This window comes from Methanobacterium sp., assembly GCF_038562635.1.
Lineage (GTDB): Archaea > Methanobacteriota > Methanobacteria > Methanobacteriales > Methanobacteriaceae > Methanobacterium_D.
In genome coordinates, this window is the sequence record NZ_JBCFBO010000001.1 from 461,374 (window position 1) to 692,059 (window position 230,686).

Here is a 230,686-nt window from a genome sequence, read left to right on the forward strand (position 1 = left end):
AGTCCAGCCCAATTCATTTTGTATTTTGCTGGAATCTATAGCATATCTCCTATCATGACCTAATCTATCTTTTACAAAGTGAATAAGAGATTCATGCTTATTTAAATTTTGAAGAATTAATTTTACTATTTCTATATTCTTTTTCTCGTTGTTTCCGCCTATATTATAGATTTCTCCAATTTTACCCCTATGAAGAACAAGATCTATAGCAGAACAATGGTCGTAAACATGCAGCCAATCTCTTACGTTCAGCCCATCACCGTATACCGGCAGAAGCTTATTTTCAAGGGCATTGGATATCATTAAAGGTATTAACTTCTCAGGGAACTGATATGGCCCGTAATTATTGGAGCATCTAGTTATGTTCACTGGCAGATCAAACGTTTTATTATACGCCCTGACCATTAAATCTGCGCTGGCCTTACTTGCAGAATAAGGACTATTAGGAGCTAGAGGAGTATCTTCCCGGAAATAACCTGTTTTTCCCAATGAACCATAAACTTCATCAGTTGATACCTGCAGATATTTTTTAATACCGTATTCTTTGGCAGCGTCTAAAAGAACCTGAGTTCCAAGTACATTTGACTTTATAAATATTTCAGGATCTTCAATACTGCGGTCTACATGAGATTCTGCTGCAAAGTTTACGATGTAGTCCACATCAGATGTGATTTTAAAAACTAAATCTTTATCGGTTATATCTCCTTTACAAAAGGTATAATTGGGATTATCTTCAATCCCCCTCAAATTCTCTAGATTTCCGCAGTATGTAAGGGAGTCTAAATTGACAATTTCATAGTCTCCATATTTATCAAGCATATATCTTACAAAATTGCTTCCTATAAACCCTGCTCCCCCAGTAATCAGTATCTTCATCATTATTTGTTCTCCACAGCATTATTTAAAAATCAGTACCAGTTTCTTTAAATGTTTTCCACTTCATGTCCTTTTCAGAGAGCATAATTTTCATATCTTGACCAATTGGCCATTCAACGTTTATATATGGGTCGTTCCAGAGTATTCCCCCTTCATCATGAGGATCATAAAAGTTGGTGCACTTGTAGGTAAATTCTGCTTCATCTGAAAGTACTAAAAAACCATGTGCAAACCCTTCAGGTACATAAAACTGTTTCTTATTTTCATCAGAGAGAATGACTCCTTCCCATTTACCATAAGTTGGTGAATCCTTTCTTAAATCAACCGCCACATCAAATACTTCCCCTTTTATAACACGGACCAGTTTACCCTGAGGTTTGGTATACTGAAAATGGAGCCCCCTTAAAACCCCTTTTTTGGATTTGGACTGGTTATCCTGAACAAAGTTAAAATCTAATCCTGCTTCCCTAAATTCTTCTGCATGGTAAGTCTCCATGAAGTAACCCCGTTCATCCCCAAACACGGTAGGTTCTATGATATAAACACCCTCAATAGATGTTTTTATAAATTTAAATTTACCCATATTCTTCCTCGCTTAAATTGAACTTTCTAAATTTGAATCTTAAAATCGGTTGTTATTAACTAATTCAGTAAGATAATTGCCGTATTCAGTTTTTTCTAAAGTTTTTGCCAGTTTAAGGACTTTTTCAGCATTTATCCACTCATTATGGTAAGCAATTTCTTCTAAACATGCTATAAAAAATCCCTGCCTTTTCTGTATAGCCTCAACAAAGTTGCTGGCCTCTAAAAGCCCATCATGTGTTCCTGTATCTAGCCATGCCATCCCACGACCTAACAATTCAACTTTTAATTGCTTCCGCTTCAAGTAAACCTCATTAACAGATGTAATCTCAAGTTCTCCCCGAGCAGAAGGCTTTACGTTTTTAGCTATTTCAATTACATCATTATCATAGAAATAAAGTCCAGGAATAACATATTTCGATTTTGGATTCTCTGGTTTCTCTTCAAGAGAAAGTACATTACCCTCCTCATCAAATTCAACTACGCCAAAAGCCCTTGGATTTTTAACATAATATCCAAAAATAACTGCACCATCTTTTAGTGCTGAAGCCCTTTTCAATATTTCACTGAACCTGTGACCGTGGAATATATTATCTCCAAGTACTAAAGCCACACTATCACTGCCAATGAAATCTTCTCCAACTATAAATGCTTCTGCAAGCCCTCTGGGTTCATCTTGCACCGCATACGAAAAAGAAACTCCCAGATCACTGCCGTCTCCTAATAAATCTTTATAGAGAGGTAAATCTCGAGGAGTGGAAATGATCAGTATTTCCCTGATACCTGCAAGCATAAGAACAGATAATGGATAATAAACCATTGGTTTGTCGTAAATAGGCAGTAACTGCTTTGAAACCGATTTTGTAATAGGGTAAAGTCGTGTACCAGATCCACCTGCCAGAACTATTCCTTTCATTTGTTATTCCTCCATTATGCAACCTATTTATAATAAGCCCATATACTCCCTTAAAGCCTCTTTATAACTTCGAATTTCTGGAAAACCTTCCATTTTCCAGTTATAATTTTCAAGAACTGAGTATTCTGGTCTTAAAGCAGGAGTAGGAAACTCTTCTGTAGTAACTGGTTTTACTTCAATATCAATTCCAGCTATATCAAAAATTTCTCTGGCATATTCATACCAGGAACAGTATTCACTATTTGTAACATGATAAATGCCGTAGATTGGTTTTTTAATAAGTTGCGCAATGGCATTTGCAAGATCTACAGTATAAGTAGGAGAACCTACCTGGTCATTAACAACTGAAATAGTATCATTTGTTTTAGCTAAATTAAGCATTGTAGTAACAAAATTAGGGCCGTGATAGCCGTATAACCATGCAGTTCTAACTATATAAAATTTGTCTAAAATGTCACGGGTATAAACTTCACCTAAATACTTAGTTTTACCATAAGCACTTAATGGATTGGTTTGATCATATTCATAATATGAACTGCCCTTAGTACCGTCAAAAACATAGTCTGTAGATATATAAACAAGGGCACTATCAGCTTCCCTGCATGCAACAGCAACGTTCCTTGTCCCCAGCACGTTTACTTTATATGCTAAATCAAATTTAGATTCACATTCATTAACATTGGTAAATGCCGCAGCATTCACCACTGCATCAGGATTAATCTCTTTTACTGTTTTGATTGTCTTATTAATATCTGTAATATCTAAAGTGTCAATTGTAGTGGTACTGATTTCATTTAGAGTAGATAAACTCTCCACTAAATCATGACCCAGCATACCTTCAGAACCAATGATTAATACTTTCATTTTTTTCAAATCCTATTAATAAGTAACTTACATATACACAAATTTATCTTTTATTTAACTTTATAATTTGTTTTAGGTTTATATTACTTATTATAAATAACATATACGTGAAATTTAATTGAATGAATTATTACATAAAATAGAGATGTACATAACTTTAATTTAGTTGTTATTTGATGAATAATCAATCATGCATAGTAAACATTTATACCACAATTAACTTAACATAATCAATTTTACGGCTTATCTGGAACATTTTAGCAATCTTTTTAATTCTATCTGCTGAACCATCTAAAATAAATATTTCAAGGCATGTGCTGTCTTTAAGGTGGCTGTGAATTTGGGTATTGACAATATCTTCAAAATCATGTTTTATTTCAGTTACCCTATCTTCAACTTCCTGTTTGTGAATTAAAACAAGTATCGCATTAATTTGACCTTCTAAAGCTTCTTTTTCCCTATTATCTGCTATTAACATCCTTGCACTTGCCCTAATTACATCAGATCTTCCAGAAAAACCGATTTCATCTTTTATTTTATCTATTTCTTCAAGCAACTTTTCATTGAGAGATATACTGACAATTGGCATGTTGTATTATAAGTTAATAAGCTATTATAAAGATTATGTTAAATTTTATTAACATTATATTTAAATATTAATAAGAACTAATAATAAAGCATACAAAGTTTAATAGCTTTGGGGGCTATGAATGGAAAAGAGAAGAATAATAATAGTATCATTACTTTTAATATTCATTTTAACAGCAGGATTATTCATTTATTTTGCTGCAAACAGTCAAGAAGAATCAGATAACAGTAAAATAAACGTAGTAGTGAGTATAGGTCCACAAGTTGAGTTTGTTAAAGCTGTAGGGGGAGATAAAGTAAATGTTATTTTAATGGTACCCTCTGGATCAGACCCACATACCTACGAGCCGTTACCTGAACAATTAACCAGCATCTCAAAAGCAAAAATGTATGCAGAAGTAGGGACACCAGTAGAGTTTGAAACAAATTACATGTCCAAAATAAAAAGCATTAATCAGGGTATGCTTATTGTAAACTGTTCAAAAGGGATAGAATTAATGCCTAATACTGCAGAAAATGAATCTGATGAAGTAGATCCACACGTTTGGACAAATCCTAAAAATGCTAAGATAATGGTTGAAAATATATATCAGGGATTAGTTCAGATAGACCCCTCAAATAAAGAATACTATCAAAAAAATCGCGACCAGTATTTACAGAAACTCGATGAATTAGATAAAAACACGACAAAAACATTTAAAGAGAAAAATAATTCTATTATACTTGTATTTCACCCTGCTTTCGGTTATTATGCCAAAGCATACAATCTTACCATGGTATCAGCTATGATCAATGATGAAGAACCATCACCACAGCGAATCGCAATGATGGTTGACACTGCCAAAAAAAATAATATAAGTGTGGTATTTACAGAGCCCCAGTACAACCCAAAATATATGCAGTCAGTAGCCTCCCAAATAGGAGGTAGAGTTGTATTTGTAAATGATCTTGATGAAAATTACCTGCAAAACATGGAAAATGTCGCTAAAGCATTCTCAGGGTCTTAAAAAAAATTAATTTTTAAAATTTTATTTGTATTTCATTCAGGATCAGCAATATAACAGAAAGATGCTGCTGATTCTCCTTATTTAACAGTTAATTATATAAATTGAAGGTTAAATTAGGACCATTACGTGGTTGAAACCAGCAATATAAGCTGAAAAATATGTTAAACCCCTAAGTCTAACAACAATAAAAAAAACAAAGGTTAAATTATGGCTTCAAAAGTAGTTGAAATTAGCAATGTTTCAAAAAAATTTGGCAAATTATCAGTTCTTCATGATATTAACCTCATTGTAAATGAAAAAGATTTAATGGCAATAATAGGTCCAAACGGAGGTGGAAAAAGTACTCTCATTAAAATCATCATGGGGATCCTGACACCAGACACCGGTGAAGTCAAAATCTTCGACAGGGAGCCTAAAAAATCCAGAAAATTAATGGGATATCTACCTCAGCATGTTGCTTTTGATCCTGATTTTCCTATAAATGTTTTTGACACAGTACTTTCCGGCAGATATCACGGATTATTTAAAGGTTACACAAAAAGCGATGAAAAAGCAGTCAAAAAGGCATTAAAAGACGTTGAGATTTACAAATTAAGAGATAGACAAATAAGCGAGATCTCAGGGGGACAAATGCAGAGGGTTTTTATAGCTCGTTCCATTGTAAGAGAGCCTAAACTTCTCATTATGGATGAACCCATGGCCAGCATAGATCCTGAAATGCAAAATTCGTTCTACAAATTACTATCCCGTTTGAATGATAAAATGACTATAATCTTAATAAGTCATGATGTAGGGGCAGTTTCGACCCATGTTGATAAAATAGCATGCCTTAACCGTGAATTATTTTATCATGGCCCAGTGGAAGGTTCTGCAAAAGGATTAGAAGAGGTTTATAAATGCCCCCTTGAACTTATAAGCCATGGTATTCCCCACAGAGTGCTGGGAAAACATGAAAAATAATACAATAAAGGAGATTATTAATGATTGAGAATATACTTCAGTATCAGTTCATGCAGAGAGCGTTTATAGCAGCGTTGCTCGTGAGTATCGCGTGCGGAATCGTTGGAACCTACGTAGTTATAAAAAGAATAGTCTCTCTAAGTGGAGCAATATCCCATGCTGCTTTTGGTGGTGTAGGTCTTGGCTACTTTTTAGGTGTAAATCCAGTACTGGCAGCTATTCCCTTCAGTATTTTATCTGCAATGGGAATAGGTGCAATTAGAGATCGGGTTAAAGTTAGTGAAGACACAGCTATTGGAATATTATGGAGTGTAGGCATGGCTATTGGTATAATTTTCATAAATTTAACTCCAGGAAACGCTCCAGACCTCTTTAGTTACCTTTTTGGAAGCATACTAACCATAGACAACTCTGATCTTTTTATAATGTTCATTCTAGATCTAATAATTATAGCAACAGTTTTCCTGTTCCAGAGAGAATTTCTGGTTATATCCTTCGATGAAGAATTTTCAAAGGTACTGGGAGTTCCTACAGAATTTATTTACATGCTTCTCCTGTCCCTAGTGGCTTTAAGTGTTGTAGTTCTTATTAAAGTAGTTGGAGTTATCCTTATAATTGCCCTTTTAAGCATTCCTGCTGCCATAAGCAAACAGTTTACCTATGATATCAAAAAATTAATGGCATTTTCCATTATAACCGGTGCTATTCTAACTGTGATTGGCCTGCTGCTTTCATACATATTCAATTTAGCTTCAGGAGCGACTATTATTTTAGTTTTAGGAATAACTTTCACAGTAGTTTCGCTGGTAAAAAAATACTGGTAATTCATTATAATCCAGATTATACATCAAATAACAGGATTAAAAATTGAATTTACCATTCTAAACTTCTTTTTCTTAAGATTTTATGCACAGATAATATCACATGTGAAATAACTCACATTTTAATGGACAAAATTTTATTTATTTGTGATAATTACTTTAAATCAAGGGCCGAACAAGTCCTGGTGAAAAGTCTGGATAAAATCATCCTTCTTGTTATTTTTTCCATTCTTTTCACCTCCTTTATGCCTTCTGATTTTGAAATTTTATACGCCGGACCTTAAAATAAGAAATTTATGGTGAAATTTTTAATTTTATGAATTCGAAATTGAGATTATGGCGAAATTTTAAATTTAGCAAGTGTTAAAGATGATAAATCTCTGACAGATTTTCTTGGGGATTTTAACAGTTTTTATCACATTAAATTCTTTGAATTTTGAGGATTTTAGCAATTTTTAAAAAATAAGTTTTATATGCAGACCAAGATATAATTATAAATTGGTCTGCAAATGTATGCGTGGAGGCGATAACTAGGCAACTATCTATATTTACATGCACTAGTTTTCAATTAGATAATATATTATTACTTATTAATAATACTTTCCATTATTTGATATTATTAACTTATCAACCTAATAATCAGTATATTGTACATTCTCAATATTGAATATATCATTCAATTTAAAATTTCTCTAATAAATTTAATTGAAAATACATAGGACTAGTTAATTAACTTAATTACATTAACTAAAATTGAAAGCTTGAATATTCAAAAATAATTAAATTTATACAATGATCTGTGATTATAGATATCATATTTGTTTTAAACCATTTTTAGATGTTATATCAATTAAATTATAGATTCAAAAATTTAATATAAATAATCTCAAAATAAGAAAATAAAATTCAAATACTGTTTATACTTTAATTTCACTTAAAATAAGGCAAATTTTCTTTTTATCTTCCATAAACTCAATTGAACCATTAAAATGCTCTAATATCGTCATTATAAATTTTAACATTGATTTTGATTTTTTAGGTCCATTAATATCTTCTCCAATACCACCATAATCCATTACCAGTTTAACATTCCCATCATAAGATTTTAAACTAATGTTTAACTCACATTTATCCTGATCTGATTCAAAGTAGTTACCTTCAATAAATTCATATTTTAATTCATCTGATACAAGCTCATTTAGAATTAATCCAAGGATAATTGCAGTATTTATATCAATTAAAACTCCACCCATATCTAAATTTAGTTTAACAAGATCTTTATCAACAGCATATACATCCAGTAGATAATTTATGAGGAGAGCCGTATACGTATTAAAATTAACCATTGCAAAATCTTCAGACTGATCTAGTATTTCATTAAGCATCATAATAGCATTTATACGAGTCTGGCTTTTAATATAGAAATCAGCTGAATCTTCCTCTTTAATCACAGATGCATCTACAGTTATTATAATTGAGATCAATTCCAGAGTAAACTGAATACGCTTATATATTTCATCTATGAGCGTTTCTTTTTCCTTTATTTCTTCTTGAAGATATTTATTGGCTCTTTCTAGCTCTTCTGTTCTTTTTTCAACCAGTTCATTTAGATAATATCTGTGCCTGATGAGTTCATCTTCAATTAATTTACGTTCAATAGCATAAGATATAGATCGAGACAATAAAAGACTGTTGACCTGTCCTTTTACAAGATAATCCTGCGCACCTTCGCTTACAGCTTTAATGGCTGTTTCTTCATCATTGAACCCGCTCAATATTACAATAGGTATCTCAGGGGCCTGTTCATATACGCTGAAGAATGTATCAAGCCCAACACTATCAGGAAGACTCAAATCAAGAAGTAAAATATCAAAATCTTTCCTAACAAGACACCTAAGCCCATCAGAAAGTCTTTTAGAATGGTGCAGTTCAAATACAGGACTTTTAACTTCTTTCAACATTTCTTCTATTAATCTGAAATCTTCAGGATTATCTTCAATTATTAAAACTTTGATAAGCTTATCCTCCATATATTAACCCCATCAATCTCCATTTAAATTAGAAGGTAATTTAACAACTGAAAGCCAAAAATCTTCAATAGAGTTTATAACTTTAAGAAACTGGTCAAAATCCACAGGTTTGGTGATATAACAATTTGCATGATTATTATAGGTTTTAATTATGTCTTCTTCAGCACTTGAAGTAGTTAAAATAACAATTGGCACGCGTTTTAATGCATCATCTTCCTTCAATTCTTTTAAAACTTCACGACCATCTTTACGGGGCAAATTTAGATCAAGCAAAATAACATCAGGTCTCGGTATGTCTGCATACTCCAATTCTTGATTTAAAAAGGCCATTGCCTCTACACCATCCTTTACCACGTACAATCTATTTTTAGTTTTTGTATCTTTGAAGACTTCTTTTATGAGTCGTGCATCTGCGGGATTATCTTCAACCAGTAAGATATTTATTGGATTGGTCATCATTGTATTCCCTCCTATGAAGTATACTTTTTAAAAGCACAAATTCCATATATTAATTTAAAGTATTATATCTTTTCTGACTATTTAATAAATTTTGTAGTGAGTAATCAATATTTTAAACCATGTTAAAATATTTTAACCCGCAGGTTAACTTAAATAAACTAATTTATAAGTTTAAAATATAATTAGATAAAAATATAGCATTAAATTTTAATTTTAGATTAGAAAACTGTGAAAAATAAGAATTCTAAAAATATAGAGTATATTCTATTATTTAAATTTGAGATATAAATTACAAAGCTATATTCAAATTATAAGCGTATCATATATGTTAATGGAATTAACCTCCATTTTTCATACTATAAGTTTTATATGAATAAATAACTGTATAACATCATCCATGCCCCTGTCTGGGAATATTATGCATGTATTATTGGACTTATCTGTATTGGAATATTTAAATATTAAAAAAGATTTTTTTCACATGTTTTAAAGTATTTTCTGATAGAAATGGTAACAAATAATTGTTATACCCAAGACTAGAAAAATGAATTTTACATACAGCAACTAGCCCATAGATATAATGAGCTATAATTACTTAAGCATTGTAATTACATGATATTATAAATAGTAAATTAGATAAATGAAAACAACTTATATATGGTTTATTATCGCATTTTAGACTTATAACTTTAGATAAATGCTTAACAGGACGTTATAAATATTAATTTCTTTTAAACAAAATAATTTTTATAAATATATTCAAATCCCATTATATATAATGAGAATAAATCATGAATGTTAATTTTATTTAAAGTTTTAAGGCTACATTTAAATTATAATTTTATCATATATTCTATTAGAATTAATTTCCATATCCCTTTTAAACCATGAAGTTAATTAAATTAAATTAGTAAACATTAAATTAACTATTCTTAAATTTACATAAAGGAGAAGTGAGATGACCAACGACAATATTCCAAAGGACTATGATCATAAAAAAGAAGCCTTATGGCAGGATAAATGGCAAAGAGACGATACGTATAAGTTCATAGGTGACGGAACAAGGCCAAATTACATAATTGATACACCTCCACCATATCCTACAGGTGCTACCCACATGGGGCACGTCTTAAACTGGACATACATAGACATAATAGCAAGATTTAAAAGAATGCAGGGCTATGATGTCCTTTTCCCACAGGGTTGGGACTGCCACGGGCTTCCTACAGAAGTTAAAGTCGAAGAAACTCATGGCATCAGAAAAGGAGATGTTCCAAGGGCTAAATTCAGGGAAATGTGTGTAGATCTTACACGTACAAACATCAAACAGATGAAATCCCAGATGCTGTCAATGGGTTTTTCACAGGACTGGTCCAGAGAATTTGTGACCATGACTCCAGAATATATGAAAAGGACACAGCTGTCCTTTTTAAAAATGTACGACCAAGGATTGATTTATAGAGGAATTCACCCGGTAAACTGGTGTCCAAGGTGTGAAACCGCGATAGCTTTTGCAGAGGTAGAATACCATGAAAATGAAACCTACCTGAATTATCTGGAATTTCCGGTTGAAGAAAGTGAAAAAGGTCTCATGATAGCAACAACCAGACCTGAACTTTTATCAGCTTGTGTAGCTGTCGTTGTACACCCCGAAGACGAAAGATATAAAGAAATGGCAGGGAAAAAAGTAGAAATACCTTTATTTGGGCGTAACGTTGAAATAATAACTGATGAAGAAGTTGATCCCGAATTTGGTACTGGGGCAGTTATGATATGTACCTTCGGTGATAAAACTGACGTTTTATGGGTAAACAAATATAATCTGGATATAATAGAAGCACTTGACGAAAAAGGTGTAATGAAAGATGTTTCATGCAAATATGCAGGTATGAATACCCAGGACTGTAAAAAACAGATCATTGAAGACCTGAAAAATGAAGGGTACCTCAAAAAACAGGAAAAAGTAGACCAGAACGTTGGATTATGCTGGAGGTGTAAAACTCCAATAGAGATACTGGTTAAAAATCAGTGGTTTGTAGCAGTAAAAGACCTCATACCTGAAGTAAGAGAAGCCAGCGCTGAAATGAAGTGGACTCCAGAGCACATGGAAACACGTCTTTTAAACTGGACCGGTTCAATGGACTGGGACTGGTGTATATCCCGTCAAAGGATATTTGCAACTCCTGTTCCAGTATGGTACTGCAGCAAGTGTGGAAAAGTACATCTTGCAACTCCAGATATGCTCCCAGTAGATCCAACGCAGGACAAACTAGAAGGAAAATGCGAATGCGGTAACGATGAATTCATCGGAGAAACAGATGTACTTGATACATGGATGGACAGTTCAATAAGTCCTCTTTCTATTACAGGCTGGCCTGACGAGGACTTTAAAAAATATTACCCTGCATCACTCAGACCGCAGGGGCATGATATCATAAGGACATGGGCATTTTACACAATACTCCGGTGTAAAGCACTTACAGGGGAAAAACCATTTGGTGAAATAGTTGTAAACGGAATGGTATCAGGTGAAGACGGCCATAAAATGAGTAAATCAAGGGGCAACACCATATCGCCAGAAGAAGTGCTTGAAGAATATGGTGCAGATGCACTCAGGCTTTGGGCTGCAAATAGTGTTCCAGGTTCTGATGTTCCTTTTGCATGGAAAGATGTAAAATATGGATATAAATTCATTAGAAAATTCTGGAATGCATTTAGATTTATAAATATGCATATACAAGACTTTAAACTGAACGTAAGTGAAGAAGAAATCCAGAAGAACTTAGATCCTATGGATAAATGGATATTATCAAAATTAAACCGGTTGCTTGCTGATGTAATGGGTTCAATAGAATCATATAATTTTGCCAATGTGGTAAACAGTATTCAGGCCTTTATATGGCATGATTTCTGTGATGAATACATTGAAGCTGTAAAATACAGGCTTTACAATGATTCTCCCGAACTCGAAATGTCAAAAGAAGCCTCCCAGTATACACTTCAAGCGGTTATATCGACTTCACTAATCATGCTGGCGCCGCTGACTCCTCACTTTGCAGATGAAATTTACCAGTATGTTTCTGATACTGGTATAAGCATCCACAAAACTCTGTGGCCAGATGTAAACTTTGAATTAATTGATGATGCGGCAGAAGAAACTGGAGAAATCGGAGTAGAACTTATAGGAGAGATCAGGAGATTCAAAGCATCCAAGAAAATGCCTTTAAATGCAAAGATTAAAACTCTAAACATATACACTCCTGACACTGCTTTAATTGGCCAGATCGAAAACCTGGAAGAAGACATAAAAGGCACCATGAGAATAGAAAGTTTAGATGTGATGACGGGAAAACCAGATATTAAAGAAAAAGTAGTTGAAATCACTCCAGTCATGGCAAAAATAGGTCCTGAATTTAAAGGAGACGCTCCTAAGATTGTAAACTATTTACAGTCCGAAAATATGGATGAAATTGTAGCAACCCTTGATGATAAAGGAGAAATCACAATTGAAGGCAACAAATTGACATGGGACCATATTGAAGCCAAGAAAGTGGCGGTTGGTAAGACTGGAGAGAAGGTAGAAGTAATTCACGCAGCTAATTTAGATGTAATCTTAGAGGTAATTGTTTAACCTAAAAATTTCGAAAGAGTTTACACCGCTTAAAAATAGAAAATTTTTAAAAATTTACGTGATTCAATGGAACTGGAAATTCAAAAAACTGATAGGATTGAAGGGGTTATCAAAGCTCCTCCTTCCAAAAGTTACACCCACAGGGCTATTATAATTTCATCACTTGCAGAGGGGAAATCTATACTCAATGACCCCCTGTACTCTGAGGACACACTTGCATCTTTAAATGCATGTAGGGCACTTGGATGTGAAATTAAAAAGGAAGATGACAGATGCATCGTTAATGGTACTGGAGGAGTTTTAGAAACACCAGAAGATGTTGTAGACCTTAAAAATTCAGGGACAACACTTAGAATAATGACCAGCGTCTCGGCTCTTGCTTCAAATTATACTGTTTTAACAGGCGACAGCTCACTTAGAACAAGGCCCATGCAGGATTTATTAGATGCCCTTAAAAGTCTGGGAGTTACAGCATTTTCATCTCGAGGAAATGGGAAACCACCAATATGTATCAAAGGAGGGTTTAAAGGAGGTAAAACAGGTATAAAAGGTGATGTAAGCTCTCAGTTTATTTCATCTCTTCTTATCGCATCTCCCTATGCCCCTAATTCTGTTGATATCAACGTGGAGGGTGATTTCATCTCCAAACCTTATGTAGATATGACAACAGACATCATGGAGAAATTTGGAGTTAGTCTGGACTATAACAAAAAACAGGGATCATTCCATATAGATCCCCAAACCTACAAAGGCAGGGATTATACAGTTGAAGGAGATTATTCCTCAGTTTCTTATATAATAGGGGCGGCCGCAGCACTTAAAGGCAAAGTTACAGTAAAAAATGTTTTTAAAGACTCAAAACAGGGAGATAAACAAATATTGGATATTGTCAAAGATATGGGTGCTGAAGTTGAAGTTAAAAAAGATGAAGTTACAATAATTGGGCATGGAGAACTTAACGGTACGCATGTGAACCTGGAAAATGCTCCAGATCTGCTGCCCACTGTTGCAGCACTTGGAGCCATATCAAACGGCGTTACAACTATTGGGAATGTAGAACACGCCCGTTTTAAGGAAACAGACAGGATTCATACCTGTGCCCTTGAACTCTCAAAACTGGGCGTAAAGGTTACAGAAAAAAAAGATGGACTTGTAATTAAAGGAGGAGCTAAGGGGGGAACAGTTAAATCTCATGGAGACCACCGCCTTGTGATGGCGCTCTCGCTTGTTGGATTAAAAACAGGTGGTTTAACCATAGAAAACGCGTCAGTTTATGATGTATCGTTCCCTAATTTCCCTGATGCTATGAAAAGACTTGGATGTAATATAAAAACAAAATAGAACCATTAACTAAATTTTATTTAATCCTTTAACTACAATGTACACTATTACAAAAAAATTTTCCCACAAAAAAGCAAATACCTGTTTAGTGCTTCAACTATATGGTAATCTATTTAATTACTGAAAATATAGTATTTTTATTACAAAAAAGGGGAACCAGATGGACATGACAAGAAAAAAAGTAACCAAAATCGTAATCCTTGGGTCAGCCGATTCAGGAAAAACAACTGTTATAGAAACTCTTTTAAATAGAAGAGAAGAAAAAGTAACCAAAATAGAATGTAACGGTACGACAGTTTCACTTGATTACGGAAACACTGTTATTAATGGTGAAAAAGTCCATATTTTCGGCACTCCAGGTCAGGAAAGGTTCAAGTTCATGCGGGAAATATTAACTACTAATTTAAGCGGTGCAATTGTAGTAGTTGATAATTCTGTAGGCGTTACAGATATGGATATCAGAATACTGGAAACATTAAACGGTGGAAACATCCCATATGTAGTTTTTGTAAATAAACAGGATATTGCTCCTGGAGATCTTGAATCTGAATATATAAAACCCAATATTCCGCTAATTCCAACCACTGCAACAACAGGGAAAGGAATCCAAGAGGGATTAGAAGTTCTCTTAAAATTAGTATAAAACCTTAATAACTTTAATTTTCTTTTATTGATAATATGTCCTCCATTATTTTAGGCCCATCAACAATTGCAAGCCAGTTCTGGTGTGAAATGGCAGTTGATTTGAGGCGCCAGTACGGTGAAGTTCAAACACCAGAGAAAGAAAAAGGCAGTGAAATCCATAAAGACAGATTTCTTGAAGTTTTAGAAGAAATAGTAGTTGAAATTAAAACTCCTGCCGATAAACTCCATTCTAACGTTCATAATATGAATGTAGAACTTGAATTATACCAGAAAGAAGGTTTAACCCGCGAACTACCTATTTTATCTAAATTTAAAAGTGCGCTTATAAAAGGCATTATTGATGAGATTAAACTTGTAGAAGAAGTTGAAGGCCTAAAAACGTGCAAAAGAACTCAAATAATTGAGATGAAAACACGAAAAAGCCAGAACCCACCATCATCCCAGCAGATAATTAAAGATAAAATGCAGGGCATGATTTACTGGTACGTGCTCAACGCCATGATAAATGGAAAGACTGAAACGGGAGATTTCTGGTCTGCTTACGGCGTTGACTTAATTGAACCCGATTTTAATGAAATTATTTTAAGTGAAGAGTATATGGAAAGCCTTGAAATTCCTGAAAATAAGCAAAATGAAATTGGCACTCTTCTTGGGGTTGGAAAACTTATAAATGAAGTTATGACTAAATTTAAGGAGCTTCCTGAACTATCTAAGACTATTGAAATCATTTATATAAATCAAAAGACACTTACAGAAGTCCACAAAGAAAAATACAGGTTTGATGAAAGATTTTTTACCCGCGGGATGGAATGGGCACTTGAATATTGGTCTGGAAAAAGGGAGCCTGCATCTGTTGGGGAAGCAAACAACTGGAAATGCAATTTCTGCGGCTACTACACACTCTGCCCTGCTATCCATAAGAAATGGAAACAAGGTGATTAAAATTCAAACTCAAAAGAAAATCAAAATAATAATGGACAGGCTCCATAAATACGTTAAGAAACCTATAGGAAATCCAAATCCATTTAGGGTACTGATTACAACAATTTTATCCCAGCGAACCAGGGATGAAAACACAGATGAAGCAGCAGCTACTCTCTTTGCAGTATACAAAACACCAGAGCAAATTGCAAATGCCCCAATTGAAGAAATAGAAGTGTTAATCAAAAAAGCTGGCTTTTTCAGGGTGAAAGCAAAAAGGGTAAAAGAAGTTTCCAGGATAATCCATGAAGATTACAATGATGTCGTCCCTAATGATATAAATGAACTTCTGGCTCTTCCAGGAGTGGGAAGGAAAACAGCAAACTGTGTTCTAGTTTATGGGTTTAGATTAAATGCAATTCCTGTAGATGTACATGTACATCGGATATCAAACAGGTTAGGGCTTGTAGAAACAAAATCTCCAGAAGAAACTGAAATGGAGCTCATGAAAATCGTTCCTGAAGACTACTGGCTTGATTTAAATGAGAGTTTTGTGAGGTTTGGGCAGGATATCTGCAGACCTATTGGCCCTAAGCATGAAGAGTGTCCAGTTAATGACCTGTGTGATTTTTATAAGGATATGAAGAAGTAATCCTCTTAAAAAATAAAATCAATTAACCAATTCTTATTTCTTTCAATTTATACATCTGATTATTCTTCCATGCCATTTTAGGTATTAGTATCTCCTACTTTTAAAAATTAATGTGCTAGTATACACTTTTCTTGATTTATCTCCCATATTATTTCATTTACTCTTTTTTTATTTCGTGCAATCTTTGTTATTTTTATGTAAAACAACCTTTTAACCACTCTCAAAAAACAGAAATATTTCATTGAAGTTCATTTTTAGAAATTGTTAAATAATATCGATCATATAATTAGTAATACTTTTCTTACTAAAATTACAGGTATTGAAGGTCGGATATGCGTGGGAAATATTATGTACATTGCATCATTCACGTTAATCGTTCTTACTTTAGCTGGTGCCTTGAGTCTGGTTAACGTAAACGATTATTTTACCAAAAGCAATGCCTATGAAAATACTGCACAAACAATTGACCCCCATGATGATATAAAAATTTTAAATGAACAGATGGTACTAACTGGGCTAGATAAATATGTTATCAACGGGCAGGCGCAAAATACAGGCCAATACAAACTGAGATATGTTTCTATAACAGTCAATTTTTATGATAAATATGGTCATTTATTATATTCCAGTTTTGATGCTAAAAGCTACATTAATCCCGGTGAAACATGGAATTTTGAAGTTCCCTATCGAAAATCAGGTACGCCCTATTCTTACAGAGTAAAAGTTGGGCCAACTTTACTTAAATAAACATTAAATTTTTAATTTTGGAGAAATAAAATGCCCCAGTTAAGAGATGACTACAACATTTGCAGGACATGACTTACAGCGGACAAAAGCCCTTGCAGACGGCGTATTCTCCATTGCAATGACTATTCTTGTGCTTGAACTCAGTATTCCCTTTTTTGGATCAGTTCACAACGAAGGAGATTTATGGATTATCTTATTGCAGGTAGCCCCAAGATTATTGGTTTATTTCATGAGTTTTATCACTTTGGGAATTTTCTGGACATGTCACTCCCTGCAGTACACTTTTATTACAGAAAGCGGCCGGCATTTAAACTGGATCTCTATTTTCTTCCTGATGTTTGTTGTATTGGTACCCTTTTCCACTGCTTTTTTAACTGGATATATTACATTCAAACTAGCTATAGGGCATTACTGGCCAAATATCCTAATTCTCGGGATTTTTACATATGTTCACTGGCAGTACGCCTGTAAAAGTGGCTTTATTTCACATGAAATCTCTAAAAAAAGTTGACAAATCACTGCGAAACAGGATCATTACTGCACAGATATTTTACGCCATTGCAGCACTCCTATGCTTCATCAGTACCTATCTAAGCATTGCAATTCTCATTGCAATTCAGCTTAACTATGCCCTTGCACCTAGTTTTAGACATAAATATAAATAAATCATAGTTTTTACTGATCTTATTGAAATTTATTGTAAATTATTCCTTTTTTAGAGAACGCCTTCTGTAAAGAATTATCCAGATCATTGTCACTATTCCAGTAAATACAGCCACATACACTAGACTAATAGCGCTTTCTCCACCATAGATAACACTCCACAGTATTTTTAAGGAAATTATAATAAACAACAGGATTATACCCCATTTTAATGATCGTTTCCAGAAGGCATAACCCAGCAGGAAAATTCCCGCAATTAATGCCCCAAATTCAGTTAATTTCATAACTGATAAAGGGCCTAATATCCACTCTTTCTCTTTAGCAAGGAATTCTTCTACTGTAGGGTTCACCACATCTGGTGCCTGGAAAAAAACAGAACTTAAAAGTGTTAAAAAAATCATAGCTGCTGCAAGGGTTGCATTTCTTTTAAGTGCAAAATAACAAAATCCTATCATAAATACTGGCCTAATTAACCAGCTTAATACATTAGCGTGCCTGCTGAAGTACCAGTTAGCAAATCCAGTATTTGTCATTAGTAGTACCCACAAAAAAACACTTAAAAATGCAAATAATAACAATCCAGAATATTTTCTAAGGAAAGTATACATTTTATTTGCATTGGTGTTTATTTCGTCCATAACATGTACCTCTCTAAATCTTTAAAATCTTTGATGTATATTAACAAATCTTAGATATCTTAAATTTTATAATTACCTCCAGACATGTCTGGAAAATATTATAAATTATATAATTCAATAATTAGATCATGCGAATGTTGAAAATTAATTTAGAACTGCCTATTTTATCCAAATTGACTGATTCTTTATTTTTTAAATCCATAAAGAGCATAGACCTCCTTGAATGCCTTAAAATAGATACACAGAATAATTTTAAATTAATAATTGTTAAAATTGTGGTTAAGGATGGAACAGATTTAAAACAACTGAAATTGCCAAAAAGTGCTGTAATTTTAGATATATTAAATTCAGACAATGGAACATATACCTGTTTGATGAAAGTTCATTTTAACAAAGTATTTATCCCTATACTAAAGAAATTTTTCAAAGATAATGTCATCTGGAAATCCCCAACCTATATGAATGAAAATACTGTTGCTTTAACCTGCATAGGTGATGAAAAAAGTTTAAATGAAATTATAAAAGACATGAATGACGTTGACACCTTTAAAAATGCAAAGTTGAGTTATTTTCATTCATGTATTGAGCAAAAAGGAATACAACAAATTTTAACCAGCAGACAGCTTGAAGTAATGCGTTGTGCAAAAGACTGGGGATACTACGACTCTCCCAGAAAAATAACATCTAAAGAATTGGCTAAAAAGCTGAGTTGTTCTAAATCAACTCTACTTGAGCATCTAAAAAATGCTGAAAATAAAATTGTAAACTATACCATCTAAAATATAATCATTATTTATTAGAGATTATTTTAAGCCCTAATTTATTTAATTATATGCTATAAAAGTTCATTTAATCTGTTGAAATCCAATTCAAGGATCTTGAAATAATTATAATAAAATTGTGTTTATTCAAACCTTTCAGCAAGCTTTTTGATCCCTTTTTGAAACTTAGGAGGGATATAAATAACAGGCTGTTTAATTGAAACAGCTTTGTCCCTCAAACCCTTATCTGCAGTGAAAAGAATTGAATCTGTGGCGACAGCAACTTCTAAAATCATGTCATCTTCAGTATTTATAAGTTTATTCCTATTTTCAGGCCAATCTATTCCATAATTACAATAAAGGACATCTATTTTTCTTTCAGCTTCTAACTCCTTTAACTTATTTATTTCATTGTAAAAACCTGCCTTTAATTTTCCTTCACATAAAATTAAAACTATTTCTTCAACAAAATCAGGAATTAATATCTCAAAGCCATCTAAAAATCCCAGTTCTACCACTCTTGAGAGCGTATGGGAGATTAGAATACAGATATCCGGTAGAATCCTAATAATTCAGATCAGCTCCAATTTCATTTAATCATGTTCTATTTAGTTTAAGCTAAAATTTAATTTAATCTATTAACATTTAACATCGATTTTAGTTGGATTATATTTTATTTTTGTTGTTTTAATTATTTTAATCAGATGCAATCAACAGCCCATCGCAAAAAAATATAATTTAGAACTTTTAGAGTTAGATATCGACGCCTAGATGATGTACTCTATTCAAGTGATAGCGGGTTAAAATTTCATTTATAATAATTTTTTATTTTTATATTCATTTTGTTCTATCAATTAATTCGTAAAATAAATTAATATTAAATAACATAATAATATTACTTATCATATTAAAGGGGGATGAAACTGTGATCAATATCGATAATTTTCCTGCGGAATTAAGATGGAAAATTGCTGCCCAATCTGCAAGTTCGCTGCTATTAACTCATGAAAAAGTATATAAAGACATATTAGGTCCAGATTACAAAAAAATACAGCCATTAATGGATACTATTAATTATATATCTTGGATTCAGGATGGAAAAAATGCAAGTATTCTATCGAAATATCTAGGACTTCCAGCCAAAACTGCAGAAGAAATCGAGAAAACCAATGAATTAGTCTCAAAAATACTTTATGGGCCAGAAATAAAATATAAGAAAATTTATGCAGTTGGAAATCATGCAAAAAGCCAGATAACGAGCTGTCCATTTTTAAATAGAAGTAAAGAAATAGATTTTGAAAGTGAAAGTCTTTTTGAAAACTGCAATGCTTATCATGAAACATTTGTTAATAATTTGAACCCAAAATATTCAAAAAAATTCACAAAAGCAATGTGTAAGGGTGATGAATACTGCGAAGCTGTCACTGAATTAAAAGAGAGCAAATAAATAGAAACTGCTAAAAATAAAAGTTTTTTATAAGTGAATAACCCAAATTTTGGACTAATTATAAGAAATTTGTTTAATGACATAAAGTCATGTTATTCACTATAAAATTTATTTGCCAAGGTCAGCTACTTCTTCTGCAAAAGCCCCAAGCACTTTCTTAGATAACCCCTCAACATACTTGAGTGACCCAGCACATTCGTGACCGCCACCGTCTATTCCAGCTTCAGGAATTCCCTCTGCAAGTTTTGTAACAATGGTGTTTAAATTAAATCCAAATTTTTCATTTACAGCATCTGTTGCCCTTATGACTCCAAAATCCGGGCCGAATGAGAGTGTTATAATTGGAGTTTCTTCTCCATACTTTTTAACCATTGTATCATGCACATAACCAGTGGTTTTACCCGGAGCAGGATATGTGAATTTATGGGCATATTTCTCAACATCTAAAACACTGAATATTACCCCATTAGGGAGTTTTTGAGTTTTAAGATTAGGAAGTGCAGCTCTAAGCTGGTTTTTAATTCTCTTTTGAGATTCATTGTAAAGTGCCCCTATGAGCTTTACATGCTTATCATAATTTCCAAGGCCCAGAATTGTATCTATAATACCCCTACCGTTCATGAACCTCAGATAAAATGCCTCAAAATCGACGCATGTTGCAATTTTATCAAGATCTTCCCTTGTATAACCTTTTTCACCAGCAAGTTCTATGTACTTTTCAGCTTCTTCTGAGCTTGCATGGTCTCCAACTGCAGCAATACCAGGTAAATGCATTAAACTTTCCTTAACTTCAGGATTTATCATTTTTGCCACTTCATATGCAAGTGCCCCCGCTGTTATCTCAGAGTTACCACCAACAAGGTACGGATTCACGTGTACGTCCACGTAGTCATCCACAGCTACCCTTTCATTTTCCACTTCACCAGGATAATGGTGATCAACAACCACAATTTCAATATCGTAGATTTTAGCCTTTATAAGTGCCACGATATCTTCTTCAGTTGATCCATTATCAAGGAGAACTATTAAAGGTAATTTTTGGCCGTGTCTTTCCATATCCTCAAGTGAAAATGAAAGGTCCTTTACTACATCTTCTATCTCATAGAAAGGAGCTTTACTTGGAGCTCTCTTGAAGAAATGCCATTCTGCATCACTGCCAGGGTTTATTTCCCGTATTAAAGGAATTACTGCTTTTTCAATTGCAACCCCTGCACATATCCCATCTGCATCTGCATGGTGTCTTACAAGGATAGATCTACCATCAAAAATAGCCCTTCTTATCGCTTTTGCAGCATTAGCCATTCTTCCCCTTAGTTTATCCAGAACTTCACTTTCAATCAGGATTTCTGTTGTTTCAGGCATGGCTTTTTCATCAATTGCCTCATCAATAAGCCTTCTTGCTTCAATTGACTCTTTACCGTGTAGTTTTTCAATAGATTCCGATTCTATCTGTATTTTACCGCTGTGAATGGAGACTTCACCAAGTACTTCAACAATGTCACCAATGTTTATGTGAGGATATACTCTAATTCCAGGCTCATCAAATGCAGCTACCCATGTAGTGGAGGTTTCATCTGAAATTGTAAAAATGGTCGGTCCAGAAGTCTGTTGAATCTGAATTACCTCCCCAACTATCCTTACAGATCTTTTAACTGATTTTTTAGTGATTTCACCAATAGGAGTTCTTGCAATATTTTTCCTGAGTTTAACAAGCTCATATTTTCCCTTAAGATTTGATAATGTAAGGTCAACCTCTCCTTTGGCCTTTTTAATATCAATTACTTTAACAATAACCTCGTCACCAACATCATGGCCTAACATTCGCCCTCTAACTAGACCATAACCCTTTTTTGAGAGGCTTACAAATATTCCCCAATCTTCGACTCGTGTAACTTTTCCTTTATAGTGAGAACCAAGTTCAAGATCATTTATATCACATGAAGGGTGTAAATCATATACCTTCTCTCTAACTTCACAGCCTTTGCAGTAATCACCAGATTCTATCTTTTTACCGCACTTTTTACAGACATTAATTTCGCCTTTACCCCCGCATTCTTCGCATGTTTCTGTTACTTCAACTTCCCCTTTACCTTTACAGACATCACATGGGACTTCATGTTCTTCTTCTAAATCAAAACGTTCCATAGCCCCTTTTGAAATACCTTTAACATGCTTTTTAACATCTACTTCACTTTTTACGCCACTTCCATGGCAGCTTTCACAAACTTTGTAACTTAAGACTTTATGTCCTTTACCTTTACATTCTAAACAAGTTTTAATCATAAAATACCTCAAATCCTTAAAAACTTCGTTTTTAGGCCGTCGAACACATAGCCCTCGAAAACTGTCAAACACAATGTGTTTGAAGCATGCAAAAACCCATGGTTTTCGAGTGCTCTGTTTTCAGGGCGTACAAAAATTCTTTGAATTTTTGCCGTTACGAAATTGAAAATATAGAAAATGTGTAGCATGCGAAAATTCCATGAATTTTCGCTGTTGCAAAAACCTCTGGTTTTTGCAAACATTTTCTATCTCACGAAAATCTACGATTTTCGATGATTTCGTAAACGTCAAAATTATAAATTTTGACAGTGTTTGGGCCATTGGAAATCTTCGATTTCCAAAGGTTCGGAAAATTGAAGCTTACGAATCTATGATTCGTGCTCAAAAATCTTTGACTTCCAAAACTATCGAAAATCAGAGATTTTGACAGATTTTTCCTCAACTCAAAGATTTTATACTTCTCTAAACCAAAAAACAAAAATTATTAAATTGAACCTTTTAAATTTTGGATGATTATTTAATAAAAATTATTAAATTTAAATCATTATTTACTAATTCATCTTTCCCCTTTAAATACATTCATGTTCATTTTTAATGCAGTTAATATACATGCTTTAATTACAGTGCTTGTTACACTATATTAGATTCACTAAAATATATTAATTCATGTAAAATAATAAATCAATATCTGGATTATATGTGATACTATTTAAATTTAGATGGATTTTGTTTTACTAAATTATTATTTGCTGTTTCATACTGGATTGATCTGTCCATGTAGCTATTTGCAAGCGTTACGTGAGAATTCCCATTTGTACTATCCTTCTGTTTAAAGTAAGTAACAGCCTGTTGAAGCTGGGAAGTTGCATTAATTTTAGCATCTATTTCCCCCATAAAGTTTTGCATATATTCTGTAAATACGCTATCTTTAGAGTTTTGAGCGTAACTTAAAGCCTTTTGAGCCGAAGTTTTTGCTGAATTAAATTCAGATAGTGCACTGTCAGCATTTGAACTGGCATTATCCAGTGAATATTTGTTTACATTTGTCACTGCAGTATTGTAGTAACTATCTCCATTTTTAAGATGATTATTTATAGTGGAAGAAAGTCCGTTTATACTGCTTGCATCTGACTGAATGCATCCAGATATAGCAACTATGGCCATCATAAATATTACAAGTAGCAATGGGAGAATTTTATTTTTCATATTCTTCACTTTTTTAAGTTAATAGAGATTTAATTTTAAAGTATAAAAAATCTTACGTTTATTTAATTATAATATGTAAAATTTTTTACGCTCTCAATTTAAAAAATCTTACGTTTTATTTACTGTTACTTTGTAAAATGATTTATTTCAAGTTCGCTGATTTCACTTTATCTAAAATTAGAGTATATACAAATTTTTCTAAAAATACATAATTAATTCGAGTCAAAAAAGACAAAACTTAAATGATTATCCCGCAAGTTTACCACAATACCAGTAGTTTAAATCTAAAATCATTCAGAATAAATTAAAAAAAAATACAGGTACTTAAATAATAGATTTAAGACCTGTAAAACCCGTAAATCATTAGATCCTAAACTGATTTCCATAATCCATGAATGCTACAGTATTCCCTGGCATTGATTACATTTATATCTTCTAAATCCATTTCAAATTCAGTTTCTGGTTTATCACCAGGTTTAAGCATTTTTCTATAAACCCTACCATCTGCAGCTATTTCTATCCATTCTATAAAATGATTTTCTTCCATAGGGTGTGGAATTGAACCTATTTTAACTTTAATTCCATTATCTGTTTTTTCAACTACTGGAACATGTTTTTCAGACCCTGAATCAGTTGTTTTTTCTTCAAGTAACTGCATTTCCTGGCCGCAACATACAAGTTTTCCTACACCTGTATGAAGGACATTAACAATGTTTCCACATATATTACATCTATAAACCTGATTTTGTTCTGTCATTTTTGATCCCTCTTTTAATACTGCTCACACTTAATTTCAAAGTATTTTGCTGGATGATCACACGATGGACATTTTTCTGGAGGTTCTGTTCCAATATATACATGCCCACATTTTCTACAGGTCCATTCTACTTCCTTATCTTTCTTGTAAAGGGTACCTGCTTCTATTTGCTCTAAAAATTTTCGATATCTTTCTTCATGATGTACTTCTGCATAACCAATTGCAAATAACCTGTCGCTTATATCTATAAGCCCTTCCTTTTCTGCAGTATTTGCAAATTCAGGATACATTTCAGAATTTTCATAATGTTCTCCTGCGATTGCTGATTTAAGGTTTTCAACTGTTGTCCCGTAGATAACAGGTGCAGCAGCTGATTCAACTACAATTTCTTCAAGAGGTTCACCACTTTCTGCTTTTAAACCCTGAATCATTTTCATTATCCACTTAGCATGTTCTCTTTCATTATCTGCAGTAACGAGGAAAATTTCAGCTAGTTGTTCGTACCCCTCTTTTTTTGCAACTTTAGAATATAATGTATATCTATTTCTTGCTTGACTTTCACCAATAAAGGCTTTTGCTAAATTTTCCATTGTTTTTTGCATAAGATATCACCTTGTTTTATTTATAAGTTCTTTTCTATAAATTTTTATCGGATTAGAAAAATAGTAGTTTACGTTAAATCTAGTAATCTAAAACATTTTAACGTATCTAACTAAAATTTAAGCAATTATAATGTATATTATTAACTATTAAACTACTTAATCCATTTAATGGATTAGAAATTATCTTAATTCCATTTTATTCATATAATTCAATTTAAATAATTATTTACCATTATTTTTAGCGGTTATTGATCTTATTATCAATTTAAAAGCGTTGAATGCTAAAAATACAGGCACAACTATTAAAAAAATATAATATACGTTTGAGATCCATGCAGTTAAAAAATCAAATGCATCATCATATTCATCATAGTTATTTTGTTATTAGTAATAAATCAGTTTAATGGTTTCCTAAATTTTATATTAATAAAAATTTAAAAATTAATAATAATTATAATATTTCTGGTGGCAATATTATGAAAAAAAGTAAATATCTTGAAAATATGGGAGAACTAAAATCATTCTGGATTATAAATACTCCTGATACTAATTTTAATCCATTAAAAAAAGAATTATCAGTTGATGTAGCAATTTTAGGCGCAGGTATTGCTGGAATTACCTCCGCATTACTTTTAAAAGAAGCAGGGTTATCAGTAGCATTAATTGAAGCTGAACGGGTTATTAAAGACGTAACTGCAAATACAACAGCAAAAGTTACTGCTGCCCACAATATCATTTATTCTAATCTTGAATCTCACTTTGGTAAAGATAGAGCACGTATTTACGCAGAAGCTAATCAAAAATCCATAGACAAAATTGAGTCTATTATAAAAGAAAGAAATATAGACTGTGATTTCAGGCGCCTGCCCTGTTATATTTACAGTGAAAATCCAGATGAAATAGATATGCTTAAAAAAGAAGCTGAAGCTGCTGCAGATGCAGGGCTTCAAGCCACATATGTTGAATCTTCACCACTACCCTTTGAAATAGCAGGAGCTGTCCAGTATGAAAATCAAGCAGAGTTTCACCCAAGAAAATACCTTCTGAATTTAATTGACAGTATTCTAGATGATGGCAGCTATCTATTTGAAAATACAAGGGCGCTTAATGTGAAAGAGGGAGATATAAATGAAGTCATCACAGATAAAGGTTCAATTAAAGCAAAAAATGTAATTGTTGCAACTCATTTTCCAATTTATGACCCCAATCGTTTATATTCTAAAATGTATCCCAGCATGTCCTATGCTCTTGGTCTGTACTTAAACGAACCATTTCCTAAAGGAATGTATGTGAGCACCCAGCCCACTGTAACTTATCGATCTGCACCATCAGATAAAGGAGATATTGTTATAGTAAGTGGGGCAAACCACAAGGTAGGACACGAACTTGATACAGCTGAATCTTACAGAAAATTAGAAAAACACGCCAGTGATCACTTTGATGTTAAATCAATTGATTACCACTGGTCTACACAGGACAACATAACCATAGATAACGTCCCATATATTGGTAAAATAGAACCCAAATCAAAAGGAGTTTATGTAGCGACTGGATTTATGAAATGGGGAATGACAAACGGAACAGTTGCAGCCATGATTATCTCTGATTTAATTTTAGGGAATGAAAATAAATGGAGCTCCTTTTTTGACCCGTCTAGATCAATGCCTAAACTTGAATCTACAAAAGAATTCATTGGGACCAATGTAGACGTTTTTAAAGAGCTAATTGGAGGTAAACTGTCAAGACCAAGTTCTATGGATCTATCTATGTTGAAAGAGGGAGAAGGGAGCATATTAACTGTTAAAGGCAAAAAAGTAGCAGTTTCAAGGGATGAAAATGGTAAACTTCATATTTTATCTCCTGCATGCGTACATTTAGGCTGCCAAGTAGTCTGGAATACAGCCGAAAAGACGTGGGATTGCCCGTGCCATGGTTCGCGTTACAGGTATGATGGAAAAGTTATCCATGCCCCTGCACTGGGAGATCTCCCAGAATACAAAGATTTAGAAAAATAAATTTTACTATCCCTATTTACTTATTTTTAATACCTAATCACAATAATCCCATATTTAGATATATTAAGATTTTATTTTAACTAATCCTTTTTTTAAGATAATATCAAAAGATATTTATCTATAGATATAATAAAATGTTCTCTTATACCGGATCTTTAAAAGGGAATTTTATGGAAAATAACAACAACATTAAACTAACAGCTTTAATTATTGCAACACTTGCGTCCTTTGTTTCACCATTTATTGCAGCAGCAATCAATATTGCGCTCCCTGCAATTGGATCAGAGTTTCAAACAAACGCCATTTTATTAAGCTGGATACCTACATCATTTTTACTTGCATCTGCCATGTTTGCAGTTCCATTTGGGAGGTTAGCAGACATATTCGGGATGAAACGTGTCTTTACCTATGGGATTATAACCTTTACCATCGCATCATTTTTATGTGCAGTTGCACCTTCATCAATGTTTCTCCTTGCATTTCTGGTCCTTCAAGGAATTGGATCTGCAATGATATTTGTTACAAGCATAGCAATTGTAACCCACATATTTCCACCAAAGGAGAGGGGTAAAGCCCTTGGAATAACAATAACATCAGTATACGTGAGTTTAGCGCTGGGCCCTGTCTTAGGGGGAATAATGACACAGGTTTTAGGCTGGAGAAGCCTTTTCCTTTTAATGATACCTGTAGGCCTAATAGTTCTTATACTCACTTTCTGGAAATTAAAGGGAGAATGGGCACTATGTAAAGGAGAAAAATTCGATTTACCAGGTTCTGTAGTTTACAGTATATCCCTTTTCCTGATCATATATGGGTTTTCATTACTTCCAGAAGTAACAGGAGCCATATCAACTGCTCTTGGAATAATTGGAATAATAAGCTTTGTTATACTTGAATTAAAAACAGGAAGCCCCGTATTTGAGGTTAAGCTGTTTAAAAATGCAACTTTCGCATTTTCTAATTTAGCATCTTTGATCAGTTACAGCGCCACATTTGCAGTGGTTTTCCTCCTGAGCCTGTATTTACAGTACATAAAAGGTTTAAGCCCAGGAAATGCAGGGCTGATTTTAATAGCTCAACCTATTGTTATGGCTACTCTGGCGCCTATTGCAGGCAGACTTTCAGATAAATACAATCCTCGTTTAATCGCATCTCTCGGTATGGCACTTACAACAGTAGGCCTTGCGTTATTCGTCTTTTTAAACGCAAATACAAGCTACGAGTTTATAATAGCCGGCTTAATTATACTCGGCGCAGGGTTTGGACTTTTCTCATCCCCAAATACCAATGCAATTATGGGCTCTGTTGAAAAAAGATTTTACGGGGTAGCATCTGCATCCCTCGGGACAATGAGACTAATCGGGCAGACACTTAGTATGGGAACAGTTCTAATTATTTTCGCCCTTTACATAGGAAATGTTCAGATCATGCCTGCAGAATATCCTGCACTTCTGCAGAGTGTTCAGATCGTGTTTATCGTGTTTACGGTGCTTTGTTTTGTTGGTATATTTGCTTCACTGGCTAAAAGCGGTGCAGTCAAGCAGTAGTTCAAATACACCAATAAAACCCAAATTTTATTTTATAATCTTTAAATAACTTTAATTCATTTCATTTTTTAAATAAAATATTTAATAAAAGAATATTTCGTGATGTATTCCTATAAATTATTTTTAAATATGATCTGGAAAATTAAAAGGTGAAAATTAGTAAATAATTAATTATTAAAGCTAATTTATATAGATTTATTATAATCAGTATTTTCTATTTCTCTGTAATTTGTGTACTTATTTACTAAAATAGGATAAAATATAAGTAGTACAATCAACATTACAGAACAATTGATTAGATGTAAAAAGAGTGACTTCACAATGAAGAGTATAAAAGAAATTGCTGAAATTTTGAGTAGGGATTTGTCTCAAAGAGAATTAGGAGATCCTTATTTTAATGATTCTGATTACAGGTCATGCCCACTTAATAAAGAATATTTTCATGAAATTAACTCCGCTGAAACTGATAGAAAGATTGCATTTGTGGATGGTGGAAACCAGGAACTTTTACCATCTCCAGTTTATTCAGTACAGTTAAACCGTGTTTATTTCAGCATATTTAAAAATAATAAAAGGATCCCCATTAAATCAGGGGTCCCCCAAAGAATAGAATTTCTTTCTTACACATATTCCCAGTTAGAAGGTCACGATATCAATTTTGAAACAAAAATAAGGCCAGTAAAAGATAAATTCAACCCGTATTTACCCGATGAACAAGATCTTCAGGCAAATGCCCGTAAAGAAAATGTTGAAGCAGGAACACAAGTTGGAATGGATAGAATGGCATCCATGGCTCGAAGATTTGCCGAATGGAAAATTACAGGACATGTTATAGAGTCAGAACTAGAACCTGGAGATATTATTGTAAGGGACGGATCTCTTCAAACTGGTCATCAACGAGAATATAAATATGAAGAAGATGTTTTTAGGAAAGCAATGGACAATGATGTAATTATTACGGGTTTATCTAAAACATGCAGGTTAGCTACTGATACCCGAGTTTCGCTTATTGATTCTATTCAAAGGTTAGCAGATGAAACGAATATTAAATATGATAAATGGTGCTATTACCCCGTTGCATGGAGTAAAGATACTAACCGAGAGCATAAAGCTGTAATTATGGTTGTAAAATTAAACAAACATGCCCACACCGCATTCAGGTTTGAAATATTCAAAGAACAAGCTGAAACTATGAGTGATAAGGAAATATGTGAACTAATTTCATGCATTGCAGATAATTCTAAAGATATTAAAGTGCCAGGATATCCATATGGGCTTATTGATGCAGATTTATGGGCCAGAGTTAAGAATGAAGAAATGGAAGGTTATAAAGCAAAATTATATTCTGAACTTTCAAGAATGGGGACCTGGAAACATGTTAATCCCTTAATCAAAATTGTAAATACACATGAAAAATTAGATGGGCAGTAACTGGGGTGAATTAAAATGACTAAGGAAAGAGGCCAAATTATAGGCGGCGGACTAAAAGATATTATTATAAGAGAAAAAAATGGCGAAAATTTAGAACTTGGTGAACTTTTAATTGTTGAAAATGCATCCCAATCAGATGAAAGAAATTATACTATCCTCCAAGTTAAAGATATTGAATATAAAAGCCAGGCCCATCAATCCACCCACGAACTGCTTTCAGGCATGAAATTAGAAGGCTATGACCCTGATCTTGAGTTTATGGAACCTGAGTTGACCAATTACAATTTAGGACGAGCTAAGTCGTTGCTCTATGTTCAGGAAAAGATAACGGGCGGTGAAAGAGAATATATCACCAAAAGCCCAAAAAGACTGCCTAATTTTTTCAGCCCCATTAAATCCATTGAAGAATCCGATTTAAAATTCCTGGAGCCAAAAAATCTCGAAAATTCAATTTATTTAGGTGATATTAGAAGTGGATCAACTGTAGAGGAAGGAATTAAAGTTTATATTGACTTGATTAAATCATTAACACATCACATTTTAATTCCCGCTACAACAGGTAGGGGAAAAAGTAATTTAGTTAAAGTAATGCTCTGGAGTATTTTAGATACTGAAGGAGCAGGTATTCTTGTTTTAGATCCTCATGATGAATATTATGGAGACAGTATTAAAATTGGCCTGCGGTACCACCCTAAAAAGGATGAAAAACTTGAGTACTATTCTCCAGATAAAGATAATGATGATGCAGTCACATTAGCTATAAATGTAAAAAAAATACGGCCATATCATTTCAGCGGTATTGGAGGGTTTTCATCAGCCCAAACTGAAGCCATAAGAACAATTTATAACAAATATAAGTCAAATTGGATAACTAAAATTGCTAAAGGAATAGATAGAGATGTCCTAAAGGAAATGGGAGTTCATGAAGGGACTGCTGAAGTTTTAAAAAGAAAAATTGAAACAAAATTAGGTGTATATTCTGTTGATATTGATGAGGATAATCCTGCAATGGGGAAAAAATGTATATTTAACAGTAACTTATTTGTCGGTGGAGAATATGGATTATCAACAGTAGAAGATATTGTTAGGGCGTTAGAAGAAGAAAAAGTTGTTATTATCGACAGCTCAAAATTAAGTGACTTTGAAGAACTGTTCATAGGCAGCATCATAACCAGTAATATATTTAATAAATATAAAAGATACAATTCTAAAGAATTAAAAAACAAACCGGTTATCAGTATTGTAATCGAAGAAGCACCACGAGTTTTGGGTCAAGATGCTATAGAAAGTCACGGCGGAAATATTTACGGTACAATTGCTAGAGAAGGCAGAAAGTTCAAAATAGGTTTGATTGCAATTACCCAATTATCCAGTGTTATTCCTAGAGCGATTTTGGCCAACATGAACACCAAAATTATTTTAGGAAATGAAATGTCACCGGAAAGATCTGCAATAATTAACAGCGCATCACAGGATTTATCAGACGATGAAAGAATTATTGCTAGCCTGGATAAAGGTGAAGCTATCGTCAGCAGCGTTTTTACCAGATTTGCCATTCCTATTTATACTCCTGAATTTAAAAAATATGTTAAAGAATATTTAGATGAAATACCTCAAGACAAAACAAAAGACCTTAAAACTATGGTCATAGGTTGATAAAGATGTACAAATTTGCTCACATTGCAGACTGCCATTTAGGAGCTCAAAAATATTCTGAATTAAAAGAATTAGAAATTAAAGCTTTTAATACATGTTTAGACACATGTATAAAAGAAAAGGTAGATTTTATTATCATCGCAGGGGATTTATTCCATTCAAATCTTCCTGACATGAGTGTTGTCAAACAGGCCGTTGGAAAACTAAAGGAAGTTGCGGACAAAGGAATTCCAGTTTATATTAATTACGGCAGCCATGATTTCAGCCCCAATGAAACTTCAATTATAGATGTAATTACTGAAAGCGGCTTATTAAAAAAGTTATTCAATGGTTACGTTGTTGAGAACGAAGCTGGAGAAGAAAAACTAAAATTGAAGTTCATCACCGATAAAAAAACAGGCGCCAAATTAACAGGAATATCCGGGCGAAAAATGGGACTGGATGACGCCTATTACAATATGCTGGATAAAAAAAGTCTAGAAGATGAAAATGGCTTTAAAATTTTCGTCTTTCACACGTCTATTAAAAATTTACTTCCTGATTTTTTATCTAAAATGGATGGAATCGACATAAAAAGGCTCCCCCAAGAATTTGATTATTATGCTGGAGGGCACATACACCAGAAGATATGTGAAACTCAATTAGAGGGATATAATGTCATTACTTATCCCGGACCTCCTTTTGCCGGTTATCCTCGAGATTTAGAAATAAGCGCCAAAGGCGAAAAAAGAGGATTTTTCATTGTTGAATTTGATGAAAAAATTAAAAGCGTTAATTTCTGTGAAGATAAAAATTTTTATGAACTGGATCTAGCCAAATATGACTTTTTATCATTTAAGGCAGATGATAAAAACTCAAATCAGCTCTACGATGAGATTTTAGAAAAAATAAGGCAGCACGATGCTAACGAAAAAATAATTATCCTGAAGGTAAAGGGAGAATTAGCTGGAGGCAAAACATCTGACATCAATTTCCACGAAATAAAGAGAATTCTTAAGGAAGCAGGAGCTTTACATGTAAGTATTAACCACCATGGGCTTGTTTCAAAGGAATTTACAAAAATCCGCGTTAAGGGAGAAACCACTGAAGAAATAGAGGAAAATTTACTTCTAGAAAATATACGCAACATAAAAGTGGGGCAGGAAGAATTAAACACTAAAGAAGGGGCCAAACTTGCTGTTAATTTGCTAAAAACACTGCGGAAAAGCCCTAAACCTAACGAAAAGAAGACTGATTATAAAAACAGGATCCTGAGTGAATCATTAGAAGTATTAAATCTGGAGAGTCAATAAATGATTTTTAAGTCGCTGACACTGAGCAACATAAGGAGCTACAAAAATAATGAACCTATAGATTTTCCAGTTGGAACATCTCTTTTTGAGGGAGATATAGGTTCTGGAAAGTCCACAATCTTGATGGCTATCGAGTTTGCTCTTTTTGGTCTTGGAAATCAGAAAGGTGATTCTCTGCTTCGAAAAGGGTCAAAAAAAGGATCGGTGACCTTAGAATTTGGTGTTGGTGAGGATAATTATTTAGTTCAACGTTCTCTAATACGGAAAGAAAATGAAGGGCCAGTTAGACAGGAAAAAGGACTTCTAGGTATTAATGGAGCAAAAATTGAGTTATCGCCGTCTGAAATCAAAGAAAAGATTCTAAAAATCCTCAATTTCAAGGAACCCCTCAACCCAAGGGCTCAAAGTGTTATTTTCAGATATGCGGTCTATACTCCCCAAGAAGAAATGAAATATATACTCTCTCAAAAGCCGGATGAAAGGCTTCAAACTCTAAGAAAAGCTTTTGGTATAGAGGACTACAAAATCGCTGCTGAAAATGCTAACATATTGTCTCGATCAATTAAAGATAAACTCATTGAACTGAAAACTGAAACAAAAGATCTTGATGATAAAAAACAGGAACTATTCGTTTTAAAAGGTAATTTAGACGCAAATAAAACTAAAAATGCAAAATTTCAGGCACGTGGGGAAGAGCTAGATGTTTTACAAAAAACCCAGAAGGAAACACTTGAAAAACTTCAAGAATCAGAGTTAGAGCTTAAAAAGATACAAGCTGAAATCCCTCACCTAAAAAAGCAAATTGAAGAAAAAGAAAAGCTGACTAGTACATACCAAAATGAAGTTAAAACTTGCGAAGAAGAGAATAAGCTGAAATTTATCCCTCAAATTGAAGCCCTAGAAAAGATTGAACTGCCTACGGGTGAAACTGAAGAAGACCTGAACAGTAAACTGGCCTCTATTAAAAAAATTATCAAAGAACACAACAGTTTAGCATCTAATCTAGCTCTTCTAAATGACAGCAAACAGTCAACTGAAAATGAACTTGGGGAAAATAAAAATAAAAGTTCTGAAGAGCTTATAAATGAAAAAGATGCTTTGATCCTTAAAATAAAAGAAAAATATGATGCCTTCAAGTTAGATAAGGAACAGGTGCATAAAATTTCTGAGGATATATACCGACTGGATGCTGAAAAATCAGAAATTCTGAAAAAATTAAATAAAGTGTATGAACTTGGAGAATTATGTCCTATCTGCGGTAGTAAACTAAATGAAGAGCATAAAAAGAATTTAAAATCTGAAAGCGATGATGAAATCAAGAAATTAAATTCAAGATCCAAAATATTAAGCCAGGTAGAGTTAAAAGGAAAAAAACAGTTAGAATCAGAAGAGATAGCAATAAAAACCCTGGAAAATAATTTAAATGACTTAAAATTATTAATAGATAAAGTATCACGTTTAGATGATTTAAAGAATAAGATTAATTCTGTTTATACGAAATTAAACAGTTTTGATACAGATTTAAAATCAATAATAAAGGATTCTATTGAATTTGATGAAACTGATAAATACATAACTCATTTTGAAACTTTGCTTGATAAACTCAAAGAGTACAATAGAAGTCAAAAGGATATGGAGAACGTCAAATATCAATTTAAAAAGAATTTTGATAAAATAAAAGAAAATGAGGGAAATATTGGTGTTTTAACTGCAGAAATTAATTCATTAAAACAGAATTTAGTCACTTTCCAGGCAAAGTTAGAGGAATTAAAAGATATACCTAATGAGATTGCTGAGGTAAAATTCAATTACCAGAAAACAGAGGAAGAGTTCCAGGAAGTAAAAGCAAAAATAGTTGAAACCAAAACACTCGCAGAAAAACTGCAAGAGGATATATCTAAAGTCAAAGATGAAATCAACAAAAAGGAAAGTCTCAAGAAACAGTTGGATAAGTTCAATGATTATCATATCTGGCTCAATGATTACCTGATTCCTACACTCAGCTTGATAGAAAAACATGTGATGCAGAAAAGGTACGAAGAGTTTAATGGTGATTTCCAGAAATGGTTCAGTATTCTGATTGAAGACATTTCAAAAACAGCTAAAATTGACGAAGAATTCACGCCGATTGTAGAACAGGACGGGTTTGAACAGGATATTAATTATTTAAGCGGCGGCGAAAAGACCAGCGTGGCATTAGCCTACCGTTTAGCTTTAAATAATATCGTTCAGAAAGTTTCTACAGGAATGAAATCTAATTTATTGATATTAGACGAACCAACCGATGGTTTCAGCAGGGAACAGCTGTACAAGGTCAGGGAAATTTTAAATGAACTGGACTGCCCACAGGTTATCATTGTGTCTCATGAAAGAGAACTTGGAAGCTTTGCAGACAATGTGTTTAAAGTGGAAAAAATCGATGGAAATTCCTGCGTTACTTTAAGCGGATGATTTTCATTTTAAATTTTATTTTATTCAAATTAATTTATTTTAAGAGATAATATCAAAGAGCTTATACCATAATTTTTGTATTATTATTTCTATAATATATACTATGAATTAACTCTAAATGACCCTAATAAACATACAGCCCGATAATTCACATTATTAATCATTATGAAATATATTTATATTATATGATGTTCCGTAAATAATCTGTTAAAATTAATGGGGTTTAAGGAAAACTATGTTTTTTCTGAACTCCAAAAATATTGAAACTATCAAAAATCGAAGATTTTCAATGTTTATGGAACATAGCTCCGTAATTATGAAAATTGAAACATGCAAAAACTATCAAAAACGTAATTTTTGATGCATAAAATTATAAATTTCGATGGATTTTCACATGTTTGCGAAGTTCTCAAGAATCTATATGATTTTTGGAACACAACTATAAAATATTTGTAAATTATGCTTCGCAAATGTGATAAATTCGCAGAATTTTGAGGGGAATTTTTGGAGGTTATCAAAAATTCATTCTGAATTTTTGGAACCCCATAAAAATTAAAAATTTTTTGGAGGTTATCAAACACGATGTGTTTGGAACCCCAAATCAAAGATTTGGAGGTTGAAGGAAAATACTACGTATTTTCCTGAACCCCAAATATGAAATATTTGGAGGCTTTAAAACGAATTTAAATTTAAAGAATTTAGGCATGCCTTTGGCCATAATTGCATTTATAGTGGTTATGCTAATTCCTTTAAATGGTCTGAGTTATCAGGGGCATGCTGCAATTGCACTGCTTGTATTCGCCATAATAATGTGGGCGACTGAGTCCGTACATTTAGCAGTTACTTCTTTAATTATACTTTTCATACAACCTATAATTGGAGTAGAAAGTTTTGATAATGCAGTAATTGGTTTTGCAAATCCAATCATATTCTTGATGATTGGAGGGTTCATCATAGCAGAAGCAATCCGTAAAAGCGGACTTGCACAGCGGTTAACCTATGCAATGCTCAATAAGTTAGGTACAAGTCCTGGAAGAAGCCTTTTTGTTGCAGTTTTCTCAACTGGAATTCTTTCAGCGTGGATTGAAAACGTAGTGGCATTCGCCATGCTGTTACCTATCATTAAGGAGATTATACCTTTAATGGGTATTAACGATGCTGAAAAAGGAAAAAGTAATTTTGCAAAAGCTATGGTTCTTGGAGCTTCCTACGGTTCTCTAGCCGGTGGATTAGGTACAGAGATAGGAACTGCTCCCAACCTGATGGCAGCAGCATATACTCATCTACCATTTTTAAACTGGATGATATTCGGATTTCCACTGGCAATAGTATTAATGCTTATCATATGGAAATTCCTTGGTTTCATGTTCCCATTTGAAGTTAAAGGAATAATAGGTGGAAAAGAGACAATCACTTCAAAAATAGAAGAGTTAGGCTCTATAACAAAGACAGAGAAAATAACACTTGGAATACTGCTATTTACCATACTTCTATGGGTTACAGCAAGTTTCACAGGAATTAACAGTTACTCTGTTGCACTGATCGGTGCGGTCCTCTACTTCATATTTGGTGTTGTTGACTGGAAAGATGCTCAAACCAATGTTGATTGGGGTTTAATTATCTTCTTTGGAGGGGCATTAAGCTTAGGGGCAGCATTACTCAACACAGGAGCAGCTTCATGGTTAATAAAAGATATTGTAGCCATGTTAGGAAGCAATCCGTCAACACTGCTGATAATGCTTGTACTCATGATTATAGGTGTAATCATCACCCAGGTAATGTCAAATATAGCATTATCAGCTATTTTGATACCATTATCAGTGACTTTAGCGCAAGCACAGGGACAACCAATAGGCGTTTATGCAGTACCAGTTGCAATAGCATGTAGCCTATCATTCATGTTGCCAATGGCAGACCCAACAGTAGCAATGGCTTATGGTACAAAATATGTAAACATTAAAGAGATACTCAAAGCAGGAGTACCTTTAATTGTAATAGGAATCATAGTGACTATAATAATCCTATTAACAATAGCAAGACCATTTTTAGGGTAATAATAAATTGTTAAAAGTAGAATTTTTATATTCTACCTTTTATTATTTTTTTAAACATAAAACCAGTTTTAATTATGTAATTTTTTTTCATTCTACAATAACTCTGCCTCTTATTGATGAATTTAATCCATCATAGTAATTATATTCTCCTTCTTTATCAAAAGTATATGTGAATGTATCTCCTTTGTTTAAAGTTGGACTCTCAAAGTTTCCAGTATCACTTACTATTTTACAGGGAGTATTATCCTGATTAGTCCATCTAACCATTGCTCCTGACGTAACATACATTGGGTTTGGTTTAAATGTAGAATTTCCAACAGTAATTGTATTAGTTTGCTTTTCCTGCGTACAGCCAGATGCCGAAGTTACTCCTATGACCATAAGAATTATTCCAATTCTTATAAGATTTGAGTTCATGATTTAACTATTATCCCATGTTAGATAATAATTTAACTAAATATTGTATTATAAATGAGTTCAGTATACAGTATCTAAAATATACATAAAAGAATCTAGCTTCTATTTTTAATTTTCAATACCAACACATCATGATTACCTTATAAATCATCATACAATTTATCATTTTAAACCATTGAAAACTATTAGTATGTTGAATCAGAAAGTTATATAGTGAATTTCATTATTTAAAACTGATATCATCAAAAATATGTAAAAATACTTCTAAACATTAAAAGATGTGATTAAATGATTACCATTACCCAAAAAGAAAATCTAGTTTTAAACCAGATTAAATATTTTCAGGCAGAATACAGTAACGGAGTACCTTCCAATATTTTAAAGTTAGACCTTTCCATGTCAGAAACTGAATTTAAAGATATACTAACAAATTTAGAAAATAAGGACCTCATATCCCGAAATGATAATTATATTAAAGCTAATGCAGTCGATGCAAAGATTAATGCAGTAGAATCAAGGGCAGACGTTTTAAGAGAAGACCTTAATCAGACAGAGAAAAAAACATTTGAACTTATCACAAATTTAGCCAGTGATGGGTTTATTTCAAGGCATTTTTTAGAAGGAAATCTTCTTTATGGTGATTTAAAATTGAATAACCTCCAGATGTACCAAATTATCGTATCCCTTGAAAATAAGGGTTTAATCAAAAAAATCCAAAAGAAAGATGGGGAGTATTATAACGTTAAGATGTAGCGTTTAATGCCTGTTTTGACATATATTTTTATGAAAATGTATTATACTCTTTGAAAATAATAAGTCATAAATGTGCAGCTGCATCTATTCACAAAAGATGCAAAGTATATATAACATATAACAATAGTTAAATTTGCCATTAACATTAAGTATTCCTGGACTTCTTTGTGATGTCCCGGTTATTTTTTTTGTAATAATTTCACAATATTTATTAAATATTTAGGTAATAATATTACTATGGTCACTCCAAATAATGTAAACCCCGTTGAAATTCTGATTATTGAAAGAAATCCAAAAAATTTGGAGCTGTTAATTGAAGCTTTCAAATATTCTGAACTTTCATACAATATAAGTTTCGCTGGAAATGCAGAACAAGCCTTGAAAATGATATTTCAAACAAATGAATTCAAAAAATCAGGAAAACCAGACCTCATAATATCTGATATCATAACTTACCATAATGAAGTTAGGAAAAAAATTTTAGATATAATTATTAAAAGAGAAGCTATAAAATGCATCCCTACAGTTATTTTAAGTTCTTTAAATGAAATAGAAACAATTGAAATACAAAACTGCCCTAATTTATTGTTATATAAACCAAAAACTTTAGAAGAAAATAAAAAGGTAGTACATTCCATAGAAAAATTTTGGCTTAGCTTAAATAAAAAATAACTCACACATATGCAGCCTCATCTAATCATAAAAATGTAAAGTATATAACCATAAAAATAATAATTTGAATTAGACCATTAATATTAAGATTCCTGAACAACTTTACCCTGACTCCATAATACTTTTTTTTACAGGTCATCAGCTGGATCTATTGGGAAATATTTAGTCCCGATAAAAATAAAAAATAAATAAAAGGGATTTTTCAAAAGTAAAGTAAAATTCCTATTACATAATGCGCATTTTGTACATGGAAAAGTGGATCTATCTTCGTTAATAAATAAAAAAATAGTTTATTTTATATTATTTTTTATAGCTGATTTTTTAAACTGTTCTGCAAGCTCAGGATCTGAATTAACCACTTTAACAGGCCACATTAAAGGTTTAGTTTGTTTATCCCTTTCAGCTAATTTTTCCTCAAATGATTGTTTAAGCCCTTTAACTTCATCAGATTCAAAGTAACAGTCTCAATACGTTCAATACTCAAATAAGGCAAAACATCCAAATAGTCTTTTTTCAATCAATAAATATCCTGCTTAATATAAGCTTCAGTCACATTACTTACTTTATGACCTATAAGCCATTCACTATCCAAACTATCAAACCATTATTTTTAAGTGTTGAAACAAAAAATTTACGAATACTATGAGATCTAAAAAATCGTTGCCTTCCATACCACCCAAAACCAGCAGTATCATTAACCTGGAAAAATGCATTGAAACAGATTTAGCTTTCATTACATTTCCTTCAAAACCAAATAAAATATCATCTTGGACGTAGAAACATGTTTAAATGTATCTTCTAAAAAGTCATTTATTGCTTTATTACTTTCAGGAGAACTAAATGTAATATACGGCATTCCTGTTTTAATACACCTTATACCCCACATAGGAATATTAGTCTCTTTTTGACGCGATTTTTGTATAAGTCTATATCGGATATATCAAAATCAGTGATTTCATGTGTTTTTAAATAATCATTAAGAGTTAAATGTCTTACTTCAGCTTGTCCCATTCCTGAACTCAACATAAACTTTATGATTGCAGCGTATCGTAAGTTAGCATATTTTAATATCTTCTTAATGTCTTCTTTGGTGGGTATATCTTTGATAGTTATTAATTTATCTTCATCATGAATATTGCAGCGTATGTGGGGTAATTCTATTTCAAATTCTTTGTAAAATGTTTTTATTGTTCATATACTGTTTGTTATGTAATTAGGGCTTTTATTTTCTGTTTTAAGGTAATGTACGTATTGTTGCAAGTATTTCTTTATTTTACGGTTTTTCATCCGTATTCTTTCTTCCTCTTCAGCTTCTTCTATTAATTCTGTAGGAGTCTTTTTTGTGAATTTGCAGTACTGTTTTAGTTGTCTGGTATATTGGTCTATTGATACTGGTTTGAGATGTTGGTTTTCTAAGAAGTCTATTAAGTGTGGATCTTTTTTATGTTTATGTAATTTAATTTGTTTTATATGTATAAACGTTAAATTACGTTTATGGAATGGGGAATATTATTGCTGTAAATTTTAAATTTGTAATATATTTTTTTTAATTTTAATATTAAAACTTAATTAAGGGTTTAAGTGCCATAAATAGATTAAAAAAATAGTTATTTTTATATTTAAGCTTTGATAATCCATATAAAAATATTTAAATACTAATTTTAATAAAAGTATTACATGGTGATCTTATGGCTGAAGAAGGAAATACTGAAAAAATACCTGTTTCCCCTGCAACATTTGTATATCACACTGAAGATGAATACATAATGGAAGTAGAGCTTCCAGGCGTGAAAAAAGAAGATATAAACATTAACGTGACTGAAAATACATTCTGTGTTAGAGCCCCAAGAAGAAATACAGAATATAACGGATGCTGGGTACTTGCTCACGATTTTGATCCAGATAAAGGCAGTGCACAATATGAAAACGGATTATTAACCATTAGAATGCCTTTAACTGAAGAAAGGGAAAAACCAAGCCGGGAAATAGATGTAATGTAAATATAAATTAAATCTTTTCTATTTTTTTCAATTTCCAAATAATTTCGTAAATTATTTTAAAAGTTCTTTCACCGAAAAACTAGTTCAATGATTTGTAAAATTCAATATATAAATTTAAAAATAAGCTGCGCATTTTCCATTTATCCCATTTAATAGATCAAAAAAATAAAAAAAAAGAGGTATTCACATAATCATATTTTAAATTGTATTTACAATTGCCAGTTATGCACATCGGGTTTCATTTGTACTGTTTGTCGTTTTTGTAGTGTTAGTTGTTGTAGTTGTTTTAACAATTATATTGGTGAAATATCCATTTACAACTTTTCTGCCATTAATGACACCATTGTAAGGAACTAAATAAACTCCACGGTGGTCATGGGATTTTCCATGGATCAAACAAAAGTCCATATCGGTATCGCCAGCAACCCACAGCCCTTCAGGAGATGTCAATTGTACCGGGCCTTGTTCAAAATATAGAACTCCCCAGTGGTGTGTTGCAGGATTATAATTATAAAAAACACGTGTATGATAATTATAATCTTTATACAAGCAGCAGCTGCATCTTCCAGTTGCATAAACATATTTACTGGTTACAACCACGTTATATGCTCCTACGCCGCATTTAGACACGGTAGCTACAGATTTATATTTCCAACACCATTTCCATGTGTATTTCAACGAATATTTCCATGTGTACTTCCAGGTATATCTCCACTTGTACTTCCATGTTCCGTTGCTTTTGTACCAGTGTTTATACCACTGTTTATGCCACGATTTGTACCAGTGCTTATACCATTTTTTATAATAATATTTGTACCATATTTTAGCTTTTGTAGTGGACGCTGCATTCACTTTTAAAACGCTGCTATTATCATTTAAACTAATTTTAGCATCTTCATTCGAAGTGGATTGTGCACCTACTGAAGGAAGAATGAACGCTAGCATAAATACCACTAATATAACTGCGATAAATGATTGTCGCTTAATTATATCGCCTCCTAGTCCTAAATTATTAATACACCTACATAGGACATTACGCACCTAAATAATAATCAATTTTATATGACATATAAATTTTTTTATTTAATTCGACAAAAAAGAAGCCATTAAAATCTATTTTAATATTTAAAGCTCTATTAGAATTTATTTCCGAAAGCCATTTCCAATCAACTCACTTCAATTAATTTTTAAACTATTCCTAAAATAGCAGAGTAATATTAATGAGTAAATTATGGAACAATGTATTAATTAAAAGACATTATCATTTAAAACTATATCCAAATTAATCTGCGGAATTTAATTAATAATACAGTGAATAAGAAGTATAAATCAAGAAAATAAATTTATTCAGACATATGTTTTTAAAAATAGTCAGTTAAAACTTAATTAACCAAATTTTTAGATCATTTAAAAATAAAAAATCTGGATTTGCGTTAATCCAGTTTTTCTAAATAGCAGTTATTAAATATTTACACAAAATATCCGTTAACTACTTTTTTACCATTAATTGTCCCATTATAAGGAATTAAATATTTTCCCCTGTTATCATGGGATTTTCCATGAATCAAACAAAAGTCCATGTCAGTTACTGTACTGTACCACATACCTTCCGGGTTGTTCTTTCCAGAACCTACTTCATAGGCCAAAACTCCCCATTTATGTGATGATGGGTCATAATTTTTAAAGACCCTAGTGTGGTACTTATAATCGGTATATAAACTACAGGTACATTTACCAGTAGCCATGACGTATTTTGAAGTTACTACTACATTATATGCAGCGACACTGCTTTTAGTTGTTTTAGAAGCTGCATTTACTTTTAGAACATTCACATTTTGATTTAAATCTATTTTTTGATTCTCATTTAGCGTATTTTGAATTTGTAGCCCTTCAACTGAAGGTAAAAAGATGACTGCTGCTACTACCGCAAATAGTAACGCACTCTTAAATTTCCACGTAATTGTACCGCCTCCGTGTCCTATATGTTAAATTAGTCATTTAGGACGTCTTTTAGTACAAAGCTAATAATGAGTCAAGATCATATATAAATCTTTTGGTTTAAAATCGAAAAAAAGACCATCTTATATCTCTTTTTTAGATTTAAAGCTATATTAAAAGTTTTTATAATAGCTCTCCATGGGCGAAATTTTTCGATAGCTATTTTAAGTAAAACAGCTCATTTAAAACTCTATTTCTAAAAATTAACAAGGAAGAATGTTTTTATAAAATATGCACTTACCTTTAAAACAGTTTATCGCATGACCGATATGGCCTGTTCATATATTATCTTCATATGAAGCATAATTTCAAAAAAGAACCAATATAGATTGTACATATGCTTGTATAAACTATGATACCAATCTTAAATTAAGTCCCAAAAAATCCTAATTTATGTGATTGAAATCATATTAAATCCTTGAATTGTAATACAATATTTAAATTAAATATTTAGGGATAAAAAATAAAAATAAATTGAGAGCACTAAATGAAAATCAAATTTTGGTATACCATTAAATTACAAGTTAATTAATAGTAACTAAATGCATATATAGGGTTCATTTTAAATGATATATAACTAAAAAAACCATAAATAGGAGTTAAATAAATGATATTAATTGTAGGTGGAGCCGGATACATAGGATCGCATTTAAACAAAGAAATCAACAAAAAAGGAATTAAAACTGTCATATTCGATAATTTAAGCTATGGTCACAGAGACTTTGTAAAATGGGGAACATTTGAAAGGGGAGATTTAGGTAATATAGATGATATACGTGCTGTTTTCAAGAAGTACCCCATTGAAGCAGTGATGCATTTTGCTGCATTTACCTATGTTGGAGAATCTGTAGAAGATCCACAAAAATACTACACAAATAACGTTAAAAATACTTTAAATCTACTTCAGGTAATGCTTGAGGAAAATGTAAAGTACTTCGTGTTCTCTTCAACATGTGCAACCTATGGAAATCCTGTTGAAATCCCAATAACTGAAAACCATCCCCAAAACCCAATTAATCCCTACGGAAAAGGTAAATTAATGGTAGAAACAGTCTTAAAAGATTATAGTGACGCATATGGTTTAAAATATGCATCGCTAAGGTATTTCAATGCTGCAGGTGCTGATCCAGAAGGTGAAGTTGGTGAACTGCATAACCCTGAAACTCATTTAATACCACTTATCCTTGATGTTGCAGCTGGAATAAGGGAAGATATTAAAATATTTGGAACCGATTATGACACTCCAGACGGTACCTGTATTAGAGACTACATACATGTCACGGACCTATCAGAAGCACATATTTTAGCTCTCGAATATCTTCAAAACGGCGGCGAAAGCGACTTTTTTAACCTTGGAAATGGAAATGGATTTTCTGTAAAAGAAGTTATAGAAACAGCAGAAAAAGTAACAGGTAAAGATATCAAGGCAGTCGAAGCAGAAAGAAGAGCCGGAGATCCTCCAATTCTCGTAGGAAGCTCCGATAAAGCAAAAGAAAAGTTAAACTGGAAGCCTAAATATGATGAACTGTCTACAATTATAGAAACTGCCTGGAACTGGCATAAAAAATTAAAATAGTTCAAGATGTTGACATAATTTAGACCCTAAATTAAAAGGTTTAAATTTTAAACCATCACATTTATTTTTAGTTTTACAGCTAAAATTTTAACCATAATTGAATAATTACTATTTTTATTTTCGCACATGTGTATCACAAAATGTAATATTTCCACAAACTAAAAAAATGTGTCATTATTTAAATTATAGACACTGCAAAACCAGTTCATAATGGTCAAATTACAATAATTTCGTGCAACGATTCAATATAAAACGAAATAATTAAATTGATATTTTTAAGTTAGAATACAAATTTTAAAAAAAATAAAATTAAATCAGATTAAACCCCTGTAAATCAGCAAATACCACAAAATTATAATTACAACAGCAAAGATCATTGCCCCTACAATTAAGCTTTTATCATTACCAAATATGATTGGAATAGGGCCTATTAAAATTACTCCCCCTGTATGGACCTCTTCATTTTGAGACGTAGATTGTAGAGCTGTTCCAATAAGTATAAGAACGATCCCAATGAAAATAACGATAATTCCAGTAATTACAATGGTAGAAGCATTCATAGGTATCCCTTAAATTTTTTATAGAATTAACTTTTATCTATTTAATATAAATAAGTTACAGAATCAGGTTTAATCAGTCTTTTTAAGACGATACTCATATTTTCCATCAGTAGATATTTTGTATTCAATGACACCGTTTGTACACATTTCTGAGAGTATCTGTTTTAAGTCAGCATCCAGTTGACATTCTTCATCTTCAAGTTGGTTACATAATAATGCATAACACGGACATGTAATGGCATCCTTTATATTTTCTTCTTCAGTCCATTTATCTGTCCTGTTTAGCGAATCATATATGGAAAGATATGCAAGTAGTGTCCTTTTTTGTTCTTCTGTAATTTCCACATCATGGGCTGTTCCTTTGATCTCCCCAATTAACATTTTAGTATTTTCAACTTCTTCTTCTGGTACTACAAGAAGTACATGAACTTCGTTTGCAAGGAAATATTCACCACGAATTAGCTCAAAGCGATCTTTGCGGAGTACCATTCCTCCTATATCTTCTATGTACTCAACCAGTTCATCAAATTTATATAGACCGCCTCTAAAATAGAAAATTTCATACATAAAAAATCTCTAAATCTTTTTTAAAATTTGATGTGGCTTTAAAACGCTGACTCCAGTATCTTCGCCAACTACTTCGATTTGAACAATCCAACCGGGATTTATTTCGTCTGCCCTAATATCTATATTATTAAGCAGCTCATTGGTTACTGTTTCAATAAGTTCATTCTTTGATTCTATGTACTCTCTACCCCTTAAATCGCACCTCACTACAAATGAATCATCTGAATTCATCTTTTCCCTTGCAATTAGCATTGCTCTCTCCCAAATAGAATCCATTCTTGTTTTAACAACTGCATCAATTGGAACAACCTTAGATACTACTGTCGTTGGAGCTTCGCTTAATATTGCTACTGCTTCTTCAGGATCCATAGTCAATTCCACCAAAACAACATTTGGGTACTGTGATTCTTTAATATAAAGAACGGGTTCGTAGCTCGAAAGTGCTAGTTCTATTTCTTCTATTCCCACTAATTCTTCACCTGCATGTGCATCTTTATGGCCTTGAAGAGTTACCAGAAGATTAAAGCCGTCTATTGGCTTGATACGTCCACCTCCTAAAAGAAAACTATTACTATTATATGTAATTATTAATATATTAAAATTATGGATAATCATGGAATAACGACTTTTAACCCCCTATTTGGAGCAATTTTAATTATTATGTCCTAAAAATAATTATTAATTCATTAAAGCAATTTTTGTTCAAATATAAACTACATTATTGTTACTTAATTTCATAAAACACCTACAAAATACAAATAATTGATAAAAACTTAATTAAACACCCTTTTTACATATCTAATTGTTATTTACTCCCTTATCCCTTTTAAAAACAAAATATTTAACTTCGAGCAGATCTTCCCACCTATGAACTATTACTATATATATAATTAGTAATATAGTGAAACTATGAATGACAGAGGAGTAATGACTGTTGACCTGATATTTGCAACACTCTTAATTATTATTGTAGCTGGAAGCATAGTAACCGTTGTATCAAACAGGATGGATACCACTTCACAAACTGAAGAACTATCAAAAGCAAGGATGACTGCAGATAATGTTGCAGAAGCAATTAACAAAGTTTATTCCAGTGGAACAGGTCATTCAGCTAACATCAGTTTGCCAGATGACATTAAAGGCGAAAAATATTATATAAACGTTAATTCATCAGGCGTTTATGTTACAGTAGGTGGAATGACAGGTAAATCGTATATCATCCCCAAAAAAGTTTCAAATTCTTATTTAGTGGATGAATCACAAATCATTATGTACTGCGGCTCAACATATACTATCAAAAATGTAAATGGCTCTGAAGGGTACAGCTGGATAGTAATTACAGGATCTTAATTTAAGACAAACTATTATATATGTATTAATAATAAATCAGATTTTATGGAAATTAAAGGCCAGGTATCCCTTGAACTTATCCTGATAATTGGATTTATCCTGATACTAATTTTAGGAATTGCTTCATTTTTAGGAACTGACAATGAATTGAATCAGATCATGTCTGCAGCAAGAAGTGGGGCAATAGAAGGGGCAAATACAGAAAGTCTCTACCAAAATGAAAAGGCTATATACCACTTTTACCCAATACAAAAACAATGAAAAGAACAAACCTCAAGCCCATGCGATTAAAAATACAAAATGAAAAAGTCATAGAAGACTGGCTAGATGGACTAAAAGACGCAACAATCAAAAACTACCTCAATGCAATGTCATTACTATGCATATTAACTGAAAAAACACCAACAGAGCTATTAAATATTGCATGGAAAGAACAAGAAGAAAGAGTACCACCATGGGAACAATCAATTGAAGAATGGTACTCAAAAATTAGAAAATACGATATTGAAACAGATAGCAGTATAGCAACAGCAAGAATAAGACGCGCAGGAGTATCAGCTTTTTTCCATTTCTATAAAATACAAACACCTACTAAATTAGGACGGCGTAAAGATAAGATCCTTAAAGCAAAAAACGAGCGTGAAGGATTAACAAAACAAGATTTAAGAACTGCTTTAAATGGTGCAAAATCATTTAAACTTAAAGCTTTAATTTTAACACAAGCTACAAGCGGTTTAGCTTTAGTTGATGTTTTAAAATTAGATGTAGATCAGTTTCATGAGGGTTTAATCCGATTAGATGATGGGCATGAAATTTGTAGGATCCATCAAAAAAGAACAAAAACAGAACAAGAACATTTTACTTTTATTTCTTATGAAGCTGTGGACTTAATTAAAAAACATCTCGAATTAGAACGATTAGGAGATGTTGAAGGACCTCTTTTTAGTTGTTGTAAACGCGGGAATAGAAGATATAGATATAAAGCTTATTCAACAGCAATTAGCCGTCTTAATGAACGTTTAGGATGGAGTAATGAGAATAAGGATTATTCCTATGGTAAATTAACTACTCATATGCTTCGTAAGTTTTTTGAAACTCAATTAACAGATTCAGGATGCATTCATGAACATGTTACTCATATGATGGGTTGGAAATTACCAGGAATGCGTGAAAAATATTATCTTACTAATCCCGAAGAATTACAAAAAAGCTATATTAAACATCTAGATTATTTGACCTTAGAAAATGTTGAGACTGTGACCATTGATAGTCCAGAAGTTAAGGAAATTAAAGGAGATTTACAGGAAGAGCGGGAGAAACGAGAGAAGTTGGAGTTGTTTATGGAAGCGATGTTGGATGATCCTGTGGTGTATGAGAGGTATCAGAAGCGTTTATTACAAAAATAGTACTATCTATTTTTTTACTTTTCAAACGCTCTCTTTATGTTATTATTTTAAATATTATATTGTATAATCTATTTTTATGAAATTATATTATCACGTTCACATCTAGATAGTGAATAATTCGAGACATACGAATTTAGTGGATAAAAATTCCAGGCAAAAAAAGACGGCGAATCTTAAATGCGGAATGAACTAAAAGAGGATCTATATAAGGATCCTCTAATCCTAAGTAATCCCTTGATGGGTAGAATAAGTAAGATTATTAATTTTAAATTAATTTTAGATTTAATTAAAAATAAGAATGTTAAGGGTAGTAGAAGAAGCTATTTAGATTCTTTTTCATCTAATTTTTGGTACGCTTCTTCTAAGAGGTGTTTATTTTCTCTATTAAAGAGTTGTACAGCTTCTTTCCAGGCATTATTTACAGGGTCTTTTTTAAATTTTAGTCTAGCTATTGCTTTCATTAAGTTGAGATCATCCACAAAAACTGTAGCTGCAGTTCTTGTTTCTTCAGTATTTTGCACGTCTTTTGTCATTAGCACACACTCCACTAAGTACACCTCCTTTGTATTTTTGAATATTTATATCATTCTTCTTATATGTACCTTTTTATCACATAAGCGTATTTGTACAATTTGTACAAAAATAGAAAATTATAAATATAACTTTAATAATAAAATATTGTACAGAATGTACAAAATGTACAAACTGTTAAGGGTAGTACCAGGCAAAATGACGGCGAGGATTGCATGGCAAAAAAAATACGGCGAATCAAAAAAAGCGGAGTGTGAAATTATGGAAATGGATTTAAATAAATCTAAAAACTCAGAGCTTGATAAGAAGCTTAAAAAATGTTTCAATAAAAGAAATAACAACAAATATTTAATTACCGGAGTGTTCTAAGATGGACGCTAAACTGTACGGAAGATGGACGCACATCTTCAGCAGGGCAAATAAAGCACATCTCTCAATATACAGGAAAGATAAGATAATTTGTGACTGTGAAAAAGGCAAAGAACTACAGACGGGGTTTGAAATACTTGAAAATAAAATTGAATGTCCTCACTGTGGTAAATCCTATGAATTACAGAGAGATGAACCTCCTAAAAACAATCCTTTTGCAGATATAGCTCAAATGATAAAAGATTCAGGGGTTGAAGTTAAACCTCCTAAAGGAACAATGGCCCATAAAGTCAAACAACTTCAGAAAGGGAGGATCTAATTTTTAATTATTTTTCTAGGTGATTTTATGGCAGGAAAAGAAGCAAAAGGAAGAATCTGGTTCAAAGAAACTGTATGTAAAAACTGTACAAACTCAGGCTATTGTGATCAATACGGTACAGATGACTTAGTGGCTTGTATTGAGGCTGAAAAGCTTCGATTTCTTAAAAATGGATGTTTAGACGTGAATACAGGAGAGTTTTAAATGAATCCTATACTCATGAAAATACTTGGAATCACTAGGACAACACACAGCATATCAATTGGAATAAAACAAGTTGTATATCATTTCAGCTTTTTAAACAGAGATTTCACAATCTCTAAACTAGAAAGCACAATAAATTAAAATTTTATAAATTTTTTTCCCTCATTTATCCGAAACCCGCCTGTGATTGCCCCCAAGGGGCGGGTTTCACATCCCCCTCATCTTTTAATAGATGAAAAAACTCCAGCCTCCTAAAATTTGGAGTAAAACAAAAATTCAATACCGAGAAGTAATCCTCCAGGAGAAACCACCTTTCACACAATCATTATACGCTCAAACTCCTGGAGGACTACTAAATAAATCATCATGGACCTGTATGCACTCAGCCAATGTGTTTTTTCAGGAGTTCAAATCCTGCAGGTCCACCTAAAAAGTAAATAAAAAAACCTGTGTTTTTAGGTTTTATTTATGTGTTTGAATTCGACTTTAGGCAGGTAGTCGCTAAATATCTGCCTTCATCCCCTTTCAATATGAATCTGAAAAAAAACCTTGTTTAATCAGGGGCAGATTCAACCTGTATAAATTTTTAGAAGTCGGTTGAGCAGTCCGATAACTGCTCAAAAATTCTTTAAAAAGGTGTTAAAAATGGAAGCAGTTAAAAAAAGTATATATGAAGATATAACACAATCGCTACCACAAACAACACACACAAAAGGACTAACAGCACAAACAAGACGAATAAAACATGGAATAGAACTATACAAACAAGACAAAGTCCAATTAACTGAAATAACAAACAATATCGTTAAATTCAAAGTCAAAGACATGGAAGGAAAAATTCACGATGTGACCTTGGAGCATGGGAAGATTTGGACTTGTGACTGTGGAGATCATAGTTTTAGGTTGTCGTTTTGCAGTGAGATTTATGCAGCTATTTTGTTTTTAGCTATTTTAGCAGATTAAAAGAGGTGAAAATATGGTAGATGAAGAAAGAACATTGGATAAATTATATGAAAAGTTTGAAGCGGTGGCTGAAGCGTTGAAAGATATAGATAAAAATGAATTTACTAAAAAGATGCTACGTCTTTACTTAAAAGAAGAAACTAAATTGCCATATAGAGATATAGACGCTGTTTTAGATGCTGTAAGATCATTTATGAAAGAAGCACAAACATAAGGTGAATTCTATGAATGATAGGGAATTTAACACACTAGAAAAAATACGAAAATGTTTAAAATCTAAAAGAGACCGTATCGACGAACTAGAAGACGAAATCAAACAATGCAGACAAAAAGAACACGAACAACTAGCTCCTATGAGAGAAGAATTAGCAGATACTAAAGATGAATGGTACAATGACCCCGATAAACGTACAGAATATGGAATAAAGAAACAGTCTGAATGGAAATTAGAAATAGAAAAAATATTAGCTCCTGCACAAAATAAGATCGACGATATCACAACTGATTATGAAATTAAACGTGAAAAACGTTACACTGAAATTCGAGAACTTAAAAAGCAGATTAAGGATTTAGAAATGGAACATGCAAACAAATTAGCTTATTACAGTCAACCAAATATGCAAAAGGTTAGTATTGATTTTAACGTTAAGGATGTACAACAGGAGGTTAAATAATGAACGTACCTGCAGTAAGAAATGAAAATCAGAAAGTAGTGCCTGAAGGACAATTCTATGAGGTAGCAAAAAATAAAAAAGCTCCAGACGCTGTTAAAGTCCAAAATGAAGCAAACACTAAAAAAATAAGAACTAAAATACTGGAAAAAATACAAACAAATGACTATGCAGAAGCTATAGTCCGAGCATATGCCCCAAATGGCACATATGTAGACGATATAGTACATCATGATTTTAATACAGTAATGCAACTCAAAGCATTAGAATATTTAAGTAGACAAGTACAGGGCAAAGTAATCTTTTTTGAAAAGAAAAAAATCCAAATGTTTCAAGACGTTACCAAACCCTTCACTCCCGATGGAAGCCCTATTTTAACTCCTGAAGGATTTTTAAAACTTTTAACAGACATGGCACGATTTAAAAATTTTAGTTTACGTGATGCATGTACTAAAGCACAGCGTAGAGCACAGTTAAAAGTGTTAAATCAAGAATGGAGAGATAATGAAGAAATAAAAGCAGAGAAAGACGAGGAAAACCAAGTAACTGACATGATTAATGATCAGAAAAACAAGAAGCCAGATACAAATTCAACAAGTGAGGATACTGATTCTGTTAAACAGGATGATGGATCTGAAATAATACCTCCAAAACAGACAAAAAAACCAAACCAACCACGAATATTAACCAAAGAAGAAATAGCACACCTTAAAAATAAAAATACAAACTTAAGCGAAATACTTGATACATTAGATAACGCTAATGTAGAAATTACAAAAACAAGCATTTTAAAACTTTTAGAAAATAAACTTGGAGATAAATCATTACCTGATTTCGATTTAGAAGCATTTAAACAATGTAAAAAAGATTTAAAAATAAATTAATTATGTACCAGGCAAAATAGGACGGCGAAACTATGAATGATAATATATGGAATAAAATCCGAAACAAAGAAAAACTCACCGAATCAGAAATCGATGAGTTAATTAATTGGAGATTAGAGGAAAGCGGGGTTAAAAAACCACTATAATTACTATTTTTTTTATGCGGGTGAATAATTATGGCAAAAAAAATTGTAAATTACAATAATGCTGAAGAAGTAACCGAAGAAGTACTCACTAAACTTGAAAAAAAGCGAGACAAACTTGTTAATGACCTCACAGAAGTTTTACTGAATATTACCATAGTTAAAATACATATGGCAAGCAGTATTTCACTTGACGACTATTTTGGCGAATTCCAACACTTAGTTAATAAAGATAAAATCTTAGACACTGACGATTACAAAGTTAAAATAGGAAAACTTGGAGAACTTTAATTTCTTTTATCTATTTTTTGGTGATTTATAATGGAAGAAAAACTCTTAAAACGAGATAGCCGAGGAAAACATTATTACGTACCAGTAATTGAAGAGGAAGAATCAGATTAATCCTTGGGGGAATTTTATTAGTTGAATTAACTAAAAGAGAAAAAATACGAAACATACGCAACACCATGAACTGGTACCTAAAATATATAAACCCTGAAGCACCACTCGCAGAAGCACAATCCTACTTCAATAAACTATCAACCATCTATAACATACCAATAACGCCCTTAAACACTTATGTATGGGGTAAACAACTATCTAAACTCACTGTGTTTGTATCTATTTATAAATATAATAAGAATTGTGGTCGTATGGTTAACCACTGGAAATTAAATCATTACACTAAAAAATGAGGGGCTTGATGGCGGCGATAACTAATGGCAGAAAATAAAATTTTAGATGATAATATCACACTACCCGAAAATCCCGGTACAAGATATTTATCTGAAGATGAATTAGAACACCTCAAATACATCACACAACCTATACACGACAGCATACTAACCTATGAATTAATGCATTCCGCATCATTTAAAATAGCTGAAATGCTACGTAACGAAGACGTTGCATTCGAATCAGCTTTAGACTTCTTTAAACAAGTAGGATTCGAAAAAACAATAGGAAAAATAGAAATACTCCTACGTATCTACAACTCAGATCCTGAAGAAAGTATAAACCCTTTACATGAAGTATTATCAAATGAAATGGAACGTAAAAGCGCATTAAAACTTGAAAATAAAATACAAAAAGCCATACAAAAACCATTACACTATGGAAACTTAACCAAAGAATTAGGAACAGACACATATCTTATTTTAGATAAATCTAAAAAATCAACTTTCAGAGAAACAGTAAAATATAATAAAAAAGGGGAATTAGACCCTGTTGAAACATTAGTTTTAGAAGTATGTTTAGAGGAATTAACAGTATTTGACAGTCCAATAAGTGAGGAACCACGACAATTTCAAGCTAAATTCTTAGTGAATGGAAGTTACAAACCATTAATAATAGGACCGGGATTTGCAGAAGAAATAGTAACGACCCTCAAAGGAGGGGCCTATATTGCTAATAATCGATATGGGATAGATGCAGTTACAAATAGCTTAAATCTATTTATTCAACGTGGTTTAGCTGAAATGAAAACAGATATAGAAAATCCGGGATTTTTCTATAATCATGAAACAGGAACTGTAATATCTGCAAAATATGATGTTGATGAACCTGGCAAAGAAGAGTTACAATTAGGACTTCAAGTATTAGAAGAATTTGCAGGATTTTTCCCAGATTTAGAGGTTAAATTAGCAACTATCTTTAAATGGGGTTTAATCGCCCCTTTTAGTTTTTCAATAAAACAAATGGGTGCCGGTTGGATGCCTTGGCTTTTTCTTTATGGGCAGCCTAAAAGTGGGAAATCAACATTAGGCCAAATGATATTATACATGTGGGGAGAGCCTGATGATGAAACTAATAACCTTGGTGGGGGTAGTTTTGATACAGAAGCGCGTATAGGTGGCGCATTAAGTAAAACTACTTTTCCGGTTGTGGTAGATGAACCTGGAGGGGTTTTTGCTAAAGAGGCTTTGATTGAGATTATTAAAAATGCTATCATGAAAAAGGTTGTCAGAAGTAGATATAAAGTAGGTCATCTGGGCGCTGTTCCAAGTTATTCACCTGTTATACTTACTAGTAATATGTTTGCACCTCCTGATGGAGCTTTTAACCGTAGAATGTTAACTTTACATTTTACACATAATGAAAAGAAATCAGAAGAGGATGTAGCACGTTTTGAAGAAATGTTTCAATTAGATGCCCCACCTCGATGTAGGTTAAATGCTTTGAAGGCAATTACTCAGGCTGTTGCTGTTGAATTAATGGCAGATCCAAAATTACTTGAGAAAAATTGGAAAGAAGTTGCAGATACTCTCGTAAGATTAATATATCTGGATGCAAGTATGGATATGCCTGATTGGCTTATGCAGTGGAGTAAAACCGAGACTATGGAAGATATTGACAATGAACAAAGGGAAAGTATCAGAATTTTACTTGCTAATAAAATTAATCAGGAGATTAAACGTACTCCTTTGGTTGATGAGGATTATAGGCCTGTTGAACGTCTTACCACGGTTCATGTTAAGTCTAATGATTCATTTATGGCTAAAGTGTGGTATGTTGTTAATGAAGGTTTAATTCCATGGATGGTTCCTTTTCATGATAGTAAAAAGAATAAGGATTATGTTTGTTTGACTATTGGATTTAAAAAGGAATTGCAGAAGGAATTAAAGGTTTGTCAGCCTTTGAAGGGTACTGCTGAACTTATGGGCTGGAAGTATTTACCTGTGAGATTACCTGAACCTGTGAAGGTGATTAAAATTGAGTTTAGTAAGTTTGTTGATTCACTTTACCATAGAGGTGAGAACTAAAAAATTTATGTAACTTCTTGTAACCTGTGTAACTTAATTTTTAGGTTACATATTTTACAAGTTGTTTCATGAATTGAAGTAATTTGAAAGGGTATTTGCATTAAAATTGTTGTAACTTTTTGGTGTGGAATGCACCCCTTACACAGTGCAAAAACAAAATGGAAATTGCAAGTTACTAGGTTACAAGGTTACAAGGAATTTCTCAGGTTACAAGGTTACAAGGTTACAAAAATAGGAGGGATAATAATGGAAAATGATGAAGGTGTTTTCTATAAAGGAATATTCTATCCTTATACTGATTTAGAACGTGCATGTAATGATTTAGGACTCAATGAATTAATGGTACTTTTAATAGTTGATTCTAAAGGTAGTGAAGGATTAATTGAAACATTATATAAGCATAATGCTTTGCCTGAACCTCATCGTGAGAATAGTAGGGGTTGGTTGTTGTATCCTGTTTTTATTGCACGTGATATTTTAGAGAAAGTGGAGATGAGTTTATGAATAATAAATTAAAAATTTATCTTGCTTCAAGCTGGAAAAACAAAGACAATGTCAATGAATTGGCTACATTATTAAGAGAAGATGGCTATGAAGTTGATGATTTTACAGACGAGTCACAGGGAAGGTTTGTTTTTAGTTTGACAGAAATAACAGAAGATGAACTTAAATTAGATGCATTGAAAATGATGGATGATCACAGAGCTCAACGTGCATTTAAAGAAGATAAAGAACGTATTGATTGGTGTGATGTGATTATATGTATATTGCCTTGTGGATTGTCAGCACATATGGAATTAGGTTATGCTAAAGGTTCTGGTAAAAAAGTTATTCTTTATGCTCCTGGCTGTTTTGAACCTGGAAAATGGGAAGTTATGTATGGTTTTGCAGATATCATGACAGAAGATCTTTTAGGAGTTGAAGATTATTTAGCTTATTTAGCTGAGATGGAGGTGAATTAATGCCTACTCCTGAGTCTGTTGGTTTTATGTGTCCTGAATGTGAAGAGGGATTATCACCACTTGGTGGAAAAAATAAAGGTTATTGGAAATGTAAAAATATTAAGTGTAGTCATAACAAATTATATGTTGAAGAGGATTAATCTATGTTGAGTAAAGAAGAAAGAATACAGCGAGCAATGGAGATATGTAAACAAAGGCAGTGTTCACACTGTTGTTTAGATGAAATAGAAGATAAAAAATGATTTTCGTTTTTTCATATTATTACTTTTTTTAGGTTCCTTTTACATATATTACACTATAATTCATTTTGTTCCAGGATTAAGATAATAATTTCTATTATATTTAGTTAGTATTCATTATTAGAATGTTTGAGATCATTATAATGGAAATTGTGAGTAATATCACATTTTTAACAATAAAATATATTAATAAGATAAATTAATATCGATTTTATCAAATAGGAGGGGATAAAAAGATGGTAGAACAAGTATATGGATATATAATTTATAATCCATTTAATATAGATCAAGTAGGCTGGACTAATAATTGGATTGGTTATTATAGCAATTTTGGACTTATTGTTCATGCGATGCCCGTAGATAATTTATTATACGCTGAATTTATTCCTATAGCGCCTTCAACTTTTAATCATGCACTTCATCATGGTGCTCCTGCGAATTTCACTGGGGGAGTACCATCAAGTGCTCATATAGTTAGAAATTTAGTAGAAAATACTGTAATGAATATTGATAGTCATGCCATTCATAATATGATTCATATGGCAGAACTAAATCAAAAAAGAAAGGAACAAGTAGATGAGATAGCCAAAAATCAAGATGATGCAACTCGTAAAAAGTTATATACTAATCTTATGTATGAGCTGGTAATAGAAGATGGAATATTTTTTGGATTAACTCTTTTAGAAGCTGCTTTTAAAGGTTAGATATTTATTGAAATTTCCATTTATTGTTCATTAAAAACTATTTTTTTTAATTTATTTTTTGATCTAATTGCAGCTACAATTTGGATATATTGTTCCCGATAAAAATAGGATAATAGTTATATAATTTGTAATTGCACATTGCAAATACGTCGCCAAACCCTTGCAATGTGCTTACAAATTATCCCTAATACAACAATTAGGAGTTAGACAATATGGATGCGGGAAGCATCCGATGTACTTGACGCCAAATACAATTAAAATTCAGTTATTTCTATTATATAATTTTTATTATTTTTTTGTTAATTTATTAAAATTAGATTAATTTAAATACATTCCTTATGTAATCAATTATTAATTAATTTTTAAAAGGGGGTATAAAATGAAAATAAGGATATATTATGAGGCAGAAAGTGATGGTGAATCTCATAGATATTGCCAAGACATACCTATTTTAATTGGTAAAGAAGCTAAGGATGAATTTAAATCCATAATAAAGGGAAATTGCCCTACATGTGGAATTAATGTTACTCATGGCTATGTTACTGGTGAACGTGTTCCTCATTGTCATTCAGACGATAAACCAAATTGTCCTGAGTATTATGTATATGAAAAAAATGCTCCAGCTGGCAGTAAAAATTTTTATCCTTTATTTGATGAATTAATAACCTTATCTTTGAAAACTAAGAGTGATATGGTGTTAGTAGGGGATAATATTAAAGGAATGAATTTAGGGTTCAAATATGTGCGAATAGAGGTAGTATATGATGAATTAAACGAATTTGATGTCATTGAAGGATATGAGAAAGTCAATCGGTGATTAAATGAAAGTAGAATTAACCATGGAAGCAAGAAATGTAGAAGATAAGTCGGATTATTTCTTAAAAAAAGAGTTGGAAATGGATGTTATTCCAGATATAGGCGAAGAAATATGTGAAGAACTAAATGAAGATGATGAAAAAGCTATTTTTTTAAAAGTTATAAAAAGAACGTTTTATTTGAGAGGATATGTGCACATAACGTTAGAACATTGTAGTATAAATAATGAAAAATTAAAACGTTTAAAAGAATTTGGATGGATTTAGTGATAAGATTTGAACTTTTAAAAGGTTGTAAGTACCGTTGAAATTAAAGAGGCGATTTAAATTAAAATTAGATTACATATTGATTTAAGTTTAAAAGATAGTATTTGGAATGTAATGGATGTAGAAAAAGATTTAGAGTTAGACACTCTCCCTGATGTAGATGAAATAGAGGATACCGGCTTTATTTTTGAAGTAGAAAGTAAAAGTTTTAATACTTCAAAGAATTGTGCAGATATATACTTGCAAGATTGGGAATTCTTAAATGAAGAGGTTAAAAAAGATGCTTTGGAACGTATGGAAAAGTCAGGATGGATTTATAGAGATCCAATAATATATCCTCTCTCAAAATTATAATCTTCGCTTTTTTATATTATTACTTTTTTTGTAGGTCCCGAATGCAGCTGCACTATGGATCCTTTAGTCCTGGTAAAAATTAGATATTAATTCTTAGGTTTTCGTTTATTAAAATAATGTAGCATATTGGTTTAATTTTTTATTTTGTATAATTTATTAAAAATAGGTTGTTAATACTTATGTTTAGTTGGGATAAAGGGAAGGATAGATAAGTACCCTTCCCTGGTACCAGGGCTTAATGACGGCGAATCATATTTGCGGATGATACCTTCCCAAAAAAATAGTAGTTCGAACAACTATTTAAACTCACCTATTTACATACACCAATTTAACAGTAACTATTTAAGAACTACTATTTTGTTTAAATAAGAGAAAAACAATACAATAATACAAGATCACAACGTGATCCGATGCGGAAAAAAGGCATAAGAGGCAACTCTGTTGACGGCGAATCAACACATAAAAAATAAGAATCTACTAAACCCCACAGACCTTAGTAGATTCTTATACTCAAAATATGAATTAATTCTATTTTTATTAGACTATTTTATCAAAATTTACAATGTTAATCATGATAGTATAATGTTTCCGCATATAAAACGTGTGGAGGCGTTAAATGGCAGGAAAAGCCATACATGAAGACAATATAGTACATTACACATATCTAGGAAAATATTTGCACTTATCATATATCCTTAAACAAAATAAAAAGCAAAACAAACCTAAAACAAAATATAAAATCATTAAAACTAAAGGATTTGATAGAGGGGAAATAACACGGATTTTACCAGTAAATAAAGAAATAATAAATAACTATTTCAATGATTATTCTCATGATTATAAAAATAATATCACTGCCAGCATCCAAATAGGAGTGCAAACTGAATTAAACGAAACTGAAAAAGCAGTAATTGGACGAGGCGGTAAAACAATAGCTTTAATGAATATAAAACGTGGTCAGGGCTGTGAATGTGGATGTAAAGATATTGCAATTGATAATGACCATGGTGAGACTTTCTGTCCTCGTTGTGGGTTGATTTTAGATACTTCCATATCTGATGAATTCCTGGAGGCAATAATATGACTGTGCCTAGATGGGGAGTTCACCAGGGAATTAAATTTTCTCCAAGGCGTAGTGTTTTAAAGGTTTGTCCTATATGTAAAGAATTCTTTTTGCAGAGTTCAAGGGGAAATAAGAGCTATTGTGATGAATTATGCTCTGTTAAAGCTAGACAGTTTAAAATGAAATTAATTAATCAAAAAATTATTCGAAATAGAGATAAATCAGAGCATGCTGATTATATGATGAGATATAGGGAAAATAATGTATCAAATAAGGTTATATCTAAAGGAACTTATATTCCTCCATCTGTACCTGTAGATAATAATGGTAATCCAGATTATGTTAAATATCATGAATTGTTGAGTGTTGATAAACGACGATTTGGTTTGAGTTCACCACATTAGATGACAACCACATCTTATAATTGAAGAGGATAGTTTTCTGGAGGCGGTTCTATCTTCTCCAAAAAGTTTTTTTATTTAATCGTCGTCGTATAAAAAACCACCTTATCTTGCCTTAAATTACGAGCATTGATTTACTCAATGACTAAAAAACATAACAGAAAGTTATGGTTTTAATTGTTTTATGATAAGGCCCACTTTGTGGGCTTTTAATATTAAAAATAATAAAATAAAAATTTAAGATGTTTGAGTAGTATAATTCCACTCCCAGTCCCAACCAAAACCATATCTATCTTCATATCTATTTACAACAGCATATGTGCTGCTTGATTTTTTGAATGGTGCTTTGGCAGTGACGTTAATTATATTTGTACCATTTTTTAGGTTTACAACTTTATAGAAGTTCCCATTTGTATCTACAGTTGCAGGCTCTCCATTAATTGTGACTGTGGAGTAAGGTTCTGCTGTTCCTGTTTGATTTAATGTAGTTACATTGGCATTAACTAAGTTGGGTCCTTTGGTTAATTTTATATTTGTTGGTCCAATTCCAAATGTATAGGAAGCAATAATTAAAATTGCTATAAGTCCTCCTGCAAGTATTACATTTTTTATCAAGTTTTATCCTCCCTAATACTGATCAGTATCACTTACTACATTCACAAACAACTTTAAAAACATTTCCATTTTTTTTTACAAGTCTAGATGCAGCTACGCCAAAATCATATATTATGCTCTAAAATTTTACAAAAATCTATTTAAAGCCTGCTTATGGGCTATTTTTTCTTATTCTCATAAAAGTTTTTAGTTTATGGGTTTCACAACCAAATTGTGAAGTGAAAAAGAACCGTATATAGTTTATTTATATAAAGGAGGAATTATATGGACAATGATGTAATAAAAGACAGATTTACAACATTAATTCTGTTGTTTATAACAATACTAACTACTATATCAGCATTCATTCCAAAGATACAGGAAGCTTTACTATCTCTACCTGATGAATACAAACTTCCTGCATTAATAGTAGCTTTAATAGTAGTTGCAATAGTGGGAGTATTTACATTTAGAACTTCTGAACAGAGAAGTCAGAATGCTTATGACCAGGGTTTATATGAGCCTGTTCCACCAGATACAAGCAGTGCATCTGATACAGCTGATACTGGGAATACTCAAGATTTAGAATAAAATTATTTTTTTTTATATTTTTAAAGTGGTGGTAGGGATGGAGACCATAGAAATAATATTAGCAATAGTAGCGCCGCTGATAGCTTTATTTATATTCTTAGCAACACTTATGCTTAATTTAGTGCAGCGAATGAGTAATTTAGAGACTAATGTTAAGTTTATGCTTAAATGGATAGCTGCACTTAATGGTGAAATGAGAAATGATAAAGATTTTGAAAAATTTTTAGAAAAATTAAAAGAAGTTGCCAAAGACAAAGGATTATAATTTTTATTTATTCTATTAATTGTTTGGAGGTATAGATCGGCCCTATACCTCCTTTTAATCATAGAAACCACTACATTTAAATTGATAGTGGGAGAGCATGTGATAAGTATGGCCGAATTTATAAAAATAGAAGATTTAAAACCACATCCAGAAAATCCAAGAGAACATACAGAAGAACAAATACAAAAAATCGCTAAAAGCATCCATGAGTTAGATTGGGGACGACCAATAATCATCAGTAAAGATAATTACATTCTTGCAGGAGAAGGAGCATATCTAGCAGCCAAAAATGTACTAAAATATAAAGAAGTTCCATTTAGACGAATGAAACATATGCATGACAGCCCTGAAGCTATTGCATATATGCTTGCTGATAATAAATTGAATGAAGAATCAGATTGGAACTATGGAAAACTCCAAAATATAAAAAATGAACTTGGACTCTTAGGATTCGATGCTAGTTTAACTGGTTTTAATGAAATTGAATTACAGGAAATTGATACAAAACTAGATGCGAATAAAACTGAAGTTAAAGATGATGATTTTAATCCAGATGAAGAAATGGAATCCATTTGTAAATTAGGAGATATCTGGAAATTAGGTGAACATCGTTTAATGTGCGGAGATAGTGTTGTTGATAAAAATAAACTGATAGATGGCGCTGAAATAAATCTTTTATTAACAGATCCTCCTTATGGAATAGATGTTGTTAAATCTAATCAAATAGGAGGTGGAGGTCTTTTAGGATTTAAAAGAGATGAAATATTAGGTAAAATTGGAGGGGGAGGGATTGTAGCTCCTCGTAAATATAAACCTGTATTAAATGATGATAAACCATTTGATCCTTCATTTTTAATAGATCTTGAATTGCCTTCTATAATATTTGGAGCTAATAATTTTGCTTCTAAACTTCCAGATAACAGTCAATGGTTAGTATGGGACAAGAAAATGGAAGAAAATTATAAAAACACTTTTTCAGATGTGGAACTAGCATGGACTAATTTTAAAGGTACAATATGTAAAATTTACCGGCATTTATGGGCGGGTTTAATCAGGAAAGGAGATAGAAAAACAGAACTTCATGAAAGGGTTCATCCAACACAGAAACCCGTTGGAATGCTTGGTGAAATATTAAAAGATTACTCCAAAAAGAATGATAAAATATTAGATTTGTTTGGAGGCTCAGGTTCAACATTAATAGCCTGTGAACAATTAGATAGAGTCTGTTATATGATGGAATTAGATCCTCATTACTGTGATATTATCATTAATCGTTGGGAGGACTTCACAGGCAAAACAGCAATCAAAATAACCTAAAAAATTCAACAGTGACCTTCCATGAAAGAAACACAAAAACACAAAGATGCCTTTGAACATTTTTACATTAAACTCAATGAAGGAATGTCAGTTACTGACAGCATTTTGTCAGTTGCTGAAAAGTTTAAGGTCACTGATAGAACTGCATGGCGCTGGTATAAAAAGCTTGATTGGGAATCTAAAAGAACTGTTAGGGATGTAGATATTCAGACTGGTGTTGAAGAGAAGACTAATACGACTATTATTGATAATAAGGCTAAGTATCTGGGTATTGTTCATTTTAGTTTGAATAAGTATGTTGAAGATGTTAATGCGGGTAAAAGGGATCCTATTCCTATTGAAAATAGTAAGGATTTGGAGCGTTTGATTAAAACTGGGTTACTGATCCAAAATCAACCTACTGACATACAAAAACATTCTGGCACTATAAAACATGAACCTATTGATGAGTTTAACAGGATCATGGATAAAGCATTGGAAAAGTTAGATGAACCTGCACAAGATGACAATTAAGGAGGGTCTGTTTTGGCAGATCTAAACCTTGGATCTATTACCCAATATGACCGTGACATGCTCCAACTCACATTAATTGATAACCCCTATATCCCTGATAAAATCAAAAAAGGAATTTTAGGTTATCCTCAACAGTTGAAAAGTCTTATTTATCTTAATCGACCCATACTCAATGATTATCACCGTATACTTTTAGGTGGAGAAGCATATGGAGGAAAAACTTTATTTGGAGCTGCTTTATCCTTAAGATTTATGCATATTAAAGGATTTAAAGGATTAAACACTCGTAAAAATTATGATGATTTAACAGAGGAAAGTGTTGATAGTATTTGGGGGTATATTGGACTATGGAATGGAGAATTAGTTGAGCAATATGGAAATGAAAGAAAACTTAAAATTAAACTTAATCCTCCACGAATAAAAAGTAAGGAAGGCGGATTATTGTCTTTTAGGGCATTTGACAATATTACCAAAAAGGAAAAGACACGAAGTAAAAGTTACCAACAAATACAAAATGATGAAGCCCCTGAACTTGATAAACAAATATTAACATTTCAAGGAAGAAGTTTACGACAACAAGCAGAATCACGATTTCCTAAAGCAATAATAAACTATGGAAATCCCCAATATGACCTTAAAACATTCACACTTAATGAGAGCAGCCAGCGATTCCTCAATGAATATGTAGAAGGACAATATGTATATGTTCCTATGGGTTGGAGAACCAATCCTTACATTAAACAACTTGAATTTGAAGCCAGTTTAGAAGACCTGGATGAAATTGATAAGCAAAGCCAGAAAGAAGGTAACTGGAATTATACTCCATCTATAGGAGATTTAATTGATAAAGAAACAATTAAAAAACAGGTATTGCCTTATGATAAACAACTACAAAAAATAAACATCATTTATAATGTATTAAGTATTGATTTAGCAGGAGAAGGCCAAGATAAAACCGCAATAACCAATTATTTATATCTAGAGAATGGTTGGGGATTCATAGAAGACATTTATCAAACTGTAAGCCCCTATCCTGAAGAACAAATTTACCGTTTTATCGAATCAAAAATAGATGCTGGATTCCAGCCAAACTATATTTTACTTGAACAGGAAGGTGGAAGTAGAGTTTATTCTGACCGTCATTGGGAAGATGAATTATCCTCCCTTGAAATTAAATTGTATCCTATATTTCCAAAGGGAAGCAAGTATAACCGAGCAAGGCCAATGGTTCGTGAAATGAACCAGCATCAAATTAAGATTAACAAATCATTAGAAACTAAGATTTATAAAGAATCTAAAAAAGAAGAAACTTATTTTGATTTATTAACTACTGAATTATTGAATTTAGAACCTATAATGAAACAAAGTCCTAACCTGATTGATTGTTTAAGTCTTGCAAGAAATTTCATAGTTGATGATGTGTTGCAGGTAGGTTCTAGAAAAGCCAAAATTTATGTTTAAATGAGGATTTTATTATGTCAAACACCCCTTATGCATTTGCTCTTGACGATGGGCGCGTAGTCGCTAAATCAGTATTAGATAAATTTGCAGTTAAAAGTGAAGATGATGTTGATTTTAAAGAAGATATATTTGCCACTAAAGTTGCAAGTGATGAAGATGTTCCATCAGGCCAAATAAGAGAAGGTCAAAATAGTTATGGAAGGTATGGATTAATAAGGCCACCATATCCCCCAAAGATGCTTACAGGTCTTAAAGATATAAATACATATCTTAGATCCTCAATTAAAACAAAAGGGAATGATATTGGAGGGTTGGGTGTTGAAGTTATCCCAATAGGAGATAATGAAAATCGGGACCCTAATGAAAAAAAGTTACTTGAAGAGTTTCTTAAACGATGCCACCCTACACCGGAGGACATGTTTAGACGTGCTGCATTGGATGAAATAGATGTTGGTTGGCTGGGAATTGAATTAGTAAGAACTGGAAACTTACAAACTGGAGAACCCCAAAGATTGGAACATATCCCTAGTCACACGTTCAGAATCCATAGAGATGGAAATAGGTTCATGCAAACATGGGATGGACTAAATAAAACATGGTTCAAACTTATAGGAAATTATAGAAGCGTAAAGGATGGCAATGATAAAGATATTGATAAAAAAACAGGGGACGAACATGAATTTAAATCGTTACCTGGAGGAGATAATGGTCAATGGGCCCATGAATTAATTTATGATATTGAATATTCATCAGGGACCACTTATTATGGAGTTCCAGATAGTATTCCAGCAATACCAACAATATTGGGAGATAGAGCGGCCGTTAGTTATAATTTAGAATTCTTTAAAAACAATGCTACTCCTCGTTATGCTATTTACGTTACTGGTTATTTTGATGATAAACCTGAAACTGATGCTGAAGGCAATCCAACAGGTAAAACAGTAATGCAAAGTGCAATGGAAGCCAGATTTAGAGAAGTAATTGAGAATCCTCATGGTAATTTAGTCTTTATGATTCCTACAAGTCCTGTGTTAAAAGGAGAAGTGGTACCTGAAGTAAAAATTGAATTTGTACCATTAGATATACAAGTTAAAGATAGTCAATTCCGTTTATATCGTATGGAAGCGAGAGGAGAAGTATTATCAAGTCAAAGGATGGATCCATTTAGAGCAGGAATAGTTGATATAAACTATGGATCTGGGGGAGGAAACACTGTATCAAACAATACACGAATCAATTATAAAGAAACTACTGTATTACCTCCACAAAGACGAATAGAAGCATTAATAAATAAGTTTGTTGTTTGGGCAGATAAACCTAAAGGGTTTGGTATTAAAGACTGGGCCATAAAACTTGTAGAGATTGATGCTTCAGATAAAGACGCTGAAGTGAGTAGAGATCAAAAGGATTTTTCCATGGGAGCAATAAGTCCTAATGAAATTAGAGAGAAGAGAGGGCTTAAAGTAGTAGATCATCCTGCAATGAATGCTTATTATGTAAATGGAAATCCTGTTACTTTAGAACAATCTCAAACTGTAGATCCTGATGCTGCAGCTAAAATAATTGAAGATATTGCAACCAAACTGGATGAAGAACAGAAAGGTTTGGGAGACGCTATAAGAGGTCTTATCTATGGATCCAAAAAAAGTGGCAAATATTCTTCATGAAGGCGCTGCAAAACTGAAAGCCCTAAATAATCCTAATAAATATTATGATTATTCTATAAGTTATTCAGTAAAAGCAGAACCTACTTTTGAGCCTAATTCTAACCTTGGTGAAGGTGAAGCATCAACTGATGAGATGGATTATAGATCTGCATTGATTGCAGCACTTGCTTTTATTTATCCTGGAATAGTGAAAATAGTCAAAGATAAAACATTGACAACTGATGAAAAGATTAACCAAATCAACGTGACTATTGATGGATTTACAAGAGAAGCTGAATCTGAAGTAAAAACACATACTCAGAATATATGGAGTAAGGCAAATGCTGAAGCTAATAAGAATTTGAAAAATATTGATTCTAATTATAAGCCTGCAAAGCCTGATAAAGCGGGGCTTGAAGCTATTCAAAATCAGCAAATACAAAATATCAATAATGTTGCAAACACACTTAAAGGACGTTTAGCCCAGGGATTACTTACAGGAGATATAGATAAAGCTGTAAGACCTGATTTAGAACCCGATATTAGTTATATTGATAATGCATTTTATGAAGCCCAAAATAGATTAGATTCTACTGGTTATGATGGGTGGGATAAAGTGAATGAAGCAGGATTATTAGGCGCTTATATGCTTGGTAATGCCGTACTCGGCGCTTTAGTTGCTGATTGGATTGATATGAAAGATGACAGTGTATGTGCTGATTGTAAAGCTAAAGTTAAGAATGGGCCTTATCCTGTTATGAATTGGCCTAAGAAGCCTCATTTTGGTTGTAGATGTGGAATGGGAGTTCCTTATTTATTAAGTTCAACTACTGGAGTAACTGTTTAATTTTTAATTTTCATTTTTGGTATTTTGCTACCCTATGAAGCGTTTAAACTACGCTGAGGTTTTCCTACTCATGAACAAACTTAAATTAATTTTAGGAGGTGAAACAATCTCAATTCTAAAAAACAAAGTCAATTCGAACCAAAAAGTAGATACATACATGCAAGAAGGGAGCTATGAATACAAAATAGACCAGGTTAGATCTGCAGTAAATATCAGTTTAGCAGAATCTGATAATCCTTACGGTGACAGAATGTGGCCTGTAAGAACTTATCCAGATGTTGCATTCTTTGAAGATTGGAAGACTGACAAATATTACCAGGTCCCTTATACTCTAAGCGATGATGGAACAGTAACATTAGGTGAAATAAAAGAAGCCCAGAGAGAAGAAAGTTTCAGTGTGAAATTCGCGTATCCACAGGGAAGCTATGAAGAACTTAAAGACAGTCTTAGAACTGCAATAAGAGACGGTTTAGACAGCACTTATTATGTTAGTGTAAGAGCTACTTATCCAGATCATGTTGTTGCAAGTATTGCAAGAGAGGACCCAATAACATACGCTTATCAAGATTTAGGACTATTTGATATATCCTACACAATAGATAACTTAGGAAAAATAACATTAGGTACCGATATAACACAGGTTCAAGAAGTTAAAACATTTGAAGCCGTTAAAGTAGGACAATTCGTAGGTAAAGATGATGCCAAAAGACTAGTAACAGGACCAGTTGAATTACCCGGCTGTCCAGATTGTGACTATGCAGCTGGAGAAAAAATAAGATCCGCTGAAGAAGTTGAAGGATTCTGTCACTCATTCAATGATTTCAGAATATCAGATGAAATGCACTTATTTGGAGCTACAGGTAATAAAATTGGTTATGCTGTCGAGAATTGGACTTTAAAAGAAGAGATAACTACAAAAAATATTAAAGGTGAAGATGTCACCTTGCCTGCCGGTACCTGGATGGCTACCGTTAAGGTTGAAGATGATGATACCTGGAATAAAATCCAGAATGGAACTTATCAGGGTTTCAGCGCTACTTATTTATCTGCTACAGATGCTCAGAAATTAAAAGACACATTACGCGCAAATAAAAGCGCTGATTGTGGAACTGCTATTTTGGCCAGTGCTAAGTCAAGAACGTTGATTAAGGATTTAGTAGATCCTACACCTGTAACTATTTCTATTGTAACCACTCCTTGCGTTCCAAATGCTATTTTTCAATCTGTTAAATCATGTCCTGTTAAGAATAAACAGAATAGTTCAATTAAAGCAGGAAGACAGTTAAGCGATTCTAATTATGGTAAATTACAATCTGTTTTAGATTTAATTAAGAAAGTCGAAGAAGGCGCCAAAGAATTATTAAACATTGGTGATTCTGAAAGAGAGGATCCACTAAATAGTAGTGGAACTGTTATTGATGCGAATAAATCACTCAAAGAGGTGGAAGACATGGATGAGAAAGAATTAAGAGGAATTATAAGCGATGAAGTTGGAAAATCCAACAAAGAAATTAAAGAGGATATAGAAGCCATAAAATCAAAAATTGCTGATAAAAAAGATCCCGACGGCGAAACTGCAATCAAATGTACTGCATGTAACCATGAACTTGAAGAATCAAACAAGTTCTGCCCAGCATGTGGTGATGAAATTAAAGCTGAAGAAAGCACTAAATCAGCAAATAAAATTGAAGAAAATCCTGTCATTAAAAAAATGATGGATACTCAAAATCAAATAGTTAAAGTCCTTGGAATCGAACCAAAATCTGATAAGATAGAAGGTCAGGAAGAACTTGAAGAAAAAGGAGCATCTAAAAACTCAGATGCAGCATTTTATGAAGCAGCCGGACTTAAAATGAACGGCAGACCATTAGAAAACAAATAATGAGGTGATTAAGTATGGCAGCAGCAGCAAATGATTTATACAATCTTATGATGTCAAACGGCAGTTTTAAAATTGTCGATGTAGCAACATTGGGTGATGGGATACTCCCAGTTGAAAAATTAGGACAATTTATTAGAGTTGTAAGGGAAAATAGCCCAGTATTAGGAGAAGCAAGCTATAAAAAAATAAATGGAAGTTCCCTTGCAATTTCAAGGGTAGATATGGCTAATGGTATTCTCACCCCTGGTAGAGACGCATCTGGAGCTAAAAGGGCCGTACCTGATGCAGACCAGGCAAGTGCAGACGTACACACAAACAGCCTCGTACCTAAAGAACTTATCGCAGAACTCATAATTGATTATGATACATTAGATTTCAACTTAGAACAGGATGCATTTGAAACAACTCTTATGGAACTATTTGGTAGTGCAGCACATGAAGATCTTGAAAGATACTTCTGGTTTGCAGACAGTTCAATAACATGGGGGGCAGAATCAACTAAAGCCCAGAAATTACTTTCTATAAATGATGGATGGCTTAAAACAGCCGGAAATAAAATATATGGGCTTCCAACTGATGGACAGACAAACAATGATTTCGACCCAAACCCTGAACAGGACATGTGGCCAATTCCACTATTTAAAGCACTTTATAATGCAGTTCCTAACAAGTACATAGCAGGAAAACAGAAAAGACAAAACTTCAGATTATATGTAACTTCTGAAGTTGAAGAAGCTTACTCTGATATTGTAGCTGCAAGACCTACCCTTGCAGGGGATAACGCATTACTTGGTAAAGATGTTTTAACATGGAAAAGCATTCCTGTTGTGGATATTGCTTCATTTGAAGATGAGACTTATACTGATCTTGTCGGAACTCCAGCAGTATTAACAAAACCTGCAAACATGTATTGGGGAACTAAAAGGGACATAATGGTAGAAAACCAGAAAATCATCAAGATGAGGCAGTTAGATAACGTATTATCCATGAGTGGAGACTGTACTTACGAAGATGAAAATGCTACAGCTGTAGCTTACCTTGATAAGGAAAAACCCGCCTCTTAAATGAGGATTTTTTTAATTCTTTTTTAAATGGAGGTGAAAACTATGGCATTACCTAAATGGGAACAAATAGCATTTAGTCGTAAAGGCCCCTTAATGGCACTTTATGATATGATTAAACAAGTAGCTGCAGGAGATATGGAAGCTGGATCAGTTCAAACAGATGATGTTGCAAATGGTGCGATTACAGAACCTAAACTCGCAACAGGTGCAGTAACCAGTGGGAAAATGGCAGACGGTTCAGCATCTGCAGCAAAACTAAGGGGGGATATAAAATCCTATGAATCAGCAGGGATAACAATTGAGGCGCTTACAAGTGCAATAGCAGACCCTGCAACATTACCTGAATCATTTACTGCAAGGGTAATTGATTCATCAGACAGTGATGCAATATATTTAGTGAATGTTAAAGAAGGAGCTTTCTATTTATCTGCAGAATTTACTGCCGCTGTTGCATCTGGGGGATAAATAACTTTTTATTCCTTTTTTTAGATTTTTGGAGGTCTAATTATGACAGATGAATGCGACGAAGTAAGAGGAATGGAAAGATGGGTTTGTAAGATTAAACAATGCGTATCTGTTGTTAATAATGTTTTTGGGTTAAATGTTTTTGTGAGAAATGATGCAGAAAATCCTGCAAACTCAACAATACTTTCAGGAGAGAATCATATTGGTGAAGTTGGAACAAACACTAAAATTTTAAGAATGAATCCAACAATACAAACATCTCTTTATACATCTGGAAAAGTTATAGGCGGATTAATCACTTTAAATGGAGCTACACGTAAGAATGGAGGAACAGGATTAATTTCTAATCTTGTTGCAAGGATAGCATCAAGTACTGTTTATCCTGCATTGGAGATTACTTTATTTTCAGAAAATCCCACCTCTTCGACTTTTGGAGATAATCAAGTATTTGCTTTAGCAGATGCAGATATTGGAAAAGCTGTCGCTGTTTTTAATATAAATAAATCTGATTATATTCTGACTGGTGGAAAATATAGAGCTAAAAGTAGTGATTCGTATCAAGGTGTTGAATCAAAATCAGATAGTCAGAATATCTATGCGGTGATTGTTGCTAAAGAAGATGTAACATTCCCATCGGACCATGCCCTGTTTATAAAGATGGATAATTTGAGGGATTAAAGTTGTTCGGTAGTTGTAGAGCCTTGCTTAATAAAGTTATGAAAGGGGTTCCATTAACTTTTAGTCGTGGAAGTGTTGCTTATAACAATGGTGTTTCTGTACCTGCGAATATTCCTAGATTTCAAACAGTAGATGGAAAAAGAGGTATTTTGATAGAAGAAGGAACAACAAACTTACATACTAGTGCAATGAGTACATGTAGTTCTATCGCAGGTATGACAACCTATGGTACTGGTACGAATCTAAGTGTATCAAATACAGTATATAAAGGAGATATAACAACATCATGGAAAGTAATAACTCAGGGAAATCAAATTATTGAAGGAATTTATGCTGCTCCAATCACAGTAACATCAAATCAAAATTATACCAAATCTATATATATATTAGCTCCAAATGGTGCTAAAATGATTCTTAATGTAATGGAAGGGGATTGGAGTGGACAATCAAATATAAATTTTGTTGGTACTGGGGATTGGCAAAGAATACAATTGTCCCGAATGAATACAACATCAACAATAAGATTTAGTGTTTATACTAGAGAGGTAGCTCAAGCAATTACTTTTTATGTTGCAATGTGCCAGTTAGAAAACAAAGCATATGCTACAAGTTGGACACTTGGAGGAACTACTAGACAACCAGAAACATTAACATTATCTAACTCTATTGTAAACCCAAATGAAGGGACTATTGAAATAGAAAATTATGTGAATAATTATGTTTTAACATGCCCCACAGGAACTACAACAAGATTATACATGTTAACAATTCCTATGGATAATAATGGGTATATCATAATGAGGTTAGGAAGTTATGGGGGAAATAGGGTATTTATGGTGGCTTTTTATGATGGTAATGGCGTAAATCAAACACACACGTTAAATATACCCTATACACATTCTTTAAATGTAGGGATGCATAAATTTGCTGTAAAATGGAAATTAAATGGAACTACACTTAATTCAACTACATATATTGATGGAATAGCAGTATCAACAGGATCGGTGGATGGATGGAACCCACAAATGAAAAATAAATTGAATATAACATTAGGAACAGATACATCTGGAGCTTACTTAAATTCAATGTTCAGAAATATTTGTTTTTCTAAAAAAGGAGATAGAACTGATACAGAAATAGCAGGAAGAGCAAATACAAACACTTATCCAATTGACAATCAAGTTACAGCTTTTGCACTCTTAGAAAATGATATTAGAGGGGTTGCATCTGTATGATAATAATACAATCAGAAATCAACCCAAACCAACTAATAATCAGATTTACAAGTGAAGAACAGCAAAACAGTTTATATACAAGTACATTGAATCAATTAAAAACAGTATATCCGGACATAACAGAAAATGGGACAGATATTATTATAGATAACATTATAAACATAGGCCAAACAGTAGATTCAATCAGAGAACTGTTTTGTGGCGATGTATTGTTTGAATATGACAATGAATGCAATCAACTACCCAAAGACCTCTCAAATAATCCTCAGTTTATCCTCGGAGCTACAGATGATGTAGATCCAATTCAGGAAGATATCTAATTTTTAATTAATTTTTAAAGGTGATTAAATTGACATATGCAGATATTTCAGCAGTTTTAAACCTTACAAAAGAAGTTAAAACAGGAATGCATAACGATGAAGCATATGATGCACTACAGGCCAAAGCCATTGATTACGCGGACAAGAAAATAAATAACAAGCTAAAAAAGAACAGCGTACAAATACCAACAACCACAGAGATAGAAGATCTAAAATCAAAATTAACAAGTGAAGACGAATCAATAAAAAAAGAAGCAGAAAAAGACCCATTAACAAGCATATTTGAAGCAGGTAACTTATACGCGGCAGCATTCATATTTACAACTTATTACAGTTCAAGTGATACAATAAGCCCCACATCAAAATCATATCAAACAGATGCAGATGAATTTGTAGATGGATATATTGATGAATATCTTCAAAATAACCAAGAATCCCATGCAGGGATACAAATCGGAATCTTCACAATAAATTGTCACACAGGTGAAGATGATGAGCTCGATTAAAATAGGCAAAAAGAAAGATGAAGTAACCCCCGATATTAACAATAAATTAAAGGCATTACCTAAAAAATCATCCGATATGGTCGATGATGTTTCAAATATATTTTTAGAGGCGCTTAAACCAGATACACCTCAAGGTAAAACTAAAGAACTTTTTTCTAAGACTACTATAAGTATTGAATCTTTTTTAGCGCGTTATGTTTACAGTGAAGCTGGACATTGGAAATGGTTAATCCCTGGACATAAAGTGTATGGCCCTATTTTTTCAAAGAAACAAAGGAGATGGTGGTTTTGGTATTTACATAATGTTTTAGGTGGAAGCTATAAGCGTAAAACTAAAGGTAAAACAGCAGAAAATGATTATCCTTTAAAGTCATTTAACAGGTCTCAACCTTCAGTTGAAAATAGAGTAAATAAGTTTTTAGAAGATTTGAGGAATTAACATGTATGGATATAAAAAAGTAATTTTAAAAATGCAAGAAAAATTGAGATTACTTACAGATCCTGAGGATGAATCTGAAAATCCAGAACCTATTTTTGGAGATAATGTTGATTTCGGCCAGGAAGAATTAACTGGAATGTATGGAAGTCCGGCTAAAGCAATAATCCTTTTTGCAGATACAGACAAGATAGGTTCACAGGGAATGCGCGGACAGTCTAAACAGGCCCAAATAACTGGAACTGTAATTACTTTAATTCCAGGAGATAATAGTGCTGCAGCTTTAGAATGTCTTCAATATAGTGATATAGTTGAAGATTTCTTAGAGAATGAAAATTGTTTAGATATTCCAGGATGTATGGTCGAGGTCCCAAATTCTGGAACTCAAAACTGGCGTGTTGTGGATATATCGGGTAATCCTAAAGGTAGTAATAAGCCTAATAAGGCAACTGCAGCATCTACTCAATTTATAATTACTAAAACAAAGGAACCACAATTTTAAGGTGAATATATGTCTAATTTTGAAAATCAAGTATTAAATAAGATATATGGAAGGACTGAAGAATTAACTAATATTAAACCTAAAGATATTGAGTGGAAAGGCTTTGAGTATAATTGTATATATGGAGTTATAACCTCTGGAAGAAATATGAGTTTTTCTAATTGGGATAAACCTTCTTTATCAAAGGCTCCAGATGATATTATTTTCTTAGAATCAAATGGAGATGATCCGATATGTATAATGGATTATAAGGGATTATTATTCCAGCATTACAAATATAAACCCAGTGAAGTAGGGATTATTTTAACTAATATTTAAATTCTTTTTTACAGTTATTTTTAAAACTCATTAGCGAACGCTCTAATTAAAGTTTGGAGGTGTAAAAATCCCCGATAAAGTTGATATATCTAAAACAGCTTTGAATAAAGAAATAAACCGATATATAAAAAATAAAGATTTTAAAACAGCAGAAAATTTAGTCAAAAATTTAGGTCCTCTTATTGAAGGATTTGACATGAATAAAGCATTTGAAAAAATAAATGAAGCTAAAAAATGAGGTGATTAGATGGGAGAAGCCGTTAAAAATGTAGAACAAATACTTGCTTTAAAAGGTAAAAATTTAGGATTAATAATAGGTTATCCGGATGAAAATGACTACGGAGTAGAAGCTGCAATTACAATAGATGGGACAAATAAAGACTGTTTAATGCCAAATACTCATGTAATATTTCCGAAGGGATGCGTTTCAATAGTACCTCGACCTGAAGATATAACTGTTTATCTAAAGAAAGGTGAAGTGTATACAGAAGCAGAGGTTGCTTCAATAAGCTTAGCACCAAATACATTGACCGGTAGACAAGAATATATGAAAGTAACTCTTACAACTGCCCCAAGTACAGAAACAGCAGATAAAGTTTATATTAAATGTGTAAGGCAGTTAGAACCTTACATACAGCAATCACTTAAAGTAGAGCCAAAACAGGATAGTTCCGAACAGTCTCAACTTAGAAGTGAAATTAAACATACAACATTCGATGCAATGTCTGTTACAGTAAGCCAGGATGAACTTTTAGGAGATACGGATTTACTTGAATTACTGTTCTTTGATGAATACACAGGAGTAGAAACTGTTCCTGATGATGTAACTGTTAAACAGATGACATCAGAACCTAAAGTAATTTATGCATATATCCCTATCGAGAAAGGTGGAGAAATAGAATCATTTATGTTCTTCCCAGAAACACGTGCTGCCTGTAAAACATTAATAGATGCAAAAACAGGCGACGATGTTGGGTTCTCGATGGAAATGTCTGTAGATAAGCTTCCATTAATTGTAAGGCCAAAAGCTGCAGCTTAAATATTTATTTTTTTATTTTTTTATTTTTGACTGAAATATTTTTAAAGGAGAAATTAGACATGGAATTAGAATTTAATGAACCTGTAACCTTTGATGCTCCAAATATAGAAGGTAAACAAATTAGATATGTAGTATTGCCAATGCAAGTCGAATATATACCAAAATTATTAGAATTCGTTGATTTAGAACAAGCTAAAAAAGAATATGAAAACAAGTTAAAATCTGAAGCTAATAAAGCTCAAGTTAAAAATAGCAAATCACGAAAAGGCATAGAAAAAGAAGAAGTAGAAATAAAGCCTTTTGAATTCGATGAAAAAATAGGGGAATTAGTTAGATTTATCATAGATAAAGCAGTTAAAAGCGTTGAAACTAATGATGTACTCCCTGATTATAACCGAAAACCTACTGTCGTTATGCAGCTTGTAAATAAAATTATAGAACTTACAGGTATTGCAGATGGAGAAGGGGATGGTACCCCTTTGAATATACCAAAGACGACATCTTAAGAATGATTAAAGCAGGAGTTTATTTTTTAGAAAGTAAAACTAGTAAATCTGAAAAAGAAATACTTGAGATGTATTATCCTGACTTTAAAGATAGGCTTGATTATTACGGAGATCCTGAAGAATATATTAAAATCAAAATGGATGAAGAAGCCGTTAAGGACAAAATAGAAGACATTAAAGACAAAATGAATAAATTCAAAAGATAAATCAGAATATTCTGATTTATCAATTCCTTTTTAAGTAGAAGGCATAACTTTTTTTGGATTAACAAATTCAGAAATAATTCTACCAATTACTAATCCCGGTATTAAAAGGATCATAATTACAAGAGGGGCAATCAATATAAAGGAAATTATTCCTTCTGTAAAAAGGATAAATAATCCAACAGGGAGCCCTATAATTGCAGCTATCCATATACTATGTTTTAAAGATTTTTCAAAACCAATATATTGCCTTTTCCAACCGATATACATACCTACAAGGCCCATAATGATCCATCCAAAATAGCCTAAATTCAGTAAAAACGTGATTACTAACCCTATTATTGAGAATATTGTTCCAATTATAACTATTTTATTTCTTTCCCACATTATATCCTTTTCATTCATAATATCCCCCTATGTTAATTTTAATTCTATTTATTCATACTATTTATTTTTTCTGCATTAATTTTTAAGGAGTATCCAATATGGCAACAACTAAAGAATATGGTATCCTAGTTACTGGAGATATAAATGACATACAAGCTAAATTGAATACCCTTGTAGGAGATATTAGCAAAATACCGGATAAAGTAATTGAATTAACAGCTAATGTCAATGATAAACCAGTAAAAGAATTAGATACCGAATTGGACTCACTGGATGGGCGAGTAGTTAAAACAGATGTTAATGCAGATATATCTGATGCAGAAACTGACGTTAAAAAAGTCATAGAAGATGTAAAAGGAATACCTGATAAAAAAACTGTTAAAATAGATGCCGATGGATCTGAAGCAGAAAGTGAAATAAACAATTTAAAGGACATGTTAGATGACCTTAAACAAACAGCATTAGAATTTGCAACCGGAACCGCCGCAATAGCTGGAATCTCGGGACTATCAGAACAGGATACAGAAGTATCCAATATGAAAAAAAGTACATCTAGCCTGTCTAAAGAGATGGAAGATGTTGCAAATCAAGTGTATAAGGTTACTAGTGCCGATTGGTCAACAATAACAGAAGCTGTTCGATATGTAGTAGGTCAAATGGGTTTAAGTGGTGCTGCCGCTGTAAACATGACTAAAGAAATGATTAATTTTCAGAAAGCGTTCCCATGGACTGATACATACTCTTTAGCAAGGGCAATAAGTTCAGTAATGAAAAATATGGGAGTAGATGCTCAAACAGCATTTAATTTAATTTCCCTGGCAATGCAAAAAACCCAGGATCCTGGTCAGGATTTATTAGATACATTTTGGGAATATTCAAATCAATTTGCACGTATGGGGTGGAGCGCTCAAGAGTTCACAAATTATCTTATAGAAGGATTACAAGAAGGAGCATTCAATTCGGACAAATTAGGAGACGCATTTAAAGAATTAACAATCCGTGTAACTGAAAATAGATCGGGATTTATAGCAATCGCTAAGCAGATGGGATTCACTGAAGCACAGGCAAATAGTTTAGCTGATGCAATAGCAAAAGGTGGGCCGGCTGCTAAAGATGCAGTAAACCAAATAAATTCTAAATTTAGTACTTTACCTCAATCATTACAGGATCAACTTGGACCTAGTTTGTATGGTTCAATGTATGAAGATCTTAGAAAAACAATTCCAAACTCAATTAATAAAGCTCTTAATGAATCAGTAGACGATACAAATGCAGCTGCACAACAAGCAGGTGAAAAAGTAGGGAGTAACACTGGTCAGGGTGTTGCAGATGGATTTATACAGTTTTTAAGACAATTAGGGTTAGGTCCTTTTGTAGATGGATTAAGCGATGTTCTCCAGGAAGCCATATCGATTGTAATGGCCCTCATAATTGGAAAATTAATATTGTCATTACCTCAGATGTATACTATTTTTAAAAATGCAGGGACTAAAGTTTCTGATATAATTAGAACATGGGCATGGGGTTCTGATGCAGGAAATGCAAGCAGAGGATTATTTCAAGCAATAGAAGGAAATATAAAAGATACATCAATTTTGGGTAGAATTACATCCTTTGGAAGCAATGTCGTTGATAAAATAAGAGGATGGTCCATTTTTGGTGATGAAGCCGGTAAAGTCACAATAGACATGGTTGGAAGTGTTGAAGATGGTTTCAAAATGAAACCTTCTTTAATACAAAAAATCACTCAATTTGGATATGATGTGGTAGGAACAGTAACAAAAGTATTTTCATTTATCAAAATTCCATCCATAGATTTAGGTATTGCTAAATTATTTGGGGATCTGCCAATTTCAGGCATAGTAGCAATAGGAGCTAAAATTGCAGGAGCATTAGCTGTTGTTACAATGGGTTTAGATGCATTGTGGAACGCTAGTGATTATTATTCTGAAGGAATCGTTTCAAGTCTTTTAAAAATAACCGGAATAGAAGCATTACTTAATTTTGTAGGATTGGGAGATGGAGTTAAAAATTTTGAAGCATGGGCCGATGGAATAACTGGCTCATTACAACAACTTGTCGATAACCTCTTTGGAAGTGGTTTCGGCCAGATGGTTACTAATTTCGCTGAGGGAATACAAAATACTTTCCGTTCATCAATTGATCTTAGTAGTATTGGTGGATTTTTCAGTAGTTTAGTAGACCTTATAAAAGCACCATTTGTAGATATAGCCAATGAAGGACTTGCCCCATGGCTATTAAGAATTGGCGGTCAAATTTCTGATTATCTAGCACCAATAGGAGGAATGGTCCAACAACGATTAGCAGGCATTCCACAATGGATTGCCTCTGCTTTTAACATAGATTGGAATGCAATAGGTTACAATATAGGGAATGGAATTGGACAACTCACAGTATACTTTTTAGCAGGGTTATATACTCTTTTAAGCGCGTTATTTGCATTACCTGGTCAAGCATATACCTCTATTTTAAACCTTGGAACATGGATTTATAATGGACTTATTGCAATACCTGGTCAAATATACGCTGGATTAACTGGAATTTATAACCAATTCACATCCTTCTTAGGATGGTTAGCAGGATTACCTGGACAGGCCCAAAGTAGAATAAATAAAACTGGCGCAGATATGCAGGCAGGAATTAATGCAATTCCTGGAAGAGTACAGACAGGTCTATTATCAATATGGGGGCAATTTACATCATTCTTAGGATGGTTAGCAGGATTACCAGGTAAAGCTTATGCATATATCCTAAATATGGGACAGCAAATGTATGTGGGAATTGCAGCAATTCCAGGGCAGGTTTACAATGGTCTTTTAAATATTTGGAATCAGTTCACTAGTTTTATTGGATGGATTGCATCATTACCAACACAATTATATAATGCAATTGTCGCAGCATGGGACGGATTTGTTAAAGGAATCACAGATAAAATGCCAGAAATAACCTACTGGTTAGATAAAATACGTGGATTATTCCCACATTCGCCACCAAAATGGGGTCCTTTAGTTGATATAATGGATTGGGGAGGCAACATGGCTGATGCAATCCAGCAGGGAATAGATGAAAAGTTCCCAAATCTTGCAAGTAGTTTAGCAAACCAATTAACAAAATTACAGAATATCGGGTCCAATATCGATTTAGGCGGATCTTTAAATTTAAATACTATTTTAGGCAGCCTTGCAATACCTCAAGCAACCTTACAAAATATGTCAACACCTCAAACAACACAACAAGTTTCACTTCAATTTGGAGATATAAAACTCGAAATTAAAAATTTAGATTCAGAGACATCGAATGAAGAAGTAAAACAGAAAGCCCAAATCCTTGGAAAAGAATTATCAAGCACATTAAGCGATGAATTAAAAGACCAGATAACCAACAAAGGAATTTTAAAATAAACCGGTGATTTTATGGCATATGGAGATTGGGAAATAGACAACATTCCTTTAAATTTTAAAATTACGGCAGACTATTCAAACCAAAAGAATGGAAGCATTACACTTAATTGTCTTGCTTTAAAAGATAGTGAAGGAAATGATCCACGTGTTGAAATACAGCAGTTTAAAGATTTAGAATGTAATTCAATCTCCAACACTAAGCTCATAAATGGAGGTACACGGATATATCAAACTGGAGGTAAAATAGTAGCTATAACTGATGGTGTTGATACGTGGAATGGTGCTGTTGATTCCATTAAGTTTAAAGAAGATTCTTTAAGTGCTAAAGAGATTATTTTTGATATATTACTTCAAATTGAAATACCTGGTCCAAACCCTCCAAGGATTTACGAGGCCCCATATAATCAATACGAAAATATGGAGTATAATGAATTTACAGGCAGTTCATCTGATGCATATGTACCTCCAACACCTGGAACAGATCCTACAGATGGGAGTAGTTCAGATGGAGCTACAAAAATATCGGATAAAAGGTATAAAGTTACAAAATTTGCTAAAGCAGTTGGAGAAGTCGCTGGAGGATGTGAACATAATGTCGCATGGACTAATGAATCAGCTATTAAAGCAGCGGGGGGATTAGCACATGCCTATATGGATTCCTCTGGTGTAGGATGCACAAATGGATTATATGCTAGAAGTTTTGGTTTTAACATACCATTAGATGCAATAGTTAAAAGATTAACGGTTTATGTTAAATATGCCAACAATTCAAGAAGCAGAGCGCCTTACTATAATCAGGCAGTTCATACTGTCACTGTCACAGGACCTAATTTTTACACTACAAAAACAAGAGGATTTACTCAAGGAAGAACTCCTACAAATCTTGTTAAAGCCCCATTTGATAGTTTGTCTGGAGATATAAAATTTTCTGAATCACCACGAGTTTATAATGATCCATCTTTCCAGGTGAAATATGCGGCCACATTAGACAGATATAAAACCTGCTGGGTGGATTATATCGCCGTTACAATTGAATATGAACTAGAGGATACATCATCAAGTGAAGGAAGTAGTAGTGAAGGAACTACAGGGACTCCAGGATCTCCAGGAGTACCTACAAACCTTATATCTGAACAGGCAGATGAAGCAGGATATGCCCTTGGAACGCTTAGAATAATAGAATCAGATAACGTATCTAAAGTAAGGGTGTATGGAAGTGCTTGTAATGGTCCTGCCTGGATTGAAATTAATGGAATAAGGCAGGAATGGCATTATAGTCATGACCATACAGATGGAGATAATTTAAAAACAGGTTCCGAAATTCTTGAATTTGAATTAAATCCGGCATCTGATGAGATTATGATAAAAACATCTAGTCATTTGAAATATGGGGATAAATTAAACGACAATAAAGGGGCCGTCTTAGAATGGATTGAGGTGATCTATTTATGAGTTTATTTAAGCCCGATCTTATTTTTACTAATGAAGAAGGTATTGAAATAACTGATATATCTTTTGAACCGATTAGAAGAGGTAAAACAACTAAAACCATTACTATTGTTGTAAAAAATCAAGGTGACGACTGTAAAAATATACTTGTTAAACCTGTAATTTTAGATGATTCTATTGATGAAGTTGATACAGTTGGTTCTACTTTTATTAGTTTAAATAATGTTGATTTTTTTAATGAAGTCAAATTGTCCTTAATTCATGGAGAAAATCATAATTTATACCTTAAATGGCAGCCCCCATATAATGCAGTGCCTGTAACAAATATTTTATGGGGTTTAAGGTTGTTCGTAGATATGAATGAAATAAATGAATTATCCTGTTAAAAACTAATTTAAGAGGTAGATAGTATGGCAGCACCAGTAATATCTTTTTTAGATGAAAATGATGTAGAATTAAACGATTTAAATCCTAACAATCTTGGTATTATAAATGCAGGGAGCGTTAGTGATGAAAAAATCATCAAAATAGTAAATAATAAAGATGGAGAGGAACCAGTTTCAAAGATGGAAAGTATAACCATAACTACTGTAACAAAAAATGGATTAAACAGTGGGGATGGAGTAGCAAATGGGCAGGAAGCAGTTGAAGGAAAATGGATGAATATCAAATCTGTATCAGATGGAGATTCAGCATATACGGCAGTTGGAGGCGCGACAGTTAAATCTATATCGAATATAAGAGGGGATTTATTAGTATCCCCTGGAGCTCCAACTGGAACACCTGGAGAAGATACTGAAAATGGAGCAATTGCTGCAGGAACTTACTATTATGTAATCAGTGCACTTGATGATTCAGGTGAAACTCTTCCAGGAACTGAAAGCGCCGCAATAATAGTTGAGGCCCCTAATAATAAAATAGATCTTTCATGGGCGGCTGTTGAAAATGCAGCAAGTTATTCAATTTATAGAACTACAACCCAAGGAGTTTATGGAGAAACTAGTTTTATTGCAAATGTTACAACCACAACTTACACAGATGTAAAAGCAAACCCTGTAACAGGGCAGCCTAAAGAAACAGCTACAGTAACATATCAACATGCACATATTATAAAAGAACGTTTAGACGTACCCACAACCGCGACAGGTGGAGCTGTCCAAATGGGATTACAAATAGCTTATTCTTATGTATAATTAGGATGGTTTCTAGATGTTATCATTGGATACTGCTAGAAAACATGTTAAAATGAATGAGTTTATGGGATTTAAACCTATTCATTATGGAATTACTTTTTATCAAAAATTAAATGATGACCTAATTCTTTGTTTTGAATATTGGCATGAAAAATCTATTTTAAATTATTACATCCAACTAGGAGAAAATTAAATGACTTTAGAAGGATGGGACTATATATCAAATCCTATAGAAATTATAGGATCTCCAGATGGTGCCAAAACAGATTTACCTGTCTTTATAACAGTTCATTATAATGCTTCTTATATGCAATCTGATTATAGAGATATTAGATTTACATCAGATGATCAATCAACAATATTGGATCATGTTCTAATTAGTCATAATGCATCACAGGCTGTTTTTTTAGTTAAAATTCCAAGTTTACCTGCTTCTCCAGGAACTATAAATATTTATATTTGGGCTGGAAATTCAGAAGCTACAGATTCAAGCAATCCCCAAAATGTTTATTTAATATATGATGAGTTTACAGGTGCTGATAATTGGATAAATATGGGAGGGGCAGATCATAGTATAACTAATGGTCATTTGGAATGTACTGGTTATAATAATGGACTTATAGAACATCCAACTGTTTTACCTAACGATATCAGTATTGAATATAAAGTATTATCTTCATCAGATAATTATTTCTGGGCTACATCTTTAATTTGTAATGATGGAACAAATATTGTTCACGGATATCTCATAGATCCTAGTACTGATTCATCAGGGCAAATATGGGTATGGAATAATACAGAAACAGGAATAAAATCAATACTTGCTTCAGCATTGGCAGAGGGAGGATCAATTGTAAAAATAGATCGTATTGGTTCTGAACTTGAAGTGATAATTGATGGATGGTACGTTGCTGGAGTAACGGATTCTACTTTTTTATCTGGTGGAAAATTTGCATTTAGACAGGTAATTAATAGGGATAAAGTTATTGATTATGTTAAAATAAGACAAACAACAGCAAATCCTCCAACTGTTGGAGAAATAACTGAATGGAAAACTCCAGGTCCAGTAAGTGGAACCAATATATTAAAAACAATATATAATGCAATTAGACCTCATGCAATTTTGGATTCTTTATTTACAGTTAGGATAATTCAAAAAAATACATTAAATACACGATTTTGTATTAGAAAATATAAATTAAGTTTGCCTACTATTTATAATATTAAATTATTTACATATCCTGTTTTAAGTACAATATATGCGATTAAAGAATATTTAGTCCAATATAAATCCTCAATTTTACAAACAGAATATACTATAAATAAGAATTCAGCAGCTTCCAAATTATCGTCTGTTTTTTATGTTAATGGGATTTATATTAAAGATTTAAAAATACATGGGACCATTTTAGATGCAGATATACCTGATAGGAACAAACCAAGGCAAAATAAGCAAATTAAAGTGATCATTGGAGGGAACATATATGTCTAATACAGAGCAAGTTATAAGTTATTTCCGTATTGAAGACCGTATAAATGACCCCTGTACTTCTTTTGCAATAAAATTAAATACTCCTGTAGATCCTGAAGAATTTGAGACAGGGGTAGATATAAGTTTTCAAATGACTGATACTGAAAATCCTAATGATTTTGAAATACATCAGGGAAAAATAGGTATAGTAGGCAGGAATCAAGTTGTAGATGGGAAAGTATATGATATAACAGGTAGAAATGCAGGTAATTATTTATCCAGACAAAATTTTATATGGAATTGCACATTAACCAATCCAACACTTACAGCTCCTTTAACAATACTCAATTTAATCCTACAAAATACAGGGATTTCAATAGGACTTGGACAAACATTTAAATCAGGAATAAAGCTTAGTAATTCCCCAAATGATAAAGGCTTTTTTGGTGGAGAATTTAATCCAAAATGGAAAGCGTTAGATATGTTATTTGATGCTTATTCAGAAGCAGCAGGAATTAAAAAATGCCGCTGGTTTATTGATTCTGGAAATAATTTAAAATGGTTTGAAATTGGAACAAATAGAGGAAATATAAGGACAATTAGCAATGCTGATGATAGTATAAGTATCGATATAAAAAAAGATGCCACAAATATTGTAAATTATCTTGAAGGATATGGAGGAACAGATAGCACTATAAAAGTAATTTTAACAGATTCTGAAAGTATTAAAACATATGGTAGACTTGAAGGAGACAATATAGTCGATAGTAGCATTACAACAGAAGCAGCTTTAAGAACAAAAGTTCAAGACGAATTAAATATTAAATCAAAACCTATTTATTCAGGAACAATTAAATTTGCAGGAATATTTGACTATGAAAATGGAGAACAGATCCAATTAATAGATGATGCAAAATATAAAGAAGTAATTTTTACAGTTACAGGCATCATTAAGGAAGGAACTTCTGCAAACCCAGTAACAACTTTAACGGTTACAACAGACGAATCCGCCATTGTACCAACGAATCTAGCCGAAAATATACAGGCCATGATAGATAAATCGGCCCAAAATTCTACTGTGGCCACTGTTGTCCAGGTAGATAAATTAACTAATCAGGTCCTTGCAAAATCCCATTCAAGTGGATGTTTAGTTGTACTTAATCGGGTGTGAAACTATGGTTAAAATTGGAGATAAAGTTATACAGACTCCAACAAACTGTGGGGATCAGGGATTGACTGAAGGGGGAATGCCTAAAGTTGGAAATACAATATTAATTAGTAAATCAACAGATTCAAGTAATTCAAATAATTTAATAACACATGGAATATCTTCTGTAAAAATAGGAGATCCTGTTATTTCTAAACAGTTTTATAATAGTTTGGTCGCTGTTAAAGGTGGTCATGGACCTATTCCTCTTGGATTTTGGTTTACAAATAGTGTATTAACTTTACAGGAAGTTATAGATGATGAATTAACTTTTGCAATAGCTAATCATATTGTTGTTTTTGATAAAGATTTTAATGTAATCTTTGATGATAGAATAATGAGTTATGAAGGAGCTGAAGGATATGTATATCCTGATTATTATTATGTTTTTGATTATTTACATGTATATGAACTTTCAGATGGAACTAGAGTTCCATTAGGTTATATGACTTATCAGGATAATGTATATTTTAAATTATTGGATGAAAGCGGATCTTTAAAACTTACAAAACCAAAAGAATTAGGGACCTCAATTGGATATTATTCAGCCATATCTTTTGTATTTAATGATTTAATTTACATAAATACAGGCAATGGTCCAGGAACTAGTGCAAATAGCGAATGGGATATCTATGATCCGGAAACATTAGAAGTTATTGATCATATTTCAACTACAGCAGTAATTGGAGATTATGAGCCAGAACCGATGTATTTACCTTTTATTTACCAAAAAGACGCAGGATATTTGACACATAATGGATGGGAATTTGGAGTATTCAATTTATCTGAATTAAATTTTACTCCAATAAAAATCACATCATATAATTTATCAAGACCGGTATCTTATCTATATTTAAGTGATGCGAATTTCTGTGATGATAGTTACACGATTTTTGATTGGAAGAACTATTACTTTGGTGAAGATGGAACATATTATTATACAATCGCTAATATTGATGGCAGTGAGGAATTATATTTTATTCAGATAGAAACGCATAAAAAAATTCATTATGATGGATGTTATCATGAAGATTTCTGTTGGATATTTTATAAATATGGCCAATGTTTTGTCACTGGAGAAACAGGTAAACAACAAGCAATTAATGGATGTTTACAAAATGAATGCCCATTTGAAGGGTATGGTCTTTCAGAGGATGGATTACATCTAACAAGTGGACATACTCAATCTGAATTTAAAGGATATAATATATACACTGAATCGGTGTTTGTTGATGGATTTGTGGATAAAGTAAATGCAAGTATTTTACTTGGAACTAATTTAAGGTCCTGTAAAGTAGTTGATGATTATTTATTTTTAATTGTAGATGATAATATGTTCATTTTTGAACATAATACTTTTAATCTTAAAAGAAAAATTGGATTAAGTGCTATTTTTCCAGGAACAATACAAGTACCTCCAGATGTAAAAACAGGATTTACTAAAGAAAGCAATGGAAGTACTATGTTTATAACGGATATTTTTAAGAGGTATGGGAATTATTATATTTTTATTACAGCTCAATATGTGCCTGAAAATAATCCTAATAGTTGGAATGATAGAAAATTTGTATTTGCAGTAAATTCTTCAAGTTTAGCTACTTATTTTAATCCAAAATGGTTATTAAGTTTAGTCCCACGTTATGATGATGAGGTTAGTGGAGAATGGGTTACTATTGGAGGAATGACTGCTGCTGATATGAATTTAGATGTAAATTAACACTTTAAGGAAATGGAAATTTCAGTGGAATAATTAAGCTTTATAAAATGGTTGATGTAACTTATCCAACACATTAAATTCTTTATTTTTTATTAAAAATTATAAAATAGAGTTAATTAATATTGACTATCATCTATAGTCCATCCACAATCAAGACATTTTAAATATTCTTTACCATTTTCAGAAGCCCTATAAAACATTAAATTTTTACCTCCACATTTATCACAAGGCACTACTGTATCTGGATTTTCTAAACTTACAACTGCCCCACATGTACATCTTCCCCAATCATTAACTTGTGTATGATGGTCTAAACTTATTGTACGTCCGCAGTATGGGCATTTTAATGTTTTAGTTGTATTTGTTTCTGATTGAGTTGTATTAACGGTTTCAGTATTTGATTGAGTTGTATTTACTGTTCCTGCATCGTTTGGCATATTTTGTTCTGAATTGGAAGTGCATCCACTTAAAGCTACAATTGCTACTAATAAACTTATTATTCCCACTATTTTAAATCGATTTGACATATTTAATCCCCTTTCTATTATTTGATCATTTTTCTAGTATTATCCTGTATTTAAGTCTTTATTAATTTCATTTTTTTTATTTAACTAATTCAAAAAAACAGGAGATGATTTTTTATGACAGTTAAAAGTATAGCTGAAGTGCTAAATGCTGCAAAAACTGTAACAGCATACATACAAAATAATGACAAAACCCCACCAACTGTAACAGTAGGTAATTTACAGGTAACTAGACCTACTTTTAATCGAATGATGGCGGCGACACTTGTTGAAATTAACAATAAATCAATGCAAAACATACTAACAGACACAATAAAAGATCCAGATAAACCTACTGGAGGATTACCTGATGGTCAACTACAAAAATCAGAATATTTAGATATCGCTAAACGCGTAAAAGATTACATTGCTAAAAAGGAGAAAATGCCCAATTACATAACTACTTCCCTTGGAAAAATGAGCCCATTCAACTATATGGATATCTTTTCTAGGATATTGAATTATTATGTTGATAAAAAGGTTTTACCTTCTTTTGCATATACCTCTAGCCTGAGTGTTGTTTCAAATACACCAAAAGTAGTTAGTTATCCTGCAAATATTAAACCATTTTTAGATGTTACAAAGAATTGTAATTGGAAAGATGCTCTAATTGTAAATAAAGTTAAAGATATTGTTGGAAATGAAACCAGCATGTATAATAAAGCTTATAAACTCTTTAACTGGGCTTTAAATGTTACTTCTTATGAAGAACCAATGTACTACAATACTCGGCATGGAGCAGTAAATACATTAAAACTTTTAAAAGGAAATTGCGTAGATTTAGCACATCTATTAATAGCACTTTGGAGAGCTGCAGGAATACCTGCATTATATAAGCATGTATATGCACAATTTAGTAACTTTAAAACAGGACATGTAATAGCTTCAGCTTACATAGACGGAAAATGGATAGACGGAGATCTAAGCAATAATATAAATAAATTAGGAAACACAAAAAGCTGGAAATTAATTAAACAATATGCGGTGTATAAAGAATTACCATTTTAAAAAGGTTATAAGAGTAGTTCCAGTTATCCAGAAATATTGGATAACTGAAACTACTCTTCTATTTAGTATTCTTCGCATTTTATTTGGAAGTATTTTGTTGGATGGTCACATGATGGGCATTTTTCTGGGGGTTCCCTACCTGTATGTATGTAACCGCATTTTCTGCAAACCCATTTAACTTCTTTTTCTTTTTTCCACACAGTATCATTTTTTATTTCTTTTAAGAGTTTTGTGAACCTTTCTTCATGATGTTCTTCTACGTGGCCAATTGATCTTAGTCTATCTGCAATCTCTTTAAATCCTTCTTCTTCAGCAACATCTGCAAATTCAGGATACATTTTTGTATGCTCGTAGTTTTCACCTGTAATTGTAGCTTTAAGGTTTTCAACTGTAGTTCCCATGGTTGTTGGAGCATCAGCAGTTACTATGATCTCTTCTGGTTTTCCGTCAACTTTTAGGCTGTTGATCATTTTCATAGCCCATTTAGCATGTTCTCTTTCATTTTCTGCAGTGTTAAGGAAAATTTCAGCTAGTTGTTCGTATCCTTCTTTTTTTGCAACTTTAGAGTATAATGTATATCTATTTCTGGCTTGACTTTCGCCAATAAATGCTTTTGCTAAATTTTCGAGTGTTTTTTGCATGAATACACCTCTATTTTTTTTATACCTTAAGAATATATTATTGTTTGAAGTTTTTAAAAATTTATTAAATAATTTTCAATATATTAAAATAATAATTATAAACAATAATATATTATGAATAATTCTAGTAACGAATTACATATCAAAAAAATTCAGGAATCATTCTTAAATGTGACAAAAAATTCTGAAGACCCGATATGTCTCCTATTTGTAAGATGTATAATTAATGAAGAAGAAGGAAATTTAAATGAAATAGGAAAATCATTCCAGAAAATATCTGATTTTTTAATCAATCGACTTGCTGATCTAGAATTTAATCTAACTGAAAATGAAGATCATGGAAGAAAGGTGCGATTAGAAGAAATATTACAATCAATTAATGAAATAGGAAAAGAGTTAGAACAGATGACAGATGAAGAACAATGCAGTTATCAATGGTCTATAATTGGAATACTGCTTATGGTAGTAATGAACTTATTTAACCATATGGAAGTATATATGGACGAAAAATAAGCTTTCTTTTAATTAATAATTCGTGAAAAAAGTATTAAAGGGGATGTGTGGAAAGTAGAGGTTATTTAATGATCTCATCACAACAAGGCATGAAGGATAATAGATTCAATAATAAATAGTACTTCCCACAATTGAGTGTTATGCTTTTTATGTTATTTTAAACTTTTTGATACTAGTGGATTCCTGGACAGTGGGAGGAGATAGTGAATTGTCCAGGAAACTAGAGTAGATGCTGCCAAAAAACAGATAATAAATATAAGTTTAATTCCTGGACGAACGAAGGCGGTAAATTGTCCAGGAATAAAGTATTTAACAACACAGAGTTTTGTTTGTTAATTAACTTTTTTTGCTCCCAGTTATAATAAGTATATAATAATTAATATGTTTTATGTATTAATTAAAAATAGTTTGTATTTTTTTGTGGATTTAAAAACTTTTATTTAAACAGGTAGTGATTGCTGTTTGTAATTGTTCATTGTCGAAGGGTTTTTTAATATGTTCATAGGGTTCTGTTAATCTGATTTTTGCATGTCTTTCTAAATTAAAGCTAGCGCTAATATAAAGGATAGGCATGTTAAATTTTTTTCTGATGTATATTGCGGTATCAATACCGTTTAATGCACCATTTAAATGTGCGTCCATAATAATTAAATCAATCATATATTTTTTTATCACTTTTAATGCATTTTCACCTGATGAAACTATATCTACAACATTATGGCCCATTGATTTTAGTCTTTGTTTTATATCCAAAGCTATTATTAATTCATTTTCAACAATAAGAACATTAAGTGGCATATAAACTCCATTTTATTCTACATTAATCAATTTAAACTTTATTAATCATTTTTTAGTTAAAATAATGGAAAAATAAAATATTGGATAAATTAAAAATGATAGTAATTTAATTCATTATTCTATTTAATATAATAATCAATATATTTAAATTTTGAGGATATTGTTTATAGCTTTTTGCAGATGATGGTCTTCAAAGGGTTTTATTAAATATTCATATGGTTTAGTTTTTTTAATTTCTTCACGTGTTTTAAAATCAGGATTAGCAGAATTATAAATAATAGGAATATTAAACTCTTTTTTAATCAAAATAGCGGTTTCAATACCGTTTAATTTTCCTTTTAAAATTATATCCATTAAAATTAGATCAATTTTATTAGTTTTCACTAATTTTAGAGCATCTTCACCAGAGGTGGCTTTACATATCACTTCATAACCTAACGAGTTTAGTCTTTGTTCGAGATCCAAGGCTACTATACTTTCATCTTCAACAATCATAATTTTAATAACCATATATGATGTTCCTCCAACATTCCTTTTTTTATTAACTTTAATCGCCAAACAAACTTTTTATTTCCAGTTATTTTCCTTTTAATGCCCTTATTTTTAATATAAAGATCAGATATGATCTTAATTTACTTGAATCACAATTTCCATCAGCTGTTTAACGCCTCCATTTCTTAAATAAAGATCAAAAATGATCCTAATAAAGTTAATATTTCCATTTTATCCTATTTTAATGTTACTGCGCTTTATTTTTAGGAATAAAAGCTAAATATTAATTTATATCCAAAAACTAATAATTAGTAATATAAAAACAACTTAATATTAATTTAAAATATTTCATAAAATTAATCCGCATTCCATTAACTTTAAATAAGCAAGATAAATTCTTTTTAGAGTTTTTACATAAAATTTGATATTTTACAGTTTTTTGATCATGTTTTATCATATAAAAATAAAAAAAGTTATATATTTTATGATATAATGTTTACATGTAATCCTTGAATGCAAAATTGGACTACATGTCACTACAGAGCACATTCCACCAAGTTTGTGCTCTGTTTGACAAAAATAGTTATTTTTAAAATAGAACAGTCCTAAGTATTAAAAATTTAATTTCAATAAATCAAATATCAAAGACAATTTAACTTTTAAGCCAACACTCTTCAATATGTTTTAAAATATTTTTATATTCAGAATAATACAGTGGTTTTGTTATAAAACAGTCTGCTTGTAATTTTTGGGCTTTTAAGAAGTCTTCTTGATTTTTAGAAGTAGTTAAAATGATTACAGGAATGTATTTTAATGTTTTGTTGGTTTTTACTTCTTTTAAAATCTCAAAACCATCAACTAAGGGAATATTTAGATCAAGCAGTATCAAATCAGGATTAATTGTGTTTTGGTGTTTTTCTTTTTTGTTTAGGAAGTTTAAAGCTTCAACACCATTAGTAACTGTATAAAAGTTTGTTTTTGGGTTAAGTTCTTTGAATATTTCTTGCATCATTCTTATGTCCGCAGGATTATCTTCAATAATTAAAACGTTAAATTTCCCCTTTTCTTCATCATCATCCATCTAAAAAAACCCCTTATGTAATACAAAGATCATTTATGATCATATTATGTATAAAAGTTTATATACTACCTATTTTCTCGTTAAAAAGAGTAGTTGTAGCTTTATTTATGGGTGCATGTTATTAATAAAATTTGAGATTAAGTATATAAGTTAGTCTACCCTAATCTGTATTTTTTCATGTGATTAATACACCTTTATTAATGATCAAAATATAACTTAATAATTATATGGGGGGTGTACTTACTTAATGATGGGGTCAAACAAGATCACTATTTTAGTTATAAATAATAATCCTGACGAAATAAAGTTAATGACTAACATAATTGACATTCAACAATGGAATGTTAATTTCATCAATTTAAAAGATGGTCTTGAAGCATTGAACTATCTACACAAAAAAGGTAAATATAAAAATTGTAAAATTCCTTCTTTAATTTTATTGGATTTTGATTTACCTAAAAAAAGCGGTCTTGAAGTACTCAAAGAAATTAAAACAAATGCCTCACTAAAATGCATACCTGTAATTATTTTAACAAATTCCCTTGATCATAATGAAATAATTGAAGCATATGAATATCATGTAAATGCATATATACCCAAACCAGTTGATTATGATAAATTTAAAGAAGATATATACATTTTTAAAGAATTCTGGTTTAATAATGCCAAATTACCTAAAATAAAATAAATTTTTGTAACTGCTCTTCTATTTTTTTAAACTTAATAATTATTATACCAAAAATATACTATTTAATATGGCTTATTTTGATTGTAAAAATCCTCAAAAATAGGTTTATATAATTTAGCAACTTCTTCTTTTGATGGAACCTTTGAATCTCCTTTTGATTCAAGATAAAAATAATATATATTCATTAATATTTTGTAAACTTCTTGTATATCATCAAAATATACTCTAAAACTTATATGGCCATCTTTTATCTCAAAATTATGTTTATCTAATTTTTCTTTTAAATCTGGAATAAATTCTTTAAGAAGTTCCGCATCGTTATAAACTAAAATATAATCTTTAGGGATTGGCATTTCAACATCACCAATACTTCTTATATCCAGATTCTTTTCTATTATTTCTTCAAACTGTAACATTTTATCACCAAATAATCAATTAATCATTTAGCAATATAAATTATGCTTATTTTTTGTTGTTTTCATAGAAATGCACTACAGATGTTCTCCTATTTTTTTTGGAAAATTTATTTCATAAATTCTGCTTTTAGAACTCCTTTAGAGTCTCTGTAAGTTTCAATAATCTTTCCTTCCTTTAGATTATCTTTAATAACTAAACCATCGATATTCTGCAGAGTAGTAGTTATTACAGGAAAATCCATTTCATAAAATGTTTCAAGGTCATTTTCTATTTGGGGAATTATTACTTTACAGTACAAATGATATTTATTTTCATGACAGTATATATGGAACACTGCATACTCATGTAGATCATTTCCAAATTTAATTGAATATTCTTGGAGTAGTGAAATAATACAAAGTGCAATATCGTCACTAGACTCTAACATGTATAAATTGTTAATTTTATTTCCGGTTAGTCCATATATTCTAAGATACTTCTCTAAAACGAATAGTAATCCTTTTATTATTGAATTAACATCCATTATATTTTTAACAGGTAAATCTTCCTCTTTATTATTCTCTAAGATATTCTTTTTTCTAGCATTTACGTGTTCAATGATATTTCTTTTTATTATTCCGTTATTCCTATTTTGGTGCGCAATAAAATCACATATTTCTACAAAGTTTTCGACATCTTGATATAATTCAGAAGTTAAATGATATTCGTCTTTTAATATTTTTGCATATTCTCTTAAATCAATCATCAATTCTTTAATATTATTTTCAGTATAAGTGCCATTTAATAAAGAATCATATATCTCTTTAACTGATGATTTGAATCTACGCAATAAAATGTTATGAAATGGCCTTTCGATCTCCCTTACTCTCAATAAACCTTCCGAATCACGATAAGTTTCAATAAGTTGTGTATAAAATGAATCATCAAATATTATTCCATCACGATTATCTATTTTTGACACTACGACAGGAAAACCAAAAAATAATTTCCCCTTAGTTGAATTCAGCTTATATTTTATCGTTTCTTCTATAATAGATTCATTTAACTTACAGTATAATCGATATTTACCTTCGTGTGAGTAAAAAAATAGTATTCCTTGACCTAAATTTTTCTTAAATATAATTATTGTATCCTGTAGAAGTGACATTATTGTTAAAGCAATATCATCTTTTTGTTCATGAAATATTTGATATATTGCATTAGTATCAAACTTAGAGTTGAATTTGAGTAGATATAATGCAACCATCGCAGCCATACCCCATACAAAAGAATCAGCATCCATATATGATTCGATCCTCCAATCAGGAGTAGAATTTAATTCTTCATTTTCAAAAATAGTATTAAGTTTAGTTATAAAGGCACCAGCATGTTTTTCAACAATTCCCCATTCTCTCTTTGAATGATGAATTAAATCACATATTTCTATAAAATTTTCAATTGGCTTAAAAAATTTTGGAGGTCCATCTCTTAATTCTTTTTTATAACCCTTGGAGAATTCTCTTAAATCAACCATTACCATCTTGATATTCCTTTCATCAAAGGTACCATTATTAATAGTCTCTAAATTTGATTCAATAGAATACAAGACTTTCTTTGATAGCAACATTAAATCCCTCTAATTAATAAAGTGAATTTAGTCAAAAAAATATGTAAGTCAATCATTAATATAAAACTTAAGTTTTTGAAGTATACTATCTATTATAATTCCCTAAATTAGTACCAAATTATAGACATTACTTTTCGCTTGCTCTTGCACTACTTAATAAAACCATAAAAACCAGAATAATAAAATACATGGCTGATAAAACATATTACAGATATAATAAGGTTATTTCACCTGAAACTAGATATATACATTTAATGGAAGCAGTTCAAGAAGCAGAATTAAACTTTTTATTGGCTAGTTTGAAAGGAGAAACTTTTCATATCTCTGGTAAAGGTCAGTCTAGAATTTCAAGTAAAAAATGGAAAAGTTAGATAATATTACCATTTCCATCCTTGATAAATCATAAACTCAGTAAGATCCATGTATTGGACATTTACTTGTTTACAAACATAGGGAATACTATCTTCACTATTAGGTCTATGTTCATCAGTTAAGACTATACATCCAGTACTCAATCCAAATGCAATTAAGTAAGGATCTGCAAAAAAAGGTTTAGTCTCCCCCTTTTTATGAAATTTATCAAATTCTTCAAGTTTTCCAAGACAACTGATTTCATCATCATCTAACTCAACGAAAAAGCCTATTTTCTCATCAATTTTATCCCAATATTCGTAAATGGGACCATTTGAATTGTTTAATTCTTCTTGGACTTCTTTTAAAGAGAATATGGTTCTATTATAAACCAGTTTATGAATATTATCCCATAATGAAGGAAAAACTTCTTTAGAATATTTATCAATGTTAATCAAACAATTTGTATCAATTACAAATCGTTCTGTGAGACTTTTCATCAATGTTCCTCTAATATATATTGTTAATAAGTTTTCCAACGTCTGTTACTGGTAAATCAAGATATCTAGAAAATGTTACCGGACTAATTATATTATTTTCATATGCCGAAACAATTAGTCGGGAATAGGCTTTTCCATCATATTTAACTTTTTTATTGACTGGAGACATGGATCCTTCTCGCTTTTTATTTTTACTTTTTTTCTTTTTTTTCTCTTGTTTTTCCTCATCGTCGACTTCTAATGCGTTATACAAGGATATAAATTGTTCTTCGCGTGTTTTTTTTAAAGAATGTAATCTTAATAAAATAGTCTGTTTACTCACACCGTAAATGTTAGATAGAAAACCTAATTGTCTTGATGTCCATTCAAGTGATTTGTTTTTCTTTACTTTTTCTTCTTCTTTTAAAAATTTTAAAGGAACTAAGAATTCTGCAGCTACTTTATTGCAGAATGCTTCTTTTTTATTGCGTTTATCAAGATCGCAAATTGCACTTTCTCCAAGCATTAAATGAGTTAATTCATGGAATAATGTAAAAATCCTTCTATTTTGAGTATCTTTACCATTAAGTAAGATAATCGGGTATTTGGATTTGTATAATGATAGTCCACTAATTTCTGTTCTTTTAATATTTTCTGTTTCAAAAATTAGTATGCCTAATTCAGCGACTGATTCTTTCCACTCATCTAAAAAACGAGAATGAGCTTGATCCCTTTCACCATTGCTTAATTTGATTATCCAAGATTTTTGTGTTTCAATACTAACTCCTAAAATTTCTCTTATTTTAGCAGCGAAAACTTTATAATTCTTATTTTCAAATTTATATCTTGAAAAAGAAGGAATAATCATACCCATATCTTTATGAACTTCAATGGCAGCATAACGTCGATATTTAGCTTTACGAATCTCTAATCTTAATTCTGGACTCGCATTGAAATTATCTTCCTGAGTAGTTCTGTAATCAATTAAATCATCACTCTCTTTTTCGGGAGGTTTAGACCTAAAAAAGAATACAGAAGGCCGTTTATATTTATTAGCTAATTTTCTTAGTTCTGGCCAAGTAGGTTTATCATCCCCAGATTCCCATAAACTTACTTTGTCTAAGTATTGAGGTAAATCATCGAGTTCAAAGCCAGCGTCTTCGCGAGCCCAAATCAGAATCTCTGGATTAACTTTGACTTTATATGATGTCATACTTTCACCGAACTATTTTATAATTATATATTTTTCTGTTATTTTGATTAATTAAATCTTATTGTTTATTATAATAAAGTACATTATTTCAATTTATATAATTTTCATTCAGTTGCATTCAAAACCTGTAAAAAAGTATTGACTTTAGATTAATATTCTTATAATGGAATTACATTTTAGTCTTATTTTTTTAGTACCGATACTGTTAACTTAATGAGCATTTTATATAGTAAATTATGATCTTTGTATCATCGTTTTGTAAAGATCCATTTGTGGATCTGCAAAAAAAGTATTAATTATTTTGAGTCCTGGACAAAAGGGGATACTGTCCAGGAAACTTAATGTTAATGGTCCAATTAATACTAGTTTTTATGTTTATATATACTTTTCATTTTCATGAATAGATGCAGCTGCATAATTGTGACTTATTATTTTCAAAAATTCCGAATATGATATTTAAAATTAAATTTATTAATATAAAGCTTCCACAAAAACAGGGAAGCTCATACAGATAGTTTTGCGATTTACCCCGAAGAAACATTTAAAAATTACACAATAGAACATATGCGGCTTTTAAATCCAAGTAGCGTGAAAATTATAAAAATAGACTATACAAACCAGGGATTTGATGAAAAATATAACAAAACAAAAATACAGCTTAAAATCTCTGCATCAGCACCTTCTGTTACAGATATTAGCGATAGAAACGTTTTAGGAGACCGTGTGAATTTTTACGTGCGAAAAAGTATATGTGGATCATTTAGCGCGGCTAATCAAACTAATGACCTGTTTAATCCTGCTTTTTCAAATCGATACGTAATTACAACTACAGATGTTATATGGATATGATTTAGTATGTATTTAACCTAAATAATCATCGAATTGAGCGTGTATGCCAAAATTATTCCAATAGCTCCAAAAATTATACCTATAAACCATACAATTGCAACTACATTCTTTTCAGGCATTGGCCTCCTTAAAACAGACCTTATGAGGGAGTTAAAACCGCCATCAGGAGCTACCAGTTTTCCATCATCCCCTACTTCAGTTGGAGCATGGTGATGTCTTTCAACAACCCCTGCGCTGTAAAATTTGAGTGCTGCATCGATTATATTCGGGAGAAGTACAATAAGGGCTATGATTTTTACACGTCCTATAAACGCCACGAGTACAATACATGCACCTATAATAAGGGTCCCCACATCTCCTGGAAAAACACGTGAAGGGTGCCTGTTATAGAATAAAAATGCAAGAAGAGCCCCTAACATAGCCATAGTTATTATAGCAACGTTATATTTGCCCATTATAATAACAGAAATGGTAAGAGAGATCATTGCTATTGCACCAAGCCCTGATTCAACTCCATTTAGTCCAGCCAGCATATTTGTTAAATTAGCACCAATAGAAACTGCTATAGGCATAGATAACATGTAAATGATTCCCACATTAGGAGGGGCAATCCACATGATCGGTAGTCCGGCAAGCCAGAGTAAAATCAATTTTTCTTTGGATGATAAAACTACAAGGTCATCAACCATACCCACAAGACCTACCAAAAGAATTACAATTAATGTTATTAAAAATTGATAATGATAAGCTGGATATAGCCAAATTCCAACAAACATTGCAATTACAAAACCAAATAAGATACCAATACCACCCATCTCTGCCACAATAGGCTTCGTAGGTTTATGAATATCCTTACCAACTATTTCTGCATCTTTTAACTTGTTTATTAATCTAGGCATAGTTAAAAAAGTTATTAAAAATGCAACTAAGCCGCAAATACCTGAAATTAATAGTAACATCTGATAATCGCCAAAAAACATATTTGCCATTGAACCACCGTGTTTTATATCACTTGTTTTTTCTGAAAGTATAAATTAAGTTTATTTATGTCAATAATCCATCGCCATATGACAGTACACTGTTCTAAGAGAAATATTTAGCTTTTCAGATATATCCTCTTTAAGACCATCACATAATTTATCCATCACCGTAAGACAGTACACTATTTTAAGAAGTATTTAAATATAATCCTTTAAAAAACATTCAAACGTAATTTATTATCTTTTTATAAGACAATACACTGTTCTAAGAAATATCAACTTCTCAAATATAATCATTTGAAAAACATTCACCACATGATTATCTTTTTATAAGACAGTATACTGTTCTAAGAGGAATACTTAGCTTTTCAGATATATCCTTTGCTCTAAGACCTTTATCACGTAACTTTTTAATTTCCTCTTCCGTCTCTTTAGAATATTTTGGTTTTCTACCTCTTTTTAGTTTAGTAGCTTTGAGATAGTAAACTGTTTTTAAAGGAATTTCAAGCTCATCAGATATATCTTTTGGACTAACACCTTCATCAATCATTTTTTGAACGAGTTCAGCTTCATTGCTACCATATTTCTTGGGCCTACCCCTTTTGATAACTGGTTCAACTTCAATTCCCAGTTCAGAAAGTGCATCTAAATATTTTTTTGAGGTTCTAGGGTATAAGCTGCTTGGAACTTTAATCTTTTTAAGATTGGGATATCTATCCAGAAGCTCCATGATCACCTGTGAAGATAATGCTCTTTTTACATAAATTTCATTATTTTCATCTTCACCCAAACTACCACCGTATGTTATAATTTTCTAAATACTTAAGTTAAAATTTACTGATTAAAAATTCATAAATTTTCCACTGTCACTTTTTAATCATTTCCAGGAACTTTTGAGCACGTTTAGATGTAGGCTTTCCAAATGTCTCAATTTTTTCTTTTTCTGCTTTTACATTCTCCGGATCAACTGAAAAAATATCAGATGCAACTTCAATAGATAATTTTCCTGTAATATTTAGAATTGCAGCCCCAACTGCAGGAGGATTTGACTTAACATGGAGACCCTTTATTTTATTTTCGATCTCAAATTTTTTTGCTATTACTTCTTTCATATCTTTCATATACTCAATTTTTTCATCGGTATATTCCTTCAAAATCCCCACTACCTGCTTATCAAAATCTACAAATGCTTTCAACTGGTTAGTATCAAGATTTGGGCGAAGGTTTGGGAATGGTCCCGAGTATTTATTCCTTCTATCGTAAGAAGTGGTTAGATAATATTTAACAATATCCCATAAAATTAAAACTCGCGGTACTTCAACAAAAAGCTTTCTTTTAATTTTGTTTCTTGTTTGAAGATCACGCTCAAGCTGTCTATTTATAATATCGTTATCATCCATGAGGTTGTTTTCTTTAAGAATTTCATTTAATTTTTCATTCTTTATGTCTTCTTCATCTTCAATATCTGAGGTTATTGAACCTGCAATATCTGACGCCGTTTTAAGAGCATTATCATAAATTTCAACGTTATTTCTATTTTTTAAAAATTTATCCATGACGTTATCCATAATTTCGTCCACTATTTCCTTTGCAAATTTTACATATGCAATTGAAAGAGCGGTTTGAACCTGTTTATCGTTTATGATGGCGGGTTTCTTTCTGTGAAATTGCAGAAATTCGATACGTGCATTACGGCCGTATTTCTTTCGAATTTCCCTTTCATAGTTCATTTCATCGTCCATATCCATATTGACTCTTTTTCTAATCCACCTGCCGTCTTCCAGTACTTTAACCACTAAAGAAACAGTTTTAACTATCCCTCTTTTTTCATGTTTTAGGACTCTAACGATGCTACGAAATGCTTCCCTTCCCATAGGTGCTAAATCAGACATCCTCACCATATATTCCCCAGATAAAGGCAAATACTTAAGTGTACCTAACCTGTAAACACCATGGTCATTTTTTTCTAATATCAGATCTGTAGCTCCACAGCTGCATGTTCCAGATTCCACAAATTCAATTTCGTGCCGTTTAAACTTCTTTTTACATGCACTGCAGGTTATGGTTGCAAGTTCTTCAAGGTGCCCGATTACAATTTTATGAGACGCAATAGACGATTTAACCCTATCTAATATATTTTTCTTAGCGGCAGCTTTCATTCTAAAGTATTGAGTCTGCCTTGAAACATCATGCATTTCTTCAGCTTTTAATTCAGTAATTGAGGAACGAGAAGATCTAATTAAAGACCTGTAGGGAGCTTTATAACCCTTGATCTCCATGGTATCTCTAAGTTCATACAGCTCGTCTAAATTTTCCTTTAAGTAATGATAAACTGTAATAAAGCTTTCGAAATCCCTAAGTTCTTCTACTTGTATCCTTTGACGCTTTATTTTGTCAAGAAATTTCTCAGCCCGTGCAATTAAAACAGATTCATTCATTTCGTTCCCAAACTATACTTTTATAAAAAAATAGCACTCGAAAGTCGTTTTTTTTTCGAGGGCTCAATCATACAAAATTCGCAGAATTTTGTAAGTCTATTTTATTTTCTCACCAACATGGGCATCTGCACTTAAAACGCTTAAACTGTCCGAAGTTGCAAGTATCATACCTTCAGATTTTATTCCGAATAATTTTGCTGGTTTCAAATTAACTAACACGACAACTTTCTGGCCTTTTATCTCTTCTGGAGCGTATTTTTTAGCAAGGCCTGCGACAACCTGTATTTTTTTCTCACCAGTGTCGACCATTAATTTTAATAAGTTTTCAGAGCCTTCAACACGTTCTGCTCCAATTATTTCAGAAATTCTTAAATCCATTTTTGCAAAATCATCTATACTTATAATGTCTTTCATAGTTTCAGTTTCCTCTAAATTATCATAAAGTGTTTTTTTTTCTTTTTTAATTATGCTATCATCAATTTTAGAAAATAATGGTTTCGGTTTACCAATTTCATGGCCTGCTAGAACAAATTCACTTGCAGTTTTCCAGTTGGTTGTTTCTTCTACATCTAAATTCATAATTTTCATTATTTTAGAAGCTCGGACTGGTATATATGGAGTTAAAATGACAGAAAGAACTTTTGCAAGCTGGTTACACAAGTAAATACAATTTGCCGCCTCTTCAGGATTTTCTTTTACGGCTTTCCATGGTTCCTTGTCATTGAAATATTTGTTACCGAACTTTGCAAGTCTAATTATTTCAATAAGACCTTCTCTGAATTTAAAATGCTCAATATTTTCTGAGACCACATCGGGAATGCTCAATATACTGTTTTTAAATTCTTCATCGTACTCGTCAAATTCTGACGGCTCTGGTATATTCCCGTCAAAGAACCTGTTTGTAAATGTGAAAGTTCGGTGCATGAAGTTTCCAAGCACGTCTGCAAGTTCATCGTTTACACGGCGCTGGAAGTCGTCCCATGAAAAATCAGTATCGCGGCCAAGGGGCGCATTTACAGTTAAGTAATATCTTACAATATCTGAATCAAATTTTTCAAGGAACTGCGATGCCCATATAACCCAGTTTTTGCTTGTTGACATCTTTCGGCCTTCAAGTGAAAGATATGCCCCTGCAACAACGTTATCCGGTAGTTTACATCCATAGCCCATAAGTAATGCAGGCCAGAATATAGAGTGATGGTATATAATATCTTTTCCTATAAAGTGAATTGCTTTATCGTTCCAGTAGTCTTCCCATGGTTTATTTTCTCTCCGGCTCCACTGTGCAGCCGATGATATGTATCCAAGGAAAGCTTCACCCCACACATAAATTATTTTGCCTTCAGCACCTTCAAGTGGGACGGGAATTCCCCATTCCATATCTCTTGTAAGTATCCAATCTTTTAAACCTTCTTTTATCCACTGAAGGGCATAATTTTTAACATTTGGAGGTAACTCATCATTTCCTTCTATCCATTCCCCTAAATCATTCTGGAAGTGACTTAATTTAAAGAAGTACTGTTTTGACTCCTTAATTTCGGGAGTAGAACTACATATAAGGCATGTTGGTTCTTCAAGCTGAATTGGGTCTAAATGCCTTCCGCATGTTTCACAGTGGTCTCCCCTTGCCCCTTCTCCTTTACAGTGAGGACAAATTCCTTCTACATACCTGTCAGGTAAAAATCTTTTACATGTGTTACAGTAAGGCTGTTTAATGACCTGTTCATAAATATAACCCTTTTCGTAAAGTTTTAAGAAAAAGTTCTGTGAAATTTCGTAATGAAGGGGATCAGTGGTCCTTGAAAAGTTATCAAAAGAAATATTGCATAGCTCAAGGTCACGCTTTATCATTTTATGAAACTTATCTGCAATTTCTTTAGGAGATTTTCCTATTTGCTCTGCCCTAACTGCAATAGGCGTTCCATGTTCGTCGCTTGCACAAACAAACAGGACATCAACATCATTCATCCGATTATAACGTGCGTAGATATCTGCTGGAATATATGTCGATCTCAAATGTCCTAAATGGCAGGGCCCATTTGCATAGGGCAGCGCGCTGGTAATAAATACTTTACTCAAATTTGTTCCTCCTTTATTAAAATGAACAACAAAGCCTTTAGACCTTGAAATTCATGATTTAAATTATAATAAGATATAAAAGCCCTTAAAAGTTGAAATAATAATCAATATGTTTTATATAAAATTTCTAAATTTAAATATATATTATTTTTCTATTTTCCTATTAATTTAAAATATAAAAGTCACCTATCTTTTTTTAAGTGGAACCCTTTAAAATATTTATTTACATCACGTGTCATATTTATGTATTCTTATATGAGGGTACTCCTTTTGTGAAATTCATATTACATGGAGGTAGTTATACAGTAACTATTTATAATGAAGAGAATCAGAAAGCATTAATCGTATGATACCAATGTCCTTTATAAATCCTTTATCTGATGAAGGAAAACAAATAGTCAGGGAAGACGGAGGGGATTTAGACAGGATATTTGATGTAAATGATGATATTATAGATGCAGTTAATTCAATTACAGCTCAAGAAATATCAGATGATGCTTATATACCCAAAAGCTATGTTGATCTGGTGATTAAAAGAGTAGAATGGTACGTTGACAAAAAAAGCGATCCCAACTATAATCACAAAAAATATGCTTTCTTATTTTATCCAGAAATAACAAAATTCGACGTAATTGCATTTTATATCCTTTGTCAGGCCATTGGGATTAAATATGGCCCTAATTCCAGAGAAAGTCGCGCAGTATCAGAACTGCAGGGACAGATCATTGAAAACAGACTTGAAGAACTTTATGAAAGAGACCGGTTAGAAATTGTAGATAAAATAATGAACATCCTCATTGTTCAAGATAGAATTAAATGGACATCACTGGCTGATCTTTTAAGTTCAAAGAAAATTAACCTTCAAGATTTAGTTTTAAAAGATGGAAACGTTATATTGGACAGGGAAGATTTTATGGAATACTTTAAGGATGTTGTAAAACTCCAACAGCCCGAAAGAATGTACAACGTGTTCATTGGAAACAGGATTAAAGAACTCATCATGATCAAGATGATCATGCAGAACACTGAAAACTACATAAAAAACGTGCATGAAATTGCAGGGCGCGAAGTAGAACCCAATGCGGCACTTTTAAAGATTGCAGAAGAAGTAGCTGATGCATTATCAAAAGAAATAAGATATTATGGTGGTGGAGATAGTGGGGGAGAAGTTAAAGCTTCGCCGTTAAATATTGAAAAGTTCCCGCCGTGCATTAGAAAATCTTTAGATGGGATCAAGTCAGGCGGGAGAAATGAAGTCATTGTCCTGTTTTTAACGCCTTTTTTATCTTATGCCCGATTATATCCTTCAGTTTTCAGCAGGAACACAACTTTAAAGGTATCTGATGTTGATGCAGACCTCAAAATCACACAAAATGAAATCCTGCCAATGATCTACGACGCGGCAGACAGGTGCAGCCCTCCCCTTTTCGATGACCAGCCTCAAGAAAAGATCAACATCAATGCAAAACTTGGCTTTGGAATGAATGATAACTTAAACCTTCAACATGAGGGAGAAACAACGTGGTACACTCCAATGAGCTGTGAAAAGGTTAAGTTGAACATGCCTAACTTGTGCAGACCAGATAAGACATGTAAAGGCATAACCAATCCCCTCTCTTATTACAACAGAAAAATGAGGGAGAAATAAAATTTAAATAAAGTAAATCAACCATTTTAAAGTATAATCATTAAAATTAATAATAAAAGAAAAGGTAAACTCATGGAATTTTTCAAACAGGCAACTCCTGAAGAACGCAGGATCTACTATAAAGAAGAATGGGATGTTAATCAGGTCCCTGATTTCATATTGGACCAGCTTGAAAACCGTGAATTTGGGTTTGACCACTTTGGAAGAGGTCCCAACGACAGGTACAAAACTTTTAATTCTCCAGAATATCTTAGGAGGTTTTTAAGATCTAAAACCCCTTTTGCAGCGTACTGTTCAGTTGCCTTTTATGAAAGGCCGCGAAAAAGAGAAGGATGGATGCAGGCTGAACTTGTTTTTGATGTTGACGCTAAAGATATTCCCATAAGGACATGTAACTGTGATAATGTCTGCGAAATATGCTTAAATGAAGCTAAAGAAATTGTAGGAAACATTATTGACACTTTAAAAAGCGATTTAGGTTTAAAAAACATTCACCTGAGCTATTCTGGTAGAGGATACCATATACGTGTTCTTGATGAGTCTGTTATGGAAATGGACAGTGATGTGAGGTCTCAAATTTTAAAATATGTTGTAGGGGCAGATGTCCCTAATGATAAATATGAAAATAGAGACCAAATTTACACCCTCAGACACTATTCTATTCCTTTTGGGTATCCAAAGGTATTTACAGACAGGATCAAATATTCGATCCTCCATTTAACCAAAGACTCTAAAATTGAAGGCATCAGTAAAAATTTGCTTAATAAAACCCTTGAAAATAGAAAATTAATAGAAAATGATCAATGGGGACTTTTTTTGAACAAACTAGACCCTAATCACCCTAAAACAGGTGCTAGAAATTATAATAAATTAATAAGCAGTATAGCATCGCTAAACATGAGTTTAGTTGATGGAAAAGTATCAATTGACCTCAAAAGGATTCTTAGACTCCCTTCATCTTTGCATTCTAAGGTTAGTATGCGATGTACCGAAGTTAAAAATATTGAAACATTTGACCCATTTAAGGATGCTGTTCCTAAATTTGTGTGGGAAAGGAACGATTGATTCTATCGCCACAGGTACACATTTTTATTTAAATACTCGTAGAAGAAGAGCATTATATCTTCACTACACTTATCTGACTCCATAAACTTCAAAATATCCACTATTTCATATTTCTTTAAAATTTCAGCCTTGATGTGTTTCCCAAATTTAAGAAATCCTATCTTGTTTTCAATTAAAATATTATCAAGGAATGGTTTAACCTCTTTATATTTCCGGTCAACCTCTGCAACCCACCTGTTTTCTTCCACATAAGTTTTAGTTCCATATTTTTCCATGAACTTGGTTTGGTGACCCTTTGACCATACGAAAGGACCTAAATGTTTTTTTACCTGCGGAAGCTTCCATATTTCCATTTCAAGGAGTATTATAACGTTTTGAGATTCATCTGTCCATGAATCTGTATTGAATACTTTGAAATCTTCCCTTTCTAAAACTCCATTTAAGGAATTTTCAGTCTTTTTAATTTGGGGATAAAGGGCATCGGCAGGGATTTCAGGAGGTTTAAACCTGATTAAAAATGTTTTAGTTTTCCGGCTTTCAAATTCATTCTTTATTTCATTTTTATTTATATCTATTTGTTTATCAAAGAAATATTCCTCTTTTGGATCATCAAGGAAATTTCGTGAGGCAACAATAAATTCAGACATCTTTTGAAGCTTTAAGGCTGCTGCAACATTCCTGTTTTTATCGGTGGGGTCAATAACTACAAGTGGTTCCTTAAAAAGATCACCAGTTCCATAATCTTCAATATCTATTTTATAATTAGGTCTCCATTCATTGCTTGCGGCATTTAAGACATTTAAAAACGATCCATAATTGATAATAAGTAGTTCACATAGGTACCCTGAAAATCCCCCTACTTTGAATTCTGCGCTGTATGTATGGATGGACCCCATGAATTTTTTAAGAAGGAGGACTTCACCTTTCTGTTTTTCTCCCAAATTTGCAAGCACGTATTCTGTGTGCAGTATAGTCCTGTCCACTGCGGATTTAAGCTCTTCAGCATTTTTAATAATGTAACATGGCACAAAATCAATTTCAAACCCTTCGATAAATCCAGTAATATATGGATGAGAAGCATATCTCAATTCATGGTCACCATGCATCTCCTTGATACATTTATCTCCTAATTTCAATCCATATTTTTTTAAATCATCTTCTGAAGTACTTAAAGGGAATTTCATGAAAATATCAACATCAGCTTTTCCAGAAAGCCATGTACCTTTTGCTACCGAACCTACAAGTGCTGCTTCTGCATTAATGTTATTTTCTCTTGCAATTTTGTTTATAATATTAATCAGTTTATCTGATAATAACTTTACTTTTTCATTTTCTTCTTGTGTAGGTTTTATTACCTTCAGTATGTTGTTAAAATCGATATTTTCCAAGATATTCACCAGGTTAATTAAATAATTAAAATAAAAAGGACTTCTGAATTGATCTTTTAATTTAAAGAACAAATTCGTTTACAGTGGTATATACTGGTCCATCACGCTTGAGCACGCTTTCTTTAAGTAAAAGTTTTTCAATTTTCATTTTTCCAATTTCTATATCTTTCAGCTCGTCAATCTTAGATAAAAGGGCGTCTTTATTTTTAGCACCTCTAACCCGTCCCATTGTAAGGTGAGGTACGTAGCTTCTCTCTTTTTTAAATCCCATTTTCTGGAAATCTTCATCCATTGCCATCTGTAGCCTTGAAAAAGGACCTGAATCTTCCACTCCAAGCCAAACTACTCTTATATATCTTTGATTTGGAAATAAACCAACACCCTTAATAGAAATTTCAAATGGAGAATAATTCTGCACTTTAGCTTCCACTGCACTTACAATTTCCTCGGACTTCTCTTCATCTATCTCACCAAAGAATTTAAATGTAAAATGTAAATTATGGGGTTCTACATATTTTACTGGTGCATCAGCTTCCTTTAACTGTTTTTGCACATCTGATATTTTCTCTTTAAGTTCTTCATCAATTTCTGCAGCTAAAAATGCCCTCATAAAAATCACCTTTCCGCAAGAGCAACTATCCTGTCAAGACTCTCTTGAGGAGTTTCTACTGTGTTCAGCATGTATACATCATTTTGTGTAAATAATTCCTTAAAAAAGTTCACCCTTAAATTAAATTTCCTCGCATCCCTTATCATTTGGTGAGGGTTACAGAAATCCTGCTTTATCATGTAATCCAGAGCTTCATCAGGACTTAATTGCCGGAATGATGGATTTTTCTCATTCCTTTCCAGGAGTACCACCGTTTTAAGTGTCGAAGTTTCTCGAATACGCCCATCAAATAATGTACTCACATCAGCGATTCCCCTGCCTTTTACATCAAGTTTAACCCTCTTGACTTCTTCTGCAAATGTTTTCCATACATCTGCCAGATCATCCCGGATATATGAATTCTTTTCTGAAGAGTAAATCACTTCAGCATTGCTGAAAATACGTGTAAAGAACCAGTCGTCTGAAATGTAGTTGCAGTTTTCATTCTGCAGCAGTCCATAGGTCAAAGTTGTTTTTCCAGTCCCAGGAGGTCCAATAATTGCAATGGCATGCCCCATATAATCCACAGCAGACCCATGAACAGAATATCTCCTATGTATAGAATGATAATCTTCAAAAAAATCGGATATTACAGCAAGCGCTATACTTTTAATCCAGCCGTAGTAATCACAGTTTCTCACTATGGCCACCTTTGCAGTTGGATCGTACATTACCTGCAGATCTCCCCCATCTTCTATGGAGAATATCTTTGCATGGGGCCGCACATCTTCATTCATAAACCTGAAATTATCATCCCATTCGTTTTTAAAATCTTCATTATCAGTCAAAAGCTTTACACATGCCCCATGAATGTTGGCTTTCCTTTCAAATTTTATTTGACCTGCTATTTTATCTGCTAACTTATCTTTTGCCTCAGGAGTAATCAATTCAACTTCATAATCCGACATTTTATTCCTCCCATAATCATAAATTTTTTTCATTTAAAACTATGCAAAAATTTAATGGATTTTAAAAAAAGGAATTCTATGTCTATTTAAGCTTAGAATGGATAATCTTGAGTTTATCCCATACTATCTAAGCGCTGTCTATTTTTCAATTATGGTCTCTTCAATGGACATTCCAAAATGTCTTGCGCCTTTATCTAGATAAACCATAACTTTATCGCCTGCTTTAATATCTGCAACCGATACTGGTTCCCCTTCTTCGTTTACAAGCCGTATAGTTTCAGCATTTTGAAGCAGTGTCCTTATTTTAACACCTTCATATTCTGCTTCAATAAGCATTAAAGGCCGTTTTTCAATTTTAATCCTGCCAACAATAGCAGTTTTGGTGTTACCTTCTTTATCTACAGTTAAAACTTCATCTCCAGTTTCAATTTCTGAAAGGTATCTGGTTCTATTATTTGGAGTCATCACGTATGCGTGTACTGGACCTGCATTTACCCTAAACGGACGTGAAGCTACATATTCACTTTCCATTGATTCACTGTGCACAAGGAATAATCCCCTGGAATAAGATCCAATGAGCATTCCTTCCCCAATTGACATCATGGAACTGGTATCAACACAGACCCTATCTCCAGAACCTACAGGTTTTACAAGGGTCACTGTAGCAGGCACGAGGTTGTAATGTTCAGATTCAATCCTTTCAATTAACGAAGCAACTTTTTTAATTTGAGGTATATCTGAGGTATATAATAGTACTCCATCCGTACCATGCTCTAATGTCTCAAGAGCAAGCCTTGCTTCCTCGTAGTCTGGAACAGCTGCAATTATTTTAACATCTTCCCTTTGTAAGTCTGCTATAATGTTTTCTAAAGGAATAATTTTCCAATCTTTTCCTACAAGGATCACATAATCTGCAGATCTTCCAGCTTCAGATGCGAGTTCTTCAAGTCTTTTACTTGTAATTTCGATATATGCTGCAACTGTTTTTCCTTTACTTTTCAATTCACCTATAGCTGCCAAATCTTTTGACTCAGATAAACTATCTGGAAGTGGGAGTGTGCCGTCCCCTTCACCTTTTCTACCTACCAGGACTATATCTGCTTCTTCGTTATCTGAAACTATCTTGATGTTTCCCAATTTCTTTATGCTTTCAACGTCATCGAAGTCAACAACGTGGTTTATCCCGGACTCCAGTGCTGTGGTAATGATACCTTTCTTTTCGTCCCAGCTGGGGTGTTCTGCCATGATCCATGCAAATTTCATAAATAAACCGTCCGTAATCTTAAAATTCAATTTCTATTTACCTTCAATTATTTTCAGGGCTTCTTCTACATCCATGTTGTTGTGAACAATTTCTGCAATAGCCCTTGTAGTTTTTCTAGGTGATTCTGCCTGGAACACATTTCTTCCAATTGCAACGCCTGCTCCACCTACATTTACAGAATCTTTCACCATTTGAAGGAGCTGTTCATTTGTTTCAACTTTAGGTCCTCCAGCTATTACCACAGGGACCGGACATCCTCCAACAACTTCCCGGAATGTATCTGGGTTTCCAGTATAATTTGTTTTTATTATATCTGCTCCAAGTTCTGCTCCAGCTCTTGCTGCAAGTTTCACAACATCGACATCGTGTTCGCTGTCGATTTTTTCTCCCCTTGGGTACATCATAGCAATAAGAGGCATTCCCCATTCATCACAAATTTCAGAGGTTATTCCAAGTGTCTCGAGCATTTCTGGTTCCATATCAGATCCAACATTTACATGGACAGATACAGCATCAGCACCTATTTTTAAGGCTTTTTCAACTGTTGTGACCAGTACTTTATGATCTGGGTCAGGGCTTAATGAAGTACTGGCTGATAAATGGATTATAAGACCAATATCGCGCCCGTATCCTCTGTGACCAGTTCCAACCATTCCTTTATGCATTAAAACAGCATTTGCTCCTCCGCTTGCAACTTCATCAATGGTTTCGCACATATTGCCAATACCAGCTACCGGCCCTATGGAAACACCGTGATCCATGGGTACTATTACAGTTCTTCCTGTCTTTCTGTTTATTATTCTTTCAATTCTAATCTTTTTACCAATCATTAGATGTCCTCCTACTTAATTTTAGATGACCAGAGTGTAAATTCTTTCAACCTTGGAGGGACACCATCTTTACCAGATGATTCCAACCAACCATGTTCAGATTTTATCATTTCTTCTGTTTTTGATGAATGTATGAAGTCAAGAAGACCTCTATTTCTTATTATGGTATCTCGAGGTTTTAAACTTGATGACCATATGAAAAAGACCTTGAAAGTTGTGTCAGGGTGGTAACCCCCTCCAAGGTCTACAGATAATACATCGCATGTTTTGATCTTTTTTATAACATATTCCAGTGTTTCATGGAGCCTTACATCAGCTTTTTTAAACTCTATGTTCTTATATTCCTGACATAATTTTCCCATACTTTCTACAGATTCAGGACTATTATCCATGGCAAAAATTTTGCCTTCTGGTGCAAGTTCAGAGAGAATTTTGGTGGAATTTCCAACATGACACCCAAGTTCCACTACAACATCGTCTGCTTTTATAATATCTTTCAAAGCTTCCCTATAAACTTTAATATTATACACTACTTTTATCATAAAATTCACTGATTACTCTTTATTGTTTATTAGTATTTCTAAACCATTCCTTGTTATGCTTTATCCATATATATTCCACTATAAACTATCGATCAATTCTGTAAAATTCACGGATTAATTTTTACTGTTAATTAATATCTTCAAACCATTCCTTGTTATGCTTTATCCATGTATAATTTAACTACAAACTATTAATTAATTCCTTTAAACTAAGTTATTAGGTTTTATCTTAGATATATTTAATTTATTAATGTAATTGTTTGGTTTAGTAAAGATAATCCATTAAAAAAAGAGTTAATTTTTTGTTAAAATTTTAATCCTAAATTTTTTTAATTTTATTTATGATCCCATGAAAATGTAATGTTTAAGGGATTTAATCCTTTAAATTTTGTTTCGTATTTTAGAAAGAAAAATAACATTTTTACAATATTAATTTAATTCGATTATATAACTATTCTACACTATTTAACTAATATAACATCATGATTATAGTTCAGTGATTAGAATTTAAGGCCTATTTTTGATATACTAATCATATATAACTATTATTTTTTCAATCATTTTATTTCTTTCTAACTCCCTAAATTGAATTACTTTTCAATGCTCTAACTCAAAATCTATAAAATATAATGTCCATGTGTGTAATAGGTGTTCAAATTGGATGTTATAGATACCAAAGTTAGAAAATGCAAGGATATAACTATATTATTGATAAGAAAATGAGAGAACGTAGAATAGAATAAGATAAATGCATTATTCCACTAAATGAAAGTAATCCTTTTGAATCAGACGAATTTGTTAAAGTTCTAAGAAAATCAGATTTTGAAAAAATAGGAAATTTAATTAAGAACTTGAAGGTGAACGAGAACAATTAAAGAAAGAAATTAACGAGCTTACAACACTGTTAGAAACACAACGTAAATACATATATTCACTTGAAAACTCATCGAATATTGAGTCAAAGGATAGAAATAAAAAAGTATATTCAAAAATTTAATTAAAATGTGATTGGTATCAACTAATCCATTACTATTAAAAATAAAAATAATAACGAAATTTTTATGTTTAAAAAAAGAAATCGTTATTTATGAATAATGATCTGACTTTTATAACTAATGAACTAGGTAACAAATTAGTTGATAGATTCAATACCCTTATTAAAGACACACAATTTTTCGATTGTTTAGTTGGCTATTTTTACACAAGTGGATTTCATTCTTTATACAGATCTTTAGAAAATACCGAAAAAATTAGAGTTTTAATTGGTATTTCCACTGATAAAAGAACATTTGACATTATTCAAGAATCTAAATCTCAAACATTTATTTTATCACATAAAGAGACTAAAGATAATTTTTCTGACAAGATAATTGAAGAAATGGAAAAATCTGAAGATTCTTTAAGAGTAGAAGAAGGAATTAAAAAGTTTATAGAATGGTTAAATTTGGGTAAATTAGAGATAAGGGTTTATCCTTCTGAAAAAATCCATTCAAAATTGTATATTATGGGTTTTAAAGAAGAAGATAGAGATTCTGGAAGAGTAATTACAGGATCAAGTAATTTTACTAAATCTGGATTAACAGATAATCTTGAATTTAATGTAGAATTAAAAAATAGTTCTGATTTTAATTATGCATTAAGTAAATTTAATGAATTATGGAAAAATTCTATAGAAGTTACCGAAGAATATGTTAATACTGTTAAGAAAAAGACATGGTTAAATGATTCAATAACTCCTTACGAACTGTATTTAAAATTTCTTTATGAATATCTAAAAGAAAAAATTAATATTGACCAAGAAGAACTAAAAAAAGCTCTTTTGCCTGAAAACTTTATGGATTTGCAATATCAAAAAGATGCTGTAAGAGATGCTAAGATGAAGCTTGAAGAGTACGGAGGCGTTTTTATATCTGATGTTGTAGGATTAGGAAAAACATATATTTGCGCTTTACTTGCTCAGCAATTAGAAGGTAGATCTTTAGTTATAGCTCCTCCAATTTTAATTGACAGAGGTAATCCCGGTTCTTGGCGTAATGTTTTTGGAGATTTTGGAGTTAGAGGGCCAGAATTTGAATCCAGAGGTAAATTAGATAAGTTAATAGATGAAGGCACTGATAAATACATGAATGTATTCATTGATGAATCTCATGACTTTAGAAATGAAGCTACACAAAGTTATGCGAAACTATCTCAAATATGCCAAGGTAAAAGAGTAATTCTAGTATCTGCAACTCCACTAAATAATACACCTATGGACATATTAAGCCAAATTAAGCTATTCCAGAGTGCCCATAAGTCCACATTACCTCACCCAAAAGTAAGGGATTTGGAGAAATATTTTAGAAGACTTCAAAATAGACTAAAAGGACTAGATAGACAAAAAGATAGAGATGAATATTTGAGGATAGTTCAAGAAAATGCTAAAGAGATTCGTGAAGATGTTTTACAATATTTAATGGTTAGAAGAACACGATCTAGCATTACAAAATATTATGGAAAAGATCTAGAAAAACAAGGTCTTAAATTCCCTGAAGTTGAAGATCCAAAACCGATTTATTATCAATTTGATGAATATCTGGATGAAATATTCAATAGAACCTTAAAATTGATCATTAAAGACTTTAAATATGCAAGATACACCCCTTTATTATATCTTAAAAAGAAAATAAGATCCCAAGAAGCCCCACAGAGAAATATGGGAAAATTCATGAAAATTCTTCTACTTAAAAGATTAGAAAGTAGCTTTTGTGCTTTTAAGCAAACTGTAAACCGATTCATTATTTCTTACACTCGATTCATAGAAGAATATAAGAAAGGAAACGTCTATGTCAGTAAATCCATAAACAAGATTTTTGAATTGCTTGAAAACGATGATATTGAATCTATACAAAAAAAATTTATTGATAAAGGAAATGCTTCAAAATATTCATCTTCTTCCTTTATTCCCGACTTTATTGAAGATCTTGAAAGCGATTTAAAAGTCCTAAAAGAAATAAATGATATGTGGAACGATATAACAGAAGACCCCAAACTTGAAGAGTTCATTGGAATTTTAACGAATGATAGAAACCTTAAAAATAGAGTGATCGTTTTTACAGAATCAAAAGAGACAGCATTCTATCTAGAAAAAGAGTTAAACCCTTTATTTGATAACAAGGTAATGGCGTTTTCTGGAGATTCTTCAGAGAATGTGAGACGGAAAATTATCAAAAATTTCGATGCTAATGAAAAAAATCAAGAAGATGATTGCAGAATTTTAATATCTACCGATGTTTTATCACAAGGAGTTAGTTTGCACCGTTCTAATGTAGTAATAAACTATGATATTCCATGGAATCCAACAAGAATGATGCAAAGAGTAGGACGTGTAGAAAGAGTTAATTCAAAATTTGATAAAATTTATACCTATAATTTCTTCCCAGCAGGACAGATTGATAAAAATATAAGTTTGGAGGACGCAGCTAAATCTAAAATTACAGCTTTCATTGAAATGCTCGGAAACGATTCAAAACTATTAACAGATGAAGAAATAAAATCCCATGACCTATTTACAAGATTAATATCTAAAGATGTCCTCATAGGAGACGCAGAAGAGGAAGATCTGGAACTGAAATATCTTACATTCTTAAGAGAAATACGGGATAACAACAGCGAACTTTTTGAAAAAATTAAAAGACTTCCTAAAAAAGCTAGAACATCAAGGAAATGTTTAATAAAGCAGAATTCTTTATTAACCTTTTTCCGTAAAGGAAAACTAAGAAAAATATTCATGACTCATGAAAATATAGCAAAAGAACTTGATTTCATTGAAGCAGCGCAAATTCTGGAAGTAGAAGAGAATATTGAAGCTGAAAAAATAGATGCCGAATTCTATAAGCATTTAGAATTAAACAAAAAAGGATTTGAATCTGTATTCATAATTGATGAATATAGTACTTACAGAGGTAAAAGTCATTCTAGAAAGCTAATTACAATAATAAATGCCGTCTTCAATGGTCCAAATCAATTTACTGAGATTGAAGAAGAGTATCTTCAAGAAGTATTAGAATTGCTTGAAGAGGGAAAAATACCCCAAAAAATTATCAAAGAAATATTAAAAGAATTAAATGGAATAGAAGGGCAACTTGAACCTCTTAAAATTTTTAAAACGATTAAATCAGGAGTACCTTCAGAATTTTTCCAAGAAAAACCTATAACCACTTCCGCAGATATATTTGGACCAAAAGAGATTATATTATCAGAATATTTAATTAAAGGGGATTAAAAATGGACCAACGAAATGCAACGATACTTTTAAATAACGTGTTTAACCATAGTTTCGAATTCGAAAAGTTTGGAATTTTTATTAAAGAACTTTTTAATCATTTAAATATACGTCCAAGAAGTGTACCTATTTGGAAAGAATATGAAGATTATGTAGAATCAGTTCAATCCTTTGGAGTATATCGTGATGAAAATAAAAAGACTGTAGAAATATTCGCTATAAAACTTAAAAAAACAGGTTCCAGAGACAGAGCAAGAACAATGCAAAGAAATTTGGTCGCCAAATATCTAAGAAATTTCAATAGAAATGCAGCTTTAGCTTCATTTTATGGTGATGATCCAGATGATTGGCGGTTTTCTTTCATAAAAATGGAATATGAACTTTTTAAAGATGAAAATGGGAATTTAAAGGTAGAAGAAGATTTAACACCTGCAAAAAGATATTCTTTTTTAGTAGGTGAAAATGAACCTAATCACACTTGTAAAAGCCAATTTTTAAGTTTAATTAAAGAAGAAGATGCTGATCCATCTATAGAAAATATTGAATCTGCATTTAGCGTAGAAACTGTTACAAAAGAATTTTTCAACGAATATAAAAACTTATATTTAGATTTAAAAGAATCTCTGGAAAAAGTAATCAAAAAAGATCCGGCTGTTAAAGAAGAATTTGAAAAAAAACACATATCTACAGCAGATTTTGCAAAGAAATTAATGGGACAAATAGTATTTATCTATTTTTTACAAAAAAAAGGATGGTTGGGAGTTAAATTAGGAGAATCTTGGGGTACCGGATCAAAAAACTTTTTAAGCCATTTATTCGAGAAAAAAGAGTCCTATACTAACTTTTTCAATGATATACTAGAATATTTATTTTACGATGCATTAGCTACAGATCAATATGATGATTATCATGAAAAGTTTAAATGTAAACTTCCTTTTTTGAATGGAGGATTATTTGAACCCATAAATGGATATGATTGGAGAAATACTGATATTACATTAGATAATAAAATATTTAAGAAAATATTAAACACTTTTGATAGATTTAACTTTACTGTAAAGGAAGATGAACCTCTAGAAAAGGAAGTTGCTGTTGATCCTGAAATGCTTGGAAAAGTCTTCGAAAATTTACTTGATGTTACAGATAGAAAATCAAAAGGCGCATATTATACTCCAAGAGAGATTGTTCATTATATGTGCCAGCAAAGCTTAATTAACTACTTAAATACAAATTCAAATGTACCAACTGAGGATATAAAAGAATTTATTCAATTAGGTGACTTTGCATTAGATTTAATTATTAGGGAAAAAATTAAGTTTAGCCAACCAAAAAAAGGTAAGAAATATGGATTACCTACTTCAATAAAAGAAAATTATGAAGAAATAGATGAATTACTTCGAGAAATTAAAATTGTTGATCCTGCTGTTGGTTCTGGAGCATTTCCAGTAGGAATGATGAATGAAATTGTGAAAGCTAGATCCATTCTATCAATTTTTTTTGAAGATGAAAAAAAGAGTTATGACCTTAAAAGAGAAACTATCGAAAACTCTTTATATGGCGTAGATATAGATTCTTCCGCTGTCGATATAACAAAATTAAGATTTTGGCTTTCTTTAATTGTTGATGAAGATGATGTTAATAATATCAAGGCTTTACCTAATTTAGATCATAAAATTATGTGTGGTAATAGTCTTCTTGAAGAGTTTGAGGGACTGAAACTTTTCGATGAAAAGCTCTTAGGAGAAATTCCAAAAGACAATTCTGAAATAATTAAAAAATTGGAAAACAAAGAAAATGCATTATATAGTGAATTAGGCAGAATAGAGACAGGGATCCTTAAAGATAATGGAAGAAAAGATGAAATAAAGAAAGAGCTAAAAAAGATAGAAAGAAAAAAGAGAAAATTATCATTGAAACCTAAAGAAATTGTTATACAACCCACATTATTTGATGAACGAGTAACTAAATCCCAAATAAAATTAAAGAAACTTAAAGAGTTACAAAAACAATTTTTCAGTGAGCAAAATAAAAAAGAGAAAGAAAATATTCGAAATAATATTGAAAAAATAGAATGGGATTTAATTGAAGAAACTCTTAAAGAAGAAGGAAACGAAAATGCAATCAATAAACTTCAAAAATATAAAATAAATGAATCAAAACCATTTTTCTTGTGGAATTTGTATTTTGCTGAAGTTTTTCAGAGAGAAAATCCGGGATTTGATGTAGTGATTGCTAATCCTCCATATATTGGATTTCATGGATTTGAAGAAATTAAACCATATCTTAAAGAAAAATATATATCAGCTACAGGTAAATTTGATATTTATGTTCCTTTCATCGAAAAAGGTTTAGATCTTATTCGTAAAGAAGGAACATTAACTTTCATATGTCCTACCAATTTTACAAAAAGAAATTATGGAAAAAAGATTCGTAACTTCCTTAAAAAAGAAATTACTATATTAAATATTGTTGATTTTGAAGATTTTCAAATATTTGAAGGTGCTTTAAATTATACTGGAATATTTGTCTTTAAAAAGACTATTCCCCAAAATGATTCCTTATTCTGTTACAAAAAACGTTCTATTACACATAAAGGTTTTAATGTTATTCAAGACTCATTAGAAGAAAATGGATGGGTTTTCCATGATCCTAACACACTTAAACTTATAGAAAAAATTAAGAATCAGAAATCGTCTCTTTTAGGAAAATTGACATTTAGTATCTCTGAAGGAATAGTAACCGGCAAAAATGATGTTTTTCTTTTGAACAATGAAGACGTTGAATATCTTGGATTAGAATCAGAATTACTAAAACCTTGTATTAGAGGTAGGCAAATTCGTAAATACAATATTAATGAAGTTAATGAAACAATAATATATCCTTATGAGATAGTAAATGGAAAGACCGTACCTATACCTATAACTACAATAGAGAAAAAATATCCTAATACTTTTGATTATTTAACCCAAAAACGAGATTATTTGAGTGGAAGAGGTTATTTTGAAAAATCAACAAAAAATTGGTATGAACTGTGGTGTCAAAGAAGTTATGATACTCAAGGTGTTTTAAAAATTCTTGTCCCGGAACTGGCAGAATCTAATCGATTTGCTTTAGCAGAAGAAAATCTATTTTATGGAGATACAGTTTGTGGTATCAAACTTAAAGATACAAATTATGAAAATATTTTATATACATTAGGTGTTTTAAATTCTAAGCTGATAGAATTCTTATATAAAAAAACTACTGTTCCTAAAGCAAATCAATTTTATATCTATAAAACTATGTTCTTGAAAAATATTCCAATACGTGAAATAGATCATTCCAATTCTAAAGAGGATGCTGCTTATAAAAAGATAATATCATCAGTAGACAAACTAATAAATATTTACAAACACTCTCACTCAGAAAATAAAGAAATAGATAATAAAATTATTCAGGAAACTGATAATCAAATTAATAACTTGATTTATCAATTATATAACTTAAATAATGATGAAATAGAAATTATTAATAATCATTTTAAAAGTTGAGGGGAATAATATGAAAATTGCCGGAGTAACACATCCAATACCTACAGAATATGCAAATAAAATATACGAAGACAAGAAAACTGTTTTTATTGGTAAGTCATATTTAGGAAAAGTTTCTAAAGGAGATAAATTTGTAGTATATGAATCATATGGAGCTAAAGCGTATACTGGTTACGGTACTATCAAATTTATAGGTAAGGTAAAGACTAATCAAATTTTAAAGAAATATAAAGATAAATTAATAATAAATGAAGAAGAATTTAAAAAATATTCCAAAAATAAGAATGAAATGACAATCATAGAGTTTGAAAATTTTAAAAGGTTTAAAGATCCAGTTGTACCAAAAAGATTTGTAACTATTGCTGGCAAATACATTTATGAAGACGAGTATAACGATATAATCAAAAAAGGAGGATAATCAAACTCATTGGTGATTATTATGCCTAAAATTAAAAAGTGTCTCAATGAATGGAATGCAACAATTGAAGCGTTAGGTCAAGGAAAACAAACAATTTTAATAAGGAAATATGGAACAAATCTCGATAAATTCCTTTTATATCCAACAGTCAGCTATGCTTTACAAAAGGATTATTTTAAAAGTTTCAAAGAAAAATATCAGGGTTTCGTTAAAAATAATGCTTTACCTAAAAAGGAAGGGAAAAAGACAGAAGTTAAATACGTTGCATTCGTTGATAAAGTAATTAAAAGAAATTCTAAGAGAATAGGATCATTTAATAAATACCATATTTGGACAAATAATCACGTAAAATCATATTTAGGACGTAGTGAAGCTAACATATGGGTACTAAGAATTTATAAATTAAATAAATCAATAATGTCAACGAGGACAATGGCAAAAATATATGCCAACTTAGAAGAAGAAGTATCTTTGGATAATATTCAACCTGTTATTAGTGATGAAGAATTCTCAAAGATTATTAAAGAAATAGAAAGTAAAAAATAACATTTAATATACTAAATAACTTATGAATTGCCTTATTATCATATTTAATGGAAGTTTTATGTCATTAAGACGAATAAGAGTTTTTAAATGTTAACTATGTAATGAAATAATCCGGGATGATATTTTTCTTCTTTTATTTCTACATCTGAAATTCCATATTTCGCAAGAGTTTCCTTTAATAATTCAATATTTTGGGACCTGATTTTACCATCCTCAATCCAAACAAGTTCTGTATCTTCTTCTGCTAATATTATAAGTTCTTTACCCTCATCTACAATTTTTTCGCCTTTGAATCCTTTGTATGTTACTTCCATTTTTTACCCTCTTTAAACTTATTAATCTAAATCTGTAGTAACTTCTTTATAATATTTTATCTCTACCTATTCACTCATAAAACCATTACACTGTAAATGAATTAGTTAAAAGAACAATAGGTTTGTACGGAGGGGTTTTTTATGGGTTTTAATGAGTTTAAATAGAATAGAAAAAGATTTTGTATGTCTAAAGATTGCAATGTTTAAACATGTTTAGATAATGAAAAGAATTATTTTGAAACGGTTGAAGAGGATTTTAAAGAAATACTTTGATTAATTTCTGGGTAAGAGATGGGAAAAATTAAAAATTAAAAAATCATACACTTGCTTTCATAAAATCAATCAAAGAACGCTGTTTAGGATAAAAAAAAGATTTCCAAATATCCTTATCTTCAGAAGGTACAGCTAAAACTAAGATTCGTTTTGGTCTTGTAATTCCTACATAAACATTTCTCAACTCTTCATGCTTAATTTTTCTACCCAGTTTTAATAAGTTACTGTAACGTGGCCCATTAGATCCTTTTTTAAGTATTAATAAAACAGCATCAAATGTTTCTCCTTTTACCTTGTGAATCGTACTTAATATGTAATCTTCATTAAAATTTTCATATCCAAAAACATCCTCAAAAGTAAAATTATTAAATCTATTATTAATTTCTAAGTGCCATTTTATTTTCCGTTTTATCCGAGGAGTATGATATCCCTCCAGATTTTCTTTAAATTTATCTAACCATTTTATTAGGGTTTTATCTGTCTTAGGCATTAAATTAATTAATCCAAAAATTTCCTTTTTAAAATCAAAATATCCTCTTTCTTCAATCAGATTAGACAATTCATAATCAGAATATATAACTTTACCTTTTAATATGCCCATAAAAACTCTTTCAAGTAATTTAAAAGATTTTTGGAATTCTGAATTGTCATATAAATATTTAGAGTACATTAATTCTTTCGCATATTTATTTTTAATCCAAGGATCTATATTTGAAATATATCTAGATGAATGTTTATTTCGAGATAAAACTATTTGATCTATCAAGCTTTTACTTCTAGCTAAAATAGCAATATCTTTAGAATGAGTAATACTCTTAAATTTACATAATTCTAAAAAGTCAAATATTATTTTTTCAAAATCTGGATCTTTATAATCATAATCCCATATCTCAGGCTTAAAATCATAATCCCTAACTTTATTAACAGATGAAGACTTATATGGCAAATTTGATAAAGAATACGTAAAATCACATATATTTTGAGAACTACGCCAATTTTCATTCATGGTAATTGAACCCCATTCCTTAATTTTTTCTTCAAAAAGTTCAGGCTTTGCCCCATTCCATTCAAAAATAGATTGATCAGGATCCCCAACCAAAATAATATCTTTTAATCCATTTTCAACAAGGATTTCAATTATCCTCATTTGCATTGCAGAAGTATCCTGAGCTTCATCAATAATCATATACGGAAATCTTAAAGCAATAGTTTTTGCAATAGGATAATTTTCAAGTAATTTCACAGAGAAATAATTAGCATCTGATTGATTAACATATCCTTTTTGTATTAGAGCCTCTTTAGCTTCTCTAATTCCTTTATAATTACCATCTTCAGAACCATCTACATTCTCTTTCTTCCATTTAAAATTAAACTGATCCAAAGAAACAATTGGTTCAATATCACCTTTCATATCATAACTAACTTTATCGAAATATTGCTTAGGATCACGATCCCAGTGCTTTATTTTCCAAGGGAATATAGGTTCTCCAACTAATTTAGGCCTAATTTTACATCCTAAGGCTAAATGACCATAAGGAAAAAAAATAAATTGATTTATAAAGCTGTCAATTGTACCTAAGAAATGAGGATATCTAATTGGTATATTAATAGAAAATGAATTACTTAATTCCGATTGAATTTCTTCCCATGCAACATTAGTAAATGATATAACAGCTATTCCCCTATGATCGTATTCCCATTTTTTTAAAAGATATGCCATTTTAGCTGATACAGTGAATGTTTTTCCACTTCCAGGACATGCTCGAACAACACATTTACCATTAGTTTTACATATTTCTTCTTGTTTACCTTTTGGTTTTTTACTCATATAAAACACTTAAATACTCATTATTGAACGAAGAAATGCTATTTAAAATATTAACTAGTTTCTCCAATTACAAATTTAATTGCCTCTTCAATATAATCTGGAACTTTAAAGTCTTTAGAATCTTCTTCTAATTTAAGAGCCAATGAATAAGCAAATTTAGATTTACTTTTATTACTGGCTATTTTTTCAGCGAAAAACATAGCTCGTTTCTCGGGATCATTAATTTTTATGAGTTTTCCATGAAGTTTACTATGAAGTTCCTTAAATGCCTCTAAAATAACTTCATTATTCCAGTTATTTTTAAACAATTCATATTCAAAAGTATTCTCAGCAAATGTAGGTTTTAAATTATCACTTTCTAACTTTTCAATCGCTTTAACTCTTTCTTTTGCTCCCTTTTTACCTGCATCATCATCAGTTATTAATGCACACTTACATTTTAGGCCTTTTCCGTCTGGATCATTAAATAACTTGGCAAAATGTTCAAATGCAACACCATTGACATTTACAACTTCAATACCCCTTCTTTCAATATCATAATCTTTTTCCATTATTTTACTGAAAATTGGGATTAGAAGAGCTTCTGAAATGCCCTCTACTAAAATAACTCCATTTGCGAAAAACATTTGTGATCTTGTAACATCCAAAAATTTTTGAAGGTACTTTAAAGTGTTATTCTCAAGGTTTAAGTTCTTAATTTGAGTAGAACAAATATTATGATGATCATTTTGCAGTATAGTCACCAAATTTAGATTAGTTTTAGCAGCTATGGTTGGAGAATGTGATGTAACGATAATCTGAAATTCATTTTCTTCATCTAATCTTTTTAAGTAATTAAAAAAAGTATTTTGAAGCTGAGGATGTAAATGGGCTTCAGGCTCCTCAATAAGCAATAAATTATATTCAGCTTCAGAAATTTCCTTCATTTGCTTAATATTTCCTAAAACAGCAGCAGTATAAATCAAATTATTTAAACCTAATCCATTTTGCCAAATTTCAAAATATTGTTGATCACTAGGATTTGCAATTAAGTTGTCATTAAATATGGGTAATTGAATAATTAGATTTCGAATAAATTTATCAAATTCAAAAGTGGCGAAACCTACTTTAATTTTTTGTTTCTTTTCATCCGTAGAATATGATAAATAATCTAAATGGTCTAGTAACCATCTATTACCTTCTATAATGAAGTTTTTCCATTCATCTTTGGTTAAAACATTAGTTACCTTTGTTAATAACTTGTCTTTTTCTTCATCCTTACCTATTAACACACTTGAATATAAATCGCCAAGAATATTTTCTCTATTAGGCCTTAAATTCCTATTGGGATCCCTTAAAGCACTTAAATAAACATTACGTAGTACTGAACGAACTTCATGAGACACACTACTTCCTTCTGTTGCACCGCCCCAAACTTTTCTCTTTACTTGTTTGCCCAATTTATGATCAATAAGCTCAAATCTAAAATGTAATTGAAGATTACGTTCACCTTCTTCATTTAAAGCATCTAATTCATTAAATAACCCAGTTTCCTCAAAATCTTCAAACTTAAAAAATAAATGGAATTCTATATCCTCTATTTCATTACCTAACTCTGATTTATCAATCCTAAAATCAGATTTAGAACAGTAAATATCTCGGGGTTGTTGAAAATCACCTAAACATAATCTTAATGCATCAATGACAGCGGTTTTCCCCGAGTTATTCTCTCCTATAATAATATTTAATCCTTTATCAAAGTCAAGTTCTAGATCTTCTATTGCACGAAAGTTTTTAATTATAAATTTTTCTAAATACATACAACCTTTTAATAATCTCTTAATTATCCTTAAATAAGTTTATTGGTATATTAATTAATAAAATATTAATATTAACTCCTTAATAATTAAATATATAAAAAGCAACAAGGAATTAAGTTATATAGTCCCAGTTCTCATGAAATATAATAAAAATGCTTAAAAACTAATGGTTATTTTAAAATATTTCCTGTCTTTTACAGGAATCACAGATCCAAATCTCATCTTTTGTATCTTTCTGTTTAATAATGCTCCCAACCTTTTCTATGACAATATTTACATTCTTTATGTACTTTTGTCAGGATTAAGTCTTCATCAACAAGTAATTCTCTAAGTTTATTATCTCCATCATGAATAAATCGACTATAATCCCTATTTAGTAATTCACTATTTTTTGGTAGAGCTATAATTAAATCGTGACAAAAAAGTCATATGTAATAATTAGGAGATATAAATAGGGTTTTCATAGATAATTACTCGTATCAAAGTATTAACAAATTTAAAATGTGATTATTGATGAAATTAGGTAAAAATGATATAAAAGAGTTAATTTCATTGCTAGAGTTATTATTTAATATAAAAAGCTGTAAATACGACAATAAAATAATATTTAAAGAAAAACAGTTTAAATTAAGTATTTCTGTGTCTGAATTAAGAGATATTAATGAAAAAATTCATGATTTGAGATACAAAGATTTTTACATTTTTAATAAAAATTATTTTGAAGAATTATTACATGTAGAAGGCCATCCTCTTTATATTCAAAAATATTTCTCAAAACCTATTATTATTCACAATGAAGGCAAAATTATCACATATGAATTATCTAAGCCAAGTCTAGAATATATTTTACTTTCATTTATAAAAATGTCCGAAATGGGAATATGTAATGCCCCTTCATTATTCCTAAAAAAATTTTATAAAGCTAGAGAATTCAGTAATGGACACTGTTGCAGTCATATACAATCCAAATTCAATTCCCTTAAAATTTTTAAAACTCTTGAATCAATTGAAGAGATTTTACCCGGTTTTGATAATATTACAATAGATGATTCATTAAGAAACTTCATAGAATCACAATTTGATAAAATAATAACTTTAAAAATTATAACAACTGAAAATGAAACATCTGATGAATATTTTTTTGATTTAGCAGATTCATTTAGATTTCGGATTAATTATCACACACAAATAGCTTTTATTAGAAAATTTGAATATTATGAAAATAGTTTAGAAACAATTAAACGAATAAACGAGACTGAAGAAATTAAAACTATTCCTCAAAAATCATATAAAAAAGAACTTTTACTTTACTATGAACAAGCATTATCAACTAATGATCCTGTTTTTAGATTTTTATCATTTTATCACGTACTTGAATATTTTTTCAAAATACATTCCAAAAAAAGATTTGAAAGAGATCAAATTGAAGATGTTATGCATCAATTCTTAAATAAAAATGAACTGAAAAAAAACATTTATAAGTTCGATTTTAGTTCTTATAATCACGATTTAATTGCTAATAAAGATAATTTAGCATTAGATAAACTACAAAATGAAAAAGAGGGAATTATCTATTATGATTATTATAATTATTTAACCACTGAAAAAGTTAATTTTGCAGATGCAAAGCCATTAAATGATAATAAATTCATTCCAACATTAGCAAAAAGGATTTATAGAGTTAGAAATGCAATTGTACATCGGAAAGAAGGGGAATCTAAATATTTAAATTATAAAAAAAGACATAGAGATGAATTGAAAATAGAGTTACCTCTTATTCGACTTATTGCAGAACAATTTATAATCAATAGTTCTAATGAATTAAAATAGTTAATTTTTTATCAAAATTTATTAGATTTTAATTAATTAAAATGTGCAATTACATAAAAAAAGTTGTAAGATTATATGAAACTATAATAGTATTAAATTTTAATATTTGAAAATGCACATCATAACTATGTAGAAAAAAGCATAAAGAAATATCATTTCCTTATAATAAACAGTAGAAATCTAAGTTAAAGCTCGTTAAATAACATTTTTTGTAATTTTTGAATCTCTTCGACATTATGAGACTTAAATTAAAGCATAATATTTAAATGATAATACTAAATGTATAATTATGTCTAAAGAGGATATTGTTTATCATGGATATCCAAATAACTTGGATTATAAGGAAATAGCCAATTTAGTATTAATCCATGATAAAATTTATGATGCTAATTCAACATTAACAAATTTATTTTCTTTATCTTCAGATTTAGCTGAAATGCTTGATAATTTAGATAATCCCGATAAAAATCATTTGCAGGAAGTATTCAGCGATGAAAATTTAATAACGAGTTATTCCAATATTGTAATATTACTATCTTCAATTTCTTATTATTATGGATTAAATTATAATGATTGGTGGGATCAGGAAATTTATTCAGTTGATAAATTATCTGAAGTTGATGAAAAGAATTCACAAAAATTTATTGAGACCATTATTCCTTCTCTTAGGAGAGCATATAAACAGAATCCTGATGTAATTAAGGATACAATTGAAGTATTATATGATGTGCCTTTGTTGAATAAGTTTATTATAAAAAGTGACGAATATGGGCATGACATAGCGAAAATAAGGAAAAAATATGAGAATGTTGTTTTTGATTCAATCGAATTAGATTTAAAAGATCCTAATTTATATTTACATTTAGGTATTGATAGTGAAGCCCATGGATATATTGATTCATTTCTTATCAATAGTCAAGTTGTTGAAAGTAGTGGATTAGAAATGCCTCTCCATATATCTCCACAATATGCTAACTATATACAATATAAGTACTTAAAGAATACAAGAGGGCAAATAGATCAATTTAAACAAAGAAAATTCTACGAAGACGCATATGATCTATTCATACCGGACATATATACTGCAAATATTAATGATCTTATAGAACTTAAAAATCAGAAAGTTTTCAAAGAATTTAGGAAAGAAATAGGTGTCATGATTAATCAATGGTTTGAAGATTCTTCATATAAACCTAATTTTTCAGATTATTTAAATGAACAATATATTACTGAAATTGAAGGATTTGCGGTTAATAAAGCTCCAAATTATAAAAAAATACTTTTAAAAGGATTTTTAGGTTATTTAGATACATTACTTGCCCAAATTCCAGTGATAGGTTTAATTCCATTAGTTAATACTGGAATTATGGGAACTGAATTATATGAAGCATACAACGATAAGAAGGAATATAAATTTGCTCTTTCTGTAATTGGAATAAAAGATATAATTAAAAAATAAATTAGATAATTAAATTTATAAGATATTAACTTCGCAATATAGGACTATAACGAAGTTCAAAACATTACAAAAACATTAAAAGAATGTTCAATAAAATATTAAAAGATTATTATGGCCAAACAAAAAATGAAACAAATCACTATAAAGTTATCAGAAAGACAAATAAAGGGTTTAGAAGAACTAGCTGAAGAAATGGGAGATCAGCCAATATCAGTAATAGTGAGAATAGCAGTAGCATCATATCTAAAAGAAAATGGAAAAATATAATTAATGTTCTAGATCCTGAAATTTATCAAAAAATAATCCTTTTTTGACATTACAACACCTACCACGACTAGAAAATTTCCATAACCCCGTACTCAAGTATAGTAGTATCTTAGTCCGTTTATATACTGTAACATTTTTTGGCATTATGTCGCATTGTATACTATTTTCCATTATTTTTTTCCTTATTCCCACCTATTTATTCTTTCATGTCTTTTTATTGTTTTTCGTGTCATGGTTATGTTCGTTTCATTTTAGTGTTTAACAGTTTTATATAAAACTGAAGCATTAAACTGTATTAATTGTTTAAGAATAGAAATTTAAATCAATTTTTTTGTTTAAAATTTTTTAGACATCAGGATATACTATTTGGAGAGGTAAAATGGACGAAAAATATGAAGAAAGAAAGCAAAAGATGATTAAGGAAATAAATGAAGAAATAGACGAAACTAAATCTATAGGATATACTGGTACAATTAACATTAAAAATATCGAGGAACGACTTTATCTTGATAAAGACATATTGCCAACTCGAAGTGACATTAAAAAGGTTAATGAAGGCCAGTATAAAATTATTTATGATAAAGATCCAGATAATGATCTTGAATTTGAAATTGAACCTAATAAACCATTTTATGAAGATTCAGATGAATTTAAGAATAAAAAATTATTAAATGCATTTTTAGATAAGTCTAAAAAGGTATATATTAATCCAGATATGTCATTTATACCATTTAGATTCAAACAAGATGATAAATTTTACATTTTAATCAGTGATAACGATTTAGAAGTGCTTGAGTTATATCGATTAGACAGTTTAATTTACATAAATAAGCAACATAACGTTCATTATATAATTGAAACTAATATGGATACTAGATTTAAAGGGAAACTTAAGGATTTTGAAATAGATGTTATAATAAAATGTAAGAGATGCACTAATTATAATAGTACGATATTATATAATGTTTATAAAAAAATAGACAATTTTAAGAAAGAACCCGCCTTAATCAAACAATACAAATAATTTTAATTTTAAACAAAAATTAAATAATAGCTATAGAAAAGCCGTGGTAATACTGTTAAATTATATGGCTTTAAATTGTAATTAATTATTCAATACTGTTCTAATATAAAATATATATTATATGTAATCTTTTTTACTTAAGATAAGACCATTAGACTGATTATATATTCAATAAGTTAATTATAGCTTCTTCTACTTCTCTTTCTCTATCTCTCCTTATTATACATTAACATAGGGAGGGAGTTATGTCATATCTATGCATTCTAATGCAATTTTTATTATATATTTCATAAAGAATTTATTATAAACATTAAGACCATATTTAAGACTCGTTTCATTTTACTGATTAACGCTTAAAGTATGTTAGGCAAAGCGGATAAAGAAAAAAATCTAATGAATCATGATCTAGAATTAATTGAAGACTACTTAAATAAACGATTTGGATTAGAAGAGAACGAACTAATATACAATTTAGAAGCTTTTGAAAGCAGATACAAGTTTAGTTATTCTAAAGGGATAAATGTATTAAATGAATTCACTGATTTTTATAGAAGTATGTTCAGTAAATTATCTTTAATTAGTATAAAGAGCTTTATGAATAATTATAACACTATTTGGGCTGAAATTGGATATAAAAGCGAAGTTTTAACCCAAATAGAAAAATTAGGATTATGATTTAACCAATTTAAATTATATTTTTTCGACATTAAACATCTAAAAGCAAAAAGTAAGGATTAATCTTTAGATTTTAATCCTTTATCCTCTTTCAATGCATCCATTTGCCTTTCATATAATGCTTGTTTTAACTTCATATCTTCTTGTTTTAACTTCATATCTTCAATTTCAGATATGACTCCATCATAACCAGTTCTAATAATTTTAACTTCAACTTTACTTGTAGATAACTTATTAACGATTTCTATATATTCCTCTTTAACCGACTCGGGATCTGCTTTAAAATATGCATTTGTAGTCCCTTCAATCGTGTGACCTAATAACCAACGTGTCATTAAATGAGGCATTCTGTTCTTTTCTAACGTAGTAGCAAATACTTTCCTTAAGCTGTGAGGTCTGATATGCACTCGTCCATTAATTTTTGGAAATCCTGCTCTTTTATTGATACGTTGATACTGGACTGTTACTGAGTCAGGAGTTATTGGTTTATTATATTGTCTAAACAATTGGTCTTCAGGTTTAGGTTGCCAATTATAATCTCGGTAATGTTGATCTAAGTAATCCAGAATAGCATCTGTAGTTTCAGGACTGTTAAAACTGAAATATGGTTTACCTGTCTTAATTCTATGAACTTTCCACATTGGAATTAAATTATCTATTTCTTTAATTTTCTCTATTAAGTCAGGTATAGGTTTCATTAAGTCTTCACGTAAACCAACAGCTTTATAAAAATCTTTAAATGTCAAACTACATATTTCTGCTCGACTCATCCCAGAAGAAACACATAACAAAGTTATAGCTCGATAAGGAGGGCTTGAATAGTCTAATGATTTTTTAACATCTTCCATAGTTGGTATATCTTCAAAACTTTCTTGTTTTTTGTCTCTTCTTGACTGTCTACGGAATTTCTTTGGTAATTCTATTTCATATTCACTGTAAAAGGTTCTTACTTGACTAATCAGCTGACTAACATAATTACTAGAAAATTCTTCTTCATTTAGGTGTCTACGGAACTCTTTCAAATAAAAATTGATTTTTCTTTTCTTCATTCTTATCTGATCTTCTTCTTCGTCCTCAGCTTCTTGTATAATCTGTTCTAAACTCATTTTAGTGAAATCACTGTATTTCTGTAAGCTAGTTCTATAAGCTAAAATACTTCCTTTAGACAGTCCCCTATTATCACAGAATTCTAAAAATAGTGCCTCATCTTCAACAGGCATAATTTTTTTGTTTGACATGAATTTTACTTTAATATATTATCCCTTAAAAACCTAACGATTTAATTCATTAATATATTTAATTAAAGTCAAAAAAAGTTCAATCTTTTGGTTGATTGTGAGGTATTATACAAAAATAGCAAATAAAAATTATATTTAGAATTTAAAACAAGCAGGTGAATGTTTAAATATTTTAAAGGCCATATTATAAAGGGAAAAGGGCTGTTTTATCCAAATACCTATAAAAATGGAGAAAAATTTATATGAAAGCTACAGACGTTTTAGGAAAAAAAGTCATTGATAAAAATGCATTTGAAGTTGGAAAAGTTTCTGATTTAGATTTAGATACTGAAAAATGGGCTATAGAAGCAATATACATATCTTCAGGAATTTTAGGATCAGATTTAAGGGTTCCAATTGAAGATGTTGGAAAAATAGGCGACTACGTCACTTTAAAAATTGAAAAGGCAGGACAGTAAAACCTGTACTAACTTTATTTTATTTTTAATTATCTAAACTATTTGCAGCCATCTCACCTGCAAGATATCCTGTTGAAAATGCTTCCTGTAAGTTATATCCTCCACTTGGGGCGCAGAAGTCTATAATTTCTCCTGCAAAATAGATACCATTTACTACTTTTGATTCCATTGTCTGGGGATCGATTTCTTTTCTTGATACTCCACCACAGGTAACCATAGCCTTTTCAATGGAAAGCGATCCTGTTACTGTTAAAGGAAATGCCTTGAGCAAGTTTACAACCCCATTTCTTTCCCCTTTTTTAATCTGGTTCACTTTTTTCTTTGGATCTATATCTAATACCCCTGCAACTATTGAAATCATCCGGTTCGGCATGAAAAGTTTCATAAGGTTTTTAAACTCAGTTTTGCTCCGGTTTTCAAACTCATCCATTATTTTTCTCTGAAGTTCCTGATCTGTCATCTCAGGCTTAAGATCAATAAAGAGGTTCACTGTTTCATTTTTCTCAAGAATTTGAACTATTTGACTGCTTAAATCTAAAACTAAAGGTCCTGATATTCCAAAGTGTGTGAAAATCATATTTCCAGTGTCTGAAACCAGTTTTCTCTTCCCATACTTAAAAGTAAGCCGTGCATTTTCAATGGATATGCCCTGCAGTTCTTTGACATAAGTTTCAGCGACTTTTAACGGTACAATTCCCGGCCTGAGAGGTGTAACTTTATGGCCCACTTTCTGGGCAACCTCAAATCCATCCCCCGTAGAACCTGTTGCTGGATATGAACTACCCCCAGTAGCCAGTATAACTTTTTTTGTGGCCATGTAATTATCATTTCCTAGATCCAGACTGAAATAGTCTTTCTTCTTTTTAATTCTTACAAGCTGGGTGTTGTAGTTTATTTTAACTCTACTTTGTGATAGGTATTCCTTTAAGACTTTTATAACTGACCTTGATTTGTCTGTGACTGGAAAAACTCTTCCACTTTCTTCAATTTTAAATTTAAGCCCCTTTGCCTCAAAAAATGACATCAGTCTCCTGTTAGAAAGAGCAGCAAAAGCTGATCTAAAAAAAGCACCTTTTTTACCAAATTTTTCCACAAATGTATCTAACGATGCAGTATTTGTAATATTACACCTGCTGCTGCCTGTAATTTTAAGTTTTTCACCTATGGTATCGTTTTTTTCTATTAACATCACATTTTTGCCAAGCTGTCCGGCCCTTATTGCTGCCATCATTCCAGCAGGCCCTGCACCCACTACCACTATATCATAAAGTTTCATAAGATTTCTCCAGTTATTCAAGTTAAATTAAAAATTAGTTGATAATTTTCTACAATAATTTTTTTTTCTATCCAATCATATATCATCCCCCCAATAAAAACATTTGATAAAAAAATTGATAGAATACTCCTCATATTTAAATTTGGAAATACGAGTTGTTAATGTATCCATATCGTTTGAAAATTATGGCAAATCGCTTAATTATAACTGCAAATGTATAAATATCCTACAAATAAATTATTTAGGATTAAATAGTAGTAATATCGTCTTTTTAGAATAATAATGCTAAAATTAATTTGATTTTACTTTTAAACTCAAAATAGAATTTATTTAAATATTTTTTATGCTTTATCTCTGTTTTAATTAGTTTTTTATATTGTGAAGAATACATCTTCAATTAAAATTTAATACTATCATAACATATTATGGTCAAATTTTGGCATCATCTTATATAATATGAAAATAAATCACTAATTCATTGGATTGATGTTTTGCACCATGGGTAACACCAATATCCATGTACATATGACTCAACCGTATTGCAATACATCTAAAACTACAGTATCAAATTGATACGTAGTATATTACAAATCATGCATCGATATCAATGCATTATGAGTAACCGTATTGTAATATCAATTTAAACGAATTAAACTTATGAGGATCAACATGAATACAAAAATACTATTATCTAAAGCTAAACCTATAATAATTATAGTTTTATTGTTTATTCTGGCATTTAGCCTAAGGGCTGATGCAGTTAATATAAATGGAGTGCCTCAAAATTATACTTCACTGTTTGAAGATTCCAACGGGCTTCCATACTTCAGTGAAATGGACTCCTACTACAATTACAGGATGACCCAAGATTATCTTGACCACGGTCATGTAGGGGATACCGTAATAAATGGTACCAATTGGGACCTGCATTCTGCCTACCCCGACGGCAGATCAGCGACATCCAACGTGTTAATCGTTTATGTCACTGCATTTGCATATAAACTAGCGAATTTATTTGGAAATGTACCCTTAAACGAAGTTTGTATATGGGTAGCTCCATTTATAGCTTCACTTGCAGTTATTCCAGCTTACCTCTTCGTGAGAAGATTAAGCAATGATTATGGAGGAATAGTTGCGGGAATCTTAGTTGGTCTAGCACCTGCATATTTCATGCACACATTTGCCGGATTCTTTGATACAGATATGTTTAACATGATCTTCCCAATTATGATCGTGGGATTCTTCATCATGAGCATTCTTACAAAAGAAATCAAGACTAGATCAATCTATGCAGTCTTATCCGCCATTTCTTTGCTTGTTTATTCCATAGCATGGGAAGGCTGGTGGTACCTGTTCTACCTGATAATTGGTGTGGCAGTTCTGTACATTTTAGTTTCAAACTACCTATTAAAAATGAAAACCATTAAACCATTTAAAGAATATCCTGACAAAGTTAAATGGTTTATGGACCAGCGTGCGCTCTTTGCACTGGTTGTGTTTGCAGTTTTAGGCTCTATTTTGATGAGCATTTACTGGGGACCTTCAGGATTTATAAGCTCTTTAACTGGATCTATTAGTTTTTCACAGTTACAAGCTACTGTCACAGGTTCTTCCTATCCTAATATCTACGTATCAGTTGGAGAACTCCATGTACCTGACATATCTTCAGTTGTAAGTGAAGTTGGAGGAATTGTACCATTTGTGCTTGGTATTTTAGTTGTTCCACTGCTAATATGGAAATTAAAACCAGAAGGAACTAAAAAAGAAAATAATGATGTGCAGAATGTACCAAAGAGGAAAAGTAAGCCTAGAAGAAAAGCCAAAAAAACTAAAGCAGAAGTTACTCAAAAAGAAGTTAAAAAAAGCAGTATCATTACAGATCCTCAGATACTGGAAACCAAAAAGAATTACTTATTATACGCAGTTTTATTTGCAGTATGGCTTGTAGGTACTGGCCTTATGTTAAAACAGGGGTCACGATTCATTGAACAATTCGCCCTCCCAATAGCATTAGGAACAGGGCTATTTGTAGGTTTAATCATACCTTACATCAAAAAACATATACAGAATGTTAAATACTGCACACTGGCAGTTATAATCATAATTGCAGCTGTAGCATATTCCCCAGTATATGGAGCATACGCCACAGCAAATTCAGTAGTTCCAGGTACAGATGATTCAATGTACAACTCATTAACTTGGATTGGAAACAACACATCGAATAATACCGTCTTAACTTCATGGTGGGACTTCGGCCACATGTTTACTGCAGTGGCAGATAGACCAGTTACATTCGACGGTGGATCTCAAAACACACCGCGTGCTTACTGGGTTGGAAAGGCACTGCTAACAAATAATGAGAATTTATCTGCAGGAATACTCAGAATGCTGACTTCAAGCGGCGATAAAGGTTATTCAACTGTTGAAAATTATACAGGAAATACAAGTAAAAGTGTAGAAATACTGGATAAAATTTTACCAGTTGACAAAAGCGCTGCTCAAACCATATTAACAAGCCAGTATAATTTCACCACAGAGCAGGCCCAAAATGTGTTACAATATACACATCCATCCAATCCAGCCCCACACGAACTTATATTAAGTACAGACATGGTTGGTAAAGCAGGAGTTTGGTCCGGATTTGGAAACTGGGATTTCCAAAATAACACCGCACAGGGTTACAGCTATTATGCAGGACAGGGAGTTACCCAGCAGGTTAACGGTACAACCGTTGTTGGAACTGCACTTTCAAATACATCTGCTATTGTTGCACAGATAAATGGAACCCAAATAGCTGCAGGCCTTCAGTACCAGCAAAATAACCAAACCCAGGTAATGGAACCTCACAAGTTAATTGTGGTCCAAAACGGCAGCGTAAAACTGAACCAGGTAGTTTCCAATGACAGTCAGTTCAGTATACTCCTTATAAACCAGAATAACACGTATATTATGGTTATAATGAACAAAGAACTGGAAGATTCCATGTTCACAAAGATGTTCTTTGAAAATGGTGCAGGTTTAAGCCAGTTTAAACTTGTACATTCAGAAGGAGGAGCACTGGACCCATACGGAACCCAGGTTTGGAACGTAAGTTCATAGATTCCACTCGGAATCTAATTACTTTTTTTATTTTTTTTTGAATTTTTATATTCTCAACTAATTTTCTTAAAACAGTTTTTAGACTAGTTCAAGTATATTAATCAGCCTTTTATTTTACAGCACATTTATCAGAGCGATATATTGAAAATCAACTTTATATCTATACAAAATAGCCGATTCTTTAAGTAATATACTCTTATTCGAGATAGATACAAATTAGTGATAATTACTGGCCAAATTTGATCTATCTTATGTAATAATATGGTACTACAAGAGGTTTTTTTCTCGCTTTTCTCAACTTATGTTAACCTTTCATGATTTAGAATACTCATATCAAATATCGTAGCTGGATTTGTTGCAGTATTTGTAAGTGAATGCAAAGAAGATTATATTACACTGGAGGAGTACCTATGTTTCAAGCTTTATAAATTAATAATCTCATTTTCATTACCATTTACACCGCTTGGGTTCATTGGGTATTTTTGAATTTATACATGTTGCCATATCTATAAACAGGGGATGGTTTATTTTAGCATGATTGGAGGGGCAGTTTCAAAAAAAGTGAGTGGTTAAAAGAATTTTAAAATTCTTTTTAATACTGCTTCAACTTACTACCTGAGCCGCCAGTAGCAGCCGGCGGCGTAATGGATAGAAAAGTAGGAAAGTAGCCATATGGATATTTAAAAAAGAAATTTAAAAAGTTATTCTTCATCAGGCATGTAAAATAAAGCCACTGCTCTTGCGAAATACATGAAGAAGAATGGAGAAATAATTAATGAAATTAAAACTCCCCCAACAATATCAAGGTATATTAAACTGAAAATATAACTTATAGCCACATTTATACCAATGAATATGATTAAAAAAATAATTCCGGCCACTACATACCATTTTATGAGATTAATCCATCCTATACTTGTGATTTCATCGAATATTTCATGGAATCTAAAGGCTGATTTAAGTTCACCTCCATAATATGCCATATTTGCTATTGCAACTAATAATATTGGAGTAATTATGATCATGTACAAAATTCCAATAAGAGCAGAGATTCCTTCGGGCCCTACAAATGACAATATATCAGATAAATATGCACCTATATTCGGGATTCCTAACCAGATTACAGATAAAAAAGGGTTAAACAAAAATTCTAATGGGTTTGATCCTATATTTTCCAAAGATAATGTAAATGATTCAAAGAATGATACAATCAGAATTAACATAATTATGATAGCAGGGATCGAATAAACAATAAATGTTAGGAATACTTTAACACCACCAATACCCATATCAACCCAATTGTTAAACCTTGGAAGTTCTGTCTTACCATCTAATGATGATTTTATGATTCTTAACGTATAACCACTTACAAAAAAGCCAATTATGAAGCCAATTCCGACTAAAAGCAATTTTACATCAATGTTTGTCACGCCCAATGACATAGCAACAGCAGATATACCATTAACTATTATAATAATTCCTAAAATCAAAACCGGCAAAAACGTAGTTTTTGTGGCGTCAAAATTCAAAGAATTTTGACAGTTTTCTTCCAATCTGAAAGTGGATAAGTTACAGCATCCTTTACTATTTCTCCGATATTCATTTGCTACACTTCCTTTATTAATTCAGTATTTGACTATGTATATTGTATTACTTTTATATAAATAGTAGTATCCTAAAAAAATAAAAGATTTGTAACCATATGATGGAGTATTTAAATATTGTATGTTTTAAAAATAAGTTGTAGTTAATTTAAATAGATTATTAATGGATAAATAAAATTTTACAGAAAATAAGATGTATTTAAATTGATTAAATACTTAAAAAAGAAGTGATTTGGATTTAAAAAAGAAAGAGTTGGGTTAAGGAGTTAACCTTCGCCTATCCCTTGGGAATAAAACAGTTTCCCTAACGTTTTTAGCTCCAGTGATACACATTGTAAACCTTTCAGCACCTAATCCCCAACCGGCATGTGGCGGCATTCCATATTCAAATGCTGCAAGGTACCTTTCAAATGAAGCTGGGTTTAAACCCTGTTTTTTAATCCTTTCGACTAACATATCATGCATGTGGAGCCTCTGGGCACCAGATGATATTTCAAGGTCTTTATACATCAGGTCAAATGCACAGCTTTTTTCTGGGTTTTCACTGTCAGGCATTACATAAAATGGTTTTATATCAGTTGGCCATCCAGTTATGAAGTAGTAGTCATCCATTTTTTCCCCAATTGCTTTTTCAGCTGCTCGAGATAGGTCTTCACCATACTTCATGTTGACACCCTTGGAATTTACGATGTCAACAACATCGTCATAATCGACCCTTTCAAATGGAGCTTCTGGTACCTCCAGATCTACTCCTAAAATTTTAAGTTCATCTTCGCACTGCTCTCTAACATTTTTAATTGCTGTGCGTACGAGTCCTTCCAGAACATTCATCATATCTTCATGATTACAGAAAGATGCTTCTGCATCTATAGAAATAGCTTCGTTTAAATGCCTTAAAGTATCGTGTTCTTCAGCCCTAAATATCTGTGCTATTTCGTATACTTTGTCCAGTCCGGAAGCCATCATCATCTGTTTGTAAAGTTGAGGGCTTTGACTGAGGAATGCCTCTCTTTCAAAGTATGTTATTGGGAAAAGTTCTGTTCCTCCTTCAGTTGCAGATGCACCAAGTTTTGGAGTGTTTATTTCTATAAATTCCCCTTCTTCAAAGAAAGACCTGACAGAATGAAGCATTCTGCTTTTTATTTTAAATATAGCACTTACAGATGCTCTCCTGAGATCTACATATCTTGAATCAAGACGTGTATCTATTTCTGCATGTACTTTTTCTGTTGTGTCCAGTGGAAGAGGTAATTTAGATTCGTTGAGTAATTTAACTTCAGCAGGAATAATTTCAAAGCCGCCTGGCGCTTTTGAAGAATCCTGCACAGTTCCCTTAACTGCTATTACTGATTCTCTCCTCAATTTTCTTATCTCTTCAAGTAGTTCCTTTGTAATTTTTTTACTTGGGGCAGTAATTTGAATAAGTCCATCCCTATCTCTTAGAAGGACAAATATTATTCCTCCAAGGTCTCTTATTTCATGAATCCAACCCATAACTGTAACTTCTTCTCCGCTTAGTTCAGGGCTTATTCTTTTTGAATAATGAGTTCTTCTCCAATCTCCCAATGAGTCTGTCAAGTAATTCACCTCTAAAATAGTTAAATAATCAATAATTTATTGAACGTGTCTGTAAATTTGTAATCCCTCTTTAGGAATTTATCATGGTTACATTAAAATATGATATTTGCATGAAATTTAATGGTTTAATCGCTTTAATGATTCCACATGGGCAATACCTACATTACCTAAAACCACTGAAAACATTCCTTCCAATATTTGATATTCAGTTTTTATTTAGCTTTAATGATTCCACATGGGCAATACCTACATTACCTAAAACCACTAAAACACTATTTTCAATATTCAATCCTCACTTAATCGCTTTTTAAATGATTCAGCATGGGCAAAAAGTCCTTCATGTTCTGCAAGAGTTATAACAACATCCTTTAAGTTGAGGACCCCTTCCTTTGAAAGCCGCTGCACTGTCGGTTTTTTAATAAATGAATCCACCGAAAGCCCAGAATACATTCTTGCACATTTTGAAGTTGGAAGAACATGATTTGTTCCAGAGCCATAGTCTCCAGCTGCAACTGGAGTTAACTCTCCTAAAAATATAGAACCTGCATTTTTGATGTCTTTTAGGACATCTTCAGGGTCTTCTGTCATAATGATCAGGTGTTCTGGAGCATAATCGTTTGCAAACTCCACAGCGTCACTTAGAGAATCAGCAATTATTATTTTACCATACTTTTCAAGGGATTCCTCTATTATTTTACTTCTTTGCATGTATTTAATTTTTTCTAAAATATTAGCATTTACATTATTTGCAATATTTTCTGATGTTGTAACAAGTGCACATGCCGCGTTAGGGTCGTGTTCAGCTTGAGCCATCATATCATAAGCAATAAATTCTGCATTAGCGGTTTCATCAGCTATTATAAGTACTTCTGATGGTCCTGCAGGGAAATCTATGTCTACATCACCGTATACTAATTTTTTTGCAGCTGTAACGAATATATTTCCTGGACCTACTATCTTATCAACTTTAGGGACGCTTAGAGTACCAAATGCCATGGCAGCTATGGATTGAGCCCCACCTATTTTATAAATTTCATCTGCACCGGCTATATCTGCTGCAACAAGTACAGCTTCATTTACACTGCCGTCAGGCATTGGAGGTGTGCAGCAGATTACCTTATTAACACCTGCAATTTTTGCAGGAATGATTGTCATTAAAACTGATGAAGGGTAAACAGCACGTCCCCCCGGAACGTAACAACCTACAATTTCAATTGGCCGAATTATCTGGCCTGCAGTAATTCCATTATCAACTTCTTCAAACCATTCTTCTGGAATTTGGGATTTATGAAATTTTTTAATGTTTTTAGCAGCCTTTTTTAATGCATCTACTATTTTAGCATCTACTTTGTCATAACTCTCTTTGATTTCCGCTTCACTGACTTTAAGATCATCTAATTTAACGTTATCGAACTTTTCAGTATAAAATTTTAAAGAGCTATCTCCGTCCTTCCGGACATTATGAAGTATGTCGCTTACAATTTCAATCACGCTTTCTGCATCGATTTGCGAGCGATTAATGAGTTTATTTTTCTCTGCGCTTTTAAGTTTCACTATCTCCATCCTATCACAAACTTAGTTTGTTAAATTGAATTTAAATATTTGACTAAAGAGGACTATTTTAATCTACTAATTTAAAATATTTTAGAATAATTAATCAAAAAGTGAAGATATAACACTAAAAATGACTATTAAATATTGGCCGTTAAATGGAATACTTCCTAAAGACAATAAGATTAAAGATATGGATAAAAACTTTCTATTCCTGAGTAAGTATTAAATTGTTAATTTAAAAATTCGCCCTATAAAATGTATAAAAACATGCAGTTCACATCATGACATGAAAAATTACATTAATTACACAACTCATGGACATGAGCATGATAACTAAAGTGTAATCTATTCTTAAATTAACTGGAAACCTTTAACAACAAATATATTCTTTAAAATAGAGTATCCTTTGTATAACTTACCAAAGCTGGGAGAATTGGTATATATTTGCCAATAGCTGCTCTCACTTTCCTGATTTTTACTTTAATTTCGAAATTATTTTTATTTCATAATGTACATAAATATATTGATTACTTAAATAATGATTACAATGTTAAATTTATAAATAATAATAAAAATTAACTCTTTGTTTATGAAAATAAACATTTAATCTCACCTTTGTGATTATACATAAATACATGGCTGTGGATAATTTAAAATGTGATGGTGAAATTTGTCACAATAAAACTAACATTAAATAATAGTAAAATCAACTCATTATAAAAAATATCTAATCAAACTTACAATATCTTTGATATAATACAATTTATTTTTAAAATGCTTTTAAAAATAAATTCACATAGCAACCAAAAGTTTATCCATCATCATATTAAGAATATAATAAAAGAATTATTAAACGAAGTTTTTATCATTTCTTTTCTCATATTGCACAACACAATCTATAAATAACATGTCATTAAATTTCAAGAGTGATAAAGGAGGGGCTCGTAATAATGTATAAAGACGAACTTATACAACTACATCAGTTTTTGGTATATGTTTTAAAAAGTTTAGAAGATGAAAACGAAGTTAAAGAGGAATGCGAGGAATATTTCCGCCTTAACATAAGTCCACACCACATCCACCGAACAAAAGCAGAACACAAATATGCAATTTTTGTATTATCTGAATCTATTTCTGAATTAATAGCTAAGAAAAATAATAGTGCAGCACCATCAAATATTGCAAATGGTTTATCCGAACTAGCAAAGAGGTCCAAAAAAGAGTTAATTCGGATGCATGAGGACAATGCACTTAAATATCAGAAAGACAAGAAAATGGAAATGATTTAGTTTATACTGCTATATTCTATAAAATTATTTTGGTTCACTGCCTTAAACTAAAATTATTTAACCTCGTAAACTCAAAAATACCTAGTATAAATTAAAAGTAGGTATATCCATGAAAGGTTTAAGGAAGATGATATGTTTAGTGGATGGTGAACATTATTTACCTGTTACAAAGTCTGCTCTAGATTTACTAGATAGTTTAGAGCACAATGAGATTGTTGCTGTTATTTTTATTGGTGGAACTGAAAAATTAAGGGAAGCCTCTGAAGAAGGAATCTCTGAAAAGTTAGAACGACCTGTTCATTTTGGTGAAGATCATCACAAAATTCCCTATAAATTAATAGGGGAAATGATCGAAAAATATGATGCTGACATTATTATGGATTTAAGTGATGAACCAATAGTTGATTATTCAAAACGTTTTAAACTTGCAACTGTTGCACTTGAAAGAGGGATTCCATACGAAGGACCTGATTTTAAATTTGACCCCATCACTGAGCATGATGTTTTAAAAAAACCATCGCTTAAAATACTGGGTACTGGTAAAAGGATCGGTAAAACAGCAGTTTCAGCATATGCCGCTCGATTAATCCATAATAGGAAATATAACCCATGTATCGTTGCTATGGGTAGAGGCGGGCCAGAAAAACCTGAAATTGTTCGCGGTGATTTAATAAAGATAACTCCAGAGTATCTAATGGAACAATCAGATAAAGGAGTGCATGCTGCTTCTGATCACTGGGAAGATGCCCTCATGAGTCGAATTTTAACCATTGGATGTAGAAGATGCGGCGGCGGAATGGTTGGAGATGTTTTTATAACCAACATGAAAAGGGGTGCAGAACTTGCAAATGATGTTGATGCTGATTTTATAATAATGGAAGGAAGTGGAGCTGCCATACCCCCTATTAAAACCAACCGTCATATTGTATTGGTGGGTGCCAATCAGCCAATTCAAAATCTGGAAGAATATTTCGGACCATTTAGAATAAAATTAGCAGATTTAATAATCATCACCATGTGTGAAGAACCAATGTCCAGTCCTGAGAAGGTTAAAAGGATTGAAAAATTCATAAAAGATATAAACCCAAAGGCTGAAATTATCTCAACTGTTTTTAGGCCAAAGCCGCTGGAAGATATAAAGGACAAAAACATTCTTTTTGCTACAACAGCTCCTGATTCTATAAAGGATGTGTTGGTAACTTATCTTGAAGAAAACTACGGCTGTAAAGTGGTAGGGACTACTTCCCACCTTTCAAACAGGCCGTTGCTCCAAAAAGATATTGAAAAATATATAGATGACGCAGACATAATGCTCACCGAACTTAAAGCTGCGGCAGTAGATGTTGCAACAAAGGACGCCCTCAATGCAGGATTAGGTGTTGTATACTGTGATAATATACCTATGGTTTGCGGAGGAGAAGCAGAGCAGAAAGAGCTTCAAGATGCAATAATAAATATTGTAGAAAAATCAATCACTGATTCTAAAGCAAATGGGGGATAAATCTATTCCCTATTTATTTTAAAGATCTAAAAATTAAGTATTAATAAAGTTAAATATAGAAAAAAAGAATTTTTATTTTTTCAGTGACTTAATCCCTTCAGATGACCCTACAAGAACTTCATCTGTTACTCCAAAAAATATTCCATTTTCTACAACTCCAGGGATATAATTAAGCTCTTTTTCAAGATATGCAGGATCTTCAATACTTTCAAACTTAACGTCAAGGACAAAATTACCGTTATCGGTTATAACCGGCCCACCTTTTCTTTGACCCATTCGCAGGGTAGGGACTCCTCCAAACTGCTTTACATGATCACTGACTGTTCTGCAAGCTTGTGGAATGACTTCAACAGGTACGGGGAATGCTCCAAGTTTATCGACCACTTTAGAATCATCTACAATAACTATAAATTTATCTGCAGCGCTGTCAACGATTTTTTCCATTGTATGAGCTGCTCCGCCGCCTTTTATCAGATTTAAACTGATGTCAACTTCATCTGCACCATCAACTGCAATGTCAATTGAATGTTCTTCAAGGGTGGTTACAGGAATTCCATTTTCCTTTGCAAGTAAAAAAGATTGGTACGATGTTGGAATACCTAATATTTCAAGTTCTTCCTCTATGATCCTTTTTCCAAGCTTTTCTATAAAATAAAGAGTAGTGGATCCAGTTCCAAGTCCCACTATATTTCCATCTTCAACTAATTTTGCAGCAGCATATCCTACATTTCGTTTAAGTTCCATAATTAGACCTCAATTAATAAATTTATAGTAATTTTTTAAATTATATTCAATTTTAAAAACGTATTTATAAGTTATCTAAATAAATATATAAAATTATTAGATTATTTGAAAAATATAAATAGCAAATTTATTTTAAAAGCACTAAACTAAGTTTTAATCCATTTATACATTCATTAGCAGGTTTCCCAAGAGATTTGATTATTTTACACTTGTCGTCCGCATATAAACCTTCTGGAAAACATAATTCCCTCATTGTACATTCTTTATCGCATTCGGGAAATTCAAAGGTAAGCATAGACCCTTCAAATGCTTTTTTAGTATCGACAAGTGCTTCAATATCTGCTCTTTCCACCTCAACAACTTTAACTTTTCCACTATCATGTATAGGACAGGGGTGTTCTGTGTCTTTTACCTCCGTTACTACATACATTCTTCCTTCTTCTAAAGAATCAATGCATGTACTTTTAAATCTACACGCTTCACATTCTGCAGAAGCTCCATAATGCATGAATTTAAGCCCCTCTTCTGCAAGAGTTTTTCCAATGAGCGTTATCATAATTTGTCTCCTTTAAATGGTGTTTTATATAATTAGTTCAATTATATCAAATATTATCTGATATTTCATCTGTATGCTGCATAATATAGAAAACAGCAGTTATTTAATTTTTAAATGGCATTTTACATGAAATTAAATTAAATAGTATTACCATTTTTAATATTCTACGGTTATATAAAAACATTAGGTATATGAATATAAATAGTTATCATCTGAAATTTCTTATTACATAACTGTCTAATCCTTAAAAAAATAAATTAAAATTAACCTAACTAGATTTAACAAATATTAAGAACTATCCTAAAGATTTACAAGAATTTTTATAATTTTTGAATAAAATAATTCATTGTGCTCTTTAATTATATTAGGGAACTACAACAACTGGAACTTTTGCTGATCTCAGTACCCTATCTGTGGTACTTCCAAATAAAGTTCGATTTAGACCTTCAAAAGTCGATGATTTTTGACAGCCGTGCTTACCAGTAGAACCCATAAATACTAAATCAATACTTTCCCTCCTGATAGTATCGAGAATTTCTTCATACGGTTTTCCACCAGTGACTTCAGTTTTTAATTTAACCCCTTTACATAAACCTTCACATTGACTTTCTTCCAGTTTTTTCCTAAAACGTTCTACTACCGTTTCTCCTTCATTCTGTAAACTATCATATAATTCTCCTCTAAAATTTGGCAGATATGCTGACCGCAGGAAATAAGTGTCAACAACATATAAAACAACAATATCAGCGCCACTTACATTGGAAGTCCATATTGCGTGTCCTCCTGCCCTTTCTGCACATTCAGATCCATCTATTGGCAGTAATATTTTCTTGTACATACAGTGACCTCTAATTTTATATTAATATTATATTACTTTCAGTATAAAAATTAATATTACACAAATTTCAAAATAAGACTTTGTTGGGAACATTGAAAAAGTAAATAAACTTAAAAAATAGTCAATAAAAGTTTAAACAGTTTGAAATATTAAATTATTATAAACTAAAATAAATTAATATGGCCTTTTAGCTATAAACATGCCTGATTTTTTCTCAATTTGGATTTTACCATTTTCATTCAAAATATTTGTAATATAGTCCTCAAAATCAACTATTTTATCACCATTTGTAACATTCTTAACCCTTGTAAATGAAAGAACGTAGTTTACTAAAGGTTCAGCTTCGGTTACTTCCAGACCATCTTCATATTTTACGAGCTTTATATCTCCAAAAGATTCACTTAACTGTTTTTCCCCATTTTCAAGACCAAATGCACGCGCAACTGGTTCCAATGAACAGTTAGCGTTTTTATCATAATTAGATACCAGATCACTCAATTCTTTCATATAATTTAGGCCAAAAGTAGTTGCATAAAGCACACCGTCACTCTTTAAAACTCTGCTAATTTCAGATATTGCTTTTTTCCTGTCAGGAACATGGTAAAGCATAAGGTTTGCAATAACCACATCAAATGAATTATCGGGATGTGGAATCTGCTCTGCATCTATTAACTCATATTCAAACCTTTCTGCAGCACCACCCATAGTGAGTTTAGCATCACCAAGCATCCCTTCTGAAAAATCAGAAAGTAGAATGTGCGCATCTTCAGGTATCTTCTGAAGGTTTGATTTCCATAATATTCCATTTCCACATCCAAGCTCAAGTATTTTAGCGTCTTTTTTAAATTGAATCTGATCAAATAACCATAATGTCCATTTATAGGGATTTGTCCCAAATCGCCTGTTTAATTCAACCCTTGCCATAAAATTACTTGAATCTGAATACTGTTTTAAAAGTGAGGTCATTTTATTTACTCCAGTTTTATTCCGGATTGAGATTTAATTATTTGAGCTAGGATTTTAGATAACACCAGTTGCAGTTGCAAGTTCTTCAGCAGCTTCTTTTGTAAGCCCTCTATCTCCCAAAATAGTATATCTTTCCCTCCTAATTGTATGGGCCATAGTCAGTGCTTCAATAATACATTCTGGATCTAATTTTAGCTCACGTGCAGTTGTTGGAGCTTTTATAGTCCTTAAGGTGTCCCTTATATATTTCCAATCTCCCCCATGTAGATACATCATCATTATAGTACCTATACCACATTGTTCACCGTGTAGTGCAGGTTTAGGTGCAACAATATCTAAAGCATGGCTGAACTTGTGTTCAGATCCGCTTGCAGGCCTGCTTGTCCCTGCAATACTTATGGCCATTCCGCTGCTTATGAGCGCCTTAACAACAAGAGCAGCACTTTCTACATGGCCCTCTTTTATTGCATCGGCAGATTCTAAAGTCATTTTAGCAGTCATAAGTGATAATGCAGATGCAGAATCACTATAATATTCATTTAAAAGCCTGTAAGATAATTTCCAATCTAATACAGCAGTGTAATTTGATACTATATCCCCACATCCAGCTGCAAGAAGCCTAAATGGGGCCTGGCTTATGATTTCTGTATCTGCAATAACACCAATTGGAGATTGGGCTTCAAGAGATACTGATCCTTTTTCATTCTTTATAGAAGCTCTTGGTGAAGCAATTCCATCATGAGAAGCTGCAGTTGGGGCACTTATAAATTGAATGTTATTTCGGGTTGCCGCCAGTTTTGCAACATCTATTACCCTACCTCCACCAATTCCCAAGACCACAGAAACATCCTTTGATGCGTCCTGAACTTCTAAAACAGCTGATTTTGATGCATTATCAATTATAAAAGTTTCAACATCAAAATCTTCATTTTGAAGGCTTTCTATAGCCTTTTCTCCCGCTATCTTGAGGGTATTTGGCCCGCTTACCACCAGAACTTTATCTTTAAACATGAGATCCTTACAGATAGAACCTGTTTCTTCAATTACTCCTTCGCCAGTATGAATTTCTCGTGGTAGTTGGATTTTCCTAAAGTCCATATTATCGTCCTTATAATATTCATTCATTGTATCGCAAATTTATTGTTTTAAAACTATATCTTTTTCTATTTTGAAAACTTTTTTAAGTGGCTAAATCATTAAATTAACTCAATTTACAGAAAATTATATAACTAATTCAAAAAGTTATATATATCTTAAATTATAAGTTTGGAACTTTAAAAAATACTTTTAAAATAGGCAAATATATAAAGGAATATCAAAAAATAAATTAAATGATTGACGATCTTTATAAGCAAAGAACTATTTTTTGCTTGCAGAACGTGTACTGAAAAAAGCAAAAATATGCATTAATTCAGGCTCAGAGGTACTGACTCAAATAAAAACTATTTTTGAGACTTGCAAAACCTGTAGTTTTTGTACACCAAACCTTTCTTGTTTGAGTGTTTAAATCAGTACCATTACAATATTTAAACTAATAAATTAGGAGTGAATAAAATGGCAAAAGTAAAAGGAACTAACGTTAGAACAAGACAAAAAAGTCATTATAAAAAAGCTGGAAGTAAAAGAGGAAGAGGAGTAAAACATTAAGGATACCTTGTAACTCAAGGTTCTTTAATTATTTCACATTTAAATAAGGATCACATCTCTTTCAATTAACTATTTTTTTAATTAAATAAAAATTAAATTTTTATGTACACATTTTAAAAAAAATCTTATTTTAAAATTAAAAAAAAGTAAATATTTTATTAACTTACTTAAAACAGCATTTATGTTGTCGCTTGTTTGTAGATAGCAGCTATTACTGCATTCAAATCTCCAGAATAAATGTAATTATATCCATTGTTTAACAGATATTGATCTGGGTGTGCCAGTCCTGTAAAACTAGCCGGGCTATAATTATCATCATGTGCCCTTGGCAGCCATGCTAAACCAGTTATATTAACCGATGATGGGGCCATCCATACACAGAATACTTTTCTAGTTCCAACTAATTTCTTGTAATAGCTTTGTCCCATTTCATATATTACACCAGCATCTGCTCCACCATAAACATCAACTATTAAAGCATTTGCAGGTACATTTGTATTTTGAAGTACTGAATAATGAGTATTAGCACCTAAACCTGCGTTATATGCATTTATTCCCAGTGCTTTTAGACCATTTACAATAGCGTTGATTCTATTTGTATCAGTTGTTGCTCCATTTATGTAATCACTTGTTATATATACCGGTCTTGCCTGTGATACAGCTGAAGTAACTGTTGACCATGCTTTTACTGAAACATAATTTGGTAATGCCTTGTTTGTTTGATAGTAATTGAGTATCTTTGAATATGTATAAATCAAGGATTCATACCTTAATTTACCAAGATTAGTGTTTGCATAATTTGGTGTTATACCATTTGCATCTATAAATGTTTTAACTCTTTTAGCAAGGTCTACATAATCTGACTTGTATATATTTCCACTTGTAATGTTTTCACTGGATTGTGCAGGAGCAGCGACAGTTTTTAAAGTTATCTTTGTCGTTGTTCCGTTGTTTAACTGCAGTAAACCTGCAGTAAGCAGTCTTAAGAAGTCAGGCATTTTAACCTGTGTTGTACCAATTGTCACATAATTTGGAAGGACATGGTTAGTTTCGATATATGCTTTGACCCTGGCTGCTGCATCGGTGATTTGACTTACAGTAAAACTTGTTGAATTAATTGTTGTTTTTGTTTCTCCTGCTGCAGCATATTGTTTCTGACTGCTAACACTGGTATTTACTGTAGTTTGCTGTGTTTGACTGTTATTTGTAGATTTTATAGTTGAATTTGCCACAGCTTGAGTTGTAGATTTAGTATTTGTCTGTAAAGTATTGTTTGCTGTTTGGTTTATGATTAAATTATACGCAGTACTGTTATTAACAGCCTGTGTTTGTGCAGCCCCCACATCTGATGCACTTGCACCAGCGATACCCATCAATGACAGACTGGATATTAGTAGGGCCACAAATAACGATTTTTTCGTAATTATACCGCCTCCGATTCCCAATCAAAAAACTATAATCTGAGTTTTTCAGGGAGTAGGAACAAATTAATCTCCGCAGCATATAAATATTTTGGTTTAAATTTGAAAAAAAAGTATCTTTAAAGCTCTTTTTTTAATTTAAAGCGTTCTATGAAGTTATATAAAATTAAGTATTACGACAACATGCCCTACTTGGTACTTTTAACAAATAAAGTCATTTAAAACGTTATTTTAATAAAATAAGCATATCTATTGCTTTTACTGCATACAGATAAATCGTGTAATTATTTAAAAAAGCTTATTAGCTTTTTATTTAGATAAAAACTCTTTTTTTCAAAATTGAGAAAATTTAAATTAGTCTTATTAAATAATTAGTAGTTAGTATGTTTAAAATTGTTACAATAATACATGTAGCCCCTCATTTATTTTTTAAATGTTTAAATTTTTATTTAAATTTCAATCCAAAAATCACCGAAGCTATACTTTTTGTGCCAGAAAATCATGATTTTTGAGTGTTTAAAGTCCCTATTTTTAGCCTTATTATTAAAATAAATAATATCATGAAATTTAAATTAAAAAGTTAAGCTCAAATCTATCTTCTAAAATCGATTTAGTTTTCGCCCATATCTATACCCCAAATTACACTTTCTGTTAAATTGTAATTTTAGTTAATTATATTAAAAACTTCAACTATATTCACATGAAGATATAACTACAAATAATTACATAACCTCAGGGGCATGAGCGTAGTTTTATATTAGTTATTTAATGGGATTAAAAATTACTTTTTTAGAGAATTCCCTACCTTTAATCTTAAATAATTAAAGGAACAACTATCTACTATAATATCCATAAAAAATATAATCATTTTATATACTTATTAGATTTTAATTAGGTGAATATATGACAGATTTCAGTGAATGGTTCCATAATATCTTAGAAGAAGCAGAAATAATCGACGATAGATATCCTGTAAAAGGGATGAACGTTTGGCAACCACAAGGATTCAAAATAAGAAAATATACTTTAGAAATTCTTCGAAATATCTTAGACAAGACCCATGAAGAGGTACTTTTCCCAATGTTAATCCCTGAAGATGAACTTGCAAAGGAAGCAATACATGTCAAAGGTTTTGAAGAAGAGGTTTACTGGATTACACATGGAGGACTTACAGAACTGAATAAAAAACTTGCACTTAGACCTACAAGTGAAACTGCCATGTATCCAATGTTCTCATTATGGGTAAGATCCCATACCGATCTCCCTATGAGGTTTTACCAGATCGTTAACACATTTAGATACGAAACAAAACACACAAGACCTCTAATAAGGGTCAGGGAAATTACTACATTTAAAGAAGCGCATACTGTACACGCAACAGAAGAAGAATGTGAAGAAGAGGTACAGAATGCAGTTAAAATTTACAAACAATTCTTTGATATGCTCGGAATTCCTTATATGATTTCAAAGCGCCCACAGTGGGACAAATTCCCTGGTGCTAAATATACAGTAGCATTTGATACCATCCTCCCTGATGGAAAAGCACTCCAGATTGGAACAGTACATAATCTTGACCAAACCTTTGCAAAGACATTTGACATAACTTATGAAACAGAAGAAGGAGACCATAAATATGTTTACCAAACATGTTACGGTATATCTGACAGAGTTATAGCATCAATTATAGGTATTCATGGAGATGAGAAAGGATTATGTTTACCACCAGCAGTTGCACCTTATCAGGTTGTTATTGTACCAATTATATTTAAAAAAGGTGCTGAAGAAGTTTTAGAGTTCTGTAGAAATATAGAAGCTAAACTCAAGTCTGCAGGATTAAGGGTCCATTTTGATGATAGGGACATAAGAGCAGGCAAAAAATTCTATGAACATGAAATGAGGGGAGTTCCTCTAAGAATGGAAATAGGTCCTCGTGACATTGAAAATAAGAATGCAGTAGTCTTTAGAAGGGATCAACTTGAAAAAGATACTATTTCAATTGAATCTGATGAATTTATAGATGAAATTAAATCCACATTAGACAATATAACTCATGATATGAGAGAAAAGGCATGGGGATCCTTCAATAAGCACCTAAGAGATGCTGAAACCGTTGAAGAAGCTGCCCGGGAAATTGAAGAAAACATGGGAATTGTTACATTCCACTGGTGCGGAAATGAAGCTTGCGGAAAAGAACTTGAGGAAAAAGTCAGAGTAGATATTCTTGGAGTTCGAGAAAGTAAATCAGAGACTTACAAAATGCCTTTAACCGAAATAGCAAAAGAAGAGATAGATTTACTTCAAGAGGAAGGGGCAGCAGCACGTGAATGTATTAACTGTGGAAAGCCTTCCACATGCAGAACTATGATTGCAAAAACCTATTAAACATTAGCTGGGGAAACAGATGAATATAAGAGTTGTAAGTCTTGTATTAATAGTTTTAGTATTTGCATTAGTTTCGGGAATGATAAGTTACTCAGTATCCAGTGGAGTACATTTAAACGACGCATATACTAGTGGAAAGATCACAGTAGTTCAGCAAACTGCAGCAGGTACAGTTCCTCACCAGGTTATGATAACAAATAATGCAAGCAAATCTGTTAAAGTGAAGAAAGGAGACGTACTTGTAAGTACAGTATCTCAAGATCTTGTAATTGCAGAAGATAAAACAATATCATCAAACTCAAATGCAACTGTAAAGGCATACTGCCTAGAACCATCTCAAAGGGCTGTCGTAGGTACAAAGCTATTACCTGTAAATACCACATACAGCGCAATAACTCGTGTGATAAGTGGTTCTAATCCAACTAACTCTCAAAGTGCTATGAACGCCCAACTTCAAATCTGGATAATTACATCCGAAGGCAACTTGAATCCATATACTGGAGAACCAGTGGCAGTTGTGGACAATAATAACATTACATGGTCACAGTTCCGTCAGGATATAGCCGATGCCAAAAGTGATGTTATGAGCACATTCAACGTTACAGAAAGCAATATCAAAAATTTAAATCAAACACAATCAAACAGTGGATCAACTTCATCATGGATAGACAATACTATAAGTTGGATAAAAGAATCAATATAATTTATATTAATTAAAATTTTATTTCAAGTAGGGTCTATAAATGAATTAACCACTATGTAAAAAATCTGATTCAGGAGTTACCACTATGGAAAAAACATTTGCTGTAATCCCAGTATCAAAATTTACAGATGCAAAAACAAGATTATCCCCTAAGTTAACGCCATTGGAACGTGAAAATTTATTAAAATCCATGTTAAAAGATGTAATTGGAGTTTTAAGCGGGTTAGTAGACAATATAATAGTTATAAGCTCTGATGATGATGTTTTAAATTTTGTAAAAAAACTTGGCGTTGAAACATTTAAGGAAAAGGGAGTTACTGATTTAAATGGTGCATTAACTCAGGCAATTCAACACTATTCTAATTTTTGCAGTAATATATTTATAGTACCCTCTGACGTGCCTTTAATTAAAAAGAATCATGTTAAAGAGATATTAAATAGAAGTCAAGAATTTGATGTTGTCATTGCTCCTTCCAAAGGCGGAGGTACAAATGCACTTCTATGCCCTACTTCCTTTTGTGTGAAATTCGGAGATTACAGCTTCTTTGAACATATAGATGAAGCTAAATTAAGAGGACTCTCACACAGCATTTATGATTCCTTTTATTTATCCCTGGATGTGAATACAGCAGAAGACCTCGGCGAAATAATGCTACATGGAAAAGGAACTGAAGCAAGAGACTATTTAAAGAAAGTACAGCTTAAAGTTAAATCTAACCATGGATCTGAAAGGTTGGATGTTAGCCGAGAGGCCACTATATGATCGCGATGTCCATTGCTGGTTTTGACCCTTCAGGCGGCGCTGGAATTTTAAATGATATCAAGACTTTTTCTGCATTTGGTGTTTATGGAACTGCTGTAATAACAGCCCTCACTGCTCAAAATATAAATAAAGTAGAGGGAGTTCAGCCAGTTGATGTGCAGTTCATTGAAAAACAAATTGATACAATCTTAAAACAGGAAAAAATTGAATTTGCAAAGACAGGGATGCTTTACTCTGATAAAATCATAAAAACAGTTGCCCAAAAAACTACCGAGTATGGACTAAAAGTGGTGGTTGATCCTGTAATGGTGGCAGGCTCTGGGGGGCATCTGTCCCAAAAAGACTTTGCCAGATCTCTAAAAAAATATCTTTTACCTGTTGCTGAATTGGCCACCCCCAATATACATGAAGCCCAGGAAATTTCAGGAGTCAAAATAGAGAATACAGAAGATTCCATAGAGGCTGCACTTAAAATAGGAGAAACCTGTAATGTTGTAGTTACGGGAGGACATCTTGAAGGAACTGACGTACTCTTTGATGGTTCAATTAAAGTTATAAAAGGAGAACTTGTTGAAAGTAACAATACCCACGGTACCGGATGTACCTATTCATCTGCAATTACCGCATCTCTCATAAAAGGAGATAATATCGAAACTGCTGTTAAAAAGGCTGGAAAATTTGTAAAAGAAAGTATTAAGTATGGAAGCAGGGGAACTTTAAATCAGTTCTGGAAATGTATAACCCTTTAAATTAAAAATTATGGAACCACAAGAACAGGGCGTTTTGTTTCTCTTATTACTCTTTCTGTAGTACTCCCAACTAAAACCCTATCTAAACCATGCCTGCCCGAAGCTCCCATGATCACGATATCAACATCTTCTTTATCCATGGTTTCAAGTATAATTTCATGCGGTTTTCCTTCATCTATTTTAGATATGAAATTAATGTTTTTGCACATTCCCCTGCACTGGCTATCTTCTAAATCTTTTTCAAATCTAGCAATAGCTTTTTTCCCTTCGTTTCTTAATTCTTTTTCCAGATCTTCCCTAAAACTCGGCAGGTAAGAAGGCTGCAGATAGTTGACATCAATTACATTCAATACAATGATATCAGCGCCAGTTACATCTGCAAGGGTTATAGCATGTTCACCTGCTCTTTTTGAACTTTCCGAGCCATCTGTAGGCAGCAAAATTTTTTTATACATATTTTAACCTCCTATTTGAATCAATTATTTATTTTCTGGCCATTGAAGCAAAAATACCTCCAAAACAGAGTACAGCAAATATGATAAATGTTATCTGTATACTTTGAATTAAAGCAGGGTACTGGGCAGGTAATATCTGCACTCTGCCAATTAACATGGCAAAAATCAACATAGCTATACCCATACTTAAAACCTGACCCACCAGACGCATGGTACTGACTGTAGCTGAAGCTACACCAAAGAATCTCCTTTCCACAGATCCCATAATGGCATTTGTATTGGGGGAAGAAAAAAGTCCAAATCCAATGCCCAGTACAATCAATCCAATTATTATATACTCAAATGTAGTCTGTGCGCTTATAAATGCAAAAATTAAAAGTCCCAATGTCACCAGAGCCATTCCTATAGATGCCATGATACGTGGTTCATAACGATCTGAGAGCCTACCTGCAAAAGGAGTTATTATGGCCATCATTATCGGTTGGGCTATCAAAATTAGACCTGCATTTTGCGCGCTTAATCCTTTTACATACTGTAAATAAAGACTTAAAAGGAATGTAACTGCAAATGTAGCACTGTAATTTATAAGTGCAGCCAAATTAGAGAAGGCAAACGCCCTATTTTTAAAGAATAGTTTCATATCCAGCACAGGACTATCTATACTCAATTCCAACCTGGTGAATCCTAAAAATACTAAAACACCTGCAATTATAGCAGCTATTCCCCATATGTCAGGAAGCGATGAAAATCCAAATATAACCAGTACAAGAGCTGTACTGTAAAGCACTGAACCAGGTAAATCGAATTTCTCTCCTTTACATGCAGCCCATTCCTGCTCCCTTAATTTCCAGAATATCAAAACAATCACCAGTAAACCAAAAGGTACCATTAAATAGAATAAACTTCTCCAGCCAATATAATGAGTTATAAGACCTCCTAAAACCGGTCCAAGAGAAAGTCCAGTGTAAACTGCTGCAATATTTATTCCAATTGCTTTTCCTCTTTCTTGAGGAGGAAAAGCTGATGTTATAATGGCAAGTCCAGTAACAAAAATCATTGCACTACCAATTCCCTGTAACACCCTAAATCCAATAAGTGTAAGGGTGGAAGGAGCCATAGCTGATAAAAAAGATGCTATGGTAAAAATAATAATTCCAGAGGTAAAAACTTTTTTCATTCCATGTATATCTGCTATTCTTCCAAATGGAACAGCAAACATGGCTGATGTTAATAGAAATGCTGTTGGAATCCAGCTCAGCAAAATAGCATCTGTAGCAAATTCAGAAGCAATTGCTGGAAGTGCGATATTAACAGAAGAACCCATAAATGGAGTTAAAAAGGAGGCTATAGTAGCGATCAATAAAGCTGACATTTTATTAACATTGTTACCCATGAAAACACCCGTTGACTAAATTTATAGATAATGTTTGTTTCCCAAATTATATAAAAATTTAGAATTGATTTTTTAAAATATAAAGGCTTTAAAACGATTATTTTAGTTTAAAAGTGATTTTTACACCTACTAAATTAATAAATAGGCTATGAAAATAGCAATATTCAAATTAAGAACTTTAAATAATTTAAAACAAATGTTTAAGCTTTTAAAATTAATAAAAAAGTAAAATAAAATATATTTATTTTACAATTCATAAACTTCTTCAGGTGAGAGAACTGCAGCTCCACCTTCTTTTAAAGCTGCAATACCTTCATCGATATCTTCAGTACGCAGTACAACTACTGCTTTTTCTGTTTTCTTTTCAACAAAGGCATATATGTATTCCACGTTAGTATCCGATTTATTTAATACTTCCAGAATTCCTTCAAGCCCACCTGGAGAATCTGGAACTTCTACAGCAATTACATCAGTTATTTTAACTACAAAATTGCCAGCTTCAAGTGCTTTTTTCGCTTTTTCAGGGTCAGGGACTATAATTCTTAAAATCCCAAACTCAGATGTATCTGCAATTGAGAGAGCACGTATATTCATCCCTGATTCTCTTAAGATACTCAACGCGTTCCATAGTCTCCCTTTTTTATTTTCTAAAAATATAGATACCTGTTTTAATTTCATCTTCGCCACCTTGTATGATTTCTATTTAAATTTCCCTTTTATCAATAACCCTAACAGCTTTACCTTCGCTTCTTGGAAGTGATTGTGGTTCAACAAGAGTCACATTAACTCTAAGCCCGATTTCACTGTGGATACGGTCCTCTATCATCTTTTTAACTTCTTCCACATGTTTTACTTCATCTGAGAAGAACTTTTCAGACGTTTCAACCTGAACTTCAAGTTCATCCAGGTGCTGCGGCCTTGTAACCACAATCTGGTAGTGCGGTTCAAGATCTTCAATCTTAAGCAGCGCCTTTTCAATCTGTGATGGGAATACAATTACTCCCCTAATTTTAAGCATGTCGTCGGTACGTCCTGTGATTCTATCCATTTTGATAAGTGTCCTTCCACAGGAACATTTTCCTTTTCTTAAAGCTGTAACATCCTTTGTACGGAAACGGATTACAGGCATGCCCTCCCTTGTTAATGTTGTTAAGACAAGCTCTCCTTTCTCTCCTTCAGGCAATGTTTTAAGTGTTTTAGAATCAACAATCTCAGGGTAGAAATGGTCATCAGATATATGCAAACCCCTTTTATCATCACATTCCATAGCCACCCCCGGGCCAATTACCTCAGTCAACCCGTAAATATTAAGTGCAGTAAGATTAAGCCTCTTTTCTATTTCATTCCGCATTTCTTCAGTCCACATTTCGGCCCCAAATACTCCTGCTTTCAATTTTATTGATTCTTTGCTGATCCCTTCTCTTTCAGCCATTTCACCCAGATAAAGTGCATATGACGGCGTACATGTTAGTACAGTTGATCCAAAATCTTCCATAATTTCAAGCTGTCTCATGGTATTTCCAGCAGAAATAGGTACTACGGTGGCACCTATTTTTTGTGCACCATAATGTACGCCCATTCCTCCCGTAAAAAGCCCATAACCATAAGCATTCTGGATTATATCCTTTTTTCCGGCCCCTGCCATTCCTAAGGCCCGTGCAATAACCTCTCCCCAGATATCAAGATCTTTTACTGTGTATCCTGAAACTGTCGGTTTTCCTGTTGTCCCAGATGTGGTATGCACTTCCACTATCTCATCTTCAGGAACTGCAAACATTCCAAATGGATAAGCATCCCTCAAATCAGTTTTTGTGGTAAATGGAAGTTTTTCAATATCTTTAAGAGTTTTAATATCTTCTGGCTTAACACCTGCTTCATCAAAACGCTTCCTGTAATATGGAACATTTTCATATGCTCTTTTTACAACGGCTTGTAGTCTTTTAAGTTGTAGTGCTTCTTTATCATTTTCTGACATGCACTCTGCTTCTTTATTCCAGATCATTTATCTCCCTGCCAATCATTAGATAAAATTGTAATATAAACTTTAGTTAAAATCTATTTTTATAACTTATGTATTTATTTGTAGCAACTGCAATCCCAGAAGATATCTAAATTTAAGGAATTAAACACATAATTTATTTGAGAGCTCCACTAAACCTGCTATCAATTTTTATCACGTTAATTCTATTTAAAATGCATATAATTATTATATGAATATATTAATCTAATTTATAAAAATAAAATTAAAAATATTTGTATTAAAAATATCTATTTTAAATTTTAAGGATATATAATAATTTATAATGCACAATAAATACTATTAGTATTTTCTTTAATTTTTACACTTTCAGGAATCTATTTATACATAAATAAATCCGAAAGGCTTATTAACTAATGCATCACTAAACAATAGATCGGCAAAGGGTATTCTAATCACGTAATTTTTACCGCCTAACCGATTACTGATTTTCCCTTTGCCCAAAATATATAAAAAAATGCTTACCGCCTCCGGAAGCATTGGAATATATGTCTTATAGAATTATACACCTTTTTAATTCTTTATAATCTTTTAATTTTTATATAAGACAAGTATAAAGACGGATTAATTTTTGTAAAATAATTCTAACTAAAAAAAGATGTTTTTAAATATTTAATAAAAAAGAAAAATTTAAAGAGTTTAACCTTTTAACCAGGCATCAACTCGAGTGTTGACCTCATCCCAGTTTACTATGTTCCAGAACGCTTCTACAAAGTCCGGCCTTACATTTTTGTAGTCCAAATAGTACGCATGTTCCCACACATCAAGCACCATAAGTGGAGGCCATCTAGGGGCAGTATTTACACTGTGTTTTTCAAGCTGCAATATAAAAAGCCTGTCAGTATTTTTACATAATGTAACAACAGCCCATCCAGAACCTTCTGTACTTATAGCCGCCTGTGAAAACTCTTTTTTGAACCTTTCAAAACTACCAAAATCTTTTTTTATGTATTCAGCTATTGTACCAGTTGGTTCGCCGCCATTTTTATCAGCAGGTCCCATATTCTTCCAGAATAGCGTATGGAGCTGGTACCCACCTACATTGAATGCAAGTTCCTTTGCTTTAGCTTTAACATCAAAATCTGCGCCTTTTTCTCTTGACTCATCATATAGCTTTAAAATAGCATTTGCAGCATCTACATAGGCTTGATGATGTTTTTGATGGTGTATTTTAAGCTGTTGTTCAGAAATATGTGGTTCTAAATCTTTATATCCATAATCTAATTCAGGTAATTCATAAAATCCTTTTGCCATTATAAAATACCTCCAAAATTTTTGTAAAAAATTTTTGGGGTTCAAAAATCTCAATCGAAGATTGAGATTTTTTCAACCTCCTTTTAACTATAACTCTTTCCATTCTGAAGTTTTATACTTTTTAAACCATGGTTTGTGGCACAACCACCAGTCAATACATGCATATTCTCCGGCTTCTACATTCTGTTTTCTTTCGATAATTTCTTCCTGACTTTGTGGTGGTGGAATTATCACATTGCTTCCAAATCTTCTGTTTAGTGGCCAGTCAGCAGGAATTGCTACTTTCTCATCGTCTGCAATTCTAAGTCCTTCTACTGCCCGCACTATCTCGCTGAGATTTCTTCCAAGCTCTTGAGGATAATAAATCATTGCCCTTATTATTCCCTCTGGATCAACTATTATAACAGCCCTTACTGTATTTGTTCCCTTTGCAGGGTGAATTAAACCAAGTTTACTTGCAATGTCCCCGTTATCGGCAATTACTGGAAATTCAATTCTGATATTGAAATTTTCTTTGATCCATTCTATCCATTTAAGGTGCGAAGTAACCTGATCAACACTGAGCCCAATTAGTTCACAGTTCAGTAATTTAAAATCGATATAATGCCTTTGAAATTCTAAAAATTCAGTGGTACAAACAGGTGTAAAGTCAGCAGGATGGCTGAAAAGGACAAACCATTTACCTTTATACTCTTTTGGAAGTTTTATTATACCTTGAGTTGTTTTAACATCCTTAATTTTTGGAAATGGATCACCAATAAGCGGCATTCCTCCAGCTTCGTCGGTTTTTTTGGTTTTCCGTACCTCATATATTTTTACTTTATGTCCCATTTTTGACCCTCTTATTTAACAGATATTTAACATTATTATTTTATTATTTATGTTAAATAATGATTTCGCTTTTATTAGGAGAATAATGTAAAGATTTAATGTTAATAGGAAAATTTCAAAGGAATATGTCCAAAAATCCATAAATAAGATACATTAATTTAAATTTAAAGATTATAATTCCATTACAGCTAAATTTAAAGAGAATAAACTTAAAAATAAAGATTCCCTGCACTTAAAATAATAAAATGTATTTAAAAATTTTTTTTAAAAAATCAAACTGAAAAAGAAAATATGAAAAAATACTACCCTTTAGTTGTTGCAGGAGGCGTGAATACCCTCTGTCCAAGTTCACTATCAAGCATGAATAAACTGCTTGCAGATTCACCTGTGAGTTTAACTTTTTGAAGTACAGCATTGGCTGATTCTTCTTCTTCAACCTGTTCTGCCACAAACCACTGCAGGAAGTTATTTGTCGCATGATCACTTTCAGACATTGCTAAGTCTACCAACGCATTTATTAAACCTGTAACTTTCTGTTCATGTTTGTAAACATGTTCAAATGCTGCTTGAGGAGATTCCCATTCAGCTGGAGGTTCTTCTATAGAAGATAAGACTACTCTTTCCCCTCTCTGTACAATGTAATCATAGAATTTCATTGCATGGGTCATTTCTTCCTGTGCCTGAACCCTCATCCAGTTTCCAAAACCAGCCAGTTCAATAGACTCAAAATATGCTCCCATTGATAAATAAAGATATGCCGAGTAAAGTTCAGCATTCAATTGATAATTTAAAGCATTCAAAACATTTTCTTTAATCATTCCATCACTCCAATACTAGAATTTATAATAAACCCTTCTCTTTATGTTTTTTAATAATTTCTTCTGCAAGTGCATCTATTTTTTTGAAGTCCTCTTCCTTTGGAAATCCCTTGACAATAACAGGATCAATGATTTCCGCCCTTATATTGGTTAAAGTTCCTTTAAGTAGTTCAACTGTTCTTCCACCCCATCCATAAGAGCCTATTATAGATACAAATTTTAACTTAGGCCGCAGTGCATTTGCAAGATATGCAGCATAAACTGCACTTGGATGTGGGCCAGTTAAAACAGTCGGAGTGGCAATTATGAGCGTTGATGCATCTACAAGAGATGTAGCTAATTGTCCAACATCAGAAGATGTTAAATTAAATGGTTTGACAGTTATGCCCTTTTTAACCAGTATATCCATTAAATAGTACACTATTTCCTTTGTGCTGCCATGCATAGATACATATGGTATGACCACCTCATTTTTAGTTTCATCAGATATCCATTTTTTATAAGCTTCAAAAATAAGTTCTGGTTTTTTATAAACCGGCCCATGACTTGGTGCCACTATCTCAATAGGAATATCCTTAAGTTTTTCCATGTTCTTCTGGATAAACACCCTAAAAGGCATCATTATCTCTGCATAATATCTCTTTGCAGCTATATATGTTCGAGCCTCATCAGTTACAAATGGATTACTCTCTGCAAGATGTGAACCAAAGAAATCACATGAAAATAAGATTTTATCTTCCTCAAGATATGTGGACATAGTTTCAGGCCAGTGCACCCACGGAGTATAAATAAATTTAAGGGTTTTATCTCCAAGTGAAAGGGTCTCTCCATCCTCAATAGTTATAAATTTCTCATCAGGAATTAAAAGTAAGTCTTTAAGCATTTCTTTGCATTTTGGGTTGGTTATAATGTCTGCATCTGGATAAATTTCGAGAATTCCCGGTATTGACCCAGAATGGTCCTGTTCAGCATGATGTGATATTATGTAATCAATGTTCACATTAAGTTCATGGAGATTACTTACTAATTCCCCTATTTTAGTGGGATCCACTGTATCTAATAACGCTGTTTTTTCGCTTCCCTGTATTAAATAGGAATTATATGTTGTACCTTCTGGAAGAGAGATAATTTCATCAAATATCCTCCTGTCCCAATCTATAGCACCCACTGCATATATTCCAGATTTTAGTACTCGGGATGCCATCTTAATCAACAGGTTCAAATTGATCTTTTCCGACTCCACACATTGGGCAAAGCCAGTCATCAGGTAAATCTTCAAAAGGAGTACCCGCATCTATTCCAGATATGGAATCGCCTTCTTCGGGGTCGTATATGTAACCACACGCTGTACATATATATTTTTTCATTTTTCAGCCTCCAAAAGGTTTGTTAATAATAGAAGTACTTAAACGATTTAAATATGAGCTTTATTTATTTTAAATTTTTCGTAAGTTACCTGATTTTAACAAATCGAATCTTACCTGCCCCACAGCTAGGACAACGCCATAAATCAGGTAAGTCATCAAATGCCGTACCAGGATCTGTTTTTGTTTTAGGTTCACCCTTTTCAGGGTCGTATATATAACCGCATACATTACATTTATATCTGCTTGCCATTGAATCAACCTTTTAAATCTTTCTAACTGCTACCTTATCATCATAAAACGAATTTTACCTGCCCCACATTTTGGACAGCGCCACAGCTCCGGTAAATTATCAAATGCTGTACCTGGAGGTGTTCCTGTTCTAGGTTCACCTACTTCTGGATCATAGATATACCCACAGACTTTACATTTATATTTCATTGATTAAATCCCCCTTTTATACATCCTAAAAAACTTAATTTTAATTTTTATACTTTATTTTTGTTTTTTAATATTTATAAATCTTCCAAATTTAATTATTTACTCATTTTTAAGAAATTAAATTCATTATAAAGGGCATTGACCATCTAAATTTTGTTTAAAAAGGACTTAATTAAGTTTTAATGGTTTTCAGGATGTACTGCACAAGCTGATAAATTAAATGTCAATATGGTCTTTCCCACGATTCTATATCTCCCGGCACTACTTTAAAAATTGGATTTGACCGGGGAAAATCTAAATTCACCAATATATCATATCTTTCAGGATCCCTTATTTTGAGCTTTCTTTTTAAATGTTTAAACTCATAAAGCATTTGTCCATCAGTTACTTCAATTTTAGAATTTACAAACTTAATTCCAATTCTATCCCTCTTAAAATTATAATTTCTTCTTTTAGATTCATTGTAAACATGTAATAAGTAAGTATCAATGGCGAGTACCGGATCATCTTGTTTTTTAAACCTTTCAAGTTGAGGATGATGTTTGTAACCTTCAGTTTTTCCATTAAGAACATTACGGGCCATTATTCCTTCTCTCCAAAGTGCGACAAGGCCTTTAGTATCAAGGTACTCCGGATGCAAACTCCACAATCTCATAGTCTTCACCAATATTCGATTGGAAGCCTCACGGCTTCACAATCTCATTGATCACAGATCTAATATTCGATTGGTAGCCGCGAAAACTACGTTTTCGCAGGCTCCATAATCTCATTATCAATAACATGAAATCATAAGCACAAAAATACATTTTTCACAGGCTTCACAATCCCCACAATCCTACAACTTCCACCAATACCCACTTAGAATCCACGAAAAACAAACTTCTTCAGGCCATATAATCTCATTACCCACAATATAAGATCAATATCCGCAAAAAACTTTTATCAAAGTTTTTTGCAGGCTCCATAATCTCAGGGTCTCACTAATTTTACAAGAGATTATGGGCCGCAAAAACTACATTATCGTATATTCCAATCTCCTAGTTTCACTATCCCCTATTCAATTGGTAGTCACAAAAATATATTATTACAGACCTAATCCACATTTAACCTCTATAATCTCATATTCTATTATTTGAAACATCAAAATAATATAAAAAAATACCTTAAAAATTAAAAAAAATAATTATAAACAAATTAATTATTTAACAAGCATTACAGGCGCTTCTACAGATTTTAAAATACTTTCAGCTACGCTGCCAAGTATTAGCTTTTCTAAACCCTTTTTTCCGTGGGTTCCAATAACAACAATGTCTGCTTCCATCCTTCGAGTTATAGTAGGTATATCCTTACGCGGATCTCCAAATACGAGGATTTCATCAACAACTACGTCTTCTTTTTTAGCTTTTTCGCTTAATTTTTTTAATATTGTTTTACCTTCATCTTCAAGAACATCATAGGGATAAATAAGCTTTTCATCAATCACATAGACCCCAACTATTCTTGCATTATACTTATTTGCCATAGAAATTGCTATATCTTCAGCCCTTCCGGCATATTCAGAACCGTCTGTTGGAACCAATATTGTTTTAAACATTTAATACACTCCTTACACAATCGAGATAATTCAGGTTAACCTGTAAAAATACTATTCAACTTTCTTGAGGTGATCTCCAACTACAAAATTCACTCCACCAACATGTAAAACTGGTTTTATCTTTTCAACGTCTAAATTACCATCTTTTAAGGAATCTTCCTTAGCGCTGACATTTAGGACTTCTCCCACGATAATATTATGATCTCCAGCATTTTTAATCCAGTGCACTTTACACTCAATATATGCGACGCACTCCTCGATTCCAGGTGGTGAAACTTTTTTAGATGGTTTTGAAGTAAGACCTGCCTTTTCTATTTCATTTACACCGTATGGGAACTTTTCACCAGTTATCCATAATTTATTTAAGATATCTTCCTTTGGAATATTTACCACAAACTCATCAACTTCCACTATATTTTTATAGGTATGATGGCTTGCAACTGATGCAAAAGCAATTAATGGAGGATCCATTGAAACTGGCATTGTAAAAGAAAATGGAGCAGCATTTACTTCACCTTTCTTATTTATGGTTGTTACAATAATTGTAGGACGAGGTGCTAATACTTTATACGCATTTTCCGTGCCTATTTCTTCAAAGCTCATTCAATCACCTTTTAATATATTACTTAAATAAAAATTTCTTATTTAATGGTTAATCACTGCTATTCGTTATGATCTATATTTTATAAGTCAAATGATTTATTATTTTGCATTAAATATTTAGATAATTTGCAATTACCTAAGTCCAAGTCATAAGAGGATTATGTTAAAATAATTTCACATATAACAGATGCTACATCTTTGTAGTAATTATAAGAATGTTTTAATTTAATAGATCTACAGCTACTAACTTGGTTATATCCAAATAAACATGCAATTTTAAAAAAGAGCATATGATAACTTATTTTCAAACATAATTAATCTATAAAAGGTAGTCTGATCTGATTTTACCGAGAAAATATACACTGGGTAACTTTGAGATTTTAGATATAAAATAAAAAACGAAATTATAGTTGTTTTACTATTAACCAGTTTGCAGCGGCATTTTATCTCTTTTCAAATATCATTTCATATAATAATAACAAAATATATTAATATATTAAATATATAAATTCATTATATATTAGCCGAATAAGGAGATAGTTGATTTTATGGATAATGATGGAATAGTTGAGACAAGAATTGAATTTAAGTTTCCAGAATATGAAGATACAATAGATGAACGCCGAGTATTGGAACAAAAGATTAAAAACAGATTAGGATCACTTGAAAGTATATTATTTGGTATCACATTTCAAAATGATTCCATTGAAATACAGGAAGGACGCCACATATACAAAATATCAAATCAAGGAAATAATTTTTCTATATCTGATAATTCAATACAAATGACCTTTAAAGAATTGACTATCTCCAAAAATATTGTTGAAATTAAATTCTTATTAGATAATGTAAATAAAATTATAGAAAAATTCCATGAGAATAACCAGAGGATATTAACTTTAGGTAGAAAAGTACTTTAAAAAAATACTTGCGTCGCAAGGTACCGACTATACTAGAAGTTTGCACTGTTTTTAAAAAAAATAAGATCGGGACATTCTGTAAATGTCCACATATGGTATTTTAGGCAATATTAGTCTTAATTTTGGATTATTTATATATTGATTACTTATGATCGTGTGCAAAAGCACAGTTATTCATGTTCAGTTTTTTTAAGAGATTTAACAAATACTGCAACATTTACCTAAATCCCATATTTAGCAATTATTCCACCAAATAATCAGCTTTACATGTTTTAATGAATTCATCACATAGTTTTTGAGGATCACCATCACCTACAATTATTCCATTATCAATCATTATAGCCCTGGTTGTAACTTCTCTAATAAAGTCTACATGGTGGCTTACCATCAAAATAGTTGTGTTAAATTTTTTATTTATCCTTTTAAGCGAATTTGATACTATTCTCAGCGTGATAGGATCAAGATCTCCAAATGGTTCATCCAGGATTAAAACCTCAGGTTTAGATGTTAACACTAAAGCTAAAGTGGCTCTAACCTTTTGACCTCCAGAAAGCTCATAGGAACACCTGTCCAAAATATCAAGGGGCAAATCAAGCGCTTCAAAAATAGGTTCAGCATATTTTCTAACCTCTGTATCTGGGAATTTTGGAAATAGAAGGTCTAAAATATCAGGTTTAAGCTCAATTTTTTCCAGTCTTGCTTTAGCTTCATGTTCTGGAAGATCAGTAAGCTGGTAAAGAACATCAAGGATTTTATCGCTGATACCAAGTTCTTCAGCTGTTTTACGTGCCTTTGATATAACATGTTCATCTTTAACTCCAAGACGTGACGCAATTTGATCCTTGATTGTTGCATAATGAGTAAGGGCAAATTCCTGATGCATAAACCCTAATTTCCGCCTTACATTCATTCTTTCCAATCCCAGATCTTGCATATCTACCCAGTTATCATTCAATTTAAAGAGAATAGATCCAGAATCTGGAGCATCAAGCCCCGCTACCATTCGAAGCAAAACTGTTTTCCCAGCTCCACTTGGTCCTATTAAAGATACAATTTCACCTTTTTTAATATCAAATTTTATATCTTTAATTTGAAGAGTATTTCCACCTTTTAAAAGGAAAAATCTCTTATTTAAATCATTTACTTTTATTATGGGGTCGCCTATATTCTCATGGCCTGCTAATGGTTCAGCAGGTTCCATTGGCCCCATAAATTTGGTAATTATTTTCTCAGTAGAACCTTCATCAATGATTTCACCGTTTTCTATTAAAACTAGTCTATCTGAAAGGTATCTGTGAACCTCTGGAAGGTGAGACACGAGAACTATTGTAACACCTAACTCTTTATTTATATTTTTTATAGCATCTAAAATTTCTTGTTTTGTCCTTGGACATGACATGGTAGCCGGTTCATCGAGCAATAAGACTTTTGGCTTTTTTGCAAGCTGTCTTGCCATTATAAGTCTTTGTTTTTCACCACCACTTAAAACAGGGGCAAAATGATTTATCTTATGGCCTAAACCTACAATCTCAAGAATTTCCTTTGCCTGATCTCCAAATTCAACCACCGCATCGTCCACATCCTGTAAAGACTCATCACCATATTTAACTCCGGCTAATTTCCTTACAACATTTTGAAGGGCTGTTTCCCCCCATAAACCAAATGACCTTTGAAGATGAATTGCAGTTGAGTTTTTAAGTTTTGCAAAATAGTACGGGCTTGAATCTGAAGAAACTTCTATACCATCAAGTGTTATTTTACCACTGTCAAATGGTTCTACACCCCTGAGAATTCGCAGTAAACTAGTTTTTCCAGATCCGCTCATCCCAATTATCCCGACAATCTCACCTTCCTCAACATTGAGATTTATATCATTTAATGCCTTGATTTCTCCACCATTTTCTATTTTATATGTCTTGGATAAGTTTTCAACCTTTATCATTCATTTACACCTTGTTTAAATAAATTAATATTTAGCCAAAATTTATTGACTTAACATGTTCAGAAAAATTTAAATCTTTAAAAATTGATCAAAGCTGTTTATCCTCTTTAAGAGTATATCCCTGTTTTTTTCGACGGCTTTTGAATAACTTTCATGGAGTTTAACTCAAAAGAATATTACCTGTAAAATCACTTCTTTAGTTAATATTAAACAAAGTGATTTAAATTGTTATGCTAATTTATACATCCTAATTTAAGCTGAACTGCTTTGTAATACTTTTTTATATAAAAGTAGTAAAGTACTTAAATTCCAAATTTCAAAAATGAAAATAGGGAAAATATGTTTTAAGCTAATCTCAATTTATACTTGCTAATTTAAACTATAACGCCTTTAAACAAACCAATTTATTATTCCATGACTAATTTAAGTGATACCTGTTTAAAGTTATCTCATCACGAGATAGCAATGCGTGGAGGTGAAAATTTGGCACAAAAGCGACAGAAAAGGTTTAATGTAAGTCCAGCACAGGTTGAAAAATCCATAAAGGGGACTCATTTTCCTGCACAAAAGCAAGATTTAATTCAAAGAGCAAGAGAAAATCATGCTAATCAGGATGTTTTGAAAGTTTTAGAAAATATGCCTGATAAACAATTCAATTCCCCTGTAGATATAAGCAAAGCGATGGGAAAAATGTAAATGATATAATTAAAATTGTTAAGTAAGGACACCAGATTAAACTGGTGTCCATCTTACAATGAATATAACTATTTCAATCTAAAGCCGTCACCTAACTTTAATAAGTTACGTTGTGTGCTGTAAATGCACTATTTGATGAATAATTTTATTTCAAGCTAGATTAAATTTCATAAGTTTTATATAAACATTATTTTAAATTATTTTAGTAATACAAAAATACTTTTTCTAACATACTTTGCAAGTGTATAACGAATTTTAACAAAGTTTTAGATAATAAAAGTTTTTAATAAAACTAGTGAATTTTTTCAGTATATAAACAAAATATTAAAGCACATGAAAACAGATTAATTAAACAGGTGATTATTTGAGAGGATTACTTGTTGGAAGAATGCAGCCAGTCCATAATGGACATCTTCAAGTTATAAAAAGCATTCTCAAAGAAGTTGATGAAGTCATAATAGGTATTGGAAGTGCTCAGCTGAGCCATACCCTAAAAGATCCATTTACTGCAGGTGAAAGGGTGATGATGCTTACAAAGGCCCTTAGTGAAAACGGCATTCATGCATCAAAATATTATATTATACCCATACAGGATGTAGCTTGCAATTCTACCTGGGTGGCCCATGTTAAAATGTTAACACCCCCATTCAAATACATATATTCAGGTAATCCGCTGGTTCAACGACTTTTTATTGAAGCAGAAAACAAGGTCACAGAACCACCACTGTTTAATCGTGAAACTTATTCTGGAACAGAAGTTAGAAGAAGGATACTTCTAGATGAAGATTGGGAATCACTTGTTCCCAAATCAGTTGTAAATGTTATTAAAGAAATTGATGGAATTTCAAGAATGAAACATCTATCTAAAAAAGAAACTTCAGAATTAATACAAAAAATTTAAGAATTTATGGTGATCACATGGCTCTAAATGTAAGGGTTATCAAAAAAGATGAAGAATTAATTACAATTCCCGACCTTATAAATCAGGTTAAAAAGAATCCTAAAATCGATGAATGTGGAGCAGTATTTTCCTTTGAAGGTATAGTAAGGGGCAAAGAAAATGAAACTAAAGTTAAAAAGTTGAATTTAAGTACCCCTGATATTCAAAAAACCGAAAAGGAACTTAAAGAAATCATAGAAGAGGTTAAAAATAAACATGGAGTGGCAGAAATAGCCGCAGTACACTATGTTGGGGAATTTTACACGGGGGACTCTCTTTTACTTGTAGTTGTAGCTGGAGCACACAGAGGCGAAACAGTAGATGCTCTTAAAGAATCAATAGAGCGTATAAAACATGATCTTGAATTTAAAAAAGAAGAATTTACTGATGAAGGAAAAAACATTATTATGTCCGGAGGATAAGCTCAACAGTTTATCATTAGTCCATTACAGAAATAACTGATTTAAACGCACGGATTAGTTATAAAGGAGAAATTAAATTTGAAAAATATAAGGGATAGTGTCCATGGAAACCTTTATCTTGACGAATTCGAGATTAAACTGGTAGATACTCCTCAAATCCAGCGTTTAAGACGAATTAAACAGTTAGGATTTACTTACCTTGTTTATCCCGGTGCAAACCACTCTCGTTTTGAGCATTCCATCGGGACAATGCACGTTGCATCCAAAATTGCAGACAGCGTTGGGCTAGATGAACATACCAAAAAAATGATCCGATCTTGTGCACTTCTGCATGATATAGGACACGGCCCATTTTCACATGTATCAGAAGGTGTTCTTGATACTCCCCACGAATATCAAACATCTAAAGTTATTAAAGAATCAGAAATTTCAGATATTCTGTCTGAAATGTTCGATCCCAAAGAAATAATCAATATAATACATGGAAAAGGGCCTTTGGGACATATAATAAGCAGTGAGCTTGATGCAGATAGAATGGATTATCTTGTAAGAGATTCTTATTATACGGGTGTTGCTTATGGGATGATCGACGTTGAAAGACTTGTATCTTCAATGAAACTTGAAGATAGCTTAGTTATCGGAGTAAAAGGCATTCAAGCCGCTGAATCCGCTCTCATTGCAAGATACTTAATGTATCCCAGTGTCTATCAGCACCACACCACAAGAATAATAAATTCAATGTTTCGAAGATGCATAAAATGGATGTTTGAAGCAGATTTAGTTAATTCAAATACCATTTACAAATATGATGATGCAGACATTACCACAATTGCAAGATCTCATGATGGTCAAATTAAAGACATAATTAACAGGTTAGATAACCGAAATTTGTTTAAAAGAGTATTTACCATAAAACTCAGTGATTTAGAAGAACCAAAGGATGTTTTCAAGATCAAAGATAAGAAGCTCAAAAAAATTGAACTTGAAATCGCCGCAGATTTAGGTTCACATTCTGAGTATACAATAATCGATATCCCAGAATACCCCTTCTTTAATGAAATGAGAACCCAAGTGTCTGTTGGGAATGAATGCGTAAAATTAAATGAAATATCAAATTTAGTAAGCGCCCTTAAAAATATGAGATTTAATTACGCAGATATCTGCATATATGTTCCAGATGAATATGCAGAAAAAGCTTCAGAATTCCCATTTGAGGATTATTTAGAGCTTACAATGCAAAAAAATATTAAAGATTGGTTATAAATTAATTAAAAGAAATAAAATAACTTATTATACTTATAATATTCAAATTAAATATTTAACTGTTTAAAATTAGCTAATTAAAAAATTTGATTATAAATTATATACAAAATATAAATATGTGATAATTATGATTGTAGTTGCTATTACAGGTGCAAGTGGTGTGATTTACGGAGTACGGCTTCTTGAAGTATTAAAGGAACTAGATATAGATACCGCTCTTGTAATAACCGATCCTGCCAAAATAATCCTTAAATATGAACTTAATATGGAAGAAGAAGAATTAAAAGAATTAACAGACATAATTTATGATCCAAAGGATCTTACAGCTTCTATTAACAGCGGGTCGTTTAGATTCAATTCTATGGTCATAGCTCCATGTACAATGAAGACAATTTCTGCAATAGCAAATGGATACGCGAATAATGCCATAACAAGATCTGCAGATGTGGTACTTAAAGAAAGAAGAAAATTAGTAATCGTACCTCGTGAAACGCCCCTTAGATCAGTTCACCTTGAAAATATGCTTAAAATAAGCAGGGAAGGAGGTATAATCCTCCCAGCTATGCCTGGTTTTTATCATAATCCAGAAAATATTGATGATCTATGCAATTTTGTTGTTGGAAAAATCTTAGATGTCCTGGAAATTGATAATCACATGTTTAAACGATGGCATAATGACAACCCATAACTAATCAAAATTTTTAATGATTCATATGATTTCAGATGATGAATTTATAACTCACAAAGATGTACCTGGACCAACCAAAGAAGAAATAAGATGCCTTGTTATGTGCAAATCAAAGGTATCGCCAGAGGATATTGTAGTTGATATAGGCTGTGGAACAGGAGGGTTGACTTTAGAATTTGCTAAAAGGTCACGTCTTGTTTATGCAGTGGATAAAAATTTAGATGCGCTAAATACAACAGAAAAAAACCTTAAAAAGCATAAACTGGATAAAAAAGTACAGCTTATCCATAGTGATGCCCTTGAAGCCTTAAGAGACATTGAAACCTTTGATATTTTGATGATTGGAGGGAGTGGTGGAGATTTACCTCTTTTAATAGAGGAAGGCTACCAGAAACTCACACAAAATGGAAAAATAATAGTTACCTCAATTTTACTCGAAACCCCTGTTGAAGCTGTTCAAACAATGGAAAAACTCCAGATGGATATTGATATAGTTGATGTATCTATTTCAAAGGGACGTATCATGAAAAGAGGAACTATGATGCTTGCAAGGAACCCTATAAATATTGTTACTGGCCAAAAAAATTGAAGGGGATAACTATGGAAATACGGAAATATCTGAACAACTGGAGAGTCCGTTTAGGTCTAATTTTAATTATACTGGCTGCAATTCTTTATATTACTAATTTCTTACTTTTCAAAGATTTACACGACACTTTGTTCTATCTAGATATAGATTTAGCGTTTATTCCTATAGAGGCCCTTATTATCGTTCTTGTTTTAGAATGGATAATAGGTGAAAGGGAAAAAAGAAATCTACTTCAAAAAATGAACATGGTCATAGGGTCCTTTTTCAGTGAAGTTGGAACTGAGTTACTGGCGGGAATTTCAGAATTTGACTCTAAAACTGAAAAGATAAGGAAAAAGTTGATTATGACTGATGAATGGACTAAAAAAGATTTTTTAGATGCAAGTAACAGAATTAAAAATTACAATTTCCATGTGTATATTGGAGAGAACAACCCCAATTCCATACACTACTTTCAGGAGTTAAAAGTATTTCTTGTTAAAAACAGGGAGTTTATGCTGCGCCTTTTGGCAAATCCTAACTTACTGGAACATGATTCATTTACAGACCTGTTATGGGCAGTGTTTCATTTAACTGAAGAACTTGAAAATAGAACTGATCTAACAAATCTCCCTAAAGCAGATTATCAACATCTTGCAGGAGATACAGAAAGAGCATACAGTTTACTGGTTTATGAATGGCTGCAGTACATGGAACATCTCATGGAAAACTATCCTTATCTTTTCTCGCTTGCTATAAGGACAAATCCATTTAATCCAGATGCCACTGTAGAAATTCAAGACCCTCCAAAGGGAATGGTTTAATATAAAGCCGTAGCAGGCAATAGTTAGCTCACGAAACTAAAACCTTAATAGTGTATAAAACCAATCTTAACTATCTGACCATACATAACTTAAAAAAGTTCATGTTGGAGTGTAAAAAACTGGAAAATTTTACATGACAGCATGAACGATTACAGATATGGTATGATCACGTCGCACTCAATTTAATAGAGGAAATCAAATGGAAAGACTCAACCTCAAACAGTACAGGGAAATGGTCAGTTTTATACTGGATTATAAAAAGACACATGGAAAAATGCCAGAGCATGTAATGGTTAAAGGATATAAAATCTCCAAGAAAGAGTATATAAACATGATAGAACGTGTAAATAAATTTATACTTGAAATGGGGAGAAATCCGCGAACGGTTGATATTGAACCATCACCAAAAGAATACCTGGCGGATTATCCAGAAGATAATTTAGACGATGATATTAACCATTAAAACCATTTTCTATTTTAATAACTGATTTTAATTTACATAACCTTAAAACATTCCCATAGTAAAAATAACTAATTATAATATATTAAAAAGATATTAACCATTAAAACCATTTTCTATTTTAATAACTGATTTATTTATACGGCAAATTAACTCAATTTTAAATAAGTAAAATAAATTAAAAATGAAAATTAAAAAAAATAAGCTAGTTAAATAACATTATGCTTTTGTAAAAGCATTAATTCATCTCTATTTAACTTTTTACCGCTTTTGAACTTTTCATATATTTCTTCAGCATGTGCTTTTTCTTTAATATTTTCTTTTGCGGTAGCTTCACTTTCTCTATTTCGCTTTTTAGACCTGACTTTATCAAGTTTTTTATTTATCTTGCGAATGTGTCCTAAAACTTCCCTTACTTCCTCATGTTTTTTGGAAGCAGTGTTTTTAGTTTCAATAAACGTGTTATGGGCTTCGTCTGCTTTTTTCCTTATCCCGTCTATTCTCTGGAAATATTCCAGCATCTGTTCATGGGTAGACTGAGCCTCATCTGAAAGTTCAACAACTTTAGCATGGTATGTTTCAGACTGCTCTTTAAGCTCCACTGCTTCACTATGGATCTTTTCGTCTTCCTGCATAGTTTGAAGTTTCTTTTGCAGCTCTGTGACCTTTTTAACCAGTTCGTTCTCTTTCTTGATATCGAGAACTTTTGTTTCTATGGTCTTATCAAGCCGTTTAATTTCTTTTTCAATGTTTACTATATCTCTTTTTCCAGACGCCCATTCCATGCTCTTGAGTTTTTCATTGGTCTGGTCCCTTAGAGTTTTGTATTTTTTAACTTCTACGTTAGTTTTATCACGTTTATCTCTAAACTCAATTGCTTTGTTGAGATTTTCTTTAATACTTGCGTTTAAATCATCCCTTACTTGCCTTTGAGATCGGGCTTCACTGTTTAACTCATCACGTTCTTTAGTGAGTCCATTTAATTTCTTTTCATGCTCTCTCTTTTCAGCAAGTAATTTATCAAAGCTTTCTTCCTTAACAGGAGTTTCTGAAATTTCCGCACTATCTTTATTATCCATATTATCTTCAAATAGAGGTAACAATTCTTTTAAATCTTTTTTCTCAATTACAACATCTGCAATTTCCCTTAAAACAGGTTTTGCATTAAAAGCTATTCCTAGCTTGACCATTTCAAGCATGGAAATATCATTTGCGCCATCACCAACCGCCGCACATTCATCTGCAGATATGTCTTCCTTTTTCATCAAATCAGTTAATACATCTGCTTTAGAACCATTTACAAGAGGTCCGCTTACTTCACCAGTTAAAACACCGTTTTCTTCATGTAAAGTATTCGAAACTGCGTAATCAAGATTTAATTCCTCTTTCATACGGTTTGCGATGACTTCAAAACTACCGGTTATAGTTGCAATTTTGTATCCTCTTTCTTTAAGCACTTCAATAGTTTCTTTGGCTCCTTCCATTAGAGGAATGTCATAGATTGCCTTTTTAATATCATCAACTGAAGCGCCTTTAAGTAAAGCAACTCTCTCTTTGATTGATGTTTCGAAATCCAGGTCTCCTTCCATGGCTTTTTTTGTTATTTCTGCTATTTTGTCTTCAATTCCCATTAATTTGCCAATTTCGTCTATGGCTTCACTGTCTATAAGGACATTATCAAGATCAAAGGCTATTAGTTTAATCAAAAGATCACCGATATATAATCAAATTAAGGATTTAAATTAAATCCAGTTCACCCAGTCTTTCTTTCGTTTTTTCAACGCCGAGCTGAGCATCGTCTATGGTTTTTGCACCAGTACATACTACTTTTCCAGAACCGAACAGTAATAATACAACTTTAGGGTCTTCAAGTCTGTAAACTAAACCTGGAAATTGTTCTGGTTCGTATTCTGTATTTTCTAAATCTAATGCTACTGCTTCAAGGTTTAATGTTTTTCCTAAATTTGCAGAAGCAACTATGTTCTGTACTTTAATATTAAATTCTTCAGGTATTTCTGAATCAAGTTTCCTCATTTTATCTACAGTAATATGTATAGCTTTTACTGAATCATCTATAGATTTCGCGCCAGTACATACTAATTTTCCTGATCCAAATATAAGAGCTGCTGTTTTAGGCTCTTTAAGCTTGTAAACAAGTCCTGGGAACTGTTCCAGGTTATATTCGACACCTTCTAGCGCCGGGGCTACCTTAGGCAGTTCAATTGATTTTCCAAGAGTTGCAGAAGCTACAATATTCTCAACTTTAATTGGTACATCTGTCAAGCACATTCCTCCAGGTTTTAATTCATAATCATTGATTTATATATTAAATTATTTTTTACAATTCATTAAAATTTGTCTTTTGTATCTTTAGGTAATAATATATCTAGAAATTATCGAGATAAAAGTACAATACTGATTTAATTTGAAATAAATATCATTCTAAAAATGCAGTTTACTTTAAAATTGATCACACTTGTTTTTAAATTTAATGAGTCATAGTTCAATAAGATATTGATACTGATACTTCCAAATATTACACTAGATTTATTAACTATATTTATAATAGATAAATCTATTTATATATGTTTCTTAACATCCCATTAAAATATATCTATAGGCAAGACTATGATAAGCCCCAAAGTGTACCAACAACAAATTCAAGATCTTGGAATTGAAGGCCTAGTTGTATCTCCAGGAAATATAGAAGAAGCATTGATTCTTTTAGATGCACTTGAAGAAATAGAAAAAATTTTAGAAAGGATAAGACACAACATCCGTATAGATATAAGGGCCATTAGAATAGATTATATGGAAAAAATAAAAGATATAAAAGATTCTTCAAAAGTAATGGGCTTGTACAGTAAACAACGCTCCATGAAAGACAAAATCAGTGACAAAAGAAAATTAATAGACGAACGCGACCTGAAAATCGCGCCCTACGAATCTATTGAATATACTGTGGATGAATACCTGAGACAGATTAAAAATATAAAAAATTATCTTAAAAATTATTCCATAAAATATTCTGATGAGTAACTCATTAGAAAATTAATTTATTTTTAAAGTATCTAATTTATTTGAGTTAATTTTTAATTCACCCAATTTTAGTTTTATTAGTCCAAGCATTATCCCCTACAACTTATTTCTACACTTAACTAAAAGTTCAATTATAGAAAAGACAATATTATTGAAAATCAATATATTATTAATGTATTCAATCGCCTAAGGAGGCACTTAAATCAAATCAAAAAATGATTTAAAAATTTCATTTAATGCACTTAAGGTGCTTCAAAAAAGATATTTAATTAAAGATGAAGATGGAAATATTATTGAAACTCCAGAAAAAATGTTTAAAAGAGTTTCAAAAGCAGTAGCATGTGCAGATAATTTATATAATGATACTGATACTTATAAAACAGAAAAAGAATTTTACCGTGCCATGTCCGGGCTTGAGTTTCTTCCAAATTCACCAACTTTGATGAATGCAGGTACTCCCATTAATCAGCTTTCTGCATGTTTTGTCATATACATAGAAGATTCTATAAATGGAATCTTCAATGCATTAAAACATATGGCACTCATCCATAAGTCAGGGGGTGGAGTTGGATTTTCATTTTCTAAGATAAGACCTAAAGGTGATGTTGTAAAATCAACAAAAGGAGTCGCATCTGGACCCACATCATTCATGAAAATTTTTGATGTCGCCACAGAAGTTATAAAACAGGGTGGAAGGAGAAGAGGGGCAAACATGGGAATACTAGATATCAGACATCCAGATATAATTGAATTTATTACATCAAAAGAACATGAAGATGTTCTAACTAATTTTAACATTTCTGTAGCTGTTGATGATGAATTCATGAATGCCACTGCAAATAATGAAGAATATGATCTTATAAATCCAAGAAATAGAAAACATGTTAAAAAGCTGAATGCAGGAAAAGTGTTTGACACCATAGTAAATACAGCATGGAAATGCGGAGATCCCGGAATTATATTTATCGATGAAATAAACAGGAAAAATACAATTCCTAATGCAGGTATAATAGAAGCTAGCAACCCCTGCGCCGAGCAGCCGCTTCTAAATTATGAATCATGTAATTTAGGCTCCATAAACCTGGTAAAAATGGTTAAATCTGGCAAAATTGATTTTAATAAGTTAAAAAATGTAGTTGAAACTGCTGTACACTTCTTAGATAATGTAATTGATGTAAATAACTTCCCAATTTCAAAAGTAGAAACAGAAACCCTTAAAAACAGGAAAATTGGTTTGGGAATCATGGGATTTGCAGAAATGCTTATAATGCTTGAAATTCCCTATGATTCACAGGATGCACTTGATACAGCTGAAGAAATAATGAAATTTATTACATGCCATGCAAGAAAGGCTTCAGCTGAACTGGGGAGATTAAGAGGTTCTTTTCCCAATTTTAAAGGGAGTATATATGATAAAAAAGGTTTTCAAGCTATGAGAAATGCAACAGTGACTACTATTGCACCTACAGGTACCATAAGCATAATTGCAGATACAACCAGCGGAATCGAACCGCTGTTTGCTGTTTCATTTATCCGTGATGTAATGGAAGGAGAAAAGCTGCTGGAGGTCAATAAACTCTTTGAAAGTACCGCAAAGAAAGAGGGATTTTACAGCAAGGAATTAATGACTGAAATTGCTAAAAAAGGATCCATACAGAATATAGATGAAATTAGCGAAAGTATTAAAAGAGTATTCCAAACCGCACATGAAATAAGCCCCAAGTGGCACGTTAAAATGCAGGCAGCATTTCAAAAACACGTGGATAATGCGGTTTCAAAAACCGTGAATTTACCGAATAATGCTTCTCCAGAAGACGTGAAAGAAATTATGTTAATGGCCTACAAACTTAAGTGCAAGGGAATTACAGTGTATCGATATGGAAGCAAAAAACAGGTTTTATATTTAAATTCATACCAAGATAACAAGAAGAAATATCTAAATGTTGATTCCGAATATTCAGGAGGATGCCCTTCCTCAAGCTGTCCACTTTAGTGGACATATAATAGGAATAAGACACATCATATAGATAATAGAATAAAGCTCATATTAACCATGGTATTATAAATTTAGAGAGTAAATTAAAAAGTATATTGATGGTGGTTTAATGATAGAAGTTGAAGCTAAAGCTCATGTTAGCGATTTTAACAGCGTTTTGGAAAAGTTAAAAGAAATTGGTGCTGAAAAAGTAATGATAGAACACCAGAAAGATACCTATTTTAACAACCCTGAGTACAGGGACTTTGAAAAAAGTGATGAAGCACTGCGAATAAGGAATACTACTATAAATAACGAAAAATCTGAGATAATCCTTACATACAAAGGCCCTAAACTGGATGATGTAAGTAAAACACGTAAAGAAATAGAAGTTAACGTAGAAGACTCCAAAAATGCTGGTTTAATCTTAGAAAATCTTGGATTTAAACCCGCTGCAGATGTAGAAAAAGAAAGAACCACATATTCATTCCAGGAATTTAGCATATCACTTGATAAAGTCCACAAAGTTGGAAGCTTTGTTGAAATAGAAAAAGGGATGGTTGAAGGGGAAGATTTTAAAGAAGCAATTGATAAAATATTTCACATATATAAAAAACTCGGAATTGAAGACGGATTCGAACGAAGATCATATTTGGAGCTTATAGGAGTTTATAAAGATTGAAAACTCCTAAAATTGTTTTTATAGATTTATTTTGCATTAACTGTTATACATTAAAACTAATTTAAATCCCAAAATATCAACATCAAGATAGATATTAAACTGAATAATTACACGTAATTTCCAAAATTTATTCTTTTTTTGTCAATTTAATTTCATTTAAGGTTGCCATTTGAATAATAATACGTTAAAAATAGATAAATAATCACAAAAAATGCAAATACTATATTTTATATAAATTAAAAACAAAAAGTACATAGCTTAAAAAGGTAAAATTGATAAAAAAACTAAACTTAATATACAATTATTATTCTACTTAGATCAATTTAGATAAATATAATTTCATAACTTGAATAGTAATGTAAAAAATCGTTAAACCATACAGGTATTAAAATAAAGCACGATTTAAGGTATGCATTACATTTAAGATATTATAATTAATACAACGCGCATAAACGGAAAATAAACTAAGGTGGGGAACGTTTTGAAATATTTTGTCAGTCCTTATAACGACTCGGTAGATTTGAAATTTCCAAAAGATATCACAATATATGATACGACAATGAGAGATGGGGAACAAACCCCGGGAGTATGTTTAAGACCTTCTGAAAAGTTACAAATTGCAAGAAAACTTGATGAACTTGGAATACATCAAATAGAAGCTGGATTTCCAATAGTCTCCGAAGAAGAACAACGTGCTGTTAAAGGAATCGTAGATGAAGATTTAGATGCACAGATAATCTGTTTATCAAGGACCAAAAAAGAAGATATTGATGTGGCACTGGACTGCGACGTTGACGGTATAATTACATTTATGGCAACTTCAGACCTTCATTTAAAACATAAATTTAACATGACCCGAGAAGAGGTCTTAAATATGTGTATGGGGGCTGTTGAATATGCAAAGGACCACGGTGTTTTTGTAGCATTTTCAGCTGAAGATGCCACCAGAACAGATTTAAACGTTTTAAAAGATACCTACAAAAGAGCTGAAGAATATGGCGTTGATAGGATACACATAGCTGATACAGTAGGTGCGTTAAGTCCTCAAGGTGCAGAATATCTCGTAAAAGAAATAAGGAAAGATATCAAGACAGGAATAGCAATGCATTGTCACAATGACTTCGGACTTGCCGTTGCAAACACCATTTCAGGGTTCCTTGGTGGTGCAAATGCTGCATCAACTACTATAAATGGAATAGGCGAAAGGGCAGGTAACACATCACTTGAAGAGCTGGTAATGAGTTTAAGAATTATTTACGGCCTTGATCTAGGATTCAATATTAAACATTTCTATGAAATCTCAAGACTGGTTGAAAAACTTACAGGTGTTTCAGTACCTGATAACAAAGCAATAGTAGGAAGAAACGTGTTCAGACACGAATCAGGAATTCATGTAGATGCAGTTATCGAAGAACCACTTACATATGAGCCCTTTTTACCAGAACTGATCGGCCATCACAGAAAAATAGTCCTTGGAAAACATTCAGGCTGCAGGGCAGTTAAAGCGAAGCTTGACGCATGTGGAATCGAAGTGACCAATGACGAACTGTGTAAAATCGTTGACCAGGTTAAAAAAAGTAGAGAAAAAGGCAAATACATAAACGACGAACTTTTCAATAAGATAGTCCGGTCTGTACGCAGTATGGCAGACCTATAATTTACTATTTTAAAACACCTTTAAACATTTATATCCCAGGTTTGATCTTATGAATATCACAGAAAAAATACTTTCACGAGCATCAGGGAAAAAAGAAGTACATCCCGGAGAAATTATCGAAGCTGATATCGATTTAGCAATGTCACACGACGGAACATCACCACCCACCATAAAAACATTTCACAATGTTGCCCAAAAGGTTTGGGACCCTGAGAAGATTGTTATTGTTTTTGATCACAATATTCCTGCAAATAACATTGGCTCTGCCGAATTTCAAAAGGTAGCAAAGAAATTTGCAAAGGAACAGGGAATAACAAACTTATATACTCATGGGGAAGGTATATGCCACCAGGTACTGCCTGAAAGAGGTTATGTCAAGCCAGGAAAAGTCATAGTCGGTGCAGATTCACATACATGTACTTATGGAGCTTTTGGAGCTTTCGCAACAGGTATGGGTGCAACAGACCTTGCAATGGTATATGCAACTGGTAAAACCTGGTTCATGGTACCTGAAGCATTTAAAGTAACTGTTAACGGTGAATTGGGGAAATTTGTATCTGCAAAAGATGTTGTGCTCAACGTGGCTGGTGAAATCGGGTCATCTGGCGCTACCTACAAATCACTGGAATTCCACGGCGAAACAATTGATTCAATGCACCCTGCAGGAAGAATGACCATCTGCAACATGGCAATCGAAATGGGGGCCAAAAATGGAATCATGGAACCAAATAAAAAGACCATTGAATACTTGAAAAATATAGGGATCACTGATTTTGAAGTTGTCAGGTCCGATAAAGATGCCGTCTACGAAAAAGAATACTCTTTTGATGTAAATGACCTTGAACCTCAAATCTCGTGCCCTCATGACGTGGATAATGTTAAAGATATTTCCAACGTAAAAGGGGTATCTATAGACCAGGCACTCATCGGGTCATGTACCAACGGACGTCTTGAAGATCTAAGGGAAGCAGCAGAAGTTTTAAATGGCAAAAAGGTACATGAAGATGTAAGGCTGCTCGTAATACCTGCCTCAGCCAATATATATAAACAGGCCTTAAAAGAAGGACTTATTGAAACGTTCATAGATGCAGGAGCCATAGTATGCAACCCTGGATGCGGACCATGTTTAGGAGCCCATATGGGAGTTATAGGTTCTGATGAAGTATGTGTTTCCACCACAAACAGGAACTTTATGGGCAGAATGGGAGACCCCGAATCGTACCTGTACCTTGCAAATCCTGCAGTTGTAGCTTATTCAGCAGTTTTAGGAGAAATATCAAATCCCCAAGATTTATAAATAATTCAAATTATTGGATCTAACTTATAAATTAAGCTTATATACAGTAAAAAGGATACGATACAAAAAATATTATTCAAAAATTATATAAATTCTCAACACCCTTCAAGTTCATCAAATACTTTAAAAAACACTCAAGGGAAAAATATGAACGTAATGGACCGAATAAAAGAAGTGGAAAAGGACATAGGAAACCTTTCAAGCGCTCAAAAAATACTCCTTGCAACTGATGGATCAGTTACAACAATACTGGACGTATTAAAAGGGCACATAAATGTTGAAACACTTGTTCAGGAATTCAGAGAAGCTGATGATGCTCAAGCTCAAGATCTAGACATTAACAAAGGGGATACTATTAATTACAGAACGGTAGTTATGAGCCACAATCCAGAAGAACCCCTTATACACGCCATATCACTAACTCCTGTGGATAAACTTACCAACAACTTCAAAGAAGACCTCCTAAAGGCAGATATTCCTATTGGACGCATACTTAGAAAATACAATATTGAATCAAGAAGGGAAGTAACCCATATAGGCTTTGAAGAACCAGATGAAGAGCTTAGATCAATATTCAATACAGATTCAACCATGCTTACAAGGGTTTACAACATAATCTATAAAGATGAAATATTAATCCAGATAAAAGAAACATTTCCTTACAGTTTATTCAGGGAATAAATTAGAAATTCAAGTTTATTACCCAAATAAGTTAATATTATCTTTTTATATTTTAAAGGAATTATCTATTATATTCTGTCCAGACTTAACTCAATATATCGCACATTGCAGTTCTAAATAACTTAAGATTGCATTAAATTAGCATCAAAGAAGTCCAAAATCTTTTTTATGTTAAGAGTAGTGAAGAATTGTTCATCCCCATGTCCAGCACCTTGAATAATTTCAAGATATACTTTTTTATCTCCAATTACAATTTTTAGTTTACCTGCAAAGTCTACAGATTGCTGGTAAGGAATCACTCTATCTGCGGTTCCATGCTGTATAAAAAAAGCTGGATCATCGATTGAGATGTATGTCTCTGGATTAGCTTTAGCCACCTGGTCAGGAATTGTGGAAATATCCTGTCCCATGAGTTTTGATTCCAGAGAACTGCTTATGTTACATGTTTCTCCATTAATTCCACTTTCAACGAACTGCTGGTCTATGGTACCGAAATTAATAGGCCCATATAAGTCAACAACTGCTTGAACTCTATCAGAAACATTGGAGTTTCCCAGGCTAGAATTTTGAAGCTTTGTTACACCTCCGGAGGTACCTGCCAGTGCAGCTAAATAACCCCCTGCTGAATTTCCAATAACACCAATTTCACGGGGGTTCATATTATATTGTTTTGCATTAGCCCTTAAATAACGAATAGCTGCTTTAACATCATTAATTTGGGCTGGAAATTTCGCTTCACTACTTAAGCGGTAGTTAATTGAAACAAACGCATAGCCTCTGTCTAAGGCTGCCTGTTTAATTGCATTTAGTTCCGAACTGTTTTTATCTCCTTTATAAAAACTTCCGCCATGGATCGCTATAATAACTGGATAAGGTCCGGTTGTATTTGGAAGATAAATATCCATTTTTTCAGCTGCAGATACATTGGCATAAGCGACATTAGTCAAGCTTTGGCCAGTAATGTTACTAGTGGCATTAACTTCAGTTTGAGAAGCATTTAAAAACCATGATGCGCCCCCAAACACAGCTAAAATCACTAAGATTAATATAACGACTATTTTCAAATTATTCCACATATTTATCCTCATACACTATAAATTTTATAATTTATTTAAAGATTTACCCGATTTATACCCAAATCTATATTAAAAGACCATTAACATTTATTATAAGAAGTTTAGAAGAGATTTTTAGAGATCACGGCCGTTGCAGATATAAGAATCATATTCTTCATATTAACTTTGCGATTTGTACTACAAACAATTTATGATTAGATATCAAACAAAAAAAATAATCTCAAAAATCAGTTTAGATAAATTTAATAAAACATTTACAGATAATTATTTAGAGAATAATCATTTTAAGCCAGACATTATTTTTTAATATTACAGGTGATATAGAATGGGACTTAAATTTAGAGACATCGTATCCTCTCATGAAATAAAACTAGATGAATTAAAGGGCAAAACAGTAGCATTAGATGCAGCAAATACCATTTATCAATTTCTATCAAGTATCAGGCAGATGGACGGCACTCCACTCATGGACAGCCAGGGAAATGTCACGTCTCACCTGAGCGGTATCCTTTACAGGACCTCATCCCTTGTTGAAAAGGGAATTAAACCCATTTATGTTTTCGACGGCAAAGCCCATATCCTTAAAAAAGATACGCAGGATGGGAGGCGTCAGATAAGGGAAGAAGCAGAAGTTCAGTGGAAAAAAGCTGTTGATGAAGGTAGGATTGAAGATGCACGTAAGTTTGCAATGCGTTCATCCAGGATGACCCCCGATATCATTGAAGGGTCTAAAAAGCTCCTTGACTTAATGGGTATCCCTTATATTCAAGCGATATCAGAGGGTGAAGCTCAGGCTTCTTATATGGTAGAAAGAGGTGATGCATGGTGTGTTGCGTCGCAGGATTATGACTGCCTGCTTTTTGGGGCGTCTAGAATGCTTAAAAACATAGCAGCCAGAGGCTCTAAATCAAGGCTAGAAATGATTAACCTCAATGAAATCCTGGAAATGAATGGACTAACCCGCGAACAGCTTGTTGATGTTGCAGTCCTTGTAGGTACTGACTTCAACGAGGGAATAAAAGGAGTTGGGGCTAAAAAAGGACGTAATCTGATTAAAAAACACGGCGATGTTTTTAAGGCGTTGAAACACCTGAAAGCAGAAATGGACGTTGACCCCCAGGAGATCAGGGATATCTTCTTAAACCATGATTTTATCGATGATTATGATATTAAGTGGAAAAAGGCAGATAAAGAAGGGGCAATTAAATTTTTATCTGATGAACACGACTTTTCTGCAGATAGAGTTATGGGAGCTTTGGACAAGTTGAAGAAGTTAAATCCCGCGCAGAAGAGCTTAGAGCAGTGGTTTGGCTAGATTAAACAGCATCTACAATTTTTAAGATAACATGAATAAACAATTTATACGCAAGTACCTTGAGCCGCGTCTTATAATGAGACTTAGAATCTACTCTGCTGTAATGATCATCATGATGGTTATTATAGCTTTTGAAGTGCTGCAGCATACAGTTAATATTTCACTGGCAGCATGTGGAATAGTTATAGGCTTTGTAATAGGCACATTGGTCAGCCGCATGTACCGCTTGAGCTGGGATGAAGATACCAGCCACGTCATTGGCCGAATAGACAGGATCGGCGCGGCTATTCTCGTGTTTTATTTGATCTTCGTATTTACCCGGGCGCATTTTTTAGGGTACTGGATGCAGGGAGCCCCTTTGTTGGCCTTTATTCTTAGCATTACATCAGGGACTATGCTGGGCAGGGTGATGAGCACTAGAAAAGGCATAAATAAGATTTTAAAGGCATTGAAAATTTATGATGTCCTAAATTGATTTTCCGTGAAGAGGTCTTAAAAAGTGAAATGTGTTAAATCCGCGTGGAGTGTTAGGCAAAATAAAGAATAATTTAGAGCAATATCCAATACAGATTCAAAAATGTTAAGGGTTTACAATATAATCTATAAAAAACTCTTAATAAATGAAACATTCCATTTACAGTTTATTTAGAAAATAAATATTAAAAGATGAAATATTAATCCAGATAAAAGAAACATTTCCTTACAGTTTTTATGGAATTAAATGTTAAGATAATTTAATATTTATAAAAATAGCAACGAAATATTAAACAACTTATTGAACACATTCCATTATTGTATTATACGCTATCACGGCGGCATTATCTAAATCAAGTTGAACTAGGGCCATACTCCTCTTTTCAATCCACATGTCCCATCTTGTTTCCCCAGTTTTGTATGCTTCGGTTAATTTTGAGTTTAGACTTTCATTGTGTCCTACTACAGAGAAATTTATGTCTTTAAACTGATCTTCCCGGTACCATATTGTAGAAGGTTTCATTTCTTTAGACTGCTTTTCATAATTTTTATGGTCTGATTTACCTATATTTGCACAATGGGCAACTACATAAGAATCTGAAATATAATGGGATGCCACGCCAAAACAGTAACTCGCATAATTATAGTTGCCTTTATGATATGCTGTTTTTCCCTTTTTTAGCCATTTTATGGCTTTTTCATAGCTTTTAGGATATTTATGGCCCCCATTTCCACCGTCTTTAAATATTAAATCAGGAGCAGCAGCCCCCACTCGCATCTCACTTAAATTCAGGTTATACTGCACATTAAGGGGCATTGCATAGTAAATTTTTTCTGCAATGCTTTCATGAGTAATTACATGCCACGCAGACGCTGAAGGAGAAAATACCATGATAACTACAATCAAAATTATTAAACCTTTTGTTATTTCCCCAATAACTTCAACCACTCCAAAATAATTTAATCATAAGCAAAAAATGTCATGAGCACCAGTGTTATAATATGAATGTATAAGTTATTAAATATTAGTATTAATTTCTTACTATTAAAAATTAGTAGTACATAGTACCAGTTTAAACTGATGATTTTCAACAATTTTCAAAAATTAGTTAAAATTTAAAAAATTAAAATTTCATTTACCTATATCTTAAAATCAATACCTTTGATAATTTTAAAGTACTTTGCACATGTTAAATTGAATTTAATCAGAAATACCTGTTGTAAAAAATTAAAAAAAATATGTTTGTTTTTTTAATACATCTATGATAAACTATCAATCTAGGTTAAAGATTAAAATGTAGATATAACATCGCCCAGTAGTTTTATGGATTTTTCCTTATCAGGGCCAATTGGGGAGCCTGCAACAAACTGAGTTACACCCATTTCCCCGAGGGCTTCAATTTTTGGTATGAAATCATCAGGCGCCCCACAAACAGAGAATGCATCTATTAACTTGCCATCTACAGCGCCAATTGCCCCTCCAAAGTCTCCTTTACCAAGAAATTCTGCTATTTTTCCAGCCACAGCATCTATGCCGTGTCTTTTTAAAACAGGCGCTGGTGAGCCCCGTGCAATAAATGCCACTACTATTTTAGCTGCACCAACAGCTTTACCTGCATCGTCGTCAATGGAACAGCAGGTGTATGCTGCAACGTCTACATCATTTATACTTTTACCGCCTGCTTCGGCACCTTCTTTTATAAGTGGAATTGCAGTTTCAAAATCTTTAGGATTTGAAGCGTTAATTAAGACCCCGTCTGAAATTTCCCCCGCTGTTTTAAGCATCATAGGTCCCTGAGCCCCCATATAAATTGGGACTTTTTCCTGCACTGCTTTAACACCTTTAAGAAATGCACCATTCTCAGTTTTTTCTTTGCGAAGTAGTGTTTCCATGGTGACAATGGATTCTTTTAATGTGCTTACTGGTTTTGTCCATTCGATACCTAAAGCATCAAAAGAGGCTTTATCTCCAGGCCCGATACCTAAAGTTGCCCTTCCGTTTGATAGTTCGTCTATAGTTGCAATTGCTGAAGCAGTTATGGCCGGATTTCTGACGTAGGGATTGGTTACTCCAGGACCAATTTTTATGGTCTCCGTCCCTTCAGCTATCAATCCTAATGTCACATAAACATTTTTATTGTCGTAGTGGTCTGTAACCCACACATATTCAAATCCAACATCTTCTGCCAGTTTTACCAGCTTAACAATTTTATCTACTGGTTCGTTTGGAAGAAATTCTATACCAAATTTCATACTCCCATCTCCTTGAAACTCACGGTCATTTTTTATTAAAACCAATGGTAATTTTTTTATAGAACCACTGGTCATTATTTATTATAACTGGTGGTCATTATTTATAAATGTTTTGTTTTTCCTGTAAAATAGACATAATTGAAATTTAGGGAATAAAAAAAGTATATAATAAGCTTGATTATATTTTAAAAGTTTAATATATGTTAAAAAAGCAAAATAAATTTATATGCGCGTAATTTGAGACTAAAATATGTTGAAGAGTTTGAAAGCGGCTTTGTAAGAATTTTTCTAACCCCCGAATAAAAATTCAATGAGCATATTTTAAAGGAATTAAAAATGCCCCTGCAATAACATAAAGAAACATAATCACTAAAGATATTGCAAATATTATTTTTCCATCATGTTTAGCCCATTTATGGTCCCTTGTAATGAGATATAGAGACATTAAAAATGCCAATGGCGCGAAAAGCACGAGAAAAACATAAGCTACTGCTATAACGGTGTTATATTTCTCCTCATATTCATCATCTAATAAATATTCCTCTCCAGATGGAGGTAAAGAATTTATAGCACTTTGTACTAATTGCCCACCACATTCACATTCTGTGTCAAAGTCATCTGAAGATTCCCCCGGCTGCAATTCATAGTATCCTCCGCACTTATTACAGACCAAATAACCATTTATGACTTTGCCTTCTCTTCTGTTTTTTAGTCTTTTAGTAATTTCTTCATTAGAGACCATTTTAGCACTTTAGTTTAATTTAAGTGGATATATGTTGAAAAGATTTAATTCTTTAAATGACTTTTAAATTCAAGAAGCACGCTGCAAATAACTGCATGCTACGAACGTTAGATATATCCATAGCAGGATTAACAGCAGGTTGGCTGAAATATGCCTTGTAAACGAGAAGCGCTGCGATGCCCATAACAAATATAGGTATTATAGATAGAGCAAGTATTAGTTTTCCGTGAAATTTAGCTCTTTTATTATCTCTTGTAAGCAGATAAAACCCCAGTACAAGTGATATCGGCCAGAAAAGAAAGAATGCAATATAAGCGATTAATATTTCAGTACTGTACATTTTATGTTCATATTCCTCTTCAGACATATAGTACGCTCTTGACACCAAAGAATTCGTATCGTTATGTACCAACTGCCCCCCACATCCACATTCTGTATCAAATTCTTTCCATGATTCCCCCGGCTGTAATTCATAGTATCCTCCACACTTGTTACAGACTAAATAACTATTTAAAGGCGTTCCTTCTCTTTTACTTCTTAATTTTTGTGATATTTCGTCATTAGATACCATTTTAGCACCTTTTAGATTTGATTTTAGAGAGAATGTGTTAGAAATATGTAATTCTTTAAATAAGCAGTTGATTTATGTTATTAATAAATCTTCACATCCACCTTTTTTCAAAAAAAGCCCTCAAACACATAGTGTTTGGGGCGCCAAAAAATTCATTGAATTTTTTGAGCGGTGAATCAAAAAATCCTTCCAAAATCGCAGATTTTTGAGGCACGAAAATTTTCAATTTTCGACTGCCTCGCTTCGCTGCGGAAGAAATCAACTAAAATATAAAATCAACAGATATTAAAATATTGTAAGATATTAAAGCAGTAAAATTTGTCCATTATTATCTATTGAAGCCTAAAAATAGTCAAAATTAAAAAAAAATCTTATTTGTAGAAAAAATCTATTTCCAGCTTGTCCGTATCAACAAATATCTGATTATAGCTGCCTGTTTCCATGATCTCTGTGAGTTCTTCTATGAACTGGTTGTTAATTGAAAATCCCCTGCCTGTAAAAAAACTTAGTTTTATAAATTTACCTTTATCGTCTTCAAACAGGTCAATTTTAATTTCATTGATGATTCGGAACTTACTCCTAAATCCGTCGAGCTTTTTCCTGATCCTGTTTATTAAATCATTTCTTTTCGCCCTTGCATTGGCCTCTAATTCAAATATTTCATTTAAATCGTCTGAAAACATGGGGATCACTTAATATAATTTATTAAAATATTGTTAATATAGTTATGGTTGACTAATCCCAAAGTCCTCAAACACTTTCTGAATCTTAAAATCCACTTTTCATATAAATTAAAACTTTTTTTCTATGATTTGTTAGATTTGATTCTTTTTACTTTCTATTTTCCATTTTTATGTATTACTTAACATTTATTAGCCATTTTTTTACATCATTTATATTTTAATATAACTTAATACAATTTTACATCAATATTAATAATTTATATTCATTATCTTGTTTTAAATTTAAATTAAAACTCAATATTAATTAATATATTTAAAATAAGTATTATTGCGTTATTAAAACAAATAACTTTTTATATTCAACTACCATAATAATTAATAACATCATATATTAACTTATATATGATCATAGGCATAAAGGGGATGAATAAATGAATTTAGAAGATTTAGAGTTAGAATGTGTAAGAGAATTTATGGCTGAAGAAGTCAATTTAGATGTTGCAAAAGGTATTCTTTTTATGAGTAAACTGCTAAAATATGATTTAAAATGCAATTATACTGCTTTATTACACGAGAGTTGATTTAGATGAAATTAGATCATGCACATATAACTACTAAAGCAGTTGAAGTAAGTAAATGTTTTTTAAATAAGCAAGTAGGAATTTATGGTTATGAACTATATGATACCCGAAAAATAGGTAACGTAGCCAGATTAGCAGTTAACATAATGCAAGCAGATATAATAGAAGAAAAACAACTTGCAGCCATTGGATCCGCAATTCAACAAGATTATGCAGTTGTTAAATCAGATTTGATACCCGAATTAGAAAAATTAAATTACATTGAAGTTGAAAGAGAGGGGGACAAAATAAAAAAGGTATACGAATCCATTCCTCCAATAGAAACTTTATTACCAGAATTAGGAGAACATTGGGAAGAAAAAGAACCAAAAGATGTTGATAGAGCAACCATAGAATCCTTAGAAATCCTTAAAAGAAAGCCTGTGAAATTAGATACTTTACTATCTGAAATATCAACTTCCAAAAGTGGATTTGAAAGCGCTTTAACTTGTGGAAAGCTAGTAAATTATTTTGGAACTTTTAAATCATCTGAAGATGATGAAGAAATATTATGGACCCCATATTATTGGGCGAATAATGTGGATAATGCTTTGAAGTTTCTTAAAAGACAATCTTATGATGAATTTGATAATATAGAAAAACTTGCAGAAAATGTTGTTAAATATCCCGGTAAGCCAATAGAAAATGTAGAAGGTAATAAAAATACACTGATAGCCGGTATTAATCATGGATTTTTTCCATCCGTAGGTATAAAAGATCTTAACCAAATAGAACGTGAATATATATTCGCTGCAACTCCTCAATTTGGATTAGATCCCATAAATATTAATGATATTTTTGAGAAAGCTAGGCTTATTGTAGCATGTGTCCGTCATGGACAACATCATGCAGATATTTCACGAATAAGATCTCCATTAAGTGTACTTTATTCACTTAGATCAAATACAATGAGACCACATTCATATGCATTAACCCAATACGAATTATTACTTAGGGATAGAATTGTAAATATTGAAAGTGTACCTGCTTCATATGGTAACTCCTATAAAGTAACTTATATAAGCACTCCAGAAAATGATAGAGCAATGGACATAGCTGTAGAATTATTAGAGGGGGAAGAACCCATTGGCAGTATTATAAGAGAACCTAAAGTCGATGCCATACTAGCTAAAGGTATATTCAATTATACAGCGGAACAAAGGCAAATAAAGAGTGCAGAGCATATTGATGCAAAAAAAGAATATAATATAATGATGGAATATCTATGTGGAAGTAGATTATGAGCTGATAATTATGAGTGAATTAGATCTTGATCTTAAATTACAAATAATGAGATTTTTATGGTATAATGGTCATTATGTAAGAAAAAATGTAGTTTTACCAAGATATTCTTATGGTAAGATAACATCAGATAATTATACTGATATTGATGTATTAGGTTTAAAAATGGATGAACATTTTAAACAAATAAAGGTTATATGCGATTGTAAATCTGGACGTGGAGCAAAAAATACGGATAGAATATTTTGGTTACATGGATTAATGAAATATGCTGAAGCTAGAAATGGAATATTTCTACGAACGCAAATAAATGAAAGTAAATATTTTGACCTTGCAAGGAAACTTGATATAACTCCAATATCATTAGAAAGATTAGAAGAATTAGAAAATTCCTATAAAATTGGATCTTTACCTTATATTGGACCTTTTGATAAAAATATAATAAAAAGGGAAGAAGAAATATTTAAAAAATTGAAATCCAGTTCAAAAACTTCTTATTATTATTTGGTTTCTGGATATTGGAATGATATACCACAAAAGCAAATTAAATTGTTAATAAACGTTCAAAGCCGTATAAATAGTACCACAAACATGGAAGAAGAAGAAAAAATGTTTTTACAAGTATATACATTGAGTCTACTTTCATTATCTATATTAAAATTTTCTGAGCCAATTTTAATATTTCCAGATACAAAAAAGTCAGTTCATATCAAAGAAAGTTTATTAGGAGAAGGCATCGAAATTGAAGAGAGGAAAAAAGTACTTGAATCTGTGTACACTTTTTTATCTAACGAACTAAAAATTAAAACTGGTGAAAAGTTTGCAATTCCTAAAGAAGATTTTATGGGTCAACTTTATCCAAAATATTCAAAATATTTATTCGATTTAATTCAAAGAGTATGCTTAAATCCAATAGATGCTATTCAAATCCCAAGATTTTTAGATATTATAGCATATGAATTTATATTGAAGAACGAAAGGACAGAAGTACCTAAAAAATTATTTTCCAATAATAATAATTTTGAATTGGATATGGTTTCTAAATTAGCAAAAAATTTTATTCTATTTGGTAATAGAGCAAATTTCATCCCTAATGAACGATATAAAATCTTAAATCATCTCCTATCTCAAGCAAATAAATAAGTTAAGTAAACAAATAATTATTTACTCTTTTTTTCTTCTTTCTCAATACACTCCTTAGCAATCAAAATTAATTTCGAAATTTCCATGCTGAAAGAAGACTGGCTAATCCCAAAGTCTTCAAACGCTTTTTGACTTGCAAACTCAAATGCTTCATCCATAATCGAGACTCTTTTCTGTGATTTGTTAGATTTTTTCCATTTTTGGAGAAATTCTTCGTTTTCAAGGGTTTCCATGTTATAAAATAGGTTAATAGACATGTTTATCTTTTTCCGTTTAGTCTTTTAGTATTCTTTCCCTTTAGACATTTAGGCAAAGTATAAATATTAGTATTACAACATGTCTAATTGTCAAGAAGTCTTAGGTGAGAGAAAATGCCAATAATAATCAATTACAAAGAAAATGGGCGATCTAATAAAGAAATTCCTCAAAAAGAGATGTCTGAAGACATGAAGCGCTGGTTAATCGAAAATAACTGGAAAATAAGGAAACTGCACGCTGAAGTTAACGGTAAGCCTCTTGCTGAATTGATACGGTTAGATGAGCGTTTGATTGTCGTGATTGATGAAGAAAAGAAGAAGATGTTAGTTTTGAATGATGTTGAATTTGAAGATTTTTAGATTTTATATCTCAAAAATATATTATTTTTTTCTAATATTAGTTAAAACTCATTTTTAATATCTATTTAATGAAATAAAATATTTCATCAAATTAATTTTAATGATTATTATCATCAGAGTTTTCTAAATAATATCTAATTTTCCATAAAGCTCTATGTCTTAACTCAGAAGATGCTCGTTTAGAATCTAAGTATTTTGCCAGTGCATTCATGCAATCTAAAGAATAAGGAATTTTAGTAGTATATTTGCGTTTATTCGCTATTTGATCAAATGTTTTATTGAAATCTTTAATCAAATAGCATTTATTTGGCTTTTCAGTAGGATTACATTTACACCATTGTTCATACTTATCTGAAATATTTTCAATTTTATCTTTATCTAATTTATCTTTAACAAAGGAAAAAATATCATCATTTTCTAGCTCTTTTTCTTTTAACTCATAAGATAACTCTCTTATCGTACTTAAATTATCATTTAGCATTTTTTTGGCACCTATATCATTTTCATGCTCAAGATTCATGTAACTTCTGAAAATGTTAATAATAGAATCCTGAAAGAAATAATCCATATTATTTTCAATAGTACTAAGTGCACATTGATAATCCACTATCTCATCATTCTTGATATAAGGACTGCCTTGATTATCCTGTATATATTGAGCTACAGAGTTTGCAGAATTTAAAAGAATATCAAAAGGAATCAATAATAATCGCCTATAATGTTTATCATATTCATGAAGCTTAGGAAAATAATAATTCCACATATTTGTAACTTCTATTGCAGTATTCCTAGATTTTACCAAGTCTAAGCGAATATTTGAGATATTTCTTTTCTCTAAATCATAAAATTTTAATTCACCGCATAATCCTAAAATATCTCTCCATACTGCTTGCGTATTGTTAAGGCAATCTAATTGAAACTGCTTCTTTTCTTCTTTCCTTTTTTCAAGTTGAGCATCTATTCTTTCTCGGACTTTAAAAGTATTATCAATAAATAAAGAAAGAATTGGAACAAGAAGAACCGTTGTAACCCACTTAAAAGCATCTGATCCTAAAAAAGCTATTATTTGAGTTGATAATAATGAATTTTGATTATCGATCACATAATAATTTTGAAAAACTAAGAATATAGGAATATACATGATTAACAGCAACAATAAATATAATTTAGCACTTGAAAATGAAAATGAACTTTTAATTTCGATTAATATATTAAAAAATTTTTCCTTTTTTTCATCATTTAAAATCATAAAAAACAACTCTATTATTTTATAAAAATTTATTAATACTTATTAATATTATTTACGTTTATTCTCGTTTGAAACCACATAATACAGCCATTTTACAATCTAATACCCCAATAAATACCTTTGACTAATTATCAAATATAAATCAAGTTTTTAAGTAAAGTTTTAAAAAAAATATGAGTTATACAATATTTTAATAAATTTTATTTGGCCAAAAACATCAAAAACACACAATGAATAATATTTAGATTAATTAACAAGTTAAAACTCTAATTATATCAAAAATAGAAGCTAAATATAACAAATAAAAAAATATTTACTCTAAACTTTTTATTTTCCAAAAACTTTTAATCATGCCAAGATATCTAAAATGAAAGAAGTATAAATGCCTAAAAAGAAAAGTATTGAAATCTCTGATTTTCAAAAGATTCCTACGCCCCGCAAAAATCAAAAGCCCTATTCCGGCGGCAAAACTTCAAACAAAAGCTCTTTAAAGTCATCCAAAAGTTCTTTTGGAAACATTAATCCCACACAAATCACAAGTACACCTGTACCTACAACACCGTCTTCCTTATTAGGGTCATCTATGAGTTCTTCGCCAAAAACTAATTTTACATTCCCTTTCACCTGGAGAAAATCCCATAGAGTTTCGCGTTCAGGCTCTGCGCCTTTGACTTCAATGTTACTACGTAATGCAAGCTCTAAGAATTTCTTCCAATCTTCAAAATCACAGAATTCGATCCATGTTGACTCTTTGTAGTCAATACAGCAGTTGCATGTTTCAATTTCCCAGTGGAAGAAATCTTTAATGACGTCTTCTAGGCCTTCATCCACGAGAATACAAAAATCTTCATCTATTTCAACTTCTACTTGTTTATGTTCATTCATGTTGCACCCATCTATTTTATACTATTTTTAACATTTACACTTATTTAACCTGGTTTAAATACATAGCTGTATATAGTAACATATTCAAATATTATAATACTCATTGTTTCTGGAGGTTCTCAAAAATCATTCATGATTTTTGGAACTGTTGAAATTTTAATTTCGATGTTCAGAAATTCATAGAATTTCGAGAACCCCAAGTTTTTTAACAAAAATTTGGAGGTTGAATAAAATTTCAAACTGTTACGTTTGAAATTTACGAAACCGGGGAAACTTGTTTCTTCGGCCGCAAAACTGTCAAAATCAAAGATTTTGACGCCATGAAAATTTTCAATTCTCGCAAATGAAATTTGCGAGTTTGAAAATCAAAGATTTTCAATTTTCACAGGCTTTGTTTTGCGGGCCCCAAAAAAATAAAAAATTTTTTTAGAGGTAAAAAGAATGTCAGATGAAAATGTAGTATACATCGGAACTAAACCAGTGATGAATTACGTATTGGCTGTGGTGACTCAAATGAACGGTGGAACATCAGAAGTGATGTTAAAAGCCAGGGGAAGAGCTATAAGCAGAGCAGTTGACGTTGCTGAAATTGTAAGAAATAGATTTATATTAGATGCAGAGCTTGGAAACATCGGTATAAGCACAGAAGAAGTGTCGAACAATGAAGGATCAAACAGTAACGTTTCAGCCATTGAAATACAGCTTAGCAAAGCTGAAATCAATTGATGATCCCTAAATCGGAACCTTTTTTTAAATTTTAGTGAATTAAAATTTAGGCCTGCTAAAAAAACTAAATACCAGCGCAAAGATGTAATTAAGTAATGTTTATTTTAATTGGCCTATTTTGCTTTTTATATATTAATGATCAAATTTCTCACCGCCGTGAATCCATTAGATGGTTTTTTTCTTTTATAACCATCTTCTACATGGATACAAGGGGTTCAGTTATCCACCTAATTGCCGAACTTAGATCTTCATATGCCCTAGAAAAATAAATTAAATCAAAAAAGAAAATAATCTAAAAGTTATTTACCATATTATACGCCCTTATAGTGGGCCTAACTCCCGATCTCTCAAATAACTCAACCACTTCTAACTGCTCGTTTCCCATTTTATCCAAGGCTTCTTGACTAGTCCATACTGTTTCAATTATATAACGTCCCTTTCTATCAGCATCTTGAATTAAATATGATGCTATCATTCCTTCTGGTTTCTCATTTTGTTTTAAATTTTTGTAATCTGATTCAAAATCTTTTATCTTTGAAATTGGGACATTCCCCTCTACAAAGGTTATCACTTCCATCCAATCACCAGTATATATTTTAATTTACCTTTGATTAATATTTTACTGCAAGAATTTATTAAAAATTTCTTTTTTGAATTTTAATGTAATGTTTTTAATACTCAAAAATAGAAAAAATATAAATCCAGTCAAAGTATCCAAAATTTAAGGAAGATTAGATGTTTAAAAGAAAAAAATAGGTATTTACTAATTATTTTAAAAATAAATAAAGTAAATATTCTCAATCAATGCAGTCTATTTTTCCAATATTGTCCTGATAGTACCTGCAGCCTTCTGGTTCCAGAATAACATTTAAAAAGTTATACCTGAATTTCTTTACCCCAGGTAATGTTTTTACCAGGTGCATCTTTTCCAGACATTCTATACCCTCATTAATCTCGCCGCATTCCAGATTGGTCATCCTTTTTATGGCGTCACCACTTCCGCGTTTTCTACTCCCTTCTACCATTGCTTTTAAAATTATCATTGCGTTTTCCTGGGTAGAACCCATTCAAACACCCCCTTTATTCAGAATGTATTAATTAATTATATTAATTTGAGTATATATAAATGGAACTATCCATAGTACACATCATATGAAAAAAATAAAATCTAATTCAAAATATTCAATCTTTAAAAATAAAAAAAAGAAATTATCTTCTTTTTGGAACTGTTAACCCACCTAAAACTAACAAAACAGCAGGTATAAATCCAGCTAAAGGTAGTCCTGCTTTTTGTAAAGGCATAGTTTTGCTTGCAGCTTTTACAGTAGCACCGTGATTACCAGATGAGCCTGTAATTACACCACTGCCATAACCTGAAGATGCTTCAGTGTTGTTGTAGATATCCTGTGGAATGTTTCCTGCAAACTGACACGAGTCCACAGTATAAGTTCCACCATAATCATTGTAGATGGCACCGCCAGCAGTCGAGATATATGGAGCATAAAACGCTCCATATGCAACATTGTTCATGAAACTGCTGTCAGTCACGGCCAATGTACCGATATTGTAGATAGCCCCACCTGCAGCATATGCAACATTAGCAATGAAATTACTGTTAGCCATTAACAAAGCATTATCGTTGTAGATAGCCCCACCCAAACCATAGACAGAGTTACCTATAAAATCAGTGCCAGTTACGATTAAAACACCATTATTGTGGATAGCTGCACCATGACCATACATTGCACAGTTTTCTGTGAAGTAACTGTCAGTTACAGTTAAATTACCATCATTATAGATAGCTCCAGCAGCGAAGTTATATGCAGGATCACCAAAACCACCGTCTGCATCGTTGTTCAGGAAACTGCTGTAAACCACAGCCAAAGTACCATGATTGTAAATAGCACTGCCTGCAACATATGCATAATTATCAGTGAACCTACCGTCTGAAACAATTAAATTTCCGCCATTGTAAATAGCTCCACCGTTATATGCATTTCCATTTGTGATTGTTAAATTTTCGATTGTAACTGTCGCACCGGATTGTATCTTGAATATCCACGCTGAATTAGTCCCATTTATGACAGTACCTGTTTGACTTTGGCCAATAATGGCCATATTTTTGTTAATAGTGATTTTAGTGTTGTTTACTCCCCTATAATTCCCATCTGCAATATTAACTATTCCGCCATTATTTACCGTCCCTGTAGCATTTTTAATACTGAGTTTCGGGCCGCTTGTACCTGATGTCCATGTTGCAGATAAACCGTCCCAGGAATCATTTCCCGATGAACCATTAACATAAATAATATCGCCAGAAGCTGCGGAAACACTGCTAATGCAGAAATTCAAAATTAGAACTAAACTTAAAATCAGTAATGGGATTAAAATTCTATTTTCACATTTAATTCCCTGTTTTAATATCTTTTCACCCCCTTTCACAATTAGTATCGTCCAAACTTAAGATCATAAGGTGTTACGTTAAACTCTTATAAAAAGATTATTACTTATTTTAAAGATTAATATGGATAAATTATGGAAATACATACCTATGTTAAATTAATTGCAAAACAAAAATGTTATTAAATATTTTAAAGGTAAAAAAGGCATTATACTATATAATAATTAAATAAAAGTTTAAAATATGCTTTTTAAATTAAAATATACACCATGAATAAACTAATTAAGCCATAAAGCTGCCTATATCCTTAATTTATTAAAATTAAGTATTTAATAAAGTTTACTGTTTTTTTATATATAGAATCACAATTTTTTAACCTGATAAATGATTTAAATTGGATATTGTAATGTTTTTCAGATTATTTTCCAAAACAATTTTAAGGACAATGATATACTCTAGTAGAGGAGGCACTGATCATGCCGTCGAAAAAGGAAGGATCTGAAATACCTAACAAAAGAAAAAGAAAACGAAGGAAAGTCACAGCAAAGAGCAGGGCAGATGAATACTTAAGTGTCACCGGTGACAGGCACAAAGTAATTATGACACCTACAGGCATAATGATGGAAGATGGACTGGTTCTGTATAAAAATATAGTACGTATCTATAAAAAGAAAGACACTGATTTTTATGGGTATGCTAAAATTAGAATATGGTTTACCAGCGGCAAAATAACCGTTAGAAAAGTTAACTCTGCAGAGGCAACTAGATTCATTCTTGCTGTAAGAAAGAAAATGAAAGAATTAGAGAAAAAACAGGCCGAAGATTCCCTTAAAGATGACCCTATATTTTTTTAGGTGCAAAATTGCTGGAAATCCATGAGTTAAATTAGAATATAAAAAAATTGATTTTAATATATTTAAACAAATTCGCTCATGTCTGAGTATTGTGCAGATATTAATATTTAAATTATTGTGTAACTTTTGATTAAATAATGGAATTTTTTAAACAAGTTTAACATAGATTAACCATTATAACAGTGAAGTATGGACCATGCACATAAGCGAACAAATTTAATAATTAATGTTCTTTATTTTCTATTTACAACTGGAAAATACACAAATTATAACCATAAATGGGACACTGACCATTACTTTTAACAAAAAGGACCCACATATTAAAAGAGAGATAAACTTTTGGCTTAAAAATGGAGACTAAACCCATGAAAGTTTCATCCTTACTCCCAATAACCCGGTGGGCAAGATCGTATGATAAAGAATGGTTAAGACCAGATATTATTGCTGGAATTACAGTTGGGGCATTTACAATACCCGAAGCCATGGCATACGTTTCTCTGGCAGGGCTACCTCCCGAAATTGGTTTATATTCTGCAATGGTAGCTTTACTGGTTTACATGATTTTTGGGACATCTAAACAATTGTCTATCGGCCCTACCTCAACTATTTCTATACTGGTTGGTTCTACAATTGGTTCCCTGATGGCTGTAAATACCGGCCAGTACTTCATGATGGCATCACTTGTAGCCGTCATGGTGGGGATTCTCGCGCTCATATCCTGGGCTTTAAGATTAGGATTCATAATTAAATTCATTTCAAAAACTGTTTTAACCGGATTTTTAGCAGGTCTAGCATTATATATTGCCTCTGGACAACTCCCTACATTACTTGGAATACCTGGAGGTTCGGGCACTTTTTTTAACCGCATGTATTATCTTTTCATGCATATTGGCCAGGCAAACCCTGCCACTCTTGCCATTGGTATCGGTGGAATTCTTTTTTTAATTTTAGCCACTAAAAAATTTCCTAAACTACCCAATACGTTGTTCCTTGTTTTAGGGTCAATTGCAGTCGTTACTCTGGCTAACTTAGCTTCTTTAGGTGTAAAAATAGTAGGGAACCTTCCCCAAGGATTACCTGCGTTGATAGTTCCAGATCCCAATTTGATAGATATTAATATCTTGATCACTCTAGCAGTGACTGTTTTTCTTGTAAGTTATGTGGAAGGGTATATATTCGCCTCGGAATATGCTGCTAAAAACAACTATAAAGTTGATAAAAATCAGGAACTGCTGGCTTTGGGGGCATCTAATGTAGCTGTAGGCCTTTTCCAGGGGCTGCCAATAGGTGGAACCCTATCGAGAACCGCAGTAGCTGACGAAAGTGGGGCAAAAACCCAACTTGCAGGAGGGGTATCTGGATTAGTACTTTTATTAGTTCTGGTTTTATTTACAGGAATATTTTACAACTTGCCTCAAGCCATACTGGCTGCTATTGTACTGTATGTAATAAGAGGTCTGGTTGATATTCCCCATTTCCGTAAAATCTATAATTTCAACAAGATAGAATTCACAGTTGCCATTGTAACACTTTTAACAGTGCTTTTTATCGGTGCACTGGAGGGAATTGTAATAGGAGTTATATTATCAGTCTTAAGCCTGCTTAAAAATATGTACAACCCACATATAGCCATATTAGGTCGTATTCCAGGTACTGTCCAATATTTAGATATTAAACGCCGCCCAGAAGCTGAAATAGCGTCCCATACCCTCATTGTCCGGGTCGATGGGTCACAGATATTCTTGAACACAGAAAACGTGAAAAATACTATTATAGATTTAGTAGATGGAAAATATAAAGACACTAAATTATTTGTCTTAGATTTTGAGGCCACTTCTTTTATTGATTATTCCGGAATTGAAATGTTAGAAGAACTTGTCGACGAGCTGAAGAGCCGCGGCATTAAAGTTAAAGCCGCCAATGTCTATGGACCTCTCAGACAATCTATTAAAAAGACAAGATTAGAACAAGAAATCATGGAAAGTAAATTCTGTTTAACCATTGACCAGTGCCTTAAAAGATGGGAAAAAGAAGAAAAAGAATAGAATCTAATTTAATTTTTCAAATCAACATTTATTAAAAATACCTATTTTTTAATAAAATCTCTAAATGGACATATTTTAAACATTTAAACCTCATGAAGTATTATAATGAGGTAAACGTTTTAATAATCAAAGATTATATACCAAAATAAATAAATATAATTACGTAATGCTTTCAGAACAATTCATTTTAATTGGTTCCCTTTTGCTTTTTATCAGCATAATAATAAGCAAAACTTCAAACAGGCTAGGAATCCCATCACTCGTTTTTTTCCTTTTAATAGGAATGCTGGCAGGTTCTGAAGGCATAGGTGGAATTTATTTTGATAATCCAAATATTACACAGTTCATAGGGATTATTGCCCTTGTCATAATCCTTTATTCAGGAGGTTTAGACACTAAATGGAAAGATGTTAAACCAGTCCTTGGTAGAGGAGTTGTTCTTTCAACTGCAGGTGTTTTAATAACCACCATTGCAGTAGGCCTTTTTATTAACTGGATTACAGGGTTTTCCATTATCCAGTCCATTTTAATTGGAGCTATTATTTCATCCACAGATGCAGCAGCAATATTTTCTATCTTCGGGTCAAAAAATCAGGATTTAAAAAATAATATTATACCTACCCTTGAGCTTGAGAGTGGGACAAACGATCCTATGGCCTATTTTCTGACCACCACGTTAATATTTTTGATATTGAACCCCACAACATCGGTCTGGTCTACTATAATGTTACTGGTACAGTCAATAGGACTCGGTGTCATTCTAGGAGTTATTTTCGGGAAAGGATCAGTTAAACTAATTAACAGCATTAAACTCCACATTCAAGGGCTTTATCCAGTCCTTACCATAGCTCTAGCATTTTTAACATTTTCTGTGACCTATTTTGTAGGTGGAAATGGTTTTTTAAGTGTTTACATCGCAGCATTGATACTTGGAAACAGCCACTTCATAAATAAAAAGATCCAGATGCAGTTTTTTGATGGAATGGCATGGTTAATGCAAATTATAATGTTTTTAACCTTAGGACTTCTTGTATTCCCTTCCCAAATCGTTCCAGTAATTGGAGTAGGAATTTTAATTTCTTTTTTCCTGATTCTGGTTGCCCGGCCCCTTGCAGTATTCTTATGTCTTTCACCATTCAAAGTAGGGCTCAAAGACAAAGTTTTCATTTCGTGGGTGGGTATTAAAGGAGCCGTGCCTATTATCTTTGCAACTTACCCCATAGTAGCTGGAATTAGCGGCGCGAACATGATCTTTAACATAGTTTTCTTTATAACTTTAACCTCAGCACTGGTACAGGGGTCAACTATCCATGTAATCGCAGAACGTTTAGGCCTTTCTACTACAAAAAAAGAAGAATAATCACATAAAAAATAAAAATTAGTTAAAAAACAGCGAAAATTTTGAGCTTCTAATCTATGCTCTTTATTTTCCCGAAATTCTCATCATAATATTTGTAACCTTCAGGTAAGAGTCTAACGTTAAAAAAGTCAAAATTGACCTTACTTATGTCGCCTAGTGTCTTTACTAAGTTCATTTCTTCCAGGCATGGTATTGCACTGTTAATTTCCTCACATTCCAGGTTGGTAATTCTCTTTATGACATCGCCACTGCTGGCATTTACTCTGCTTCTTTCCACCATCGCTTTTAATATTATCATTGCGTTCTCATAGTTGGAATCCATCAAATCACCTATTCTTTTTTAAAGAAATGCCCCCAAACAAAACGTTTTTGAGCCAAATTATTTTCCAATCTATCAAAAATATAAATTTTTAACAGATTTTGGAGTCTAATATTTTTAGTTGATATTTGAACCACATCATATATAAATCGAACTGCTTTACCATAGTAGTCGTTTAAAAGATAAATTCCAATTCCAATTTAATATGGAATATTATTTCATAGCCGGGATCACTCTTAAAATGCCATTATATACAAATCATAGGAAATTAAGGAATTTTTGTAGTTACAACCCAATTGTTGTATTTTCTATGTATTTGACATGTACACTGTTGCTTTTCATTAGTTAAAAGTCCTGATGAAATTTTAGGAATATTCAGAATTTTGAATTTCAAATAAAATAAATTAAAATGTATCTTTTTAATCATTTAACAAATATCTGACAAAAGTGGCGCAGCAAAAATATTGGAAAATATTAGTAAAAAACGTGCACATGTACAAAAATACATCTGTTCAAAAACATAAAAGTACAAAAAACATATAAATTAGTACGAACTTATTATTAAGTGGACTGCTGAATAATCTTGGGCATCATTTGGTGCCTCCTTCGGTGCTCAGGATTATTTAGACATTTTCCTTATTTTTAGAATGTTTTAAAATATTTTGCCATAGAAACTATATCTGGTTTCAGGTGAGATTACTCTATTAAGTCTAAAACCACTCTTATCAATCATTACTCAAATTATTAAAACTAGTTTATACTCTTCTTGAGTTAGATCATTCGAAAAGTAATTTTGATATGCGTAAAAAAAAAATTAAAAAATAGATAAATTTAAATGAAAATTAAATTTTAAAAGCTCATGATCCGTAGTTTTAATGATAAGACGTGACATCTTAATAAAAAAACGTTCACTATAATTGTAGTACAATTTGAAGCATTAATATAGATTAAGAGCATTAAAAATTAACTTAAAACCTAAATTAAGCTATTCTACTACTTCTGCAAAAGCAAAGTTTCTTCTTACAGAATTGATTTTGATTTTAACTTCATCGCCTTTTTTAGCTCCACTTACAAAAACTATGAAACCTTCTACTTTAGCGATTCCGTCTCCATCTCTTCCCATATCTTCTATTTTAACATCGTATTCTTCGCCTTCGTTAACAGGAGAAGAATTTCCTCTATTATCTCTTCCGTAATTATTTCCAAACAATTTTTCACGTCCTTATTATAGCCTAAAAAATAGGCTTCAACAATCGTTATATTTTTGATACTATATAAAGTAATGTATTTTAAAAGAAAAAAGAATATGTTATAGTTAAAAAGTCTAATTTTAACTTTTTTTCATATTAAGAACATAATACACAATCAATGGTTCTTAAACGTATATTATATCTACTTAAATTGTACTTGATAAAAGAGCTATTTAATATCAAACTCATAAAAAATACTTGTATATAGTATACTTGCCAAGAAAACTATTAAATATCTCCAGAAATTTAACTTAAACTGCTAATTTAAATAAAATATAATCTATTTGTAGTGGTAAGAAAATATCTGCTGACAAAAATTTATACTCAGTTATACATGTCATTGGATGGTCTTCATTCATACCACTTCCAACAGTTTTTTATAAATTTCATAGCTAACACGATAGAGGTGATTCTTTATTTAATTTCTCATTGAAGTTAGTCTAGCTGTGATTATAGTCTTTGCCATTAGAAGATCCTTATCTTTATCTACAGACTTTTCAATTGCACTTTCAACTTTTTTTAATACATCTTTCAATTCTTCGGGCTTACAGTTACTTGCTATTTTTAAAAACATTTCTGATTCACTTTTTTTAACCATGTTAAATAATTGAATCAACTAGTTATTTAATTTTTATACGCTCATGTTCACAAAATCGAAGCTTTCAAAAACCTACTGTTTTTGATGTTTGCGAAGCTTCGCTTCGCAACCGCAAAACGAAGTTTTGCATGCCCCAAAATTCTTCGAATTTTAGGAAATGCAAGCACGCAAAAAATTGGAAATTTTTTACATGTCCATTATCCAGTGCATGGTTCATACTTCACTGTCATAATGGTTAATCTAAGTTAAACTTGTTTAAAAAATTCCATTTATTTAATCAAAAGTTACACAATAATTTAAATATTAATATCTGCACAGTACTCCAAACATGAGCATTTTTACAAATTATTTAATGAATTAATTTAAAAGATAACAAAAAAAATAAATAATATTCTTCAATAAAAAATTTTACAAAATTTTAGCAGCTAATTCAATATCTGATGCTTTAACTGTTTTTCTTCCAGCGTGTTTTGCAAGTTTAACAGCTTCTACAGCAATTTTTTCACCTTTAGTTTCTAAAGCCTTTGCTAAAGTTTCAGTCGCATCTTCACTTACTCTTAGACGACCTTCATTTTTTATGATTCTTCCAACTGGAGCCAATGGTAATTCACTCATACATATCACCTCATTTTTATTATTATATCTTTTGTAAACCATATCATATAAAATTATCGTTTATTTTGGGATTATTTTAAAAATTATAAAATTACCATTCATTTAAAACCAATTTATACACTTATTTCCATATAAAATAAAAAAATAAGGCCAATATATAACTTAGAAGCTAAATTTAATTTTAATAGTTATTGCTATTAAATATTATTAAATATTGTATAGCTAAAAAAGTAGATGAAATTCCATTTCGCATTTATTAAATCTGAAACATGACTCCCTATAAAAATTAAAAATATTAAAAACAATAATTTAAATAATTAAAAATCAATTGTGGTGATCTATTATGGAAAAATCTCAATTTATTGAAATAACCTATCTCAACTCAAAAGATAAAGAGTTATTTAAAATAGGCGAAAACAATGTAGAAAAGCTGGCAGTGCAGACTAATGAAATTATTATACATTTTAATGACAACAACCATAAATACAGGAGAGTAATCCCTTTCTCAAGTGTTCTATATTTTGACACGAATTATGTGCCTGAAGCACCTGCATTAACGTTTTAAACTTTTATCTGCTTGTTAAGTTATTGCATGAAATATTAACTCAAATAAGCAAAAGGCAATGCAGCTTATATGTGGGATATTTACAGATAAACGTATTTAAACGGTTATCGTCATTTGACATTATTCTCTATTTTTAACCAATATTCAACTAATCAAAATTTAACAATTAAATATTAAATTAAATTTCATTATAAAATATTAATTTTCTTTAACAGGATAAGACTGTGAATTTTAAGACAAATACTCGAATATTGAGTTTTTAAGCCGTAAATAAAATAAAACCTTATCATTTATTTTCTTTATTATTACATTTTACTGGAGGATACTCTTTACCACATTTTATACATTTGTAACCCTCATGAAAATGTTTAAGTTCTCCACCGCATTCAACACAAAATAAATGCATTAAATCATCTCCTTATTTATCTATAAAAGCTTTAGATACAATATATATCCAAATTAATTTTATATCGTAAACTTCGTCTAAAATAAAAAGAACATTCTTTTTATCCTATGTTTTACCATTTACTTAAATTTTATTATTTAAAAATCATAGAATGTAAAATCAGTAATTAAAATGAGTTTTTAAAAGCAATTACCAATTTTGTAATTTATTTAATTCTGTCTCTTAAAAATTGATCAAATAATCTTTTTATTGTTTCTGATGCATAAAACCCAAATTGAATATATGTTCCATCAATTCTGGTTATCTCATCTTCTTTATAGTTTATATCGTACTTATTTAAAAATGTTACTGCTTTTTCTCTTTCAACTGCAGGCATGTAAATTGTTACAAAATCTCCATGAAACTCTAATTTCATTTATTCACCATTTATTTAATCATTATATCAACTTTAACCTGCACATATAAAGTTCGCAGTTAACACCTTCTTAAAAAAATCATCTACTTTTTTTTATTTATCCATTTTTCCATTTTAGTTTTAGACACTTATAAAAAAAATACATATTTCGCCTCCAGCTTGGAAGTTTATTTAAAAAACCTTGCTTTTTTTTAGATGAAATATTCTCTAACTTCACGGGGGTTAATTAAAATAATCAATACGCAGGCTATAGATATTAAATATTTATTTTCCCTTTAATAAATATCCTAATTTTTGAATTTAAATAATATTATATGTTTGTAGTTACTAACAATCACCAGTATTAATTCATTAAATTGAAAAGGAGGGTTCATAAAAGATGAACAATCTAAAAATAGCATCAATTTTCATTGTAACAGTGTTTTCAATGAGCTATATGGTTTCAGGAGTGTCCGCAGCTAAAATGGATTCAAACTGGCAGTTTCATGTAAAGACAGTAGAGCTAAACGATACATTTACAGCTGCACCTTCAGGAATTCATATTCCCGAAGTATCCTTCAATGCACAGTACAACAAGAACTATCTAGACCTTTTATCTACTGAAGGGAACATATTTACATTCAAAGCTACTAAACAGGGGATCATATTTGTAAATATAATCTGCACTCCATGGTACCATATTCTGATATATCCCCCTGTTGACGACAGGACTATCACAGATACCTACATGATAATCATTAAAAAGTGATTGGTTATAAAAAAAATATTTAATTTTTCAGTTCAATATTTCTTTTTCTGTTTTTAATTCTTCAATTTTCATTAATGCCTCTTCATTATCTGAAGAAATTTCTAGTACCCGTTTAAAACAATCAAAAGCAAGATTATTCTTGCCTAAATCTATATAAACATTTCCCAGATTAATATAAGCTGTATCATACTCATCATCGAAGTTAATAGCTTCCTTAAAAGATTCCACCGCTTCATGATTCTGTCCAATGCTAAACTGAACATAGCCTAAGTAATTCCAGAGTTCTGGCTGATTTTTATCTATTTTAAGAGCTTTTATAAAGTATTCAATTGATTCTTCTTCTTTTTCCATAAAATACAGAACATTTCCTTTATAAAACATCGCTTTGAAATTATCCGGCTCTTTTTCCAGGATTCTATCCAGATACACCAGTGACTCGCTGTAGCAGCCCATATCCGCTAAAGTAGCCCCCATATTGTAAATAGCCTGCTTGTAATCAGGATCAATATTTAAAGCCTCTTCAAAACACACCCGCGCGTTTTCATCATCTTCCAAAATGCTGTAAGCCATACCACAATCATTCCATGCTTCAATAAAATTTTCATCTATGGAAAGTGCTATATCAAAGCAGTTTACAGCACCTTCATAGTTGCCTAAATGAATTAAATTAAGGTTTCCAATATAGTACCATAAATCTTCATTTTCCCCATATTCCTGGGCTTCTAAAAACGCTTCTAATGATTTATCATAGTCTTCCATGAAGAAAAGACACATTCCCCTGCCGAAAAGTCCTGGAAAATTTTTTTCTATTCTCACTGCCTTATTAAAACACTGCAGCGATTTTTCATAATTGTCCATGGACCCCAGAAGATATCCAAGTTCTAGCTGAGCTTCCATACAGAACGGATCTGCTTCTATTGCTTCACGAAAGTAGTTAACAGCCTCATTAGACTTTCCATAGCTTAATAATTCTATTCCTTTTTGATAAAGTTTTTTAGCTTGATTACTGGTCAATTTATTTCTCCTTGTAACTTGATTTAGATATAATTAAATTTAGAATAAAATCTCTAATTTAGATCAATTAGATGTGAATTAAAAGATTTTCTTTTTTAATGTAATTAAAGATTACTGATTGAGGATAGTGTAGTGATATTGTAGAATTCATAAAATCAGAGGTTAAAAAGATAAAATATAATACATTTCAAAATATGAACTAATTTAATTAATTTGAGATATGCATGGGAATATAAATATAGAAAATATGTTAAGATATTTGCCTTCTATTTAAAAAAAAGACATTGAACTTATATATTTCAATGGCAATTTATTTAATTAAATTTTTTAAAGTATAATACTAATAATGAATAAGTAACATAAATTTATAAGGATATAGAAAAGTTTATTAGGAATTTTAGACCATATTAACTATTATAATTCTGATTATACCAATATTTTTATACTTTTGCCTGAATTGATTTCAACTATTTTTATCAGATTCGGAGGAGAAACTTTGACAAACGTAGTAAACTGGTGGGACATTATAGCTAAACTTAGATACGACAAATCCTACTGGCATCATCTAGAACCTGCAGAGGTAACAGAAATCGTGCAAAGGATAAAAGAAGGAAAAGAAAAGATATGGGGGCTGGATAAATTCGTTCAATTAGAATTAAGGCCTGCATTACCTAAATTAAATCGTATGCGAAGCCATTTCCATATAATACACATTCACGATTTGAATATACAAAAAATTAATTCACGACATATTAATACAGGTTAAGTCAAACTACTTTTTTAAAGTAAAGAATTTTTTATAGGTTTTGAATACTCAAAAAGGAATTTAAAACAGAAATACATAACTGTATTAATACCAAGTCAAAATATTATATTAGAATATGGAGGTATAAAATGGCAGAGGAAAACATCGTATATATCGGAAATAAACCAGTGATGAATTATGTACTAGCTGTAGTAACTCAAATGAACAGCGGAACTTCAGAAGTTATTCTAAAAGCGCGTGGAAGGGCTATAAGCAAAGCCGTTGACGTTGCAGAGATTGTAAGAAACAGATTTATAACAGATATAAAGCTTGGAACTATAGATATCAGTACAGAAGAAGTATCTAACAGAGAAGGATCAAACAGTAACGTTTCAGCCATTGAAATACATCTTAATAAATAATAAAATAACTTCTTTTTTAAATTTTAAATCTAAATATTTTGTTTGAAATATTTAGATTTATATCCAACTACTTAAAAAATAACTATTTTTAAATGAAATTAATCATCTAATAAGTCTTAAAATCCAATATTCTTTAAAACATACTAAATTATAATTAATTCAGAATATTGCGCCATAACTGACTTTATAGTGCCAATCCCGATAGAAATCACATAAAAATTTAAAGAAAAGTTAAGACTAATAAATATTTTAATAAGTTAAACCTGAAAGTGCATTGAATATTTATTGAATATACCTTAAATCATCGTGATCATGGGCAAATTCAGCCCCGCCAGTAATATGTTCCAGCTGTTTATCATATAGCTCTTTAATTTCATCAAAAATGTAGTCATATAACTTTTTTAGGTCATCTTCGCTGTCTTCACATATCCTGAATTCATCTTTAGATTCCTTACCGTATTTTACTACAAAGCGGCCATCTTCCTTTTTAATTAAAAGTGTACTTCTTACATTTTCCTGTGGACGGCCATGTGGAACTTCATATAACCCAATTCCAATACCAACATGCCAGAAACCATCTTCTCCAAGTTTTGTAGCTCCATGTATGTTATAGCTAACATTGGGATCACTTTCTTTATCAGGAGGGTAGTAATTCACCTGTTCTGGAGGGCATTCTAAATATTCTTTTAGTCCATTCACCATTTTAACCCCAAATTCCATGCATTCATTTTCGTAATTGAAATACCGTTTCCTTGCACCGGTATAACTTTCACAGAGTTCTTCAAATCTTGACATACTCTCACCTTTTAATTATTGTTAGTTAACCAGATTAATTTTGTATTATTATATTAATTTTATTTAATAATAAATGTGGGATTTTATATTTAAAAGAAACACATATGATAAAAAATCTTTATAAAACATTAAATGTCAATTCAAGCAGTGCAAAAAATAATAAACAATAAAAAAAAATAGTTTAAATATATATTAAAAGTTTAAAAAATAAACCATTCTAACTTTTATGCTTTTTAAATTTTTTTATCCTATAAATCAACCTTTAAATATTTAATAAATTAAATTATTTAGAAAAAACATATAGTTAAACGAGATTAATTTTAAATTTTCAGGAGATAAAAAATGACCGACAATGATAAGCTGGCTCCAATAGAAGCAAGAGCTAATGACATTTTAAAAAATCATAATGGAGTTTACCTTGAAAAACGATTATATACTACCTTAAAAAAAGAATTTTCAAACTTATCCCGTGCAGATTTTAGAGAGGTTGTAAATAAATTATTATACGGAGATTATGTGCTGGAACACGGCCTTATAAGACCAATGACAGATAAAAAAGCTACAAAATCTGATGAAACTTATACTAAAGGTAAACTATCTGGAAAAGGAGCTTCTAAACCCCAAAGAATACCAGGTAAAAGGGAAATATAAATAAAATAAATCAGTATACTGTCTTTTATTTCTATCATAGACAGTTACAATGAGTAATATGTTTAAAATATAAATTTAAACACTTAATTGATGTTTATAGTCATTATAAGGATAGATTTATAAAATGATCTTAAATGAACTTAAACTTAAAAATTGAGATTAAAATTACACATTTTTGAATTTAGAATCTTTTAAATCTTTATCTATTAAAATGCATAGTTGTATATAATATTACATTCAAATATTATAGTACTCATCATTTCTACGGAGGTTAAAAGATGTCAGAAGAAAATGTCGTATACATTGGAACTAAACCAGTAATGAATTATGTGTTAGCTGTCGTGACCCAAATGAACGGGGGAACATCTGAAGTAATGTTAAAAGCCCGAGGGAAAGCCATAAGTAGGGCTGTTGATGTTGCAGAGATTGTAAGAAATAGATTTATAACCGAGGCAGAAGTAGGAGCTATAGATATCAGTACAGAAGAAGTGTCAAACAGAGAAGGATCAAACAGTAACGTTTCAGCCATTGAAATACAGCTAAGCAAATAATAAGATTGTAGAAATCCTTAAATAAAAAAATCTCTTTTTTTAATTTTAAATAAGGACTAATAATCCTTTTTTATCTATTAAATCTATTATTTATCAAAATAGTAAAACATTTCATTCAGTCCTACCTAAATGCTGAAATAGAAAACTTTATATACCTAAAATGTTACATTATACATGAAGTAGGTTGTTTGTTTTGTAGATCATGAATAGGAGTACCTCCATACTTAACTCCTATTCTAATCCCCTTCTATTATCTTAAAATGACATTTACAGCCTAAGATATTTAATTACGTTTTTTAGAATTCAAACCCATATGATTGAAATAAAGACTTTAAAATGATTTAAATCGCGATGAATTAATTACTTTAACCTTGAAAAAAGCCTGAAAAAAAATTAGGTTAATAATTGTATGGTTCAATTAGGATTAAGGTAACTACACTAAATTTAGAATAATTTCATAAATATATGATTATTTCAGAACCTAACTTTAAAAGTAGTTAAAGATGGAATTTTAGTTTTATCCCATCTTCTTTAAAATACAAGATGCATTTAACAGCCCAATTCCATTTTTCAGTTTTTCATAAAGTCTGTTTACACCACCTCTTATTTTGTTTAATTAATACAACGCTACTCATATAGAAATGTTTATATATTTAAAGTTTTACATTATACATTGACATGTAAAGTTGGGTACTTTCATGTTTGTTAATCACGCCCGTAGGGATAGGAGCGCCTCCATATATTTTTAACTCCTATTCCCTCTCCTCATTTTATAAATTAAACATAATAATTCTTAAAATAGAAATAAAAAGAATTTTACAGTTTTAAAGTCTTATTAATACTATTTATTGGTTATAAATGGATCTCTAACTGCCATTCACATAACTCATTGAAAATTATTAAAACAAAGCACCAAAATAGCTGTTATTTACATAAATTAGATATGATTAGTTTTTAATACATTAAATTTTTGCTTTTTGTGATTTATTTCGTATATAATTGATATTTATCTTTTTTAAAGACATTTTAGCTATTAAAAATAAATATCTACAAAACCGAAAAGATTATATATGTAAAATGTAAAATTTTACTTTAAAAATTAAAAGTGTATTAACTTGAGGAGAGTTGTGGAGTTGTAGTCATGAAAAAAGCCGTTTTTATATTAATAATAACAATTAGTTTTACAACAAATACACTGTTATCAATGGATTTTAGCTCTAATAATTCCTTTAACACATCTAAAGAAGTAAAAGTAAATGCACAAGTGACCTCCAAAGATCAAGAAATAAACAAATCCTTTCACAAAATTGCGTCTCTTAAATATGACGTTAAAAAATGCAACTGCAAACACAAATCCAATGCATTTGCAGATGTACTTACTAAAAAAGGAGCAAAAAATGTCTATTTAATAACAATAGAGCATGGACCCAGAGAATATTCACATATGGTAGTATCATGGGAAGGTAGAGTATATGATACTACAATAACACCTCCAGTTTATGGAATAGACGAAAAAGAATACCTAAATAAAATTAAAAAATACGGATTCACTGGTTTACAGGTTAAGGCCCCCTATTCCAGTAATAGAGGATAGTGGTAATAATGTGCAATTTGTTCCATAAAAAAGATATAGAAGAATGTTTGCACCTGGATACATGTAATCAAAAATTAAAACGTTCTTTAGGTTCAATAGGGCTTATTATAATGGGTATTGGTGCAATTGTTGGTGCAGGGATTTTCATAGTAACCGGAGTGGCCTCTGTAACTTCAGGTCCTGCGTTGATCTTATCATTTATAATTGCAGGTATGGCCTGCGGACTTACAGCATTATGTTATGCTGAAATGGCATCCATGATTACGGTAACAGGTGGGATATATACATACGCCCATGTAACAATGGGCGAAATATGGGCATGGATGATAGGCTGGACCGGAATACTCCAGTATATTATTGCAGCATCTGCAGTGGCAATAGGCTGGTCTTCCTACACTTCAGGATTCTTTAGTTCAATAGGATTCGCTTTACCAGATATAATAACAAGTTCTCCACTTACCGGTCCTGGATCAATTAATTTGCCTGCATTATTAATTGTAGCACTTTTAACAGGAGTACTTGTTCTTGGCGCAAAGGAAAGTGCTAAGGTTAATGCAGCAATTGTTGTAGTAAAACTCGCCGTGATCGCATTATTTATAATAGTAGGGGCCCAATTTATAAACCCTGTAAATTATCATCCATTTGCCCCTAATGGACTCACAGGAGTACTACAAGGAGCGGCAATGGTCTTTTTTGCATATGTTGGCTTTGATACAGTAGCTTCTGCAGCAGAAGAAACAAAAAATCCACAGAAAGCACTCCCAATAGGAATTATAGGGTCACTTGCAGTTTGCTCAATATTATACATTACTGTAACAGCCATAATGACTGGAATGGTTCCTTACACCATGTTTGAAGGAAGCGCAGCACCAGTTCAGATTGCACTTCAAAGTGTTGGGATAAACTGGGCAACAGCAATAGTTACAGTTGGAGCAATTGCAGGGCTTACAACAGTTATTTTAGTAAGCATGTTTGTTGTACCTAGACTTCTTTTTGCAATGTCAAGGGATGAATTACTCCCTAAAAGACTTACAAAAGTTCACCCAAAATTTAAATCTCCGATAACAAGCATCATACTTGTAGGCACTATATCTGCATTAATATCTGCTTTTTTACCACTGGAAGGGATTTTTGAACTAGTTAATATTTCAGCACTTACTGCGTTTATATTTCTTGCATTGTCTGTTATAATACTTCGAAAGCAGAGGCCAGACATCGAGAGAAAATTCAAATGCCCATTAGTCCCTGTAATACCAATTATTTCCATAATAGCCTGCTTAGGTCTAATTACACAGTTAAAACTTCTTACAATAGAAGTATTTGGAATATGGTTACTGGCCGGCTTAACATTCTACTTCACATACAGAAGATACAAGAAATACGCAGCCAATAAAAACAGTGATTTAATAAAACAGGGAAATTATGCAGTCACAGACGAACTTTCAGCAAAATAAAAGAATCCGGTAAAACTATGAACAGAAACATTTTCCGTAAAAAACCAATAAATGACCTAATTAACACAGATAACTCAACTAAATCATTAAAAAGATCTATAGGCCCATTAAGCTTAATTATTATGGGATTAGGTTGTATAATAGGTGCAGGTATCTTTATAATTACAGGTATTGCCTCAGCTAACTATTCTGGACCTGCACTGGTCTTATCATTTATTATTTCAGCAGTTGCATGTATTTTCACCGCATTATGCTATGCTGAATTTGCTTCCATGATTCCTATTTCAGGGAGCGTTTACACCTATACTTATGTTGCTATGGGGGAAGTATGGGCCTGGATGATCGGCTGGGTCTTAATATTTGAATATCTTATATCTGCTTCTGCAGTTGCAGTAGGCTGGTCTTCATACATCGTAGGCTTGCTAAACTCAACAGGATTCAACCTGCCCCAAATAATTACCAGCCCACCATGTACTGGATTAATTAATTTACCTGCATTCTTAATTATTGCACTTTTAACTGGAATACTGGTTTTAGGAGTCAAAGAAAGTACTCGCTTTAATGCAGTAATTGTTTTAATCAATATTTTCATTATACTGCTTTTTATCATAATTGGTGCTAATTTCATAAATCCTGCAAATTATCAACCTTTCATGCCTTATGGATGGACAGGAGTGCTTCAAGGAGCAGCAATGGTCTTTTTTGCATATATTGGTTTTGATGCCGTTTCCACTGCTGCAGAAGAAACAAAAAATCCCCAAAAAACACTGCCTATTGGAATTATAGGTTCTTTAATCATCAGTTCAATTCTTTATATTGCTGTTGCAGCAGTTTTAAACGGCATGGTTCCTTACAGCTTATTAAACAATGCCGCACCAGTTACATTCGCACTTGAAAAAGTAGGGGCTAACTGGGCTGCTTCAATAGTATCATTTGGAGCATTATTTGGGCTTACATCAGTACTGCTCACCAGCCTATTTGGACAAACAAGGATATTTTATTCTATGTCGAGAGATGGACTTTTGCCAGGTGTTTTTTCAAAGATTCACCATGATTTCCGCTCCCCAGTACTGAGCACTATAATTGTAGGGGCAGTAGCTTCAATTATCGCCGCCTTTTTACCGTTGAGCGTGATAATTGAGCTAGTTAATATTGGAACACTTTCAGCGTTTATTTTCCTTGCTTTATCCATAATCATTCTTAGAAAACAGCAGCCAGATATTGAGAGGAAATTCAAATGCCCTCTAGTTCCAGTAATTCCAGTTCTTTCCATAATATTCTGTGTGTTTCTTATTTTCCAGCTTTCAAGCACAACACTTGAAAGATTTGCGGTGAGTCTGGTCATTGGCTTAGCTGTATATTTTGCTTATGGATCTCGCAAAAGCAAATTAAGAGATAAAAAACCCGTTGAAACCAAAGATGAATCTTATTATGAACTTAAAGGTTACAGATTTTACAACAGTAAATGAGGAGGCTAAACTATTCTAAACAAACATCCTAAAGGACTTTATTCTCTATTTTTTACAGAAATGTGGGAGCGGTTCAGTTACTACGGTATGAGATCCATCCTTATACTTTACATGGTCAACGCTCTTCTTTACAATACTACATTTGCATCAACTATTTACGGATATTACACAGGATTAGTATATTTGACACCTCTTATTGGAGGATATGTGGCTGATAGATACTGGGGAAACCGTAAATCCACAATTACAGGAGGCATATTGATGGCACTGGGCCAATTTTCCCTTGCAGTAAGCAGCTATCTTTATGTGCCATCTATATCTCAGGGAGCCACATATTCCTCTTTTATTTTTAATAATCAAGGAATATCCTTTTTAATTGGTTTATCACTACTTGTAATAGGTAATGGATTTTTTAAACCTAACATATCCTCAATGGTGGGCTTCCTATATCCTAAAAATGATAACAGGAAAGATTCAGCATTTACTATTTTTTACATGGGTATCAACCTCGGAGCCCTCCTTTCCCCATTAATTGTAGGAGGGTTAGGAGATACAGGAAACCCTGCAGATTACATGTACGGTTTTTTAGCTGCAGGTGTAGGGATGATTATTGGCTTAATTATTTTCATATGGAGTAAAAATAAATACCTGGTAACTCCTGAAGGTAAAAGTGTTGGTTCTGTACCTTCCCATGACATAAAATGCCAAGAAAATTCCATTAAAAAGTTAACAAAAATAGAAAAAGATAGAACAGCAGTTATTGCTATTTTATCATTTTTTTCCATTTTCTTTTTCATTGCCTTTGAACAGTCAGGAGTATCACTTACCCTTTTAGCTGAACAACACGTGGACAAGGTAATTCCATTTTTAGGCAATATGCATTATTCTGCAAGCTGGTTTCAAACCATAAATCCGCTGGCGATACTGATACTGGCCCCAATATTTGCTGCATTATGGCCAGTGCTTAGAAAAAAAGGACATGAACCTCCAGTACCGCTGAAAATGGCAATAGGATTGATTATATTAGCCATAGGATTCACAGCCATTTTGCCCGCAGCCCAGATGCTCGACACTGGAACTCAAAATATAAGTCCGTTATGGCTTGTACTGGCTTATGTAATATTTACAGTGGGAGAGCTATGTTTATCTCCAATTGGATTATCCATGGTATCTAAATTAGCCCCACTTAAATTTACCTGTCTTCTTATGGCCACATGGTTTTTAGCAAGTTCAATTGGGGGTGTAATGGCAGGTTACATGGGCAGTTTATATCCATCCCCAACCAGGACTATGACAACTTTGTTAGGTACGCCCATTGATGGGTTTACATCATTTTTCATGATCTTCGTTGTTATATCTGCTGCTGCAGGTATAATTTTAATAATTACCAGCAAAAAGCTTTCAAAAATGATGCATGGGATTCAGTGACTTCACTGCATCCTTAATTTCAATTAGATCTTTTTCATTTGATCGAAAAGTTTAAATAGTTAAAATGTTACATTATACATTAAAGAGTAAACATTGGAATAAAATATCTAGTTGTAAATGTGGTAATATGTCATTAAAAACATTTTTAAAGTCATTCTGGATATTAATAGCGTACAAAATTAGGTAAATATAAAACAGGTGTTTTTCTGTGAATCAAACCCCAACAAAAACAAGTTCATCAGTAGCTTTTTTAGGTGAAACAAAAAAGAACATGCTTAAGGCAGCTGTTTTATTTATAGCAGTAATATATGTCTATTACTGTGCCATATATTCTATATACTGGTATTTAATAAAATAAGACTATTATTTTAAAGATATAAAAAAAATCAAGATAAAAATAAATGTAATTTATTTAGAAAACTCTAAACAAAGCTCGTCTCCCCTAGGATATACAACAACCTTATTTTCTTCTGAAATTGCATATTTCTGGGCAATATCAGTTAATAACTTATAAAAAGCAGCGTATGCAGCTTTATTATTTCTATCAGTGGATATATAAATATTTTTAAGCCCAATATCTATATTAAAAGGTCCAGTAAGTGATTCGCCTTCCAGTACACCTTCTTTAAATGAACCTTCATTTTCATCAAGGAAACGTGTAACATCGCGGTATATATCCTCAAAGTCCATTACTTTATCTTTTTGAACGCTGTGTTTATAAACAGCCATTTTAATATTGGCCTTTAATTCGCTGTCCTTATACGGTTTAAGTATATATCCATAGGGACATGTTTTTTCAGCCCTCGCAAGCATTTCATCATCTGCATATGCTGTAAGATAAATGATAGGGACATCATAGAGGTTGACAATGAACTCAGCAGTTTCTATCCCATCCATTGCCCCTTTAAGTACTATGTCCATTAAAACAAGATCGGGTTGTACCTTTTTGACGCTTTCAATTGCTTCTGCACCAGATGAGGCTAAATCTGTTACTGAGTATCCTAAATTTTCTAATTTCTTTTTTAATCCCATGGCCAGGATTTTTTCATCTTCAACTATCAATATTTTAGTTTCTGGCATTTTTACACCTTTTTACACGCCTCTTTTAGGTGTTATAAGCTCAAGGCAGATCTGTTCACCTTTAGGGTAAATAGTTGCAGTACCACCATATGCCTGGATAAACTTTTCAATAACTTTAGTTAAAACGCTGTAAACATTTTCGCTTTCTTGGGCGCACAAATAAGTTTTTTTAATCCCAACATCCAGACTAAATTCACCTAATTCTTCCATTACCCTGGATCCAATTATTGAATCTTTAATGTACTGTTCTTTTTCCTTTAAAAACTTGTTTACTTCATTAAAAATGTCTTCATCAACGGTTCTAGAGCTTAAATCTTCTGAAGTATTTTTTGTTTCATTTTCTGCCATGTGATCCCCTTCTTAATCAAAAATTTCCTTTTCGTCAACATTTAATTCTTCTATTTTTTGTTTACACCATTGATATAGCGCTTCTTCAGCTCCCCTCGACATTTTACCCTGCTTTTCTCCATAAGAAATTCTTGCCATTCTTCTAAACGCGATTTCTAACTCATCAGATATACATATAGTGATGCATCCCATGATATTCCTCTTTTTAATTTTTAATTCCATTAACAATTAATTCATTATTATATCCTTTATATTTAATAAATTTCATTTAAAGATTAAAAATTCAATTATATAAAAATTTCTATCTGATTTATCAGATATTTAACGAGTAGAATAAAATTTAAAAGAACACTTTGGGGAGTTGCTTGCTATGCTCGATATTCTGCAGACATTTCCTTGGATATTAATCCATTTAAAACTGCAGTTAACCATTGCATTGCAGTTAATGCAAAACACCTTATTTTTAACTGAATATTCACTCCATGAACAGTTGAAAAATTCTAAATACCAAGAATCATTTTCTGATCTTATTTTATTTTTAACACCAAAACTTGTAAAGAGATTGGATATCCATGAAAGGTAAGCTTCGAATAATAGAACGGTATCATCATCAGATATATCTAAATCCTTGTTTTTTAACTCCTTCTCAAACTCGGGTTTCATTTCTTCAAAGCTTTTTTCAAATGTTTTAAGAAGTGTGTTCTTGATGTCCATTTCACAGTACTTAGATTCATTCATACCTTGAATCATAAACTGATAATAATCATCCATAATTCTATTTTTAATCAATTTTTTCCTTTCAGTTTCTGCTTTATGTTTGTAAATGGCCATTTTAATGTTGGCTTTTAATTCGTTTAAATTGAAAGGTTTCAATAAATATCCGTAAGGTTCTGTTATCATGGCGCGTTCCAGAATTTCCTCATCTGCATATGCTGTAATATAGATAACTGGAATGTTGTAAAGGTTTATAATTTGCTGAGCAGCTTCAATACCATCCATAGGTCCTTTTAAAATTATATCCATTAAAACTAAATTAGGATTAGTTTTTTTAGCATTTTCAATTGCTTCCTTTCCTGAAGAAGCAATTCCAGTTACTGCATACCCTGCACTTTCCAGTTTACGCTTCATTCCAATAGCCAGAATTCTCTCATCTTCCACAATTAATACCTTAGCTTCCATTTTATCCCTTAAGTTAATTTATCCGATTAGTCAACACTGAGTTTAATTACTATATCCTTCTTTTATACTCCGGTTCTTTAAATACGATTACAAATTCAGTTCCATCACCTATATTAAGTTCTATATCCCCTTCAAGCTGTTTTACCAGTTCATTTACTAATTGAAGTCCCAATGAACTGGTATTTCTAAAGTCAATATTTTCAGGGAACCCCACACCATCATCGCTAACAATAAGTTTAAACTTATTAGAATCCATTTTTTCAAGCTTAACTAAAACAGTGCCTTCATCTCTATTTTTAAACGCGTATTTTAAACTGTTTGAAATAATTTCATTGACTATTAAACCCAGAGGTTGTACTGTTTCAATACTGAATAAGAAGTTACCTGTGTCAATTACAGATTTAATATTTCTTGAATCGGAATCATATGAATACATAAGATCATTTATTAAGCTCTTTATGTAACTTGTAAAATCAATATTGGAAATATCCCTTGATTGGTACATTTTTTCATGAATTAAAGCTATAGACTGGATACGGTTTTCACTTTCCCTGTAATTTTCAAGGGTCTTTTGGTCAGTGATTTCATCAGATTGAAGTTGAAGAAGGGTTGAAATTATCTGCAGGTTGTTTTTTACCCTGTGGTGTATTTCCCGAAGCAGTACCTCTTTTTCTTTTAGAGATGCCCTTATTTTATCTTCTGATTTTTTACGTTCTGTAATATCACGGTTAGTTTCAATAACAATATTTTTGCCGTGGGAATCTTGAATTAACTGCTGCCTGCTTTCCATGACGAGTTCTTCGCCGTTTTTAGTTGTATGAATTAATTCCCCCGTCCACATATCATATTTATCTAATTTTTCCATAAAATCATCCAATCCTTGCGGATGCTTAGTTTTAAGCAGTTCATGGCTAATTTTACCAATCGCTTCTTCCTTACTGTATCCATAAAGCCTTTCAGCACCCCTATTCCACGATAATATGCCCTCTTCAAAACTCCATGAAAAAATAGCTTCATATGAAATATCTAATAAAGCAGCATGCCTTTTTAAGTTTTCTTCTGCTTTTTTACGATCAGTAATATCTATAAACGATATTAAAGCCTGTTTGGTTTCAGGAATAAAACCAAATGTTGCAAATAAATCCTTAATATTCCCATTTTTAGTTTTTAACTGGACTTCATAACTATTAAGTGTGTTTTTATCTTTAAATTCATTGAAGCTATGGTGGTTTTCGATTTTATCCAGCTGATCTTTAACCACGAAATCCATTAAATTTTTTTTATTTTCAATTTCACCCTTTAAAAACCCTGTCATTTTCTCAAATTCATCATTTACAAGATTTATGGCCATACCTTCCCCTATTATAACCATTGCAGTGCCTGTATTTTCAAATATCATCCTGTATTTTTCTTCGCTCTTTTCTAAATTAGAATTAGATTCCTGAAGAGATCTTAACATATTATTTACAGAAGTCGATAAATCAGCTACTTCATCGTTACCTAAAACAGGTACTCTTTTAGATAAATCATTCTTTTTACCTATTCCAGTAATGCTTTCTATTATTTGGTCCAGCCTGTACAGAACATTTTTATCAAGGTAATATGTGATAAACATGGCCGCCAGTAAACCCATTATAATTAAAGACAGTATAAGATAGAAAATAGCGTTTTCATAATCATTGTTAATAAACCTAGGCAATTCAACTTTTAAAACAAGATCAGAGCTGCCATTAACTCCTTTTAAAAGACTGTATCCTGCAATGGAGTCATGGCTTAAATTAGTTACATAAACAGGTGTTTCATTTGATAAATGTGACATGGCATTTAAAAAATCAGAGGGTGCATCTGTATCATTAACTGGTTGAACAGAAACAAGCCCACTGTTAGAAAGACTGCTCAACATATCCTGATTTAAAAATCTTCCCATAATTAGAGTTCCGTGTGATGGGCCTTCCCCATTGCTCTTTAAAACAGGATTTGAAACAACTATCATAGGGATTCCATTAATAATTATAATCCCAGATAAACTTTTATTATTGTTTGTATTCAACATTAAGCCACTATTTTTTAGACTTTGAGTCATATTAGAATATATTTGTATCTCTTTCTGGCTTGTTCTATTATATGCTTCTGCATAAACTATTTTACCGTCATTATTTGCAAATAATATAAAATCAATATTCAATTTTAAAAACGCATCATTAACAAGTGTTTTATTTAAAAAGTTAGGATTATAGCCATTAACATAGTAATAAGCATCATCCCAGCTTGACCAATCATTTGCACTGTTATTTAACGATTCTAAACTATTATTTAATGAATTAAGAGTGTTATTCAGTACCAGCTTGGTATAACTATTTTCACTTTCAGAGGAACTGCCTACAAATATCAGCTCTGAAATTATAAAGAAACTAACAGTTAAAGATAGGATTATAACTGCCATGAGTATCAGAGTCTTTCCACGTAATTTCATTTAAGCACTGCCTTTTTTCTATGAAATAATAAATCCTAACTTTTATTTTTAATTTAGTTTTCTCTTTTAAATTCATTTACATTAGATCTTGAGATTAATTTTTTATATAGAAAACTTTAAATATACTAACGTTTAACTTTTAATTGTACCATAAATTAGTTGATCCTATTGGTTTGATATGGGGATGTGATATTTTATTCACCTTCATTTGATCCACCTTTTACCCCATATCAACTAAAGGCCGATTATTATATAATTTTTAAACAATTATTTACCTCCAGTTCCGTACATTTTCTTAAAAATAATTAAATCATTCTTATCAAAAATTTTAGTGAAATTAAGGGCTGTTAAATAAATAATAAATCCACATAAAGCTGTTATAACTAAATTAAAATCTTTTAAACAATACACCACAAAAACCATTGCTAAATTGGATAAAATTATTTTTGGCAGATCTCTAAATAAAGATCTATCCACAAAATTTGTTTTAGAAAGAGTATACAACATAAAAAGCAGTACTGAAATATCTGTAACTACTGTAGTAACAGATGCGCCAATGAAACTAAATTTATGTATCAATAATAGCCCTAATAATACATTCAGGACTATTCCAACAGTAGTTATTTTAATTACTGTAAGTTGCCTGTTGATTGATCCTAAAAGATTTGCAGAGATCCCACTTACAGAAACTAAGGTAAGTGTCCACACCAAAATCTGAAGAGCTGAAGCAGAAGGACTATATGCATCTCCATATACTGCAGTCACAATTTGAGGGGCCATTAAAGAAATAAAAAGGGTTACTGGTAAACATATGATTAGAGTGTACTTGAAGGAACGCTCATAAATAAATTTAAGTGAATTTTCTGATTTTTTATAATAAATAGACATGACAGGGAAAACAGCGACCATATAAACTGAATAAAGGGATAAAAAGAAATATATAAGTTTATTAGGTGCACCGTAGAACCCCACTGCTTCTTTACCCGCCACTGCAGAAAGAATTATGGAAGGTATCCATATAAACAACGTGAGGAAAATTCCAGATAAAGCAAATGGAAGCGCTTCTTTTATGGTCGGTTTCCAGAAAGAAAGATCAAATTCTATTTTAGGCAGATCATACCTTCTGATATAAATGATAAACATGTACGCCAGAACAAGAACATTTCTAACTAGATAAATAGATGCAAGCGCAACAACGTCCCATGAAAGACTTATTGCAGCAACCACTGCTGCAAACATAAATATGTTGTCAAACCCTGTGGCAATTGCCTGGTGTTCCATTTGCTGGTAAGCTTGAAAAACTGAAAAGAAAGTTGTAAAAAAAGAACTTATCACAATAGCAAGCGTAATCAAAATGATAACAATTGTTGTTTTGGGATTATAACCCATTAAGACAGTTGCTATTAAAATATAGATAAGAGCAATAACTGAAAAAACAGCTTTCATAGATACAGTATTTCCAATATATTTAGCTGCTAATTTTTTATCCTTTGATACTTCCCGCACGGTTAGCATTCCAAGTCCTAAATCTGTGAAAATTCCAAATAATCCAGTAAATGCAATTGCAACGGATAAAATTCCAAATTCTCCAGGTCCCAGATATCTTGCCATATACATTAAAGCAAAAAAATAGGCCACATAACTTATAATACTGGCTATAACCAAAAAAAATGTATTCCTGGCTATTTTTTTCGTTACACCCATAAAGTATACACCATACTTACAAATTAATTTTTATGCCGTTTTAAAAACTATTTAATTTACAATATGAGTCTAAAATTGTATCTTAATTTATGATATCAATATTGTATACTATTTCTTTATAGGGACCTAAACTACTGTTTTCTACAAAAATTAGCTTAGTTTTTCCAGTTTTAAGGGTTTTAAAAATAATACGTTCTTTATCCAGGAAAGAACCAATTTTAGGACCAGTAATTCGTTCCAATTTAGTCATTCTTAAATAATTATCATTGAATATTTTAATCCAGTGGTTACCACAATTAAGGGAAATATCTAACTCAATTTCAAATTTTTCATTTAATTTTAGGGTTTTTTCGATAATTTCAGTAGGTATATCACTTTTATCAAAATCAATTCTATTTCTTAACTTTATAACTTGAATAAAACTTCCCCCCTTGAAACAGTGCTAATTCTTTTCATGTTTAAATTAAAATGTAACATTTAATATATTTAAAATTTGTGTTTTTAGAATGAATTTTGAGGATTAATATATAAAGATCACTATTCAACATAACAGTACCATATTCTTTGTTTAAGGTATTTTTGGTAAAATTTAAATGATAAATACAAATAATCAGCATACACCAAATATAGCTTAATAAAATTAGTATTAATAAGTTAATTTTATTAAAATATGGTTTTAAAGGCTCTTTTAATTTTAATCTAAATCTTAAAATAATAGAAAACTTTATATGTTTAAAATGTTACATTATACTTTGACATGTAAATTGGTACATGCATATTTAAATCCAGATTCAGTTGGATAGGGTTGCCTCTCCCTATCAAACCCTATCCAATCCCCTTGAGAAAAAAATAAGTCTTGATTAAGTAAAAAAGGTGAAAATATGGATAAAAAATCAATTATGGTTTTAACTGTTTTATTTGCAGTTTTTGTTGGATTCCAGTTTGCAGAACCTGCAGCAGCTGCAAAAGTAGTAGACCACGGTGTTTCTTATAAGTGGGACAAAACACAGGGTATGTGGAGACAAAACACATGGACAACATACCAGTACAATAACGATTTCGTGAAAACTGTAGTTGTTACCCGCTGGAAATTTGACTCAAAATACACATATGGATACAAAAATACCATCACCCTTGCAAAAGTAAGCAAAGACACCATAAAAATTAGAGATGTACAGGATATTCTAGAACCTTCTGTTTACTCGTTAAATTACAAAAAAACAAAATTAACCGCATCACAATACTACTGGAGAGTTTACAGGGCAAAACTCTTTAATTGGTACGAGTAAAAACCAGTAACTCAATAAATTATTTTTTTTTAATTTTCAAATTACAGAGTTAAAAAGAAGAGTATAACCATAAATAATCATTATTCAAGATAATACAGAATTTAACTCTTAAAAATATTACCAGGGACTCATTAAGACACATAATTGTAATCCTTTAAAAAAATAGATAAATATTTAAGTTTTTAAGCAATAATAAACATTATTATATAATATAAAGAAGTGAAAGCATGAATAAAAATATACTTGCAGCTTTAATGGCATTATTTGTATTATTTGTTGGCCGTAAGAAACTTCGTTTCTTGGGCCCCAAAAATTCATTAAATTTTTGAGGGTTTCCAGTTTGCAGAACCAGCAGCAGCGGTAAAAGTAGTAGACCACGGCACAATTCAATATAGTGCATGTGAAAAAATAACCTGGAAAGCGTATCAATATCAAAAAAATGGCAAAATAAACAACAATTTCATAAAAATATACATAAATTACTGGACAAAAAACCCTAAAACTAAAAAATACTATATCGAAATCCATGAGATAGATACCATTGCAAAAGTCAGCAAAAACAGCGTTAAAATTACAGACTGGAACGATGGTGTAGATGGAGGCACAACTGTTAATTATGCTAAAACAAAATTAACAGCAGTACAGTACTACTGGAGAATATTTAGGCACGAATTAACAAAAAGCTAGTGACTCAATAAAAATCTTTATTTATTATATAATAATATAGAGGCGAAAACATGGATAAAAATATATTTGCAGTTTTAATAACTTTATTTGTAGTCTTTGTTGGCCGTAAGAAACTTCGTTTCTTGGGCCCCAAAAATTCATTAAATTTTTGAGGGTTTTCAATTTGCAGAACCTGCAGCAGCGGTAAAAGTAGTAGACCACGGCACCAAATATGGATGGAGCGGTCAAGATGGTGCATGGGAAAAAATAACATGGAAAGCATATCAATATCAAAAAAATGGCAAAATAAACAACAATTTCATAAAAATATACATGACTTACTACACTAAAAATCCTAAAACTAAAAAATACGTTGTCGCATTTCATGATACATTCACCATTGCAAAAGTCACCAAAAACAGTGCTAAAATTACAGACTGGAGCGACACAGGAATAGGTCCAGCCGTAAGCGTGGATTATGAAAAAACAAAATTAACCGCGGCACAATACTACTGGAGAGTATTCAAGCACGAGATTACAACCATTGGATAATTATAACTTTTTTATTTCTATAATATTTTTTTCATTTTAGCTGTTTTTAGTTCTAAATATCTCAATCTAAAAAATCAAATTTAATTAATCTTATATCTACTTCTAAATTATTTGATCTAAAATAATTTCAACAAATAAAGAAAAATAAGTATTTAATTCTTGAATTAAACAATTATTTTATCCAAATTGACTGTAAATCTGTTAAAATCATAATTTTATAATTTTAAAAATATTACTTATCTTCAATTTTAAGTCTCAACAATATTTTTATATACTATGTAGCACCAAGTATCATGTACCACATAGATTATTGTACTACAAAGTATTGCGAGGAATATATAAAATGAGCCGCATATCCAAAAGATTCGAGACTGAAATGAGGAGAGGAGCCATACAGATTGCTGTAATGTGTTTACTCGAAAAAGAACGTTATGGGTATGATATAACTAAAAGCCTCAAAAATTCAGAGCTTAAAATTGAAGAAGGCACTTTATACCCTCTTCTTAAACGTCTCGAAAATGAAAAACTGCTTTCCAGCCGTTGGGACACTGCAGATTCAAGACCACGGAAATATTATCAAATAACAGAATACGGCAGAGAAGTTCGAAAAAACTGGCTGGAATTTTTTAAATCAATAAACACGAATGTTGAACAATTTGAAATTAATATGGATTCTAAAGGTGACTGAATGTACATTAACAACTATATAGATAAAGTAACAAAGAATATGAGTCCAAATCAGCAAAAAGAAGTGGGTGAAGAACTTAAATCCCATATTTTAGACATTGCAGATGCAATAGCATCTGCAAAAAATGTAGAAGTTGATGAAACTATAATTCGCGAAGCAATTTTAATGATGGAACCTCCAGAAAAACTGGCCAAAATGTATCCAAAAAGCCAGATAAATAAAGAAAATATCTGGAAACTTGAAAAAATAGTTGGAAGTGACATGTGTGCTAAATGTGGTACATGTACTGTAATTTGCCCAAATAACATACTTACCTTTGAAGGCAGACCTCAACTAACAGAAGAATGTTTGCGAAACGGCCATGGAATGTGCTTTGAGGTTTGTCCAAGGGTTTCATCCGGAAAATATCAGATAAAATTAAGGGAAAAATTTGAAAAAGACCTTTATTATGGAAGGGGATCATCTGAAGGACAGGACGGCGGCGCAGTAACCGCCTTTTTAAAACATCTCCTCCAGGTAAAAAAGATAGACGGTGCCATTGTAGTTGGTGATGAATACTGGAAACCTGTTTCATTAATAGTTCAAAGTGCTGATGATTTACTTAAAACATCAAAATCTAAATATGCAATATCCACCCTTGAAGCGCTGAAAACAGCAGGTGAAATGGGCCTCGAAAAAGTAACAATTGTTGCACTACCCTGCCAGATAAACGGGCTTAGGAAACTTCAGTATTTCCCATACCTTGCAAAGCATGAAGAGGAACTTGGAAGAACAGGTAAACCTGTAAAAATTCCAAAAATTGAGTACCTAATAGGACTTTTCTGTACAGAAAAATTTGACTATGGAAACATGAAGGGGATATTAGAAGAAAATAATATAAAAATGGAAGATGTTGAAAAATTCAACGTTAAAAAAGGCAAACTTCTGGTATATACAAATAGAGAAGAGAAAAAAATAGATTTAAAGAAAATAGAGCTCTGTGCAGGCTGTAAAATGTGCAAAGATTTCGATGCTGAGCTTGCAGATGTTTCAATTGGTTCTGTTGGAAGCCATAATGGATATTCAACCATCATAATAAGGACCAAAAAAGGTGAGGAAATTAAAAACGCTTTAGATCTTCAAAAAGGTGTAGAAGTTGAAGAAATTGAAAAACTTCAGGGCTTCAAACAAAAAAGGTTCCAGAAAGAAGTAAATAAAAGAAAGGAAAATGATGAATATATATCCTTTTACTGGGCTTCAGATTATGCAGGTGTTTCAAAAAGAGCTGATGGAACTTATTTCATCAGGATCAGGGCAAAACCAGCTGGATGGTACACCACAGAAGAAATAAAAGAAGTTGCAGACATAGCAGAAAAATATAATGCCAGGATCAAGTTAACAAATAGAGGGGCATATGAACTCCACGGCATAAATGGATTTGATATTGAGGATGTTGTTACTAAACTCAATGAAATTAA

237 protein-coding genes (2 of these 237 running past the window's edge) are annotated in these 230,686 nt (G+C 31.9%); 137 read left to right on the forward strand and 100 right to left on the reverse strand.

What is annotated here, in order from left to right:
- The 5 genes from rfbB to AAGU07_RS02155 form a co-directional block, all read right to left on the reverse strand.
- Positions 1-879, reverse strand: partial view of a dTDP-glucose 4,6-dehydratase gene (rfbB, locus tag AAGU07_RS02135; RefSeq protein WP_342457575.1) — the 5' portion only. It extends 129 nt beyond the left edge of the window; the window shows 879 of its 1,008 coding nt (coding positions 1-879); the start codon lies at positions 877-879; its stop codon lies beyond the left edge, outside the window.
- A 22-nt stretch (positions 880-901) separates the two neighbouring features.
- Complete coding sequence (gene rfbC, locus AAGU07_RS02140; RefSeq protein ID WP_342457576.1) at positions 902-1,459, reverse strand: dTDP-4-dehydrorhamnose 3,5-epimerase; 558 nt, start codon at positions 1,457-1,459, stop codon at positions 902-904.
- Positions 1,460-1,498: 39 nt separating this feature from the next.
- Positions 1,499-2,374 (reverse strand): glucose-1-phosphate thymidylyltransferase RfbA, encoded by an 876-nt coding sequence (rfbA, locus tag AAGU07_RS02145; RefSeq protein WP_342457577.1) that lies wholly within the window; start codon positions 2,372-2,374, stop codon positions 1,499-1,501.
- A 27-nt stretch (positions 2,375-2,401) separates the two neighbouring features.
- Entirely contained in the window at positions 2,402-3,238 is an 837-nt protein-coding gene (gene rfbD, locus AAGU07_RS02150) for a dTDP-4-dehydrorhamnose reductase (protein ID WP_342457578.1), read from the reverse strand.
- 205 nt (positions 3,239-3,443) lie between these two features.
- Positions 3,444-3,827, reverse strand: a complete 384-nt coding sequence (locus tag AAGU07_RS02155; protein ID WP_342457579.1) for a CopG family ribbon-helix-helix protein — start codon at positions 3,825-3,827, stop codon at positions 3,444-3,446.
- Positions 3,828-3,948: 121 nt separating this feature from the next.
- On the opposite strand from AAGU07_RS02155, the gene AAGU07_RS02160 reads away from it, so the two are divergent.
- From AAGU07_RS02160 to AAGU07_RS02170, 3 genes are all read left to right on the forward strand, one after another.
- Positions 3,949-4,833, forward strand: coding sequence for a zinc ABC transporter substrate-binding protein (locus AAGU07_RS02160; RefSeq protein ID WP_342457580.1), 885 nt, complete (start codon positions 3,949-3,951; stop codon positions 4,831-4,833).
- A 207-nt stretch (positions 4,834-5,040) separates the two neighbouring features.
- On the forward strand, positions 5,041-5,793 hold the full coding sequence (locus AAGU07_RS02165) for a metal ABC transporter ATP-binding protein (RefSeq protein WP_342457581.1): 753 nt from the start codon (positions 5,041-5,043) through the stop codon (positions 5,791-5,793).
- Between the two features lie 20 nt (positions 5,794-5,813).
- On the forward strand, positions 5,814-6,617 hold the full coding sequence (locus AAGU07_RS02170; protein ID WP_342457582.1) for a metal ABC transporter permease: 804 nt from the start codon (positions 5,814-5,816) through the stop codon (positions 6,615-6,617).
- 914 nt (positions 6,618-7,531) lie between these two features.
- Here the strand turns inward: AAGU07_RS02170 and AAGU07_RS02175 are convergent.
- Together AAGU07_RS02175 and AAGU07_RS02180 are read right to left on the reverse strand one after the other, a co-directional pair.
- Positions 7,532-8,644 carry a response regulator gene (locus tag AAGU07_RS02175; protein WP_342457583.1) on the reverse strand — a complete coding sequence of 371 codons (1,113 nt, stop codon included), beginning with the start codon at positions 8,642-8,644 and terminating at the stop codon, positions 7,532-7,534.
- Between the two features lie 12 nt (positions 8,645-8,656).
- On the reverse strand, positions 8,657-9,103 hold the full coding sequence (locus AAGU07_RS02180) for a response regulator (RefSeq protein WP_342457584.1): 447 nt from the start codon (positions 9,101-9,103) through the stop codon (positions 8,657-8,659).
- A 958-nt stretch (positions 9,104-10,061) separates the two neighbouring features.
- Between AAGU07_RS02180 and AAGU07_RS02185 the strand changes: the two genes are divergently transcribed.
- From AAGU07_RS02185 to AAGU07_RS02220, 8 genes are all read left to right on the forward strand, one after another.
- A complete protein-coding gene (locus AAGU07_RS02185) occupies positions 10,062-12,734 on the forward strand; it encodes a valine--tRNA ligase (protein ID WP_342457585.1) in 2,673 nt (890 codons plus the stop codon).
- Between the two features lie 66 nt (positions 12,735-12,800).
- Positions 12,801-14,075: a 3-phosphoshikimate 1-carboxyvinyltransferase gene (aroA, locus tag AAGU07_RS02190; RefSeq protein WP_342457586.1), complete on the forward strand. Its 1,275-nt coding sequence runs from the start codon at positions 12,801-12,803 to the stop codon at positions 14,073-14,075.
- A 160-nt stretch (positions 14,076-14,235) separates the two neighbouring features.
- Positions 14,236-14,718: a GTP-binding protein gene (locus AAGU07_RS02195; protein ID WP_342457587.1), complete on the forward strand. Its 483-nt coding sequence runs from the start codon at positions 14,236-14,238 to the stop codon at positions 14,716-14,718.
- Positions 14,719-14,753: 35 nt separating this feature from the next.
- Complete coding sequence (locus AAGU07_RS02200; protein WP_342457588.1) at positions 14,754-15,662, forward strand: PD-(D/E)XK nuclease family protein; 909 nt, start codon at positions 14,754-14,756, stop codon at positions 15,660-15,662.
- Positions 15,663-15,693: 31 nt separating this feature from the next.
- Positions 15,694-16,293 carry an endonuclease III gene (gene nth / locus AAGU07_RS02205; RefSeq protein WP_342459330.1) on the forward strand — a complete coding sequence of 200 codons (600 nt, stop codon included), beginning with the start codon at positions 15,694-15,696 and terminating at the stop codon, positions 16,291-16,293.
- Between the two features lie 348 nt (positions 16,294-16,641).
- The gene (locus AAGU07_RS02210; RefSeq protein WP_342457589.1) at positions 16,642-17,040 is read left to right on the forward strand and encodes an FxLYD domain-containing protein; all 399 of its coding nucleotides are present in this window, start codon (positions 16,642-16,644) and stop codon (positions 17,038-17,040) included.
- 46 nt (positions 17,041-17,086) lie between these two features.
- Positions 17,087-17,551 (forward strand): TMEM175 family protein, encoded by a 465-nt coding sequence (locus tag AAGU07_RS02215; protein WP_342457590.1) that lies wholly within the window; start codon positions 17,087-17,089, stop codon positions 17,549-17,551.
- Positions 17,529-17,705, forward strand: a complete 177-nt coding sequence (locus tag AAGU07_RS02220) for a hypothetical protein (RefSeq protein ID WP_342457591.1) — start codon at positions 17,529-17,531, stop codon at positions 17,703-17,705. Before AAGU07_RS02215 ends, AAGU07_RS02220 begins: the two co-directional genes overlap by 23 nt.
- A gap of 39 nt (positions 17,706-17,744) precedes the next feature.
- On the opposite strand, the gene AAGU07_RS02225 is transcribed toward AAGU07_RS02220, so the two are convergent.
- Positions 17,745-18,341 (reverse strand): hypothetical protein, encoded by a 597-nt coding sequence (locus AAGU07_RS02225; RefSeq protein ID WP_342457592.1) that lies wholly within the window; start codon positions 18,339-18,341, stop codon positions 17,745-17,747.
- 134 nt (positions 18,342-18,475) lie between these two features.
- Here AAGU07_RS02225 and AAGU07_RS02230 point away from each other — a divergent pair, with 134 nt between their 5' ends.
- Positions 18,476-19,120, forward strand: a complete 645-nt coding sequence (locus AAGU07_RS02230) for a helix-turn-helix domain-containing protein (RefSeq protein WP_342457593.1) — start codon at positions 18,476-18,478, stop codon at positions 19,118-19,120.
- 125 nt (positions 19,121-19,245) lie between these two features.
- Here AAGU07_RS02230 and AAGU07_RS02235 read toward each other — a convergent pair whose 3' ends face one another.
- A complete protein-coding gene (locus tag AAGU07_RS02235) occupies positions 19,246-19,620 on the reverse strand; it encodes a hypothetical protein (RefSeq protein ID WP_342457594.1) in 375 nt (124 codons plus the stop codon).
- 407 nt (positions 19,621-20,027) lie between these two features.
- On the opposite strand from AAGU07_RS02235, the gene AAGU07_RS02240 reads away from it, so the two are divergent.
- Complete coding sequence (locus AAGU07_RS02240; RefSeq protein WP_342457595.1) at positions 20,028-20,549, forward strand: hypothetical protein; 522 nt, start codon at positions 20,028-20,030, stop codon at positions 20,547-20,549.
- Between the two features lie 108 nt (positions 20,550-20,657).
- On the opposite strand, the gene AAGU07_RS02245 is transcribed toward AAGU07_RS02240, so the two are convergent.
- The 4 genes from AAGU07_RS02245 to rbr (AAGU07_RS02260) form a co-directional block, all read right to left on the reverse strand.
- Positions 20,658-22,832: a DHH family phosphoesterase gene (locus AAGU07_RS02245; RefSeq protein ID WP_342457596.1), complete on the reverse strand. Its 2,175-nt coding sequence runs from the start codon at positions 22,830-22,832 to the stop codon at positions 20,658-20,660.
- A gap of 705 nt (positions 22,833-23,537) precedes the next feature.
- Positions 23,538-24,038 carry a hypothetical protein gene (locus AAGU07_RS02250; protein ID WP_342457597.1) on the reverse strand — a complete coding sequence of 167 codons (501 nt, stop codon included), beginning with the start codon at positions 24,036-24,038 and terminating at the stop codon, positions 23,538-23,540.
- A gap of 370 nt (positions 24,039-24,408) precedes the next feature.
- Entirely contained in the window at positions 24,409-24,795 is a 387-nt protein-coding gene (locus AAGU07_RS02255; RefSeq protein WP_342457598.1) for a desulfoferrodoxin, read from the reverse strand.
- A gap of 14 nt (positions 24,796-24,809) precedes the next feature.
- On the reverse strand, positions 24,810-25,397 hold the full coding sequence (gene rbr / locus AAGU07_RS02260; protein WP_342457599.1) for a rubrerythrin: 588 nt from the start codon (positions 25,395-25,397) through the stop codon (positions 24,810-24,812).
- Between the two features lie 476 nt (positions 25,398-25,873).
- Here rbr (AAGU07_RS02260) and AAGU07_RS02265 point away from each other — a divergent pair, with 476 nt between their 5' ends.
- The 7 genes from AAGU07_RS02265 to AAGU07_RS02295 all read left to right on the forward strand — a co-directional run bounded on the left by AAGU07_RS02265 (position 25,874) and on the right by AAGU07_RS02295 (position 37,843).
- Positions 25,874-27,412 (forward strand): FAD-dependent oxidoreductase, encoded by a 1,539-nt coding sequence (locus AAGU07_RS02265; protein ID WP_342457600.1) that lies wholly within the window; start codon positions 25,874-25,876, stop codon positions 27,410-27,412.
- 170 nt (positions 27,413-27,582) lie between these two features.
- The gene (locus AAGU07_RS02270) at positions 27,583-28,959 is read left to right on the forward strand and encodes an MFS transporter (protein ID WP_342457601.1); all 1,377 of its coding nucleotides are present in this window, start codon (positions 27,583-27,585) and stop codon (positions 28,957-28,959) included.
- Between the two features lie 321 nt (positions 28,960-29,280).
- Positions 29,281-30,390, forward strand: a complete 1,110-nt coding sequence (locus AAGU07_RS02275) for a DNA double-strand break repair nuclease NurA (protein WP_342457602.1) — start codon at positions 29,281-29,283, stop codon at positions 30,388-30,390.
- 15 nt (positions 30,391-30,405) lie between these two features.
- Positions 30,406-32,046 (forward strand): ATP-binding protein, encoded by a 1,641-nt coding sequence (locus AAGU07_RS02280; protein WP_342457603.1) that lies wholly within the window; start codon positions 30,406-30,408, stop codon positions 32,044-32,046.
- A gap of 5 nt (positions 32,047-32,051) precedes the next feature.
- Positions 32,052-33,338 (forward strand): exonuclease SbcCD subunit D, encoded by a 1,287-nt coding sequence (locus AAGU07_RS02285; protein ID WP_342457604.1) that lies wholly within the window; start codon positions 32,052-32,054, stop codon positions 33,336-33,338.
- Entirely contained in the window at positions 33,339-35,789 is a 2,451-nt protein-coding gene (locus tag AAGU07_RS02290) for an SMC family ATPase (protein ID WP_342457605.1), read from the forward strand.
- A gap of 704 nt (positions 35,790-36,493) precedes the next feature.
- Positions 36,494-37,843 carry a DASS family sodium-coupled anion symporter gene (locus tag AAGU07_RS02295; protein ID WP_342457606.1) on the forward strand — a complete coding sequence of 450 codons (1,350 nt, stop codon included), beginning with the start codon at positions 36,494-36,496 and terminating at the stop codon, positions 37,841-37,843.
- 87 nt (positions 37,844-37,930) lie between these two features.
- Here the strand turns inward: AAGU07_RS02295 and AAGU07_RS02300 are convergent, their stop codons facing one another.
- Entirely contained in the window at positions 37,931-38,260 is a 330-nt protein-coding gene (locus tag AAGU07_RS02300; protein WP_342457607.1) for a cupredoxin domain-containing protein, read from the reverse strand.
- Positions 38,261-38,548: 288 nt separating this feature from the next.
- Between AAGU07_RS02300 and AAGU07_RS02305 the strand changes: the two genes are divergently transcribed.
- Together AAGU07_RS02305 and AAGU07_RS02310 are read left to right on the forward strand one after the other, a co-directional pair.
- The gene (locus AAGU07_RS02305) at positions 38,549-39,013 is read left to right on the forward strand and encodes a hypothetical protein (protein ID WP_342457608.1); all 465 of its coding nucleotides are present in this window, start codon (positions 38,549-38,551) and stop codon (positions 39,011-39,013) included.
- A 237-nt stretch (positions 39,014-39,250) separates the two neighbouring features.
- Positions 39,251-39,685, forward strand: a complete 435-nt coding sequence (locus tag AAGU07_RS02310; protein ID WP_342457609.1) for a hypothetical protein — start codon at positions 39,251-39,253, stop codon at positions 39,683-39,685.
- Between the two features lie 733 nt (positions 39,686-40,418).
- Here AAGU07_RS02310 and AAGU07_RS02315 read toward each other — a convergent pair.
- Positions 40,419-40,571: a hypothetical protein gene (locus tag AAGU07_RS02315; RefSeq protein WP_342457610.1), complete on the reverse strand. Its 153-nt coding sequence runs from the start codon at positions 40,569-40,571 to the stop codon at positions 40,419-40,421.
- 802 nt (positions 40,572-41,373) lie between these two features.
- On the opposite strand from AAGU07_RS02315, the gene AAGU07_RS02320 reads away from it, so the two are divergent.
- The gene (locus AAGU07_RS02320) at positions 41,374-41,685 is read left to right on the forward strand and encodes an Hsp20/alpha crystallin family protein (protein ID WP_069583696.1); all 312 of its coding nucleotides are present in this window, start codon (positions 41,374-41,376) and stop codon (positions 41,683-41,685) included.
- Between the two features lie 222 nt (positions 41,686-41,907).
- Here the strand turns inward: AAGU07_RS02320 and AAGU07_RS02325 are convergent, their stop codons facing one another.
- Complete coding sequence (locus tag AAGU07_RS02325) at positions 41,908-42,630, reverse strand: hypothetical protein (RefSeq protein ID WP_342457611.1); 723 nt, start codon at positions 42,628-42,630, stop codon at positions 41,908-41,910.
- 524 nt (positions 42,631-43,154) lie between these two features.
- Positions 43,155-43,517 (reverse strand): hypothetical protein, encoded by a 363-nt coding sequence (locus AAGU07_RS02330; protein WP_342457612.1) that lies wholly within the window; start codon positions 43,515-43,517, stop codon positions 43,155-43,157.
- 773 nt (positions 43,518-44,290) lie between these two features.
- Between AAGU07_RS02330 and galE the strand changes: the two genes are divergently transcribed.
- Positions 44,291-45,259, forward strand: a complete 969-nt coding sequence (gene galE, locus AAGU07_RS02335) for a UDP-glucose 4-epimerase GalE (protein WP_342457613.1) — start codon at positions 44,291-44,293, stop codon at positions 45,257-45,259.
- Between the two features lie 314 nt (positions 45,260-45,573).
- On the opposite strand, the gene AAGU07_RS02340 is transcribed toward galE, so the two are convergent.
- The 3 genes from AAGU07_RS02340 to AAGU07_RS02350 all read right to left on the reverse strand — a co-directional run bounded on the left by AAGU07_RS02340 (position 45,574) and on the right by AAGU07_RS02350 (position 47,001).
- Positions 45,574-45,819, reverse strand: a complete 246-nt coding sequence (locus AAGU07_RS02340; RefSeq protein ID WP_069583700.1) for a DUF131 domain-containing protein — start codon at positions 45,817-45,819, stop codon at positions 45,574-45,576.
- A 69-nt stretch (positions 45,820-45,888) separates the two neighbouring features.
- The gene (locus AAGU07_RS02345) at positions 45,889-46,386 is read right to left on the reverse strand and encodes a methyl-coenzyme M reductase family protein (protein ID WP_342457614.1); all 498 of its coding nucleotides are present in this window, start codon (positions 46,384-46,386) and stop codon (positions 45,889-45,891) included.
- 9 nt (positions 46,387-46,395) lie between these two features.
- Positions 46,396-47,001 carry a THUMP domain-containing protein gene (locus tag AAGU07_RS02350; protein WP_342457615.1) on the reverse strand — a complete coding sequence of 202 codons (606 nt, stop codon included), beginning with the start codon at positions 46,999-47,001 and terminating at the stop codon, positions 46,396-46,398.
- A gap of 294 nt (positions 47,002-47,295) precedes the next feature.
- Between AAGU07_RS02350 and AAGU07_RS02355 the strand changes: the two genes are divergently transcribed.
- The 3 genes from AAGU07_RS02355 to AAGU07_RS02365 are packed head-to-tail and all read left to right on the forward strand — an operon-like array spanning position 47,296 to position 49,142.
- On the forward strand, positions 47,296-47,736 hold the full coding sequence (locus AAGU07_RS02355; RefSeq protein ID WP_342457616.1) for a hypothetical protein: 441 nt from the start codon (positions 47,296-47,298) through the stop codon (positions 47,734-47,736).
- Between the two features lie 45 nt (positions 47,737-47,781).
- On the forward strand, positions 47,782-47,997 hold the full coding sequence (locus AAGU07_RS02360) for a hypothetical protein (protein ID WP_342457617.1): 216 nt from the start codon (positions 47,782-47,784) through the stop codon (positions 47,995-47,997).
- Entirely contained in the window at positions 47,994-49,142 is a 1,149-nt protein-coding gene (locus tag AAGU07_RS02365) for a site-specific integrase (RefSeq protein WP_342457618.1), read from the forward strand. The genes AAGU07_RS02360 and AAGU07_RS02365 overlap by 4 nt, the downstream gene beginning before the upstream one ends.
- 320 nt (positions 49,143-49,462) lie before the next feature.
- Here the strand turns inward: AAGU07_RS02365 and AAGU07_RS02370 are convergent, their stop codons facing one another.
- Complete coding sequence (locus AAGU07_RS02370; protein ID WP_342457619.1) at positions 49,463-49,675, reverse strand: hypothetical protein; 213 nt, start codon at positions 49,673-49,675, stop codon at positions 49,463-49,465.
- Positions 49,676-49,838: 163 nt separating this feature from the next.
- On the opposite strand from AAGU07_RS02370, the gene AAGU07_RS02375 reads away from it, so the two are divergent.
- The 19 genes from AAGU07_RS02375 (at position 49,839) to AAGU07_RS02465 (ending at position 60,796) form a co-directional block, all read left to right on the forward strand.
- Positions 49,839-50,042 carry a hypothetical protein gene (locus tag AAGU07_RS02375; RefSeq protein ID WP_342457620.1) on the forward strand — a complete coding sequence of 68 codons (204 nt, stop codon included), beginning with the start codon at positions 49,839-49,841 and terminating at the stop codon, positions 50,040-50,042.
- A gap of 1 nt (position 50,043) precedes the next feature.
- Positions 50,044-50,361 (forward strand): hypothetical protein, encoded by a 318-nt coding sequence (locus AAGU07_RS02380; protein WP_342457621.1) that lies wholly within the window; start codon positions 50,044-50,046, stop codon positions 50,359-50,361.
- Positions 50,362-50,388: 27 nt separating this feature from the next.
- Positions 50,389-50,565 (forward strand): hypothetical protein, encoded by a 177-nt coding sequence (locus tag AAGU07_RS02385; RefSeq protein WP_342457622.1) that lies wholly within the window; start codon positions 50,389-50,391, stop codon positions 50,563-50,565.
- Positions 50,566-50,706, forward strand: coding sequence for a hypothetical protein (locus tag AAGU07_RS02390; RefSeq protein ID WP_342457623.1), 141 nt, complete (start codon positions 50,566-50,568; stop codon positions 50,704-50,706).
- 504 nt (positions 50,707-51,210) lie between these two features.
- Positions 51,211-51,528, forward strand: coding sequence for a hypothetical protein (locus tag AAGU07_RS02395; protein WP_342457624.1), 318 nt, complete (start codon positions 51,211-51,213; stop codon positions 51,526-51,528).
- Between the two features lie 13 nt (positions 51,529-51,541).
- A complete protein-coding gene (locus tag AAGU07_RS02400) occupies positions 51,542-51,742 on the forward strand; it encodes a hypothetical protein (RefSeq protein WP_342457625.1) in 201 nt (66 codons plus the stop codon).
- Positions 51,743-51,752: 10 nt separating this feature from the next.
- Positions 51,753-52,202 carry a hypothetical protein gene (locus AAGU07_RS02405; protein ID WP_342457626.1) on the forward strand — a complete coding sequence of 150 codons (450 nt, stop codon included), beginning with the start codon at positions 51,753-51,755 and terminating at the stop codon, positions 52,200-52,202.
- A complete protein-coding gene (locus AAGU07_RS02410; RefSeq protein WP_342457627.1) occupies positions 52,202-53,083 on the forward strand; it encodes a hypothetical protein in 882 nt (293 codons plus the stop codon). Before AAGU07_RS02405 ends, AAGU07_RS02410 begins: the two co-directional genes overlap by 1 nt.
- Before the next feature lie 176 nt (positions 53,084-53,259).
- Positions 53,260-53,517, forward strand: a complete 258-nt coding sequence (locus AAGU07_RS02415) for a hypothetical protein (protein WP_342457628.1) — start codon at positions 53,260-53,262, stop codon at positions 53,515-53,517.
- 428 nt (positions 53,518-53,945) lie between these two features.
- On the forward strand, positions 53,946-55,988 hold the full coding sequence (locus AAGU07_RS02420; protein ID WP_342457629.1) for a hypothetical protein: 2,043 nt from the start codon (positions 53,946-53,948) through the stop codon (positions 55,986-55,988).
- A 246-nt stretch (positions 55,989-56,234) separates the two neighbouring features.
- Positions 56,235-56,492, forward strand: coding sequence for a hypothetical protein (locus AAGU07_RS02425; RefSeq protein ID WP_342457630.1), 258 nt, complete (start codon positions 56,235-56,237; stop codon positions 56,490-56,492).
- Positions 56,489-56,950 (forward strand): hypothetical protein, encoded by a 462-nt coding sequence (locus tag AAGU07_RS02430; RefSeq protein ID WP_342457631.1) that lies wholly within the window; start codon positions 56,489-56,491, stop codon positions 56,948-56,950. Before AAGU07_RS02425 ends, AAGU07_RS02430 begins: the two co-directional genes overlap by 4 nt.
- Positions 56,950-57,090 (forward strand): hypothetical protein, encoded by a 141-nt coding sequence (locus tag AAGU07_RS02435; RefSeq protein ID WP_342457632.1) that lies wholly within the window; start codon positions 56,950-56,952, stop codon positions 57,088-57,090. The genes AAGU07_RS02430 and AAGU07_RS02435 overlap by 1 nt, the downstream gene beginning before the upstream one ends.
- Before the next feature lie 335 nt (positions 57,091-57,425).
- Positions 57,426-57,893: a hypothetical protein gene (locus AAGU07_RS02440; RefSeq protein WP_342457633.1), complete on the forward strand. Its 468-nt coding sequence runs from the start codon at positions 57,426-57,428 to the stop codon at positions 57,891-57,893.
- Positions 57,894-58,272: 379 nt separating this feature from the next.
- Positions 58,273-58,710: a hypothetical protein gene (locus tag AAGU07_RS02445; RefSeq protein WP_342457634.1), complete on the forward strand. Its 438-nt coding sequence runs from the start codon at positions 58,273-58,275 to the stop codon at positions 58,708-58,710.
- Positions 58,711-58,714: 4 nt separating this feature from the next.
- On the forward strand, positions 58,715-58,975 hold the full coding sequence (locus tag AAGU07_RS02450) for a hypothetical protein (protein ID WP_342457635.1): 261 nt from the start codon (positions 58,715-58,717) through the stop codon (positions 58,973-58,975).
- A gap of 114 nt (positions 58,976-59,089) precedes the next feature.
- Positions 59,090-59,329: a hypothetical protein gene (locus AAGU07_RS02455; RefSeq protein WP_342457636.1), complete on the forward strand. Its 240-nt coding sequence runs from the start codon at positions 59,090-59,092 to the stop codon at positions 59,327-59,329.
- Positions 59,330-59,945: 616 nt separating this feature from the next.
- Complete coding sequence (locus tag AAGU07_RS02460; protein ID WP_342457637.1) at positions 59,946-60,413, forward strand: TFIIB-type zinc ribbon-containing protein; 468 nt, start codon at positions 59,946-59,948, stop codon at positions 60,411-60,413.
- On the forward strand, positions 60,410-60,796 hold the full coding sequence (locus AAGU07_RS02465) for a hypothetical protein (RefSeq protein ID WP_342457638.1): 387 nt from the start codon (positions 60,410-60,412) through the stop codon (positions 60,794-60,796). The genes AAGU07_RS02460 and AAGU07_RS02465 overlap by 4 nt, the downstream gene beginning before the upstream one ends.
- 234 nt (positions 60,797-61,030) lie before the next feature.
- Here the strand turns inward: AAGU07_RS02465 and AAGU07_RS02470 are convergent, their stop codons facing one another.
- Positions 61,031-61,408 (reverse strand): cadherin-like beta sandwich domain-containing protein, encoded by a 378-nt coding sequence (locus tag AAGU07_RS02470; RefSeq protein ID WP_342457639.1) that lies wholly within the window; start codon positions 61,406-61,408, stop codon positions 61,031-61,033.
- Positions 61,409-61,672: 264 nt separating this feature from the next.
- Between AAGU07_RS02470 and AAGU07_RS02475 the strand changes: the two genes are divergently transcribed.
- From AAGU07_RS02475 to AAGU07_RS02570, 20 genes are all read left to right on the forward strand, one after another.
- On the forward strand, positions 61,673-61,978 hold the full coding sequence (locus AAGU07_RS02475; RefSeq protein ID WP_342457640.1) for a hypothetical protein: 306 nt from the start codon (positions 61,673-61,675) through the stop codon (positions 61,976-61,978).
- A 37-nt stretch (positions 61,979-62,015) separates the two neighbouring features.
- Positions 62,016-62,243 carry a hypothetical protein gene (locus AAGU07_RS02480; protein ID WP_342457641.1) on the forward strand — a complete coding sequence of 76 codons (228 nt, stop codon included), beginning with the start codon at positions 62,016-62,018 and terminating at the stop codon, positions 62,241-62,243.
- Between the two features lie 108 nt (positions 62,244-62,351).
- Complete coding sequence (locus tag AAGU07_RS02485) at positions 62,352-63,560, forward strand: DNA methyltransferase (RefSeq protein WP_342459331.1); 1,209 nt, start codon at positions 62,352-62,354, stop codon at positions 63,558-63,560.
- Between the two features lie 84 nt (positions 63,561-63,644).
- Positions 63,645-64,073 (forward strand): hypothetical protein, encoded by a 429-nt coding sequence (locus AAGU07_RS02490; protein WP_342457642.1) that lies wholly within the window; start codon positions 63,645-63,647, stop codon positions 64,071-64,073.
- Positions 64,074-64,085: 12 nt separating this feature from the next.
- Positions 64,086-65,534 (forward strand): hypothetical protein, encoded by a 1,449-nt coding sequence (locus AAGU07_RS02495; RefSeq protein ID WP_342457643.1) that lies wholly within the window; start codon positions 64,086-64,088, stop codon positions 65,532-65,534.
- A 14-nt stretch (positions 65,535-65,548) separates the two neighbouring features.
- Entirely contained in the window at positions 65,549-67,201 is a 1,653-nt protein-coding gene (locus AAGU07_RS02500; RefSeq protein WP_342457644.1) for a hypothetical protein, read from the forward strand.
- On the forward strand, positions 67,167-68,027 hold the full coding sequence (locus tag AAGU07_RS02505) for a hypothetical protein (RefSeq protein WP_342457645.1): 861 nt from the start codon (positions 67,167-67,169) through the stop codon (positions 68,025-68,027). The genes AAGU07_RS02500 and AAGU07_RS02505 overlap by 35 nt, the downstream gene beginning before the upstream one ends.
- Positions 68,028-68,097: 70 nt before the next feature.
- Entirely contained in the window at positions 68,098-69,909 is a 1,812-nt protein-coding gene (locus AAGU07_RS02510) for an XkdF-like putative serine protease domain-containing protein (RefSeq protein WP_342457646.1), read from the forward strand.
- 14 nt (positions 69,910-69,923) lie between these two features.
- A complete protein-coding gene (locus AAGU07_RS02515) occupies positions 69,924-70,973 on the forward strand; it encodes a hypothetical protein (protein ID WP_342457647.1) in 1,050 nt (349 codons plus the stop codon).
- 42 nt (positions 70,974-71,015) lie between these two features.
- The gene (locus AAGU07_RS02520; protein WP_342457648.1) at positions 71,016-71,438 is read left to right on the forward strand and encodes a hypothetical protein; all 423 of its coding nucleotides are present in this window, start codon (positions 71,016-71,018) and stop codon (positions 71,436-71,438) included.
- 42 nt (positions 71,439-71,480) lie between these two features.
- Positions 71,481-72,116 carry a hypothetical protein gene (locus AAGU07_RS02525; protein ID WP_342457649.1) on the forward strand — a complete coding sequence of 212 codons (636 nt, stop codon included), beginning with the start codon at positions 71,481-71,483 and terminating at the stop codon, positions 72,114-72,116.
- 23 nt (positions 72,117-72,139) lie between these two features.
- Positions 72,140-73,351 (forward strand): hypothetical protein, encoded by a 1,212-nt coding sequence (locus AAGU07_RS02530; protein ID WP_342457650.1) that lies wholly within the window; start codon positions 72,140-72,142, stop codon positions 73,349-73,351.
- Positions 73,348-73,671: a hypothetical protein gene (locus AAGU07_RS02535; protein WP_342457651.1), complete on the forward strand. Its 324-nt coding sequence runs from the start codon at positions 73,348-73,350 to the stop codon at positions 73,669-73,671. The genes AAGU07_RS02530 and AAGU07_RS02535 overlap by 4 nt, the downstream gene beginning before the upstream one ends.
- A 29-nt stretch (positions 73,672-73,700) precedes the next feature.
- Entirely contained in the window at positions 73,701-74,177 is a 477-nt protein-coding gene (locus AAGU07_RS02540; RefSeq protein WP_342457652.1) for a hypothetical protein, read from the forward strand.
- Complete coding sequence (locus AAGU07_RS02545; RefSeq protein WP_342457653.1) at positions 74,164-74,616, forward strand: hypothetical protein; 453 nt, start codon at positions 74,164-74,166, stop codon at positions 74,614-74,616. Before AAGU07_RS02540 ends, AAGU07_RS02545 begins: the two co-directional genes overlap by 14 nt.
- A 1-nt stretch (position 74,617) precedes the next feature.
- Entirely contained in the window at positions 74,618-75,115 is a 498-nt protein-coding gene (locus AAGU07_RS02550) for a hypothetical protein (protein ID WP_342457654.1), read from the forward strand.
- A 9-nt stretch (positions 75,116-75,124) separates the two neighbouring features.
- Complete coding sequence (locus tag AAGU07_RS02555) at positions 75,125-75,433, forward strand: hypothetical protein (protein WP_342457655.1); 309 nt, start codon at positions 75,125-75,127, stop codon at positions 75,431-75,433.
- A gap of 247 nt (positions 75,434-75,680) precedes the next feature.
- Complete coding sequence (locus AAGU07_RS02560) at positions 75,681-76,472, forward strand: hypothetical protein (RefSeq protein WP_342457656.1); 792 nt, start codon at positions 75,681-75,683, stop codon at positions 76,470-76,472.
- 59 nt (positions 76,473-76,531) lie between these two features.
- Positions 76,532-76,978, forward strand: coding sequence for a hypothetical protein (locus AAGU07_RS02565; protein ID WP_342457657.1), 447 nt, complete (start codon positions 76,532-76,534; stop codon positions 76,976-76,978).
- 2 nt (positions 76,979-76,980) lie between these two features.
- On the forward strand, positions 76,981-77,184 hold the full coding sequence (locus AAGU07_RS02570; RefSeq protein WP_342457658.1) for a hypothetical protein: 204 nt from the start codon (positions 76,981-76,983) through the stop codon (positions 77,182-77,184).
- 30 nt (positions 77,185-77,214) lie between these two features.
- Here AAGU07_RS02570 and AAGU07_RS02575 read toward each other — a convergent pair whose 3' ends face one another.
- Positions 77,215-77,586 (reverse strand): hypothetical protein, encoded by a 372-nt coding sequence (locus tag AAGU07_RS02575; RefSeq protein ID WP_342457659.1) that lies wholly within the window; start codon positions 77,584-77,586, stop codon positions 77,215-77,217.
- 80 nt (positions 77,587-77,666) lie between these two features.
- On the opposite strand from AAGU07_RS02575, the gene AAGU07_RS02580 reads away from it, so the two are divergent.
- From AAGU07_RS02580 to AAGU07_RS02610, 7 genes are all read left to right on the forward strand, one after another.
- Complete coding sequence (locus AAGU07_RS02580; protein ID WP_342457660.1) at positions 77,667-80,990, forward strand: phage tail tape measure protein; 3,324 nt, start codon at positions 77,667-77,669, stop codon at positions 80,988-80,990.
- Positions 80,991-81,002: 12 nt separating this feature from the next.
- On the forward strand, positions 81,003-82,442 hold the full coding sequence (locus AAGU07_RS02585; protein ID WP_342457661.1) for a hypothetical protein: 1,440 nt from the start codon (positions 81,003-81,005) through the stop codon (positions 82,440-82,442).
- Entirely contained in the window at positions 82,439-82,825 is a 387-nt protein-coding gene (locus tag AAGU07_RS02590; RefSeq protein WP_342457662.1) for a hypothetical protein, read from the forward strand. Before AAGU07_RS02585 ends, AAGU07_RS02590 begins: the two co-directional genes overlap by 4 nt.
- 24 nt (positions 82,826-82,849) lie before the next feature.
- Entirely contained in the window at positions 82,850-83,632 is a 783-nt protein-coding gene (locus AAGU07_RS02595; protein WP_342457663.1) for a hypothetical protein, read from the forward strand.
- 193 nt (positions 83,633-83,825) lie between these two features.
- Positions 83,826-85,124, forward strand: coding sequence for a DUF2341 domain-containing protein (locus AAGU07_RS02600; RefSeq protein ID WP_342457664.1), 1,299 nt, complete (start codon positions 83,826-83,828; stop codon positions 85,122-85,124).
- On the forward strand, positions 85,117-86,274 hold the full coding sequence (locus AAGU07_RS02605; protein WP_342457665.1) for a phage tail protein: 1,158 nt from the start codon (positions 85,117-85,119) through the stop codon (positions 86,272-86,274). Before AAGU07_RS02600 ends, AAGU07_RS02605 begins: the two co-directional genes overlap by 8 nt.
- 4 nt (positions 86,275-86,278) lie before the next feature.
- Positions 86,279-88,027 (forward strand): hypothetical protein, encoded by a 1,749-nt coding sequence (locus tag AAGU07_RS02610; RefSeq protein ID WP_342457666.1) that lies wholly within the window; start codon positions 86,279-86,281, stop codon positions 88,025-88,027.
- Positions 88,028-88,143: 116 nt separating this feature from the next.
- On the opposite strand, the gene AAGU07_RS02615 is transcribed toward AAGU07_RS02610, so the two are convergent.
- A complete protein-coding gene (locus AAGU07_RS02615) occupies positions 88,144-88,554 on the reverse strand; it encodes a hypothetical protein (protein WP_342457667.1) in 411 nt (136 codons plus the stop codon).
- Positions 88,555-88,668: 114 nt separating this feature from the next.
- On the opposite strand from AAGU07_RS02615, the gene AAGU07_RS02620 reads away from it, so the two are divergent.
- On the forward strand, positions 88,669-89,598 hold the full coding sequence (locus AAGU07_RS02620) for a transglutaminase domain-containing protein (RefSeq protein ID WP_342457668.1): 930 nt from the start codon (positions 88,669-88,671) through the stop codon (positions 89,596-89,598).
- 62 nt (positions 89,599-89,660) lie between these two features.
- Here the strand turns inward: AAGU07_RS02620 and rbr (AAGU07_RS02625) are convergent, their stop codons facing one another.
- A complete protein-coding gene (gene rbr / locus AAGU07_RS02625; protein WP_342457669.1) occupies positions 89,661-90,239 on the reverse strand; it encodes a rubrerythrin in 579 nt (192 codons plus the stop codon).
- Positions 90,240-90,353: 114 nt separating this feature from the next.
- Between rbr (AAGU07_RS02625) and AAGU07_RS02630 the strand changes: the two genes are divergently transcribed.
- The gene (locus tag AAGU07_RS02630; RefSeq protein WP_342457670.1) at positions 90,354-90,752 is read left to right on the forward strand and encodes a hypothetical protein; all 399 of its coding nucleotides are present in this window, start codon (positions 90,354-90,356) and stop codon (positions 90,750-90,752) included.
- A 426-nt stretch (positions 90,753-91,178) separates the two neighbouring features.
- On the opposite strand, the gene AAGU07_RS02635 is transcribed toward AAGU07_RS02630, so the two are convergent.
- The 3 genes from AAGU07_RS02635 to AAGU07_RS02645 all read right to left on the reverse strand — a co-directional run bounded on the left by AAGU07_RS02635 (position 91,179) and on the right by AAGU07_RS02645 (position 93,123).
- Positions 91,179-91,550: a response regulator gene (locus AAGU07_RS02635; protein WP_342457671.1), complete on the reverse strand. Its 372-nt coding sequence runs from the start codon at positions 91,548-91,550 to the stop codon at positions 91,179-91,181.
- A gap of 144 nt (positions 91,551-91,694) precedes the next feature.
- Positions 91,695-92,060 carry a response regulator gene (locus AAGU07_RS02640; protein WP_342457672.1) on the reverse strand — a complete coding sequence of 122 codons (366 nt, stop codon included), beginning with the start codon at positions 92,058-92,060 and terminating at the stop codon, positions 91,695-91,697.
- 634 nt (positions 92,061-92,694) lie between these two features.
- Positions 92,695-93,123: a response regulator gene (locus AAGU07_RS02645; RefSeq protein ID WP_342457673.1), complete on the reverse strand. Its 429-nt coding sequence runs from the start codon at positions 93,121-93,123 to the stop codon at positions 92,695-92,697.
- A 247-nt stretch (positions 93,124-93,370) separates the two neighbouring features.
- On the opposite strand from AAGU07_RS02645, the gene AAGU07_RS02650 reads away from it, so the two are divergent.
- The gene (locus AAGU07_RS02650) at positions 93,371-93,811 is read left to right on the forward strand and encodes a response regulator (RefSeq protein ID WP_342457674.1); all 441 of its coding nucleotides are present in this window, start codon (positions 93,371-93,373) and stop codon (positions 93,809-93,811) included.
- A 62-nt stretch (positions 93,812-93,873) separates the two neighbouring features.
- Here AAGU07_RS02650 and AAGU07_RS02655 read toward each other — a convergent pair whose 3' ends face one another.
- Together AAGU07_RS02655 and AAGU07_RS02660 are read right to left on the reverse strand one after the other, a co-directional pair.
- Positions 93,874-94,227, reverse strand: a complete 354-nt coding sequence (locus AAGU07_RS02655) for a hypothetical protein (protein WP_342457675.1) — start codon at positions 94,225-94,227, stop codon at positions 93,874-93,876.
- 107 nt (positions 94,228-94,334) lie between these two features.
- A complete protein-coding gene (locus AAGU07_RS02660) occupies positions 94,335-95,834 on the reverse strand; it encodes a hypothetical protein (RefSeq protein WP_342457676.1) in 1,500 nt (499 codons plus the stop codon).
- A 188-nt stretch (positions 95,835-96,022) separates the two neighbouring features.
- Between AAGU07_RS02660 and AAGU07_RS02665 the strand changes: the two genes are divergently transcribed.
- On the forward strand, positions 96,023-96,205 hold the full coding sequence (locus AAGU07_RS02665) for a hypothetical protein (RefSeq protein ID WP_342457677.1): 183 nt from the start codon (positions 96,023-96,025) through the stop codon (positions 96,203-96,205).
- A gap of 6 nt (positions 96,206-96,211) precedes the next feature.
- On the opposite strand, the gene AAGU07_RS02670 is transcribed toward AAGU07_RS02665, so the two are convergent.
- Together AAGU07_RS02670 and AAGU07_RS02675 are read right to left on the reverse strand one after the other, a co-directional pair.
- A complete protein-coding gene (locus tag AAGU07_RS02670) occupies positions 96,212-96,685 on the reverse strand; it encodes a DUF4411 family protein (RefSeq protein ID WP_342457678.1) in 474 nt (157 codons plus the stop codon).
- Between the two features lie 10 nt (positions 96,686-96,695).
- The gene (locus AAGU07_RS02675; RefSeq protein WP_342457679.1) at positions 96,696-97,877 is read right to left on the reverse strand and encodes an ImmA/IrrE family metallo-endopeptidase; all 1,182 of its coding nucleotides are present in this window, start codon (positions 97,875-97,877) and stop codon (positions 96,696-96,698) included.
- Between the two features lie 564 nt (positions 97,878-98,441).
- Here AAGU07_RS02675 and AAGU07_RS02680 point away from each other — a divergent pair.
- On the forward strand, positions 98,442-98,726 hold the full coding sequence (locus tag AAGU07_RS02680) for a hypothetical protein (protein WP_342457680.1): 285 nt from the start codon (positions 98,442-98,444) through the stop codon (positions 98,724-98,726).
- A gap of 17 nt (positions 98,727-98,743) precedes the next feature.
- Here AAGU07_RS02680 and AAGU07_RS02685 read toward each other — a convergent pair whose 3' ends face one another.
- The 4 genes from AAGU07_RS02685 to metG form a co-directional block, all read right to left on the reverse strand.
- Complete coding sequence (locus AAGU07_RS02685) at positions 98,744-99,706, reverse strand: glycosyltransferase 4 family protein (protein WP_342459332.1); 963 nt, start codon at positions 99,704-99,706, stop codon at positions 98,744-98,746.
- Between the two features lie 319 nt (positions 99,707-100,025).
- Complete coding sequence (locus tag AAGU07_RS02690) at positions 100,026-100,496, reverse strand: helix-turn-helix domain-containing protein (RefSeq protein WP_342457681.1); 471 nt, start codon at positions 100,494-100,496, stop codon at positions 100,026-100,028.
- A 76-nt stretch (positions 100,497-100,572) separates the two neighbouring features.
- Positions 100,573-102,144 (reverse strand): DUF530 domain-containing protein, encoded by a 1,572-nt coding sequence (locus tag AAGU07_RS02695; protein ID WP_342457682.1) that lies wholly within the window; start codon positions 102,142-102,144, stop codon positions 100,573-100,575.
- A gap of 96 nt (positions 102,145-102,240) precedes the next feature.
- On the reverse strand, positions 102,241-104,223 hold the full coding sequence (metG, locus tag AAGU07_RS02700; protein WP_342457683.1) for a methionine--tRNA ligase: 1,983 nt from the start codon (positions 104,221-104,223) through the stop codon (positions 102,241-102,243).
- A 346-nt stretch (positions 104,224-104,569) separates the two neighbouring features.
- Between metG and AAGU07_RS02705 the strand changes: the two genes are divergently transcribed.
- Both AAGU07_RS02705 and priS read left to right on the forward strand, forming a co-directional pair.
- Positions 104,570-105,871 (forward strand): DNA primase, encoded by a 1,302-nt coding sequence (locus AAGU07_RS02705; RefSeq protein WP_342457684.1) that lies wholly within the window; start codon positions 104,570-104,572, stop codon positions 105,869-105,871.
- 72 nt (positions 105,872-105,943) lie between these two features.
- Positions 105,944-106,936 (forward strand): DNA primase catalytic subunit PriS, encoded by a 993-nt coding sequence (gene priS, locus AAGU07_RS02710; protein WP_342457685.1) that lies wholly within the window; start codon positions 105,944-105,946, stop codon positions 106,934-106,936.
- A 2-nt stretch (positions 106,937-106,938) separates the two neighbouring features.
- Here priS and cca read toward each other — a convergent pair whose 3' ends face one another.
- The 6 genes from cca to AAGU07_RS02740 all read right to left on the reverse strand — a co-directional run bounded on the left by cca (position 106,939) and on the right by AAGU07_RS02740 (position 112,517).
- On the reverse strand, positions 106,939-108,324 hold the full coding sequence (cca, locus tag AAGU07_RS02715) for a CCA tRNA nucleotidyltransferase (RefSeq protein ID WP_342457686.1): 1,386 nt from the start codon (positions 108,322-108,324) through the stop codon (positions 106,939-106,941).
- A 61-nt stretch (positions 108,325-108,385) separates the two neighbouring features.
- Complete coding sequence (gene thpR, locus AAGU07_RS02720; protein WP_342457687.1) at positions 108,386-108,934, reverse strand: RNA 2',3'-cyclic phosphodiesterase; 549 nt, start codon at positions 108,932-108,934, stop codon at positions 108,386-108,388.
- A 5-nt stretch (positions 108,935-108,939) separates the two neighbouring features.
- Positions 108,940-109,881 (reverse strand): hypothetical protein, encoded by a 942-nt coding sequence (locus AAGU07_RS02725; protein WP_342457688.1) that lies wholly within the window; start codon positions 109,879-109,881, stop codon positions 108,940-108,942.
- Between the two features lie 138 nt (positions 109,882-110,019).
- Positions 110,020-111,144 (reverse strand): 3-dehydroquinate synthase II, encoded by a 1,125-nt coding sequence (locus AAGU07_RS02730; RefSeq protein ID WP_342457689.1) that lies wholly within the window; start codon positions 111,142-111,144, stop codon positions 110,020-110,022.
- Between the two features lie 33 nt (positions 111,145-111,177).
- Entirely contained in the window at positions 111,178-111,975 is a 798-nt protein-coding gene (locus tag AAGU07_RS02735; protein WP_048081150.1) for a 2-amino-3,7-dideoxy-D-threo-hept-6-ulosonate synthase, read from the reverse strand.
- 11 nt (positions 111,976-111,986) lie between these two features.
- Positions 111,987-112,517 (reverse strand): class I SAM-dependent methyltransferase, encoded by a 531-nt coding sequence (locus AAGU07_RS02740; protein ID WP_342457690.1) that lies wholly within the window; start codon positions 112,515-112,517, stop codon positions 111,987-111,989.
- A gap of 1,087 nt (positions 112,518-113,604) precedes the next feature.
- Here AAGU07_RS02740 and AAGU07_RS02745 point away from each other — a divergent pair.
- The 4 genes from AAGU07_RS02745 to AAGU07_RS02760 are packed head-to-tail and all read left to right on the forward strand — an operon-like array spanning position 113,605 to position 121,275.
- Complete coding sequence (locus tag AAGU07_RS02745; RefSeq protein ID WP_342457691.1) at positions 113,605-116,781, forward strand: helicase-related protein; 3,177 nt, start codon at positions 113,605-113,607, stop codon at positions 116,779-116,781.
- A 2-nt stretch (positions 116,782-116,783) separates the two neighbouring features.
- Positions 116,784-120,311 (forward strand): TaqI-like C-terminal specificity domain-containing protein, encoded by a 3,528-nt coding sequence (locus tag AAGU07_RS02750; RefSeq protein WP_342457692.1) that lies wholly within the window; start codon positions 116,784-116,786, stop codon positions 120,309-120,311.
- A gap of 10 nt (positions 120,312-120,321) precedes the next feature.
- Positions 120,322-120,729, forward strand: coding sequence for a DUF365 domain-containing protein (locus tag AAGU07_RS02755; RefSeq protein ID WP_342457693.1), 408 nt, complete (start codon positions 120,322-120,324; stop codon positions 120,727-120,729).
- 21 nt (positions 120,730-120,750) lie between these two features.
- A complete protein-coding gene (locus tag AAGU07_RS02760; RefSeq protein WP_342457694.1) occupies positions 120,751-121,275 on the forward strand; it encodes a DUF1802 family protein in 525 nt (174 codons plus the stop codon).
- A gap of 83 nt (positions 121,276-121,358) precedes the next feature.
- On the opposite strand, the gene AAGU07_RS02765 is transcribed toward AAGU07_RS02760, so the two are convergent.
- From AAGU07_RS02765 to AAGU07_RS02775, 3 genes are all read right to left on the reverse strand, one after another.
- On the reverse strand, positions 121,359-121,589 hold the full coding sequence (locus AAGU07_RS02765; protein WP_342457695.1) for a hypothetical protein: 231 nt from the start codon (positions 121,587-121,589) through the stop codon (positions 121,359-121,361).
- Between the two features lie 316 nt (positions 121,590-121,905).
- Positions 121,906-123,690, reverse strand: coding sequence for an ATP-dependent helicase (locus tag AAGU07_RS02770; RefSeq protein WP_342457696.1), 1,785 nt, complete (start codon positions 123,688-123,690; stop codon positions 121,906-121,908).
- A gap of 50 nt (positions 123,691-123,740) precedes the next feature.
- On the reverse strand, positions 123,741-125,489 hold the full coding sequence (locus AAGU07_RS02775) for an AAA family ATPase (protein WP_342457697.1): 1,749 nt from the start codon (positions 125,487-125,489) through the stop codon (positions 123,741-123,743).
- Positions 125,490-126,002: 513 nt separating this feature from the next.
- On the opposite strand from AAGU07_RS02775, the gene mauJ reads away from it, so the two are divergent.
- The 5 genes from mauJ to AAGU07_RS02800 all read left to right on the forward strand — a co-directional run bounded on the left by mauJ (position 126,003) and on the right by AAGU07_RS02800 (position 130,744).
- Positions 126,003-127,319, forward strand: a complete 1,317-nt coding sequence (gene mauJ, locus AAGU07_RS02780; protein ID WP_342457698.1) for a methylamine utilization protein MauJ — start codon at positions 126,003-126,005, stop codon at positions 127,317-127,319.
- A 289-nt stretch (positions 127,320-127,608) separates the two neighbouring features.
- A complete protein-coding gene (locus tag AAGU07_RS02785) occupies positions 127,609-128,778 on the forward strand; it encodes a hypothetical protein (protein ID WP_342457699.1) in 1,170 nt (389 codons plus the stop codon).
- A 111-nt stretch (positions 128,779-128,889) separates the two neighbouring features.
- Entirely contained in the window at positions 128,890-129,045 is a 156-nt protein-coding gene (locus AAGU07_RS02790; protein WP_342457700.1) for a ribbon-helix-helix protein, CopG family, read from the forward strand.
- 379 nt (positions 129,046-129,424) lie between these two features.
- A complete protein-coding gene (locus AAGU07_RS02795; RefSeq protein WP_342457701.1) occupies positions 129,425-130,069 on the forward strand; it encodes a hypothetical protein in 645 nt (214 codons plus the stop codon).
- A gap of 360 nt (positions 130,070-130,429) precedes the next feature.
- Positions 130,430-130,744 carry a hypothetical protein gene (locus AAGU07_RS02800; RefSeq protein ID WP_342457702.1) on the forward strand — a complete coding sequence of 105 codons (315 nt, stop codon included), beginning with the start codon at positions 130,430-130,432 and terminating at the stop codon, positions 130,742-130,744.
- A gap of 59 nt (positions 130,745-130,803) precedes the next feature.
- Here the strand turns inward: AAGU07_RS02800 and AAGU07_RS02805 are convergent, their stop codons facing one another.
- Positions 130,804-131,982 carry a tyrosine-type recombinase/integrase gene (locus tag AAGU07_RS02805; protein ID WP_342457703.1) on the reverse strand — a complete coding sequence of 393 codons (1,179 nt, stop codon included), beginning with the start codon at positions 131,980-131,982 and terminating at the stop codon, positions 130,804-130,806.
- Positions 131,983-132,224: 242 nt separating this feature from the next.
- Between AAGU07_RS02805 and AAGU07_RS02810 the strand changes: the two genes are divergently transcribed.
- On the forward strand, positions 132,225-132,440 hold the full coding sequence (locus AAGU07_RS02810; protein ID WP_342457704.1) for a PRC-barrel domain-containing protein: 216 nt from the start codon (positions 132,225-132,227) through the stop codon (positions 132,438-132,440).
- A 25-nt stretch (positions 132,441-132,465) separates the two neighbouring features.
- On the opposite strand, the gene AAGU07_RS02815 is transcribed toward AAGU07_RS02810, so the two are convergent.
- Positions 132,466-133,716 (reverse strand): NAD(P)/FAD-dependent oxidoreductase, encoded by a 1,251-nt coding sequence (locus AAGU07_RS02815; RefSeq protein WP_342457705.1) that lies wholly within the window; start codon positions 133,714-133,716, stop codon positions 132,466-132,468.
- Positions 133,717-134,385: 669 nt separating this feature from the next.
- On the opposite strand from AAGU07_RS02815, the gene AAGU07_RS02820 reads away from it, so the two are divergent.
- Positions 134,386-136,815: an STT3 domain-containing protein gene (locus AAGU07_RS02820; RefSeq protein ID WP_342457706.1), complete on the forward strand. Its 2,430-nt coding sequence runs from the start codon at positions 134,386-134,388 to the stop codon at positions 136,813-136,815.
- A gap of 701 nt (positions 136,816-137,516) precedes the next feature.
- Here AAGU07_RS02820 and AAGU07_RS02825 read toward each other — a convergent pair.
- The 3 genes from AAGU07_RS02825 to hisD all read right to left on the reverse strand — a co-directional run bounded on the left by AAGU07_RS02825 (position 137,517) and on the right by hisD (position 141,560).
- The gene (locus AAGU07_RS02825) at positions 137,517-138,368 is read right to left on the reverse strand and encodes a DUF4013 domain-containing protein (RefSeq protein ID WP_342457707.1); all 852 of its coding nucleotides are present in this window, start codon (positions 138,366-138,368) and stop codon (positions 137,517-137,519) included.
- Positions 138,369-138,677: 309 nt separating this feature from the next.
- Positions 138,678-139,997 (reverse strand): aspartate--tRNA(Asn) ligase, encoded by a 1,320-nt coding sequence (gene aspS, locus AAGU07_RS02830; protein WP_342457708.1) that lies wholly within the window; start codon positions 139,995-139,997, stop codon positions 138,678-138,680.
- A gap of 285 nt (positions 139,998-140,282) precedes the next feature.
- Positions 140,283-141,560 (reverse strand): histidinol dehydrogenase, encoded by a 1,278-nt coding sequence (hisD, locus tag AAGU07_RS02835; protein WP_342457709.1) that lies wholly within the window; start codon positions 141,558-141,560, stop codon positions 140,283-140,285.
- Positions 141,561-142,501: 941 nt separating this feature from the next.
- On the opposite strand from hisD, the gene AAGU07_RS02840 reads away from it, so the two are divergent.
- Together AAGU07_RS02840 and AAGU07_RS02845 are read left to right on the forward strand one after the other, a co-directional pair.
- Positions 142,502-142,840, forward strand: coding sequence for a UPF0058 family protein (locus AAGU07_RS02840; protein WP_048081157.1), 339 nt, complete (start codon positions 142,502-142,504; stop codon positions 142,838-142,840).
- Between the two features lie 109 nt (positions 142,841-142,949).
- Positions 142,950-144,341, forward strand: a complete 1,392-nt coding sequence (locus tag AAGU07_RS02845) for a cyclic 2,3-diphosphoglycerate synthase (protein WP_342457710.1) — start codon at positions 142,950-142,952, stop codon at positions 144,339-144,341.
- 72 nt (positions 144,342-144,413) lie between these two features.
- On the opposite strand, the gene rpiA is transcribed toward AAGU07_RS02845, so the two are convergent.
- The 6 genes from rpiA to AAGU07_RS02875 form a co-directional block, all read right to left on the reverse strand.
- Positions 144,414-145,085: a ribose-5-phosphate isomerase RpiA gene (rpiA, locus tag AAGU07_RS02850; protein ID WP_342457711.1), complete on the reverse strand. Its 672-nt coding sequence runs from the start codon at positions 145,083-145,085 to the stop codon at positions 144,414-144,416.
- Between the two features lie 127 nt (positions 145,086-145,212).
- Positions 145,213-145,641, reverse strand: coding sequence for a UPF0179 family protein (locus AAGU07_RS02855; RefSeq protein ID WP_342457712.1), 429 nt, complete (start codon positions 145,639-145,641; stop codon positions 145,213-145,215).
- Positions 145,642-146,005: 364 nt separating this feature from the next.
- Complete coding sequence (locus tag AAGU07_RS02860; RefSeq protein ID WP_342457713.1) at positions 146,006-146,479, reverse strand: universal stress protein; 474 nt, start codon at positions 146,477-146,479, stop codon at positions 146,006-146,008.
- A gap of 174 nt (positions 146,480-146,653) precedes the next feature.
- On the reverse strand, positions 146,654-147,445 hold the full coding sequence (locus AAGU07_RS02865) for a class I SAM-dependent methyltransferase (RefSeq protein ID WP_342457714.1): 792 nt from the start codon (positions 147,443-147,445) through the stop codon (positions 146,654-146,656).
- Positions 147,446-147,499: 54 nt separating this feature from the next.
- A complete protein-coding gene (locus tag AAGU07_RS02870) occupies positions 147,500-148,543 on the reverse strand; it encodes an NAD(P)-dependent glycerol-1-phosphate dehydrogenase (RefSeq protein ID WP_342459333.1) in 1,044 nt (347 codons plus the stop codon).
- Between the two features lie 728 nt (positions 148,544-149,271).
- The gene (locus AAGU07_RS02875) at positions 149,272-150,537 is read right to left on the reverse strand and encodes a pseudomurein-binding repeat-containing protein (RefSeq protein WP_342457715.1); all 1,266 of its coding nucleotides are present in this window, start codon (positions 150,535-150,537) and stop codon (positions 149,272-149,274) included.
- 879 nt (positions 150,538-151,416) lie between these two features.
- Between AAGU07_RS02875 and proS the strand changes: the two genes are divergently transcribed.
- The 4 genes from proS (at position 151,417) to thiD (ending at position 155,110) form a co-directional block, all read left to right on the forward strand.
- Positions 151,417-152,895 carry a proline--tRNA ligase gene (proS, locus tag AAGU07_RS02880; protein ID WP_342457716.1) on the forward strand — a complete coding sequence of 493 codons (1,479 nt, stop codon included), beginning with the start codon at positions 151,417-151,419 and terminating at the stop codon, positions 152,893-152,895.
- 19 nt (positions 152,896-152,914) lie between these two features.
- Positions 152,915-153,598, forward strand: a complete 684-nt coding sequence (locus AAGU07_RS02885; RefSeq protein ID WP_342457717.1) for a hypothetical protein — start codon at positions 152,915-152,917, stop codon at positions 153,596-153,598.
- An 85-nt stretch (positions 153,599-153,683) separates the two neighbouring features.
- Positions 153,684-154,361, forward strand: a complete 678-nt coding sequence (gene cofC, locus AAGU07_RS02890) for a 2-phospho-L-lactate guanylyltransferase (RefSeq protein WP_342457718.1) — start codon at positions 153,684-153,686, stop codon at positions 154,359-154,361.
- Entirely contained in the window at positions 154,358-155,110 is a 753-nt protein-coding gene (gene thiD / locus AAGU07_RS02895; protein WP_342457719.1) for a bifunctional hydroxymethylpyrimidine kinase/phosphomethylpyrimidine kinase, read from the forward strand. Before cofC ends, thiD begins: the two co-directional genes overlap by 4 nt.
- Before the next feature lie 8 nt (positions 155,111-155,118).
- Here the strand turns inward: thiD and AAGU07_RS02900 are convergent, their stop codons facing one another.
- The 14 genes from AAGU07_RS02900 to AAGU07_RS02965 all read right to left on the reverse strand — a co-directional run bounded on the left by AAGU07_RS02900 (position 155,119) and on the right by AAGU07_RS02965 (position 165,901).
- Positions 155,119-155,565, reverse strand: a complete 447-nt coding sequence (locus tag AAGU07_RS02900; RefSeq protein WP_342457720.1) for a universal stress protein — start codon at positions 155,563-155,565, stop codon at positions 155,119-155,121.
- Between the two features lie 28 nt (positions 155,566-155,593).
- The gene (locus AAGU07_RS02905; protein WP_342457721.1) at positions 155,594-156,958 is read right to left on the reverse strand and encodes an MFS transporter; all 1,365 of its coding nucleotides are present in this window, start codon (positions 156,956-156,958) and stop codon (positions 155,594-155,596) included.
- Between the two features lie 246 nt (positions 156,959-157,204).
- Positions 157,205-157,636, reverse strand: a complete 432-nt coding sequence (locus tag AAGU07_RS02910) for an ACT domain-containing protein (RefSeq protein WP_342457722.1) — start codon at positions 157,634-157,636, stop codon at positions 157,205-157,207.
- A gap of 25 nt (positions 157,637-157,661) precedes the next feature.
- The gene (locus AAGU07_RS02915; protein WP_342457723.1) at positions 157,662-158,960 is read right to left on the reverse strand and encodes a phenylacetate--CoA ligase; all 1,299 of its coding nucleotides are present in this window, start codon (positions 158,958-158,960) and stop codon (positions 157,662-157,664) included.
- Positions 158,961-159,635: 675 nt separating this feature from the next.
- A complete protein-coding gene (locus AAGU07_RS02920; protein WP_342457724.1) occupies positions 159,636-160,250 on the reverse strand; it encodes a superoxide dismutase in 615 nt (204 codons plus the stop codon).
- An 87-nt stretch (positions 160,251-160,337) separates the two neighbouring features.
- A complete protein-coding gene (locus AAGU07_RS02925; RefSeq protein WP_342457725.1) occupies positions 160,338-161,081 on the reverse strand; it encodes a peroxiredoxin in 744 nt (247 codons plus the stop codon).
- 302 nt (positions 161,082-161,383) lie between these two features.
- Positions 161,384-161,899, reverse strand: a complete 516-nt coding sequence (locus AAGU07_RS02930) for a ferritin (protein WP_342457726.1) — start codon at positions 161,897-161,899, stop codon at positions 161,384-161,386.
- Between the two features lie 22 nt (positions 161,900-161,921).
- Positions 161,922-163,103, reverse strand: a complete 1,182-nt coding sequence (locus tag AAGU07_RS02935) for an FprA family A-type flavoprotein (RefSeq protein WP_342457727.1) — start codon at positions 163,101-163,103, stop codon at positions 161,922-161,924.
- Between the two features lies 1 nt (position 163,104).
- The gene (rd, locus tag AAGU07_RS02940; RefSeq protein WP_069583753.1) at positions 163,105-163,266 is read right to left on the reverse strand and encodes a rubredoxin; all 162 of its coding nucleotides are present in this window, start codon (positions 163,264-163,266) and stop codon (positions 163,105-163,107) included.
- A gap of 85 nt (positions 163,267-163,351) precedes the next feature.
- The gene (locus AAGU07_RS02945) at positions 163,352-163,516 is read right to left on the reverse strand and encodes a rubredoxin (protein WP_342457728.1); all 165 of its coding nucleotides are present in this window, start codon (positions 163,514-163,516) and stop codon (positions 163,352-163,354) included.
- Positions 163,517-163,545: 29 nt separating this feature from the next.
- Positions 163,546-163,704 (reverse strand): rubredoxin, encoded by a 159-nt coding sequence (locus AAGU07_RS02950; RefSeq protein WP_342457729.1) that lies wholly within the window; start codon positions 163,702-163,704, stop codon positions 163,546-163,548.
- A gap of 223 nt (positions 163,705-163,927) precedes the next feature.
- Entirely contained in the window at positions 163,928-164,359 is a 432-nt protein-coding gene (locus tag AAGU07_RS02955; RefSeq protein WP_342457730.1) for a pyrimidine dimer DNA glycosylase/endonuclease V, read from the reverse strand.
- 543 nt (positions 164,360-164,902) lie between these two features.
- Positions 164,903-165,298: a universal stress protein gene (locus AAGU07_RS02960; RefSeq protein WP_048081178.1), complete on the reverse strand. Its 396-nt coding sequence runs from the start codon at positions 165,296-165,298 to the stop codon at positions 164,903-164,905.
- Between the two features lie 51 nt (positions 165,299-165,349).
- The gene (locus tag AAGU07_RS02965) at positions 165,350-165,901 is read right to left on the reverse strand and encodes a flavin reductase family protein (RefSeq protein WP_342457731.1); all 552 of its coding nucleotides are present in this window, start codon (positions 165,899-165,901) and stop codon (positions 165,350-165,352) included.
- Positions 165,902-166,449: 548 nt separating this feature from the next.
- Here AAGU07_RS02965 and AAGU07_RS02970 point away from each other — a divergent pair.
- Positions 166,450-166,821, forward strand: a complete 372-nt coding sequence (locus AAGU07_RS02970; RefSeq protein ID WP_342457732.1) for a hypothetical protein — start codon at positions 166,450-166,452, stop codon at positions 166,819-166,821.
- Positions 166,822-167,062: 241 nt separating this feature from the next.
- On the opposite strand, the gene AAGU07_RS02975 is transcribed toward AAGU07_RS02970, so the two are convergent.
- Positions 167,063-168,763, reverse strand: a complete 1,701-nt coding sequence (locus AAGU07_RS02975) for an ABC transporter ATP-binding protein (RefSeq protein WP_342457733.1) — start codon at positions 168,761-168,763, stop codon at positions 167,063-167,065.
- A 483-nt stretch (positions 168,764-169,246) separates the two neighbouring features.
- Here AAGU07_RS02975 and AAGU07_RS02980 point away from each other — a divergent pair, with 483 nt between their 5' ends.
- The 8 genes from AAGU07_RS02980 to AAGU07_RS03015 all read left to right on the forward strand — a co-directional run bounded on the left by AAGU07_RS02980 (position 169,247) and on the right by AAGU07_RS03015 (position 174,627).
- The gene (locus AAGU07_RS02980) at positions 169,247-169,459 is read left to right on the forward strand and encodes a DUF2795 domain-containing protein (protein WP_169740444.1); all 213 of its coding nucleotides are present in this window, start codon (positions 169,247-169,249) and stop codon (positions 169,457-169,459) included.
- Positions 169,460-169,823: 364 nt separating this feature from the next.
- Complete coding sequence (locus AAGU07_RS02985; RefSeq protein ID WP_342457734.1) at positions 169,824-170,360, forward strand: nicotinamide-nucleotide adenylyltransferase; 537 nt, start codon at positions 169,824-169,826, stop codon at positions 170,358-170,360.
- A 17-nt stretch (positions 170,361-170,377) separates the two neighbouring features.
- The gene (locus AAGU07_RS02990) at positions 170,378-170,821 is read left to right on the forward strand and encodes a molybdenum cofactor biosynthesis protein MoaE (protein WP_342457735.1); all 444 of its coding nucleotides are present in this window, start codon (positions 170,378-170,380) and stop codon (positions 170,819-170,821) included.
- Positions 170,822-170,899: 78 nt separating this feature from the next.
- Positions 170,900-172,084: an HD domain-containing protein gene (locus AAGU07_RS02995; RefSeq protein ID WP_342457736.1), complete on the forward strand. Its 1,185-nt coding sequence runs from the start codon at positions 170,900-170,902 to the stop codon at positions 172,082-172,084.
- A gap of 127 nt (positions 172,085-172,211) precedes the next feature.
- Positions 172,212-172,772 carry a UbiX family flavin prenyltransferase gene (locus tag AAGU07_RS03000; RefSeq protein WP_342457737.1) on the forward strand — a complete coding sequence of 187 codons (561 nt, stop codon included), beginning with the start codon at positions 172,212-172,214 and terminating at the stop codon, positions 172,770-172,772.
- Between the two features lie 25 nt (positions 172,773-172,797).
- Positions 172,798-173,361, forward strand: a complete 564-nt coding sequence (gene cbiT / locus AAGU07_RS03005; RefSeq protein WP_342457738.1) for a precorrin-6Y C5,15-methyltransferase (decarboxylating) subunit CbiT — start codon at positions 172,798-172,800, stop codon at positions 173,359-173,361.
- Positions 173,362-173,372: 11 nt separating this feature from the next.
- Positions 173,373-174,164 carry a hypothetical protein gene (locus tag AAGU07_RS03010; RefSeq protein ID WP_342457739.1) on the forward strand — a complete coding sequence of 264 codons (792 nt, stop codon included), beginning with the start codon at positions 173,373-173,375 and terminating at the stop codon, positions 174,162-174,164.
- A gap of 199 nt (positions 174,165-174,363) precedes the next feature.
- Positions 174,364-174,627 carry a pseudomurein-binding repeat-containing protein gene (locus tag AAGU07_RS03015; protein ID WP_342457740.1) on the forward strand — a complete coding sequence of 88 codons (264 nt, stop codon included), beginning with the start codon at positions 174,364-174,366 and terminating at the stop codon, positions 174,625-174,627.
- A gap of 206 nt (positions 174,628-174,833) precedes the next feature.
- Here AAGU07_RS03015 and serB read toward each other — a convergent pair whose 3' ends face one another.
- Positions 174,834-176,330 carry a phosphoserine phosphatase SerB gene (gene serB / locus AAGU07_RS03020; protein ID WP_342457741.1) on the reverse strand — a complete coding sequence of 499 codons (1,497 nt, stop codon included), beginning with the start codon at positions 176,328-176,330 and terminating at the stop codon, positions 174,834-174,836.
- Positions 176,331-176,361: 31 nt separating this feature from the next.
- Positions 176,362-176,907, reverse strand: coding sequence for a TATA-box-binding protein (locus tag AAGU07_RS03025; RefSeq protein ID WP_048081191.1), 546 nt, complete (start codon positions 176,905-176,907; stop codon positions 176,362-176,364).
- 345 nt (positions 176,908-177,252) lie between these two features.
- Between AAGU07_RS03025 and AAGU07_RS03030 the strand changes: the two genes are divergently transcribed.
- The 6 genes from AAGU07_RS03030 to AAGU07_RS03055 all read left to right on the forward strand — a co-directional run bounded on the left by AAGU07_RS03030 (position 177,253) and on the right by AAGU07_RS03055 (position 183,955).
- A complete protein-coding gene (locus tag AAGU07_RS03030; RefSeq protein WP_342457742.1) occupies positions 177,253-177,663 on the forward strand; it encodes a hypothetical protein in 411 nt (136 codons plus the stop codon).
- 226 nt (positions 177,664-177,889) lie between these two features.
- A complete protein-coding gene (locus AAGU07_RS03035; protein ID WP_342459334.1) occupies positions 177,890-179,656 on the forward strand; it encodes an adenosylcobalamin-dependent ribonucleoside-diphosphate reductase in 1,767 nt (588 codons plus the stop codon).
- Between the two features lie 112 nt (positions 179,657-179,768).
- Entirely contained in the window at positions 179,769-180,320 is a 552-nt protein-coding gene (gene cyaB, locus AAGU07_RS03040) for a class IV adenylate cyclase (protein ID WP_342457743.1), read from the forward strand.
- 481 nt (positions 180,321-180,801) lie between these two features.
- On the forward strand, positions 180,802-181,977 hold the full coding sequence (locus AAGU07_RS03045) for a homocitrate synthase family protein (RefSeq protein WP_342457744.1): 1,176 nt from the start codon (positions 180,802-180,804) through the stop codon (positions 181,975-181,977).
- Positions 181,978-182,026: 49 nt separating this feature from the next.
- Positions 182,027-183,274 carry a homoaconitase large subunit gene (hacA, locus tag AAGU07_RS03050; protein ID WP_342457745.1) on the forward strand — a complete coding sequence of 416 codons (1,248 nt, stop codon included), beginning with the start codon at positions 182,027-182,029 and terminating at the stop codon, positions 183,272-183,274.
- Positions 183,275-183,421: 147 nt separating this feature from the next.
- Positions 183,422-183,955 carry a chorismate lyase gene (locus AAGU07_RS03055; RefSeq protein ID WP_342457746.1) on the forward strand — a complete coding sequence of 178 codons (534 nt, stop codon included), beginning with the start codon at positions 183,422-183,424 and terminating at the stop codon, positions 183,953-183,955.
- A gap of 122 nt (positions 183,956-184,077) precedes the next feature.
- Here the strand turns inward: AAGU07_RS03055 and AAGU07_RS03060 are convergent, their stop codons facing one another.
- The gene (locus AAGU07_RS03060) at positions 184,078-185,019 is read right to left on the reverse strand and encodes an alpha/beta hydrolase (RefSeq protein WP_342457747.1); all 942 of its coding nucleotides are present in this window, start codon (positions 185,017-185,019) and stop codon (positions 184,078-184,080) included.
- Between the two features lie 337 nt (positions 185,020-185,356).
- Between AAGU07_RS03060 and fen the strand changes: the two genes are divergently transcribed.
- Positions 185,357-186,346, forward strand: coding sequence for a flap endonuclease-1 (gene fen / locus AAGU07_RS03065; RefSeq protein WP_342457748.1), 990 nt, complete (start codon positions 185,357-185,359; stop codon positions 186,344-186,346).
- 31 nt (positions 186,347-186,377) lie between these two features.
- Complete coding sequence (locus AAGU07_RS03070) at positions 186,378-186,821, forward strand: hypothetical protein (RefSeq protein ID WP_342457749.1); 444 nt, start codon at positions 186,378-186,380, stop codon at positions 186,819-186,821.
- Positions 186,822-187,118: 297 nt separating this feature from the next.
- Here AAGU07_RS03070 and AAGU07_RS03075 read toward each other — a convergent pair whose 3' ends face one another.
- The 5 genes from AAGU07_RS03075 to AAGU07_RS03095 all read right to left on the reverse strand — a co-directional run bounded on the left by AAGU07_RS03075 (position 187,119) and on the right by AAGU07_RS03095 (position 191,069).
- Positions 187,119-187,712 (reverse strand): zinc dependent phospholipase C family protein, encoded by a 594-nt coding sequence (locus AAGU07_RS03075; protein ID WP_342457750.1) that lies wholly within the window; start codon positions 187,710-187,712, stop codon positions 187,119-187,121.
- 398 nt (positions 187,713-188,110) lie between these two features.
- Positions 188,111-189,073 (reverse strand): 5,10-methylenetetrahydromethanopterin reductase, encoded by a 963-nt coding sequence (gene mer / locus AAGU07_RS03080; RefSeq protein ID WP_342457751.1) that lies wholly within the window; start codon positions 189,071-189,073, stop codon positions 188,111-188,113.
- Positions 189,074-189,380: 307 nt separating this feature from the next.
- Complete coding sequence (locus AAGU07_RS03085; RefSeq protein ID WP_342457752.1) at positions 189,381-189,815, reverse strand: hypothetical protein; 435 nt, start codon at positions 189,813-189,815, stop codon at positions 189,381-189,383.
- Positions 189,816-189,867: 52 nt separating this feature from the next.
- On the reverse strand, positions 189,868-190,386 hold the full coding sequence (locus AAGU07_RS03090) for a hypothetical protein (RefSeq protein WP_342457753.1): 519 nt from the start codon (positions 190,384-190,386) through the stop codon (positions 189,868-189,870).
- A 371-nt stretch (positions 190,387-190,757) separates the two neighbouring features.
- Positions 190,758-191,069, reverse strand: coding sequence for a hypothetical protein (locus tag AAGU07_RS03095; protein ID WP_342457754.1), 312 nt, complete (start codon positions 191,067-191,069; stop codon positions 190,758-190,760).
- Between the two features lie 431 nt (positions 191,070-191,500).
- Here AAGU07_RS03095 and AAGU07_RS03100 point away from each other — a divergent pair, with 431 nt between their 5' ends.
- From AAGU07_RS03100 to AAGU07_RS03110, 3 genes are read left to right on the forward strand one after another with little or no spacing between them, the layout of a single operon-like run.
- Positions 191,501-191,650: a hypothetical protein gene (locus AAGU07_RS03100; protein ID WP_342457755.1), complete on the forward strand. Its 150-nt coding sequence runs from the start codon at positions 191,501-191,503 to the stop codon at positions 191,648-191,650.
- Positions 191,651-191,655: 5 nt separating this feature from the next.
- Complete coding sequence (locus tag AAGU07_RS03105; RefSeq protein ID WP_342457756.1) at positions 191,656-192,933, forward strand: hypothetical protein; 1,278 nt, start codon at positions 191,656-191,658, stop codon at positions 192,931-192,933.
- Between the two features lie 10 nt (positions 192,934-192,943).
- Positions 192,944-194,074 (forward strand): hypothetical protein, encoded by a 1,131-nt coding sequence (locus tag AAGU07_RS03110; RefSeq protein ID WP_342457757.1) that lies wholly within the window; start codon positions 192,944-192,946, stop codon positions 194,072-194,074.
- Positions 194,075-194,091: 17 nt separating this feature from the next.
- On the opposite strand, the gene AAGU07_RS03115 is transcribed toward AAGU07_RS03110, so the two are convergent.
- The gene (locus tag AAGU07_RS03115) at positions 194,092-194,331 is read right to left on the reverse strand and encodes a hypothetical protein (RefSeq protein WP_342457758.1); all 240 of its coding nucleotides are present in this window, start codon (positions 194,329-194,331) and stop codon (positions 194,092-194,094) included.
- Positions 194,332-194,445: 114 nt separating this feature from the next.
- Here AAGU07_RS03115 and AAGU07_RS03120 point away from each other — a divergent pair, with 114 nt between their 5' ends.
- Positions 194,446-194,691 carry a hypothetical protein gene (locus AAGU07_RS03120; RefSeq protein WP_342457759.1) on the forward strand — a complete coding sequence of 82 codons (246 nt, stop codon included), beginning with the start codon at positions 194,446-194,448 and terminating at the stop codon, positions 194,689-194,691.
- Positions 194,692-194,788: 97 nt separating this feature from the next.
- Here the strand turns inward: AAGU07_RS03120 and AAGU07_RS03125 are convergent, their stop codons facing one another.
- Entirely contained in the window at positions 194,789-195,940 is a 1,152-nt protein-coding gene (locus AAGU07_RS03125) for a hypothetical protein (protein WP_342457760.1), read from the reverse strand.
- A 453-nt stretch (positions 195,941-196,393) separates the two neighbouring features.
- Positions 196,394-196,825 (reverse strand): hypothetical protein, encoded by a 432-nt coding sequence (locus AAGU07_RS03130; protein WP_342457761.1) that lies wholly within the window; start codon positions 196,823-196,825, stop codon positions 196,394-196,396.
- A 441-nt stretch (positions 196,826-197,266) separates the two neighbouring features.
- Between AAGU07_RS03130 and albA (AAGU07_RS03135) the strand changes: the two genes are divergently transcribed.
- Positions 197,267-197,551, forward strand: coding sequence for a DNA-binding protein Alba (gene albA / locus AAGU07_RS03135; RefSeq protein WP_342457762.1), 285 nt, complete (start codon positions 197,267-197,269; stop codon positions 197,549-197,551).
- Between the two features lie 292 nt (positions 197,552-197,843).
- Here the strand turns inward: albA (AAGU07_RS03135) and AAGU07_RS03140 are convergent, their stop codons facing one another.
- From AAGU07_RS03140 to AAGU07_RS03150, 3 genes are all read right to left on the reverse strand, one after another.
- Entirely contained in the window at positions 197,844-198,128 is a 285-nt protein-coding gene (locus tag AAGU07_RS03140) for a hypothetical protein (RefSeq protein ID WP_342457763.1), read from the reverse strand.
- 220 nt (positions 198,129-198,348) lie between these two features.
- Positions 198,349-198,618, reverse strand: coding sequence for a hypothetical protein (locus tag AAGU07_RS03145; protein WP_342457764.1), 270 nt, complete (start codon positions 198,616-198,618; stop codon positions 198,349-198,351).
- Positions 198,619-198,760: 142 nt separating this feature from the next.
- Positions 198,761-199,993: a hypothetical protein gene (locus AAGU07_RS03150; protein ID WP_342457765.1), complete on the reverse strand. Its 1,233-nt coding sequence runs from the start codon at positions 199,991-199,993 to the stop codon at positions 198,761-198,763.
- 435 nt (positions 199,994-200,428) lie between these two features.
- Here AAGU07_RS03150 and AAGU07_RS03155 point away from each other — a divergent pair, with 435 nt between their 5' ends.
- The 3 genes from AAGU07_RS03155 to AAGU07_RS03165 all read left to right on the forward strand — a co-directional run bounded on the left by AAGU07_RS03155 (position 200,429) and on the right by AAGU07_RS03165 (position 204,211).
- Entirely contained in the window at positions 200,429-200,806 is a 378-nt protein-coding gene (locus AAGU07_RS03155) for a hypothetical protein (RefSeq protein WP_342457766.1), read from the forward strand.
- A 365-nt stretch (positions 200,807-201,171) separates the two neighbouring features.
- Complete coding sequence (locus AAGU07_RS03160; protein ID WP_342457767.1) at positions 201,172-202,851, forward strand: SulP family inorganic anion transporter; 1,680 nt, start codon at positions 201,172-201,174, stop codon at positions 202,849-202,851.
- Positions 202,852-203,017: 166 nt separating this feature from the next.
- On the forward strand, positions 203,018-204,211 hold the full coding sequence (locus AAGU07_RS03165) for a potassium/proton antiporter (protein WP_342457768.1): 1,194 nt from the start codon (positions 203,018-203,020) through the stop codon (positions 204,209-204,211).
- A 49-nt stretch (positions 204,212-204,260) separates the two neighbouring features.
- On the opposite strand, the gene AAGU07_RS03170 is transcribed toward AAGU07_RS03165, so the two are convergent.
- The 4 genes from AAGU07_RS03170 to AAGU07_RS03185 form a co-directional block, all read right to left on the reverse strand.
- A complete protein-coding gene (locus AAGU07_RS03170; RefSeq protein ID WP_069585774.1) occupies positions 204,261-204,533 on the reverse strand; it encodes a hypothetical protein in 273 nt (90 codons plus the stop codon).
- Positions 204,534-205,515: 982 nt separating this feature from the next.
- Positions 205,516-205,740 (reverse strand): TRAM domain-containing protein, encoded by a 225-nt coding sequence (locus AAGU07_RS03175; protein WP_069585773.1) that lies wholly within the window; start codon positions 205,738-205,740, stop codon positions 205,516-205,518.
- Between the two features lie 458 nt (positions 205,741-206,198).
- Positions 206,199-206,396, reverse strand: coding sequence for a hypothetical protein (locus AAGU07_RS03180; RefSeq protein ID WP_342457769.1), 198 nt, complete (start codon positions 206,394-206,396; stop codon positions 206,199-206,201).
- 390 nt (positions 206,397-206,786) lie between these two features.
- The gene (locus AAGU07_RS03185; RefSeq protein ID WP_342457770.1) at positions 206,787-206,993 is read right to left on the reverse strand and encodes a histone family protein; all 207 of its coding nucleotides are present in this window, start codon (positions 206,991-206,993) and stop codon (positions 206,787-206,789) included.
- A gap of 343 nt (positions 206,994-207,336) precedes the next feature.
- On the opposite strand from AAGU07_RS03185, the gene AAGU07_RS03190 reads away from it, so the two are divergent.
- Positions 207,337-207,558, forward strand: coding sequence for a hypothetical protein (locus AAGU07_RS03190; RefSeq protein WP_342457771.1), 222 nt, complete (start codon positions 207,337-207,339; stop codon positions 207,556-207,558).
- A gap of 611 nt (positions 207,559-208,169) precedes the next feature.
- On the opposite strand, the gene AAGU07_RS03195 is transcribed toward AAGU07_RS03190, so the two are convergent.
- A complete protein-coding gene (locus AAGU07_RS03195) occupies positions 208,170-208,379 on the reverse strand; it encodes a hypothetical protein (RefSeq protein WP_069585769.1) in 210 nt (69 codons plus the stop codon).
- A 379-nt stretch (positions 208,380-208,758) separates the two neighbouring features.
- On the opposite strand from AAGU07_RS03195, the gene AAGU07_RS03200 reads away from it, so the two are divergent.
- Complete coding sequence (locus AAGU07_RS03200) at positions 208,759-209,127, forward strand: hypothetical protein (protein ID WP_342457772.1); 369 nt, start codon at positions 208,759-208,761, stop codon at positions 209,125-209,127.
- A 27-nt stretch (positions 209,128-209,154) separates the two neighbouring features.
- On the opposite strand, the gene AAGU07_RS03205 is transcribed toward AAGU07_RS03200, so the two are convergent.
- Positions 209,155-210,141, reverse strand: coding sequence for a tetratricopeptide repeat protein (locus AAGU07_RS03205; RefSeq protein ID WP_342457773.1), 987 nt, complete (start codon positions 210,139-210,141; stop codon positions 209,155-209,157).
- Positions 210,142-210,637: 496 nt separating this feature from the next.
- On the opposite strand from AAGU07_RS03205, the gene AAGU07_RS03210 reads away from it, so the two are divergent.
- Positions 210,638-210,907: a hypothetical protein gene (locus AAGU07_RS03210; RefSeq protein ID WP_342457774.1), complete on the forward strand. Its 270-nt coding sequence runs from the start codon at positions 210,638-210,640 to the stop codon at positions 210,905-210,907.
- 128 nt (positions 210,908-211,035) lie between these two features.
- Entirely contained in the window at positions 211,036-211,308 is a 273-nt protein-coding gene (albA, locus tag AAGU07_RS03215) for a DNA-binding protein Alba (RefSeq protein WP_048081223.1), read from the forward strand.
- A gap of 282 nt (positions 211,309-211,590) precedes the next feature.
- Here the strand turns inward: albA (AAGU07_RS03215) and AAGU07_RS03220 are convergent, their stop codons facing one another.
- Positions 211,591-212,103, reverse strand: coding sequence for a hypothetical protein (locus AAGU07_RS03220; protein WP_342457775.1), 513 nt, complete (start codon positions 212,101-212,103; stop codon positions 211,591-211,593).
- A gap of 342 nt (positions 212,104-212,445) precedes the next feature.
- Here AAGU07_RS03220 and AAGU07_RS03225 point away from each other — a divergent pair, with 342 nt between their 5' ends.
- The 7 genes from AAGU07_RS03225 to AAGU07_RS03255 all read left to right on the forward strand — a co-directional run bounded on the left by AAGU07_RS03225 (position 212,446) and on the right by AAGU07_RS03255 (position 219,608).
- Complete coding sequence (locus AAGU07_RS03225) at positions 212,446-212,754, forward strand: hypothetical protein (protein WP_342457776.1); 309 nt, start codon at positions 212,446-212,448, stop codon at positions 212,752-212,754.
- A 278-nt stretch (positions 212,755-213,032) separates the two neighbouring features.
- Complete coding sequence (gene albA, locus AAGU07_RS03230; RefSeq protein WP_048081226.1) at positions 213,033-213,305, forward strand: DNA-binding protein Alba; 273 nt, start codon at positions 213,033-213,035, stop codon at positions 213,303-213,305.
- 1,141 nt (positions 213,306-214,446) lie between these two features.
- Positions 214,447-214,899, forward strand: coding sequence for a hypothetical protein (locus AAGU07_RS03235; protein WP_342457777.1), 453 nt, complete (start codon positions 214,447-214,449; stop codon positions 214,897-214,899).
- A gap of 8 nt (positions 214,900-214,907) precedes the next feature.
- A complete protein-coding gene (locus AAGU07_RS03240; protein WP_342457778.1) occupies positions 214,908-216,353 on the forward strand; it encodes an amino acid permease in 1,446 nt (481 codons plus the stop codon).
- 17 nt (positions 216,354-216,370) lie between these two features.
- Positions 216,371-217,822, forward strand: coding sequence for an amino acid permease (locus AAGU07_RS03245; RefSeq protein WP_342457779.1), 1,452 nt, complete (start codon positions 216,371-216,373; stop codon positions 217,820-217,822).
- Between the two features lie 12 nt (positions 217,823-217,834).
- Positions 217,835-219,250: a peptide MFS transporter gene (locus tag AAGU07_RS03250; protein WP_342459335.1), complete on the forward strand. Its 1,416-nt coding sequence runs from the start codon at positions 217,835-217,837 to the stop codon at positions 219,248-219,250.
- Between the two features lie 208 nt (positions 219,251-219,458).
- Positions 219,459-219,608 carry a hypothetical protein gene (locus AAGU07_RS03255; protein WP_342457780.1) on the forward strand — a complete coding sequence of 50 codons (150 nt, stop codon included), beginning with the start codon at positions 219,459-219,461 and terminating at the stop codon, positions 219,606-219,608.
- A gap of 50 nt (positions 219,609-219,658) precedes the next feature.
- On the opposite strand, the gene AAGU07_RS03260 is transcribed toward AAGU07_RS03255, so the two are convergent.
- From AAGU07_RS03260 to AAGU07_RS03290, 7 genes are all read right to left on the reverse strand, one after another.
- The gene (locus tag AAGU07_RS03260; protein WP_342457781.1) at positions 219,659-220,330 is read right to left on the reverse strand and encodes a response regulator; all 672 of its coding nucleotides are present in this window, start codon (positions 220,328-220,330) and stop codon (positions 219,659-219,661) included.
- Positions 220,331-220,342: 12 nt separating this feature from the next.
- Positions 220,343-220,678, reverse strand: a complete 336-nt coding sequence (locus tag AAGU07_RS03265; protein WP_342457782.1) for a hypothetical protein — start codon at positions 220,676-220,678, stop codon at positions 220,343-220,345.
- Positions 220,679-220,690: 12 nt separating this feature from the next.
- A complete protein-coding gene (locus tag AAGU07_RS03270) occupies positions 220,691-220,870 on the reverse strand; it encodes a hypothetical protein (RefSeq protein ID WP_048081232.1) in 180 nt (59 codons plus the stop codon).
- Positions 220,871-220,999: 129 nt separating this feature from the next.
- Positions 221,000-221,857, reverse strand: a complete 858-nt coding sequence (locus AAGU07_RS03275; RefSeq protein WP_342457783.1) for a methanogen output domain 1-containing protein — start codon at positions 221,855-221,857, stop codon at positions 221,000-221,002.
- Between the two features lie 49 nt (positions 221,858-221,906).
- The gene (locus tag AAGU07_RS03280) at positions 221,907-224,330 is read right to left on the reverse strand and encodes a CHASE4 domain-containing protein (RefSeq protein ID WP_342457784.1); all 2,424 of its coding nucleotides are present in this window, start codon (positions 224,328-224,330) and stop codon (positions 221,907-221,909) included.
- 267 nt (positions 224,331-224,597) lie between these two features.
- Positions 224,598-226,034: a flippase gene (locus tag AAGU07_RS03285; protein WP_342457785.1), complete on the reverse strand. Its 1,437-nt coding sequence runs from the start codon at positions 226,032-226,034 to the stop codon at positions 224,598-224,600.
- Positions 226,035-226,116: 82 nt separating this feature from the next.
- A complete protein-coding gene (locus AAGU07_RS03290; protein WP_342457786.1) occupies positions 226,117-226,275 on the reverse strand; it encodes a hypothetical protein in 159 nt (52 codons plus the stop codon).
- A 640-nt stretch (positions 226,276-226,915) separates the two neighbouring features.
- Here AAGU07_RS03290 and AAGU07_RS03295 point away from each other — a divergent pair.
- Positions 226,916-227,323: a hypothetical protein gene (locus AAGU07_RS03295; protein ID WP_095652040.1), complete on the forward strand. Its 408-nt coding sequence runs from the start codon at positions 226,916-226,918 to the stop codon at positions 227,321-227,323.
- Between the two features lie 202 nt (positions 227,324-227,525).
- Here the strand turns inward: AAGU07_RS03295 and AAGU07_RS03300 are convergent, their stop codons facing one another.
- Positions 227,526-227,723 (reverse strand): hypothetical protein, encoded by a 198-nt coding sequence (locus AAGU07_RS03300; protein WP_342457787.1) that lies wholly within the window; start codon positions 227,721-227,723, stop codon positions 227,526-227,528.
- Positions 227,724-228,322: 599 nt separating this feature from the next.
- Here AAGU07_RS03300 and AAGU07_RS03305 point away from each other — a divergent pair.
- The 3 genes from AAGU07_RS03305 to AAGU07_RS03315 form a co-directional block, all read left to right on the forward strand.
- Positions 228,323-228,541, forward strand: coding sequence for a hypothetical protein (locus AAGU07_RS03305; RefSeq protein ID WP_342457788.1), 219 nt, complete (start codon positions 228,323-228,325; stop codon positions 228,539-228,541).
- A 343-nt stretch (positions 228,542-228,884) separates the two neighbouring features.
- The gene (locus AAGU07_RS03310; RefSeq protein ID WP_342457789.1) at positions 228,885-229,229 is read left to right on the forward strand and encodes a PadR family transcriptional regulator; all 345 of its coding nucleotides are present in this window, start codon (positions 228,885-228,887) and stop codon (positions 229,227-229,229) included.
- On the forward strand, positions 229,230-230,686 hold the 5' portion of the coding sequence (locus AAGU07_RS03315; protein ID WP_342457790.1) for a Coenzyme F420 hydrogenase/dehydrogenase, beta subunit C-terminal domain. Its footprint extends 619 nt past the window's final position; the window shows 1,457 of its 2,076 coding nt (coding positions 1-1,457); it begins with the start codon at positions 229,230-229,232; its stop codon lies beyond the right edge, outside the window.

Bases quoted from the DNA above. Each gene is read 5' to 3' on its own strand.
- rfbC (WP_342457576.1), bottom strand. From the start codon at position 1,459: ATGGGTAAATTTAAATTTATAAAAACATCTATTGAGGGTGTTTATATC.
- rfbA (WP_342457577.1), bottom strand. From the start codon at position 2,374: ATGAAAGGAATAGTTCTGGCAGGTGGATCTGGTACACGACTTTACCCT.
- rfbD (WP_342457578.1), bottom strand. From the start codon at position 3,238: ATGAAAGTATTAATCATTGGTTCTGAAGGTATGCTGGGTCATGATTTA.
- AAGU07_RS02155 (WP_342457579.1), bottom strand. From the start codon at position 3,827: ATGCCAATTGTCAGTATATCTCTCAATGAAAAGTTGCTTGAAGAAATA.
- AAGU07_RS02160 (WP_342457580.1), top strand. From the start codon at position 3,949: ATGGAAAAGAGAAGAATAATAATAGTATCATTACTTTTAATATTCATT.
- AAGU07_RS02165 (WP_342457581.1), top strand. From the start codon at position 5,041: ATGGCTTCAAAAGTAGTTGAAATTAGCAATGTTTCAAAAAAATTTGGC.
- AAGU07_RS02170 (WP_342457582.1), top strand. From the start codon at position 5,814: ATGATTGAGAATATACTTCAGTATCAGTTCATGCAGAGAGCGTTTATA.
- AAGU07_RS02175 (WP_342457583.1), bottom strand. From the start codon at position 8,644: ATGGAGGATAAGCTTATCAAAGTTTTAATAATTGAAGATAATCCTGAA.
- AAGU07_RS02180 (WP_342457584.1), bottom strand. From the start codon at position 9,103: ATGATGACCAATCCAATAAATATCTTACTGGTTGAAGATAATCCCGCA.
- AAGU07_RS02185 (WP_342457585.1), top strand. From the start codon at position 10,062: ATGACCAACGACAATATTCCAAAGGACTATGATCATAAAAAAGAAGCC.
- aroA (WP_342457586.1), top strand. From the start codon at position 12,801: ATGGAACTGGAAATTCAAAAAACTGATAGGATTGAAGGGGTTATCAAA.
- AAGU07_RS02195 (WP_342457587.1), top strand. From the start codon at position 14,236: ATGGACATGACAAGAAAAAAAGTAACCAAAATCGTAATCCTTGGGTCA.
- AAGU07_RS02200 (WP_342457588.1), top strand. From the start codon at position 14,754: ATGTCCTCCATTATTTTAGGCCCATCAACAATTGCAAGCCAGTTCTGG.
- nth (WP_342459330.1), top strand. From the start codon at position 15,694: ATGGACAGGCTCCATAAATACGTTAAGAAACCTATAGGAAATCCAAAT.
- AAGU07_RS02210 (WP_342457589.1), top strand. From the start codon at position 16,642: ATGTACATTGCATCATTCACGTTAATCGTTCTTACTTTAGCTGGTGCC.
- AAGU07_RS02215 (WP_342457590.1), top strand. From the start codon at position 17,087: ATGACTACAACATTTGCAGGACATGACTTACAGCGGACAAAAGCCCTT.
- AAGU07_RS02220 (WP_342457591.1), top strand. From the start codon at position 17,529: ATGAAATCTCTAAAAAAAGTTGACAAATCACTGCGAAACAGGATCATT.
- AAGU07_RS02225 (WP_342457592.1), bottom strand. From the start codon at position 18,341: ATGGACGAAATAAACACCAATGCAAATAAAATGTATACTTTCCTTAGA.
- AAGU07_RS02230 (WP_342457593.1), top strand. From the start codon at position 18,476: ATGTTGAAAATTAATTTAGAACTGCCTATTTTATCCAAATTGACTGAT.
- AAGU07_RS02245 (WP_342457596.1), bottom strand. From the start codon at position 22,832: ATGATTAAAACTTGTTTAGAATGTAAAGGTAAAGGACATAAAGTCTTA.
- AAGU07_RS02250 (WP_342457597.1), bottom strand. From the start codon at position 24,038: ATGAAAAATAAAATTCTCCCATTGCTACTTGTAATATTTATGATGGCC.
- AAGU07_RS02255 (WP_342457598.1), bottom strand. From the start codon at position 24,795: ATGACAGAACAAAATCAGGTTTATAGATGTAATATATGTGGAAACATT.
- rbr (WP_342457599.1), bottom strand. From the start codon at position 25,397: ATGCAAAAAACAATGGAAAATTTAGCAAAAGCCTTTATTGGTGAAAGT.
- AAGU07_RS02265 (WP_342457600.1), top strand. From the start codon at position 25,874: ATGAAAAAAAGTAAATATCTTGAAAATATGGGAGAACTAAAATCATTC.
- AAGU07_RS02270 (WP_342457601.1), top strand. From the start codon at position 27,583: ATGGAAAATAACAACAACATTAAACTAACAGCTTTAATTATTGCAACA.
- AAGU07_RS02275 (WP_342457602.1), top strand. From the start codon at position 29,281: ATGAAGAGTATAAAAGAAATTGCTGAAATTTTGAGTAGGGATTTGTCT.
- AAGU07_RS02280 (WP_342457603.1), top strand. From the start codon at position 30,406: ATGACTAAGGAAAGAGGCCAAATTATAGGCGGCGGACTAAAAGATATT.
- AAGU07_RS02285 (WP_342457604.1), top strand. From the start codon at position 32,052: ATGTACAAATTTGCTCACATTGCAGACTGCCATTTAGGAGCTCAAAAA.
- AAGU07_RS02290 (WP_342457605.1), top strand. From the start codon at position 33,339: ATGATTTTTAAGTCGCTGACACTGAGCAACATAAGGAGCTACAAAAAT.
- AAGU07_RS02295 (WP_342457606.1), top strand. From the start codon at position 36,494: ATGCCTTTGGCCATAATTGCATTTATAGTGGTTATGCTAATTCCTTTA.
- AAGU07_RS02300 (WP_342457607.1), bottom strand. From the start codon at position 38,260: ATGAACTCAAATCTTATAAGAATTGGAATAATTCTTATGGTCATAGGA.
- AAGU07_RS02305 (WP_342457608.1), top strand. From the start codon at position 38,549: ATGATTACCATTACCCAAAAAGAAAATCTAGTTTTAAACCAGATTAAA.
- AAGU07_RS02310 (WP_342457609.1), top strand. From the start codon at position 39,251: ATGGTCACTCCAAATAATGTAAACCCCGTTGAAATTCTGATTATTGAA.
- AAGU07_RS02315 (WP_342457610.1), bottom strand. From the start codon at position 40,571: ATGTGGGGTATAAGGTGTATTAAAACAGGAATGCCGTATATTACATTT.
- AAGU07_RS02320 (WP_069583696.1), top strand. From the start codon at position 41,374: ATGGCTGAAGAAGGAAATACTGAAAAAATACCTGTTTCCCCTGCAACA.
- AAGU07_RS02325 (WP_342457611.1), bottom strand. From the start codon at position 42,630: ATGCTAGCGTTCATTCTTCCTTCAGTAGGTGCACAATCCACTTCGAAT.
- galE (WP_342457613.1), top strand. From the start codon at position 44,291: ATGATATTAATTGTAGGTGGAGCCGGATACATAGGATCGCATTTAAAC.
- AAGU07_RS02340 (WP_069583700.1), bottom strand. From the start codon at position 45,819: ATGAATGCTTCTACCATTGTAATTACTGGAATTATCGTTATTTTCATT.
- AAGU07_RS02345 (WP_342457614.1), bottom strand. From the start codon at position 46,386: ATGTATGAAATTTTCTATTTTAGAGGCGGTCTATATAAATTTGATGAA.
- AAGU07_RS02350 (WP_342457615.1), bottom strand. From the start codon at position 47,001: ATGATTATCCATAATTTTAATATATTAATAATTACATATAATAGTAAT.
- AAGU07_RS02355 (WP_342457616.1), top strand. From the start codon at position 47,296: ATGAATGACAGAGGAGTAATGACTGTTGACCTGATATTTGCAACACTC.
- AAGU07_RS02360 (WP_342457617.1), top strand. From the start codon at position 47,782: ATGGAAATTAAAGGCCAGGTATCCCTTGAACTTATCCTGATAATTGGA.
- AAGU07_RS02365 (WP_342457618.1), top strand. From the start codon at position 47,994: ATGAAAAGAACAAACCTCAAGCCCATGCGATTAAAAATACAAAATGAA.
- AAGU07_RS02370 (WP_342457619.1), bottom strand. From the start codon at position 49,675: ATGACAAAAGACGTGCAAAATACTGAAGAAACAAGAACTGCAGCTACA.
- AAGU07_RS02375 (WP_342457620.1), top strand. From the start codon at position 49,839: ATGTACAAACTGTTAAGGGTAGTACCAGGCAAAATGACGGCGAGGATT.
- AAGU07_RS02380 (WP_342457621.1), top strand. From the start codon at position 50,044: ATGGACGCTAAACTGTACGGAAGATGGACGCACATCTTCAGCAGGGCA.
- AAGU07_RS02385 (WP_342457622.1), top strand. From the start codon at position 50,389: ATGGCAGGAAAAGAAGCAAAAGGAAGAATCTGGTTCAAAGAAACTGTA.
- AAGU07_RS02390 (WP_342457623.1), top strand. From the start codon at position 50,566: ATGAATCCTATACTCATGAAAATACTTGGAATCACTAGGACAACACAC.
- AAGU07_RS02395 (WP_342457624.1), top strand. From the start codon at position 51,211: ATGGAAGCAGTTAAAAAAAGTATATATGAAGATATAACACAATCGCTA.
- AAGU07_RS02400 (WP_342457625.1), top strand. From the start codon at position 51,542: ATGGTAGATGAAGAAAGAACATTGGATAAATTATATGAAAAGTTTGAA.
- AAGU07_RS02405 (WP_342457626.1), top strand. From the start codon at position 51,753: ATGAATGATAGGGAATTTAACACACTAGAAAAAATACGAAAATGTTTA.
- AAGU07_RS02410 (WP_342457627.1), top strand. From the start codon at position 52,202: ATGAACGTACCTGCAGTAAGAAATGAAAATCAGAAAGTAGTGCCTGAA.
- AAGU07_RS02415 (WP_342457628.1), top strand. From the start codon at position 53,260: ATGGCAAAAAAAATTGTAAATTACAATAATGCTGAAGAAGTAACCGAA.
- AAGU07_RS02420 (WP_342457629.1), top strand. From the start codon at position 53,946: ATGGCAGAAAATAAAATTTTAGATGATAATATCACACTACCCGAAAAT.
- AAGU07_RS02425 (WP_342457630.1), top strand. From the start codon at position 56,235: ATGGAAAATGATGAAGGTGTTTTCTATAAAGGAATATTCTATCCTTAT.
- AAGU07_RS02430 (WP_342457631.1), top strand. From the start codon at position 56,489: ATGAATAATAAATTAAAAATTTATCTTGCTTCAAGCTGGAAAAACAAA.
- AAGU07_RS02435 (WP_342457632.1), top strand. From the start codon at position 56,950: ATGCCTACTCCTGAGTCTGTTGGTTTTATGTGTCCTGAATGTGAAGAG.
- AAGU07_RS02440 (WP_342457633.1), top strand. From the start codon at position 57,426: ATGGTAGAACAAGTATATGGATATATAATTTATAATCCATTTAATATA.
- AAGU07_RS02445 (WP_342457634.1), top strand. From the start codon at position 58,273: ATGAAAATAAGGATATATTATGAGGCAGAAAGTGATGGTGAATCTCAT.
- AAGU07_RS02450 (WP_342457635.1), top strand. From the start codon at position 58,715: ATGAAAGTAGAATTAACCATGGAAGCAAGAAATGTAGAAGATAAGTCG.
- AAGU07_RS02455 (WP_342457636.1), top strand. From the start codon at position 59,090: ATGGATGTAGAAAAAGATTTAGAGTTAGACACTCTCCCTGATGTAGAT.
- AAGU07_RS02460 (WP_342457637.1), top strand. From the start codon at position 59,946: ATGGCAGGAAAAGCCATACATGAAGACAATATAGTACATTACACATAT.
- AAGU07_RS02465 (WP_342457638.1), top strand. From the start codon at position 60,410: ATGACTGTGCCTAGATGGGGAGTTCACCAGGGAATTAAATTTTCTCCA.
- AAGU07_RS02475 (WP_342457640.1), top strand. From the start codon at position 61,673: ATGGACAATGATGTAATAAAAGACAGATTTACAACATTAATTCTGTTG.
- AAGU07_RS02480 (WP_342457641.1), top strand. From the start codon at position 62,016: ATGGAGACCATAGAAATAATATTAGCAATAGTAGCGCCGCTGATAGCT.
- AAGU07_RS02485 (WP_342459331.1), top strand. From the start codon at position 62,352: ATGGCCGAATTTATAAAAATAGAAGATTTAAAACCACATCCAGAAAAT.
- AAGU07_RS02490 (WP_342457642.1), top strand. From the start codon at position 63,645: ATGTCAGTTACTGACAGCATTTTGTCAGTTGCTGAAAAGTTTAAGGTC.
- AAGU07_RS02500 (WP_342457644.1), top strand. From the start codon at position 65,549: ATGTCAAACACCCCTTATGCATTTGCTCTTGACGATGGGCGCGTAGTC.
- AAGU07_RS02505 (WP_342457645.1), top strand. From the start codon at position 67,167: ATGGATCCAAAAAAAGTGGCAAATATTCTTCATGAAGGCGCTGCAAAA.
- AAGU07_RS02510 (WP_342457646.1), top strand. From the start codon at position 68,098: ATGAACAAACTTAAATTAATTTTAGGAGGTGAAACAATCTCAATTCTA.
- AAGU07_RS02515 (WP_342457647.1), top strand. From the start codon at position 69,924: ATGGCAGCAGCAGCAAATGATTTATACAATCTTATGATGTCAAACGGC.
- AAGU07_RS02520 (WP_342457648.1), top strand. From the start codon at position 71,016: ATGGCATTACCTAAATGGGAACAAATAGCATTTAGTCGTAAAGGCCCC.
- AAGU07_RS02525 (WP_342457649.1), top strand. From the start codon at position 71,481: ATGACAGATGAATGCGACGAAGTAAGAGGAATGGAAAGATGGGTTTGT.
- AAGU07_RS02535 (WP_342457651.1), top strand. From the start codon at position 73,348: ATGATAATAATACAATCAGAAATCAACCCAAACCAACTAATAATCAGA.
- AAGU07_RS02545 (WP_342457653.1), top strand. From the start codon at position 74,164: ATGAGCTCGATTAAAATAGGCAAAAAGAAAGATGAAGTAACCCCCGAT.
- AAGU07_RS02550 (WP_342457654.1), top strand. From the start codon at position 74,618: ATGTATGGATATAAAAAAGTAATTTTAAAAATGCAAGAAAAATTGAGA.
- AAGU07_RS02555 (WP_342457655.1), top strand. From the start codon at position 75,125: ATGTCTAATTTTGAAAATCAAGTATTAAATAAGATATATGGAAGGACT.
- AAGU07_RS02560 (WP_342457656.1), top strand. From the start codon at position 75,681: ATGGGAGAAGCCGTTAAAAATGTAGAACAAATACTTGCTTTAAAAGGT.
- AAGU07_RS02565 (WP_342457657.1), top strand. From the start codon at position 76,532: ATGGAATTAGAATTTAATGAACCTGTAACCTTTGATGCTCCAAATATA.
- AAGU07_RS02570 (WP_342457658.1), top strand. From the start codon at position 76,981: ATGATTAAAGCAGGAGTTTATTTTTTAGAAAGTAAAACTAGTAAATCT.
- AAGU07_RS02575 (WP_342457659.1), bottom strand. From the start codon at position 77,586: ATGAATGAAAAGGATATAATGTGGGAAAGAAATAAAATAGTTATAATT.
- AAGU07_RS02580 (WP_342457660.1), top strand. From the start codon at position 77,667: ATGGCAACAACTAAAGAATATGGTATCCTAGTTACTGGAGATATAAAT.
- AAGU07_RS02585 (WP_342457661.1), top strand. From the start codon at position 81,003: ATGGCATATGGAGATTGGGAAATAGACAACATTCCTTTAAATTTTAAA.
- AAGU07_RS02590 (WP_342457662.1), top strand. From the start codon at position 82,439: ATGAGTTTATTTAAGCCCGATCTTATTTTTACTAATGAAGAAGGTATT.
- AAGU07_RS02595 (WP_342457663.1), top strand. From the start codon at position 82,850: ATGGCAGCACCAGTAATATCTTTTTTAGATGAAAATGATGTAGAATTA.
- AAGU07_RS02600 (WP_342457664.1), top strand. From the start codon at position 83,826: ATGACTTTAGAAGGATGGGACTATATATCAAATCCTATAGAAATTATA.
- AAGU07_RS02605 (WP_342457665.1), top strand. From the start codon at position 85,117: ATGTCTAATACAGAGCAAGTTATAAGTTATTTCCGTATTGAAGACCGT.
- AAGU07_RS02610 (WP_342457666.1), top strand. From the start codon at position 86,279: ATGGTTAAAATTGGAGATAAAGTTATACAGACTCCAACAAACTGTGGG.
- AAGU07_RS02615 (WP_342457667.1), bottom strand. From the start codon at position 88,554: ATGTCAAATCGATTTAAAATAGTGGGAATAATAAGTTTATTAGTAGCA.
- AAGU07_RS02620 (WP_342457668.1), top strand. From the start codon at position 88,669: ATGACAGTTAAAAGTATAGCTGAAGTGCTAAATGCTGCAAAAACTGTA.
- rbr (WP_342457669.1), bottom strand. From the start codon at position 90,239: ATGCAAAAAACACTCGAAAATTTAGCAAAAGCATTTATTGGCGAAAGT.
- AAGU07_RS02630 (WP_342457670.1), top strand. From the start codon at position 90,354: ATGAATAATTCTAGTAACGAATTACATATCAAAAAAATTCAGGAATCA.
- AAGU07_RS02635 (WP_342457671.1), bottom strand. From the start codon at position 91,550: ATGCCACTTAATGTTCTTATTGTTGAAAATGAATTAATAATAGCTTTG.
- AAGU07_RS02640 (WP_342457672.1), bottom strand. From the start codon at position 92,060: ATGGTTATTAAAATTATGATTGTTGAAGATGAAAGTATAGTAGCCTTG.
- AAGU07_RS02645 (WP_342457673.1), bottom strand. From the start codon at position 93,123: ATGGATGATGATGAAGAAAAGGGGAAATTTAACGTTTTAATTATTGAA.
- AAGU07_RS02650 (WP_342457674.1), top strand. From the start codon at position 93,371: ATGATGGGGTCAAACAAGATCACTATTTTAGTTATAAATAATAATCCT.
- AAGU07_RS02655 (WP_342457675.1), bottom strand. From the start codon at position 94,227: ATGTTACAGTTTGAAGAAATAATAGAAAAGAATCTGGATATAAGAAGT.
- AAGU07_RS02660 (WP_342457676.1), bottom strand. From the start codon at position 95,834: ATGTTGCTATCAAAGAAAGTCTTGTATTCTATTGAATCAAATTTAGAG.
- AAGU07_RS02665 (WP_342457677.1), top strand. From the start codon at position 96,023: ATGGCTGATAAAACATATTACAGATATAATAAGGTTATTTCACCTGAA.
- AAGU07_RS02670 (WP_342457678.1), bottom strand. From the start codon at position 96,685: ATGAAAAGTCTCACAGAACGATTTGTAATTGATACAAATTGTTTGATT.
- AAGU07_RS02675 (WP_342457679.1), bottom strand. From the start codon at position 97,877: ATGACATCATATAAAGTCAAAGTTAATCCAGAGATTCTGATTTGGGCT.
- AAGU07_RS02680 (WP_342457680.1), top strand. From the start codon at position 98,442: ATGCGGCTTTTAAATCCAAGTAGCGTGAAAATTATAAAAATAGACTAT.
- AAGU07_RS02685 (WP_342459332.1), bottom strand. From the start codon at position 99,706: ATGTTTTTTGGCGATTATCAGATGTTACTATTAATTTCAGGTATTTGC.
- AAGU07_RS02695 (WP_342457682.1), bottom strand. From the start codon at position 102,144: ATGAATGAATCTGTTTTAATTGCACGGGCTGAGAAATTTCTTGACAAA.
- AAGU07_RS02705 (WP_342457684.1), top strand. From the start codon at position 104,570: ATGATACCAATGTCCTTTATAAATCCTTTATCTGATGAAGGAAAACAA.
- priS (WP_342457685.1), top strand. From the start codon at position 105,944: ATGGAATTTTTCAAACAGGCAACTCCTGAAGAACGCAGGATCTACTAT.
- thpR (WP_342457687.1), bottom strand. From the start codon at position 108,934: ATGAGGGCATTTTTAGCTGCAGAAATTGATGAAGAACTTAAAGAGAAA.
- AAGU07_RS02725 (WP_342457688.1), bottom strand. From the start codon at position 109,881: ATGTCGGATTATGAAGTTGAATTGATTACTCCTGAGGCAAAAGATAAG.
- AAGU07_RS02730 (WP_342457689.1), bottom strand. From the start codon at position 111,144: ATGAAATTTGCATGGATCATGGCAGAACACCCCAGCTGGGACGAAAAG.
- AAGU07_RS02735 (WP_048081150.1), bottom strand. From the start codon at position 111,975: ATGATTGGTAAAAAGATTAGAATTGAAAGAATAATAAACAGAAAGACA.
- AAGU07_RS02740 (WP_342457690.1), bottom strand. From the start codon at position 112,517: ATGATAAAAGTAGTGTATAATATTAAAGTTTATAGGGAAGCTTTGAAA.
- AAGU07_RS02745 (WP_342457691.1), top strand. From the start codon at position 113,605: ATGAATAATGATCTGACTTTTATAACTAATGAACTAGGTAACAAATTA.
- AAGU07_RS02750 (WP_342457692.1), top strand. From the start codon at position 116,784: ATGGACCAACGAAATGCAACGATACTTTTAAATAACGTGTTTAACCAT.
- AAGU07_RS02755 (WP_342457693.1), top strand. From the start codon at position 120,322: ATGAAAATTGCCGGAGTAACACATCCAATACCTACAGAATATGCAAAT.
- AAGU07_RS02760 (WP_342457694.1), top strand. From the start codon at position 120,751: ATGCCTAAAATTAAAAAGTGTCTCAATGAATGGAATGCAACAATTGAA.
- AAGU07_RS02765 (WP_342457695.1), bottom strand. From the start codon at position 121,589: ATGGAAGTAACATACAAAGGATTCAAAGGCGAAAAAATTGTAGATGAG.
- AAGU07_RS02770 (WP_342457696.1), bottom strand. From the start codon at position 123,690: ATGAGTAAAAAACCAAAAGGTAAACAAGAAGAAATATGTAAAACTAAT.
- AAGU07_RS02775 (WP_342457697.1), bottom strand. From the start codon at position 125,489: ATGTATTTAGAAAAATTTATAATTAAAAACTTTCGTGCAATAGAAGAT.
- mauJ (WP_342457698.1), top strand. From the start codon at position 126,003: ATGAAATTAGGTAAAAATGATATAAAAGAGTTAATTTCATTGCTAGAG.
- AAGU07_RS02785 (WP_342457699.1), top strand. From the start codon at position 127,609: ATGTCTAAAGAGGATATTGTTTATCATGGATATCCAAATAACTTGGAT.
- AAGU07_RS02790 (WP_342457700.1), top strand. From the start codon at position 128,890: ATGGCCAAACAAAAAATGAAACAAATCACTATAAAGTTATCAGAAAGA.
- AAGU07_RS02795 (WP_342457701.1), top strand. From the start codon at position 129,425: ATGGACGAAAAATATGAAGAAAGAAAGCAAAAGATGATTAAGGAAATA.
- AAGU07_RS02800 (WP_342457702.1), top strand. From the start codon at position 130,430: ATGTTAGGCAAAGCGGATAAAGAAAAAAATCTAATGAATCATGATCTA.
- AAGU07_RS02805 (WP_342457703.1), bottom strand. From the start codon at position 131,982: ATGTCAAACAAAAAAATTATGCCTGTTGAAGATGAGGCACTATTTTTA.
- AAGU07_RS02810 (WP_342457704.1), top strand. From the start codon at position 132,225: ATGAAAGCTACAGACGTTTTAGGAAAAAAAGTCATTGATAAAAATGCA.
- AAGU07_RS02815 (WP_342457705.1), bottom strand. From the start codon at position 133,716: ATGAAACTTTATGATATAGTGGTAGTGGGTGCAGGGCCTGCTGGAATG.
- AAGU07_RS02820 (WP_342457706.1), top strand. From the start codon at position 134,386: ATGAATACAAAAATACTATTATCTAAAGCTAAACCTATAATAATTATA.
- hisD (WP_342457709.1), bottom strand. From the start codon at position 141,560: ATGGAGATAGTGAAACTTAAAAGCGCAGAGAAAAATAAACTCATTAAT.
- AAGU07_RS02840 (WP_048081157.1), top strand. From the start codon at position 142,502: ATGTATAAAGACGAACTTATACAACTACATCAGTTTTTGGTATATGTT.
- AAGU07_RS02845 (WP_342457710.1), top strand. From the start codon at position 142,950: ATGAAAGGTTTAAGGAAGATGATATGTTTAGTGGATGGTGAACATTAT.
- rpiA (WP_342457711.1), bottom strand. From the start codon at position 145,085: ATGGAACTTAAACGAAATGTAGGATATGCTGCTGCAAAATTAGTTGAA.
- AAGU07_RS02855 (WP_342457712.1), bottom strand. From the start codon at position 145,641: ATGATAACGCTCATTGGAAAAACTCTTGCAGAAGAGGGGCTTAAATTC.
- AAGU07_RS02860 (WP_342457713.1), bottom strand. From the start codon at position 146,479: ATGTACAAGAAAATATTACTGCCAATAGATGGATCTGAATGTGCAGAA.
- AAGU07_RS02865 (WP_342457714.1), bottom strand. From the start codon at position 147,445: ATGACCTCACTTTTAAAACAGTATTCAGATTCAAGTAATTTTATGGCA.
- AAGU07_RS02870 (WP_342459333.1), bottom strand. From the start codon at position 148,543: ATGGACTTTAGGAAAATCCAACTACCACGAGAAATTCATACTGGCGAA.
- proS (WP_342457716.1), top strand. From the start codon at position 151,417: ATGACAGATTTCAGTGAATGGTTCCATAATATCTTAGAAGAAGCAGAA.
- AAGU07_RS02885 (WP_342457717.1), top strand. From the start codon at position 152,915: ATGAATATAAGAGTTGTAAGTCTTGTATTAATAGTTTTAGTATTTGCA.
- cofC (WP_342457718.1), top strand. From the start codon at position 153,684: ATGGAAAAAACATTTGCTGTAATCCCAGTATCAAAATTTACAGATGCA.
- thiD (WP_342457719.1), top strand. From the start codon at position 154,358: ATGATCGCGATGTCCATTGCTGGTTTTGACCCTTCAGGCGGCGCTGGA.
- AAGU07_RS02900 (WP_342457720.1), bottom strand. From the start codon at position 155,565: ATGTATAAAAAAATTTTGCTGCCTACAGATGGCTCGGAAAGTTCAAAA.
- AAGU07_RS02905 (WP_342457721.1), bottom strand. From the start codon at position 156,958: ATGGGTAACAATGTTAATAAAATGTCAGCTTTATTGATCGCTACTATA.
- AAGU07_RS02910 (WP_342457722.1), bottom strand. From the start codon at position 157,636: ATGAAATTAAAACAGGTATCTATATTTTTAGAAAATAAAAAAGGGAGA.
- AAGU07_RS02915 (WP_342457723.1), bottom strand. From the start codon at position 158,960: ATGATCTGGAATAAAGAAGCAGAGTGCATGTCAGAAAATGATAAAGAA.
- AAGU07_RS02920 (WP_342457724.1), bottom strand. From the start codon at position 160,250: ATGGCAAAAGGATTTTATGAATTACCTGAATTAGATTATGGATATAAA.
- AAGU07_RS02925 (WP_342457725.1), bottom strand. From the start codon at position 161,081: ATGGGACATAAAGTAAAAATATATGAGGTACGGAAAACCAAAAAAACC.
- AAGU07_RS02930 (WP_342457726.1), bottom strand. From the start codon at position 161,899: ATGATTAAAGAAAATGTTTTGAATGCTTTAAATTATCAATTGAATGCT.
- AAGU07_RS02935 (WP_342457727.1), bottom strand. From the start codon at position 163,103: ATGGCATCCCGAGTACTAAAATCTGGAATATATGCAGTGGGTGCTATA.
- rd (WP_069583753.1), bottom strand. From the start codon at position 163,266: ATGAAAAAATATATATGTACAGCGTGTGGTTACATATACGACCCCGAA.
- AAGU07_RS02945 (WP_342457728.1), bottom strand. From the start codon at position 163,516: ATGGCAAGCAGATATAAATGTAATGTATGCGGTTATATATACGACCCT.
- AAGU07_RS02950 (WP_342457729.1), bottom strand. From the start codon at position 163,704: ATGAAATATAAATGTAAAGTCTGTGGGTATATCTATGATCCAGAAGTA.
- AAGU07_RS02955 (WP_342457730.1), bottom strand. From the start codon at position 164,359: ATGAGATTGTGGAGTTTGCATCCGGAGTACCTTGATACTAAAGGCCTT.
- AAGU07_RS02960 (WP_048081178.1), bottom strand. From the start codon at position 165,298: ATGTTTAAAACAATATTGGTTCCAACAGACGGTTCTGAATATGCCGGA.
- AAGU07_RS02965 (WP_342457731.1), bottom strand. From the start codon at position 165,901: ATGAGCTTTGAAGAAATAGGCACGGAAAATGCGTATAAAGTATTAGCA.
- AAGU07_RS02970 (WP_342457732.1), top strand. From the start codon at position 166,450: ATGGATAATGATGGAATAGTTGAGACAAGAATTGAATTTAAGTTTCCA.
- AAGU07_RS02975 (WP_342457733.1), bottom strand. From the start codon at position 168,763: ATGATAAAGGTTGAAAACTTATCCAAGACATATAAAATAGAAAATGGT.
- AAGU07_RS02990 (WP_342457735.1), top strand. From the start codon at position 170,378: ATGGCTCTAAATGTAAGGGTTATCAAAAAAGATGAAGAATTAATTACA.
- AAGU07_RS03000 (WP_342457737.1), top strand. From the start codon at position 172,212: ATGATTGTAGTTGCTATTACAGGTGCAAGTGGTGTGATTTACGGAGTA.
- cbiT (WP_342457738.1), top strand. From the start codon at position 172,798: ATGATTTCAGATGATGAATTTATAACTCACAAAGATGTACCTGGACCA.
- AAGU07_RS03010 (WP_342457739.1), top strand. From the start codon at position 173,373: ATGGAAATACGGAAATATCTGAACAACTGGAGAGTCCGTTTAGGTCTA.
- AAGU07_RS03015 (WP_342457740.1), top strand. From the start codon at position 174,364: ATGGAAAGACTCAACCTCAAACAGTACAGGGAAATGGTCAGTTTTATA.
- AAGU07_RS03030 (WP_342457742.1), top strand. From the start codon at position 177,253: ATGATAAGCCCCAAAGTGTACCAACAACAAATTCAAGATCTTGGAATT.
- cyaB (WP_342457743.1), top strand. From the start codon at position 179,769: ATGATAGAAGTTGAAGCTAAAGCTCATGTTAGCGATTTTAACAGCGTT.
- hacA (WP_342457745.1), top strand. From the start codon at position 182,027: ATGAATATCACAGAAAAAATACTTTCACGAGCATCAGGGAAAAAAGAA.
- AAGU07_RS03055 (WP_342457746.1), top strand. From the start codon at position 183,422: ATGAACGTAATGGACCGAATAAAAGAAGTGGAAAAGGACATAGGAAAC.
- fen (WP_342457748.1), top strand. From the start codon at position 185,357: ATGGGACTTAAATTTAGAGACATCGTATCCTCTCATGAAATAAAACTA.
- AAGU07_RS03070 (WP_342457749.1), top strand. From the start codon at position 186,378: ATGAATAAACAATTTATACGCAAGTACCTTGAGCCGCGTCTTATAATG.
- AAGU07_RS03075 (WP_342457750.1), bottom strand. From the start codon at position 187,712: ATGGTATTTTCTCCTTCAGCGTCTGCGTGGCATGTAATTACTCATGAA.
- mer (WP_342457751.1), bottom strand. From the start codon at position 189,073: ATGAAATTTGGTATAGAATTTCTTCCAAACGAACCAGTAGATAAAATT.
- AAGU07_RS03085 (WP_342457752.1), bottom strand. From the start codon at position 189,815: ATGGTCTCTAATGAAGAAATTACTAAAAGACTAAAAAACAGAAGAGAA.
- AAGU07_RS03090 (WP_342457753.1), bottom strand. From the start codon at position 190,386: ATGGTATCTAATGACGAAATATCACAAAAATTAAGAAGTAAAAGAGAA.
- AAGU07_RS03095 (WP_342457754.1), bottom strand. From the start codon at position 191,069: ATGTTTTCAGACGATTTAAATGAAATATTTGAATTAGAGGCCAATGCA.
- AAGU07_RS03100 (WP_342457755.1), top strand. From the start codon at position 191,501: ATGAATTTAGAAGATTTAGAGTTAGAATGTGTAAGAGAATTTATGGCT.
- AAGU07_RS03105 (WP_342457756.1), top strand. From the start codon at position 191,656: ATGAAATTAGATCATGCACATATAACTACTAAAGCAGTTGAAGTAAGT.
- AAGU07_RS03110 (WP_342457757.1), top strand. From the start codon at position 192,944: ATGAGTGAATTAGATCTTGATCTTAAATTACAAATAATGAGATTTTTA.
- AAGU07_RS03115 (WP_342457758.1), bottom strand. From the start codon at position 194,331: ATGTCTATTAACCTATTTTATAACATGGAAACCCTTGAAAACGAAGAA.
- AAGU07_RS03120 (WP_342457759.1), top strand. From the start codon at position 194,446: ATGCCAATAATAATCAATTACAAAGAAAATGGGCGATCTAATAAAGAA.
- AAGU07_RS03125 (WP_342457760.1), bottom strand. From the start codon at position 195,940: ATGATTTTAAATGATGAAAAAAAGGAAAAATTTTTTAATATATTAATC.
- AAGU07_RS03130 (WP_342457761.1), bottom strand. From the start codon at position 196,825: ATGAATGAACATAAACAAGTAGAAGTTGAAATAGATGAAGATTTTTGT.
- albA (WP_342457762.1), top strand. From the start codon at position 197,267: ATGTCAGATGAAAATGTAGTATACATCGGAACTAAACCAGTGATGAAT.
- AAGU07_RS03140 (WP_342457763.1), bottom strand. From the start codon at position 198,128: ATGGAAGTGATAACCTTTGTAGAGGGGAATGTCCCAATTTCAAAGATA.
- AAGU07_RS03145 (WP_342457764.1), bottom strand. From the start codon at position 198,618: ATGGGTTCTACCCAGGAAAACGCAATGATAATTTTAAAAGCAATGGTA.
- AAGU07_RS03155 (WP_342457766.1), top strand. From the start codon at position 200,429: ATGCCGTCGAAAAAGGAAGGATCTGAAATACCTAACAAAAGAAAAAGA.
- AAGU07_RS03160 (WP_342457767.1), top strand. From the start codon at position 201,172: ATGAAAGTTTCATCCTTACTCCCAATAACCCGGTGGGCAAGATCGTAT.
- AAGU07_RS03165 (WP_342457768.1), top strand. From the start codon at position 203,018: ATGCTTTCAGAACAATTCATTTTAATTGGTTCCCTTTTGCTTTTTATC.
- AAGU07_RS03170 (WP_069585774.1), bottom strand. From the start codon at position 204,533: ATGGATTCCAACTATGAGAACGCAATGATAATATTAAAAGCGATGGTG.
- AAGU07_RS03185 (WP_342457770.1), bottom strand. From the start codon at position 206,993: ATGAGTGAATTACCATTGGCTCCAGTTGGAAGAATCATAAAAAATGAA.
- AAGU07_RS03190 (WP_342457771.1), top strand. From the start codon at position 207,337: ATGGAAAAATCTCAATTTATTGAAATAACCTATCTCAACTCAAAAGAT.
- AAGU07_RS03195 (WP_069585769.1), bottom strand. From the start codon at position 208,379: ATGAAATTAGAGTTTCATGGAGATTTTGTAACAATTTACATGCCTGCA.
- AAGU07_RS03200 (WP_342457772.1), top strand. From the start codon at position 208,759: ATGAACAATCTAAAAATAGCATCAATTTTCATTGTAACAGTGTTTTCA.
- albA (WP_048081223.1), top strand. From the start codon at position 211,036: ATGGCAGAGGAAAACATCGTATATATCGGAAATAAACCAGTGATGAAT.
- AAGU07_RS03220 (WP_342457775.1), bottom strand. From the start codon at position 212,103: ATGTCAAGATTTGAAGAACTCTGTGAAAGTTATACCGGTGCAAGGAAA.
- AAGU07_RS03225 (WP_342457776.1), top strand. From the start codon at position 212,446: ATGACCGACAATGATAAGCTGGCTCCAATAGAAGCAAGAGCTAATGAC.
- albA (WP_048081226.1), top strand. From the start codon at position 213,033: ATGTCAGAAGAAAATGTCGTATACATTGGAACTAAACCAGTAATGAAT.
- AAGU07_RS03235 (WP_342457777.1), top strand. From the start codon at position 214,447: ATGAAAAAAGCCGTTTTTATATTAATAATAACAATTAGTTTTACAACA.
- AAGU07_RS03240 (WP_342457778.1), top strand. From the start codon at position 214,908: ATGTGCAATTTGTTCCATAAAAAAGATATAGAAGAATGTTTGCACCTG.
- AAGU07_RS03245 (WP_342457779.1), top strand. From the start codon at position 216,371: ATGAACAGAAACATTTTCCGTAAAAAACCAATAAATGACCTAATTAAC.
- AAGU07_RS03260 (WP_342457781.1), bottom strand. From the start codon at position 220,330: ATGCCAGAAACTAAAATATTGATAGTTGAAGATGAAAAAATCCTGGCC.
- AAGU07_RS03265 (WP_342457782.1), bottom strand. From the start codon at position 220,678: ATGGCAGAAAATGAAACAAAAAATACTTCAGAAGATTTAAGCTCTAGA.
- AAGU07_RS03270 (WP_048081232.1), bottom strand. From the start codon at position 220,870: ATGGGATGCATCACTATATGTATATCTGATGAGTTAGAAATCGCGTTT.
- AAGU07_RS03275 (WP_342457783.1), bottom strand. From the start codon at position 221,857: ATGGAAGCTAAGGTATTAATTGTGGAAGATGAGAGAATTCTGGCTATT.
- AAGU07_RS03280 (WP_342457784.1), bottom strand. From the start codon at position 224,330: ATGAAATTACGTGGAAAGACTCTGATACTCATGGCAGTTATAATCCTA.
- AAGU07_RS03285 (WP_342457785.1), bottom strand. From the start codon at position 226,034: ATGGGTGTAACGAAAAAAATAGCCAGGAATACATTTTTTTTGGTTATA.
- AAGU07_RS03295 (WP_095652040.1), top strand. From the start codon at position 226,916: ATGGATAAAAAATCAATTATGGTTTTAACTGTTTTATTTGCAGTTTTT.
- AAGU07_RS03300 (WP_342457787.1), bottom strand. From the start codon at position 227,723: ATGCACTATATTGAATTGTGCCGTGGTCTACTACTTTTACCGCTGCTG.
- AAGU07_RS03305 (WP_342457788.1), top strand. From the start codon at position 228,323: ATGACTTACTACACTAAAAATCCTAAAACTAAAAAATACGTTGTCGCA.
- AAGU07_RS03310 (WP_342457789.1), top strand. From the start codon at position 228,885: ATGAGCCGCATATCCAAAAGATTCGAGACTGAAATGAGGAGAGGAGCC.